Here is a 222,961-nt window from a genome sequence, read left to right as displayed (position 1 = left end):
GAGCCGGTCAGCTCGAGCGACTTGTAAACGTGATTCGACATGTCGTTTGCTCCTTGAATTGGTGCGTCGCAGTTGCTGCGCGTGCAGATAGCCCGCACATGCGCATGTTGACCTCTCGGCCGGCTTGTTGGAAGGGCCGCGGCGATGGTTGTGCACGCCGCGAAACGTAGCGCGCAAGCAGGCACGCTCTTTGCGTAATTACAAGCTCACGGTGTAACGAAGCACCGTTTTGGTGAGGTTTCCGCGGTCTTGCGGATTCCAGGGACGCGAGGAGCGCCCAGCACCTTCCGCCCGCATCTTGCGGGCGCCCTACCCCCTAAACCCCCCGTCCGAAATGCAGCCCCGCAAGGGCTTCGTTTCGGCGTTTGCATTTGTTGTTTCGAATCACCTGATTTCACGAAGGCCCCACCCATGATGAAGAAACTCAACCTCGTGATGGTCGGCAACGGCATGGCCGGCGTGCGCACGCTGGAGGAGCTGTTGAAGCTCGCCCCCGACCTGTACGACATCACCGTCTTCGGTGCCGAGCCGCACCCCAACTACAACCGCATCCTCTTGTCGCCCGTGCTCGCGGGCGAGCAGACCGTCGACGAGATCGTGCTCAACAGCTGGGAGTGGTACGCCGAGAACAAGATCACCCTGCACGCCGGCAAGAAGGTGGTCGAGGTCGACCGCGTCAAGCGCATCGTGCGCGCCGAGGACGGCACCGAAGCGCCCTACGACCGCCTGCTCATGTGCACCGGCTCCAACCCCTTCATGCTGCCCGTGCCCGGCCGCGACTTGAAGGGCGTCATCGCCTACCGCGACATCGCCGACACCGACTACATGATCGAGACCGCCAAGACCCACAAGAGCGCGGTCGTCATCGGCGGCGGCCTGCTCGGGCTGGAGGCGGCCAACGGCCTGATGCTGCGCGGCATGGACGTCACCGTGGTGCACGTCATGCCCTGGCTGATGGAGCGCCAGCTGGACGACGTCGCGGGCAAGCTCTTGCAGAAGTCGCTGGAGGACCGCGGCCTGAAGTTCCTGATCGGCGCCCAGACCCAGGAGCTGGTGGGCGACGCCGAGGACGGCAAGGCCGGCCGGGTCCGGGCCATCCGCTTCAAGGACGGCACCGAAGTGCCCGCCGACCTGGTCGTCATGGCCGTGGGCATCCGCCCCAACACCGAGCTGGCCGAGAAGATGCGCCTGCACTGCCACCGCGGCATCGTGGTCAACGACACGATGCAGACCGTGACCGATGCGCGCATCTACTCGGTCGGTGAATGCGCGGCCCACCGCGGCATCGCCTACGGCCTGGTCGCCCCCCTCTTCGAGCAGGCCAAGGTCGCGGCCAACCACCTGGCGCAGTTCGGCATCGGGCGCTACCTGGGGTCGCTGACCTCCACCAAGCTCAAGGTCACCGGCATCGACCTGTTCTCGGCCGGCGAGTTCATGGGGGGCGAAGGCACCGAGGAGATCGTCATGAGCGACCCCTTCGGCGGGGTCTACAAGAAACTCGTGATCAAGGACGACAAGCTGGTGGGCGCGTGCCTGTACGGCGACACGGTGGACGGCAGCTGGTACTTCAAGCTCCTGCGCGACGGGCGCAGCGTGCACGACATCCGCGACAAGCTGATGTTCGGCGAATCCAACATCGGCGACACCGGCCACGAGGGCCACAGCAAGGCCGCCAGCATGCCCGACGAGGCCGAGGTGTGCGGCTGCAACGGCGTGAGCAAGGGCACCATCTGCAAGGCCATCAAGGACAAGGGCCTGTTCACGCTCGATGAGGTCAAGAAGCACACCAAGGCCAGCGCCAGCTGCGGCTCGTGCACCGGGCTGGTCGAGCAGATCCTGATGTTCACCGCCGGCGGCGACTACTCGGCCACGCCCAAGAAGAAGGCGGTGTGCGGCTGCACCGACGCGAGCCACCAGGACGTGCGCGACGCGATCAAGAAGGAGCACTGGCTCAGCCACGACGCGGTCTACCGCGGCCTGGGCTGGCGCACGCCCAATGGCTGCGCCACCTGCCGCCCGGCCGTCAACTACTACCTGATCAGCACCTGGCCCAAGGAGGCCAGGGACGATCCGCAGAGCCGCTTCATCAACGAGCGCAGCCACGCCAACATCCAGAAGGACGGCACCTACTCGGTCATCCCGCGCATGTGGGGCGGCCACACCACGCCCGACGAGCTGCGGCGCATCGCGGACGCGGCCGACAAGTACCAGATCCCGACCGTCAAGGTCACGGGCGGCCAGCGCATCGACCTGCTGGGGGTGAAGAAGGAGGACCTGGAGGGCGTGTGGAAGGACATCGGCATGCCCTCGGGCTTTGCCTATGCCAAGAGCCTGCGCACGGTGAAGACCTGCGTGGGCAGCGAGTGGTGCCGCTTCGGCACGCAGGATTCCACCCAGATGGGCAAGGACCTGGAGCGCGCGCTCTGGGCGATGTACTCGCCGCACAAGGTCAAGCTGGCGGTCTCCGGCTGCCCGCGCAACTGCGCCGAGGCCGGGATCAAGGACGTGGGGGTGATCGGGGTGGATTCGGGCTGGGAGCTGTATGTGGGGGGCAACGGCGGCATCAAGACCGAGGTGGCGCAGTTCCTGGTGAAGGTGAAGACGGCCGAGGAGGTGATGGAATATTCGGGCGCCTTCCTGCAGCTGTACCGCGAGGAAGGCTGGTACCTGGAGCGCACGGTGCACTACATCGGGCGGGTCGGGCTGGACTATGTGAAGAAGAAGATCCTCGAAGACACGGAAGGCCGCAAGGCGCTGTGGGAGCGGCTGCAGTTCGCACTCGATGGCGAGCCGGATCCGTGGTTCGCGTCGAGCCAGGCGCAGGTGGATGTGCGGCAGTTCACGCCGGTGGCGGTGGTGGATGACAACGCGACCCAGGCGGCCTGAACGGCAAGGAGAAACAACCCATGAGCAACAACAGCAACAACACCACCACCAACAACCCCAACGAATGGCAGGTGATCTGCCGCGTCGAGGACATCCCGGTGCTGGGGGCGCGCCGCGTGGCGCGGCCGGTGGGGGTGGATGTGGCGGTGTTCCGCAATGCCGAGGACCAGGTGTTCGCGCTGCTGGACCGCTGCCCGCACAAGGGCGGGCCCTTGAGCCAGGGCATCGTGTTCGGCACCAGCGTGGCCTGCCCGCTGCACAACTGGGCCATCGGGCTCGATGACGGCTGTGCCAAGTCGCCCGATGAGGGGTGCACGCCCAAGTTTGCGGTGAAGGTGGCCGAAGGCGTGGTGCATCTGGATTCGAAAGAACTCGCGACGCATGCGGTCGATCTGGAGCGCCCCGTTGCAGGCCCCGCGAGCCGCGCCCGCCTGTCCGAAGACACGGCCGCCTGAACAGCCGAGCAACCCATGACCCTCACCTTGACTTCCTCGACCCCTGCGATGCGTGCCGGAGCGGCCGCCAATCGCGCACCCGGCGCGCAGTCCGTGCTGCAGGGCCGCTGCACGCTCGTCGGTGCCGGCCCTGGCGATCCTGAACTGCTCACGCTGAAGGCGCTCAGGGCCATCCAGTCGGCCACCGTGCTGCTCGTCGACGACCTGGTCAGCGACGAGATCGTGGCCATGGCAGCGCCCGGCGCGCGCGTGATCCACGTCGGCAAGCGCGGTGGCTGCAAGAGCACACCGCAGAGCTTCATCGAGCGGCTGATGATCATGGCCGTGCGCGAAGGCGAGCATGTGGTCCGGCTGAAAGGCGGCGACCCCTTCATCTTCGGCCGTGGCGGCGAAGAGGTCGAGCACCTGGCGCAGGCCGGCATCCGTGTGGAAGTGGTGAACGGCATCACCGCTGGCCTGGCCGGCCTGACCTCGCTTGGCGTGCCGCTCACGCACCGTGCGCATGCGCAGGGCGTGGTGTTCATCACCGGCCATGCGAAGCCCGGATCACCGGGGCCCGACTGGCGCACGCTGGCCGCCACGGCCCATTCGGCGCGCCTCACGCTGGTCATCTACATGGGCGTGTCGAGCGCCGGCTCGATCCAGGACGAACTGCTGAGCGGACTGCCGCCAGCGACACCGGTCGTGGTGGTCCAGAACGCCAGCCTGCCGTTGCAACGGCACGCCGTCGGCACGCTGGCGACGCTGCAGCGCACGATTGCCGACAACGGCCTCGGCAGCCCTTCGATCATCGTGGTCGGCGATGTCCTGCAAGGGCTCGCGGCCGCGGCATCCTCCGCGCGGCCCGCGCTGGAGAAGGCCGCCTGAGGCGCAGCCCCCTTCCCTTTTTCGTTCAGCTTCCCATTTTCTTCAATCCCAAAGAAAAACACCATGGCCTACCTGCAGCCTTCCGAATTCGTCACCAAGATGGTGGACGCCGGTGAATCCAAGATCTTCATGTCCACGCGCGACACGCTCATCCGCGCCTTCATGGCGGGCGCGATCCTCGCGCTGGCGGCGGTGTTCGCCGTCACCATCAACGTGCAGACCGGCTACTCGATCATCGGAGCCATCCTGTTCCCGGTCGGCTTCTGCATTCTTTACCTGCTCGGCTTCGACCTCCTGACCGGCGTGTTCGTGCTGACGCCGCTTGCGCTGATCGACAAGCGCCCAGGCGTGACCATCGGCGGCGTGTTGCGCAACTGGGGCCTCGTCTTCGTCGGCAACTTTCTCGGCGCCTTCACCGTGGCCGTGCTGATGGCGATCGTCTTCACCTTCGGCTTCACCAGCCCGCCCGACAAGGTCGGCCAGGTGATCGCCACGATCGGCGAGGCGCGCACGGTGGGCTACTCCGACCACGGCGCCGCGGGCATGCTGACGCTGTTCGTGCGCGGCATGCTGTGCAACTGGATGGTGTCCACCGGCGTGGTGGGTGCGATGATCTCGACCTCGGTGACCGGCAAGGTGCTGGCCATGTGGATGCCGATCATGGTGTTCTTCTTCATGGTGTTCGAGCACTCGGTGGTCAACATGTTCCTGTTCCCGTCGGCACTGCTCATGGGTGGCAATTTTTCGATCATGGACTACATCATCTGGAACGAGATCCCCACCGTGCTGGGCAACCTCATCGGCGGCCTGTCGTTCACCGGCCTGACGCTGTACGCCACGCACGTCCGCACGGCGCCCAAGCGCGTTCCGCGCTGAACCTGCGCGCCATCGCCGCGTGACGATGCGCTCCGGCCTCGCGGTCTCCATCGGCCAGCACTCCGACAAGGGACGCAAGGAGGCCAATCAGGACTTCCATGGCGCCGCCCTGCCGGAGGCGCCGGGCCGCAGCGCGAAGGGCGTGGCTGTTGCGATTGCGGACGGCATCAGCAGCAGCGACGTGAGCCACGTGGCCAGCGAGTCGGCGATCCGCAGCTTCCTGACCGACTACTACTGCACCTCCGACGCATGGAGCGTGAGCCGCTCGGCGCAGCGCGTGCTCACGGCCGCCAACGCCTGGCTGCACGCGCAGACCCAGAACAGCAGCGGCCGCTTCGACAAGGACCGCGGCTACGTCTGCACCTTCAGCGCGCTGGTCATCAAGTCGACCACGGCGCACGTCTTCCATGTGGGCGATACGCGCGTCTACCGCTGGCATGCGGGAGCACTCGAGCAGCTGACCGAAGACCACCGCGTCTCGGTGGCCGGCGGGCACAGCTACCTGAGCCGGGCGCTGGGCGTGGGCCCGCATGTGGAGATCGACTACCAGGCCCTCGCCATCGAGAAAGGCGATGTCTTCCTGCTGACCTCCGACGGCGTCCATGAGCACGTGGATGCGGCCGTCATCAGGAGCGCACTCGATGCCCACGCCGGCGACCTTGACGCCGCGGCAAGAAGCATCGCCGAGGAAGCGTACCGGCGCGGCAGCCCCGACAACCTGACGGTCCAGATCGTGCGCGTCGACGCCCTGCCCGATGGCGAGGTCAGCGAGCTCCAGGCGCAGCGCGCGGCACTGCGCTTGCCGCCAGTGCTCGAAGCGCGCATGCAGTTCGACGGCTACACCATCGTGCGCGACCTGCACCGCAGCAGCCGCAGCCACATCTACCTGGCGGTCGACGACGACACGGGCGAGCGCGTCGTGCTCAAGACGCCGTCCGTCGATCTGCAGAACGACGAGGCCCATCTCGACCGCTTCCTGCTCGAGGAATGGGTGGCGCGGCGCATCGACAGCGCGCACGTTCTCAAGCCGCATGTGCCGCAGCGCAAGCGCGGCTACCTCTACGTGGTCATGGAGTTCGTCGACGGGCAAACGCTGGCGCAATGGATGGTGGACAACCCGCGGCCGAGCCTGGAATCGGTGCGCGGCATCGTGGAGCAGCTGGCCAGGGGGCTGCAGGCCTTCCATCGCATGGAGATGCTGCACCAAGACCTGCGGCCCGAGAACGTCATGATCGACCGCACGGGCACGGTGCGGATCATCGACTTCGGCTCGGCCTGGGTGGCGGGCCTGGGCGACAGCAAGCTGGCCGACGCGGCCCAGGTGCTGGGCACGGTGCAGTACACGGCACCCGAATACTTCGTTGGCGACGGCGGCTCGCCGCAGTCCGACCTGTTCTCGCTGGCCGTGATCGTCTACCAGATGCTGACCGGCCGATTGCCCTACGGCGCGCAGGTGGCGCGCATCCGCACGCGCGCGGACCAGCGCAACCTGCAGTACCGCTCGGCACTCGACGCGCAGCGCGCCATCCCGGCATGGATCGACGAAGTGCTGCGCAAGGCGCTGCATCCCAACCCACTCAAGCGCCATGAAGCGCTGTCGGAATTCGTCGAAGAGCTGCGCCAGCCGCATCCCGATTTCCTGAACCGGCGCACCGCGCCGCTGCTCGACAGGAACCCGGTGGTCTTCTGGAAATGCGCCACCTTGCTGTTGGGCATGGCGGTGGTGGTGCTGCTTGGCGTGATCAGCCTGCGGACTTGAGCCGCAGGGCCGCTCAGCCATGCCCATTGCGTGGCACTCCTCGACCGAGCGAGCGCCGGCCCCTTGTTCAGAGCACGGAACGCCCCAGGAATTCGAAGCGCTGGTGCGGCGCCACGGTTTCGGGCAACACGTACACCACGCCGCGGCGGCTGCCGAGCGCGGGCTGGATGTAGGCGTCGTAGAACGCGGCTGGCACATTGATACAGCCGTACGAAATGCGGTTGTCGGCCACGCTTGGCGAAGCCAGCCGCTGCAGGCGGCGTTCCGACTGGTCGGTGGTGCGCACCCGGTGCATGGAAACGGCCGCGTCATAGTCGATCCACACGATGTCTTCGCCCTTGGTGTTGCGCCCCGGCTCCGTCTTGAAGCGCCCCGCCGGCGTCGTACGCTCGTCAGGCCGAATCCTGGACATTTCCCGCTCGCCGATGCCCGGCACGGAGTCGTCGCCGCGCGCCAGGCCCAGCAGTACGGGCGACGAACCCTGGAGCCGGCCCGCCGCGTCGAAGACGAAGACACGGGCGTTCTTCTTGTCGACCACCGCGAACGGGGCGGCCCGATTGTCCGCCGCGGCCACGATGGCCCGCGCGAGCCAGCGCGGATCTTCCACCGCAGCCGGCGACGGGGTCGAGGCCGACAGCGACAGAAGAGAGAGCGAAACGAACACGGCAAGCGCGCGGCTCGCCGCGCCCGGTGCAGCTGTCAAGGCATGCATGGATTGGCCATGCTGCGTGGGACCAGAACGGAACGCGTTCAGTTGCGGTCGGCGCGCGCCCGCCGCATTGCAGGCGTGTCGCCCGAGGCGGCCATGGAGGTGCCGGCGCTGCTGCCGGTGTCGGTCGAGCCTTGGGCCGTGGGTGCAGAGCTAGCCGGCGCGCTGCCGGTCTGCGGGCTCTGCGGGGTCACGCCCGTGGTGCCCATGGGACCACCGGCCGGATTCTGCTGGCCTGCCGCGGTGGCCGGATTGGGCGGTGCCGTGGTGGGCGGGTTGCCTTGCGCGAAGGCTGCGCCTGCGGCACCCAGGGCCAAGGCGGCAATGAGTCTGGAAGTGCTGTTCATGGTCATGTCTCCTGAAAAAAAGCCGGCTGTCCCCGGCAGATAAGGGCCGTGCCGGACCGGATGCCCGACCTTGGAAAAGCTAGGTTCTTGCCGGCTGCGCCGGGTCGGCTCGCAGCGCGGCACGCTGTAGGAGGGCTACCTCTTGGCGTCTGCGTCGCGGCCCTGCTCCGCCTTGTCCTTGTCTTGCGGCGCCTTGGGCAGCTTGACCTTGGTCACCGTGACGGACACCGGGTCGCTCGCGGGAAAGGATTCCTCGACCCCGCTGTCCAGGGCCTCCTCGCTCGGCGCCTGTTCGGTCGGCTTGGCGGGCTCGACCGGCGGCTTGCCGTGGTTCTTGGAGGTGGGAAAGGGGAAGGCTTTTTCGGAAGAAGTCATCTTGGGCTCCTCAGGCCATCCAAGCGCTCAGGGCTTGGACGGCTCCTGGTTGGTCTTGGGGCGGAGGTCTTCCCGCAGCCCGAAAGCTGCGGAATCGTCGTGGCGCGAGGCCTCCGCGTTCTTGCGCTTGCGCGCCATGCCTTCGGCCGGCGCCGGTGCCGAGTCCGGCTCGCCAGCGGCCGAGGAACTGCTCGCGAACTTTTCGCCCGCGCCGATGTTGTCTACGCCGCCGTCGGTGGTGGGCCGCGATCCGTCGCCTGAACCGAGGCTTCCGGGTGCTCTGGTCATGTCGATCGACTCCTCTCTGTTCGCCTTGGGGCGCCTTGGGAACACAGGTTGGAACGAACCGATTCTGGGAGGTACCTCGGTCGCGCACGTAGGACGAGGCCAGCGTCCCTTAGTCGGAAGCTTCCTCGCCCCGGCGCCGCCGTTACGTTGTTGAATGTTGCCGAAGTGTTTCGTTAGAGGCGCAACACCTTGTCGGCGGCGCTCGAATGGATCAGCATCGAATGCCCCCTATTCACATTTGTATGTGATAAATTCACATAAATAACATTGTGAAACATTGATGGCCAGTTGAATGAAAAAGCACTCGTTCCCGCGCAAACGCAATGGCTTCACATTGATCGAATTGATGATCACGGTGGCGATCATTGCCATCCTGGCGTCCATCGCGTATCCCAGCTACCAGCAATACATCATCCGGTCCAAGCGCTCGGCGGCGCAGGCGCAGATGATGGACATCGCCAACCGCCAGCAGCAGTTCCTGCTGGCCAACCGAAGCTACGCCACCAAGGACGCCCTCACGGCCAGCGGCTACGCGCTGCCCGCGGAGGTTGCGGCCAACTACGGCTACACCATCACGCTGCAGGACCCGACCAGCACACAGGTGCCCAGTTTTCTCCTGACCTTCAGTCCTACGTCCACGGGAAGCCAGAGGGGAGATGGCGACCTCACGCTCGACAACCAGGGCGTCAAGACGCCGGCGGGCAAATGGTGAAGCGCCATTTGCCCGCCGCACCGAACGGCCGCGCGCAGCGCGGTGCCACGCTGCTCGAGGTGCTGGTCACGCTGCTGATCGTCTCGTTCGGGCTTTTCGGGCTCGTGGGGCTGCAGGCGCGGCTCCAGACGTCGGAGATGGAGTCCTACCAGCGCTCGCAGGCGCTGATCCTGCTCAACGACATGGCCAGCCGCATTGCCACCAACCGCCGCGCCGCCGCCAGCTATGTCACGGACTCGCCGCTGGGCGCCGGCGTCACTTGTCCGACTGCCGTCGCCTCGCGCCAGCAGGTGGATGCGAAGGAATGGTGCGACGCCTTGCAGGGCGCGGCCGAGACCTCGGACGACACCAAGCTCGGCGCGATGATCGGCGGCCGCGGCTGCGTGCAGGACCTGGGCAACAACGAATACCTGATCACGGTCGCCTGGCAAGGCCTGGTGCCCATCGCCGCGCCGCCGGCGGGCGTGCCCTGCGGCAAGGACATGTACGACGCGGCCGCCCCGGCCTCGGCCAGCGAACCGGCGCCGGCCTGTTCCAGCGACAGGTGCCGCAGGACCGTGACGACGCTGGTGCGCATCGGGAATCTCTCATGAGCCGGGCCCGCTTCGCGACCGCGCTTCGGCGCCCTGCCCGGCTTGCGCGCGCCTCGCTGCGCCAGCGGGGCCTCACGCTGATCGAGCTGATGGTGTCGATCACCATCATGCTGATCGTCGTGGCCGCGCTGCTTGCGCTGTTCCTCAACGTGAACAACACCCAGCGCGAGATGGTCAGGGTCAACCGCCAGATCGAGAGCGGGCGCCTCAGCGTCTTCGTGCTGGAGAACGAGATCTCGCACGCCGGCTTCTGGGAAAACTACATGCCCGAGTTCGACGACCTCACGGTCAGCGGCGTGCCCCAGAAGGTGCCCACGGGCACGGCGCCCGATCCCTGCCTGGCCTACTCGGCCGCCAACTGGACCGACGACTACAAGCGCAGCCTGCTCGACATGCCCGTGCAGGCCTACGAAGCGGTGCCCGCCAGCTGCACCGACCTGCTGCCGAACCACAAGGCAGGCACCGACGTGCTGGTGGTGCGCCATGCCGAAACCTGCGTGGCGGGCGCGCCGAACTGCGAAGCCGACACGCTGGGCAAGCTCTACTTCCAGTCGTCGTTCTGCGGTACGCAGAAGCCCTCGGAATTCGACCTCAGCACGGCCGACTTCGCCAACATGCTGGCCAAGAACTGCACCGCGCCGGCGCCCAAGCGAAAGTTCATCTCCGACATCTACTACGTGCGCACCTACGCCGAGACCGCCACCGACGGGATTCCGACCCTGGCGCGCTCCCGCTTCGACCTGTCGGCCACCGGCCTCGCGCAGCAGCCACCGGTTCCGCTCATCGAGGGCATCGAAGGCTTCCGCGTCGAACTGGGCCTGGACACGGTGAGCAAGACCGGCGCGCTCGTGAACTACGCCCAGGCCATCAACTGGGCCGACACCGCCAACAGGTCCACGCCCACCAACCGCGGCGACGGCAGCCCGGACGGCAACTTCATCCACTGCAGCACGGCCTCGCCCTGCACTGCCGACCAGCTGATGAACGTGGCGGCGGTCAAGCTCTACGTGGTCGCCCGCAGCATCGAGGTCTCGCCGGGCCACGAGGACACGCGCACCTACAACCTGGGAAGCGGATCGATCGGCCCCTTCAACGACCACTACAAGCGGCATGCGTTCACCACCGCGATCCGCATGACCAACGTGACCGGACGCAGGGAAACGCCGTGAAGCCATTGACAACACACTCCGCCATGAGCAGGCAAGGCGGCGCGGCGCTGATCGTCGGGCTGATCATGCTGCTCCTGATCACGCTGGCCGTGACGGCGGGCTTCACGCTCAGCAACACCAACCTCAAGTCGGTGGGCAACATGCAGAACCGCAACGAGGCCGTGGCCGCGTCGAACCGGGCGATCGAGGAAGTGGCGGCCTCGCTGCTGCTGCCGGGCGTCGATGGTTCGCCTTCGCTGGCGGCGCCTCAGGCCACTGCGAGCCTGGTGGACATCAACAACGACGGCACGAACGACTACACGGTGGACATTGCGGCGCCGACCTGCGTGCGTGCGACCAAGGTTGCCGGCAGCGGCGGTGGTGGCAACGTGGGCCCCGGCGGCATTACAGGAGGCGCGTCCACCAGCGGCTCGGGCCTTGCGACGGTGCCCGACCAATACAACTCGGTCTGGGATATCAGCACCACCGTGACCCACACCGGCAGCGGCACGGTCACCGCGGTGCGCCAGGGCGTGAGAGCGCTCCTGAACAAGACGCAGTTCGATGCGCTGTGCTCCTGACCCCCATCCTGCGAATGATCAAGAAGACGAACGGATCGCAACCATGAAAAACAACTTCTTCCGGTCGCTTTGCGCCGCGGCGATGCTGATGTTCGGCCTGCCTGCCGCGCAGGCGGAAGACATCGATCTTTTCGTCGACTACAACCGGACGACAGCGGCGGCGCCGAACGTGTTGTTCGTGGTGGACAACACGGCCAACTGGACGCCCATGTTCGGGAAGGAGATGGAAGCATTGGCCAAGGCGTTCGAAAGCCTGGATCCGAACGAGTTCAAGGTGGGCATCATGATGTTCACCGAAACAGGGGCGGGCAATTCCGGCGACGACGGCGCCTATCTGCGCGCGGGCGTGCGCACGCTGAATGCAACCAACAAGCTCGCCTACGGTGCGCTCATCCGCAGCCTGGGGGTGAACAGCGACAAGTCGAATGGCGGCAAAGCCGGCAAGATGATGGCAGAAGTCTACCGCTACCTGGCCAGCAAGGAACCCATTGCCGGGAACAAGAAGGCGAAGGCCGACTACAGGGGAAACGTCTCCGGCACTGATGCCTCCAACGCCATCTATGCGCTGGAGGGCAACCCGCTGAGCAGGAAGGACGCCACCACCTACAACGGCCCGGACATCACCAACTGCATTGGTACCTACGTCATCTATATCAGCAACGGAGCCGCGCAGGACAACAATAATGACAGCACGATATCGGCGAATGCCCTGCGCGAAGCAGGGGGCGACACAACCACCATTACGCTGCCGGTGAGCGGCTCGCAGGACAACATGGCCGACGAATGGGCCCTGTTCCTGCGGGCCCGCATGGGCGTGAAGGTCTATACCATCGAAGCCGCCAAGGCAGATGGCGGCCAGGGCCCTGGCTGGACAGCACTGCTCACGAGCATGGCGGTCAAGAGCGACGGTGAGTACTACGACCTCTCCGCCAAGCCCGACCTCGGTGCGGCGCTGAACGATGCGCTCGACAAGATCTTCAGCAAGATCCAGTCGGTGGACAGCGTCTTCTCGTCGGTGAGCCTGCCCCTCAGCGTGAACACACAGGGCACCTACCTGAACCAGGTGTTCGTGGGCATGTTCCGCCCCGACGAAACCGCCTATCCGCGCTGGCATGGCAACCTCAAGCAATACAAGCTCGGGCTGGACAAAAGCAACCAACTGATCCTGCAGGACGCGGCCGATATCAACGCTATCAACAACGAGACCGGCTTCATCGATCCCTGCGCACGGAGTTTCTGGACGCCGGCGCAGATCAATACCTACTGGTCGTTTAAGCCCTCCGGCGACTGCATTCGTACGGACCCGATCACGGGCAAGAAAATCGACCTTACCGTTTCGGACAGTCCCGACGGCAGCGTGGTCGAAAAAGGCGCACAAGCTTATACGCTGCGCCAAATGGCCGTGGCGGCCCGCAACGTCCAGACCTGCGCGCCGGGCACCTGTTCGGTCCTGACGAGCTTTGCCGATGGCAATGGCGACATCACCTCGACGGCCCTGGGCGTAAGCGACACCGACCGAACAAAGCTGATCGATTGGCTGCGGGGCATGGACAACAAGGGTGACGAGCGGAAAGGCACCGATGGAAAACCCTTGACCTCCACCGCCATGCGGGCCTCGGTGCACGGCGACGTGGTGCATTCGCGGCCGGTCGCCATCAACTACGGCACCGACGCAGAGCCGCAGGTGGTGGTGTTCTACGGCGCCAACGATGGCATGTTGCGCGCCGTCAACGGCAACCGGAGCGCGGCAATCGGTTCGGCCCCAGCCGGCAAGGAGCTGTGGTCTTTCGTGCCGCCGGAGTTCTACGGCAGCATCAAGCGGCTGTACGACAACACCACGCGCATCAACTTTCCCGACCTTCCGGTCAGCGCGGACGCCCCCACCCCTGCCCCCAAGCCCTATGGCATGGACGGCGCGATGACCGCCTACCGCCAGGGCGATGTCGCGTGGCTGTATGCGAGCATGCGCCGCGGCGGCCGCCTGATCTACGCCTTCGATGTTTCCAATCCGGCGGCTCCCGTTCTCAAATGGCGCCGCGGCTGCCCCAACCAGGACAACGACACCGATTGCGACACCGGCGCCAACGACATGACCGGCATCGGCCAGACCTGGTCACCCGCAAAGGTGGTCAAGGCCAGCGGCTATGGTGCCGGCAGCACGCCCCTGGTGATGTTCGGTGGCGGGTACGACAAGTGCGAGGATGTCGATACCACGAAGTCGGCTGAGGCCTGCGGCGCGGCCACCAAGGGCAACAAGATTTACGTGCTCGACGCCAGCACGGGCAACGTCCAGAAGACCTTCGACACCGTCCGCGCAGTCAGTGGCGAGGTCACTATCGTGAACGACAGCACGGGCCTGGCCAAGATCGCCTACGCGGCCGACATGGGTGGCAACGTCTACCGCATCAAGATCGGAACTGCAGCGCCCGCCAGCTGGGAGATGACCAAGATCGCCTCGCTCGGCTGCAACGACACCGCGAATGGCTGCACGCCCAATCGCAAGTTCATGTTCGGCCCCGACGTGGTCGAGGACAACGGCATGTACGTGCTGCTGCTGGGTTCGGGCGACCGCGAGAAGCCGCTGCGCTCCTACTCGGCCGCGTTCGGCGTCTCCAACCGCTTCTACATGATGGTGGACAAGCCCAACGACGACAGCTGGCTCGCCGCCGAAGCCGACCAGTGCGATGGCAACAAGCTGCTGTGCCACAACTCCCTGCTGGAAATCACCGGCTCGACACCGCCTCTGGCCTCGGACCTGGCCGCCAAGAAGGGCTGGTATCTCGCGCTTGCCGCTGGCGAGCAGGTGGTGACTTCATCAGTGACGGCCTATGGCACCACCACGTTCAACACCCACATTCCCACCGATCCAGCGGCCCAGCGCCAGTCCTGCCGCTCCGACCTGGGCACGGCCAATGTCTACAACCTGTCGTATCTCGACGCCGCGGCACGGGCCGAGAATGGCATCCGGTATCAGAACGTCGAAGGCGGTGGCCTTGCGCCCTCGCCCACTGTTTTCCGCGCCCCGCTGGACGACGGCACCTTCCGCGACGTGGTGATCGGCGCCAATCCCGATTCGTTCCTGAGCCCGAAGGGAACCGCACCGAAGGCCGCCTTCAAGCAGCCCAAGGGCCGCGTCTACTGGTTCATCCAGAAGTAAAAAAGGAAAAAAGGGATGGCCATGCCCGGCACGCGCGCCCGCGGTTTCACGCTCATCGAGCTGATGGTCACCCTTGTGGTGCTGATCGTGCTGGTGTCGGTGGCCGTTCCCTCCTTCGACTACATACGGCTTTCGACCCGGCTGAATTCCTATGCGACCGATCTCGTCGCCGCCAGCCAGCTCGCGCGCAGCGAGGCCATCAAGCGCAACGCGCCCGTCACGCTGTGCGCCTCGTCCAACGGCACGAGCTGCGCCACCGACGGGCAATGGGAGGCTGGCTGGATCGTCATCAGCAGCGGTGCGACGCCCACGGTGATCCAGAAGCAGCCCGCGGCCGCCAGCGGCTACCGCATCCGCGACAGCGGCGACCTCAGCGCGCTCGCCTTCGAGGGCACCGGCGTCGGCGCCACCGCGGCCAACTTCACGATCTGCCGGGCTACCCCGCTGGGTACCCCGAAGCGGGTGGTCAAGATCAGTGCCACCGGCCGTTCCTCGGTCGCGCGGACCGAAGCAGGTAGCTGCGCCGCATGAATGAGGTCTTTTTTGTGCGATCCTCGGCGACGCGGACAATAGTGCACTGATCGACGGCCCCGGGGCCCTTCAGTCCCGGCCGCCGCACCGCAATCGCATCAGAAGAAACGCCTCATTTCATGGAACACCAGCTCGACTGGGCACTGGCCGCCTGCGCCCGCATCCTGCGGCCGGTGGTCAGGCTCGCCCTGGCGATGGGGGTCAAGCACCCGCACCTGGAAGTCCTGCTGCGCGACCTGCTGCTCGAGGAGGCCAAGCGCTCCTGGCGCCAACAGGGGGTGGCAAAGCCCAATATCAGCCAGCTGTCCGTCACCACCGGGCTCAACCGCAAGGCCGTGACGGCCAAGGTCCGTGACACCGTCGACGCCCTGCCCCACACCGAGATATCGGCCGCGGCCAAGACTTTCACGCTGTGGCTGCAGATGGTGTCGCAGAACCAGTCCTTCCAGCGCTTGCCGATCACCTCCGACGGCGACGATGCGCCCTCCTTCGAAACCGTGGCCAGGCTCGGCAGCCGCGGCAACGTGCACCATCGAACCATCCTCGACGAACTGGTGCGCCTGAACATGGTGGCCGAGCAGGACGGCTATGCCGAGCTCAAGGCCAGCGGCTTCGTGCCGGTGGACGACCTGCAGTCGATGCTGGCATTCCTCGGCGACAACGGCCGCGACCACCTGCTGGCGGCGGTGTCCAACACGCTGGGCGAAGAGCCCCGCATGCTCGAGCGCTCCGTGTATGCGCGCGGCCTTGGCCTGCAGGATTGCGAAAATATCCACCAGATGGTGCGCGACCGCTGGGCGGCCCTGCACCTGGAACTGGCGGGCGAGATGAACCGCGCGGTCGACCAGGCGCCTGACGGCGCCAAGGGGCGCATGCGTGTCGGCATCTACACCTACTATGAAGACGAGGCGGCGCCGGGAGCGCCTCCCGTCCCCGCGCCGCGGGACAAAGGAACACGATGATGAAGAACCACCACTACCGATGGATGCGCGGCATCCTCTTTGCCGGAGCCATGGCCTTGCTGCTCTCGTGCGGGGGTGGCGGCGGTGGCAGTGGTTCGGCAGGCAGCCTGGCCGGCATTGCCGGGAGCGGTGCGACGGACTCTGGAAGCGATGGCCCGGCCGGAGCGGGCACGGGAACCGACGGCACGGGTGGCACGAGCGGTACGGGTACTGCAGGCGGCGGCACCGACGGCACGAGCACTGCCGGCAACGGCAGCGGCGACGGCTCCGGTGTGGGCTCGGGCGGCACCGGCATCGGCTCCGTGGGCGGGCTGGGCAGCATCATCCTGAACGGCGTGCGCTACAACACCGACGCCGCCACCACCAGCCTGGAGGACGCTGCCGAACTGCAGATCGGCATGAGCGTGCGCATTGCCGGCAAGATCGACAGCGAATTCACCGCGGCCACGGCGCAGCAGGTCGAATCGGCTGCCGAGCTGCGCGGAGCCGTTTCGGCTGTCGATATCGGGGCCGGCAGCTTCGCCGTGATGGGCACCACGGTCACCATCGACAACGCCACCGTCTGGAGCGGCGCGAACAGCCTGGCCGAGGTCACGATCGGCAGCGTGGTGCAGGTTTGGGGCCTGCCCTCGGCGCCGGGCACCCTGCGCGCCACGCGCGTCGAACTGAAGCCGGCTTCGGCCGAGCCGCTGGTGACCGGCGTGGTACAGAACCTCGTCCCCGGACAGCAATTCACGCTGGGCCAGCTCACGGTGCGCTACGGCAGCGCCACGTTCTCCGGCGGCATCGACGCCTCCACGCTGGCCGAGGGCGCCATCGTCCGCGTGCGCGGCAGCCTTGAGCCTGCCACGGGCGTCTTCAACGCGACGAAAGTCCAGGGCTGGTATGCGGTGCCCAAGCAGAACGCCGCCGCGGTACAGCTCGCAGGTGTCGTCACCAACTACACCGGGATCGGTGATTTCCAAGTGCTCGGGACAAGAATCGATGCGTCCAAGACCAACTTCCCGAGCGCACTGGTGGATTCGATCGGTCCCGGCGTCAGGGTCGAGGTTGATGGCTTCATGTCCAGCGGTGTACTGATTGCGAAGAAGCTGCGCATCAAAGGCGGACCGGTCGATTTCACTCTCATAGGGCCGATCAGCAGCTACAAGTCGGCCTCCGACTTCAGAGTACAAGGCCGGCCAGTGAACGCCGGTGGTCCCACGACGGTATTTGAGAACGGCACTGTCGTTGACCTCGCTAGCCTAGCCCCCAACCGTCGTGTCTCAGTGGTCGGAGACGCCGTGATCGATGGAGTGCTCATAGCGAAGCGCGTCACCTTCCTGATGCCCTGACCAAGCCGTCCGGCACCGCGCATCCCGGGAACTCGCGCGGATGCCAGGGGTACCAACCTTCCAGGGCCGGCGCAGCTCGCCTGCCCTGGAAGGTATGAAAGAAACGGGAGCACAAAAGCACACGGGCGCGGCCGTTCTTGGCAGGCCGCGCCGCCCGGGCGTTCGTCTTTGCGGTGCTGGCAGGCGCGCTCGCCACCTGCTGGGCCGATCCGGTGCGCCTGCGCCAGGTTTTCGCGGAACAGGTCGACCGCCGGCTCGAATTGCCGCCCGACGAAGCGCAGCGCTATGGCCATCTGGCGCGCGATGAACTCAGGCGAGCGGGCATTGCCGACGAGCCGTCGCAGTACGCGCTGCTGGTGGACCGCAGCGCTTCGGTCCAGGCCATCTTCGTCTTCTGGCTGCCGGCCGGCGCTGCGCCCGTGCTGATCGGTGCGGCGCCGGTATCGACGGGACGCCCCGGCGGATTCGAGTACTTCGAAACGCCGCTCGGCGTGTTCGGCCACTCGGTGGCGAACCACGATTTCCGCGCGGAGGGCTCGCGCAACGAGCTCGGCATTCGGGGCTACGGCGAAAAGGGAATGCGCGTGTTCGACTTCGGATGGCAGCAGGCGCGGCGCCTGTGGGGCCGGGGCGGCACCAGCACGATGCGGCTGCAGATGCACACCACCGATCCCGACCGGCTCGAGCCGCGGCTGGGCAGCGTGCAATCGAAGGGCTGCATCCGCATTCCGGCCAGCCTGAACCGCCTGCTCGACCGCCTGGGCGTGCTGGATGCCGACTACCTCAGGGCCAAGGCCGAGGGCAGCGCGCCGTGGGTGCTTCCACCGGACCAGTCGCCCGTCGAAGGCGCCGGGCGCTATCTCATCGTCGTCGACAGCGGCCGCTCCGAACGGCCCGCCTGGTCGCCGCCGCCGAAGTCCGGCCCGACCGCCCCCGGCGCGAACTCCGCTCCCTAAGCCGCAGGGCCCAGCCCGATCGGCGCAGGCACGATGTTCACGATGCGGGCGAAGAGCGCCTCGTACTCCCGCTCCAGCCGGTAGCCGGTGAGCGGATCGCGGTTGCGGCCGAACGCCTCGTCGAGTTCGCGCCAAGCCTCGGGGATCAGCACCATCTCGGCGAGCGGCAGGATCTCGCGCTCTTCCATCGCAAGGCCGCGAAGTCGGGCGGGGTTCCCTTGCAGCGGTGCTGTTCGAGCAGGATGATGATGGAGCGCAGCATGGCGGCAGGTTCGATCCTTTCGCACGGCGAGGACGCCTTCGCTTGATCCGCATCAAGCCGCGCCTCGCACCGGCCCGGACACTGGCCGCACACCCACCTCAAGCAAAGCGAGGACACCATGTACCAGCGAATTCTTGTTCCTGTCGATGGAAGTTCGACATCCAGCCATGGCCTGGGCGAAGCCATTCGCCTTGCCAAGGTCACCGCAGGGCGGCTGCGCCTGATCCACGTCATCGACGAGCTCTCCTTCGCCCTGGCGATGGACGCCTACTCGGGTCGGACGGGAGACTGGCTCAACGAACTGCGCGCCGGCGCCACCCAACTGCTCGAGGAAGGCAAGGCAAGGGCCGCCGCCGAGGGCGTCGAGGCCGACTCGGTGCTGTGCGACAACTTCAGGGGGACCGTTCCCGACCGGGTCACGGCCGAGGCGGCTTCCTGGCCCGCCGACCTGATCGTGCTGGGAACGCACGGCCGGCGCGGCCTCGGCCGCATGGTGATGGGCAGCAGCGCGGAGCAGATCCTGCGCAGCGCGAGCGTTCCGGTGCTGCTGGTGCGCGCGCCCGAATCGCATGCCAAGGCGGAAGCGGCGCGCTTCACCATGCCGGGCGGCGCGGTGGCAAGCCAGTAGGCTGGTTATCCGTCCAGCGGCACGCCGCCGCCGAAACGGCTGGTCCACTGGTCCAGCAGTTCCTGCTGGACGGCCTTGGCCGACTGCTGCCAGGCGGCCAGCATTCCCCACTGGACCTGCTGCGCCCGCAGCACGCTCGCACCGCAGGCCGCCTGCCAGTCGAGCAGGGAGCGAAAGTAGGCATCGGTCCATGCCGATGCGGGTGTTGCGGGAACGTTGCTGTCCATGCTGTTCTCCTGGGTTGTCCGGAATTGGAATCGTGTGGGGCGGGCCGGGTCAGGCGCCGTGATGCAGCCGCGTCGAGTACATCCTATCGAGCGGGCGCGGTCCGCGCAAAAGCCAGTGCGGGCCGCATGCGACGTGCATGGCACGGGCGTAAAAGATGTGAAAGAACGCGACCCTGCGAGCCCTCGTCCTTCGCGGAAAAAAGACCCGCGGGCAACATCGGAATTGCGGCACGACGGCAAGGTGCGAAGCGTGTGCGCCGATAGTGTTGTCGACGAGGGAGGCATCGTGAATCAGCCGGACAGCGCAGCCAGAAGCCCCCTCTTCCTCGAAAGGTTTGAAATGAACCCCGATATTCAACTCAGGCACGAGGTCTTCGCCCAGCTCAACTGGGACCCGGCGGTGTGCAGCTGCGACGTCGACGTGCGCGTGGCCGACGGCGTGGTCACCTTGCATGGGCAGCTGGCCAGCGAGGACCTGAAGAGCGCTGTCGAACGCGCCGTGCGCCGCGCCGAAGGCGTCACGCTGATCATGAACCGGCTGACCATCGCGGAATGCGCGAGCAATGGCTGAACACGACGACTTCGCGCTGCTGGACGCTTGGTGGCGCGCGGCCAACTACCTGTCCGTGGGCCAGATCTACCTGATGGACAACCCGCTGCTGCGCGAGAAGCTGAGCCTTTCGCATATCAAGCCGCGGCTGCTGGGCCACTGGGGCACGACGCCGGGCCTGAATTTCGTCTATGCGCACATGAACCGCGCCATCGCGGCCCGCGAGCTCGACGCCATCTTCATCGCGGGTCCAGGCCACGGCGGGCCGGGCGTGGTCGCCAACACCTATCTCGAGGGCACCTACAGCGAGGTCTACCCCGCCATCGGCCGCAACGCCGATGGCATGAAGCGGCTCTTCACGCAGTTCTCGTTCCCGGGCGGCATTCCGAGCCACGTGGCACCGGAAACGCCCGGCTCGATCCATGAAGGCGGCGAGCTCGGCTATTCGCTGCTGCACGCCTATGGCGCGGTGTTCGACAACCCCGGCCTGCTCGCCTGCTGCGTGATCGGCGACGGCGAGGCCGAAACCGGCGCGCTCGCGGCGAGCTGGCATTCCAACAAGTTCCTGAACCCCGAAACCGATGGTGCCGTGCTGCCGATCCTGCACCTGAACGGCTACAAGATCGCCGGCCCCACGGTGCTCGCACGCATCCCGGACGAAGAGCTGGCGCAGCTGCTGCGGGGCTATGGGCACGAGCCGTACTTCGTTGCCGGCCACGAGCCCGCGCAGATGCACCAGTTGATGGCGGCCGCGCTCGACAAGGCGCTCGACGGGATCCACGCCATCCAGGCCAGCGCCCGCCAGAACGGGTTCCGCGAGCGGCCGCGCTGGCCGATGATCGTGCTGCGTTCGCCCAAGGGCTGGACCGGCCCGCGGCAGGTGGACGGCGTGCCGGTTGAGGGCACCTTCCGCGCGCACCAGGTGCCGCTCACCGGCTTTTCCGCCAAGCCCGAGCATGTGGGCCTGCTCGAGGACTGGATGCGCAGCTACCGGCCCGAGGAGCTGTTCGACGAAGGCGGCGCGCTGCGCCCCGAGATCGCGGCGCTCGCGCCCAAGGGAACGAGGCGCATGAGCGCCAATCCGCATGCCAACGGCGGCCTGCTGCTCCGCGACCTGGCCATGCCGCCCTTCCGTGAGCACGCGGTGGAAGTTGCGGCGCCCGGCGCGGTGGATGCGGAGGCCACGCGCGTTGCGGGCCGGTTCCTGCGCGACGTGATGCGCCGCAACGACGCGGCGCGCAACTTCCGCGTCATGGGGCCGGACGAAACCGCGTCGAACCGCCTGGATGCCCTGTTCGACGTCACCGCGCGGACTTCCACCGCCGAAATCCTCGCCGGCGACGAACACGTGGCGCCCGACGGCCGCGTGATGGAGGTGCTCAGCGAGCACCTCTGCCAGGGCTGGCTCGAAGGCTACCTGCTCACCGGGCGCCATGGCTTCTTCTCGTGCTACGAGGCCTTCATCCACATCGTCGATTCGATGTTCAACCAGCATGCCAAGTGGCTCAAGGTGGCGCGCGGCATTGGCTGGCGGCGTCCGATCGCCTCGCTCAACTACCTGCTCACCAGCCATGTCTGGCGGCAGGACCACAACGGCTTCAGCCACCAGGACCCGGGCTTTCTCGACCACGTGGTGAACAAGAAGGCCGAGGTGGTGCGCGTGTACCTGCCGCCCGATGCCAACACGCTGCTGTCGGTGGTCGACCATTGCCTGCGCAGCCGCAACTACGTGAACGTGATCGTCGCGGGCAAGCAGCCGGGGCCGCAGTGGCTGGACATCGAATCGGCGGTGCGCCACTGCACCGTGGGCCTGGGCATCTGGACCTGGGCCAGCAACGACGAAAATGCCTCGCCGGACGTGGTGATGGCCTGCGCCGGCGACGTGCCCACGCTCGAGACGCTGGCTGCCGCCGACTTGCTGCGCAGGATGCTGCCGGAGCTGAAAGTGCGCGTGGTGAACGTGGTCGACCTGATGGCGCTGCAGTCGCCCGATGCGCATCCGCATGGGCTGCCGGATGCGGACTTCGACGCCGTCTTCACCACCGACAGGCCCGTGGTCTTTGCATTCCACGGCTATCCCTCGCTGATCCACCGGCTCAGCTACAAGCGGACCAACCACGACAACTTCCATGTGCACGGCTATTGCGAGGAAGGCACCACCACCACGCCATTCGACATGACCGTGCTCAACCGGCTCGACCGCTTCCACCTGGCCGCCGACGCCATTGCGCGCGTGGAGCGCTTTCGCAACAGCGCGGGCCATGTGCAGCAGCATCTGCGCGACAAGCTGCTGGAGCACCGCGCCTACGTCACCGTGCACGGCAAGGACATGCCGGAGATCGAGGACTGGCGCTGGGCGGGCTGACCTTTCAGGCGGCCTGCATCGACCCCGCATCGAGCGCGTCGTTCTCGGCTTCGCTGAGCCAGCGGCGCTTGTCGCGCAGCGGCGGCGCGCCGAACATGCGGCTGTACTCGCGCGCGAACTGCGACGGGCTCTCGTAGCCCACGCTGTGCGCCGCGCTCGACACGTCCGCGCCGGCCATCAGCATCTGGCGGCGCGCCTCCTGCAGGCGCAGCTGCTTCTGGTACTGCAGCGGGCTCATGGCCGTCACGGCCTTGAAGTGATGGTGGAACGACGACACGCTCATGTGCACCGCGCGCGCCATGTCCTCGATCCGCAGCGATTGCGAATAGTTGATGCGCAGCGCGCTGATGGCCTTGGCGATGCGCTGGGTGTGGCTGTCCTGCAGCGCGATCTGCCGCAGCCGCGCGCCCTCCCCGTTCACCAGCAGGCGGTACATGATCTCGCGCTTGATGAGCGGCGCCATGATCGGCACGTCCTCGGGCGACTCGACCAGCCGCAGCAGCCGCAGCACCGGCTCCAGCACCGGCATGCCGATGCGGTTGACGTACATGCCGCGCGAGGCGGGCGCATTGGCCTTCGCGGGCAGCTTCTCATCGCCGATGAGCTTGCCGATCTCGTCGATGGCCAGCTCCAGCCGCAGGCCCAGGTAGGGCTCGTTGTCGCTCGTCAGGCGCACCTGGCCGCACACCGGCAGGTCGACAGAGGTCACCAGGTAGTGCATGGGGTCGTACACATAGATGTCGTCGCCCACGATGATCCGCTTGGAGCCCTGCGCGATCAGCCCGAGCGCCGGCGTCGCGAAGGCATGCTTGGGGCCGTCGGGCTTGCTGATGCAGTGGACCTGCAGGCCGTCGACCGGCGTTTCCACGGTGCCGTCCTGGCCGCGCGTAATGCGGTTGATCAGCGCCACCAGCTCCTTCCTGGCTTCGTCGAGTTCGGGCTCCAGCGGCATCGGCTGGGCAATGGCGGCAGCGATTTGAAGTGTTGGGTCGGGCATGTTCGGGGCCTTGTCACGGGTGGGGGCCGCAGAGGCGGCCGGCGTGGAGGATCGGGTGGTTCAAAGCTTAGCGCCGCGCCAACGAATCCGCACGGCCCGTGCAGGAGGTCTGGAGAAATAGGCAAGGACTTTGCAGGAACGCACTCGCCATGCCCGGCGCCGCGGCCAGATACTTTTATGGACGGCGGGGCCTTCCGGCCCTCTTCCCCTCTTCCCGCGCCACCCACCCAGGACATCTCTCATGCAATACCGCAAATTCGGCCGCACCGGCCTGTTCGTTTCCGAGCTCTGCCTCGGCACCATGACCTTCGGCGGTGCCAGCGGCATCTGGGGCCAGATCGGCAACCTCCAGCAGTCCGAGGCGGAAGGCCTGGTGGGCCGCGCGCTCGACGCCGGCATCAACTTCATCGACACCGCCGACGTGTATTCCGAAGGGTTGTCGGAAACCATCACGGGCCAGGCGCTGAAGAACCTCAAGGTGCCGCGCGAGAACGTGGTGGTCGCCACCAAGGTGTTCGGCGAGACCGGCAAGACCGCCAATGCAGCCGGCGCCTCGCGCTACCACATCATGGACGGCGTGAAGGCGAGCCTCAAGCGCCTGCAGCTGGACCACATCGACCTCTACCAGATCCACGGCTTCGACCCGGTCACACCCATCGAGGAAACCGTGCGCGCGCTGGACAACCTGGTGCAGCAGGGCCACGTGCGCTACGTGGGCGTTTCCAACTGGGCGGCCTGGCAGATCATGAAGGCGCTGGGCATCGCCGAGCGCCAGGGCCTCGCGCGCTTCGAATCACTGCAGGCCTACTACACCATCGCGGGCCGCGACCTGGAGCGCGAACTGGCGCCGATGCTGCAGAGCGAAAAGCTCGGCCTGATGGTCTGGAGCCCGCTGGCGGGCGGCCTCCTGAGCGGCAAGTACGGCCGTGGGACGGAAGCCGAAAAGGGCAGCCGCCGCACGAGTTTCGACTTTCCGCCTGTGAACGTCGAGCGCGCCTACGACTGCATCGACGTGATGCGCGAGCTGGCAGAAGCGCGCAAGGTGTCGGTGGCGCAGATCGCGCTTGCGTGGCTGCTGCACCAGCCGGTGGTGACCAGCGTGATCGTCGGCGCAAAGCGCGTCGCGCAACTCGACGACAACATTGCCGCCACCGCGATCCGGCTCTCCGCCGATGAGCTGGCCGCGCTCGGCAAGGTGAGCGCCCTGCCCTCCGAGTACCCGGGCTGGATGCTGGAGCGCCAGGGCGGCGCGCGGGCGAAGCGGTTGGCTGAATCAGGCGAGCGAGGCTGAGCAGCTTAACTCGGCCGGCGCCGCCGACCGGTGCACCGCGTAGGCCGCGGTGGCGCGCAATGCGCGCAGGTCGAGGTGCCGCGCGGCGCTGGCCGCCGAGGGTTCGGCCAGGTGCGGCACCACGCCGAGCAGGGGCGCGCCGAGCCGGCCGCGCAGCGTCTGGAGATTGGCCTCGGGTGCCAGCATCTCCGGCTCGACGACGCTCGCGATCCACCCCGCCAGCATGAGCCCGCGCGCGCGGATCGCTTCCGCCGTGAGCAGCGCGTGGTTCAGGCAGCCCAGGCGCAGCCCGACCACCAGGATCACCGGCAGTCCCAGCGCCACGGCCAGGTCGGCGCTGTCGAGGTCGTCGCCGAATGGCACGCAGAACCCGCCCACGCCTTCGACGACCACCGCGTCGGCGCACTGCGACAACGCCGCGAAAGCCGACAGCAACGGCGGCAGCGCGATGCGCACACCCTCTTCCCTAGCCGCCAGGTGCGGCGACATCGGCGCGCGCAGCAGGTACGGGCAGCGCAGGGCCAGCGGCGCATCGACATTGCCAGCCGCGCGCAGCTGCTCGACGTCACCGTTGCGCCAGGCGCCATCGACAAGTTCCAGCCCCGCGGCCACCGGCTTCATGCCGACCGCACGCAAGCCCGAGGCGGCCAGCAGGCTCAGCATCGCACTGCTGGCCAGCGTCTTGCCGACGCCCGTGTCGGTGCCCGTGACGAACCAGCGGCGGTGTGTCATTGGTGCATGCGGCACGGCGCTCATGCCGCCTTCTTCCACGGCTGCGCCAGTGCTTCACCCAAGGCATCGAGCAGCCGCGCCACGTCGTCCTCCGAGTGGCTGGCCGACAGCGTGATCCGCAGCCGCGCGGTGCCGGCGGGCACGGTCGGCGGGCGGATCGCGCCGACGCGCAAACCGCGGGCATCGAGCCGCGCCATCGTCTGCATCGCGCGTGCGTTGTCGCCGACGATCAGCGGCTGGATGGCGGTGGGCGAATCCGGCAGCCAGGCGCTGCCATCCGGCGGCAGGATCGCCTCGAGGCCGCGGCGCAGCTGGGCGATGCGCGCCTTCAGCCAGGCGCGGCGCATGTGGCCTTCCTCGCCTTCGATCAGCGTGAGGCTGGCCAGCAGCGCGTGCGCGATGGCCGGCGGCGCGGCGGTCGTGAAGATGTACGGCCGCGCCCGCTGCACGAGGTAGTCGATGACGGTGCGGTGCGCCGCCACGAATGCGCCCGACACTCCCGCCGCCTTGCCGAGCGTGCCGATGAGCACCAGCCGCTCCGAACGCAGTCCCATGGCCTGCAGCACGCCCCGGCCCGTGGCGCCCAGCACGCCGAAGCCGTGCGCGTCGTCCAGCACCAGCCAGGCGTCGTGGCGCTCGGCCAGCGCGAGCAGTTCGGCCACGGGAGCGATGTTGCCGTCCATGCTGAAGACCGCATCGCTCACGATCAGCTTGACCGGCGCATCGCAGGCGCCGAGCTGCGCATCGAGCGCGGCCACGTCGCAGTGCGGGTAGCGTTCGACCCGCGCCTTGGCCAGCCGGGCCCCGTCGATCAGCGAGGCATGGTTGAGCGACTCCGAAAAGATCACCGCCTCCGCGCCGCCGAGTGCCGACAGCACTGCGAGGTTGGCCATGTAGCCGGTGCAGAAAAAGAGGCTCTGCGCCTCCGGGATGAACGGCGCCATCCAGCCGGCCAGCCGTTCCTCGAGTTCGGCATGCGCGCGCGAGTGGCCGAGGATCAGGTGCGACCCACCGCTGCCCGTGCCGTAGCGCGCCGCGCCTTCGGCCAGTGCGGCGGCCAGTGCCGGATGCGCGGCAAGGCCGAGGTAGTCGTTGCTGCTGAAGCCGAGCATGGTGCGCTGAGCGCTCGCGCCGGCCAGCGTCAGCGATTGCTCGGGTGCGCAGGCGGTTTCGGCGATCTGCCGGCGGCGCCGCAGCGACTGCGCGTCGAGCGCGGCGATCTCGTCCTGCAGGCGTTCAAGCAAGCGCGGCATCGCGGCCTCCTTCATCTGCGTGGCCGGGAACGGCCACCGCTTCCAATGTGGCCAGGGTGCCGTCGACCAGCCGGTCGATGTCGTCGTCGCCGATCGCATAGGGCGGCATGAGGTAGACGGTCGCGCCGATCGGGCGCATCAGCAGTCCGTTTGCCCGCGCGGCAAGGTGAAAGCGCTCCGCGAACCGCGCGCCGGGCTCGCGCACGTCGAAGGCCGTGATCATTCCGCGCTGGCGCAGGTGATCGACGGGCATGCCGCGCAGCCCTTCGCGCAAGCGGCCGATCAACCGTTCGGCGCGGGCGCGGTTGCGGCGCAGCGCGTCCTCGCGCTCGAACAGGTCGAGCGTTGCCAGCGCCGCGCGGCAGGCCAGCGCGTTTCCGGTATAGGAATGGGAGTGCAGGAAGCTGCGCGCCACGTCGTCGTCGACGAAGCCCTGGTAGATCGCATCGCGCGTCATCACCAGCGCCAGCGGCAGGTAGCCGCCGCTGATGCCTTTGGAAAGGCAGAGGAAATCGGGCCAGATGCCGGCCTGCTCGCACGCGAAGAAGCTGCCGGTGCGCCCGCAGCCCACGGCAATCTCGTCGGCGATGAGGTGCACGCCGTAGCGGTCGCACAGTGCGCGCACGAGGCGCAGGTATTCGGGGTCGTGCATGGCCATGCCGGTGGCGCATTGCACCAGCGGCTCGACGATCACCGCGGCAATCGATGCATGCCGTTCGGCCAGCAGCGCTTCGAGTCCGGCTGCGGCGCGCCGCGCCACGGCGGCGGCGTCCTCGCCCGGCCCTGCGGCCCGGGCGTCGGGCGATGCCACGAGGTGCGCGTTCGCGAGCAGCGGCGCATAGGCGTCGCGGAACACCGGCACGTCGGTCACATGCAGCGCACCCAGCGTTTCGCCGTGGTAGCCCTGCCGCAGCGCGACAAAGTTCTGCTTGCCGGCACGGCCCGCATTGCGCCACGCATGAAAGCTCATCTTCAACGCAATCTCCACGGCCGAGGCGCCGTCCGAGGCATAGAAGCAATGGCCCAGCGCATGGCCGGTCAACGCGGCGAGCCGCTCGGCCAGTTCGACGGCCGGCGCGTGCGTGCAGCCCGCGAGCATCACGTGCGAGAGCATGTCGAGCTGGTCCTTGAGCGCGGCGTTGATGGCCGGGTGCGCATGGCCGAAGAGGTTGACCCACCACGAACTCGTCGCGTCGAGGTAGCGGCGTCCGTCGTGGTCGAACAGCCAGACGCCCTCGCCCCGCGCGATCGGCAGCGGCGGCACCGCTTCGAGCCGGATGCTCTGCGTGCACGGATGCCAGACGTGGCGCCGGCTGCGCTGCTGCCAGCCGGCGTTTTTCGATGCCGCGGGCATCGAGGAAGAAGCAATCGTTGGCGGCATCCGCGCATTCCTTTGGGGCAAGGCGCGGGATCGTATCGGCGCCGACAAGTCGCGGCAAACTGCCGTTGCAGGCATCGGAATCCCCGTACTTGAACGACGTTCGCCGGGGTAGAACGTGCGTTCGGATCAACCGCGCGCAACTGGACGATATCGTGTGCCGACGTGGTCCGCGAGGCGGATGCAAGTTGTCTTGGAGGCGATAAAGATTGCTGCCGAATATCGGGTTCTTACCCCGAACCAGGCAGGGATTCTCCTGATCGGACAGCCTGATGGCGGATATCGACTATCGGCAAATTCCACGTTCCACCTCCCGCACGCATGAGGCTTGGACGACGCCCGCGGTGGGCCAATTCCCACACCGGCGGGCATGCAGCGCGCGGACAAATAAAAGTCCATCCATTCCTCATTCATTCGAAGGAGCAGCCCATGTCCAAGACGAACCCCAACACGCCCGACGAGCGTGGTTCGTTGCCTCCCCAGCACAACAAGGCCGGCCACCAGAGCCCGACGCCACGCAACGAGCCGCGCCGCACCGTCGAGAGCCGCCACGATCGCGAAGGCCACGTAGGCGGCAGCAACCAGAGCCAATCCCGCCGCGGCGCCAGCGGTTCCACGCATTGATGCCGGCCGCCTGAGCGCCACCGGCCCGCCCGAGTCGGCAACATGTCCCATCGCAACGAGGCCACGGCCGCGCTGAAGGCGCTCAGCGTGGCGACCGACGCTTGCCGCGAATGTCCGCTGGGAGCGCATGCCACCCAGTCGGTGTTCGGCGAAGGCCCGGTCGGCGCGGCGCTGATGGTGGTGGGCGAGCAGCCCGGCGACAAGGAAGACCTGGTCGGCCGTCCCTTCGTGGGCCCGGCCGGCAAGCTGTTCGACCGCGCGGTGGCCGAGCTCGGCTGGTCGCGCGAGAAGCTCTACGTAACCAATGCGGTGAAGCATTTCAAGTACGAGCTGCGCGGCAAGCGCCGCATGCACAAGACCCCGGGCCAGCGCGAGGCAGAGGCCTGCCACCACTGGCTCGAAAGCGAGATGGAACTCGTGCAACCGCGCGCCTATATCGCGCTCGGCGGCACGGCCGCGCGCTCACTGCTCGGCCGCCCGGTCGCGGTGATGAAGGAACGCGGCCAGTGGGCCGAGGATGCCGCAACAGGCCGCCGCGTGCTGGTCACGCTGCACCCTTCCGCCCTGCTGCGCGGCGATCCGCTGCAGCGCGAAGCGGCGTGGGAAGCATGGCTCAAGGACCTGTCGATGGCTTCGGAGCTGATGAAGAAAGCCGGGGCCGGGCGCCCGGCCGACAAACAGCCTGCCGCGAAAAAGCCCGCGGCAAGGCCCGCCGCAAGTCATGCGCGGCGCCGCGTGCGCATGGTGATGGAATAGCGCAACGCCTCGGTCGGCGCAATGCTGTGCTGCCAGGCCCAGCGCGCTTCGCCGCGCAGCATGTAGATGGAGCGCGGCTCGATCAGCAACTGCAGGCTCGCAGGTGCGCTGGCGCTGGCCGGTGGATAGGGACGCAGCTGCATCACCGCGTCGCCCTGCAGCGAAACGCCCACGATGTCCTCGAAGTCCGGCACGTCGCGGTGCCAGCCGAGCGGCGTGCCGGGCCGGTATTCGGAGATCAGCACATGGGTGAAATCCTTGGGCGCCATGCCCATCCATGCGGCCACCCGCGCGCGCAGCGGGTGAAGCGCGGGCGGCATGGCAGCGCCGGGACGCAGCCGGTGCATGTCGAAGTCGTAGCTACCGCCAAAGCTGATGCCGCGGCGGCGCGCGGTGTATTCCTTGTAGCGCATCTCGCGCAGCTCGAAGCCCTGCACGAGGCGCAGCAGCTCGGCTTCCTCGGCACGCGTGAGGAATTCGCGCTCGTAGCGCAGGCCTTCGATGGCGGCCGCGGGCGCCTCGCCGAACAGGTCGGGCTCGTCAGCGAACTGAATGTGCCTGGCTGAGCGCATCGATGCTTTCTCCTTCGCTCGCGTGCACCGGCCCGCCCAGTCGCAGCTCCCACCAGGGCGGCAGCAACTGCCGGATCTCGGCGCGCGCAAAACGGTCGTCCAGCAGGTGCAGCACGCCGCTGTCCTGCTCGGTGCGGATGACGCGGCCGGCGGCCTGGACCACCTTTTGCAGGCCGGGATAGAGGTAGGTGTATTCGTAGCCCTTGCCGAAACGCGCCTGCATGCGCTCGCGCGTGATCTCGTTGAGCGCGTTGTGCTGCGGCAGGCCCAGGCTCGCCACGAAGGCGCCGATCAGCCGGCTGCCGGGCAGGTCGATGCCTTCGCCGAACGCACCGCCGAGCACGGCAAAGCCGATGCCCTGGCCGCCCTCCTCGAAGCGCGCGAGAAAGCCGTGGCGATCGGCCTCGGCCATGCCGCGCGTCTGGGCCCACACGGGCACGCCGGGGTGCCTGGCCAGGAAGGCCGCGCAGGCCTTTTCGAGGTAGTCGAAGCTGCTGAAGAACGCGAGGTAGTTGCCCGGCATGCGCTCGAACTGGTCGCCGATGATCCCGGCCACGCGAGCGAGCGAGCCCGCGCGGTCGCGAAAGCGGGTCGACACGTTCATCGCCACCTCCACGCGCAGCTGCTGACTGCGGAATGGCGAGGCCACGTCGAGCAGCATCGTTTCCGGCGGCAGCCCCAGCGCGTCGCGGTAGAACTCGAAGGGCGACAAGGTGCCGGAAAAACAGGTGACCGATATGGCGTCTGCGAAGCGCGGCTCGAGGAACGGCGCCGGCACCAGGTTGCGGATTGCGAGGCTGCGCTGCTGCTGGTCGTGCGCGGGGCCCAATGTGCGCTCGAAGATCGAATGGTCGTCGAAAGCCTCGGCCAGCCGGGCGAACTGCAGCGCATCGAAGAAGAAGCGCTGCAGCGGCCCTTGCGCCGCGTCGGGCGTGGCCGCGAAGTATTCGCCCATGGCCGTATTGGCGGCCTGCAGCGTGCGCGCGAAGCGCTCGGGAATCTCGTCGGCGGTGTCGTAGGGTTCGATCTGCGCCTGCTGCACCGTGTCCCATTCGCGGTACAGCCGGCCCAGCGCGCCGCGCACCGAGGCGGGCGCCACGCGGTGGGCCTCTTCCAGCGCGAGGCCATCGAGCCGCGCCGTGTACATGCCGCGCGCGCGCTCCAGCAGGTTGTGCGCCTCGTCGACCAGCACCGCCGCGCGCCATTCGGCGTCCTTCATGGTGGCGTAGAGAAAGGCGCTGCCGTCGAAGTAGTAGTTGTAGTCGCCCACGATCACATCGCACCAGTGCGCCATTTCCTGCGCGAGGAAATAGGGGCACACGGTGTGCGCCAGCGCAATTCTCCGCAGCGCCTGCCGGTCGAGCCTGGCGGCCTGCGCGGCCTCCTCGCGCGCGGCGGGCAGGCGGTCGTAGAAGCCCTTGGCGAGCGGGCAGGCATCGCCGTTGCAGGCCCGGTCGGGGTATTCGCAGACTTTTTCGCGCGCGGTGAGTTCGAGCACCCGCACCTGCGCGCAATCCTTGCCCAGCACGCCGAAGGCGTCGAGCGCCACGGCGCGGCCCGAGGTCTTGGCGGTGAGAAAGAAGATCTTGTCGATCTTGCGTGCGGCCCGCGCCTTCAGCAGCGGGAAGATGGTGGCCAGTGTCTTGCCGATGCCGGTGGGCGCCTGCGCCATCAAGCAGCGCGCGTTCACGGCGGCGCGGTAGACGGCCTCGGCCAAATCGCGCTGGCCGGGCCGGAACGAGCCATGCGGAAATTCAAGCCGGCCGAGCGCATGGCCCAGCGCCGCATGGTGCGCAGCCTCGCTCTGCGCCCAGGTGCTGTAGCGTTCGCACAGAAGCTCGAAGTGCGCCTGCAGCGCGGCCCGCGCGTGCTGCTCTTCCAGCACGGTTTCCTCGCCAGTGCCGAGATCCAGGTACACCAGGGCCACGGTGATCTGTTCGTAGCCGTGCATCTCGCAGAGCATCCAGCCGTAGCAACGGGCCTGCGCCCAGTGCAGCGCGCGGTGGTTGCCGCGGATGGCATCGAAGTCGCCGCGGAAGGTCTTGATCTCTTCGACACGGGGTTCGCGCGGGTCGTGCCCGTCGGCACGACCGCGCACCTGGAGCGCGCCGCAGCGGGAGACCAGCGGCACCTCGCTTTCATAGCCGTCGCCGCGCCGGCCCTGCACCAGCGCATGGCCGGCCATGCCTTCGAGCGCACTGGGTGCGGGCACGAAGCGCAGGTCGAGGTCGCCGGCCTTGGCACCGAAGGCGCACAGGGCCTTCACGGAGACGGTGCGAGCATCGGGCGCCTCTTCTGGCGGCTGGATGGAAAGATCCGTGGTCACGGCTTATGCTGTATAAAACAACAGTATAGCGACCGCGCCGCTGCAAAACGGTATCGGGGCCTTCTCCGACACCCAGCACTCCAGAATTCGGCAAAACTTCAAAAGTTTTGCTTACAAATCCTGTCCGAATGAAAACGCCGACCGCGATCGACCCCGACGACTTCGACCGCCTGCTGAGCCGCAACCTCAAGTGGCCGCTGCTTGGCGGCCTCGTCGGCGCCCTGGTGTTCGTCAGCCTGATCGTGTTCCTGCTGATCACCATCGGCCGGGTCGAGCACACCGACCGCGTGACGCGCAGTGCCAGCGACCTGCAGCGCCGCAGCATCGACATGGAAACGGGCCTGCGCGGTTTCCTGATCACCGGCGAGGAAAGCTTTCTCGAGCCCTACCAGAGCGCGCTGCCGAAGATCAGGAGCGACACCGCCGCGCTGCGCGAAATGGTGCTGGACAACCGTCAGCAGGCGGAGCGGGTCGAGCGCATCGCGACGCTCCAGGATGCCTGGAACGGATTCGCGCAGGAGCTGATCGCCCTGCGCCGCGCCGGCGGCAACTACCAGCAGGCGGTGCGGCAAGTCCGGGGCAACCAGCTGCGCGACGACATGCGCGCCGAGTTCGCGGCCTTCATGGACACCGAGGAGGGCCTGCGGTACCAGCGCAACGAAGAGGTCAACCGCACGGCCTGGCTGGTGGTGGCCGTGTTCCTGCTGTTCACCCTGGTGTTCACCGGCATGGTGGCCTACTTCGGCCGCCGGCAGCTCGTGCGGCTTTCGAACAGCTACGACGCGGTGCTGCGGGACCAGGCCGCGCACGCCGAGCGGCTGGCGCAGCAGGCCTGGCTGCGCAGCGCGCAGACCGAGCTGGTGGGCGAACTGGTGGGCGAACTGAATGCCAACGACCTGGGACGCAAGGTCCTGGCCTTCTTCTCGCGCTACCTGGGCAGCGCGGTCGGTGCGCTGTACGTGCGCGAGCGGCAAGGCACGCTGCGCCGCGCCGCGAGCTACGGCTTCTCGATGGAGGCCGAAGCCTCGCCGCAGGTGTTCTCGCCGACCCAGAGCCTGGTCGGCCAGGCGGCGGCTGAACGGCGCCGCATGCTGGTCGAGCCGATCCAGGCCGACTACCTGAAGGTCAATTCGGGCCTCGGCGAGATGGCGCCCGCGGCCGTGCTGCTGGTGCCCGTGTCGAGCGACGGCATGGTGAACGGCGTGGTCGAGCTCGGCCTGCCGGGCGTGCCCGATACGCGGACCAACGAACTGCTCGATCTGGTGGCCGAGGACATCGGCGACTCCCTCGCGGCGGCGCGCTACCGCGAGCAGTTGCAGGACGCATTGGCCGAAACGCAGCAGCTGAACGAGGAACTGCAGGTGCAGCAGGAAGAGCTGCGCACCGCCAATGAAGAGCTCGAGGAGCAGTCGCGTGCGCTGCGGGCTTCGCAGGCCATGCTGGAGAACCAGCAGGCCGAGCTGGAGCAGACCAACAGCCAGCTCTCCGAGCGCACCGAGGCGCTCGACCAGCGCAACGCGGCCCTGCGCCGCGTGCAGCGCGACCTGGAAGACCGCGCCGACGAACTGCAGCGCGCCAGCCGCTACAAGTCCGAGTTCCTGGCCAACATGTCGCACGAGCTGCGCACGCCGCTCAACAGCGCGCTGATCCTGGCCAAGCTGCTCGCCGACAACCCGCAGGGCAACCTGAGCCCGGAGCAGGTGAAGTTTGCTGAATCGATCTACGCGTCGGGCAACGACCTGCTGGTGCTGATCAACGACATCCTCGACATCTCCAAGGTCGAGGCGGGCAAGCTCGAAGTGGTGATCGAGGAGGTGGCGCCGGGCAAGCTCGCGCAGAGCCTGGAGAGCACCTTCGGGCCGCTGGCCGCCGAGAAGCAGCTGGCCTTCCGCCTGGAGATGCAGCCCGGCACGCCCGCCACGCTGGCCACCGACCGTCACCGCGTCGAGCAGATCCTGAAGAACCTGCTCTCCAATGCGATCAAGTTCACCAACAGCGGCGAGGTGGCACTCATCGTGTCGGCGGCTGCGAACGGCGGCGCGGTCTTCGCAGTGAGCGATTCGGGTATCGGCATTGCGCCCGAGCAGCAGGAGCTGATCTTCGAAGCCTTCCAGCAAGCCGACGGCACCACCAGCCGACGCTACGGCGGCACCGGCCTGGGACTTTCGATCTCGCGCGACCTCACGCGCCTGCTGGGCGGCACGCTCACGCTGCAAAGCCAGCCCGGACAGGGCAGCACCTTCACGCTGCAGCTGCCGGCCGCGGCGCCACAGGCCCCGCAACAAGCAGCTCGGCCCCCGGCTGCGGCGCCCGCCAGGTCCGCAGCGGCGCGCACGCCATTCCCTGCCGCGCACCCCACGCCCGCGGCACCTTCGCCGCCCGTTGCCGTGCCGCCGCCCTCCTTTGCCGACGACCGAACGCTGCCGCCCGACCAGGTGCGCCAGGTGCTCGTGATCGAGGACGAGCCGCAGTTCGCGCACATCCTCTACGACCTGGCGCACGAGCTCGGCTACCGCTGCCTGGTCGCCCATGGCGCGGCCGACGGATTCGAACTGGCGCACCAGTTCCTGCCCGATGCCATCCTGCTCGACATGCGCCTTCCGGACAGCACCGGGCTCGGCCTGCTGCAGCGCCTGAAGGATTCGCCGCAGACGCGCCACATCCCGATCCACGTGGTCTCGGCCGCCGACGACGCGCAGGCCGCCGCCCTGCACATGGGCGCCATCGGCTATGCGCAGAAGCCGGCCACGCGCGCCGAGCTGATGCAGGTGTTCGCCCGTCTCGAGGAAAAGCTCACGCAGAAGGTAAAGGCCGTGCTGCTGGTCGAGGACGATGCGCTGCAGCGCGAAAGCGTGATCCGGCTGATCGGCGACGAGGACATCGAGATCGCCGCCGTGGGCTCCGGCGAAGAGGCGCTCGAACTGCTGCGCAGGCGCGTCTTCGACTGCATGATCACCGACCTGCACCTGCCCGACATGCAGGGCAGCGAGCTGCTCAAGCGCATGGCGTCGGAAGAAATCGTCTCGTTCCCGCCGGTGATCGTCTACACCGGGCGCAACCTCACGCGCGGCGAGGAAGCCGAGCTGCAGCGCTATTCGCGCTCCATCATCATCAAGGGCGCACGCTCGCCGGAACGCCTGCTGGACGAGGTCACGCTGTTCCTGCACAAGGTCGAGGCCGAGCTGTCCAGCGAGCGCCAGGGCATGCTGAAGGCGGCGCGCGGGCGCGACCGCATCTTCGAGGGCCGCACCGTCCTTTTGGTGGACGACGACGTGCGCAACCTCTTCGCGCTCACGAGCGCGCTTGAGCAGCGCGGCGCTGCGGTCGAGATCGGCCGCAACGGCCGCGAGGCGCTCCAGAAGCTCGATCAGGCGCGCGAGATCGACCTGGTGCTGATGGATGTGATGATGCCGGAAATGGACGGACTGGAGGCCACGCGCCGGCTGCGCGCGGACCCGCGCTTCGAGAAGCTGCCCGTGATCGCCATCACCGCCAAGGCCATGAAGGACGACCGCGAGCAGTGCCTGGCCGCGGGCGCCAGCGACTACCTGGCCAAGCCTGTGGATTTGGAGCGCCTGTTCTCGCTTCTGCGCGTGTGGATGCCCAAAATGGAGCGGCTGTGAACCCAAATGCCGCATCGCTGCCCTTGCCATCCGCGTTGAGTAACACGGAGATCGAGCTGCGGCTGTTGATGGAAGCCATCTACCTGCGCTACAGCTACGACTTCCGCAACTACACCGTGGCTTCGCAGAAGCGCCGCGTGCTGCACGCGCTGGCACAGCTCGGGCTGCCGAGCATCTCGGCATTGCAGGAGAAGGTGCTGCGCGATCCGCTGCTGTTCGGCCGGCTGCTCGAATACCTGACGATCCCCGTGAGCGAGATGTTCCGCGACCCGGCCTACTTCCTGGCGCTGCGCCGGCACGTGGTGCCGATCCTGCACACCTATGCGTCCCTGAAGGTGTGGGTGGCGGGCTGCAGCACCGGCGAGGAGGTCTTTTCGCTGGCCATCCTGCTGCGCGAGGAAGGCCTGCTCTCCCGCACGCAGATCTATGCCACCGACATCAACCCCGCCTCGCTCGAAAAGGCGCGCCAGGGCATCTTTCCGATCGAATCGATCCGCGGCTACACGGCCAACTACCAGCGCGCCGGCGGGCGCAGCTCCTTCTCGGACTACTACACCGCGGCCTACGACGCCGCGCGCTTCGACCCGGCGCTGTGCGCCGACGTCATCTTTGCCGACCACAGCCTGGCCACCGACAGCGTCTTTGCCGAGACGCAACTCGTCTCGTGCCGCAACGTGCTCATCTATTTCAACCGCGAGCTGCAGGACCGCGCGCTCGGCCTGTTCCACGAATCGCTCTGCCACCGCGGCTTCCTGGGCCTGGGCGCGAAGGAGAGCATCGACTTCTCGAGCTACGCCGAGCGCTTCGACGCCCATTCGCAGCCAGAGCGCATCTACCGCAAGGCCACATGAAGCCGAATGCTCTCCACTCCCCGGGCAGGCGCATCGAAGCCGTGGTGGTCGGCGCGTCCGCGGGCGGCATCGAGGCGCTGCTGGCACTCCTGCACGGCATTCCGCCGCAGTGGCGGCTTCCGGTGGTGGTCGTCCTGCACCTGCCCGAAGGGCACCAGAGCCACCTGGCCGATATCTTTGCCGAGCGGCTGCACATGCCGGTGCACGAGGCCGCCGACAAGATGCCGGTCGAGCCCGGCAGCCTGTATTTCGCGCCGCCCGGCTATCACCTGTCGATCGAGCGCGATCGATGCTTTTCGCTCAGCTGCGAGCCGCCCGTGCACTTTTCGCGGCCGTCGATCGACGTGCTGATGGCTTCGGCCGCCGATGCCTACGGCCCCGCGCTCGCCGGGTTCCTGCTCACGGGCGCGAACGAAGACGGCGCCGAAGGCCTCTTGCGCATTCACATGGACGGCGGCATCACCGCCGTCCAGGACCCGGAGGAAGCCCAGATTCCCACCATGCCCCGGGCAGCCATTGCCCGCCATTCCCCCGATCACGTGCTTGCCCTGCGCGAGCTTCGCACTTTGCTGCTGCAACTGGAGTCCGCCCATGCCCATTGACGTCGAAAGCAAGCTGCTGATCGTCGATGACCTGCCCGAGAACCTTCTTGCGCTCGAAGCCCTGATCCGGGGGGCGGGGCGCGCGGTGTACCGCGCCTCCTCGGCCGAGGAGGCGCTCGCGATGCTGCTGGACCACGAGTTCGCGCTGGCCATCCTCGACGTGCAGATGCCCGGCATGAACGGCTTCGAACTGGCCGAGCTGATGCGCGGCACGGAGCGCACGCGGCACATCCCGATCATCTTCGTGACGGCGGCCGGCCGCGATTCGAACTACGCCTTCCAGGGCTACGAAAGCGGCGCGGTCGACTTCCTGTACAAGCCGCTCGATCCGCATGCCGTCACGAGCAAGGTCAACGTGTTCGTCGACCTGTACCGCCACCGCAAGGCGCTGCGGCACGAAATGAATGCGCTCGCGGTGGCCAACCAGAAGCAGGAAGAACTGGTCCAGCAGCTGCGCCACACGCAGCACGAACTCGAACGCGCGGTGCGCATGCGCGACGACTTCATGTCGATGGTCTCGCACGAGCTGCGCACGCCGCTCAACACCCTGTACCTCGAAACGCAACTGCGCCAGGTCCAGGTGTCCAGGGGCAAGCTGGAGTCCTTTGCCGCGGATCGCCTGCCCGCCATGATCGAGCGCGACCAGCGGCAGATCCGCAACATGGTGCGGCTGATCGACGACATGCTCGACGTCACGCGCATGCGAAGGGACGCGCTGTCGATCCAGCCCAAGCCGGTCGACCTGGCCGCGCTCGCGCGGGCCGTGGTGGAAGGCCTGAAGCAGCAAGCCGAGGCCGCGGGCTCTGTCATTGCATTGGAAGCGCCGGCCGAGCTGCGCGGCGTGTGGGACGAGTTCCGCATCGAGCAGGTGCTGACCAACCTGCTGACCAATGCGCTGCGCTACGGCGGCGGCAAGCCCGTGGAGATGATGCTGTACGAGCGGGACGGCACCGCGCACATCACCGTGCGCGACCAGGGCATCGGCATTGCGCCCGAAGACCAGGAGCGCATCTTCGAGCAGTTCGAACGCACCGACAGCAGCCGCAAGCACGCGCCCGGGCTGGGCCTCGGGCTCTACATCACGCGCAAGATCGTGGGCCTGCACGGCGGGCGCATCGAGGTGGAGAGCCGATCCGGCGAAGGCTCGCTGTTCCATGTCGAACTGCCGCTGCAGGCCGCCACCACGACTGCGGCGCAAGTGCGGGCGTAGGCGCCCTCCTACTGCACGGGAGGCGATTGGCCGGGATACTGCGTGGATGAATGTGCTGATCGTCGATGACAACGAAGCCGCGGCAGACCTGCTGCAGGAACTGCTGACGCTGCAGGACCATACCGCCCGCTGCACCTACACGGCGCAACAGGCCATGGATGCGGCGGCCGAGGAGCGCTTCGATGCGGCGCTCATCGACCTCACGCTGCCCGACTTTCCCGGCACCGAGGTGGCACGGCGGCTGCGTTCGGCTGCGGCGGACCGCGGCCCTCGGCTGCTCGTTGCCATTTCGGGTTTTTCGCAGGAAGAGGCGGCCGGCGCCGCAACCCTGTTCGACCACCACCTGCAAAAGCCCATCGACATGGGCGAACTCTCCGCTATCCTGTCCGCGCCGCGCTGAGCGCGGCACTTGGCCGTTCAGTCCCGGTCTTCGTATTCCCGGTCGTTGTCCCACTCGTCGCCGTTCGGCGGGCGATACGGGTAGCCCGGCCCGTAGTAGATCCGTCCGGGCTGCGGCGCATAGACGGGCGCCGGCCGGTAGTACACGGGCGGCGGCGGACGGTAGTAGACCGGCGGGGCCGGCGCATAGTAGATCGGCGCCGGATAGTAGGCGGGCGGCGGCGCGTAGTACGGCGCCGGATAGCCACCCGCGCCGATCTGCACCGACCAGCTTCCGCGCGCGCTGGCCGCGCCCGCGGCGAGCAGCGCACTGGCCGCAATTGCGCCAAGGGCCACCCATTTGAAGACAGAAGAACGCTTGTTTTTGACTTTCACTGCAGCTCCCTTGAGAAGGTGCTGACGGCCAGCACCCATGGTGGTTGCAACGCCCGAGGCTCCCTGCGAGTGCACCTGCCGCCTCGCCGGATCGTTGCCAAACGTCACTGCGCGGCCCATGCCGCTCAGCTCGTGATCTCGCGGCGCGAAAGCTGCACTTCGGCGCCGGCGGTATTGAACGCAATCGTCGGTGCGGTGAAATCGCTCAGCGGCGCGCCCAGGCCGATCTCGCCGCGTCCGTGCAGCACGCATTCCTCGCGCCTGAGCGCCACTTCCTGGCTCGGCCCGCCGTTGCCGTGAAACCGGACCCAGGTGCCGTAGGTGCTCAGGTCGGTCAGCACGCAACTGCCATGCCGCAGTTCGATGCGCGCATGCAGCCTGGAGACGCGCGGATCGTTGACCACGAACTGCGCGTCACTCACGCGCCCGAGGTGGATCGGCAGTTCTTCGGTGCGGAAGGTGGACCGCACATCGAGCCACGCCAGTTCGATCTGCCCCAGCGAAGAATCGGGCAGCCGCAGCGGCGTCAGCGCGGCCGGCAGCGTGAGGAACGAGGTCATTTCCTCCTGCCAGTCGATGCGGTGGACCGCCGACATCTCGCTGCGCCCGCGAATGGTGATGAGCCCCAGGTCGCGATGCCGCACAGCCGTCTCGCCCAGCTGCGCAATGGCCGCATCGGTGGCCCAGATCTGCCCCGGTCCCGCCAGGTCGCTCAGCCGCGACGCCAGGTTGACGGCATCGCCGAAGCAGTCGCCCTCGACCTCGACCACCTCGCCGCTTGCAACGCCGATCTGCAGCGCCATACGCAGCGGCACGGGCCAGGTCATGAGACGCTTCTGGTGATAGCGCTGCAGCTCGATCACTGCCTGCATGGCGGTGGCCGCGTTCGAAAAAATGGCGAACACGCCATCGCCGAGCGACTTCACGACCCTGCCGCCGTGTGCCTGGCAGACGCTGCCGATCCATTGGGTCAGCCGCGTCACCGTGTCGGTGGCGCGCGCATTTCCCATGGCTTCGAAAACCCTGGAGCTTCCGGTCAGGTCTGCGAATACGACTGTGGAATTGACGTCCATGCTGTGACAGCGGCCTACCTATATTACTTTTGTACTCAAATCCCTATGCCAGCTTTAAGTGCAACGTAAAGTGTGTTGTTTACAAACAAGAAACAGTGTTTCAGAACTTGTGAATCGGGCGTCCGAGGCTTAAGGTAGCGACCGTCCTGGCTCCCGGCAATACGCCTTTAGTCCACATGCTGCTTCTTCGTCGTTTTTTCCGCCTCCTCGGAATTCCCGGTATCGGGTCTCCCCGGGTGGGAGAGAACCAGCTGGGACGCATACGGGCCGCCATGCTGTCGGTGCTGCAGGCGCACGGCGGGCACTCGGTCCAGCGCGTGGCGCAGCGTGTGCGCTTTGCGTCCGACGTGGAAGCGCTCTGGTACCTGCGGCAGGACGTGATGGTTGCACTGAGCGCCATCGACGGCGAAGCCGCTGCCCGCCGCCAGATGAAAACCATCAACAGCATGTTCAAGGGCGGACTGCCCGGCTCGATGGGCCCGCGCGCCCATCAGCGCTTCACCCACTGAAGGATACCGCGGCGCTTCGCGTTCAATGCGCATGGTCATGGTCATGGTCATGGTCATGGTCATGGTCATGGTCGTGGCCGTGGTCGCCATGCCGGTGGCCCCACACCATGAAGACGTCGCGCCCCTCGGCCGCCAGCTCGACCTTCGCGCCCACGGGCAGCAGCACCTTGGTCGGCACGTGCCCGAAAGGCAGACCCGTGAGCACAGGCACCTTGAGCGTGGCGCGCAGCCGATCGACCACCGCATCGAACCCGAAGCCGCGGTCGTAGCCCGGCACCTTGCGCATGCCCGTGAACTGGCCGAAGACGATGGCGCGCTGCCTGGCCAGCACGCCGGCCATGCGCAGTTGGTCGAGCATGCGTTCGATGCGGTAGGGATGCTCGTTGGTGTCCTCGATGAAGAGCACGCCCTTCTCCACTGCGGGGAAATAGGGTGTTCCGAGCAGGCTCGCGAGCACGCACAGGTTGCCGCCCCACAGGGTGGCGTCGTGCACGGGCTTCACCTTGAGGCCCGCGTCGCGCACCGGCATGCGCCAGCCGGTGCCTTCACCCTGCCCGCTCACCAGGTCGTCGAAGCAGGCTTCCATGATGTCGTCCGCGCCGCCTTCGGCACCGAAGTCTTCGCCGACTGCGGGGCCGGCCCAGGTCACGGCGCCGGTCTTGGCAAGCAGTGCGCACTGCAACGCGGTGAAGTCGCTGAGGCCGACGAATTCGGTGCCGCGCCCGATGGCCTTGGCCACGGCCTTGTACGGAATGGCCTCGAGGATGCGCGTGAGTCCGTAGCCGCCGCGTGCGATCAGCGCAATGTCGGCGCCGCTCGCGGCAGCGCGGCTGATGGCAGCGAGGCGCGTGGCGTCGTCGCCCGCAAAGCGCTGGTGCACGGCCAGCGCGGCCTCGTCGATTTCGACCTCGTAGCCCAGCGCCTTGAGTCTTGCCACGCCACGCCGGAAGGCGGCCTTGTCGCGAATCGCGCTGGAGGGGGAATAGATGTAGATGTGTTTGCTCACGGCGTCGAGTATCCCATTGCGTTGCGCACCTCCTGGGCGAGCAGCGCTGCCTGCTGCGCGCTCGGGCCGGACGACGACGCCATGGGGCCGAGCGCGCGCAGCGCGGCCTGGTAGCCGCGGTCGGGGAACGGCGCGCGCCATGCACCGCCCACCGGCTCGCCGCCTTCGGGCGCGAGCAGCACGGCTGCAAACAGGCTGCCCTTTTCGGCATGCAGCCGCGTGGCCAGGCCGGTAGCCGCGGCGCTGTGGACCAGCACCATCGGCGGCGGCTGCAGGCGGTCGAGCCATTCGTTCAGGACCTGGCAGTGCCATTCGATGCGGTGCGTCGCTTCGCGCTTGGGCTTGTCGCTCTTGCCGAAGCCGATCAGGTCGGGCACCAGCGTGCGCAGCCCGGGCGCACCGACGAGGTGGCGAAAGAAGTAGCCCCATTCGCCCGGACCATGAAGGCAAAGGCAAGCCGCGGCGGAGCCATCCCGCGGCCCCTCGTCGAGGTAGTGCATGCGCCAGCCTTGCAGGCTGGGCAGGTCATGGATGTAGCGCGGCTCGAAGGCGTAGCCGGCGAGCGCATCGAAGCGCTCGGGCGGCGTGCGCAGCGCATCGTCGCGCAGGGGCTGGGCCTGCTCGCGCGCCGCATCGCGGCGCTGCTGGAAGAAGCCTTGCAGCAGCGCGCTGCACTCCGCGGCCAGCACGCCGCCCTGCACCTGCGTGCGGTGGTTGAGCCGGGGTTCGGCAAAGAGGTCGAGCACCGAGCCGGCCGCGCCGGTCTTGGGATCGGCCGCACCGAACACCACGCGCGCGAGCCGCGCATGCAGCATGGCGCCCGCGCACATCGCGCAGGGCTCGAGCGTGACGAACAGCTCGCAGCCGTCGAGCCGGTAGTTGCCGAGCGCGGCGGCGCCGGCGCGCAGTGCGTTGATCTCGGCGTGGGCGCTCGGGTCGTGCTGTGCGACCGGCGTGTTGCGCCCGGTGGCAACGAGCTGCCCGTTCCTGACCAGCACCGCGCCGACCGGCACCTCGCCCGCCTCGGCCGCCAGGCGCGCCTCGGCCAGCGCGAGCGCCATCCAGTGCGCATCGTCCGTGGGCTTGGAAGCGGGCTCAGTTGTCATCCGGCATCTTGCGCGCCTGCGCCGCGGCGTCGAGCGCTTCCTTGACCTGCTTTTGCACCTGCTGGACCTGCGTATGGGGATCGGCGGGCGCCTCGCCGGCCGCGGACGGCAGCGCAGGGGCAGCCACGCTCGCCATCTGCTTCTTCGCCACCACCCCGGCGATCACGAGCGCCAGCAGCAGGCCGACCAGTCCGAACATGCGCATCTCAGCTTCCCTCCGCCACCGGCGCTTCGGCCGTCATGCCGAGGCGCTCCATCCACACGGCCAGCGCCTTCTCGTCGGGCGTGCCGGCGCTGTAGACGGCATGCATGGCGGCGTGCGATTCGCGCCGGTGCTGGTTCAGCTTGACCTTGCATTGCAGCGCGCTCACGCGCAGCTCGAACCCGACGATGCCGGCCAGCATCTTGAGCTGGAACTCCTCGCCCAGGTCGCGCCATTGCTGTGCGTAGCCAGGCTCGTGCTCGCCGATGAGCTTCTTGAGCAGCGCGTCCTTGGCCGCGGGCTCCTCGATCAGCCGGGCCTGGACGGTGCAGTGCACCACCAGGTAGTTCCAGGTCGGCACGCGCGCGAGGTCCGGATAGACCGAGGGCGACAGGTAGGCATGCGGACCGAGAAAGGTGGCTACCGCCTGCGGCCGCGCCTGCAGGTAGCGCCAGTGCGGATTGGGCTTGGCGCAGTGGCCCAGCAGCACCAGCTGGCCGCCGTCCTGCTGCTCGGCCACCAGCGGCAGGTGGGAGACGTAGGGCAGGCCCTCGTCGTCGTTCGAGATCAGGCTGGCGAAGGGATGTGCACGCATCAGCTCCAGCGCGATGGCCGGGTCCTTGGCATTGAATTGCGGCGGCATGTACATGGGGCAATTTCCTCGTGGTGAGGCTCCGATTGTCCCCGAGCCGCCTTGACCTATCTTGCGCGCGGCGCTTCCAGCAGCTTCACCATGGCCGTGTAGCCGCGGGCCCGGGCCAGCTGCAGCGGCGTGTTGCCCTGCCGGTCGGCCAGCGCAAGGTTGGCGCCGGCATCGATCAACGCGGCCAGCGTGCGCTGGTGGCGCGGGCCGCCGTCGCCGAGCACGATCGATTCGGTCACCGCCGTCCAGTGCAGGTTGTTGACGTGATCGAGCGGTGCGCCGGCCGCGATCAGCTGCCGCACCACTTCGTCATGGCCCAGGTGCGCGGCGGCAATGAGCGCAGTGCCGTCGTAGCGGCTGGTCACCTGTCCGGCCTTCGCACCGAGCGACAGCAGCAGCGCGAGCGTCGCGGCATCGTCGGCCACCGAGGCGATGGTGACGGCGTCGTAGCGGTCGTCGTCGAGCAGGTCGAGGTTTGCGCCGGCCTTGGCAAGCAGCTTCACGGCCTCGCGCTGCCGTGCATGGGTGGCAACGTGCAAGGGCGTGCGGCCCCGCGCATCGCGTGCATCCAGATTGGCGCCGGAAGCGGCCAGGCTCTTGAGCTTCGGCAAGTCGCCGTGCCAGGCCGCCCGGTGCAGCCCTTCATAGGCCAGCAGCTCGGCGGCCTGCGGCGGCACCTGGGCCGACACACCGGCCGATGCGCCCAGCCCGAGCGCGACCGCCAGCAGCCCGGAGCAGATGCCGTGCTTCATCATCAGCCCAACTGGCCCTTGACCTTCTCGATGGCGGCGTTGGCGCACTGGTCGTCCAGGTGGCCGCCCGGCGCACCGCCGACGCCCACGGCGCCGATCACTTCGTTGCCCGACTTCACCGGCACGCCGCCGCCCAGCAGCAGGAAGCCCGGCAGGTACACCAGGTTGGCGGCGCCGGGGTTCTTCTGCGCGCCTTCCATCATGGCTTGCGTCGCGCCCTTGGCCGATGCCGAGGTCCATGCCTTGCGCTCGCTCGATGCCAGCGTGTGCGGGCCGGCGTTGTCGGCACGCTGCACGGCACGCACGGTGCCGGCGCGGTCGACCACGGTGGCGGCCACGTTGTAGCCGTTGGCGGCGCAGGCGGCCACGGCTTCGGCCGCGATCTGGTTGGCCAGCGCGAGCGAAATGTTCTTCTCGGTACGCACCGCGGGTGCAGGCGCCTGGGCCTGGACGGCCGATGCGGCAAGCAGGATGGCGAGAGCGCCGAAACGAAGGTTGGAACGCATTTTTGATTTCTCCAGTGGATGCGGGGTGACGGCGCCGGCTGTTTGCCGGCGGCTGCGCCACTGTAGAAAACACCGTCCGCCGAGGCCATTCGTACGGCTACGCCCGGGCTCCGTAGTTCTACGGAGCGCCACGGAGCGCGCCTTTCAGTCTTGCCCGGCCACCAGCACCGCGTAGCGCCGGATCAGCTGCGCGAGCGAATCGCAGTCGAGCTTCGCGAACAGGTTGGCGCGGTGCGTCTCGACCGTGCGCGGCGACAGCGCGAGCACGCGTGCGATCTCCTTGTTGGTCAGGCCCTGCACGATGAAGGCAAGCACTTCGCGCTCGCGCTCCGACAGCTGTGCCACGCGCTCGCGCGCCGCGCTGTCGGCCTGCGAGCGTTCGCGCGAGCGCACATGCTGGCGCACCGCCTGCTGCAGGGCTTCGAGCAGTTGCTCGTCGTCCACCGGTTTCTCCAGGAACTCGGCCGCGCCGGCCTTGAAGGCGCGGCGACACATCTCGACCGTGCCGTGGCCCGTGAGCATGATCACCGGCTGGTCGACGCCCTGCGCCATGAGCCGGTCGAGCACCGTGAGGCCGCTGATGCCGGGCATGCGCACGTCGAGCACGATGGCGCCGACGCTCGCGCGGTCGAAGCCATCGATGAAGGCCTGCGGGTCGGCCCAGCCCTGCACCCGCAGGCCGACCGTGCCGATCAAGAGCGACAGGCTGTCGCGCACCGCCTGGTCGTCGTCGATGAGATGGATCAGCGGCGATTGCGGCTGATGGGTGGCCAAGGTGCTGTTCATGCCATGCGCTCCGTGGAGGCGGCCACCAGCGGCAGCAGCAGCGTGAAGCGTGCGCCGCGCGGCGCCGCATTGGCCGCGGACAGGCTGCCGCCCATGCCGCTCGCCAGTGTTTCGCTGAGGCTCAGGCCAAGGCCCAGTCCGCCTTCGCGCGTGCTGAAGAAAGGCTCGAAGAGGCGCGGCATGGCTTCGGGCGCGATGCCGCGTCCGTTGTCGGTCACAGTCAGCACACCCTCCTGCCCATTGCGCCCTACCGAAACAGAAAGGCGGCGCTCGGACGCGGGCACCAGGTCGAGCGCCTGCAATGCGTTCATCAGCAGGTTGTGCACGATCTGCTCGAGCGCCACCGCTTCGGCCTGCACGCGCACCGGCGCCTGCGCGGTGGCGTCGAACTGCGCCGCAACGCCGCGCTGCGCGAACTCGGGCGCCAGCAGGTGCATGGCGCTGCGCACCACCTCCTGCAACACCAGCGGCTTCACGTTGCCGCCGGCTTCGGGGCGTTCGATCACGCGGCGCAGCCGGCCGACCACGCCGGCCGCGCGGCGCGCCTGCTCCACGGCCTGGCTCATTGCATTGCGCGCCGTGGCCAGGTCGGGCGGATCGTCGTCGAGCAGCCGGCGCGCGGCCTGGGTATTGGCCAGCACGGCCGTGAGCGGCTGGTTCAGTTCGTGCGCCAGCCCCGCCGAGAGCTCGCCCAGGGCATTGAGACGCGCCACCTGGCCAAGGCGCAGCAGCTCTTCGGCCCGGCGGCGCGCGATGCGCTGGCGCTGCGCGGCCCACAGGCCGGCCAGCAGCAGCGCCGTCGCCGCGGCCCAGCCGGCGATGCCGCGCCATGGCAGCTCGGCCCAGCCCACACGACGTTCGGCCACGAGGTCGAAAGGCTGGCTCGGCGAGGCCAGGGGCTTGGTGAGGCCGAAGCGCCAGCCACTCGCATCCGCTTCCGCCCGCCCCGGTTGCACGACGAACTGCTGCCCGCCGCGTTGCAAGCTCACGCGCACCGGGCTCTGCTTCGGGTCCATCGGCCAGTCGCGCCACGGCACCGTGCCGGCCAGATCGATTTCGAGGGCGTAGCTGATCGGCGTCGCGCCCATCACGAGCTGGTAGCGGCCCTGCGCGAGGTCCAGTCCCGCCAGTTCGGCGCGGCGCTCGCTGCGCGAACGCGCTTCCGCGGCGGCCAGTGTGCCGGCCTGCTTCTCGTCGGGCCAGGCCTGGTCGCGTTCGCGCCGCTGCACGCGCAGGATCGACGGATAGACCGATGGCAGGCGCTGCTCCGGGCGGTCGGCGCCGTCGCCGGGTTCGAGCAGCGCGAGCGTGGCCAGCACCGCGTCGTATTGCACCACCTGCTGGCTCATGAGCCGGTGCGCGATGCGCGCGTCGGTCTCGAAATCCTGCTGCAGCTGCGCGAGCTCGGCGCGCGCGAGCCACACCGCGCCCACGGCCGTGAGGACCAGCCATGCCAGCCACCAGCCACCCTGCGTGCGCAACCACTGTTTCATGGCGCGGATTGTGCCCGGCGCCGCGAGGCCACCCGATGTTGGCCGAGAATGCGGCCCCAACATGGCTGATGAAGTGCAGGACTCCCTTTTTCCCGATCTTCCGCGTCCGACCGAGGCGCCCTCCACTGTGCCGCCGGAGGCCGAGGCCGATCCGCCCGCGAAGAAGAAGAAGCCGCGCGGCGCCATCGTGGCACCGGCACCCGCCGACCCGGCACTGGTCGAGCTGGCCGCGGCGCTCCCGGCCGGCCTGCGGCTCGGCACCTCTTCTTGGAGCTATCCCGGCTGGGCCAACCTCGTCTGGGATGGCGAATACGCCGAAACGGTGCTGTCGAAGAGCGGACTGTCTGCCCTCGCCCGCCATCCGCTTTTCCGCACGGTGAGCCTGGACCGCAACTTCTACCGCGCGCTCACGGCCAGCCAGTACGCGCGCTACGCGGCCATGGTGCCCGACGACTTCCGCTTCGTGGTGAAGGCGCCGAGCCTCGTGACCGATGCCACCGTGCGCGACGAAAGCGGCCGCGGCACGCAGGTCAACCCGGTGTTCCTGAACAGCGAGATCGCGATCCAGGAATTCGTGCAGCCGGCGCTCGAAGGGTTGGGCCACCGCATCGGCGCGCTGGTGTTCCAGCTGAGCCCGATTCCTGCGCAGCTGCTGGCCGACCAGCCCGCGCTGCTCGCACGCATCGGCGAAATGCTCGAGGCACTGCCAGGCCTGAAGCCGACGGCGCCGGATGCCGTGATTGCAGTCGAAGTGCGCGACCCGCAACTGCTTTGCCCCGCCTTCGCCGCCATGCTGCGCAGCGTGGGCGCCACCTTCTGCATGGGCCTGCACGCCAAGATGCCGCCGATCGAGGACCAGCTGCCGATGCTGCGCGCACTCTGGCCCGGGCCGCTGGTGTGCCGCTGGAACCTGCACCGCCGCCACGGCCGCTTCGGCTATGAAGATGCGGAAAAGCTCTACGGCCCGTTCGACCGGATCGTCGATCCCGACCCCGAGACGCGCGAGGCGCTGGCCCGCGTGATCGCGGGCACCACCGGCGCGGGCCAGCTGGCCTACGTCACGGTGAGCAACAATGCCGAAGGCTGCGCGCCGCTGACGATCGCCTCGCTTGCGCAGGACATCACCGGCCTGCCGAAGCGCTAGCTGCTTCGGCCTGCACTCTCCTTGGCCGCCACCGTCATCTCCAGCTCGACGCTCGCGTTCTTCGGCAGCGCATAGACGCCAACGGCGGTGCGCACATGCACGCCGGCATCGCCGAACACGCGGTGCAGCAGCTCGGAGGCCGCATCGGCCACTTCGCTTTGCTGTGTGAAATCGGCCGTGCACTGCACGAAGACGCCAACGCGCAGCACCTTCTCGATGCCGTCGAGCGAGCCGAGCTCGCGGCGCAGCAGCGCCAGGCAGCGCAAGGCGCAGATCTGCGCGGCCTCGCGGGCCTTGCCGAGCGGCACCTGGTCGCCCACGCGGCCGGTGACGACCACCGTGGTGCCCACGCGCGGCACCTGGCCGCTGGTGTAGAGCGTGCGGCCGTCGCGCACGACGGGGATGTAGTTGCCGCCGGCAACGAGCTCGCCCTCGAAGCTGTGGCCCAGCTCGGCGGCGATCCGGTCGGCAATCTGGTCTCGGGTCTGCGACGTCATTCTTGGCTTCCGTTCAGCGAAGCCTCATTGTCGCCATCCGATCGTCGAAGAACAGATACAAATCACACAGGCGCGATGCACAACAGACGATGCGTCACGCCTCAGGCCGCCCGGCCCGAAGGCCACCGCCCCAGCACCTCGTGAATGCCCTCGCCGACGTGGCTTTCGATCAGCGAGAACGAGTCGGCCATCCACCGGACCGGCTCGACCAAATGTGGCTCGATCTTGCGCGGCGTGTAGGCCAGCGTCATGTGGGGCGTGAAGCCGCGCTCGGGTTTGAAGCCCGCATCCGCCAGCGCCTCGCCAAGGCGCTGCCTGAATGCCGCAAGCGCCGAGGTGCCGCCGCCGCACAGCACAAAGGCCTTGCTCTGCTCGAAGCGCATGGCCTCGTCGAACACCACCTCGAACGACGGCGGCGCCACGGCGGCAGCCGCCTCCAGGGCCGCTTGCACCTTTTCGCGTGGCACCGCCGGAAAGTGTCCGAGGTGATGCAGCGTGACATGCAGGCGATGCGCCTCGGTCAGCTTACCCTTGAGCGCGTGCCGGCCCTTGAGACGCGCCGCCAGCACGGCAATCGACGCGGCATCTTCGGGCCGCGGAAAGATCGCGAAGAACAGCGAGCGCGGCAGGCGCTCCTTGGGTGGTGCGGTGCGGCGCGCCCGGCGCAGTGGCGGCGGCGCGGGATCGATGCCTGGGAGTAGCAGCTGTTCGGGCATGGGAGATTTCGGATTCACCGGTGCATTCAAACACGGCCGAAGACCGTTGACCCGCGCGCGGAACTCGGCGCATGCTGCACGGCTCTGACCTGCCATGAACGCCCTGCCAGCACCCGGCCTTCCCCGGCGCACCGTCGCCGCAGCGCTCGTTGCCATGCCCTCACTCTGGCTGGGTGTCCGCGCCCAGCCGGCGGCCAGCCGGCTCGCAACGCCCTCGCAGACCGAAGGGCCCTTTTATCCCGTCCGCCTGCCGCAGGATTCCGATGGCGATCTGCTGCGCAATGGCACTCTGGACTACCGCGGCGGCCAACCGGCCTGGGTCGAGGGGACGGTGACCGATCTCGACGGCAAGCCGCTGCGCGGTGCGCAGGTCGAGATCTGGCAATGCGATCAGAACGGCCACTACCACCACCCCGGCGACGGCGACCGCGCCGACGCCGCCTTCCAGGGCTTCGGCCGCGTCTCGGTGCGCGAGGACGGCAGCTACCGCTTCCGCACCATCCGCCCGGTGCCCTACAGCGGCCGCACGCCGCACATCCACGTCAAGGTGAAGCTCGGCACGCGCGAGCTGCTAACGACGCAGCTCTATGTGGCCGGCGACCCAGGCAACGCGCGCGACTACCTCTGGCGCAATCTTCCGCAGGCCGCGAGGGAGGCCGTCACAGTGCCTTTCGAGCGCGGGCCGGATGGGCTGCAGGCGCGCTTTCCGATTGCGGTTGCGGCCTGAAGGCGCCCGCCGCTGATGCCCGCCTTCGCCGCGAGGGAACCAGGGCACGCCAGGCGATCACGCAAGACGTGACGCACAGCCCGATTCCCAGCAGCGAGAAGCCCAGGACCAGCGCATGCCGCAGCCACGGGCGCGCGAGAAGCGGCGCGAAGTCCAGGCTGTGCAGGCCATGGTAGAGAACGCGCTGCCATCGGCCCGACGCGTCGCTGCGCAGCAGAATGCGTGCCGACGCAGGATCCGCGAAGGCGGCCACGCCATCGGTCCAGTCGGCGCGCCACACGGGCAGCGGACGGGTATGGCGGGTGTTCGGGTCCGCAGCCTCGCGTGCGTAGTACAGATCGTCGTAGGAATCGATGCGGCGCACCGCGGGAGCGCCGGCCTCCGGACGCAGCGCGGCCAGCAAGGCTTGGACGGTGGCCGCAGGCAGCGCGGCAATGGCCTGCCCCGGATCGCGCGTCTCGGCACGCACCAGCAATTGGCCTTCGGCGGATTGCAAGCGATACCACGGCTGCCCCGCAACCTGCAGCAGCTCCAGTTCACGCGCCGCAAGGCCCTGCCGGTTGGCCTGCCTCAGCGCCTCGGCCGGATCGAGCCGCGCCTCGGCCGGTGCACCGGCCCAGCGCACGCGCTCGTCCGCCGTGGCCCCGCGCGCGGAAAACACGCCGAACGGGTTCATCGACAACAGGCCCGAACAGATCCATGTGAGCGTGAAAATGCCTGCCGCCAGCCCGGCGATGTGATGCCAGCGCAGCCAGAACTTGCGATAGGGAATCCAGCGCGAACGGTTCAGGAAAAGCTGCCAGGTGCCCAGCAGCACGCCGCTCAGCGCCAGCAGCGTCGCCGGAAGGGAAAGCCACACGACGACGTGGTGCCAGGCGGCAGGGAACCGCCGCAGCACGGTTGGATAGATCCAGTGCGGCACGGCACCCAGCCAGTTCCAGAAGCGCTCGGCACGGCGCGTGTCGCGCACGACCTCCGCGGCATCCGGCGAAACATAGAGCTCGAGCCCGTCCTCGCCAGCCAATGCGACCTTCACCAGCGGCCGATAGGGATCGAGACCCTGCGGCACGGTCCATTGGTCGCGCTCCAGGCGCTCGGCGTGCTGCGCGCGGCGCCCGCTGAAGGCCTCGGCCACCGCGGCCGCCTGCGTGTTGGCGAGCGGCAGGCGCAAGGCACCGCTGCGCGCGTCGAGCGTTCGCCAATGGGGTGCGGCAGCGCCCTGCCGTTCATGCGCCAGCAGCCGCCAGACCGGATCCGCACCCGCCATGCCCAGGCGCGCCTCGCTGAAGCGAAGTCCGGCGCGCCGAGCCGCTTCCTCGGCGGTCAGGCAGCACCCCGGCGGCAATTGGAGCAGCGGCAAGGCCTGCAGGCGTTCGACGGGCGTGAGGCTCGGAAACGGCACAAAGTACAGAACAACGCCGCTCGCAAACCACATGAGGAAGAACAGCGCAAGCACGACGCCCAGCCACTTGTGCAGAAAGACGAGCGCCCGCTTCATGACGCAATTGCCGGCCGCACGGCATCAATCACTCAGAAGCGCGCACGCGCCGTCAGCTGCACCGTGCGCGGCGCTCCCAGCAGCCAGCGCACGTTGCCAGTGCCCGAAACCGCGTAGTCGCGGTGCGCCAGGTTCTTGACGGCCAGGCTGAAGTCCAGGCTGCGCGAGTACTCGTAGACCAGCGACGCATCGAACACGGTGTAGGCCGGCAGGCGCGCCGTGTTGGCCGCATTGGACTGCCGCGTGCCAACGTAGCGCGCACCGATGCCCAGCTGCCACTGCGGCTGGAAGCGATAGGCCGTCCACAGGTTGGCCGCGCGTTCGGGCACGCCGATCGGGATGTTGCCCGCGCGGGAGACAGCGCGCCCGGCAACCACTTCGTTGAAGTCGTCGTAGCGCGCACGCAGCAATGCCGCATTGGCGTCGATCGTCCAGCCGGGCAGCGGCTCGGCCGCCAGGGCCAGCTCGATGCCGGTCGACGATTGGCGACCGACCTGTTGGGTGACCTTGGGATCATTGGCATCGCGGGACAGCAGGTTGCGCTTTTCGATGCGGTAGAGGGCCAGCGTCCATTCGCCCTTGATCGCCGGCAGGCTGCCCTTGGCGCCCACTTCGAGCTGCCGGCCCTTGGTCAGGTCGAAGGCATTGCCACCGTTCGGAAGCGAAAGCGCGCCGCTCAATGGGTCGGTTCCCGTTCCGTATTGGCCATAGAAGGAAACCGTATCGCTGGGAGCCCACACCGCACCGATGCGGCCCGTGACCGGGCTGTATGTCTTCGACAGACGGGTGCCCGTGCGCAGATCGCTGTTGTCGAGGCTCATGCGATCGCTGCGCAGGCCGGCCACGAGCTTCCATCCCGGAGCGAGTTCCAGCGCGTCCTCCGCGAAAAGCGCAGTCGTCTCCAGGGTCGAGCGGCGTCCCGGCAGCGTTGGCACCGGACTGATGAAATGGCCCGGCGCAAAGAAGAACGGGTCGACCGAGCTCGCGCCGCCGTACGGCGAATTGTTGGTGTGCAGCAGGGTCGTGCGATACCAGTCCAGGCCGGCGACGAAGCGGTTCTTCAGGCCGCCGAGCTGCCCGTCGAAGGTGGCATCGAACCGGTTGCCCGTCTGCTCCTGGTCATGCAGGATCTCGATGTAGTCGCCGCGGCCGACCCGCGTGCCGGCCTTGTTGAAGGCGTAGGCCTCCGCGTTGCGCCAATGGCGCGCGGACGCCAGGTGGTAGAGCTCGTTGCGCAGCTGGATGCCGTTGCCGAGCTGGTATTCGGCCTTGGCGCGCCACATGTGGTCGTCGTACTTCACGACCGAATCGCCCACGTTGAAATTGGTGCGCCGCAGCCGGCTGTCGAGCACGCCATCGAGAAGCGGCGTGCCGAAGTAGCGGGCATCGTCATTGCGCCCGCCATCGAACGACAACGTGAACTTGAGCGCGCTGCTCGGGCGCGCCGCAAGGGCGAGTGCGTAGTTCTGCCGATTGTAGTTCTCGAGGCGGCGAAATCCATCGCTCGTGCCCGCGTCGACGTAGACGGAATAGGCCAAGGTGTCATTGATCGGCCCGCGCAGGCCGATGCCGCCTTGCCGGGTTCCGAAGGAGCCCAGGCTGAAGAAGGCTTCGCGCTCGGTGCGGTCGAACCGGGGCTGTTTGGTGATGTAGTTGACGGCCGCGCCGATGGCGCCGTCGCCAAAGAGCACCGAGGCCGGCCCCCGGAGCACCTCGACCGACTCGAAGGGCCAGGTGGAGAACGGATAGGTCACGGTGCCGGACGCAACCACCAGCCGGGTGCCATCGACCAGTTGGGCCACGGAGTTGTGCCCGGCAAAGCCCCGCGCCACCAGGCTGGTGCCGCCGTTGCCGGGCGCGGGCGCTTCGGTAACGCCGGGGAAACGAACGGCGACATCCTGCGCACGCGCCAGGTTGCGTTCGGCGATGTCGGTGCTGCCCAGGCTGCTGACACTGGCCGGCGTCTCGCGCGGCGCAAGGCCGAGGCGCGAACCGGTCGCGCTCGGGAGGTCGAGGCCCAGGCTGCTGCCGGGAGCGGTTTCGCCGGCCGAGACCTCGACCGCCGGCAAGGCAGCCTGGGCGCGCGATACGGCCGGGTGCATCGCCAGGCCGGCGATGCATGCCATGGCGCGCATCGCCCTGTGGCGGCGGATCGATGGGCATGGCTTCATGCTGCTGCGGCCAGGCATTGTTCGAGTCCCTGCACCAGCACATCCCTGGGCAGCTGCTTGCCGATGAAGACGATGCGGCTGTGGCGCGGCTCGCCTTCTTTCCAGCTGGGGCCGGCCTCGGTGCCCATCAGCATGTGGACGCCTTGCAGCACCACGCGGGTGTCCAGCCCGACCACTGCGATCACGCCCTTGTAGCGCATCAGGTGGGTGCCGTAGATCCGCAGGATGGCGCCGAAAAAGTCTTCCAGCCGCGCCGCATCGAAAGGCCGTTCGGCGCGAAAGACAAAGCTGGAGACATCGTCGTCGTGTTCGTGATCGACATCGGTCAGGAAGTCGGGCTCGATCTCGAGGATCGCGTTCAGGTTGAACCCGCGGATGTCGAGCAGCTGGTCGATCGGAGCCTGGCCGAAATGCGCCGCGGTGATCGGTGCACGCGCATTCATGCGCAGCAGGCGCTGCTCGAGCGCCCTCACCTCTTCGACCGACACCAGATCGGTCTTGGACAACAGGATGCGGTCCGCGAAGCCCACCTGCTCCTGGGCTTCATGGTGCTCGTCGAGCTGCGCCATCGCGTGCTTGGCGTCGACCAGCGTGACGATCGCATCGAGCAGGTAGGTCTGGCTGATCTCTTCATCGACGAAGAAGGTCTGTGCCACGGGCGCCGGGTCGGCCAGCCCGGTGGTCTCGATGATCACGCGGTCGAAGCTCGCACTGCCATTCTTGCGGCGCGCCGCCAGCTCGCCGAGGATGCGCACCAGATCGCCGCGCACGGTGCAGCAGATGCAGCCGTTGTTCATCTCGATGATCTGCTCGCCCTCTTCCTGCACCAGCAGTTCGTTGTCGATGCCGGCTTCGCCGAACTCGTTTTCAATCACTGCAATCTTGTGGCCGTGCTGCTCCTTCAGGATGCGGTTCAGCAGCGTGGTCTTGCCGCTGCCGAGGAAGCCGGTGAGGATGGTGACGGGAATAAGGCTCATGGACGACTCCGAGTAAAGATTGATCTGGTACTCGGCAAGCTCAGCGTTTCGCCGAGAGAGCCGAGGCAATGGTTGTGGCGTTGTGCGCGAACAGCTTCAGGTAGGTGTCTGCCTCGGTTCCGGGCGCCGACAGCGCATCGGAATAAAGCCGGCCGCCGACGATGACCCCGCCTTCGCGCGCAATGCGCTGGACCAGCCGCGGGTCGGAAATGTTCTCGACGAACACCGCGCGCACGTCCTCGCGCCGGATCTGGTCGATCAGGCGCGCAACCGAGGCGGCAGAAGGCTCGCTGTCGGTGTTCATGCCCTGCGGCGCAAGAAACTCGATGCCGTAGGCGGCGCCGAAATAGCCGAACGCATCGTGCGAGCTGATCACGCGGCGATGCTGGCGCGGCACCGCATCGAAACGCGCGCGAACCTCGCGGTCGAGCGCCTGGAGCCGCTCGATGTAGCTCGCGCAGCGTTGGCCGATCTCGGCCGCGAATGCCGGCCGTGCCCGCGCCATGGCATCGCGCAGGTTCGCCGCATAGCGCTGGGCGTTCGCAAGGTCTTGCCATGCATGCGGATCGGATTCGCGGCCCATGCGGCGCACCGGCACGCCCTCGCTGGCCACGACGACGGGACCGCGATAGCCGGATGAACGCACAAGCCGGTCCATCCAGCCTTCGAACGCCAGGCCGTTGACGACGACCAGTTCGGCATTGGCAAGGCGCCGCGCATCGGCCGGGCTCGGCTGGAAGACGTGCGCGTCGGAGTCCGGACCGACCAGGGCCGCGACTTCGACCGCGCTGCCGCCGATCTTGCGCGCCATGTCGGCAAGGATCGAGAAGCTCGCGACGACGCGCAGCGGCCGCGGCGCGGTGGATTGGGCAAGCGCCGGCAGCGGCAGCGCGATGAGCGACGCGGTGAAGAAGCGGCGGCGCGCGGGGTTCGCTGGGAGGTTCATGTCAGGCATTTCGATGAGAGCGTGAGCGCAGCAGCCGGGCAAGCAGTCCGCCGTTCGAACCGAAAACCAGCGACAGCAGGTAGGCCGCGCCCGCCACCAGCACGATCGCGGGCCCCGAGGGCCACTGCGCATGGAAGGACAGCAGCAGCCCGGCAAAGCCCGAGAGCAGCGCGATGCCGGCCGCAACCAGCGCAAGGCTCCAGACTTCGGCGGCCCAGAAGCGCGCGGCGGTGGCCGGCAGCATCATCAAGCCGACCGCCATCAGCGTGCCCAGCGCCTGGAAGCCCGCCACCAGGTTGGCAACCGTAAGAACCAGAAAGACGCCGTGCACCAGCGAGCCGGGGCCACCCACGTTGCGCAGGAAACCCGGATCGAGACATTCCACGAGCAGCGGCCGGTAGATCACCGCCAGCACGACTAGGGTCAGGCTCGCGACGCCGGCCATCAGCAGCAGCGCCGCATCGTCCACCGCAAGGATGGTGCCGAAAAGCATGTGCATCAGGTCGACGCTGCTGCCGTGGGTCGACACCAGCAGCACGCCCAGCGCGAGCGCGATCAGGTAGAAGGCCGCAAAGCTCGCGTCCTCGCGCTGCGACGTGACGCGCGTGACAAAACCCGCCGCCAGCGCTACGGCGAGCGCCGCGAGGAATCCGCCCGCGCTCATTGCGGCCAGCGAGAAGCCGGCAAACAGAAAGCCGAGCGCCGCGCCCGGCAGCAGCGCGTGCCCCATGGCGTCGCCCATCAGGCTCATGCGCCGCAATACCAGCAAGGTGCCGATCGGCGCGCTGCCCAGGCCGAGCGCCAGCGTGGCCACCAGCGCACGGCGCATGAAGCCGTATTCCACGAAGGGCTGGACCAGCAAGGCACCGGCGTTCACGACACAACCTCCGCGCTATGCGCTGCGGTATTCGCCTTGGGAGCGGCCCGGCGGCTCATGCCGCCTCCCTGCACACGGGCGCATCCTCGTCCCACGCCTCGGCCATCTGGCGCGCGCGGAACAGGTTCTCGGCATGCAGCACTTCGGCCGTCGGCCCCCAGGCCACACAGCGCCGCGCCATGAGCAGGGTGCAATCGAAATGCAGGCGGACCTGCTCGAGGTCATGCAGCACGGCAATCACGGTGCGTGCCTCCGCATGCCAGCGCGCGACCACGCCCAGCAGGTCGGCGGTGGTGCGCGCGTCGATTGCGTTGAACGGCTCGTCCAGCAGGATCACCGGTGCGTCCTGCAGCAGCACGCGCGCAAAGAGCACGCGCTGGAACTGCCCCGCCGACAGCTCGGCGATGCCGCGGCGCTGGAAGCCGCCAAGGCCGACGGCCTCCAGCGCGGCTCCCACGGCATCGCGCTGCCGCGCGGCGATGCCCTTGAAGCTGCCGAGCCGCCCCCAATGCCCGAGCGCCACCAGGTCGAACACCCGGATCGGAAAGCTCCGATCGATCTCGGCCTGCTGCGGCAGCCACGCGATGCGGTCGCGCGAGGCGCCGTCGAAGGAGACCCCGCCCTCGGCTGGCCGGATGCGTCCCATGATCGCGGCAAGCAGGCTGGTCTTGCCCGCACCGTTCGGCCCGACGATGGCGGTGAGCGAGCCCGGCGCAAACTCTCCCGACAGGTGATGCACGGCCGGGTGGCTGCGATAGGCCACCGTGAGGTTGTTCAACCGGATGGCGGGAGGAGACATCGGCGCCCCGCTCATTTCAGCGCCCAGCCTGCAGCCAGCCACAGTGCCGCGGCCAGCATCAGCGCGCCCGCCACGCGCACCCATGCGCTGGCCATCAGCAGGCTCGGCGGGCTTTCCGGCCAGGCATTGGGCGCAGCTTCAGTTTGGCGGGTCGGGTGTTCCATACCTTGACTATATTGCAATTGCGAATGCATTCGCAATAACAACAAGAACCCTTGCGCCACAGGATTGCCATATATATGATTAGCCACCATACAATATGGTGGCTATGAAAAATCTCGAACAGAAATACCTGGCCCTTCTGGGCGAAGCCGAGCGGCGCCAGATCCCCGACCTGGACAACATCCGGCTTTGCTTCCAGGTGCTGTCGCTCGCCTCGTCCATCGACCGCGACTGCGCCGCGCTGCTGGCGCCGTTCGGTCTGTCCGAAGGCCGCTTCGTGCTGTTGTTCGTGCTCGACGCGGCCGATGACGGCCTGGCCCCGAATGCGCTTGCCGAGCAGGCTGGCGTGACGCGCGCCACCGTCACCGGCCTGCTCGATGGACTGGAACGCGAATCGTTGATCGAGCGGCATGCCGATGCCAACGATCGGCGCTCCTTGAACATTCGACTGACGCGCAAGGGCAAGCAGATGGCCCGGAAGGCGTTCGATCAACACGGCCGCTGGATTGCCAGCCTGTTCCTCCATCTGTCCGTACAGGAGCGAAAGACGCTCGCCGGCCTGCTGCAAAAGGTGGCGGCAGGCCGGTCATGACCAGCGGCACCGCGCATCACAACCTCAAGCAAAGGAGCTTCCATGTCCCACTACCTCGTTGAACTCTATTCCCCCAAACCCCGCTGGCTCGCATTGCCGGCGGTGCAGCGCAGCCAGTTCCTGGACGGAATCAAGGCAGGCATGGGCGGCCTGAGCGAGCTTGGCGTCGAAATCCTGATGCTGGGCCAGACCGAATCGGGCGTCGACCAGGCCAGCAGCCATCGCTTCCTCGGCATCTGGCGCTTTCCTGATGCCAAGGCCCGCGATGCCTTGTTGGCAGGCATCAAGGCATCGGGTTGGTACGACCATTTCGAGCACGTGAATGCGGCCGGTGCCGGGGGTGACTTTTCAAGCCATCTGGCCGAACTGGCGAATGCTTGAAGGCTGATTGCAAAGTCGAGAGAAAGTCACCATGCTCACCCCCCGGCAGTTGCGCTATTTCGTGGAGATCGTCGACGCCGGAAGCTTCAGCTTGGCGGCCGAGCGCTTGTTCATCGCCCAATCGGCCCTGAGCCGGCAGGTGCGCGAGATGGAACGGGAACTTCAGGCAACCCTGCTGGAGCGCGACACGCGCCACCTGGAGATGACGGCGGCAGGCCGGTCGCTGTACGCCGATGCGCGCCGCATCCTGGCTGCGCTGGAGGACGCGGCGGCCCGCGCGAGCCACGCTCAGCGCGGCACCGAAGGCACGCTGCAACTGTTGCATTCGAGTTCCGTTCCCTTGAACGCCCCCATCCTTGCGCTGGTGCGGCAGCATTCGGAACAACATCCCGGTGTGTCGATCGAGGTCTCGCAGGCTGCCTCGGAACACCAGGCGCTGGACATCCACGAGGGCCGCGCCGACGTGGGACTTGCGCGCGCCCCCATCCTGCGGCGCTTTGGCGACGTGCACTACGTGCCTCTGTACGAGGAGCCGCTGGTGGCCGCGGTGCCCACCGGCCACGCGCTGGCTGCCCGAGCCAGCGTGCCCCTGGCCGCACTTCGCCATGAGCGCTTCGTTGCCATGCCGCACCTCGAGCGCGGTGGCCTGAGCCACCGGGTGGCCGAGTTGTGCCGGGTGCAGGGCTTCCAACCTCTGCCTGCCTCGGTGCGCTCGCGCAAGTGGGCGCAACTCGCGCTGGTGCAGGGTGGCTTCGGGATCGCGGTCGTGCCCGAATCCATGGCGCGGCTGGCGCCGGAAGGCGTATGTCTTCTGCCGCTCGAAGGCGGCGATTGCACGACCGGCGTGCTGGCGTTATGGCGGCGCGACGCACCGGCGCTGGTGCAGCGCTTCGCCGATGCACTGCAGGCATCACTGGGCACCAAGGCCGGCGGATCCAGCTGATTTCGAGATAAGCGCACGCCGCATTCTCTATTGGCCGTTTCGGGCGCGGGTCGATAGATTGGCCGGGCCGATCAACTCTTCCCGATGCCCCGTGGATGCCCTCGTTGCTTTCGTTCATGCCAGCCTGCCGCTGCCCCCGCTTCAGCTTTTGGTCGTGTGTCTTGGCGTAGCCATCGCCTATGTGATCTTCGGCCTCGCGGGCTTCGGCACCGCGCTGGTGGCCGGTCCTGTGCTGGCGCACTTCGTCCCGGTGGCCACCATCGTGCCGCTGCTGGCACTGCTGGATTTCGCGGCAGCGGGCGTCAACGTGGCACGCGACGGCAAGTCGGCCGACACGGCGGAATTGCGGCGCATCGTGCCGGCGATGGCACTGGGCAGCCTGTGCGGCGCCGCCATCCTTCTGCTGGGCCGGGCAGAGACCTTGCTGTTGGCGCTGGGCGTCTTCGCCGTGGGCTACGCCTTGTATTCGCTCAGCGGCTTCAAATCGGGCGCAAAGTTCACATCGCGCGCAGCGCTGCCATTCGGATTGGTGGGCGGCGTTTTCTCCGCGCTGTTCGGCAGCGGCGGCTTCATCTACGCCATCTATCTGGCCGGACGTCTCGAGGCCAATGAACGCATCCGGGTGACGCAATCCACATTGATCGGCCTTTCCACGCTGACGCGCGCGGTGCTCTTCCTGCTTGCAGGCGTCTACGCCAACCGGGAAATATTCGTGCTGGTCGTGGCGCTGGCGCCCGCGATGCTTGTCGGCACGGCCCTTGGGCGGCGCATCACGCTGGCACTGTCGCGTGGGCAATTCCTGCGCATCGTCAGTGTGATCGTGCTGTGTTCGGGGATGGCTCTGATCTGGCGGTACCTGACGGACTGAGGCTCAAACTGTGGCGGGCGCACCTCGGGTCAGCCCGATCGGCCAGTTTTTGCCCACATTTCCAACCGATCCAGCACCAAGACCAGCGACCGCCCGCGCGCCGACAGCGTATAGAGAACCCCGCGGGGAAAACTCGCCAGGAGCTCCCGCGAAACCAGGCCTCGTTGCTCCAGGCCATCCAGGCGTTCGGTCAACACCTTGGGCGTGATTCCGGCCAGGCACTCGACCAGTTCGCCATGACGCTTGGGACCGGTTTGCAGATGCCAAAGAATCAGCGCGTTCCAGCGGTGCCCCAGGAAGGCCAGCCATTCTTCGACGGGGCACTCGCTGGCATGCTTGGGCATCGGCGTGTCGATGCCGGCCGGAGCTGCCGGATTCTCTGCAGTCCTATCCATTTGGTGAGTGCCGGATCCGCATGTTGTGATGAGCTCCATCGTATTTCAGAGAGAGTTCATCCGTCATGTTCAAGGTCACGACCCCCGCCGCAATGAACGAAGCTTTTGCCCAGGCATTCAACAGCCGCAGCATCGACAACCTGCTGTCTCTGTACGAACCGGATGCAGCCTTGCGCACCGATCCCTCGACTCGGACCTGCAGGGGAAAGCCCGCCATCGCCGCCGAGCTCGGCAAGCTGCTGGAGATTTCGGGCGTCATGGTGTCCCGCAACAACTTCTGCGTGGAAGTGGACGGCCTTGCGCTACTGCGGGCCGACTACAGCCTGGCCTCGCCGACGGGAAAGACAATCCTCGCCGGAAGTTCGGCCGAGGTCGTGCGCCGACAGGCGGATGGCTCGTGGCTCTACGTCATCGACCATGCGGCAGGCGCGAGTCTGCCGTGTGTTGAAGACTGAGTCGGTCTGGCGCCTGCCCTACCGGCGGCAGGAGGCCGCGAAGAAGTCGAGGATCTGCTCGCCCAGCAGTTGCTCCCCGCTGTTGAAGTGCGCCATGACGGAAACGTGGTTGTGGTCCGCGACCGTCATGTGGCGCGGCGCGATACGACGCGCCTCCGCCACGCGATAGGCGAATTCGGTCGCATAGACGTCGAGCAGCGGGTTCTCGTATTGCGCATTGACGACGAACACGGGCATTGCGAGGTGCGCCGCATGCGCGATAGGCGCCAGGGCCGGATAGAGGCTTGCGTCGTCGCCGAAATACGCCCGCACGCCGGCCGCGTTGGGGTTTTCCGGCAAGGTGTCGGCGCGTAGCCGCGCGGACACCAGCACCAGGCAGCACACGTCGCGCCGCAGGTGGGCGAGCACCGGATCGCAGGCAAAGGTCGCCGCGTGGGTGCCTCCGGCGGAATGGCCGATCAGGCAGATGCCGCGCGGATCGCCCCCAAAGCCGTGGATGTGCCCGGACACCCAGGCGCAGGCCGCGGCGACGTCCAGGGCACCTTGCGGATGCGGCGCCTCCGGTGCCAGCCTGTACTCGACATTGACGCCCACGCAACCCTGGCGGGCGAACCAGGTCAGCACGTTGGCGTACATGGCCTCGTTGATGTCCTTGGCACCACGCACGAAAGCGCCGCCGTGCACGAAGACCACCACAGGCGCGTCACGCGCAACTGCCGGACGATAGACGTCCAGCAGCTGGCGCGGATGAGATCCGTAGGAAAGTTCACGCGTGACGGCGACGCCGTCGCACGGTGCCGCCATCAGCACAGGCAGGTAGGCGGCCTTGACCCGGTCGCCCGCGCTGCGGATGTCCTGCTGCCACACCGGGCCGACCTCGCGCAGCAGCTCGTCCATTGCGCCGGGCCGAGGGATCGCGCGCATGGCCGGTCAGTCCTGCCGGAAGGCTGTGGCCTCGACCTCGAAACACCAGTCCGGGTGCGCCAGCGCCGCGACCACCACCAGGGTCGAGGCCGGCCGCGCCGATCCAAGGTACACGCTGCGGATCGCATTGAGCCGGGGCAGGTCCGCGGCACGGGTGAGGTAGGTCGTCACCTTGACCAGGTGCGATGCGTCCATGCCGGCCGCCTGCAGCACCGCCACCAGATTCTTCCAGGCCTGGTCGGCCTGGGCCTCGAAGCCTTCCAGCAGACGGCCTTCCGGAGTCACGCCGATCTGGCCCGCCACGTGCAGGCAGATACCCGGGCCTTGGGTGGTGATGCCGTGGCTGTAGGCACCCGCAGGCGCTGCGACGGTGTCGGGAACGATGCGTTGATGCATGGCGGTCTCAGTGCACGGCGCTGTCGATTTCCGGGATGGCCGGGATCTCGACGCCGTACACGCCGATGTCCTCGCGAATCTTGTTCACGCCCATGCGGATGATGCCGATCTCTTCATCGGGATGCGTCGCGCCAAGGCCGTGGTCGGCCGCCAGCGCCCGGTTGCGGCCGGAGCGCGCTCGCTCGGCGTCCGGCAGGTTGACGACAGCATAGACGCCGTTGAGCAGGCTGCCGCGCAGCTTCTTCGCGACCTTCAGGCCGATGAGGCGTTTTTCGTCGGAGGGCAACTCGCTGAAGAAGCGCCGCATGATGATGCGGCCGAACTGTATGTGGCGGGCCTCGTCGCGCAGGATCAGCCGGCAGACCTCGCGGATCGAGTCGAACCGGGCGTTCTCGTAGCGCGCCTGCAGCAGGTCGCCGGACAGCTGCTCGAACAGCGTGTTGACCGAGAGGCCGGCGAAGAAGCTCATGGCCTTCTCGTCCGACTCGTCGTGGAAGCGCGGGATGATGTCCTTGAAGTAGTCCGATCGCGGCATGGGCTCGTATTCGGCAAGGGCGTCGGCGATGCGGAAGCTGGCCTCGTGATGGCGGAACTCCTCGGCGATGAAGTTGGTGATGTGCTGCTTCACCTCGAACGGCTGGTGTTGAAAGATCGCGTCGCGCAGGCGCTCTGCGCCATAGGGGGTGGCGCCGTGCTCCATCCAGGCACGCAGGCTCCACCATTCGGCGCCGGCCTTGCGCACTTCCGGCGGCAGATCGGCCTGCTGGAGGTCCGAATAGTCGATGTCTGCAATCGGGTTCCAGGCCAGGTCGCGTGCCTGGGTGCAGAGGCGCCAGACCTCCGGGTACTCGATCTTCGACACGACCGGATAGGGGTTGGGAACGGCGGGAATTTCTTCGAGCAGGGACGGCTGCATGGGCGTGGTTCCTTCATTCGGCGATGGGGGGATGCCGTTCATGCTAGGCGCGTGCTCTTGATACATCCAATACTGTTTAAATGGAGTCGTGATCCGAACTGTGTATATCCAGTCAACTTTCACAAGGCTGTCCAGATGATCGAGTTCAGGCAATTGCGTCAGTTCGTGGTGGTGGCGGAGGAGCTCAACTTCGGCCGTGCGGCGGAGAAGCTGCACATGTCTCAGCCGCCACTGAGCGTGGCCATACGCAACCTGGAGCTGCAGGTGGGCACGCTGCTGATAGACCGCAGCCGGCACCATGTGCGCCTTACGCCGGCAGGCAAGGTGTTCCTGAGGGATGCGCACCGCCTGCTGACACAGGCCCATGCGGCCACGGAGCGCGCCCGGCGTGCCGCCCAGGGCGCCGAAGGCTCGCTCAGCCTGTCCTTCGTGCCAAGCGCCGCGCTCGACCTTCTTCCGGACATCTTCAAGCGGTTTCAACGCGACTACCCGACGGTCCACCTGCAGGTGACCGCGGATACGACCACCCGGCAGGTGGAGGCCCTGCGGCGCGCCGAGGTCGACCTGGCCCTGGTGGTCGGCCCGCTGCAGGACGTGCCGGACCTTGCCTTTGTCGATCTTCAGGCGCAGGGTTTCGTGATTGCCGTGCCTCGCAGCCATGCCCTGGCAAAACAGCGCTCCGTGAAGATCAAGGCCCTGGCGGCAGAGCCCTTCATAGCCTTTCCAGCGGCCGAGGGCGCGGGTTTCGTGGCGGCGCTTCTCAGTGCCTGCAAGGCCGCGGGCTTCTCGCCAAGGGTCGTCCAGGAAGCCTCCCAGATGCAGGCCGTGCTGACACTGGTCGCCGGCGGCCTGGGCATCGCCCTGGTGCCGGCCTCCATGCGCATGCTGGCCATGAAAGACGTGACCTTTCTCGACGTGGCCGAAACGCGCGCGCCGCCGACCTACCAATTGGCGTTCGCCTACAGCCGCACCAACGACAACCCTGTGATCCATTCTTTCCTGTCGGTGGCGAGCAAGGTCGTCTCGCACGCGCGCAGCGCCTGAATCCCGGCGTTCCGGCCGGACCATGGTGATTCGATTCATGTATGGATTCGGTACGCAGTCCGTATTGGACGTTATGACGGGCCGTTCGCATCATGTCGGCAAAGGCGCCGGGAGCGCCGCCGGCGTCGCCCGCATCTGCCAACTGGAGCCCACGATGAAATTCATGAAGCTGTTCGCCACCCCGGTGCTGCTGGCCGCAGTCATCTTCGCTGTGCCGTCATTCGCACAGACCTACCCTGCCCGCGCGATCACGCTCGTCGTTCCCTATCCGCCGGGGGGTTCGGCCGACATCCTGGCGCGCACCGTCGGCGAACAGCTGGCAACACGCCTTGGGCAGCCTGTGATCGTGGAGAACAAGGCCGGTGCCGGCACCGCCATCGGCGCACGTTTCGTCGCAGATGCCAAGCCCGACGGCTACACCCTGCTCATGGGCACCGTCAGTTCCCAGGCGATCAATCCGGCCATGAGCAAGGTGGGCTACGACCCGATCAAGGGCTTTGCGGTCGTCAGCGCGCTGGCATCGATCCCCTTCGTGCTGGTGGCCCATCCCGCCGCGCCCTACAGCAATGTGCCGGAGCTGATCGCCGCTGGCAGGAGCAGCCCCGGCAAGATCGGCTTTGCCTCGGCCGGGCCGGGAACCTCCAACCACCTGGCGGGCGAGATGCTCGCGAACGCCGCGCAGATCCAGCTGCTGCACGTGCCGTATCGCGGCAGTGCGCCTGCGCTTGCGGACGTGCTGGCCGGGCATGTGCCCGTGATGTTCGACCTTCAGACCACAGCCCTTCCCAACCTCAAGGCGCAGAAGGTCAAGGCGCTGGCCGTGACAAGTCTGCGTCGCAGTCCGTTGCTTCCCGACGTGCCCACGATGGCGGAGAGTGGCTTGCCGGACTTCGAAGTCAGCGCCTGGTTCGGCCTGTTTGCACCCGCCAAGGTCCCGCAGCCTGTACTCAGGCAGCTGTCCGAGGCAATGGCCGATGTCCTCCAGGCTCCCGCCATGGTGCAGCGCTTGAGGGAAATCGGCACAGAGCCGGATACCCGCAACGCCGCGCAGTTCGCCAGCTACACGGCAGCGGAAGTCAGCAAATATGCGCTCATCGTGAAATCGGCGGGCCTCGCACCCTGAGCGTTGGAGCCGCCGATGCTGCGCCCATGAGGACTGCCGGACCGGTGTGCGACAGCAAGACGGCCAGAGCCGCCATCTCGCGCCTCAATCAATCTTGATTCCCGCCGCCTTCACTACATCCGCGTACTTCTTCAAATCCGCCTGAATCTGTTGCCCGAACTCAGCCGACGTATTGCCCACCGACGTGATGCCGAGCTTGGCCAGGCGCTCCTTGACCGCAGGCTCGTTCACCACGGCATGCAACTCGCGCTGAATGCGGTCGATGATGGGCGTGGGTGTCTTGGCGGGCGCGAGGATGCCGATCCACGAACTCGCTTCGAAGCCCGACACGGTTTCGCCGACGGTGGGCACGTTGGGAAGCGATGGCAATCGTTGCCCGCTCGAAATCGCGATGGCGCGCACCTGCCCTCTCTCGATGAAGGGCAGCGCGCCGGCCACGGCGGTGTAGAGCATCGGCAGCTGGCCGCCGACCACGTCGGTCATGGCCTGGCCGCCGCCCTTGTAGGGCACGTGGACGAAGTTGGCGCCGGTCTTCACCTTGAGCATTTCAGCGGCGACGTGGGGCGTGCCACCCGTGCCAGAGCTGCCGTAAGACAGGCCGCCCGGGTTGCTCTTGGAATACGCGATCAGCTCGGGCAAGGTCTTCGCGGGCACGGAGGGGTGCGTGACGATGACGAGGACCGCGTCGCCGATCTTGCTGACGGGCACGAAGTCTTTCACTGTGTCGAACGGGACTTTCGCGAACACGTGCGGGTTGATGACCAGCGTGCCGTCGAAGCCCAACACCAGCGTGTAGCCGTCGGGCGGCGCGGCCGCGACCAGCTGTGTGCCGATGTTGCCGGAGGCGCCGGGCCGGTTGTCGACCACCACCTGCTGGCCCAGCCGGGCGCCAAGGCGCTCGGCCACGACGCGCGCGCCGGTGTCCGTCACGCCGCCGGGTGTGAAAGGCACGATGAGGCGAATCGGTTTGTTCGGGTAGTCCTGTTGCGCGTGCGCCGGCGTTGCTGCGATGGCAAGCGCACTGGCGGCGACCATTGCCATCGTCAGCAAGCGGCGCCGGCAGCGGCGCGGGAGGTTGTGGGTGTTCGTCATGGGGTCTTGTCTCCGTTCTTTTGTTGATTGAATCTTCAGCGTGCCCAGCGCTTGTCGAAATCCCACACTTCCTGAAAGCCGATGAGGCCGCAGAACTCGTTGAAGTCGAACAGCGGCACCTCGGGCGTCTGGCTGACGCCGCTGTCCTTGAGGTTGCTCAACGCGCGCTCCATCGCGGCAGCGGCCGACAGGCTGGTGAGCGAGGGGTAGATGGCCAGCGCAAAGCCGATCTCCTCCAACACCTTCGCAGGCAGGATCGGCGACGTGCCGCCATCGGCCATGTTGGCCAGCATCGGCTTGTCGAATGCGGCGCAGGCCTTGCGCATCTCTTCTTCGGACTGCGGCGCCTCGAAGAACAGGATGTCGGCACCGGCCCCGGCATACGCCTCCAGGCGGCGCATCGCCTCGTCGACACCGAGCGATGCACGCGCATCGGTGCGGGCGATGATGAGGAAGTTGTCCTTGTCCTCGCGCGCCTCGGCAGCCACCTTGATCTTCTCGACCATGTCCTGCATGGGCACGCAGCGCTTGTTGGGCGTGTGGCCGCACTTCTTCGGAAACTCCTGATCTTCGAGCTGGATGGCCGTGACACCGGCCGCCTCGTAGCCGCGCACCGTGTGGTGCACGTTCAGCAGCCCGCCGTAGCCGGTGTCGGCATCGGCGATGACGGCACCCTTGCTCGTGCGCACCAGCGTCGCCATGCGGTCGAGCATCTGCGTGTAAGTGGCGATGCCCGCGTCGGGCAGGCCCAGGCTGGAGGCCGTGAGCCAGTAGCCCGTACCGTAGACGATGTCGAAGCCGACCTTGTTCGCCACCGTGGCGGCGATCATGTCGTGCAGGCCGGGTGCGACGATGAATTCGCCGCGGTCGAGCTTCTGCCGGAGGATGGGGTTCGCCATACCCGCTTACTCCGCCGTGATGCCGCCGCGCTGCGCGACGAGCGACCACTTCTTCGTCTCGCTCGCCAGGAAAGTGCGGAACTCGGCTGGTGGCGTGAGCGTGATGTCGGCGCCCTGGTCATGCATCTGCTTTTGCACGGCGGGGTCGGCCGTGACCTTCTTCAGGTCCTGGTTGATCTGCGCCACGATCGGCGCCGGCAGGCCGGCCGGGCCGAACAGGCCATACCAGCTCAGCGACTCGACACCGTTCAAGCCCGCCTCCGTGAAGGTCATCGCATCGGGGAACAGCGGCATGCGGCGATCGGCCGCGACACCCACCACGCGCAGCGCGCCCGAGCGCACGTGCGGCAGCGCAGTCAGCACGCTGGTCACGCCCATCGGCAGGTGCCCGCCGATGATGTCGACCATGATCGGCGCGCCGCCCTTGTAGGGCACGCCGGTCAGCTTGAGGTTGCCGACCTGGCGGATCAGTTCGCTGGTCAGGCGCGTCTGCCCTTCCGAGTAGCCGCAGCCCAGTTCGTCCTTGCGTGCCGCGGCCAGCAGGTCGGCCAGCGTCTTGTAGGGGCCGTTGGCCTGCACCACCAGCACCGACGGCGAGTTCGCGATGTTGGTGATGGGCGTGAAGGCCTTGTCGGTGTCGTAAGGCAGCGATTTCATCAGCACCGGGTTGACCGCGTGCGAGCCCACCACCAGCAGCAGCGTGTGGCCATCGGGCGCCGCGCGCGCCACGGTGCTCGAGCCGATCACGCCGTTGGCGCCGGTGCGGTTGTCCACCACCACCGACTGGCCCCACAGCTCCGACAGGCGCTGCGCCATCAAGCGGCCCACGATGTCGGTGCCGCCACCGGCGGAATACGGCACCACGAGCGTGACGGCCCTGCTCGGGTACTTGGCGCCTTGCGCGAAGGCGCTGCCGGCCGTGCCGGCGGCCGCGAGCGAGGCGAGGCCGGCGAGCATCTGGCGGCGGTTGGGATGAAGGTGGAAGGTCGGGTTCATGCAAGTCTCCTGGTGTTGTCTTGTGTGTCCTTGTCACGCTGGCGGCGCAGCCAGGTGATGGCGCGGCCGCCGAGCGGCCTGCGCAGTGCGTCCTGCGCGAAGTCGACCGCCGCCAGCAGGCCGGCGAGCGAGATGCCGGTGGCGAAGCCGCTGCGCTCGGCCATGAGCACGAGGTCTTCCGTCGCGACGTTGCCGGCGGCGCCGGGCGCAAACGGGCAGCCGCCGATGCCGCCGACGCTCGCATCGAAGCGGCGCACGCCAGCTTCGAGCGCCGCCCATGCATTGGCTACGCCCATGCCGCGCGTGTCGTGCAGGTGCACCGCAAGGCGCTCGATCGGCACCACGCCGCGCAGCGCCGCAAAGCGCTCCTTCACCTGACCCGGCGAGGCCGCGCCGATGGTGTCGGCGATGACGATCTCGTCGGCCGCGGCTGCGTGCATGCGGGCCGACAGGCGCAGCACCTCTTCGAGCGGCGTCTCGCCCTCGAAGGGGCAGTCGAAGGCCACGGCCACGTAGGCGCGCGTGCGCAGGCCCAGCGCGCGCGCGGCGGCCAGGGTCTGCTCGCTCACCTCGGTCGCCTGGTCCAGGCCCATGTTGATGTTCTTGCGGTTCATGGTCTCGGTGGCCGAGAGCACGACTGCGATCTCCTTCGCGCCGGCTGCGTGCGCACGCTCCAGCCCCTTGAGGTTGGGCACCAGCACCGAGGTGCGCAGCGCCGCGAAGCGCGCCTGCACCTGCGGCAGCAGTTCACCTGCGTCGGCCATCTGCGGCACGGCCTTCGGCGAGACAAAACTGGTCGCCTCGATGCTGCGCAGGCCGGCCTCGACCAGCAGTTCGACCAGCCGCAGCTTGCCCGCGGTGCCGACGTGGACCGCCTGGTTCTGCAAGCCGTCGCGCGGTGCGACGTCGGTGATGTGAATCGCTTCCTTCGCGCTCATGCAATCGCCCCTTCGGCGCGCAGTGCTTCGAGCTTGTCGGGTGCGTAGCCGACGAGGTCGCCGAGCACCTTGCGCGTGTCTTCGCCGAGCGCCGGCGGGCAGGTGAACCCCCGGCCCTTGTCGGCTGCCGACAGCTTGATCGGGTTGCCCGGCATGCGCACGCGTTCGCCGGTCTTCAGCGGCACCTCGACCACCATGTCGCGCGCCAGCACCTGTGCATCGTTGAGTGCCTGCTCGAAGTTGTTGACCGGGCCGCACGGAATGCGCGCCTCGCGCAGGCGCTCGAGCCAATAGGCAGTCGGTTGCTTGCGCATCGCTTCGCCGACCACCGCGTCGATTTCGGCCTTGGCCGCGAAGCGCACCGGCTGCTGGCGGTACTCGGGCTTGCGCAGCGTCGGCAGGTCGATGAACTCGACGAAGCGCTCGAAGAACGGGTCGCCGATGCACGCGATGATCACGTGGCCGTCGGCTGTGGGGTAGCTGTTGTACGGCACATGCACGAAGTGCCCGTTGCCGATGCCTTCGGGCACGTGGCCCGACAGCAGATGCATCGTCGCCATGTAGTTGAGCAGCGAGATCTGCGCGTCGAGCATCGAAATGTCGACATGCTGACCCACGCCGGTCCGGTCGCGCTCCACCAATGCAGCCAGCACGCCCATTGCGCCGAACATGCCACCGCCGAGGTCACCGATCGGGATGCCGCTGCGCGTCGGACCCGTCTCTGGCGTGCCGGTGATCGACATGCCGCCCCCCATCGCCTGCACCACCTGGTCGAAGGCCGGGCGCTGTGTCTGCGGGCCGGTCTGGCCGAAGCCGGTAACCGAGCAGGTGACGATGCGCCGGTTCACCTTGGCAAGCGAGGCGTAGTCGATGCCCAGCCGCCCGGTCACGCCGACGCTGAAGTTGTCGAACACCACGTCAGCCTTGCGCACGAGGTCGAGAAACACCGCCTTGCCGGCCGGCGTCTTGAGGTCGACGCACACGCTCTCCTTGTTGCGGTTGAGCGTGAGGTAGTACGCCCCCATGCCGTCGCGCGAGTAGTGCGGGTCGTTCTCCAGCAGGCGGCGCGTGCCTTCGCCGCTGCCGGGCGGCTCGACCTTGATGGTGCGCGCACCGAGGTCGGCCAGCAGCATGGTCCCGTAGGGGCCGGACAGCATGTGCGTCAGGTCCAGCACGGTGATGTGTTCGAGTGCCACGTTCAATGTCTCCGAAAGGTTGGCGAATGCCCAGCTATCGCAGGGGCCGTGCCAACTCGAAGGACGCGCTCAAGTGCTTGATTTACAAGGGATTGATGCTCTTCCAATCGACCCGTTGCGTTGCACTGAGACATGAATGAAACATCTTTATGTTTCAATGCGACATGCTCAACGACCGCCCCTCGCCTGCCCTGTTCCCGGCTCCCGTGCGCAGCGGCGAGCTGCCGCGCCTGTGTTTCATGAGCTACCGGCAGATCCGCGAATTCGCGATGCCAGTGGTGGCGGAATACACCGGCCGCGCCGAGATCGAGGTGGTCGACGGCACCTTCGGCGACGCGCTCGCCATCGCGCGCGACCGGCTGGAGCGCGGCCTGGTCGATGCCTTTGTGAGCGCTGGGTCGAACGCGAGCATCCTGCGCGCCGGCCTGCAGGCGCCGGTCGCCACCATCCAGCTGAGCGGCTTCGACCTGCTGCAGGCGCTCATCAAGGCGCGGCGCATGTCCAGCCGCGTCGGCGTGGTCATGTACGGCCAGACCATCCCCGAACTCGACGAGGTGAAGGACCTGCTCAACATCGAGGTGGTGCAGCACGCCTACCAGACGCCCGACGACGCACGCCAGCGCTTCGAGCGGCTGCGGCGCGAGGGCTTCGAGGTGATCGTCGGCTCCAGCCTGGTCGTCGAGCTCGCTGAGCAGGCTGGCCTGCACGGGCTGCTCGCCTACTCGCTGGGCAGCTTGCGCAAGGGCTTCGAAGACGCACTCGAACTCGCACGCGTCGCGCGGCTCGAAGCCGGCCGCTACGAGCAGCTCAACGGCGTGCTGCACAACTTGCAGGAGGCCGTGCTGGCGGTGAACCGCGACAACCGCGTGATCGCGGTCAACCCACCGATGCAGCAGCTGCTCGGCCCGCCGCACGCGCGGCTCATCGGCCAGTCGCTGGAGATGATCGAACCCGAGTTGTCGCTGCAGCCCACGCTCGACAGCGGCCAGGTCGAGCGCGCCGTGGTGCAGCGCTTCGCGCAGCGCGACTGGGTGGTCAACCGCACGCCTATTCGCGAGCACGGCGAGATCGTCGGCGCTGCCCTCACGCTCTACGACGCTCGCGCCATCCAGGAAGCCGACACCAGCCTGCGCATCCAGCAGGGCCGGCGCCAGAGCGCGGCGCGCCACCGCTTCGCCAACCTCATCGGCCAGAGCCCGGCCTTCATGCGTGCCGTGCAGACCGCCCGGCGCTTTGCGCGCACCGACCTCACGGTGCTGATCGCCGGCGAGAGCGGTGTCGGCAAGGAGCTGTTCGCGCAGTCCATCCACAACGAGAGCGTGCGCGCGGGGCGCCCCTTCGTCGCCGTCAACTGCGCCGCTTTTCCGGAAGCGCTGCTGGAAAGCGAGCTGTTCGGCTACGAGGAAGGCGCCTTTACCGGCTCACGCCGCGGCGGCAAACGCGGCCTCTTCGAGGCGGCGCACACGGGCACCCTCTTCCTCGACGAGATCGGCGACATGCCGCTGCAACTGCAAACGCGCCTGCTGCGCGTGCTGCAGGAGCGCGAGATCACGCGGCTCGGCGCGACGGCCGCCATCCCGGTCGATGTGCGCGTGATCGCCGCCACGCACCAGCCGCTGAACGACATGATTGCCGAACGCCGCTTCCGGCAAGACCTGTTCTACCGCCTCAACACGCTGCGCCTGCCGCTGCCGCCCTTGCGCGAGCGGCGCGAAGACATCGCACCGCTGGCCGAAGCACAGGTCGGCCGCTGCCTGCAGCGCCTGGGCACGCGCCTGGACCCAGCGCGCGCGCTGGCCCCACTGCTGCCGCGTCTGCGCGCTTACGACTGGCCCGGCAACATCCGCGAGCTGGAAAACCTCGGCGAGCGCATCGCGGTGTTCCTCATGCAGTTCGACCGCATCGAAGACGTCCGCTACGACGAACTGCGGCACGATCTGCCGGAGCTTTTCGCCGATGCCACCGCAAGCGAGGTAGCCGACCACACTGGGCTGAGCGCTGCACGCGTGGCCGCGGCGCTGCAGGCGCAGGGCGGCAACCGCCAGGCCGCGGCCCGGCAACTCGGCGTGAGCCGCTCGACGCTTTGGCGCTGGATGCGCGAACGCGGCGCCGGTGCACCGGACACCTGACGCCGCATTCGCCCCAGCCAGCGTCAGTTCATCTTTCCCCAGTGGTTCAGTCGATAGGGTCCACTCCACAACGCGGCACCGCTGCCTGCGGCCGGTCGTGGACTGGCCCTGCGTACCTGATCTATCCTGCCCCAGTTCCGCCGATTCAAGATGACTTCGCCCTTTCCCATCAGTTCGACCCTTCAAACCGCGATCGACGAGATCGTCGACGCCGCCGCAAAGGCCGATCGCCTCGATCGCGTCGCCGCGGTGCTGCGCGACATCACCGCCCGCTTCCACGCGCTCGGTGAGCTGATCCACGAGGCAAGCGACGATGAAGTCCTGCTGTGCGCGAACGACACGCTGACGATCTATCACATCACCCTCACACCGGGTCTGCAGTACCCGCCTCACAACCATCTGATGGACGCCCTCATCGGCATCTATCGGGGCAAAGAGACGAACTTCATCTACCCGCTGTCCGACGGCCGGCTGCAGGTTCCGGAACGGCGCGAAGCCATCGCACCCGAGGTGGTTCACCTGCCTCCCGATACCGTGCACGCGGTCGCGAATCCGGGCACGGCGCGCTCGGGCGCATTGCATGTGTACCTCGGCAATCTGCTGCACACCAAGAGGCAGATGTGGCGCTTCGCGGAAGATCGGCCCGACATGTTCGACAACGACCGGTATCTGGCCGAGGCGCGCGCCATCGAGTCTTGACGTGCCGGGATTCGAGCGGATGCCGCTCGGTCAGCAGTCCCCAACGCCCACATGGTCAAGGCTTGGTCGTGATCGACGGGAGGCGGAACATGAGCCCCATGTCTTCGCCAAGTGACACCGATGCATCTCATGAACTACGAAGCCATCGATGAAAGAACCCGCGATATCTGGAGCACCTGATGCCGACCCGACCCTATGCCATTCTTGAAGCGCCCTCCACGCTCGGCCTGTCGACCGACGGCGTGGAGCGCCTGCCCGACCGCTTGCTGGAGCTGGGCCTCGCAGACCGCATCCATGCGCGCCGTGCCGGGCGACTGGCCGTTCCGCCGAAAGACCCGAAGCCCGATCCAGCCACCCTGGTGCTGAACGCCGGCGCGATCGCGTCGTGGTCGCCCATGCTCGCCGATGCCGTGGAGCAGGTGCTGGACGCGGGCGAATTCCCGATCGTGCTGGGCGGCGACTGCACGATCGTGCTGGGCTCGATGCTCGCGCTGCGCCGGCGCGGCCGCTATGGCCTGTTCTTCATCGACGGCAACGCCGATTTCTTCCAGCCCGAAGCCGAGCCCAACGGCGAAGGCGCGTCCATGGACCTGGCCCTCGTCACCGGCCACGGGCCGGCGCTGCTGACCGATCTGGAGGGCCGCCGTCCGCTGGTGCGGCCCGAGGACACCGTCGCCTTCGCATTCCGCGACCACGAAGACCAGGTCCAATTCGGCAGCCAGCCTTTGCCGGCGGGGCTCATGGCCTGCGATCTCCCCACCATCCGGCGCCTGGGTGTCGAAGCCGCAACTCGTGCGGCCATCGACCACCTGGCGCGGGCCGAGCTCGACGGCTTCTTCATCCATCTGGACGCCGATTGCCTCGACGATGCCGTCATGCCGGCGGTCGATTTCCGCGTACCAGGCGGGCTGTCATGGGACGAACTGTCGACGACGCTCCGGCTCATCCTCGCGAGCGGAAAGGCGATCGGCATGGAGGTCACCATCTACAACCCGCGCCTCGACGAGGATGGCAGCGCCGGCAGCGGCCTTGCTGCGGTGCTGGCCGGGGCGCTGGAGACGGCCGCGCCTGCTTGAGGGGGCGGGACTACCGCTGCCCAGCAGTACTCCCTATCACTCCCACTCAATCGTCGCCGGCGGCTTGCTCGACACGTCGTAAGTCACGCGATTGATCCCGCGCACTTCATTGATGATGCGCCCCGACACCTTCTTGAGCAGCGCGTACGGCAGTTCGGCCCAGTCGGCGGTCATGAAGTCGCTGGTCTGCACGGCGCGCAGCGCGACCACGTAATCGTAGGTGCGGCCGTCGCCCATCACGCCCACGCTCTTCACGGGCAGGAACACGGTGAAAGCCTGGCTGGTGAGGTCGTACCAGCTCTTGCCGGTGGCGTCGTCCTTGAAGTTGCGCAGCTCCTCGATGAAGATCGCATCGGCGCGGCGCAGCAGGTCGGCGTATTCCTTCTTCACTTCGCCGAGGATGCGCACGCCCAGGCCCGGGCCGGGGAACGGATGGCGGTACACCATCTCGGGCGGCAGGCCGAGCGCCACGCCGAGCTCGCGCACTTCGTCCTTGAACAGGTCGCGCAGCGGCTCGAGCAGCTTGAGGCCCAGCTGTTCGGGCAGGCCGCCCACGTTGTGGTGGCTCTTGATGGTGACGGCCTTCTTGCTCTTGGCGCCGCCCGATTCGATGACGTCGGGGTAGATGGTGCCCTGCGCCAAAAAGGTCGCACCCTTATGGCCGCCATCGCCCGCCTTGAGCTTGGCGGCCTCCTGCTTGAACACCGTGACGAATTCGCCGCCGATGATCTTGCGCTTGGCTTCGGGGTCGCTCACGCCGGCGAGCTTGCCGAGGAACAGGTCGCTCGCATCGACACGGATCACCTTCGCGTGCAGCTTGCCCTCGAACATCTCCATGACCATGTCGCCTTCGTTCAGGCGCAAGAGGCCGTGGTCGACGAACACGCAGGTCAGCTGGTCGCCGATGGCGCGGTGGATGAGCGCGGCCGCCACGCTCGAATCGACGCCGCCCGAGAGGCCGAGGATGACCTCCTCATCGCCCACCTGCTCGCGGATCTTCTCGACGGCTTCGGCGATGTGGTCGCGCATGACCCAGTCGGGCTTCGCCTCGCAGATGCCGAGCACGAAGCGCTCGAGGATTGCCTTGCCCTGCACCGTGTGCGTCACTTCGGGGTGGAACTGCAGCGCGTAGTAGCGGCGCGCCTCGTCGGCCATGCCGGCGATCGGGCAGCTCTCGGTGCTGGCCATGAGCTTGAAGCCGGGCGGCAGCTCGGTGACCTTGTCGCCATGGCTCATCCACACGTTGAGCATGCCGTGGCCTTCGGGCGTGGTGAAGTCGGCGATGTCCTTCAAGAGGGCAGTGTGGCCATGCGCGCGCACGGACGCAAAGCCGAACTCGCGCTTGTGGCCGCCCTCGACCTTGCCGCCGAGCTGATGCGCCATGGTCTGCATGCCGTAGCAGATGCCGAGCACCGGCACGCCCAGATCGAACACGGCCTGCGGGGCCTTGTCGGTGGTCTCTTCGTACACGCTCGCGTGGCTGCCCGAAAGGATCACGCCCTTCAGGTGCCCGTCGGCCGCGTATTCGCGCACCCATTCGTCGCTGACGTCGCAGGGGTGCACTTCGCTGAGCACATGCGCCTCGCGCACGCGGCGCGCGATGAGCTGCGTGACTTGCGAGCCGAAATCGAGGATGAGGATCTTGTCGTGTTGCATGGAGAAGACGGTCAGAGCGTTGAAATGTCGAACAGCTTGACGCCCGCCTTGGGCGCCGCCTGGATGAGTTGCTCGTCGAAGGTGGCGAGCGGAAGATTGAGCGACTTTGCGAGCCAGAGGTAGCCCGCGTCGTAGAGAGATACCCCGGCATCGATGGCCACGGCCAGCACCGCCTTGTGCTGCGCGGGTGCGAGTTCGTGCAGCTCGACGCGGTGGCGGATGGCGTCGAGCACGCTCCACAGCCCTTCGACCGCGGACGTCGGAATGCGGCCGCTGCGCACGCCATTGGCAAGGATGTTGGCGCACTCCCACTGCCAGGCGTTGGGCGCCTGCGGCTCCACCTCGTCGCGGCGGATGGCGGCGTAAAGCTTGCGGGTGTGTTCGCTGGCCTGGTCGGGCAAGAGCCAGGCGGCGGTGACGGAGGCGTCCATGACGAAGGCTGTCACGATTGGCGCCCTTCGTCGAGCAGTGCCCGCACCGAGTGGCCGGGCTGGATGGTGGCGTGCAGCGCGGCGATCTGGCCGAGTTCGCGCTCGATCTGCTCGTCGGTGATGACCGGCTTGCGCCGCACCGGCAGCATGCGCACCACTTCCTTGCCGTGGCGGGTGATGCGAACCTCCTCGCCCTTTTCGACCAGGTCGATCAGGGCAGAGAAGTTGTTCTTGGCTTCGGCGATGCCGATGGATTGCATTTAGGCCAGAAAAATTGAATCTGGCCTGAATTCTAATGCCAATCTAGCCTGATCTTCAAGGTCTGGCCAGATTGGGCCTGCTCATCGCTTATTCGGCGCGGTAGTTCGGCGCTTCCTTGGTGATCTGCACGTCGTGCACGTGGCTCTCGCGGATGCCAGCCGTGGTGATCTCGACGAACTCGGCCTTGTTCTTCATGTCTTCGATGGTGGCGCAACCGCAGTAGCCCATGCTCGCGCGCAAGCCGCCCGACATCTGGTAGACGATCGACACCATCGAGCCCTTGTACGGCACACGGCCCTCGATGCCTTCGGGCACCAGCTTGTCGGCGTTGGGGTTGCCGGTGGTCGATTCCTGGAAGTAGCGGTCGGCGCTGCCCTGCTGCATCGCGCCGATGGAGCCCATGCCGCGGTAGCTCTTGTAGCTGCGGCCCTGGAACAGCACGATCTCGCCGGGCGCCTCTTCGGTGCCCGCGAACATGCCGCCCATCATCACGGTGCTGGCGCCCGCGGCAATGGCCTTGGCGATGTCGCCCGAATAGCGGATGCCGCCATCGGCGATCAGCGGAATGCCGGTGCCCTGCAGCGCGGTGGCGACGTTGTCGACCGCCATGATCTGCGGCACGCCGACGCCGGCCACGATGCGCGTGGTGCAGATCGACCCGGGGCCGATACCGACCTTGACCGCGTCGGCACCCACGTCGGCCAGTGCACGCGCCGCATCGCCGGTCGCGATGTTGCCGCCGACCACGTCGACCTGCGGATAGTTTCTTTTGACCCAGCGCACGCGCTCGATCACGCCGGCGCTGTGGCCGTGCGCGGTGTCGACCACGATGGCGTCGACGCCGGCCTTCACCAGCGCCTCGACACGCTCCTCGGTGCCCTCGCCCACGCCGACCGCTGCACCCACGCGCAGGCGGCCCGAGGGGTCGCGCGCCGCGTTGGGAAAGCTGGTCTGCTTGGTGATGTCCTTGACGGTGATCAGTCCCTTGAGCTCCCACGCGCTGTTGATGACCAGCAGGCGTTCGAGCTTGTGCTTGTTGAGCAGCGCCTTGGCCTCGGCCAGCGTGGTGCCGTCGGGCACGGTGATGAGCTTGTCGCGCGGCGTCATGATCTCGCTCACCGGCACGTCGTAGCGGTTCTCGAAGCGCAGGTCGCGCCCCGTGACGATGCCCACCACCTTGCCGCCGTCGAGCACCGGGAAGCCCGAGATGCCGAGTTCGTCGGACAGCTGCATGACCTGCAGCACGGTGTGCGTGGGCGTGATCACCACGGGATCGCGCAGCACGCCCGATTCGTAGCGCTTCACCTTGGCCACCTGCGCGGCCTGCTCGGCGGCGGTGAAGTTCTTGTGCACGATGCCGATGCCGCCTTCCTGCGCGATCGCGATCGCGAGGCGTGCTTCGGTCACCGTATCCATCGCGGCGGAGACCAGCGGCAGATTCAGCGTGATGTTGCGGGAGAAACGGGTGGCGAGGGAGGTGTCCTTGGGCAGGACCTGGGAGAACGCTGGCACCAACAACACGTCGTCGAAGGTGAGCGCTTTGCCGAGAAGGCGCATGGGTGAAGCTCCAAAAGACGGATTGTAGCGACCGTCGGTACTTACCCGCCCTGCCGGGGGCTTCAGCCGGCATTGGCCGGGCCGGCGAGGCGGCGAAAACGTAGCCAAATCCCAACTCGCCGGCAACGAAAACCGGCCCGTTCATGTTGCAAAACGTAAGGGCCGCTAAACTCCCCGCATGAAATTCGCGCATTGGCTCGTACTGGGATGTGTTTGCCTGCTGCCGCTCTCGGCCAGCGCGCAATGGCAATGGATCGACAAGAGCGGCAAGAAGGTCTTCAGCGACCAGCCGCCGCCGACAGACGTGCCGGAAAAGAACATCCTGCGCCGCGCGGGCTCTCCGCCGCCCCGAAGCGGTTCGGCGCCCGCCGAAGCCGATGCGCCCGACGCCGCGGCACCCAAGGCCGCGGCTGCGCCCAAGCCGGCGGGCGTCGACAAGGAGCTCGAGGAAAAGACGAAGAAGGCGCAGGCCGAGGAAAAGGCCAAGCAGGCCGCCGAGGCAGAGAAGAACGCCAAGGCCAAGGCCGACAACTGCGACCGCGCGCGCCAGGGCAAGGCCACGTTCGACAGCGGCATCCGCGTGGCCAAGATCAACGCGAAGGGCGAGCGCGAAATCATGGACGACGCAGCCCGGGCCGCCGAGCAGAAGCGCCTTCAGTCGATCATCGAAAGCGACTGCAAATAAGCAGAGCCCGCGCCGGTCAGTAGCCGGCCTTGCCGCCCTTGCGGCGGTTCGCGAAAAGACCGGTGCCGCGCGCGCCTTGGCGCTGGAAGCGCTCGCGGCGCGCCACCTTCGGATCGACCGCCAAGGGCCGGCACAGTTCGACGCGGTCGCCGTCCTCGAGCGGCTGGTCCCAGCCGACTTCCCTGCCCCAGATTCCGGGCGTCATGGCCTCGCGCCAATCGAGCTGCGGAAAGCGCCGCGAAAGATCGCTGGCCTTCACGGCATCGTCCACTGTGGCTTGAGGCGCGAGCCGCAGCACCTGCTCGAACACCTCGCGCGGTGCGGGCGAGCAGCAGAGCGTGACTTCGATCATCAGGAAGTGCCGTAGACCTGCTCGGCGCGCTTGACGAAGGCTTCGACCAGGCTGGAGGCCACGGTGTCGAACACCGGCCCCACCAGCGCCTGCAGCGCGAAGTTGCTGAAGCCGTAGCTCATGTGCAGCTCGACGCGGCAGGCGCGTTCGCCGGGTTCGCCCACGGGTGCGAACTTCCAGAGGCCGTCGAGATTGGAGAACGGCCCGTCGACCAGCTTGAGGTGCACTTCGCGCCCCGGCACATGGGTGTTGCGGGTGGTGAAACTCTGGTGAAGGCCGGCAAAGGCCAGGCCCACTTCGGCGGTCATGCCGGCCTCGTCTTCCTCGATGACCCTGGACTTGTCGCACCAGGGCAGGAACTGCGGATATTTCTCCACGTCGGTGACGAGCGCGTACATCTCTTCGGCGCTGTACCAGATGAGGACGGACTTGTTGACGGTTTTCATAGAATCGGGACAGCGTGCGCGACGGATTGTATTGAAGCCATGCGCCCCCACCTTCCCGAGCCATGGCCACCAAGAAACAAGATACCTCCTCCCGCATTGCCGACAACAAGAAGGCCGCGTACAACTATTTCTTCGAAGAACGCTTCGAGGCCGGTATCGTGCTCGAAGGCTGGGAGGTCAAGTCCCTGCGCGAAGGCAAGGTCCAGCTGACCGACGGCTACGTGGTGATCCGCGACGGCGAGCTCTTTGTCGTCGGCCTGCAGATCAACCCGCTCAAGAGCGCTTCGACCCACGTCAACCCTGACTCCATCCGCACCAAGAAGTTGCTGCTGCACAAGGAAGAGATCCGCCGCCTGGTCGGCAAGGTCGAGCAAAAGGGCTACACGCTGGTGCCGCTCAACCTGCACTGGAAGGCCGGCAAGGTCAAATGCGAAATTGCGCTGGCCAAGGGCAAGGCCGAGCACGACAAGCGCGACACCATCAAGGATCGCGAAGGAAAGCGCGAGGTCGAGCGCGCGATGAAGAGTCGCAGCCGCTAGTTCTTTTTATTTTGCGCGGCATGGAATAAAACGCCGGTTGCAGGCGTTTGTGCGGTGTCATCGGATCGTCGATGCCACCAACTTCCAGGAGTCTTCCATGTCGCCTTTTCGCCCTTCTTCCGCCGGCCTTGCCGCCGCGCTGCTCGCCGGACTGCTCGCGCTTCCCTCGTTCGCCCAGCCCAAGGCCGCCGACGGTGCGCTGGTCGGCCCGAACGGCATGACGCTCTACACCTTCGACAAGGACACGGCCGGCAGCGGCAAGTCGGCCTGCAACGGCGGCTGCGCGGCCAACTGGCCCCCCTTCATGGCCACCGACAGCGACAAGCCGTCCGGCGACTTCACCATCGTCACGCGCGACGACGGCAAGAAGCAATGGGCCGCCAAAGGCTGGCCGCTCTACTACTGGGCCAAGGACACCAAGCCGGGCGACAAGACCGGCGACGGCGTCGGCGGTGCCTGGAAAATCGCCAAGCCCTGATCCGCGCGCGCTCCCGCTCCCCATGGACGCCCGCCTGCTGGCCGACCAGATCCCGGGCCTGCGCCGCTATGCGCGCGCGCTCACGGGCAATGCCTGGGCGGCCGACGACCTGGTGCAGGACACGCTCGAGCGGGCCTGCAGCAAGTGGCGGCTCTGGGTGGCGGGCAGCGACCTGCGCGCCTGGCTGTTCACGGTCATGCACAACATCTTCGCGAGCCAGCTGCGGCGCACGCCGCCGCACAGCGTGGTGCCGCTGGAGGACGCGGCGCAGGAACTGCACGGCGCCGCCGATCCGGGCCGCGACCCCGGCATGGGCCTGGACCTGCAGCGCTGCCTGATGCAGCTGCCCGCAGAGCAGCGCGCCGTGCTGCTGCTCGTGACGCTCGAAGACCTTTCCTATGCCGAGGTGGCCAAGGTGCTCGGCATCCCGCCCGGCACCGTGATGTCGCGCCTGTCGCGCGCCCGCGTCCGGCTGCACGAGCTGATGGACGGTGCCTCGGCGCCGCATCGCCCTGGCCTGCGCCGCCTCAAGTGAAACCCGCCGCTCCATCATGAATCGCTCTGCTCCGCCCCCTAGCGACGACGAGTTGCATGCCTTCGTCGACGCCCAGTTGGCACCGGAACGCCGCGCCGAGGTCGAGGACGCCGTGGCGCGCGATCCGGCCCTTGCGGCGCGGGTGGCGGCCTGGCGCACTCAGCGCGACGCACTGCGCCGGCTGCATGGCGAACTGCTGAACGAGCCCGTGCCTGCGCCCCTGATGAGCGCGCTCGATCGCAGCCAGCCTCGCCAGGCCCGGCAAGGCCATTGGATGCGATGGGGCTGCATGGCGGCCGGCGTGCTGATCGCCTTTGGCGCCGGCTGGCTCGGCAATGCCCAATGGTCGATGCACCGCGCCGTTGCGCCCCAACTGGCCAGGGCGCCTGCGATGCGCGAATTCGCGCACGACGCGTCCATTGCGCACGCCGTCTACGCGCCCGAGAAAAGGCACCCGGTCGAAGTCGCCGCCAGCGAGCAGCAGCACCTCGTGCAATGGCTGTCCAAGCGCCTCGACAGGCCGCTCAAGGTGCCCGACCTGACTGCCATGGGCTACACGCTCGTCGGCGGCCGCCTCTTGCCCGGGGAAAGCGGCGCGCGCGCCCAGTTCATGTTCGAGGACAGCGCCGGCGAGCGCATCACGCTCTACATCGGCACCCTCGACAGCCAGGCCGCCGCCGGCACCGCCGCATCGCGCGAAACAGCCTTCCGTTTCGCGTCCGAAGGACCGGTGCCCAGCTTCTATTGGATCGACCAGGGCTTCGGCTATGCCGTTGCCGGCAAGCTACCGCGTGAAGTTTTGCTGAAACTCGCGACGCTCGCCTACCGCGATTTGTCGTGAGGCCGGCATAAACTGCCGTGTCGCGCAACCACTGCCTTGTTTTCGCGATTTTTCAACTGAAGGAGAAACTGCATGAAATTGCTCAGCGCCTCGATCCTCGCGGCGGCATTGCTCGCCGGCTGCGGCGGCATGTCCAACAAGACCGCCAGCGCCCCCGACACCCCCACCCGTACCGCCGATGGCGTGCTGGTCGGCCCGAATGGCATGACGCTGTACACCTTCGCCCGCGACACGGCCGGTGCTGGCACCTCCGCCTGCAATGCCCAGTGCGCTGCCAACTGGCCGCCGCTGCCGGTGGCCGAAACGGCCAAGCCGATGGGCGGCTACACGATCATCGTGCGCGAAGACGGCAAGAGGCAGTGGGCCTACAAAGGCTGGCCGCTCTACTACTGGACCAAGGACAGCAAGCCGGGTGACAAGACCGGCGACGGCGTCCTGAACGGCGCCTGGAAGGTGGCCCGCCCCTGATTCCGTGATCTCCTGATCGCGCTTCAACTCGAAGGCCCCGGCAGATGTCGGGGCCTTTTCCTTTCCGCCTGCCGGCGCGGCTCAGTGGGCGCTGGGAAGCGCGTCGTCGGCCACGGTGGCGCGGCGCCCGCGCAGCGCCAGCAGTTCGTTGAACACCAGTGCACCAATGACCAGCGCGCCGCCGGTCAGCACGCTCGCAGCCGGCTCCTCGCCCGCGCCGATCCAGGCCAGTGCAATGCCGAAGATCACTTCGAGCAGCGCGAGCAGCGCCACCTCGGGCGCCTTGAGCACCTGTGCGCACAGCACCGCCAGCACGCAGGGAATGGCCAGCTGGAAAACGCCCAGGAACGCGAGCAGCCCGAGGTCGTGCGCATTGGCCTGGAACGGCAAGGCAAAGGGCAGCGTGAGCAGCGCGCTGAGCGCCGCGCCAACCAGCACCGCGGGAACCAGGTCGATGTCATGCCCCTTGGCACGCGCATGCTGAACCACCGTCCAGTTGGTGGCACCCGCGAGCGGCACGCACAGCGCCACCAGTGTTCCGAGCAGCGATCCGCCCGCTGCCCCGCCCTGCATCAGTTGCGTACCGTACATCCACGCAATGCCGAGGCCGGCCACCACGATGGCCACCCAGGTCCGCGCGGGCAGGCGGTGGCCGATGAACAGGCGCGCGGCCAGCGCGGTGAGCAATGGGCCCAGGGACATCGTGACCAGCACGCTGGCCGTCGAAGCCAGCGTGAGCGCCACCATGAAGGCCGTGAACATCACGGTCCAGCAGACGCCCGAGATCCAGAGCTCGCGCCCACCCGAGCGGATCTGCGAAAACACCGCCCGGCTCCGCCAAAGCGGCAAGATCACCAGCAGCGCAAGCATCGTGAAGAAGCTGCGCCAGAAGGTGATCTCGAAACTGTGCGCCTGCGCCAAATGCCGCGTGACGACGCCCGCCGTGGCCCACATCAGGGTCACGGCAACCATCAGCCACACGGCCCCGCCGTGGGTCAGGCGCAGCAGCATGGCCGGATGGCGATCAGCTCGCCATTTCGCGGCTGGCCCGCTTGCGCTCGTTTTCCTTGAGGAAACGCTTGCGCAGGCGCACGCTCTTGGGCGTGATTTCGACCAGCTCGTCGTCTTCGATGAATTCCACGCCGTATTCCAGCGTGAGTTCGATCGGCGGCGTGACCTTGATCGCGTCTTCCTTGCCCGAGACGCGGAAGTTGGTCAGCTGCTTGGTGCGCGTGGCGTTCACCACCAGGTCGTTGTCGCGGCTGTGGATACCGACGATCATGCCTTCGTACACCGGGTCGTTCGCCTTGACGAACATGCGGCCGCGGTCGTCCAGCTTGCCAAGGGCGTAGGTGAAGATCTCACCGTCGTCCATGGAAATCAGCACGCCGTTCTTGCGGCTGCCGATCTCGCCCTTGTGCGGCTCGTAGCTGTCGAAGATGTTGCTGATGAGGCCCGAGCCGCGCGTCAGGTTCAGGAATTCGTTGGTGAAGCCGATCAGGCCGCGCGCCGGAATGCGGTACTCGAGGCGCACGCGGCCGCGGCCGTCCGGTTCCATGTTGACCAGCTCGCCCTTGCGCTCGCCCAGTGCCTGCATCACGCCGCCCTGGTGCTGCTCTTCGATGTCGGCCGTCACCAGTTCGATCGGCTCGTGCTTCTCGCCGTTGACCGTGCGGAACACCACGCGCGGCTTCGACACGGCCATTTCATAGCCTTCGCGGCGCATGTTTTCCAAGAGGATGGTCAGGTGCAATTCGCCCCGGCCCATCACCTCGAAGATGCCTTCTTCGTCGGTTTCGTTCACGCGCAGCGCCACGTTGTGCTGCAGTTCCTTCTGCAGGCGGTCCCAGATCTGGCGGCTGGTGACGAACTTGCCTTCACGGCCGGCCAGCGGACTGGTGTTGACGCAGAAGTTCATGGTCAGGGTCGGTTCGTCGACCTTGAGCATGGGCAGCGGCGCCGGGTTGGCCGGGTCGGTCACGGTCACGCCGATGCCGATGTCGGCAATGCCGTTGATCAGCACGATCTCGCCCGGGCCGGCTTCGGTGGCCTGCACGCGGTCCAGGCCCTGGAAGGTCAGCACCTGGTTGACGCGGCCCTTGATCGACTTGCCGTCCGGTCCTTCCATCACCAGCACGTCGGTCATGGGCTTGAGCGTGCCCTGGCTGATGCGGCCGACGCCGATGCGGCCGACGAAGGTCGAGAAATCGAGCGCCGAGATCTGCAGCTGCAGCGGCGCGTCCGGATCGCCCTTCTGCGCCGGCACGTGCTTCAGGATGGTGTTGAACAGCGCCGACATGTCGGGGCCCCACTGCTCGCCGGGCGCACCCTCTTCGAGTGAAGACCAGCCGTTGATGCCCGAGGCGTACACCACGGGGAAGTCGAGCTGCTCATCGGTGGCACCGAGCTTGTCGAACAGGTCGAAGGCGGCGTTCACCACCTTGTCGGGGTTGGCGCCCGGCTTGTCGACCTTGTTCACGACCAGGATCGGCTTCAGGCCGAGGGCCAGCGCCTTCTTGGTCACGAAGCGCGTCTGCGGCATCGGGCCTTCCTGGGCGTCGATCAGCAGCACCACGCCGTCGACCATCGACAGCGCGCGTTCCACTTCGCCGCCGAAGTCCGCGTGGCCGGGGGTGTCGACGATGTTGATGTGCGTGCCTTCCCAGGTCACGGCGCAGTTCTTGGCCAGGATCGTGATGCCACGTTCCTTTTCGATGGCGTTGTTGTCCATCACCGTGTCGACCACTTTCTCGTGCTCGGCAAAGGTGCCCGACTGCCGCAGCAGCTGGTCGACCATCGTGGTCTTGCCATGGTCGACGTGGGCAATGATGGCGATATTGCGGATTTGCTTGGTACTCATGGTGTCGCTTCGGTCTGTTGTGCGTTCAAAAGAATTTGCTGGATTTCGATGGGGTTCAGCAAGCGCCCCGGGATCAATTCGTTGGCGGCAATGTGCGCCGTGCCCAGAAAGGCGGGAGGCGCTTCGCCGAACACCGCCACATGGTCGGCATCGGGCCAGGTGCCGCGCCGGCGCAGGCCGGACAGGAAGCGCCCTGCATCTTCGCTGCCGAGCGTGACGACCGTATGGCCCTCGACCAGGGATTCGGCAGGCAACAATTGCGCCAGCCGCTCTTCCTCGCCCATGGCTTCGAGCGCCTCGAGCGTGATGCACTGCGCCACGCCGAAACCGCCGGTGGCCGTGCGGCGCAGAGACGTGAGGTGAGCGCCACAGCCCAGCGCCTCGCCGATGTCTTCACCCAGCGTCCGGATGTAGGTGCCCTTGCTCACGGAAGCCGCGATCCTGATCGCGTTGCCTGCCGATTCGGCGGCAGCCTGCGTGATCTTCAAGGCATGGATGACCACGTCGCGCGGCGCCCGCTCGATCTCGATGCCTTCGCGTGCGTACTCGTACAGCGCCTTGCCGTCCTTCTTGAGCGCGCTGTGCATCGGCGGAACCTGGCGGATCGGGCCGGTGAACTGTGCCTGGACGCGGGCCAGGTCTTCAGCGGTGACATGCACCGGGCGCTCGACAATCACCTCGCCCTCGGCGTCGCCGGTGGAGGTCTTGATGCCAAGGCGTGCCGTGGCCTCGTAGGTCTTGTCGGCATCGAGGTGCAGCTGGCTGAACTTGGTGGCCGCGCCAAAGCACAGCGGCAGCACGCCGGTGGCCAGCGGATCGAGCGTGCCGGTGTGGCCCGCTTTTTCGGCGCGCAGCAACCACTTGGCCTTCTGCAAGGCCTGGTTGCTGGAGAGTCCCAGCGGCTTGTCGAGCAACAACACCCCATGCACAGGGCGCCGCTGCACCCTTGTGCGTGGCGCAGGAATGTTGCCCCCACGGTCTTTCACTGCGTGTAAATCCCCGCCCCCCAAGGGGGCCTTCGCACCTTGGGGCGGCCCGGCGATGCTCACGCTAGTCGTCTTTCGAACGCGAAGCGACGGCCTGCGCAATGAGCGCATTCATGTCGGCCGCACGCTCGGTGGTGCGGTCGAACAGGAAGTGCAGCGTCGGCACGGTGTGGATGTGAAGGCGCTTGAACAAGCCGTTGCGGAGGAACCCCGCGGCCTGGTTGAGCGCTTCGGTGGTCTCGGCCACGTCCCCCGTGAGCATGCTGAAGTAGATCTTCGCGTGCGCATAGTCGGGCGTGACCTCGACTGCCTGGATCGTGACCATGCCCACGCGCGGGTCCTTCAACTCGCGCGCGATCAGCTCCGTCAGATCCCGCTGGATCTGGTCGGCAACCTTGAACGCGCGGTTGGGGGCGGCGGCTTTTCTTTTCGGCATGGATACGGTCGCATCGAACGCTTGTTACAGCGTACGGGCGATCTCCTTGATCTCGAAGAATTCCAACTGATCACCTTCTTTGATGTCGTTGTAATTCTTGAGCTTGATACCGCACTCGAAGCCTTCGCGCACTTCGCGGACGTCGTCCTTCATGCGCTTGATCGAGTCGACTTCGCCGGTGTAGATCACCACGTTGTCGCGCAGCAGGCGGAAATGCGCACTGCGGTTGACCGAGCCCGAGGTGATGTACGAACCTGCGACCGTACCGATCTTCGAAGCGACGAACACCGTGCGGATCTCGGCCGAGCCGATGATTTCCTCGCGGCGCTCCGGTGCCAGCATGCCCGACATCGCGACCTTGATCTCGTCCACGGCGTCGTAAATGATGCTGTAGTAGTTCAGCTGCACGCCATTGCCTTCGGCCAGCTTGCGCGCACCAGCATCGGCACGCACGTTGAAGCCGATCACGATGGCCTTGGAGGCAATCGCAAGGTTGATGTCGCTTTCGCTGATGCCGCCCACGCCGGCGTACACGATCTGCACCTTGACCTCTTCGGTCGCCAGCTTGAGCAGCGACTGGGCCAGCGCTTCCTGCGAGCCCTGTACGTCGGCCTTGATGATGATGCGCAGCGTCTGCACTTCGCCGGCCGAGAGGTCGGTGAACATGTTCTGCAGGTTCGCGGCCTGGGCCTTCGCCAGCTTGGTGTTGCGGAACTTGCCGGCACGGTAAGTCGCGATTTCGCGCGCACGGCGCTCGTCGCTCATCACCATGAACTCGTCGCCCGCCTGCGGCACTTCGGTCAGGCCCTGGATCTCGACCGGAATCGAGGGACCCGCGGCCTTGATGGCCTTGCCGTCTTCGTCGAGCATGGCGCGCACGCGGCCATAGGTCGAACCTGCCAGCACCACGTCGCCGGTCTTGAGCGTGCCGGACTGAACCAGCACGGTCGCGACCGGGCCGCGGCCCTTGTCGAGCTGCGCTTCGATGACCAGGCCCTTGGCGGCGGCATCCACCGGCGCCTTGAGTTCCAGCACTTCGGCCTGCAGCAGCACCTGCTCGAGCAGTTCGTCGATGCCCTGGCCCGTCTTGGCGGACACCGGCACGAACGGCACGTCGCCGCCGTACTCTTCGGGCACGACTTCCTCGGTCACCAGCTCCTGCTTCACGCGGTCCGGGCTGGCATCGGGCTTGTCGATCTTGTTGATGGCAACCACGATCGGCACACCCGCAGCCTTCGCGTGCTTGATGGCTTCCTTGGTCTGCGGCATGACGCCGTCGTCGGCCGCCACCACGAGGATGACGATGTCGGTGGCCTGCGCACCGCGGGCACGCATGGCCGTGAAGGCCTCGTGGCCCGGGGTGTCGAGGAAGGACACCATGCCGCGTTCGGTCTGCACATGGTAGGCACCGATGTGCTGCGTGATGCCGCCGGCTTCGCCCGCTGCGACCTTGGCGCGGCGGATGTAGTCGAGCAGCGAGGTCTTGCCGTGGTCGACGTGGCCCATGACGGTCACGACCGGTGCGCGCGGCAGGGCTTCGGCGGTTTGCGCCGACACGTCCTCGTCGGTGAAGGCTTCAGGGTCGTCCAGCGCGGCAACGACCGCGTTGTGGCCCATTTCCTCCACCAGGATCATGGCCGTGTCCTGGTCCAGCGACTGGTTGATGGTCGCCATCTGGCCCAGTTTCATCAGTTGCTTGATGACTTCCTGCGCCTTGACGGCCATCTTGTGCGCGAGCTCGGCCACCGTGATGGTTTCGGGCACGTGCACTTCGAGAATGCGGGCCTCCACCGGTGCGGCCTGCACATGCTCTTCGTGGCCTCCACGGTCATTGCTGCCACGGCGGCCGCGCGGGCCTCCGCGCCAGTTGCCGCGGCCGACACCGCCGCTGGCATCGCCGCGGGTCTTGATTTCCTTCTTCTTGGCAGGATCGCCCGCCCAGCTCGACGAGAGCTTGGCCGACTTGACTTCCTTGCCGGCACCAGCGGCGCCAGGGGCTGCGGCAGCACCCGGTGCGGCCGGCGCGCCGGGACGCGCTGCGGGCGCGGCCGGCTTGTGCAGCGTGCCCTTGACCGCGGCCTTTTCGGGCTGCGGCTTCTCGGGCGCCTTGTGCGGCACCAGCACGCGGGCCGGTGCGTTCATCATGGCGCGAATGGCTTCGGCTTCGGCCAGGGCCTTGCGTCGGCGCTCGTCCAGGTCCTTGGCGCGGGCGGCTTCCTCGTCGGCACGGGCCTTCGATTCGGCAGCGGCCTTGGCCTTGGCGTCTTCCTTGGCTTGCGTGGCGGCTGTCTGGGCAGCCAGCTTGGTGTCGGCGGCCTGTTGTTCGGCGGCGGCTGCAGCGGCTGCAACAGGCGCAGTGACCGGCTTGGCCGCTTCCTTGGCGGGCGCGGCGGCGGCTGCGTCAGCAGCCTTCTTCTCGGCGGCGGCGCGTGCGGCTTCCTGCTCGGCCTGCTCTGCGCGCTCGGCCTTTTCGGCCTGCTCGCGTTCGCGGGCTTCGGCTTCTTCGCGCAGGCGGCGCTTCTCGGCCAGTTCTTCTTCCTGGCGGCGGATCAGCTCGGCCTGGCGGCGCGCCTCTTCCTCACGGCGGGCCAGTTCGGCTTCGTCGATGCGGGGCGCGGCGGGTGCCGCGGCGGGCGCTTCGGCCACCGGTTGCGCTTCGGGCGTGGCCGGATGGCCATCTTCGCGCTGGATGAAGGTGCGCTTCTTGCGCACCTCGACCTGGATGGTGCGGGCGCGGCCGGTGGCGTCGGCCTGCTTGATCTCGCTGGTCGACTTCTTGGTCAGCGTGATTTTCTTGCGCTCGGGCTCGGCGGTGCCATGGCTGGCTTTGAGAAAGCCGAGCAGGCGCTGCTTGTCAGCCTCGGTGAGTGCGTCGGTGGGTGCCGCCTTGGGCACGCCTGCGCTCTTGAGCTGGTCAAGCAAGGTTTCGGGAGTCTTCTTGAGCTCGTTCGCGAACTCGGCGACAGTGGTACTGGACATATTGGTTTCGTGCCTCCATGACCGTCACTCTTGGCCGGCGAACCAATGTTCGCGGGCTTTCAAGATGAGGGCTTTGGCGTCATCGGCGCTGTGGCCGGTGATCTCGGTGAGTTCATCGACCGCGAGGTCGGCGAGGTCGTCGCGGGTGTGCACACCCGCCTCGGCCAGCTTGGGAATCAGCTCGGGGTCGAGGCCTTCGAGGTCGCGCAGATTCTGCGAGACGGTCTCGACGCCCTCTTCCTTGGCGATTTCCATGGTCAGCAGCGCATCCTTGGCGCGCGTGCGCAGCTCATTGATGGTGTCTTCATCAAAAGCTTCGATCTCCAGCATTTCGGAGATCGGCACATAGGCCACTTCCTCGAGGCTGTTGAAGCCCTCGGAGATCAGGATATCGGCGATTTCCTCGTCGACGTCGAGCTTTTCCATGAACAGCTTGCGGCTGGCGTCGGTTTCGCTCGCCTGCTTCTGGGCCGATTCATTGGCGTCCATGATATTGATCTTCCAGCCGGTCAGATCGGAGGCGAGCCTCACGTTCTGGCCGCCGCGGCCGATGGCGATCGCGAGGTTTTCCTCGTCGACCACCACGTCCATGGCGTGCTTTTCCTCGTCGACCACGATCGACGAGACGTTGGCCGGCGCCAGGGCGCCGATCACGAACTGGGCCGGGTCTTCGCTCCACAGCACGATGTCCACGCGCTCGCCGGCGAGCTCGTTGGTCACGGCGTTGACGCGGGTGCCGCGCACGCCGACGCAGGTGCCGATCGGGTCGACACGCTTGTCGTGCGAGAGCACGGCGATCTTGGCGCGCGAACCGGGGTCGCGGGCGCAGCTCTTGATTTCGAGCAGGCCCTGTTCGATCTCGGGCACTTCCTGACGGAACAGCTCGATCATGAACTCGGGGGCCGAGCGCGACAGGATGATCGGCGCGCCGCGCAGCGTCAGGTCGACCTCCATGATCATGGCCCGCACGCGGTCGCCGTTGCGCAGGTTTTCCTTGGCGATCATCTCGCTGCGGCGCAGGCGCCCTTCGACGCGGCCGGCCTCCACGATGATGTCGCCCTTGTCCAGGCGCTTGACGGTGCCCACGAAGATCTTGTCGCCGCGCGACATGAAGTCGTTGAGCAGCATCTCGCGCTCGGCGTCGCGGATCTTCTGCAGGATGACCTGCTTGGCCGCCATGGCACCGATGCGGCCGATCGGCACCGAGTCCACCGCTTCCTCGATGTACTCGCCGACCTCGATGTCGGGCATTTCTTCCTTGGCTTCGAACAGGAGGATTTCCTGGTCGGGCAGCTGCAGGCCGGCTTCGTCGGGAACGACGTGCCAGCGGCGGAAGGTTTCGTAGTCGCCGCTGTCGCGGTCGACCGAGACGCGGATGTCCACGTCGCCCTGATGGAGCTTCTTGGTGGCTTGCGCCAGCGCGGACTCGACCGCGCCGAAAACCACGTCGCGCTCGACGTTCTTCTCGCGCGAGATCGCATCCACCAACATCAACATTTCGCGATTCATGCCACCCACTCCTCTAGTCAGTCCGGAACGTTCGTTCCGTCGTCAATATCCGAAAAACCCGGTTGGGTTTTGGCCCTGCGGCCCTTGAAATCCACAATTGGCGCGAGCCGCGCATCGCGCAGCTCATCCAGCACGAAACCCAGCGCCTGCAACTTTGCAGGCGCGCGCTTCTTGCTGACTTTTTGACCCGGTTTGGGCTCCGGCGCGTCGCTCCAGACGATTTGCCAGCCCAGGGCTCCGTCGGCCCCTTCCGCCTTTTCAGCACGCTCCAGCGTGCCGCGAAATTTCTTGCGGGTGGCAGACACCTGCCCCGCCGCCGCGGCACCCATGGGCGCCTTGAGCGTGATGTCGATCACCTCGCCCACGAAACGCTCGAAATCCTGCTCATTGCGAAGCGGACGGTCAATACCCGGCGAGGAAACCTCGAGCCGCTTGTAATCGACACCGTCGACCTCGAGCGCAAACTGCAACTGGCGCGTGACCTTCTCGCAATCCTCGACCGTCACGAAGGGTTCGGGAATGCCTGCAGCCACAGCTTCCGAAGTGGGGGCAGTCCAGGGCAAATCAATTGTCACGCGCAGCAATCCACCGGCCGAGCGTTCGATCTCGACCAGGTCGTAGCCGAGACCGGCAACGGTTTGTTCCACTGTCTGCTGCAATGCCACGTGTTTGAATTTGCCTTGTAAAAATGCTTATGCGTGCCACCCGCCCGCCACGGGTGTCACGCATCGAAATTGCATAGACCAAAAAAAACGGGCGGTTGGTACCCGCCCGTTTGGTCGTGAGCCTCGAATTATATGCTATTCCCGTGATAAATGAAGTGGCTTGGCCTGCTCAAAGCGCCACTTTGCGCCGGGATTTTGACCAGACCACGGCAAACAGCACCGAACCAAGCGCCAATGCGGCGGCCGCCACCAGCAGCGGAAGCTCGAAAGACCCGGTCCGCTGGGCCAGCGGCGCCGCAAACAGCGGGCCGATGATCTGCCCGACACCATAGGAAGCGGTCGCATAGCCGATCAGCCCGGCCGCGGCATTGCCGCGCAGCCGGCGCGCATCCCGCATCGCAAAAAGCGTGATGGCCGTGAAAGGCATGCCGAGCAGCAGGCTGCCGAGCGCAAAGCCGGTGATGGTGGGCCAGGCCACCGATAGCACCACGCCCAGCGCCTGCAGCGCATACGCCGCGGCCAGCAGCAGCCGGTTGTCCCAGTGGATGGGGGCGCGGGCGCCGATCAGCGCGCCCGGGATGATCGCCAGCCCGAACAGCGGCCAGAAGAAGTCAGGCCACGGCGAGCCCGGCAGCGCCTGGCGTGCGATCACCGGCAGGAAGGTGGCGGTGATGATGTAGCCGAAGCCGGCCAGCCCATAGAGCGCGACCAGCCAGACGGCGTCGCTGCGCGCGGAAGGCGACGCGGCCGCACCGGCCTGGGCGGACGGCGCGCCCGCGGAGCCTTGCGCCGAGGGCGATTCGCCATCGTCGAACACGCGCCAGATCGACGCCACCAGCACCACCGCCAGCAGGCCCAGGCCGATCCATCCCGCCTCCGATCCCCAGCGCCCCAAGGCGCCGCCGAGCAGGCCGGTCATCGCGATGCCGATGCCGGGGCCGGTGTAGATCACGCCGGCCAGTGCCGGGGAATTCGTCTCGGCCAGCCGCCGCAGCCCCCAGCCAGACGCGAAGACGAAGACCCAGGCGCTCATCACGCCGGCCGCCGTGCGCAGGATGCCCCAGCTCGTGAAGCTGTGGAGCACGCCCATGCCCACCAGCAGCGCCGCCGTGGCCACCAGGCCGCCGCGCACCATGGTCTTGGCCTGGATACCGATGGCCGCGCAACTGACCGCGCCAAGAAAGTAACCGAGGTAATTGAGCGATGCCAGCACGCCGCCCGCCTCGAGCTGGAGCTTTCCCTCGTGCAGCATGATCGGCAGCATGGGCGTGAAGGCAAAGCGCCCCAGGCCCATGGCAACGGCCAAGGTCACCATGCAGGCCAGTGCCGCGCGCCAGGCACCGCGCCTGTCCTGTCCGATATCCGACATTTCCTTCGATTCCGTTGTTCTATTCCAGCAGCGCTGCGGCCACCAGTTTCTTGGTGTAGGGGTGCTCGGGCGCATCGAGCACCCGCTCGACCGCACCGGCTTCGAGGATGGCGCCGTCCTTCATCACGATGACCTGGTGCGCCATGGCGCGGATCACTTCCACGTCGTGCGTGATCAGCAGGTAGCTCAGGCCGCGCTCGCGCTGCAGGCGCTGCAGCAGGCCCAGCACCTGCTTCTGGATCGTCACGTCGAGCGCGCTGGTGGGCTCGTCGAGCACCAGCAGCTGCGGATCGACGATGAGCGCGCGCGCAATCGCGAGCCGCTGGCGCTGCCCGCCCGAGAACTCGTGCGGATAGCGGTCGAGCAGCGAGGGAAACTGCGCCTCGCCCAGGCCCACGTCGGCCAGCGCCGCCAGCGCCCGCGCGCGGCGCTGCGCCGTGTCGAGCTCGGGCGCGTGCACGCGCAGTCCCTCGCCCACGATCTGCTCGACCGTCATGCGCGGCGAGAGCGAGGAGAACGGGTCCTGGAAAACCACCTGCATGACGCGGCGCAAGGCCAGCTCGGAACTCCGGTCCACCGCCCAGCCCTTGCCATCCACCTTGAGTGCGCCCTGGTGCTTCAGCAGCCCGAGCGCGGCCAGCGCCAGCGTAGACTTGCCCGATCCGGACTCGCCCACCACGCCCAGCGTTTCGCCCGGCGCGATGCGGAAGTCCGCGTTCTGCACAGCGATGAATTCGCCCTTGCGGAACCAGCCGGAAAAACCGGGCCGCGGCACCGGGTAGCTCACGCGCAGGCCGGCGGCCTCGAGCACCGGCCGCGCGCCGGCACCTGCGGGCGCGGCGGTGACATCGCGCTCGGGGTGGCTGTCGATCAGCTTGCGGGTGTAGGCGTGCTGCGGCGCCTCGAACACGGTCGCGACTGCGCCCTGCTCCACCACGTGGCCGCCTTCCATCACGGCGATCCGGTCGGCGAAGCGGCGCACCAGGTTGAGGTCGTGCGTGATGAGCAGAACGGCCATGCCATGCTTGCGCTGCAGATCGGCGAGCAGCTCGAGGATTTGCGCGCGCACGGTAACGTCGAGCGCGGTGGTCGGCTCGTCGGCCAACAGGAGGCGCGGCTTGCAGGCCAGCGCCATGGCGATCATCGCGCGCTGGCGCTGGCCGCCCGAAAGCTGGTGCGGAAACGCCCTCGCCCGCCGCGCCGGCTCCGGAATGCCGGTGTCGGCCAGCAGCTGCACGGCGGCCGCCTGGGCCGCGCGCGCCGACAGGCCCTCGTGCAGTTCGAGCACCTCGGCGATCTGGTCGCCCACGGTGTAGAGCGCGTTGAGGGCGGTCATCGGCTCCTGGAAGATCATCGCGATCTCTTTGCCGCGGACGCCGCGCAGCTCCCGTTCCGGGATCGAGAGCAGGTCGCGCCCGCTCGACGCATCTGCAGCACCGAACAAGGTCGCGGTGCCCGTCACGTCAGCGTTCTGCGCCAGCCGCAGCAGCGACAGCGCCGTCACGGTCTTGCCCGAACCCGATTCGCCGACCAGCGCGAGCTTCTCGCCCGCGGCAACGCGGAAGTCGATGCCGTGCACCACCTCCTTGCCGCCGAAGGCCACGCGCAACTCTTTCACGTCCAGCAGCGGCTGATGGTGCTTCATTTCGCTCACTTGTCGGCCTTCCGCGGATCGAGGGCATCGCGCAGCGCGTCGCCCATGAAGGTGAGCAGCATCAGCGTCACGACCAGCACGCCGAAGGTCGACAGCGAGATCCACCAGGCATCGATGTTGGCCTTGCCCTGGCTCAGCAGTTCGCCCAGCGACGGCGTGCCCGGCGGCACGCCCAGGCCCAGGAAATCGAGCGAGGTCAGCGCCAGGATGGCCGCGCTCATGCGAAACGGCAGGAAGGTGACGACCGGCACCATGCTGTTGGGCAGGATGTGGCGCCACATGATCTGCAGGTTGCCCACGCCCAGCGCACGCGCGGCGCGCACGTAGTCCATCTGGCGGTTGCGCAGGAACTCGGCGCGCACGTAGTCGGCCAGGCCCATCCAGCCGAACAGGCTCAGCAGGATCAGCAGCAGCGCCACGCTGGGCGCGAAGATCGCGCTGAAGATGATCAGCAGGTAGAGCTCGGGCATCGACGCCCAGATTTCGATGAAGCGCTGGAACGCGAGGTCGATCTTGCCCGCGAAATAGCCCTGCACCGCCCCCGCCGCCACGCCCAGCACGGTGCCGATGACGGTCAGCGCCAGGCCGAACAGCACGCTCACGCGAAAGCCGTAGATCAGCTGTGCCAGCAGGTCGCGGCCGCGGTCGTCGGTGCCGAAGAAGTTCTCGCGCGAGGGCGCCGCGGGATTGGGCTGGGAGGCAAAGTAGTTCAGCGTGCGCGGGCCGTAGCGGTTGGGTGCATAGAGCGCCCAGTTGGCGCCCTCGGTGATGCGCTTCTGGATGAACGGGTCGAGATAGTCGGCGGGCGTCTCGAAGTCGCCACCGAAGGTTTTCTCGGAGTAGTCGCGCAGCACGGGGAAGTAGGTCTGACCGGCGTAGCGCACGACCAGCGGCTTCTCGGTGGACAGCAGCTCGGCGAACAGGCTCAGCACCACCAGGATCGAGAAGACGACCAGGCTCCAGAACCCCAGCGGATTGCGGCGGAAGCGGCGCCAGGCGCGGCGGCCCGGGCTCGCGGAAACAATGGCGGCGCTAGTCAAACTTGACCCTCGGATCGACCCAGACATAGCAGAGATCGGAAATCAGCTTGGTGACCAGGCCGATCAGCGTGAACAGGTAGAGCGTGCCCAGCACCACGGGATAGTCGCGGCGGATCACGCTCTCGTAGCTCAAGAGGCCCAGGCCGTCGAGCGTGAACAGCGTCTCGATCAGCAGCGAGCCGGTGAAGAACGCGCCGATGAAGGCCGACGGAAAGCCGGTGATGATCGGAATCAGCGCGTTGCGGAACACATGCTTCCAGAGCACCTGCCGCTGCGACAGCCCCTTGGCGCGCGCGGTCAGCACGTACTGCTTGCGGATTTCCTCGAGGAAGGAGTTCTTGGTGAGCATGGCGGTGACGGCAAAGCTGCCGAGCACCATCGACGTCACCGGCAGCGCGATGTGCCACAGGTAGTCGACGATGCGCGCGCCCCAGTTCATGCTCTCCCAGTTGGGCGACGTGAGGCCGCGCAGCGGAAACCACTGCAGTTGCCCGCCGAAGATCACGAGCAGCGCCACCCCCAGCACGAAGCCCGGGATGGCATAGCCGATCAGCACGATCAGCGTGGTGATGAAGTCGAAGCGCGTGCCGGCCCTCACCGCCTTGGCCACGCCGAGCGGCACCGCGATCAGGTAGCTGATGAAGAAGGTCCAGAGGCCGAGGCTGATCGACACCGGCATCTTCTCCTTGATGAGCTGCCAGACGTCCTTGCGCTGGTAGAAGCTGGTGCCGAGGTCGAAGCGCGCGAACGACTTCAGCATGGTCCACAGGCGCTCGTGGGCAGGCTTGTCGAAGCCGTAGAGCTTGCGGATCTCCTCGACGCGCTGCGGGTCGAGGCCCTGGCGGCCGCGGTAGCCGGCGCCGCTGGCCGCGGCCCGCTCGCCGCCCGAGTCGCGCCCCTGCAGCTGCGCCACCATCTGCTCGACCGGGCCGCCCGGCACGAACTGGATCACGCCGAAGGTGATGACGAGCACGCCCAACAGCGTGGGAATCATCAGCAGCAGGCGCTTGAGGATGTAGCTGGTCATTCGGTGTTCATGTCCGGTGCGGCCGTGTCATTTGTTGATGGGCGAAGCCCACCAGGTGGTGAGCGCCCAGTCGCCGGCATCGTAGTACGGCGGAATGGTCGGCGGCAGCACGAACGGCGCCGGACGGTAGCCGACCAGGAACGCGTTGCCGTAGTACTGCGGAATCGAGTAGTAGCCATTGGAGAGCACCCGGTCGAGCACACGCATGGCCGTGGCCAGCTCGGGCCGCGTGGTGGCCGCCAGCACCTTGCCGACCACCGCGTCGACCGCCGGATCGGCAATGCCCCAGATATTGGACGAGCCCGTCGTGTCGGCCGCCTTCGAGCCGAACAACTCGAGCAGTTCGCCGCCCGGAGCGCTGTTGCCGGGCAGGCGCAGCGAGGTCATCTCGAAGTCGAAGTTCTGCATGCGCTGCTGCGAGAGCGAGAAATCGACCGTGCGGAACGTCATCTCGATGCCGAGCTTGCGCAGCGCCGTCTGCAGCGGCGTCACGACGCGGATCAGCCCGGGCTGATCGTTGAGGAACTCGATCGTGAAGGCCTCGTTCTTCGCGTTGCGCAGCGCGCCGTCGCGATAGGTCCAGCCGGCCTCTTGCAGCAGCGCCCTCGCCTTGCGCAGGTTCTCGCGCAGGCTGTTGGGTGGCGCCGTGCTCGGCGGCTGCGGGGCCGGGCCGAACACCTCGGGCTTGAGCTTGCCGCGCAGCGGCTCCATCAGCGCCAGTTCGTCGGGCTTGGGCAGGCCCTCGGCGTGGAACTCGCTGTTGGGAAAGTAGCCCTGCACCCGCGTGTAGATGCCATAGAACAGCTGGCGGTTGAGCCACTCGAAGTCCATCGCCAGGCCAATGGCCTGCCGCACGCGCGCATCCTTGAACTTGTCCTTGCGGATGTTGAACACGTAGCCCTGGAAGTCGCCCGGGTTGTGGTTCTCGAAGGCGCGCTTGACGATCTCGCCGCTGTCGAACTGCTTGCCCTTGTACTGGCGCGCCCAGTTGCGCGAGGTGAATTCGCGCATGAAGTCGAACTCGCCGGCCTTCAGGCCCTCGAAGCGCGCGGTTTCGTCCAGGTAGACCCGGAAAGTGATGCGATCGAAGTTGTAGAGCCCCTTGCGCACCGGCAAGTCGGCGCCCCAGTAGTCTGCGCGGCGCACGTAGGTGATGTCGCGGCCCAGGCGGTCGCTGGCCGGCTTGTAGGGGCCGGAGCCGATCGGCATGTCGGTGACGATCTGGTCGAAGGGCTTGCCCCCGCCCCATTGGCGGCTGAAGACCGCCATGCCGCCGATCACCAGCGGCAGTTCGCGGTTCGGGCTCGCGAAGTCGAAGCGCACGACGCGCTCGCTGGTGGCCGTGGCCTTCTTCACTTCGGCGTAGATGGTGCGGTACTGCGGCGCGGCCAGCGGACCGGTCAGGGTGTTGAACGAATGCACCACGTCGGCCGCCAGCACCGGCGAGCCGTCGTTGAAGCGCGCCTTGGGGTTCAGGCGAAAGGTGGCCGAGAGGCGGTCGGGTGCCACCTCGACGTCTTCGGCGAGCAGGCCATAGCCCGTGGTCGGCTCTTCGGAATTGCCCGTCATCAGGCTCTCGAACATCAGCGGGCCGATGCCCGAGGGCGCCGTGCCCTTGAGCGTGAACGGGTTGAGCTTGTCGAAGTTGGTGGGCCGCGTGGGCGGCACCATCCGTATCTCGCCGCCCTTGGGCGCGTTCGGATTGACGTAGCTGAAGTGGGTGAAGCCCGGCGAGTACTTGATATCGCCGAACTGCGCGTAGGCATGGGCGGCCCATGAAGGAGCCGCCGAGAGCGCCAGAAAAAGAAGCAGCCAAACCCGCATGCGAGAATTCTGCCCAAGATTTTCACGAGGCAACTTCATGGGCTTTCTTTCCGGCAAAAAACTGTTGATCACCGGCGTGTTGAGCAATCGCTCCATTGCCTACGGCATAGCCAAGGCCTGTCACGAACAAGGCGCCGAGCTTGCTTTCAGCTACGTCGGCGAGCGATTCAAGGACCGTATCACCGAATTCGCCGCAGACTTCGGCTCCAAGCTTATTTTTGACTGCGACGTGGGCGACGACGCGCAGATCGACAAGCTCTTTGCCGACCTGGCCCAGGCATGGCCCAGGTTCGACGGATTCGTGCACAGCATCGGCTTTGCGCCGCGCGAGGCCATCGCGGGCGACTTCCTCGAAGGGCTGTCGCGCGAGGGCTTCAAGATTGCGCACGACATCAGTGCCTACAGCTTCCCGGCCATGGCCAAGGCGGCCCTGCCCTACCTCAACGACAAGTCGGCGCTCCTCACGCTGACCTACCTCGGCGCCGAGCGCGCGCTGCCCAACTACAACACCATGGGCCTGGCCAAGGCCTCGCTCGAGGCCTCGGTGCGCTACACCGCAGCTTCGCTCGGCCCCAAGGGCATGCGGGTCAACGGCATCAGCGCCGGGCCGATCAAGACGCTGGCGGCCAGCGGCATCAAGGGCTTCGGCAAGATGCTGTCCGCCGTGGCCGATGCCTCGCCGATCCGGCGCAACGTGACCATCGAGGAAGTCGGCAACGTGGCTGCCTTCCTGCTGAGCGACCTGGCCAGCGGCGTCACCGCCGAGATCACCTATGTGGACGGCGGCTTCAGCAACGTCGTGGCGGGCATGGCCGAGTAATCGATCGGCAGCGGCCTCGTGCTGAACAGACGTTCCCTCCTGCTCGCCGGCCTCGGCGCGCTGGCGGCCCGCGTGGCCGCCGCGCGCGAGGCCGCGCCGGCATTGATGCTGGCCGAGGTCTATCGCCCCGGCATGTCGCTGGACGACTACTGGGTCAGCGAAAAATTCGACGGCGTGCGCGGCTACTGGGACGGCAAGCAGCTGTGGACGCGCGGCGGCGAACCGGTGGTGGCGCCCACCTGGTTCATTGCGCCGCTGCCCAAGCAGCCGCTCGACGGCGAGCTCTGGGCAGGCAGGGGCCAGTTCGCGCATGCGGTTTCCACCGTGCGCAGCCAGACGCCCAACGATGCCGCCTGGCACGGCATGCGCTTCATGGTGTTCGACCTCCCGGCCCAGGGCGGTGATTTCACGGCGCGGCTGGCCGTCCTGCGCAAACTGCTGCCGATCACCGATGCGCCGTGGGTGATGCCCGTGCCGCAGGAGCGCGCAACCACCCATGCGGAGCTGCAGGCCCTGCTCGCCAAGACGGTGAAGATGGGCGGCGAAGGCCTGATGCTGCACCGGGGCGGATCGCTCTACCGCGCCGAACGCAACAACGACCTGCTCAAGGTCAAGACCCACGACGACGCCGAGGCCCGGGTGGTCGGGCACATGCCCGGCAAGGGCCGGCACAGCGGCCGGTTGGGCGCGCTGCTGGTCGAAACTCCCGAGGGCAAGCGCTTCAAGCTCGGCAGCGGCCTGACCGACGCTGAGCGCGAGAACCCGCCCGCCATCGGAAGCTGGGTGACCTACCGCTACAACGGCACCAACCCGGGCGGCTTGCCCAGGTTCGCGCGCTTCATGCGGGTGCACAGCGACCGGCCCGCGTGAAGCGCAGCGCGCCCGCTGCGCGCGCCCCCTCCCCGCTTCCTTGCCGCTTGCCTACTTCTTCGACGCGGCCACGCAGTCCGCGTAGTAGCGCTTCTTGCCGGTTTCGTCGACGCGCGCCACCAGGCCGTGGATGTCGGTCTCGAAGCCAGGGCACTGCGAGTTGAACTCGCGCGAGAACCGCAGGTAGTCGACGATCTTCTTGTTGAACACCTCGCCCGGAATCAGGAGCGGAATGCCCGGCGGATACGGCGTGATCAGGCTCGTGGTGATGCGGCCTTCGAGCTCGTCGATCTCCACGCGTTCGGTCTTGCGGTGCGCAATGTGGGCGAAGGCGTCGCTCGGCTTCATGGCCGGCGTGAGATCGCTCAGGTACATCTCGGTCGTCAGGCGCGCCACGTCGTAGCGTGCGTAGAGCTGGTGGATGTGCTGGCACAGGTCGCGCAAGCCCAGGCGTTCGTAGCCGGGGTGCTGCTGGCAGAACTCCGGCAGGATGCGCCACATCGGCTGGTTGCGCGCGTAGTCGTCCTTGAACTGCTGCAGTGCCGTGAGCAGCGTGTTCCAGCGGCCCTTGGTGATGCCGATGGTGAACATGATGAAGAAGCTGTAGAGCCCGGTCTTCTCCACGATCACGCCGTGCTCGGCCAGGAACTTGGTCACCACGCTCGCGGGGATGCCGGTCTCGGCAAAGTTGCCTTCCAGGTCGAGGCCCGGCGTCACGATGGTCGACTTGATCGGGTCGAGCATGTTGAAGCCGTCGGCCAGCTCGCCGAAGCCGTGCCAATTGCGCGGCGACTTCTTGTTCTTGCTTTGCTTGCCGTTCTTCTCGCCCGTCATGATCCAGTCTTCGGCGCGGCCGATGCCTTCGTCGACGAGCTTCTCGGGGCCCCAGACCTTGAACCACCACTCGTCCTTGCCGAATTCGTCTTCCACCTTGCGCATGGCGCGGCGGAAGTCGAGCGCCTCCAGGATGCTTTCTTCCACCAGCGCCGTGCCGCCGGGCGGCTCCATCATGGCCGCGGCCACGTCGCAGCTCGCGATGATCGCGTACTGCGGGCTGGTCGACGAGTGCATCAGGTAGGCCTCGTTGAACAGGTCGCGGTCGAGCGCACGGTTCTGCGAGTCCTGCACCAGCACGTGGCTGGCCTGGCTGATGCCCGCCAGCAGCTTGTGGGTCGACTGCGTGGCAAACACCAGCGACTCCTTCGGCCGCACGCGGCGCTTGCCCATCGCGTGGTAGGCACCGTAGAACGGGTGGAAGGCCGCATGCGGCAGCCAGGCCTCGTCGAAGTGCAGCGTGTCGACGTAGCCGTCGAGCATGTTCTTGATGGTCTCGGTGTTGTAGATCACGCCGTCGTAGGTCGACTGCGTGAGCGTCATCACGCGCGGCTTGACCTTGTTGGGGTCCACGTCGGCCAGCAGCGGATTGGCCTTGATCTTGGCCTTGATGGCGCTCTGTTCGAACTCGCTCTTCGGAATCGGGCCGATGATGCCGAAGTGGTTGCGCGTGGGCTTCATGAACACCGGAATCGCGCCGGTCATGATGATCGCGTGCAGGATCGACTTGTGGCAGTTGCGGTCGACCACCACCACGTCGTCGGGCGCCACCGTGTGGTGCCAGACCATCTTGTTGCTGGTGCTGGTGCCGTTGGTCACGAAGAAGCAATGGTCGGCGTTGAAGATGCGCGCCGCATTGCGCTCGCTGGCCGCCACCGGACCGGTATGGTCGAGCAGCTGGCCGAGTTCTTCCACCGCGTTGCAGACGTCGGCGCGCAGCATGTTCTCGCCGAAGAACTGGTGGAACATCTGGCCCACCGGGCTCTTCAGGAATGCCACGCCGCCCGAATGGCCCGGGCAGTGCCACGAGTACGAGCCGTCTTCGGCGTAGTCGATCAGCGCCTTGAAGAACGGCGGCTGCACGCCCTCGAGATAGCTCTTGGCCTCGCGGATGATGTGGCGCGCCACGAACTCCGGCGTGTCCTCGAACATGTGGATGAAGCCGTGCAGCTCGCGCAGGATGTCGTTCGGGATGTGGCGCGAGGTCTTGGTCTCGCCGTAGATGTAGATCGGCACGTCGGCGTTCTTGCGGCGCACCTCGCCGATGAAGCTGCGCAGGCTCAGCACGGCGGGATCGAGGTCGGGGCCGACCGTGAATTCCTCGTCGTCGATCGACAGGATGAAGGCGCTGGCGCGGCTTTGCTGTTGCGCGAACTGGCTCAGGTCCCCGTAGCTCGTGACGCCCAGCACCTCGAAGCCCTCGCTTTCGAAGGCCTGCGCGAGCGCGCGAATGCCGAGGCCCGAGGTATTTTCGGAGCGGAAGTCCTCGTCGATGATGACGATGGGGAAGCGAAATTTCATGAGCAGGGCTCCGGACAGGCAATGAGGCGCGAAGTGTACGGAATTCGGATGAAGGATTGAGTCAGGTTTTGACACAGAATGTCGTGCATTCACCAAAGAGGAGAAGTCATGGCGAATTCCACCATCTGGTGGCTGATAGCGGGGGCCGCCGTCGTGCTGGAGTTGCTTTCCGGCACGGTCTACCTGTTGCTGCTGGCGACCGGTTTCGCGGCGGCTGCCGTTGCGGCGCACCTGGGCGCCGGCACCGTCGCGCAACTGGTCGTGGCGGCGGTCGTCGGCGTAGGGGCCGTCCTGGTCTGGTATGCCATCCAGCGCCGGCGCCCGGCCGCTGCGCCCACGGCATCGAACCGCGATGTCAACCTGGACATCGGCGAGATCATCCACGTCGAGGCATGGAACCCCGACGGCACCGCCACCGTTCGCTATCGCGGCGCCCAGTGGACCGTGGTCCCGCGCTCGGGCCAGGCCCCCACCACCGGCGAACACCGCGTGGTCGAGGTGGTGGGCAGCCGCCTCGTGGTCGACAAGACCTGATCAGAACAGAACCCTAGAGGAGAAAACCATGGAATTTTCGGTACCCATCATCATCCTGGTCATTGCGATCATCTTCATCAGCCAGTCGGTCAAGTTCGTGCCGCAGCAGAACGCCTGGGTGCGCGAGCGCCTGGGCAAGTACCACGGCACCATGACGCCCGGGCCCAACTTCCTGATCCCGTTCATCGACCGGGTCGCCTATAAGCACAGCCTGAAGGAAATCCCGCTCGACGTGCCGAGCCAGATCTGCATCACGCGCGACAACACCCAGCTGCAGGTCGACGGCATCCTGTACTTCCAGGTGACCGACCCGATGCGGGCGAGCTACGGCTCGTCGAACTACATCGTGGCCGTGACGCAACTGGCGCAGACCTCGCTGCGCAGCGTGATCGGCAAGCTCGAACTCGACAAGACCTTCGAGGAGCGCGACGTCATCAATGCGCAGGTGGTCGCGGCCATCGACGAGGCGGCGCTCAACTGGGGCGTGAAGGTGCTGCGCTACGAGATCAAGGACCTGACGCCGCCCAAGGAAATCCTGCTGGCCATGCAGGCGCAGATCACCGCCGAGCGCGGCAAGCGCGCCCTCATCGCCGCCTCCGAAGGCCGCCGCCAGGAGCAGATCAACATCGCCACCGGCGAGCGCGAGGCCTTCATCGCCCGCTCCGAAGGCGAGAAGCAGGCCCAGATCAACAATGCCCAGGGCGAGGCCGCCGCCATCACCGCAGTGGCCACCGCTACGGCCGACGCCATCGAACGCGTGGCAGCCGCCATCCGCCAGCCCGGCGGCGAGCAGGCCGTGCAGCTCAAGGTGGCCGAGCGCGCGGTCGACGCCTACGGCAAGGTCGCGGCCGATTCCAAGACCACGCTGATCGTGCCGAGCAACATGAGCGAAACCGCCGCCCTCATCGCTTCCGCGATGCGCATGGTCCAGGCCGGCAAGCCGCAAAATCCGGCCTGAGCGACTGCTACAATCGAAGGCTCAGGAGCGGTGGATGAGCGGTTTAAGTCGCACGCCTGGAAAGCGTGTGAGGGTTAATAGCCCTCCGCGGGTTCGAATCCCGCCTGCTCCGCCAGAGAAGTCATAGGTTTCATGCGGGTTTCCAACCCGTCAGCATGTTTACCCACATCAAACCCATCAATGCAGAAACGCTTTGATGGGTTTTTTGTTGGGAAAGTGCGTTGCCTTGAAGCAACTGGGAGATTGGCCCGGCCCGCTTCGTCTGGCGGTACCATCCAAAGGTTTTACTTTCAAGCCTGCAAAAGGAGGAGCCTCGATGGCTGGACAGTCCCCCACCGTGCCGCGTGGCAAGACGTCGCTCGACAAGACGCTCAAGAAGAGCGAGGAAGTGGCCGCCGATGTGCAGCGGGCCTCGGACAATCTCGCGGTCGTGAACACGGTGCTCGAACAGGAGCTTCCGGACGAAGTGCAGGTTGGCGAAGTGGCGCAGGCCATCGAGCAGACGGGCCAGCTCGAGCAGAAGCTCGCCAAATCGGCCGAGAAGCTGGCCGAGGTCAACGCGGCGCTGAGCGAGGAAATCGAGAAGCGCCGCGAAGTGACGGCCGAGCGCGATGAAAGCCAGGCACTGGCCGAAGAGCTCAAGGCAAGGATCCGCTCCGACAACAAGCACTGAGCGCAGCGCCGCGCCAGAACGCGCTGTCCGTATCCCTTCTCCTACGCTGCGGCCGCCTCCGGCACGCTACGCTATTGGTTCTCAGAACGAAACCACGGCATGGCCCTCATCACGTTCCTCGTCGAGGACAACAAGACCATCAGGGACAATCTGGTCCCGGCCCTCGAAGATCTGGTCAATGGCCAGGTCGTCGGCTTTGCCGAAACCGAAACGGATGCCCTCGCCTGGCTCGCCCTTCATCCCCATGACTGGCAGCTGCTCATCGTCGACCTGTTCCTGAAGGAAGGCTCCGGCCTGGGCGTGCTCTCGGGCTGCAAGGCACGTGGTCCGGGCCAGCGCGTCGTGGTGTTGAGCAACTACGTCACCGCCGACATCCGCGCACGCTGCGAAGCGCTGGGCGCCGATGCGGTATTCGACAAGTCGCGCGATCTCGACGCCTTCATCGAATACTGCAACACCGACCGGCCCTCGGGGTTTGCAACCCTGGCCTGAGAAGAGCGGCCGGCACGCGCAAAAAAAAGGGCCCGAAGGCCCTTTTCTCTTTTACGCGCCTGGATCAGCGAACCACGGCGATCTGCGTACGCACGCCACCCTTGTAGGTGAAGAGCGTCAGCGCGCCGTTCTTGATGTCGCCCTTTTCGTCGAAGGCGATCGGGCCGGTCACGCCCTTGTATTGCACCTTGCCGACTTCGGGCAGGTACTTTTCAGGATCGGAAGAACCGGCCTTGACCATGGCTTCGGCCAGCACGTTGACCGCGTCGTAGACGTACGGTGCGTAGATCTGCACTTCCACGCCGTTCTTGGCCTTGAACTTGGCCTTGAAGTCTTCCAGCGGCTGCTTGAAGTCGCCGTCCACACCGCCGGCTTCGGCGCAAACCACCATCTCTTCGCCGATGGCATCGCCAGCCAGCTTCGGCAGTTCGCCGGTGCACAGGCCGTCGCCACCCATGAACTTGACGTTCAGGCCGAGCTGCTTGACCTGCTTGAGCATCGGGCCGCCAACGGCGTCCATGCCGCCGAAGAACAGCACGTCAGGCTTGGCAGCCTTGAGCTTGGTCAGGATGGCGTTGAAGTCGGTCGACTTGTCGGTGGTGAACTCGTGGCCGACGATGGTCGCGCCGGCGGCCTTGGCTGCCTTCTCGAACTCTTCGGCAACGCCTTGGCCGTAGGCCGTGCGGTCGTCGATCACGGCAATGTTCTTGCCCTTGAGCGTTTCGACGGCGTACTTGCCCAGCGTGCCGCCGAGCTGCGTGTCGTCGGCCACCACGCGGAACGTGGTCTTGAAGCCTTGGCGCGTGTACTTGGGATTGGTGGCCGATGGCGAGACCTGCGGAATGCCAGCGTCGCTGTAGAGCTTGGAAGCGGGAATGGTCGTGCCCGAATTCAGGTGGCCGACGATGCCGTTGACCTTGCTGTCGACCAGCTTCTGGGCCACTGCGGTGCCTTGCTTCGGATCGCCGGCGTCGTCTTCTGCCAGCAGTTCGAACTTGGCAACCTTGTCGCCGATCTTGAGGCCCTTGGCATTGAGGTCTTCGATGGCCATCTTGGCGCCGAACTCGTTGTCCTTGCCCAGGTGGGCAATGGCGCCGCTGGTGGGGCCGACGTGGCCGATCTTGACGATCAATGCGTCTGCCGGAGGCGCTGCAGGTGCGGGAGCCGCTGCCGTGGGCGCCGGAGCGGCGGGCGCAGCAGCTTCTTCTTTCTTGCCGCAAGCCACAAGCGTGAGAGCAGCCAGTGCGACCGCAGTCCATTTCAATTGCATGAGAACCTCCAGAACATTGATGAATAAACTAAAAACCGGTCGTGTGATCCGGGCGCGAAGACCTCGCAAGTTTCGCGCCGCAGTCCAGCGGCACCCTCCCGCCCCATCGACCTGGCGCGCAGTTTAGCTGAAGCTTTATGCGCCGGAAGCTGGCGTAGACCCTGTGTTTTCAGAGAGCTCGGCGGCCATGGCCTCGATCACCAAAGCACGCAGCACGGCCTCGATTTCCTCGCGCAACCGAGGCACCATCGCATCGAGTTGCTGCTGCACGGCGGCAGAGACCGTGTCGCTCAGGCGCTCTTCCAGGGACAGGTCGACGCGCTGCAGGACGCGGTGCAGAAGCTGCTCTTCGAGGCGGACGATTTCGGCCTCGGAGCGCTGCTCGGCCGGCGGCAATGCCACCGCTTCGGCGGGGTCGATCGCCGGTGGTGGCGGCGCGCTGGCGGGCGTTGCCGCCTCGGGGGCGCCCAGCGGCTCGGCCGGCAGGTCGAGCACCGTGGTCAGCGTGGGAACGAACCGGGGCGGCGTACGCAGCGTGCTGGCCATCAGGAAGCGCTCCTCGCAAAGTCGTGCGGCTGGATCGAATAGCCCCGGTCGGCATAGTGGCGCCAGCGCGAGCGGCCGATCTGCCGGTCGTCGGCCTCGTTGCTCACGATGTCGACCAGACGCTCGAAGCGCTCGAAGCCGACGGGCACTGTGGGCCCGAGATTGACCAGCATCTCGCGGTGCGCGAGCCCCGCGGCGTCCGTGCCCTCGGTACAAAGAATGACCGGCGAGCGCGCCACCAGGTGGGGCTGCGCATCGCCGCGGCAATGCGCGATGAAGTCGCAGGGCGAGAGCTGCCAGAGCGCCGCATCGACCGCCTCCAGCATCTGCGGCTCGCCCACCACGACCACCCGCAAGCCGCGCGCGCTCACGGCCTTGCGGACCAGCCGGCAGGCATAGTTCGCCTTGTCCGGCAGATTGAAGTGAAAGCCGATTTCCGTCACTGCGCGGACCGGGCCTTGCGCGCGGCCGCGCCGGGCTCCTTGCGCGCCGCCTTCCTGGGCGATGCCGCCTGGGCCGCGCCGCTGCGCGCGCGTTCCATCAGATAGGAGACCAGCAGGCCCACCGGCCGGCCGGTCGAGCCCTTGGCCGCCCCGCTCTTCCAGGCCGTGCCCGCGATGTCCAGGTGGGCCCAGGCGAAATCGCCGGCAAAGCGCTGCAGGAACTTGGCCGCGGTGATGGCGCCGCCGGCACGGCCGGCCACGTTGGCGACATCGGCAAAGTTGCTCTTCAGGCCTTCGGCATATTCGTCGTCCAGCGGCAGCCGCCAGCAGCGGTCCTGCGACTGCTCGCCGGCCGCATGGAGCGCGTCGGCCAGCGAATCGTCGCTGGTGAACAGGCCGCTGCGCACGCCGCCCAGCGCCACCACGCAGGCGCCGGTGAGCGTGGCGATGTCGATCACGGCCGCGGGCTCGAAACGCTTGGCATAGGTGAGTGCATCGCACAGGATGAGGCGGCCTTCGGCATCCGTGTTGAGCACTTCGATGGTCTGGCCGCTCATGCTGGTCACCACGTCGCCGGGCTTGATCGCGCGGCCGTCGTTCATGTTCTCGCACGAGGGCACGAGGCCCACCACGTTGATGGCGGGCTGGATTTCGCCGAGCGTGCGGAAGGTGCCCAGCACGCTGGCCGCGCCGCACATGTCGAACTTCATTTCGTCCATTTCGGCCGCCGGCTTCAGCGAGACGCCGCCGGTGTCGAAGGTGATGCCCTTGCCGACCAGCACCACGGGCGCCTGGTCCTTGGGCCCGCCCTGATAGCGCAGCACGATGAAGCGCAGCGGCTCGGCCGAGCCTTGCGCCACGGCCGCAAAAGAGCCCATGCCGAGTTTTTGCACTTCCTTGGGCCCCAGCACCTCGCATTTGATGCGGGGCAGCTTGCCGAGCTCCTTGGCCGCCTCGGCCAGCAGCGTGGGCGTGCAGTAGTTGCCGGGGCGGTTGCCCCACTCTTTTGCGAGTTCGATGCCGGAGACGGTGGCACGGGCTTCGTCGAAGGCCTTGCCCACTGCTGCGGCATCGGCCACGCCGAGCGTCAGGTGGCGGATGGTGCGCCCGTTCTCGCCGTTCGAGGCCTTGGCCTTGGTGGTGGTGTAGACGTAGCTGGCGTCGGCGGCGGCGGCCACGGCGCAGGCCACGGCGGCGCCATCGGCCTCTTGCGCGAAGGCCATGACCACGCGCTTGGGCCCGTAGGCCTTGGCCGCATTGACCGCCGCAATGACGCCGCTGCGCACCGAGGCGGGCTTTGCGTCGCCGATGGCGGCCAGCACCACGCGCGAGGCCACCACCTCGTCGGGGTGGTAGAGCGCGAGCAGCTTGCCGGCCTTGTCGGGCAGGTCGCCGGCCTTGCGGGCGCTGGCAATCAGCGCGGACAGCGGGTCCTTGGCGGTGAGGGGGGCGCTGCCGACGAGCACGATCAGCACGTCGGATTTTTCGGCCGCGGCGCGGGCGACGGTGAGGGTCTTGAGCTGAAAGTCCATAATCCTTTTTTTCCTCGAACGATGTTATTCCATTCTTCCCTACGCAAGGAGCTGTCGCGCAGCTTCGGAGCGACCCTCGTGGTCCTGGTCACCATCGTGATGACCATGATGCTCATCCGCACGCTCGGGCTCGCCTCCAAGGGCAGCGTGAACCCGTCCGAAGTGTTTCTCGTGATGGCGTACACGGTGCTCGGCTACATGCCGACCATCCTGAGCCTGAGCCTGTTCATCGCCATTGTCGGCACCTTGTCGCGCATGTACCGCGACAGCGAGATGGTGATCTGGTTTTCCAGCGGACGGGGCCTGGCCGATTTCGTCGAGCCGCTGTTCCGCTTTGCCTGGCCGGTGCTGGTGCTGATCGCCGTCATGGCGCTGCTGGGCTGGCCCTGGGCCAACTCGCAGACCATCGGCATGCGGGCGCAATATGAAGGGCGCAGCGACATCGAGCGCGTCACGCCGGGCGAATTCCGCGAATCGTCCGGGCGCATGCGGGTCTTCTTCATCGACAAGGACACGCCGGACGGCGCCACGGCCACCAATGTGTTCATCTGGGCGATCGAGCGGGGGCTGCAGATCACGACGTCGGCGCGCAGCGGACGCATCGAGAACGTCGGCAACAACCGCTTCCTGATGCTGAGCAACGGGCAGCGGCTCGAGCGGCCACTGCTGCCCACCGAGGGGCTCAAGATCAGCGAATTCGAGACCTATGGCACCCGGGCCGGCGGCACCTCCGACTTCTCCGCGGACAACACGCCCGCGCGCGCCAAGCCCACGCTCCAGCTGCTGCGCGAGCCCGGCGACGCCAGCCGCGGCGAACTGGCCTGGCGCATCGGCATGCTGCTGGCGGCCATCAATTTCGTGCTGCTGGCGCTCACGGTGTCGAGCGTCAACCCGCGCGTGGGGCGAAGCGGCAACCTGCTGTTCGCGCTGTTCGCCTTCGTCGTCTACTACAACATGCTCAACCTGGGCCAGAGCTGGATCAGTTCCGGGCGCTTCGGCATGGGCTCGTTCATGCTGCTGCTGCACGGCGGTGTCCTGCTGATCGGCGTCGCCTGGCTGCTCCTGCGCAACAACAACTGGGGCCGCAGGCGCAGGACCGAGCACGTCATGGCCGGTGGCCTGCCGCCTTCGCCGCCCTCGAAAATCGACCCGACCTCGTGAAAACAATCCGACGCCTGATCTATGTCGAGGCACTGAAGGCCGTGGCTTTCGTGACCCTCGGCTTCCTGAGCCTGTTCTTCTTCTTCGACTTCGTCGACGAGCTGCAGTCGATCGGCAGGCCTGAAAGCCTTGCCTACGGCCCCGCGCAGGCACTGATCTACGTGACCCTGCTGATTCCGAGCCACCTCTACGAACTGCTCCCGATCACGGTGCTGATCGGCTGCATCTTCGTGATGGCGCGCCTTGCGCAAAGCTCCGAATACACCATCCTTCGCACCAGCGGCCTGGGGCCGTGGCGCGCCCTGCGCACCCTGCTGCTGCTGGGCGTGGGCTTCGTCTTTCTGACCTTTGCCATCGGCGACTACATCGCACCGGCTTCCGAGCGCACCGGCCAGCTGCTCAAGTCCCGCTACCAGGGCTCCTATTCGCTCGTCGGCAACACGGGTGCATGGCTCAAGGAAAAGCGCGAGAACGTGTCCTATGCCGTCAACGTGCTGTCCATCGCGCGCGACGGTTCGCTCAAGAATGCGCGCATCTTCGAGTTCGATGCCAACGGCTATGTGCGCAAGCAGCTCGTCGCGTCATCGGCCCGCATCTTCGACGACCACTGGCAGCTGTCGGACGTCGAGCTGCAGGACTACGAGACGCGCACCTCCGCGGAAAAGGCCCGCATCGTGACCACCAAGGTGCCGCAGCTCGACTGGCCGACCACGCTGACCAGCGAAATGGTGTCGGTGGCGCTGCTGCGGCCCGACCGCATGGGCACCATCGACCTGTTCGACTACATCCAGCACCTGGAGGCCAACGGCCAGACCGCGCAGCGCTACGAGATCCAGTTCTGGCGCAAGGTCTTCTACCCGCTTTCATGCCTGGTGATGGTGGTGCTCGCCCTGCCCTTCGCCTATCTGCACTTCCGCCAGGCCGGCATCACCACCTATGTGTTCGGCGGCGTGATGATCGGCATCAGCTTCTTCCTGCTGAACAACGTGTTCGGCTATCTCGGCAACCTGAGCAACTGGTCGCCATGGCTGACGGCGGCGGCGCCCGGGCTCATCTATTCAGTGATGTCGCTTGCCGCCTTCAGCTGGCTGGTGCTTCGAAGGTAGCGCAGATGGCAACGGGGAATGCGAGGGGCATCGTGCTGCTGGCCCACGGTTCGCGCGACGAGCGCTGGCGCGAGCCCATCGAGGCGGTGGCCGCACGCGTCACGGCGCTCGACCCGCAGGCCCGCGTGGTCTGTGCCTACATGGAGCTTGCGGCGCCCGACCTGCGCACCGCCGCCGCAGCCCTGGTCGCCAGCGGCGCCAAGGTGGTCCGGGTGGTTCCGCTCTTCCTCGGCATGGGCAAGCACGCGCGCGAAGACTTGCCACTGCAGGTGGAGGCGCTGCGCCAGGCCTGGGCGCAAGTCGACTTCCAGCTGGCCGGTATCGTTGGCGAAGAGCCCGAACTGGTCGATCTGCTGGCCAGAATTGCAAGCAAATCTTGAAGTTCCGGCAATTTCCATAGACTCCGAAGGCATAATGAATTCCGTAATAAGACGGAATTTGATATGAATCTGCACCAGTTCAAGTTTGTTCAGGAAGCCGTGCGGCGCAACCTGAACCTGACGGAGGCGGCGAAGGCGCTGCACACCTCGCAGCCGGGCGTGTCCAAGGCCATCATCGAACTCGAGGAAGAGCTCGGCGTCGAGATCTTCGCGCGCCATGGCAAGCGCCTGAAGCGGGTCACCGAGCCGGGCCAGCACGTCATCGCGAGCATCGAATTGATCATGCGCGAAGTCGGCAACCTCAAGCGCATCGGCGAGCAGTTCAGCGCGCAGGACAGCGGCACGCTCTCGATCGCCACCACCCACACCCAGGCGCGCTACGTGCTGCCGGTGCCGGTGGCCAAGCTGCGCGAGGCCTACCCCAAGGTCAACGTGAGCCTGCACCAGGGCTCGCCCGACCAGGTCGCGCGCATGGTGATCGACGAGATCGCCGAAGTGGGCATTGCCACCGAATCGCTCTCGGACTACACCGAGCTCGTGACCCTGCCCTGCTACGAATGGCAGCACGTGCTGGTGCTGCCCAAGGACCATCCGCTGGCGGCCAAGGAGCGCATCTCGCTCGAAGACCTGGCGCACGAACCCATCATCACCTACCACCCGTCGTTCACCGGCCGCACACGCATCGACCATGCCTTTGCGCAGAAGAAGCTCACGCCGCGCATTGCGCTCGAAGCCATCGACTCCGATGTGATCAAGACCTACGTGCGCCTGGGCCTCGGCGTGGGCATCGTGGCCGAGATGGCGGTCCGCGACGAATCGAACGCCGATCTCGTGGTGCGTCCCATGGGCCACGTCTTCGGCCAGAACATCGCGCGCGTGGCGTTCAAGCGCAGCGCCTACCTGCGCAACTTCGTCTTCAAGTTTGCCGAGCTGCTGTCCGACCGGCTCGACCGCAACCTGATCGCCAAGGCCCTGAGCGGCCACCAGCAAGACTACGAACTTTGATCCAGACCCCGATTCCGAATCCGATTCCGAGCACCACCATGAGCGCCCTTCCTTCCTCCCCCCGCACCCCGGAGATCGCCACCAAGCTGCCCGCCGTAGGCACCACCATCTTCACCGTGATGTCCGCGCTCGCGGCAGAAAAGAATGCGGTGAACCTCGGCCAGGGCTTCCCCGACTTCAACTGCGACCCGAAGCTGCTCGAAGACGTCACGGCCGCCATGGCCGCGGGCCACAACCAGTACCCGCCGATGCCCGGCATCCCGGCATTGCGCGAAGCCATTGCAGGCAAGATCTCGGCGCTCTACGGCCACGACTACAGCGCCGCCGACGAGATCACCGTCACCGCCGGCGCGACGCAGGCCATCATCACCGCCATCCTTGCCGTGGTACGCGCGGGCGACGAGGTGATCGTTCTGGAGCCCTGCTACGACAGCTATGTGCCCAACATCGAGCTGGCCGGCGGCCGCGTGGTGCGCGTGCCGCTCGTGCCCGGCACCTTCCGCCCCGACTTCGACAAGATCGCCGCGGCGCTCACGCCGCGCACACGGGCGATCATCGTCAACACGCCGCACAACCCGAGCGCCACGGTCTGGACCGCCGCCGAGATGCGCAAGCTCGAGGAGCTGCTGGCCCCGACCGACGTCCTCGTGATTGCCGACGAGGTCTACGAGCACATGGTCTACGACGGTGCGCAGCATGAGAGCGTGGCGCGCTTCCCGGACCTCGCGGCGCGCAGCTTCATCGTGAGCAGCTTCGGCAAGACCTACCACGTCACCGGCTGGAAGGTCGGCTTCGTGGCCGCGCCCGCGCCCCTGATGGCCGAGTTCCGCAAGGTGCACCAGTTCAACGTGTTCACCGTCAACACGCCGATGCAGCATGCGCTCGCGCAGTACATGGCCGAGCCAAAGCCGTACCTCGAGCTGCCCGCCTTCTACCAGCGCAAGCGCGACCTGTTCGCCGCCGGCCTGGCCCAGAAGACCCGCTTCAGGCTGCTGCGCAGCGAGGGCAGCTATTTCCAGTGCGTCGACATCTCGGCGGTGAGCGATCTGTCCGAAGCCGAGTTCTGCCTGTGGCTCACGCGCGAGATCGGCGTGGCGGCGATTCCGCTGTCGGCGTTCTACGGCAATGGCTTCGACCAGCGCGTGGTCCGCTTCTGCTTTGCCAAGAAGGACGAGACGCTGATTGCGGCGCTGGATCGGCTCGCACGGCTTTGAACGGGCTCGCACGGCTTGAATGCCGACGACGCCGGTAGGAAAGCCCTGACCACCGAAGAAGCGGCTATCCGGCGTGCCGCGGGTCTCCTGAGATCGAGCATGAATCTCGTAACAACAAGGCCCAGGAGAAACGCATGTCCCTCTCGTTCATTCTGCTGATCGTTCTGATACTGCTTCTGATCGGTGCGCTGCCGAGCTGGGGTTACAGCCGGAGCTGGGGCTACTGGCCCAGCGGCGGGCTGGGCCTGGTCCTGCTGATCATCATCATCCTGGTGCTGATGGGCCGCATATGACGCTGCCCGGGAGTTCCGGCACCTGAAGGAAGCCCGCGAGAAGCGGGCTTTTTTTTGTCGCCCGCCGATCCCGCTCAGGCCTGCAGCTGGGCCCAGGCCTTGTCCAGCCGCTTGATGCTGACCGGCTGCGGCGTGCGCAGCTCCTGCGCGAAGAAGCTCACGCGAAGCTCCTCGAGCAGCCAGCGGAATTCAAGCATGCGTTCGTCCACCACGCCCTTGCGCTCGGCCACCAGCCGCCAGTAGCGCTGCTCCTGCGGCCGCAGCTCGGCCAGCTTGGCGGCATCGCGCGCGGGGTCGCCGCGCAGCTTGTCGAGCCGTAGCACGATGGCCTTGAGATAGCGCGCGAAATGCTGCAGCTGCGTCCACGGCGCGTCGGCAATGAAACGCTTGCCGACCAGGCGCTGCAGCTGCTGCGCGGCGTCCTGCACGGCCTCGGGCTGGATCTTCGTGTCCTTGATCTTGCGCGCGGCGGCCGCGTACTCGGCCAGGATGGCCGAGGCCAGGCGCGCCACCTCGTTGGCGATCAGCGTGAGCCGGCCGCGGCCTTCTTCGAGGCGGCGCTTGAACGCGAACTCGTCGGTGGGCAGCGGCTCCTGCAGGAAGGCCCGGTCGATCGCCACGTCGATGATCTGCGTGCGCAGCTCCTCGGAGGTACCCAGCGGCATGTAGGCCACGGCCATCTTCTGCAGGTCGGGGATGTTCTTCTCGAGGTACTTGAGTGCGTCCTTCAGCTGCAGCGCGAACAGGCGGCGCAGCCCGGCGCGATGCTTCGCGGCCGCCACGGCGGGCTCGTCGAACACCTCGATGGTGACGGCATCGCCTTCGTCGCGTAGCGCCGGAAATCCGATCAGTGACTGCGATCCGCGCCGAACTTCCATCAGCTCGGGCAGTTCGCCGAAGCTCCAGTTCGTGTAGCGCTGGCCCGCGGGCAGGCTGGGCGCGGCGGGGGCCGGCGCGGCGGCATTGCCCTTTGCCTGCCCGCGTCCCTCGGTGGCATCTACCGGCTTGCGGTCCGCCGAAGCCTTGACGTTGAGGCCGGCGAGGGCCTGGAAAGCGCCCCGCGCCTGCGCGCCCAGCTCGGCCTTGAGGGCGCCCAGGTTGCGTCCCATGCCAAGCTGGCGCCCGTGCTCGTCCACGATGCGCAGGTTCATGAACAGGTGCGGCGGCAGCATGTCGAGCTTGAAGTCGGCGCGCTTGACGTCGATGCTCGTGGCGTCGCGCACGCGCTTGAGCAGCACGTCGGTCAGCGAGCCATGGCCGAACACCTCGGGCGCCGAAAGCTCTTCCGCCAGCCTGGCCGCCGACTCGGGCAGCGGCACCAGCCGCGAGCGCGGGCGCTGCGGCAGGCTCTTGAGCAGCGCCTGGATCTTGTCCTTGAGCATGCCCGTCACCAGCCATTCGCAGCGCTCTTCGCTCACCTGGTTGAGCACGAAGAGCGGCACGCTGGCCGTGAGGCCGTCCTTCGCATCGCCCGGCTCGTGCAGGTAGCTGGCCGCGCAGTCGACGCCGCCCAGCCGCAGCGTGGGCGGAAAGGACTGCGTGGTGATGCCCGCCGCCTGGTGGCGCATCAGTTCCTCGCGCGTCAGGAAAAGCAGGCGCGGCTGCTCCCTCGAGGCATGGCGGTACCAGTTCTCGAAGCTGATGCCGCTTGCCACGTCGGCGGGCAGCTGCGCGTCGTAGAAGGCGAAGATCAGTTCGTCGTCGACCAGCACGTCCTGCCGGCGTGCCTTGTGCTCCAGCCCCTCGACCTCGCGCACCAGCTTGCGGTTGGCCGCGAGGAACGGGAACTTGCTTTCCCATTGCCCGCCGACCAGCGCTTCGCGGATGAAGATCTCGCGCGCCGCGACCGGATCGACCTTGGTGAAATCGACCCGACGCCCGCTGTACACCACGAGGCCGTAGAGCGTCGCGCGCTCCAATGCCGAAACCTGTGCGCCCTTCTTCTCCCAGTGCGGGTCGAGCAGCTGCTTCTTCAGCAGATGGCCGGCCACTTGCTCGAGCCACTGCGGTTCGATGTTGGCGATGCCGCGGCCGAAGAGGCGCGTGGTCTCGACCAGTTCGGCCGCGACGATCCAGCGGCCGGGCTTCTTCTTCAGGTGCGCGCCCGGATGCTTGTAGAACTTGATGCCGCGCGCCCCCAGATACGCCTCGTCGTCTTCCAGCTTCCAGCCTACGTTGCCGAGCAGGCCCGCGAGCATCGACAGGTGCAATGGCTCGTAGCCAGCCGGCTCGGCGTTGATGCGCCACTTGTGCTCGGTCACGACCGTGAGCAGCTGGGAATGGATGTCGCGCCATTCGCGTACGCGGCGGATGTTGATGAAGTTCTGGCGCAGCAGCTGCTCGTACTGGCGGTTGCTGAGCTTGTGAGTGTCTCCATGGCCGCCGCGTGCATCGGCGATCCATTTCCACAGCCGCAGGTAGCCGCTGAATTCGCTCTTCTCGTCGTCGAACTTGGAATGCGCCTGGTCGGCCTGCTGCTGCGCGTCCATTGGCCGGTCACGCACGTCCTGCACGCTGAGCGCCGACGCAATGATCAGCACCTCTTCGAGCGCGCCGCGCGTGCGGGCTTCAAGAATCATCCGGCCCACGCGCGGATCGAGTGGCAGCTTGGCGAGTTCGGCGCCCGTGGCCGTGAGTTCGTTGGCGTCGTCGACCGCGCCCAGCTCGTTGAGCAGCTGGTAGCCGTCGGCAATCGCGCGCGGCGACGGCGCCTCGAGAAATGGAAAGCGCGCCACGTCGCCCAGGCGCAGCGACTTCATGCGCAGGATCACGCCGGCGAGCGACGAGCGCAGGATCTCGGGATCGGTGAAGCGCGGCCGGCCTTCGAAATCCTTCTCGTCGTAGAGCCGGATGCAGATGCCGTTCGCCACGCGGCCGCAACGGCCGGCGCGCTGGTTGGCCGCGGCCTGGCTGATCGGCTCGACCAGCAGCTGCTCGACCTTGCTGCGGAAGCTGTAGCGCTTCACGCGCGCGGTGCCGGTGTCGATCACGTAGCGGATGCCCGGCACCGTGAGCGAGGTTTCCGCCACATTGGTGGCCAGCACGATGCGCCGGCCCGAATGGCTGTCGAAGATGCGGTCCTGCTCGGGGCCCGACAGCCGGGCGAACAGCGGCAGCACCTCGGCATTGCGAAACAGCGGCTGGTGGCTCAGATGGCGGCGCAGGTGGTCGGCGGCCTCGCGGATCTCGCGCTCGCCGGGCAAGAAGACCAGGATGTCGCCGGCGTTGTGCGGATCGCGCCAGAGCTCGTCGACGCCATCGGCAATGGCGTCGTTCAAATCGTGCTCGCGCGATTCCTCGAAGGGCCGGTAGCGCTGCTCGACCGGGAAGGTGCGGCCCGACACCATGATGGTGGGCGCGGGAATCATTGGCCCCCACGCTCCGCGCTGCGCGTCGTCGCTGCCCCCCGAGGGGGCGTCGCCCGCCTTGGGGCGGCCCGGCGGCGGGGCGGCCGAGGCAAAGTGCTGCGCGAAGCGTTCGGCGTCGATGGTGGCCGAGGTCACGATCACCTTCAGGTCGGGCCGGCGCGGGAGGATTTCGCGCAGGTAGCCGAGCAGGAAGTCGATGTTGAGCGAGCGCTCGTGCGCCTCGTCGATGATCAGCGTGTCGTAGGCCTTGAGCAGCGGATCGGTCTGCGTCTCGGCCAGCAGGATGCCGTCGGTCATGAGCTTGACCGACGCATCGCGGCTCAGCCGGTCCTGGAAGCGCACCTTGAAGCCGACCACGTCGCCCAGCGGCGTCTTCAGCTCTTCGGCGATGCGCTTGGCGACCGAGCTGGCGGCAATGCGCCGCGGCTGCGTGTGGCCGATGAGCCGGCCCTGGCCCGGCGGTGCATTGAGCTTGCCGCGGCCGAGCGCCAGCGCGATCTTCGGCAGCTGGGTGGTCTTGCCCGAGCCCGTTTCGCCGCAGACGATCACCACCTGGTGCGCCGCGATGGCGGCCATGATTTCATCGCGCCGGCCGGAGACCGGAAGCGATTCGGGAAAGTCGATGCGCAAGGGGGCGGAAGGTGTCGTGGTCGTCAAGGGGAAAGCTGTTCGGGAAGGCGCGGCAGGCAAACCGCACATTATCGGCGCGCGCCGCCGCTGTTGCACGCCTCCCACAATGCGCGGCCATTGCGCCACACGTGGCGTAAATAGTCTTTACTTCAAAGAATCCCGCCGCTAGGATTGCGGCCATGACCTCCTTCCTCGTACCCCCCACTTTGCGCAGCCGCCGCGCAAGCCATGCCTCGGTGCATGGCCGGGTCGAGCTGCCGCGTCCGGCCTGAAGAAGAAGCCCGCGCGTCCGTTGCACCGGACGCCTGCTCGCTTCCGGGGCCGAAGCGCAGCAACCGGCCTCCCGCAGCGTCTGCACTTGCCGCCTCCTCGTCGCGAGGGAGCGGCGGCTTCTTCATTTCCGTTTTTATTTTTTAAGAATTCCATGTCCAACGACATTCATTCAGGCCTGCATGCAGCGCTGTCCGAGCGGACGCGCCATCTGCAGGCGGTGGCCCAGGCGCTCAAGACCGAGCTCTTCGGCATCGACGACATCATCGATCGCGTGATCGATTCGCTGCGCGCCTGGTACGTGCTGCCGCAACTCATCAGCCGCCCAGTCATCGTGTGCCTCTGGGGCCTCACGGGCACCGGCAAGACGCAGCTGGTGCGCAGGCTCGCGCAGCACCTGGGTTTCTACGACCGCTTCATCGAGGTACAGATGGACGGCTTCAGCCATGGCTCGGGCTACGGCAGCCGGGGTTCGATCTCGGCCATGCTGGCCGAATCGGGCATCGACGAAGGCACGCCGGGCATCCTGGTGCTCGACGAATTCCAGCGCTTCCGCACGCTCGACGGCAACGGCCACGACGCCAAGGTCGAGCGCTACCAGGACGTATGGGCGCTGCTGTCCGACGGCCGGCTGCCGCCGGCGCTGTCGATGCTCGGCGAGATCGAGTCCTCGCTTGCCCAGGCCGAATATGAACAGGACCGCGACGGCCCCGCCGACAAGAAGAAGGCGAAGAAGCGAAAGCTGCACCTCGCGCCCTGGGAGGCGCAGGAGGTCAAGCGCTGCCTCAAGCTGCCCGACACGCTGCTGCAGATCATGGCCTGGAAGCCGGCCGAGGTGCATGCGCGGCTGCGCGCCTTCCGCGACTCGCAGCAGGCCTGGGAAACTGACTACAGCAAGCTGCTGGTGTTCGTCTCGGGCAACCTCGACGAGATGTACGCAGAGACCGCGCGCCGCGTGGAAGACTGCGACACCGATGCCGACATCTTCCATGCACTGACGAAGAAGCTCTCGCTGATCGACGTCAAGAAGGCGCTGGCCGAGCGCTTCAAGCCCGAGCAGATTGCGCGGCTGGGCAACAACCACGTCATCTATCCCTCGTTCAGCCGGGCCACCTATGTGCAGCTGATCCTGTCGATCTGCGACCGCTACGTGGAAGACATCCGCCAGAGCTCGGGCGTGCGCTTCATGCTCGAGTCGAGCGTGTACGAGCAGATCTATGCCAACGCCGTCTTTCCTGCGCAGGGCACGCGCCCGCTGTTCTCGTCGATCCATGCGATCCTGAGCGCGACGCTGGTCAACGCCGCGCTCTGGGCGCTGGAGCAAGGTGCGGGCGGCGGCGAGCCGGTGTGGCTGTCGCTGGAAACGGCGGCGGACAAGTCCTGCATCGTGGCGCGGTATCGCAAGGGCAAGGCGCAGCGCCGCTTCCCGGTCACGCTCGAGCTCAACCAGCTCAAGAAGCGCTCGAGCGAGGACTTCCGCGCCCTGCTCGCCGTGCACGAGGCGGGCCATGGCGTGGCCTACGGCCTGCTCTTCGGCCGCGCGCCGCAGGAGATCAAGATCAACGTCGCGTCCTTCGAAGGCGGCTACAACAGCTACGAGCAGCGCAAGGCCTGGTCCCGGCAGAACCTGCGCGACCGCATCTGCGTGAGCCTGGCGGGCCGCGCGGCCGAGCAGATGGTGTTCGGCGCGCAGGCCTGCACCTCGGGCGCCTCGCAGGATTTCCGCCAGGCCACCGCCTACGCCGCGCAATACGTGCGCCATTTCGCCTTCGGCGCGCGGCTGAGCCGCACCGACGTGGCCAACGACGCCGAGGACAACCTCAACACCGACCTGGAAGCCACCAACCCTGAAATCGAGGCGCTGCTGGCGCAGGAGCATGCGCGTGCGCTGGCACTGCTCGAGGCGCACGCGCCGGCCTTCATGGCGGTGGTGGACGCCCTGGTGCGCGAAGGCTCGGTGGCGCCGGCGCAACTGGCCGGCATGCTCGATCTGCCCGCCGAGGCAGGCGATTCGACCGATGCCTATGCCGCCCTGCTGGCCACTTTCAAGGCCCGCAGGGTGGACGGCCCGGTACCGCCCGAGTCCGACGGGGGCCCTGGCGCGGCCACCCGCGCCGCCCTGCTGCTGCGCGCGATGGCCTGAGCTGCACCAAGCGCCCTCCAAGAATGCACAATCACGCTCCATGTCCACCGTTTTCAACTTCACCTTCGTGCCCTGGTTCCGCTCGGTCGCGCCCTACATCCACACGCACCGCGGCAAGACCTTCGTGGTCGCACTGGCAGGCGAGGCGATCGCGGCGGGCAAGCTGCAGAACATTGCGCAGGACCTGGCGCTGATCCAGAGCATGGGCGTCAAGATCGTGCTGGTGCACGGCTTCCGCCCCCAGGTCAACGAGCAGCTCGCGGCCAAGGGGCACGAGGCGCGCTATTCGCACGGCATCCGCATCACCGACGAGGTGGCGCTCGACTCGGCCCAGGAAGCCGCCGGCCAACTGCGCTACGAGATCGAGGCGGCCTTCAGCCAGGGCCTGCCGAACACGCCGATGGCCGGGTCGACGGTGCGCGTGATCTCGGGCAACTTCATCACCGCGCGCCCCGTGGGCGTGGTCGATGGCGTGGACTTCAAGCATTCGGGCCTGGTGCGCAAGGTCGATGCCGTGGGCATCCGCCGCACGCTCGACTTCGGCGCCATGGTGCTGATGTCGCCCTTCGGCTTCTCGCCCACGGGCGAGGCCTTCAACCTGACGATGGAAGAAGTCGCCACCAGCGTGGCCATCTCCATCCAGGCCGACAAGCTGATCTTCCTGACCGAAATCCCGGGCATCCGCATCGACAGCGAATTGCCGGAGAGCGAAGACAACCCCATCGACACCGAGCTGCCGCTCGCCGCGGCCGAGAAGCTGCTGGCCTCGCTGCCGCCGCCGCAAAAGCCCACCGACACCGCCTTCTACCTGCAGCACTGCGTGAAGGCCTGCAAAGGCGGCGTGGAGCGCAACCACATCCTGCCGTTCGCGCTGGACGGCGCGCTGCTGCTCGAGGTGTATGTGCACGACGGCGTCGGCACCATGGTGATCGACGAGAAGCTCGAGAGCCTGCGCGAAGCCACGGTCGACGACATCGGCGGCATCCTGCAGCTGATCGAGCCCTTCGAGCGCGACGGCACGCTGGTCAAGCGTGACCGCACCGAGATCGAGCGCGACGTGGGCCACTACACGGTCATCGAGCACGACGGCGTGATCTTCGGCTGCGCGGCACTCTACCCCTACCCCGAGGCAAAGACCGCCGAGATGGCCGCGCTGACCGTCTCGCCCCAGTCGCAATCGCAGGGCGACGGCGAGCGCATCCTCAAGCGCATCGAGCACCGCGCCAAGGCCATGGGCCTGGAGAGCATCTTCGTGCTCACCACGCGCACCATGCACTGGTTCCTCAAGCGCGGCTTCCAGCAGGTCAACCCCGACTGGCTGCCCGAAGCCCGCAAGCGCAAGTACAACTGGGACCGCAAGAGCCAGGTGCTCGTCAAGAAAATCTGAACCTGGAAGAAGAAGGACACCCGCCGCCATGACGCTCGCCACCGCCCTGCTGTTCGCCCTCGTCGCCTTCACGGCCATCGCTACGCCCGGCCCTACGGTGCTGCTGGCGCTGAGCAACGGCTCCCGCCACGGCGTGCGCCGGGCGCTGCCGGGCATGCTCGGCGCGGTGCTGTCCGACTTCGTGCTGGTCGGCGCCGTGGCGCTCGGGCTCGGTGCACTGCTCGCGGCGTCGGAGTTCTGGTTCTCGATGCTCAAGTGGGTGGGCGCCGTCTACCTGGCCTGGCTCGGGCTGCGCATGCTGCGCTCCAAGGGCGGCTTCAAGCTGCCGGATGCGGACTCTGCCGCCTCGGTCACGGCGGGCGAAAGCCGGCGCATCTTCTTCAAGTCCTTCCTGGTGGCGGTGACCAACCCCAAGGGCTACATCTTCTGCTCGGCGCTCCTGCCGCAGTTCATCGATCCGGCGGCTGCGCAGGCGCCGCAGTACCTGATCATTGCCTTGATCTTCGCGGGCCTCGACACGCTGGTGATGCTGGGCTATGCCTTCCTCGGCGCCCGCGCGATCCGGGTGCTCACGGTATCGGCCACGCGCTGGGTCGATCGCGCCTGCGGCGGCATGCTGCTGGCGCTGGCGGGCTCGCTCGCGTTCTACCGGCGCAGCGCGGCCTGACGCCTGCCAGCCGTCATGGCTGTCAGTAGCCGCCTCGGCAGGAGCGGTAACACCTGTCACCGATAATCCCGGGCATGAATCCCCTGCTTTCCCGGTTGCAACCCTATCCCTTCGAGCGGCTGAAGCAACTGTTCGCGGGCATCACGCCCAACCCCGAGTTCCCGGCCATCAGCCTGGGCATCGGCGAACCCAAGCACGCCACGCCAGGCTTCATCAAGGACGCCCTGAGTGCCAGCCTCGGCGCGCTGGCCGCCTACCCCGCGACCGCGGGCGATTTGGCTCTGCGCACCGCCTTCACCGATTGGCTGAAAACCCGCTACAGCCTCGCCCTCGACCCGGCCACGCAGGTGCTGCCTGTCAACGGTTCGCGGGAAGCCCTGTTCTCGCTGGCGCAGACCGTGGTCGACCCCACCGCCTCGCCGCAGCCGGTGGTGATGTCGCCCAATCCGTTCTATCAGATTTACGAGGGCGCGGCCCTGCTTTCGGGCGCCGAGCCGTACTACGTGGCCAGCGTGCCCGCGCGTAATTTCGCAGTAGCCTGGGACAGCGTGCCCGAGGCCGTCTGGGCCCGCACACAGTTGGTGTTTGTCTGCTCGCCAGGCAACCCGACGGGCGCGGTGATGTCGCTGGACGAATGGAAAAGGCTCTTCGATCTGTCGGACCGCCACGGTTTCGTGATTGCCGCCGACGAGTGCTACAGCGAAATCTATTTCCGCGACGAGCCCCCGCTCAGCGGCCTCGAAGCCTCGGTGAAGCTCGGGCGGCCCGACTTCCGGAACCTGATTGCGCTGACCTCGCTGTCCAAGCGCAGCAATGTGCCCGGCCTGCGCAGCGGCTTCGTGGCGGGTGACGCGGCCATCATCAAGAAGTTCCTGCTCTATCGCACCTACCACGGCAGCGCCATGAGCGGTGCCGTGGCCGCGGCCAGCATCGCGGCCTGGGGCGACGAGTCCCATGTGGTGGACAACCGCGCTCAGTACCGCGCCAAGTTCGCGGCCGTGACGCCGCTGCTCGAACCGGTGCTCGACGTGCGCCTGCCCGATGCCAGCTTCTACCTCTGGGCCGGCATTCCCGAAGTGTGGGCTGGCGACGACGAAGCCTTCGCCCGCGCGCTCTACGCTCAATACAATGTGACGGTTCTGCCGGGGAGCTATCTGGCGCGAGAGACCGCCCACGGCGCCAACCCTGGCCGCGGCCGCATCCGCATGGCACTGGTCGCCGAAACAGCCGAATGCGTGGAGGCCGCCCAGCGCATCGTCCGCTTCTGCAAGGACGCCCGCCGCTGATCCGCTTTTCCGCCCGCACCCATTTTTCACACGAGACTTTCTCCATGACCCAGCAACTGCAACAAATCATCGACGCCGCGTGGGAAGACCGCGCCAACATCTCGTCCAGCGCCGCCACTGCCGAAGTGCGCGATGCCGTCGAGCACGTGATTTCCGAACTCAACAACGGCAAGCTGCGCGTTGCCACCCGCGAAAGCGTGGGCCAGTGGACCGTGCACCAGTGGATCAAGAAGGCCGTGCTGCTGTCGTTCCGCCTGAAGGACAACGAGCAGATGCAGGCCGGCTCGCTGGGCTTCTACGACAAGGTGCCCACCAAGTTCTCGCACCTGTCGGCCAACGAGCTGAAGGAATCGGGCGTTCGCATCGTGCCGCCGGCCGTGGCCCGCCGCGGCAGCTACATCGCCAAGGGCGCGATCCTCATGCCTTCCTACGTGAACATCGGCGCCTACGTGGGCGAAGGCACCATGGTCGACACCTGGGCCACGGTAGGTTCTTGCGCACAGATCGGCGCCAACGTGCACCTGTCGGGCGGCGTCGGCATCGGCGGCGTGCTCGAGCCGCTGCAGGCCGGCCCCACCATCATCGAGGACAACTGCTTCATCGGCGCGCGCTCCGAAGTGGTCGAGGGCGTGGTGATCGAGGAAAACTCGGTGCTCGGCATGGGTGTGTACATCGGCCAGAGCACCCCGATCTTCAACCGCGACACCGGAGAGACTTCCTTCGGCCGCGTGCCGTCCGGCAGCGTCGTCATCAGCGGCAACCTGCCCAAGAAGACCAAGTCGGGCCAGGAATACAGCACCTACGCGGCGATCATCGTCAAGACGGTCGATGCGCAAACGCGTTCCAAGACCAGCCTGAACGACCTGCTGCGCGACTGATCGACAGGCTCCTGCCTTTGTCCCGTTAGAAAACAACAGCACCCGAGGAGAGAGACCGATGAACATGATGGAGCGGATTCTTCGTTTGATGGCCGAGCGCAAGGCCTCCGACATCTACCTCTCGGCGCACTCCCCGGTGCTGATCCGCCTCAACGGCACCTGCGTGCCGATCAACGCCCAGGTGCTGCCGGCGACCGCGCCGCTCGCGCTGCTGGCCGAGGTGGTGCCCGAAGCCCGCATCCAGGAGCTGGAGCGAACCGGCGAACTCAACATGGCCGTGATGCTCGAGGGCGCCGGCAACTACCGCATCAGCGCCATGCGCCAGCGCGGCAGCTATGCGGTGGTGGTGCGGCACATCGCCTCGACCATTCCGAGCTTCTCGGACCTGAACCTGCCCGACATCCTCAAGACGCTCATCATGGAGAAGCGCGGGCTGATCCTGATGGTGGGCGCGACCGGCGCTGGCAAGACCACCACGCTGGCCTCGATGCTCGACTACCGCAACGAGCACGCCACGGGCCACATCCTCACGGTGGAAGAGCCCATCGAGTTCACCTACACCAACAAGAAGTCGCTGGTGAACCAGCGCGACGTGGGCAGCGACACCGAGTCGTTGCAGGTCGCGCTCAAGAATGCGCTGCGCCAGGCGCCCGACGTGATCCAGATCGGCGAGATCCGCGACCGCGAAACCATGACGGCCGCCATTGCCTATGCGCAGTCGGGCCACCTGTGCGTGGCCACGCTGCATGCCAACAACAGCTACCGCGCGCTCAACCGCATCCTGAGTTTCTTCCCGGTCGAGGTGCGCCCCACGCTGCTGGGCGACCTGGGCTCGGCGCTGCGCGCCATCGTGTCGCAGCGGTTGCTGCGCACGCCCACCGGCGGCCGCGTGCCCGCGCTCGAGGTCATGCTCAACACGGCCCTGGTGGCCGAGCTGATCGAAAAGGGCGACTTCTCCGCCGTCAAGGAAGCCATGGAGCAATCGATGGCCGAAGGTTCGCAGACTTTCGAAGAAGACATTGCCCGTCTCGTCACCGAAGAGCGCGTGACGCGCGAGGAAGGCCTGGCCCAGGCCGACTCGCCCACCAACCTGATGTGGCGGCTGCAGAACCGCGCCGCGCCCAAGCAGAAGACCGAAGACCGCAGCCTGACGGATCAGGTCGACGAACCCACCTTTACCAACATCACGCTCGACGTGAAGTTCTGAACACAGCCTTCCGCCGATGTCCCGTACCCTCCAGCTCGCCGAGCAACTCATCTCGCGCTCCTCGGTCACCCCCGACGATGCGGGTTGCCAACAGATCCTCGGCGAACGGCTGGCACGGTTGGGTTTCACGCTCGAGACCATCGAAAGCGGCCCGGCCGATTTCCGCGTGACCAACCTGTGGGCGGTGCGCCGCCCGGCCGGCAGCGCGCCGACGAAGACGCTGGTGTTCGCGGGCCACACCGACGTGGTGCCCACGGGGCCGGTCGAGCAGTGGACCAGCCATCCTTTCACGCCCACCCACCGCGGCGGCAAGCTCTATGGCCGCGGCGCGTGCGACATGAAGACCTCGATCGCGGCCTTCGTTGTCTCCATCGAGGAATTCCTTGCAGCCACGCCCGATCCCGGGCTCACGCTCGCGCTGCTGCTCACCAGCGACGAGGAAGGACCGGGCGTCGACGGCACCGTCATCGTCTGCAACGCGCTGGCCGCGCGCGGCGAAACCATCGACTACTGCATCGTCGGCGAGCCCACGGCCGTCGAGCGCTGCGGCGACATGATCAAGAACGGCCGCCGCGGCACCATGAGCGGCAAGCTCACGGTCCACGGCGTGCAGGGCCACATCGCCTACCCGCACCTCGCGAAGAACCCGGTGCATGCCGTGGCGCCTGCGCTGGCGGAGCTGGTGGCCATCAACGCCGCGGGCGGCTGGGATGCGGGCAACGCCTACTTCCAGCCCACCAGTTGGCAGATCAGCAACTTTCATGCAGGCACCGGCGCAAGCAACGTGATTCCGGGCAGCGCGGTCATCGACTTCAACTTCCGCTTCTCGACCGAATCAACGCCCGAGTCCTTGCAGCGGCGCGTGCATGCCGTGCTCGATGCGCACGGCGTGGACTACGCGCTGGCCTGGACCATCGGCGGCCTGCCCTTTCTCACGACGCCCGGCGAACTCGTCACCGCCGTGCAGGCGGCCATTGCCGACGAAACCGGCATTGCCACCGAGCTCTCGACCAGCGGCGGCACCAGCGATGCGCGCTTCATCGCCAAGATCTGCAAGCAGGTGGTCGAGCTCGGCCCGGTCAACGCCAGCATCCACAAGATCGACGAGCACATCGACGTGGCCGAGATCGAGACGCTGAAGAACATCTACAAGCGCACGCTGGAGCGCCTCGAAGCGTCGCTCATCCAATGAGCACTGTCATCGAGCTGATCGAGGCCGGCGCCAAGCGGCTGGAAGAAGCCGGGGTCGCCTTCGGCCACGGCACGGCCAACGCCTTCGACGAAGCCGCATGGCTGGTGCTGTGGCGCCTGAAGCTGCCGCTGGACGACATCGACGCGGTGGCCGACAAGGCCGTCTCGCCGGCCGATGCCGGCAAGGTCGCGGCGCTGCTCGACGAACGCATTGCCACGCGCAAGCCTGCTGCCTATCTCACCAAGGAGGCGTGGCTGCAGGGCGTGCCCTTCTACGTGGACGAGCGCGCCATCGTGCCGCGCAGCTTCATCGCGGAGCTGATCGCCGACGGCAGCATCGACTACTGGCTCGGCGAGCACACGCAGCGCGTGCTCGACCTGTGCACGGGCAACGGCAGCCTCGCCATCCTCGCGGCCATGACCTATCCGGACATCAGGGTCGATGCCGCCGACCTGTCGGTCGAGGCGCTCGAGGTGGCGGCCATCAACGTCACGCGGCACCAGCTCGATGCGCGCATCAGGCTGGTCGAGTCCGACGGCCTCGCCAGCCTGCCTGGTCCCTACGACCTGGTGCTGTGCAACCCGCCCTACGTGAACAGCGCAAGCATGGCCGCCCTGCCCGCCGAATACCGCGCCGAACCCGAACTGGCGCTGGCCGGCGGCACCGACGGCATGGACTTCGTTCGCCAGCTGTTCGCCGACGCGCCTTCCCGCATGAGCGAAGAGGCCGTGCTGGTGCTGGAAATCGGCAACGAGCGCGAATACTTCGAGGCCGCTTTCCCGCAGCTCGAAGTCGTGTGGCTGGAAACCTCCGCGGGCGAGGACCAAGTCCTGCTCGTGACCCGAACCGCGCTGCTGGCCGGTGCCGGCGCGCGTTAGCTGCGCCCGCCCACGCCCCTTTCCGCCCTTCCCGCCGCTTTCCCGCAGCACGGCTGCGGCCCTTCTTCTCCGGGTGGTGCCCTCCCCATTTGCCCCTTCGCGCCAGGCCGCCACGGGCCGGGCGGGATAATCGCCCCTACGGTTCCTATTTCATGATTACTCTCAAAAACGTCATTCTTCGCCGCAGCGCCAAGGTTCTGCTCGACGGCGCCACCGTCACCATCAATCCCGGTGAGAAGGTTGGCCTGGTCGGGCGCAATGGCGCCGGCAAGTCGACCCTGTTCGCGCTCTTCAACGGCTCGCTGCACGAGGACGGCGGCGACTTCTACGTGCCCAAGCAATGGCGCATGGCGCAGGTGGCGCAGGACATGCCCGAAACCGAGGAGTCGGCGACCGACTTCGTGGTGGGCGGCGACACCCGGCTGACCGAGCTGCGCGCCACGCTGGCAGCCATCGAGGCTGCCTACGAAGCCAACCCCGACGACGCCGACATCGGCATGGAGCTGGCCCACGCCTACACGGATCTCGCCGACGCCGGCGAGCACGACGCCGTGCCGCGCGCGCAGGCGCTGGTGCTCGGGCTGGGCTTCAAGTCGCACGAGCTCGACGAGCCCGTCAACAGCTTCTCGGGCGGCTGGCGCATGCGCCTGCAGCTGGCCCGCGCGCTGATGTGCCCGAGCGACCTGCTGCTGCTCGACGAACCCACCAACCACCTGGACCTGGACGCGCTCGTCTGGCTCGAAGCCTGGCTGCAGAAGTACGCCGGCACCATGATCGTCATCAGCCACGACCGCGAGTTCCTCGATGCCGTGACCGACGTCACGCTGCACATCGCCAACGCCCAGCTCACGCGCTACGGCGGCAACTACAGCAAGTTCGAGGACATGCGCGCGCTGCAGATGGAGCAGCAGCAGGTGGCCTTCTCCAAGCAGCAGGACAAGATCGCCCACCTGCAGAAGTTCATCGACCGCTTCAAGGCCAAGGCCAGCAAAGCCAAGCAGGCGCAAAGCCGCGTCAAGGCGCTGGAGCGCATGGAAAAGGTCGCGCCGCTGCTGGCCGAGGCCGACTTCACCTTCGAATTCAAGGAGCCGGGCAACATCCCGAATCCGATGCTCTCGATCAGCAATGCGAGCTTCGGCTACAAGGCCCCGGAAGATGGCGAAGGCGAAGAGCCCAAGACCATCCTGCGCGGCGTCAGCCGCTCGGTGCTCGCGGGCCAGCGCATCGGCATTCTGGGCGCCAATGGCCAGGGCAAGTCGACGCTGGTGAAGACCATTGCGCGCGAAATGGGCGCGCTGGCCGGCCAGGTCACCGAGGGCAAGGGCCTCAACATCGGCTACTTCGCACAGCAGGAACTCGACGTGCTGCGCCCGCAGGACAACCCGCTCGAACACATGGTGCGCATGGCACGCGAACTGGGCAGCGCCGTCAAGGAAAGCACCGGCGAGCAGGCCTTGCGCGGCTTCCTCGGCAGCTTCAACTTCAGCGGCGACATGGTGAAGCAGCCCGTCGGCACCATGAGCGGCGGCGAGAAGGCGCGCCTGGTGCTCGCGATGATGGTCTGGCAGCGCCCCAACCTGCTGCTGCTGGACGAGCCCACCAACCACCTGGACCTGGCCACCCGCGAGGCCCTGGCCGTGGCCCTCAACGAATTCGAGGGTACGCTGATGCTCGTGAGCCACGACCGTGCGCTGCTGCGCTCGGTGTGCGACGAGTTCTGGCTCGTGGGCCGCGGCGTGGTCGCCGATTTCGACGGCGACCTCGACGACTACCAGCGCTACCTGCTCGACGAAGCCAAGCGGCTGCGCGAAGAGGCCAAGGTGGCCGTGCGCGAAGCCGCCAACACGGCCGCCCCGGCGCCCAAGCAGGACGTCCAGGACCGCCAGCAGCGCAGCGACCAGGCCAAGCCGATCAAGCGCGAGATCGCGCAGATCGACGAACGGCTGGTTGCGGCCGGCGCCGAACGCACCGCGCTCGAGGCGCGCCTGGCGCAGCCTTTGCCGCCAGCCGAGATTGCCGAGGCGGGCAAGCGGCTGAAAGCCCTCAACGACGAAATCGGCCGCCTCGAAGAGCGCTGGCTGGCCCTGTCGGACCAGCTCGAGGCGCTTGCGGCCTGAACCTCCGAAGGAGACTTCCTGCATGCCGTCCGCCATCGAACTGGCCCGGGGTGACGAAAAGCTGATTGCGGCCATCCACCGCAGCCGCCGCCTGATCGGCCGCAAGGCGCTGATGGCCGCGGCCGCCAGCGCCGTGCCCCTGCCCGGCATCGACTGGGCCGCCGATGCGGCCCTGCTCTCGCGCCTGGTGCCGCAGATCAGCGCCGAGTTCGGCCTGTCGGTCACCCAGGTCGAAAAGCTCGCGCCGCACCAGCGCGAGCGCATCCAGAACGCCGCCACGACCGTTGGCGCGCTGCTGGTCGGCAGGCTCGTCACGCGCGACCTGCTGATCAAGCTCGCGCGGCATGCCGGCGTGAAGCTCACGGCCAAGCAGGCTGCCAAATACGTGCCGATTGCCGGGCAGATCGTTTCCGCTGCGCTCGGCTACGCAGCCTTGCGCGCTCTGGGCGAGCAGCACATCAAGGATTGCGTGCGCGTGAGCGCGACGCTCTCTCTACCGCCTCCCGGACCGCACGCGCCCGCCTGAAGGCGCTGTCGTCGAACAGCGCGGTCCCGATCCAGGACGCGGCAACAAGGCCTGCACCCCCCAAGCCCGCCAGGCCCTCATCCCGCGAGCAAAGGCCATGGAAAAGCGCCGCGACCGACAGCAGCGCCAGCAGCGCGCACAGCGCGCGGTCGAGCCACAAGCCCCGTGGCAACGGGCTTCGCACGATTCAGCTCGGCAGGTGAATTCGGTCCTGGCGCGGCATCACGCTGCGCGCGCATGCGGACCCGATCCTGCGGATTCGAGGCGGTGCCGGATGACGGCTTCGCCCTTTGATTTGCTTGTGCGTCAGCCTCACGGCTTTCGGCGCCAGCACCAACTTGCGTGGTTTCATGGCAAATACTCCCTTTCAACTATTCTAGGAGTCCAAAGTGAATATTCGCCTGCGCTTAAATCGGCGCCCATGGAGACTATTGCAGCGCGCGCATTGGCAGCGCGCAAATACGCCAGGATGACTCAGAAGCAAGCCGAAGCGGCTTCAGGCGTCAAGCAATCCAACATCTCGAAGATAGAACGCGGCGACACCGGCCGCTCGATGGCCCTGCTCGCGCTGGCACGCGCCTACCGTGTCGATCCCAACTGGCTCGACACCGGCGACGGCCCCGCGCCGTGGGACGTCCCCCAGCCCCATGCGGCGCGCGACAACGCCAGCGAACCTCCAGGCGCCTACCGGGTCACGCGCACGCCGCCGTCGGGCCCCTCCTTCAATCCCGGCACGCCCGGCACCGTTCCCCTCATCGCGTGGACGCAAGTCGCCTCATGGAAGGGCGCCGCGCAAGGAGCGATCCAGGCCGAGCGCTGGCTTCCCTGCGTTGCGCATCACAGCCCCGGCAACACGTATGCACTGCGCGTGCGGGGCGACAGCATGACCGCGCCGAGCGGCCACCTGAAGAGCTATCCCGCGGAGTCGATCATCTTCGTCGACGCGCAGCGAACGACCCCCGAAGACGGCGAGCGCATCATTGCCAGGCTCGATGCAAGCAACGAAGTCACCTTCAAGGTCTTCAAGCAGGAAGACGGCCGCCGCTGGCTGCTGCCGCTGAATCCGAAGCACGAGCCGATCCGCGCCGCGTTCACGGTGCTCGGCACCGTCGTGGGGAAGTGGGAAGACGAGGACTGACGCCGATCTTCTGCGGGCAATAAAAAAGCCGCTCGATGGAGCGGCTTTTTGTATGGGTCTGGTAGGACGTACTGGATTCGAACCAGTGACCAACGGATTAAAAGTCCGCTGCTCTACCAACTGAGCTAACGTCCCGGAACCATTTTTTCTTTTTCGTTTTCTCTCTACCGGCGTTGAATCCGGCAAAGCCAAAGATTATAGCGTGGCGTTGCTCGCAATCTTGTCGAGCACCCAACCTGCTGCGCATTGGCCGAAAGTCGCGGTCACGCTCACCACCGAACCATAGCCATGGCAGTTGAGCGAACCGTCGCCTTCTTCGATGGCGCAGGAGGCATCGGGCGGTGCGACGCTCTCGCGGCTGAAGACACAGGCGACGCCGATCTTGCGGCCCTCGCGTGGAGCGCCATGCTCCTTGCGAAGGCGCTGGCGAAGCTGGGCCAGCAGCGGGTCGTGCGTGACGAGCGCGAGATCGTCGATGTCGACCTTGTGCGCCTGCCGCTTGCCACCGGCCGCGCCCACGGTGATGAAGGCGGTGCGCGATGCACGCGCCCATGCGGCCATCGCGAGCTTGGCCTTGACCTGGTCGCAGGCATCGATGACAGCCGTCGCGGGCCCGTTGGCAGCCTGCGCCGCGTCGAGCAACGCTGTCCAGTTGCCCGGCTCGACGAATTCATCGAGCGCGAGCACCTTGCAGTCGGGGTTGATCTGCGCGATGCGGTCGCGCATGGCCTCGACCTTGGCCTGTCCCACGGTCGCATCGAGCGCGTGGATCTGCCGGTTGATGTTCGACTCCGAGACGTGATCGAGATCGATCAGCGTGAGTCGCCCCACGCCGCTGCGCGCCAGCGCCTCGACCGCCCACGATCCCACGCCGCCGATGCCGGCGACGAGCAGGTGGGCGTTGCGGATGCGCGCGGCACCGGCCACGCCGTATAGGCGTTCGAGGCCGCCGAAGCGGCGCGCGAAGTCGGGCGCCGCGGTGTCGGTGACGACATTCGCGGCGGCGGTCGACGCATCAGGAAGGATGGCTGCGTTCAAGCGGAGGGCTCCGCCGTCGCTAGCGCAGGCGCGAGAGACGCTCGCGGCCCGCCTGGGCGGCTTCGGATTGCGGATAGGCCTTGGTCAGGTCTTCCAGCGTGCGGCGCGCGGCGCGCGTGTCCTTCAGCTCGATCTGGCAGTTGGCGATCGACAGCACGGCCTCGGGAGCCTTGGCGTGGTCGGGCGCAAGCGACAGCATGGAGCGGAAGTTCGCGATGGCCTCGTTGTAGTTGCGCGTGGCGTACTGCGCATTGCCGAGCCAGAACAACGCCGAGGCGTTGTAGCCGCTTTGCGGGTAGCGCTTGACGAACTCGGCGAACGCGGTCTGCGCCTGCGCGAACTGGCCGGCGCGGAAGATGCCGAGGGCGGCATCGAAGTCGGCCTTTTCCTTGGGGTCGGCGGTGAACTCGCGGCCATCCACGGACACCTTCGTCGGCTCATTCTGCTTGAGCCGGTCGTCGATGGTGGTCTGGCGCGACTGCATCTCGGCCACGGTGCGCTGCAGCTGCTCGTTCTGGCCGGTCATGCGCGCAAGATCGCCCCGCATCTGCTCGATCTGGTTTTGCAGGTCGAGCAGGCTGCGGCGCAGCTGGCCGTTTTCGTCGGCAAGGCGCTGGTCGGTCTGCTGGCGCATGGCCTCCACGCGCTGGCGCAGGTCGAGGATGGCGCGCCGCGCCTCGTCATCCTCGAACAACGCAGCTTGCGAGCCGACCGAAACGCAAAGCAAGGCAGCAGCCAGTGCCGCGCCTCGCAACAGGGTGTGTTGCATCACCGGGTGTAGCGGATTTCAGCGCGGCGGTTCTGTGCCCAGGCTTCTTCGCCCGAGCCCTGGACCGCCGGCTTTTCCTTGCCGAAGCTCACGGCTTCGATCTGGGCGTCGTTCACGCCCAAAAGCGTCAACGCGCGGCGGACGGCTTCGGAGCGCTTCTGGCCCAGTGCAAGGTTGTACTCGCGGCCGCCACGGTCGTCGGTGTGGCCTTCGATGGAAACGCGGCGCTGCGGGTTGGCCTTGAGGAAACGGGCGTGGCCGTCGATCAGGGACTGGAACTCGGGCTTGACCGTGTAGCTGTCGTAGTCGAAAAAGACGATCCGTTCGATACCGACCGGACCTTGCGCGGTACCGGCATTGGGATCGATGGTGACGGGCGCCACGGCGCTCGCGCTGCCCTGCTGGCCGCCGGCGGTGCCGGAGCGGTCGGTCACCGGGGTGTCGGTGAGCTTGGTGCCCGACGAGCAACCGGCAATCAGAGCCACGATGGCCAGCGAATAAATCGTACGTTTCAACATTGGGTACTCCTCAAATAAACCTTGGTCATTGCTTTTGAAACGGACCCCAGTCCGGTTCTCTTATGTCTCCGCCCTGTCCCGCCAGCCGTGCCTTTATTTTTCCATCCAGCGTGGTCGTCATGAGCGCTTCGCGGCCTTGCAGGTGCGTTGCGTAGACGATCAGCTTGCTGTTGGGGGCAAAACTCGGGCTCTCGTCTGCCGAGGTGTCGGTGATGGCCGAGACATTGCCGGTGGCCAACTCCATCACATGGAGTTTGAAGGCACCGCCAACGCGAGAGATGTAGGCCAACCACCGGCCATCGCCGCTGACAGAAGGAGAAATGTTGTAGGTGCCGCTGAAGGTGACACGCGTCGGCGCACCGCCGCTTGCGCCCATCTTGTAGATCTGCGGGGCACCGCCGCGATCGCTCACGAAGTAGATCGTGCTGCCGTCGGCCGAGTAGACGGGCTCGGTGTCGATGCTGGCGCTCTGGGTCAGCCGGCGCGGCTCGCCGCCGCCCGCCGGGATCGTGTAGAGCTGCGAGCCGCCGTCGCGGCTGAGCGTGACGGCCAGCGAGCCGCCATCGGGCGCCCACGCCGGCGCGCTGTTGGAGCCGCGGAAATTGGCCAGCAGGCGGCGCTGCCCGCTCGCCACGTTGTGCACGTACACCACGGGCTTGCGCGACTCGAAGGACACATAGGCCAGCTGCTGCCCGTTGGACGACCAGACCGGCGAGATGATGGGTTCCGGGCTTGCGAGCGCGGCCTGCGCGTTCTCGCCGTCGGCATCCGCCACCCACAGCGAATAGCGGCTGCCGCCCTTGGTCACGTAGGCAATGCGGGTCGAGAAGATGCCCTTGTCGCCGGTCAGTTTTTCATAGACGTAGTCGGCAATGCGGTGCGACGCGAGCCGCAGGTCGCCTTGCGGAACGGTGTAGCTCTGGCCGCCGAGGTCTTGTCCGCGCACCACGTCCCAGAGGCGAAAGCGCACGTCGAAGCGGCCGTCGCCCAGGCGCGTGACGCTGCCCACCACGAGCGAATCCGCCGTGCGCTGGCGCCACAGCGCGAGATCCGGTCGCGAGGCTTCGTCCAGCGCTTGGCCCGAAGCATCGACGCCGCGGAACTGGCCGCTGCGCTCCAGGTCGGCCTGCACGATCTCGGAGATCTTCTGCGGCGAGGCGTCCTGCCCCTTGAACGGAACCAGCGCAATGGGCAGCTGCGTCAGCCCGACGCCCGAAACCTCGACCCGGAACTGGGCGAGCGCGGGCAGCATGGGAGTTGCAGCAAGAGCCGCAATCAAGGCGCGGCGTGCAAAAAGCGATGAAGAAGGAGTTGGAATGGAAACTGGCAACGGCTTGTTCATGCGGTTCGGAGATGTTTCGGGGCAAAAAGTTCTACCCGGTGCGACGGGCCACATGTTACACACTGGTTCGATCGTGCCGTCACAAAACGTGTATTGGGCGATGCGGTCCTACATGGCAGCCCTCCAAGAGCCCTTCGGTGGGCCCCGTAGAATCCGCCGCCATGCAAGCATCCCCCGGCAGTGAGACCGCACGTCCTCCCCTGACCCGCCGGCTGGCGCGACTCATGACCTGGTTCGGCGGCTCGCGCCACTGGTGGGCCGTCGGGCTCATCGGCGCCCTGCTGGCGGCCATTACAGAGCCCTTGATGGCGGCCCTGCTGAAGCCGCTGCTCGACCGCGGCTTCAACCGCGGCCAGCTGGCGCTGTGGATCGTGCCGGCAGCCGTGCTGCTGCTGTTCGCGGTGCGCGGCATCGCGCAGTTCATTTCCCAGTATGCGCTCTCGCGCATCGCCAACGAAGGCATGCAGCGGCTGCGCCGCGTGCTGTTCCAGCGCCTGCTGGCGGCCGAGCTGGCCCTGTTCTCGCGGCAGTCGGCGAGCGCGCTTTCCAACACCGTGGTGTACGAGGTGCAGACCGGCTCCATGCTGCTGGTGCAGGCGCTGCTCGGGCTTTCGCGCGACGGCTTCACGCTGATTGCGCTGCTCGCCTACCTGGTCTATTTGAACTGGAAGCTCACGCTCATCGTCGCCTTCCTGGTGCCGAGCATCTCGTGGATCATGAAGGTGTTTTCCAAGCGCCTCTACCGCCTGACGCAGCAGGGCCAGCAGGCCACCGACGAACTGGCCTACGTGGTGGAAGAGAACGTGCTGGCACACCGCATGGTGCGGCTGCACGGGGCCGAGGCTGCGCAAGGCGAGCGCTTCGAACAGCTGAGTCAGCGTCTGAACCGGCTGGCCGTGAAATCGACCATTGCGCAGGCCGCCACCACGCCGCTCACGCAGATGATGGCCGCGCTCGCGTTGTCGGTGGTGGTGATGATCGCGCTCTGGCAGAGCGGCGAACAGGGCTTGACCGTGGGCGGGTTCGTCGCCTACATCACAGCCATGCTGATGCTGATCGCGCCGATCCGCCGGCTGGCCGACATGGCCGCGCCCATCACGCGCGGCCTCGCGGCGCTCGAACGCGGCCTGGTGCTGATCGACGACGTGGCGCCGGAGCCGCAGGGCAGTTTCACCATCGAACATGCGCAAGGCCGCATCGAGCTGCGCGGCGTCGAGGTCAGCTACCGCGGCGATGACGAAGCCCGCGCCCTCGACGGCGTAAACCTGATGATCGAGCCGGGCCAGGTGGTGGCTTTCGTCGGCCCTTCGGGCTCGGGCAAGACCACGCTGGTCAATTTGCTGCCGCGCTTCGTGCTGCCGAGCGGTGGCCAGGTGCTGCTCGACGGGCACGACACCAGCGAATGGGAGCTCAAGAGCCTGCGCGCGCAGTTCGCGATGGTGAGCCAGGACGTGGTGATGCTCAACGACACGCTGGCCGCCAACGTGGCGCTGGGCGCGGCGGTCGATCGCGAGCGCGTGCAGCAGTGCATAGAAGCCGCCAACCTGGCCGCCCATGTCGAAAGCCTGCCGCAGGGCATCGACACCGTGCTCGGCCACAACGCCACGCAGCTTTCCGGCGGCCAGCGCCAGCGCCTGGCCATCGCGCGCGCGCTCTACAAGAACGCGCCCATCCTGCTGCTCGACGAGGCCACCTCGGCGCTCGACACCGAATCGGAGCGGCTGGTGCAGGACGCCCTGCAGCGCCTGATGCAGAACCGCACCACGCTGATCGTCGCGCACCGGCTGTCGACCATCCAGCATGCCGACCGCATCATCGTGATGGAGCAAGGCCGCATTGCCGAACAAGGCAGCCACGAGCAGCTGATGGCGCTGGACGGGCTCTATGCCCGGTTGCAGACGCTGGCGATGCGCAGCGCGACGCCGGGGCAGGACCCGACGCTCTGACAAGCCTTCAGAGCAGCACGATGTCGTACTGGCCCTGCCCGATGGCGGGCTCGGACTGCAGCGAAATCGGCTTGCCGATGAAGTCGCTGAGCCCTGCAAGATGCTGGCTTTCCTCGTCAAGGAACAGCTCGATCACTTGCGGCGACGACACGATGCGGAACTCGCGCGGCGTGAACTGCCGCGCTTCGCGCAAGATCTCGCGCATGGCGTCGTAGGCCACGCTGCGCGCCGTCTTCACGATGCCCTGCCCGCCGCAGGCCGCGCAGGGCTCGCACAGCATGTGGGCCAGCGATTCGCGCGTGCGCTTGCGCGTCATCTCGACCAGACCGAGCTGCGAAAAGCCGCCCGCCGTGGTCTTGACGCGGTCGCGCGCGAGCTGCTTGCGGAACTCTGCCAGCACCTGCTCGCGATGGTCGTCGCGCCCCATGTCGATGAAGTCGACGATGATGATGCCGCCCAGGTTGCGCAGCCGCAGCTGGCGCGCAATGGCCTGCGCGGCCTCCAGGTTGGTCTTGAAGATGGTGTCGTCGAAATTGCGCGCGCCCACGAAGCCGCCGGTGTTCACGTCCACCGTGGTGAGCGCCTCGGTCTGGTCGACCACGAGGTAGCCGCCCGACTTGAGTTCGACGCGCCGGCCCAGCGCCTTGGCGATTTCCTCGTCGACCGAATACAGGTCGAAGATCGGCCGCTCGCCCTTGTAGTGCTGCAGCTTGCCGGCTGCCTGCGGCATGTATTCGAGCCCGAACTTGAGCAGCACCTCGAACTGCTCGCGCGAATCGATGCGGATGGTCTGCGTGTCTTCGCTGGTCATGTCGCGCAGCACGCGCTGCAGCAGGCTCAGGTCCTGGTGCAGCAGCGACATCGGCGGCATCCTGCTCGATGCCTCGCGGATGCGCGACCAGGTCTTGCGCAGATAGGCGATATCCTCGGCCAGTTCGGCATCGGACGAATCTTCGCCGTTGGTGCGCAGGATGAAGCCGCCCGTGTTGGCAGGCACCACGCCGCCGCTGTCGGCCGCCGCGGCGGCCTCGATCAGCGCAAGCATGCGCGTGCGCAATGATTCGCGCTGGTCCGAAGGGATCTTCTGCGAAACGCCGATGTGGTTGTCCTGCGGCAGGAACACCAGCAGCCGGCCGGCAATGCTGATCTGCGTGGAGAGCCGGGCGCCCTTGGTGCCGATCGGGTCCTTGATCACCTGCACCAGCAGCGACTGGCCTTCGAATACCTGCTTCTCGATGGGCACCATCGGCCCGCCGTTGCGGTGGTCGCGCTCGGGGGCCGGCGCACTCGGCCGCGAGCCCGGTGTGAACGGCGCCACGATGTCGGCCACGTGCAGGAAGGCCGTGCGCTCGAGGCCGACGTCGATGAAGGCCGACTGCATGCCCGGCAGCACGCGCGACACCTTGCCGAGATAGATGTTGCCGACCAGCCCGCGCTCCAGCGTGCGTTCGACGTGCAGCTCTTGCACCGCGCCGTGCTCGACCAGCGCCACACGGGTCTCCTGCGGGGACCAGTTGATCAGGATGTCTTGCATGAGGTCTTAAATAATGAAACCGGCGCGGCGAAGAAGCTGCGCGGTCTCGAACATCGGGAGTCCCATGATGCCCGAATAGGACCCGCTGATGTGCTCGATGTACGCAGCCGCCGCGCCCTGGATCGCATAGGCGCCGGCCTTGCCGAGCGGCTCGCCGCTGGCGGCATAACGCGCGATCTGCTTTCGGGTCATGGGGGCGAAGCGCACGCGCGACACGCTGAGCGCCGCATGGCGCCGGCGGCCATGCTGCAGCGCCACGGCCGTCAGCACGCGATGCGTGGCGCCCGACAGCAGCGCGAGCATGCGCTCGGCATCGCGCGCGTCCTCGGGCTTGCCGAGGATGGTGCGGCCGAGGGCAACCGTGGTGTCGGCGCAGAGCACCGGCGCATCGGCGAGTCCGAGGCGCTGGCGCCGCGCGACCGCCGCATCGAGCTTCAGGCCCGTCACACGCTGCACGTAGGCGGTCGGCGATTCGTTGGGTAGCACCGCTTCGAGCGATTCGGCGTCCTCGTCGGCACCGGCCAGCAGCAGTTCGTGGCGGACGCCGAATTGGCCGAGCAGCTGGGCGCGGCGCGGGCTCTGGGATGCAAGGTAGATGAAGCCGGCGGTCATTCCCGGTGGTACGGATGGCCCGCGTTGACCGACCAGGCACGGTACAGCTGCTCCACGAGCAGCACGCGCGCCATCGCATGCGGCAGGGTCAGGTCGGACAGGCGGATGCGTTCGTGGGCCGCGGCCTTGAAGGCCGGGTCGAGGCCATCGGGGCCGCCGATCACGAGGGCCACGTCATCACCCTCGCCTTGCCAGGCCTGCAGGCGCGCGGCCAGGGCCTTGGTGGTGAGCGCGGTGCCGCGCTCGTCGAGCACGACGATGCGCATGCCCTTGGCGATGGCGCCCTCGATGCGTTCGCGTTCGGCCGCGTAGAGCGTCTCGAGCGACTTGGAGCCACGGGGTTCGGTCTTGACGGCGCGCAATTCGAGCTTGAGCTCGGGTGGAAAGCGCTTGGCGTAGTCGTCCCAGGCAGTCTGCGCCCAGTCGGGCATGCGCTGCCCGACGGCGACCACCAGCAGCTTCATGCGCGGCGGGCAGGCGCCTTCTTGGCAGGCGCCTTCTTTGCCGCAGGCTTCTTGGCGGCGGGCTTGCCGACCACCTTGACCGGCACGCGCGCGGTCGTGGTCTTCCGGGCCGGCGCCTTCTTGGCGGCGGTCTTCTTTGCCGGGCTCCGGCTCGCCTTCTCGGCCTTGGCTTCCTGCTCGGCCGCGCGGATGGCGGTCTTGGCCGCGCTTGCACGGCGCAGGTTGGGCATCTTGGCCGCCACCGGCTTCTTCTCTTCGATCACCTTGGCGGCGGTTGCAAGGGCCGGCTTGGTGCCGCCGAGCTTGGCGCGCACCGGCTTGTCGCCCCAGATCTCCTCGAGGTGATAGTACTGGCGGATGGCGGGCTGCATGATGTGCGCGACGGCCGCACCGCAGTCCACGATGATCCACTCGCCGTTGTCCTCGCCCTCGATGCGCGGCTTGCCGAAGCCGGCTTCGCGCACGGCATCGCGCACGCTGGCGGCCAGCGCCTTGGTCTGCCGGTTGGAGGTGCCCGAGGCCACGATCACGCGCTCGAACAGCGGTGAAAGATGCTCGGTGTCGAAAACCTGGATGTCCTGCGCCTTGACGTCTTCGAGACCATCGATGATGGCTCGCTGGAGTTTCTGGGTGTCTTTCTTGGCGGCGGCTTCAGTGGTCATCAGGCAGGGCGGTAAAGGTGGTGTTGGTCAATATAGCGTGCAACGGCGGACGGAACCAGCGAGGAAATGTCCTCGCCAAGCGCCGCACGCCGCCGGATGTCGGTGGCGCTGGTGTCCATGGCCGGCAATTCGAGCGCCTCGAAACGCGCGCCAGCCGGCAGGCCGGGCAGCATCTTCGGATCAAAACGAGCAGTGTCGCCCGTCGATAATGCGCGATACGCTACAGAAACAATAGCAATGCCGAGTATAGCCTGCCAGCCGTGCCATGTCGGCAATGCGCCGGCCTGGTCGGCGCCCATGATCAGAACCAGCTGGGCTCCGGGCTGTTCCCGCTGCAATTCATGCAGGGTGTCCAGCGTGTAGGTGGGGCCGTCGCGCAACACTTCGCGGCTGTCGATGACGACTGTGCCCTTCAATCCGCCGAAAGCCAGGCGGGTCATTGCCAGGCGATCTTCCTTTGGCGTCAGCGCGCGGCTCTTGTGCCAGGCCTGGCCCGTCGGAATGACGTGCAGTTCGGCGAGGTCGAGCTGCGAAAGCGCGGCCTCGGCCAGCGCCACATGGGCGTTGTGCGGCGGATCGAAGGCGCCGCCGAAGACGCCGATGCGCGGGGCCGTGCCGGAAGGATTCACAACCAGTCGCGCCGCACGATGAAGTCGCTGTACAGCGCGGCTTCGGGGCTGCCTGGCTCCGGCTGCTGCCGGTAGGCCCAGCTGGCCAGCGGCGGCATCGACAGCAAAATCGATTCGGTGCGCCCGCCCGACTGCAGCCCGAAGTGCGTGCCGCGGTCCCACACGAGGTTGAACTCCACGTAGCGCCCGCGCCGGTAGAGCTGGAACGCCCGCTCGCGCTCGCCCCAGGGCATGGCGCGGCGGCGCTCGATGATGGGAAGGTAGGCCGGCAGGAAGGCGTTGCCCACCGAGCGAAGCATGGCAAAGCCGTTCTCGAATCCGCCCTCGGCGAAGTCGTCGAAGAAGATGCCGCCGATGCCGCGCTGCTCGTTGCGGTGCTTGAGGAAGAAATACTCGTCGCACCAGGTCTTGAAGCGCGGGTACTTGTCGTCGCCGAAAGCGGCGAGCGCGTCGCGGCACACGGTGTGGAAGTGAATGGCGTCTTCTTCGAAGCCGTAGCAGGGCGTGAGGTCCATGCCGCCGCCGAACCAGCACACCGGGTCCTTGCCCTCGGGCAGCGCAGCCAGCATGCGCACGTTCATGTGGACGATGGGCACGTAGGGATTGCGCGGGTGGAACACCAGCGAAACGCCCATGGCCTCGAAGGGCGCGCCCGCGAGTTCGGGCCGGTTCTGCGTGGCCGAAGGCGGCAGCCTGGGCCCGCGCACCTGCGAGAACCCGCAGCCCGCGCGCTCGAACAGCGCGCCGCCTTCCAGGATGCAGGTGAGTCCGCTGCCCTGCAGCGCCTCGCCGGGCTCCTTTTGCCAGGCGTCGCGCACGCAGGCACCGCCATCGGCCGCCTCGACGGCCGCGACGATCTCCTGCTGCAGCTTGCGCAGGTAGTCGCCGACCGCTGCCGGGTTGGTCTGTTGCATCAGGCGTGCGGGGTGTTGCGCGCGTGGACCGCGCGGTGTCCGATGTCCTTGCGGTATTGCGCGCCGTCGAAGCCGATGCGCGCGGCAACCTCGTAGGCCCGCTGCTGCGCGAGCTTCACGCTGTCGGCCAGCACGGTCACGCACAGCACGCGGCCGCCGCTGGTCTTGAGCTCGCCGTCCTGCTGGGTGGTGCCGGCGTGGAACACCACGGCATCGGGCGCCTCGGGCGGAATGCCGGTAATGCGGTCGCCCTTGCGCGGCGAGAGCGGATAGCCATGCGCCGCCATCACCACCCCCAGCGCCACGCGCCGGTCCCACTGCAGCTCGACCTGGTCGAGCGTGCCGTCGGTGGCATGCCAGAACACTTCGAACAGGTCGGACTTGAGCCGCATCATGATCGGCTGCGTCTCGGGGTCGCCCATGCGGCAGTTGAACTCGAGCGTCTTGGGATGGCCGGTGGCGTCGATCATGAGGCCGGCGTAGAGGAAGCCGGTGTACGGGATGCCGTCCTTTTCCATGCCACGGATGGTCGGCAGGATGATTTCGCGCATTGCGCGCGCATGCACCTCGGCCGTGACCACCGGTGCGGGCGAGTAGGCGCCCATGCCGCCGGTATTGGGGCCTTCGTCGTTGTCGAGCAGGCGCTTGTGGTCCTGGCTGGTGGCCAGAGCGGTCACGTTCTTGCCGTCGCACAGCACGATGAAGCTGGCTTCCTCGCCCTGCAGGAATTCCTCGATGACGACGCGCGCGCCGCCGTCGTTGTGCGAGACGCCGAACTTGTTGTCGACCAGCATGAAGTCGACGGCCTCGTGCGCCTCCTGCGCGGTCATGGCCACCACCACGCCTTTGCCGGCGGCCAGGCCATCGGCCTTGACGACGATCGGTGCGCCCTTGGCGTCGATGTAGGCGTGTGCTGCCGCGGCATCGGTGAAGGCCTCGTACTCGGCCGTGGGAATCTTGTGGCGCTTCATGAAGGCCTTGGAGAAGGCCTTGGAGCTCTCGAGCTGCGCAGCGGCCTGCGTGGGGCCGAAGATGCGCAGGCCGTGCGCGCGGAATTCGTCGACCACGCCCGCGGCCAGCGGCGCCTCGGGCCCGACGACGGTGAGCGCGATCTTTTCCTTGGCCGCCCACTCGCGCAGCGCGGCGGGCTCGGTGATGTCGATGCAGTCGTAGCGCTCGTCGCTCACGGTGCCGCCGTTGCCCGGCGCCACGTACACGCGGCTGACCCGGCTGGCCTGCGCCAGCCGCCACGCCAGTGCGTGTTCCCGGCCCCCTCCTCCAATTACCAGTACCTTCATTCGCGGGCCTTCTTCATTCGCTGTGGATCAATGTTCATTCATTCGGAAAGCGCGGCGTTGTGATAGACCTCCTGGACGTCGTCCAGGTCTTCAAGCACATCGAGCAGCTTCTGCATCCTGGCCGCGTCTTCGCCGGTCAGTTCGATCGTGTTTTCGGCCCGCATGGTGACCTCGCCCACCTCGGGCTTGAGGCCGGCGGCTTCGAGCGCATTCTTGACGGCTTCGAAATCGGCGACGGCGGTGATCACCTCGATGGCGCCGTCGTCGTCGGTGACCACGTCTTCGGCGCCGGCTTCGAGCGCGGCTTCCATTACCTTGTCTTCATTGGTGCCGGGCGCGAAGATGATCTGGCCGCAGTGCTTGAACTGGAAGGCCACCGAGCCTTCGGTGCCCATGTTGCCGCCATGCTTGGAGAAGGCGTGGCGCACTTCGGCCACGGTGCGCACGCGGTTGTCGGTCATGGTGTCGACGATGATCGCCGCGCCGCCGATGCCGTACCCTTCGTAACGAATTTCTTCGTAATTGACGCCTTCGAGGTTGCCGGTGGCCTTGTCGATGTTGCGCTTGACGGTGTCGATCGGCAGGTTGACTGCCTTGGCCTTCTCGACCGCCAGCCGCAGCCGGGGGTTGGCGCTGAGGTCGCCCCCGCCGGCGCGGGCTGCCACGGTGATTTCACGGATGGCGCGGGTCCAGAGCTTGCCGCGCTTTTCGTCCTGGCGGCCCTTCCGGTGCTGAATGTTTGCCCATTTGCTGTGTCCGGCCATGGCTTTCTATCTCGCTGTCTTGTGTTTTCAAAGCAAGCTCCGAGTTTACTGTCCGGCGCGCACAACGGCCGGCGCGGCAGCGCCGAAGCGGCAGGTCTTTTGGTGATAATCCTTCGATGACGCCATCGCCTTCCGTCGGGCCCGGGAATCCGACCATCCTGCCGCCGCACACCCCATTGCCGCTGTACTACAAGAACGAGGCGGAGCACCAGGCATTCCTGCGGCGCATCTTCGACAGCACCGCCGCCGACTACGACCGCATCGAAAGCGTGCTGGCCTTCGGCACCGGCCCGTCGTACCGACGCGCCGCCCTGTCGCAGGCCGGGCTTGCGCCGGGCGCGCAGGTGCTCGACGTCGGCATCGGCACCGGGCTGGTCGCCCGCGAGGCGCTCAGGATCATCGGCCCGACGGGCCGGCTCGTGGGCGTCGATCCCAGCGCGGGCATGATGGAACAGGTCGACCTGCCTGGCGTCGAGCTGGTCCAGGGCGTGGCGGAAGCGCTGCCCCGGCCGGATGCCAGCTGCGATTTCGTGAGCATGGGATACGCCATGCGCCACATCAGCGACGTGGCGGCCGCGTTCGGCGAGTTCCACCGCGTGCTGCGCCCCGGCGGCCGCCTGGTGGTGCTCGAAATCACCAAACCGAACGGCCGCATCGCCACGGCCCTGCTCAAGGCCTACATGCGCGCCGTGGTGCCGCTGATCGCGCGCGTGGTCGGCCGCCGCAGCAACACCTCGGAACTGTGGCGCTATTACTGGGACACCATCGAGGCCTGCATTCCGCCCGAGCGCGTGCTCGAAGCATTGCGCGCCGCGGGCTTCACCGACGTGCGCCGCCACGCGAGCCTTGGCGTGTTCTCCGAATACATGGCGCGCAAGCCAGAAAACACCGTCGAGGCCGGCTGACCGTGCGAGTCCAAGGCGAAAACTCCTCCTCTTTGCGCGTCGAGCGCCTTTCGCTGCCCGCCAGCCTTGCGCTGGCCGCCGACGGGCGTGTGCCTTTCGCGGCGCTCGGCTATGGCACGCCGCATGAACTGGCATGGATGCCGACCGTCAATGCACGCGTTCTTTCCGAACAAGGCGCCATGGCGGACGTGTGGCACGTGAGCGGTGGGCGGGTTGCATCGAGCACCACCGGCATCGCCCGCTGGCGCAGCGACGGCCAGTGGCTGCTCGGCGCCATCGATCTCGACGAGTCGGTCGAGAAACAGGACCTTGCCGAGCTTGCGCACCGCGCCTACCGCGACCTGTTCAAGACCCTCGACCAAGCCGGCACGCCCCACCTGCTGCGCATCTGGAACTACCTGCCGCAGATCAATGCCGACGGCGGCGGGCTGGAACGCTATCGCCAGTTCAACCTCGGGCGCCAGGAAGCCTTCTTCGAGGCCGGCCGAGCCGCCTTCGAGGGCGCGCCCGCAGCGTGTGCCCTGGGCATCCACCAGGGCGCGCTGTCGATCCGCTTCCTGGCCGGCCAGACCGCGCCCCTGCCGGTCGAAAACCCGCGCCAGGTGTCGGCATACCGCTACCCCGAAACCTACGGCCCGCGCTCGCCCACCTTCTCGCGCGCCGCGCTGGCCGACATCGGCAATGGCGATGTGGCGCTTTTCATATCGGGCACCGCGAGCATCGTGGGCCATGAAACCGTGCACCATGGCGACGTGCTGGAGCAGACGCGCGAAACGCTGCGCAACCTCGAAGCGGTGATCGCGGCCGCCAACGGCCAGGCCACGGCCAGCTTCGCGCTCGCCATGCTCGACTGCGTGGTCTATGTGCGGCATCCGGACGATACCGACAAGGTGCGCGGCGTGCTCGAAAGCGCGCTCGGCGCCGACGCGCCGATGATCCGCCACGCGGTCTACCTGGAAGCGGACATCTGCCGCAGCGACCTGCTGGTCGAGATCGAAGCCCACGCCGTCGCCCCGGGTCGCCTGCGGGCCTGACCCGGCGCGATCGATCGGACCGGCGACCCCATGTCGATGACCCGCGTGCTGCGCATTCTCACGGCCATTCCGCTTGCGTTGATGCTCTACGCGCTGCTGCTGTTCCTGGGGCTGATTTCGCTGGCCTGGAATCTGGTCGCGATGCTGCTCTACCCGGTGATGCCCGAGGCGCCCGCGCGCACCCTGGGCCGCCTGACCATCGCCTTCGCCTACCGCATGTTCTGGGGCCTGGCCTCGGTGACCGGAATGATGCGCATCGACGCCAGCTGCCTCGACCCGATGCGCAACGAGCCGGGCGTGATCTTCGTGGCCAACCACCCGACCATGCTCGACGCCCTGCTGCTGGTGGCGCGGCTGCCGCGCAGTGCCTGCATCATGAAGGCCGACCTGCTGCGCAACATCTTCCTGGGCGCGGGGGCGCGGCTGGCGCGCTACATCAGCAACGAATCGGCCCGCACCATGGTGCGCCTGGCCGTGGCCGACCTGCGCAACGGCGGCCAGCTGGTGATCTTTCCGGAAGGCACGCGCACCGTGACGCCGCCGCTCAACCCCTTCGGCCCCGGCGTAACGCTGATCGCCAAGCTCGCGCAGGCCCCGATCCAGACCGTGTTCATCGAGACCGACTCGCCCTACCTCAGCAAGGGCTGGCCGCTGTGGCGCGTGCCGCCGCTGCCCATCGTCTTCAGGCTCCGGCTGGGCCAGCGCTTCGCGCCCATGCAGGACAGCCACGTGCTGCAATCGGAGCTGGAACAATACTTTCGCCAAAACATGGAACAGCGCGCAACCGACGCGTCCCCCGCATGCCAGACGCCTCGCGCACGCACCTTGTCCTGATCCCCAGCTACAACACGGGCGAACGCCTGTTCTCCACGGTCGAAGCGGCGCGCGCGCAGTGGAACCCGGTCTGGGTGGTGGTGGACGGCAGCACCGACGGCACCGGCGAGCGCCTGCAGCAGATGGCGGCCAGCGACCCGGGCCTGCGGGTCTGGCTGCTGCCGCAGAACCAGGGCAAGGGCGCGGCCGTGCTGCACGGCCTGCGCGCGGCGCGCGAAGCCGGCTTCACGCACGCGCTGACCATGGATTCGGATGGCCAGCACCCGGCCGACCTGATTCCCGCCTTCATGAAAGCATCGCAGGCGCGGCCCGAGACCATGGTGCTGGGCCGTCCGGTGTTCGACGCCTCCGCCCCGCTGCTGCGCGTGCGCGGACGGCGCGTGTCCAATGGCTGGACCCAGCTCGAGACCCTGTTTGCCGGCGTGGGCGATTCGCTCTACGGATTCCGCGTGTACCCGGTGGCCGACCTGATCGCCGTGATGGCACGGCAGCCATGGATGCGGCGCTTCGACTTCGACACCGAGGCCGCCGTGCGGCTCGCCTGGCGCGGCGTCAAGCCCGTGAACATCGACGCGCCGGTGAAGTACCTGAGCGCCGAGGAAGGTGGGGTTTCGCACTTTCGCTATGGGCGCGACAACGTGCTACTGACGTGGATGCACGCGCGGTTGATGGTCGAGTTCGTGGTGCGGCTGCCGGGGTTGGTTTTTCGCAAGCTGCGCGGGATCCCGCCGTTTCAGAAATAGCGCTTCTTCGTTGGGGGCGCGTCCGGCAGTAAAAACTCAGATCATCCCGCCGTTGATCGAAATCACCTGCCCCGTGATATAGGCCGCCTCGTCGCTGGCCAGGAATGACGCCAGCGCCGCCACTTCCTGCGGCGTTCCGGCGCGCTTCATCGGCACCATCTGGTTGACCATGGCGGGGTCGAAGGCGGCATCGGCCATGGGCGAGGCGATGATGCCGGGCGCAATGGCGTTGACCGTCACGCCGCGCGAGGCCACTTCGAGCGACAGCGCCTTGGTCGCGCTGTTGAGCGCGCCCTTGGCGGCGGCGTAGTTGACCTGCCCGCGGTTGCCGGTCAGCGCCGAAACCGACGAGATATTGAGCACACGCCCCCAGCGCGTGCGCATCATCGGCAGCAGCAAGGGCTGCGTCACGCGGAAGAATCCGTTGAGCGAGACGTCGATGACCTTGTGCCACTGGTCGGCGCGCATGCCGGGCAGCACGGCGTCGTCGTGCACGCCCGCGTTGTTGACGACGATCTGGACCGGCCCGCCTTCGAGCATGCGCTCGCAGGCCGCGCGGCAGGCCTCGTCGCTGCGCAGGTCGAACACATGGCACTCGGCCTTGCCGCCCGCGGCCGCGATGGTGGCCGCCAGCTGCTCGACCGCTTCGGGGCGCGAGTTGGCGTGCAGCAGCACCGTGGCGCCGTCGCGCGCCAGGCGCTCGGCCATGGCGGCGCCCAAGGCACCGCTTGCGCCGGTGATGAGTGCGCGTTTTCCTTCGAGGTTCATGGCGTTGTGGCTCCGGTTGCGAGCGGCGTGTTCAGCACGACCACCGCGCGGCCCTCGGCCAGCACATGGCCGCCGCTGTCGCTCACCGCGAATTCGTAGAGGATCTGGTTCGTGTCGCCCGACAGGCGCCGCGCCTTCACCTGCAGCGCGCCGTCGATGTCGTCGAGCCGCGCCACCGACAGGCGCACGTTGCGCGCACTCGCGAGGAATCCGGCCGACGGCGTGCTCCCTGCGGCAGCCAGCAGACCGCCGTGCAGCGCCATGGCCTGCGCCGCATATTCGATGGCGTTGGGCGCGAGCAGGCCGCCCGCCGTTCGCAGCGGGTTGTCCGGCTGCGCATGTGTGCGAGTGCTGCAATCGATGGACTCGGCATCCCAGCGCTCGAGCCGGTCGAGCACGCACATGCTGCCGCTGTGCGGAATGCGCTCGGCAATACCGGCGCGGTCGAGCGTCTGCGCAGTTGTCGTCACGCCGGGGGCTCCAGGTCGGCCACCAGCAGCACGTTGGCAAAGGGCGTGCCTTCGCTCATCGGGATGCTCTGCACGCGAAATCCCAGCCACTGCAGCACCGCCACCCATTCGGACAACGGACGGCCCCAGGTCGGCGACACCTTGTGGCCGCGGATGCGCGTCACGGTGCGGTCGACCCACTGGCTGATGGCGAAGCCGCGCTTGCTCGATGCATCGCCCACGCGCAGCAGCAGCCGGGCGTTTGCATTGCCGCCGCGCCGGAGCGCGTCGTGCACGCGCCGCAGCACACCGTCCTGTGCTTCGATGTCCACGTAGTGCAGCACATCGAGAATCACGACCAGGTCGCACGGCGGCAGCGGTGCCGAGCACATGTCGGCGCAGACCAGCCGCGGCGCCGGCTGCAGATGCCCGATGGAAGCCTCGGCGCGAGCCACGTCCTTGGGCATCAGTTCGATGCCCGTGTAGTCGGCGGCTGGCGGCGTGGGCTTCCAGGATGCGGGCCAGCGGCCCTGGGCCTGCATACGGCTCATCGACGCGAGCAGGCTCGCGAAGAGCCCCTGCCCGCAGCCGATGTCGACCACGCGGCGGTGCGCCGCATCGATCAGCCCGCGTTCGAGCAACCCGCGAAACACCGGATCGCGCCCCAGCTTGCCGCGCGCGAAATGCCAGGCGAAGCTGCCGCCCTTCTTGTAGGGAGCGGTGGCAGCCTCGTGAAGCTCGCGCCACGCGGCATCGGTGGATGAAGACGAAGAAGAAGGCAGCACCGCGCTCATGATTCGAGGCCTTCCGGCAAGGTGACGGCGTGCAGGCGTTCGGCGCGCAGGCGTTCGAAAAGCAAGGGCAGTACCTCCAGCAATACAGGGTTTCCCAAAGGGGTGCGCGCGGCGTTGCCGTCGTGCAGAAGCAGGATGTCACGCGCCTGCAGCTTGCGGTCCAGGCGCGCCATGACCTTGGCAGGGTCGCCTTCGCGCGTGTCGAAGCCGCGGCGCGTCCAGCTCACGAGCGACAGGCCGAGCCGGTGCAGCACCGGCTCGAGGAACGGGTTGCGCAGGCCCGCCGGCGCGCGGAAGCAGGTTGGGCGCTGGCCGGTGGCGTCGGCCAGGATGTCCTGTGCCTGCGCGATCTCGCTCGCAAAGCCGCTGGGGCCGAGAAACGAAAAATTGTGCCGGTGCCGCGCGGTGTGGTTCTGGACGCTGTGGCCCCGCGCCACGATCTCGCGCGTCAGCGCCGGGTGGGCCAGCACGCGCTCGGCAATGCAGAAGAAGGTGCCGCGCTGGCCGTGCGCATCGAGCAGGTCGAGCACGCGGGGCGTGACCTCGGGGTCGGGCCCGTCGTCGATGGTGATGGCCACCTGGCGCCGGGCAGCGGCCGCCTCGGGCAGGCGCGTGACGTTGGGGCCCAGCAGGCTGCTGCGCGGCGTGAGCCCCGCACCGGTGATCAACGCGTGGTTCAGCGCAATGGCGCCGATGGCCCAGGGCATGGCACCCGGCACCAGGGCGCCGGCGCCGATGGCCGCCACGTGCCAGGCCGCGCTGGCACGGATGACGAGCGGCCAGGGCCAGGATTCGGACGGGGCAGCGGAGGCGGACGGCATGGCGCGGGATTTTCCCATCAGCCGCGCACGGGCGGCGTTGGCGCCACGCGGCGCGCGAACGCGGCCGACAGCAGCAGCGCCAGCAGGGCGCCCGGCGCCACCACGCGGCCGATCGACGACAGCGCCGGAATGTCCGAGATCGCGATCAGCCCGAAGGACACCACCGTGGTCAGGTTGGCCAGCATCAGCGACGCCAGCGTGTCCTCGTCGGCCCGCCCGGCCACGCGCAGCTGGTCGAAGAACAGTGCATAGTTGGAGCCCACCGCCACGATCAGCAGCAGCCCCACCAGGTGCAGGATGCCCAGCGGCACCTGGAGCACGGCCATGCCGCCCAGCGTGAGCACCACTGCGAAGACCAGCGGCTGGCACACCGCAAGCAGACGACGGCCCGAGCGCAGGTAGATGCCCAGCAGCAGCACCACGGCCAGCGCGCCGAGCAGCACCTGCACGAAGGCCTCGTGCAGGTAGCGCTGATAGAGCCCCGCGAGTTCGCGGCCCACGTCGACCACCTGCACCTCGGGCACGCCCGCCAGCGCCGCTTCGAGCCGGCGCGCATCGAACTTTGCGCCGGGGTGCAGCACCACCAGCGTCGACCAGCCGCCGCCCGGGCGCTGGTACATGAGCGTGTTGACCACCGAACCGAGCGGCCCGCCGGCCAGGTCGGCGCGCCGCACGGGCGCGAGCTTGCGCGCGGCTTCGACGTCGGCCAGGAACGGTCCGAGGCGCGCGGCCGGCAGCGGCGAGCCTTGGGTGGCCTCGGCCAGCCGGGTGCGCAGCGTTTCGCCGTCGGGCAGGCTGGCGAGCCGGGCCGCCTGGGTCGCGGTGCTCGGCAGCACGCGCGTCACGGCCTCAAAGCCGCCGAGCTCGCCCTTGTCGACCAGCGCCTCGAGCCGCGCGGTGGCGGCCTCGGTATTGCGCAGTGCGGTTTCTTCATCGGCACCGTAGACCACCACCAGCGTGCTGCCGTCGCCGGTGCCGATGTCGGCGCGCAGCATCTCGTCGAGCTGCTGGGCCGACTTGGGCACCGGGCTCATGGCGCCGAGGTCGGCACGCCACAGGTGCCCGCCCTGCCAGATGACCAGTACCAGCGCAGCCGCGCCGAGCCCGGCCAGCACCCAGCGCAGCCGCGGCAGGCCGCGCACCAGCACGCCGGCCGCGTGCGCCATGTACCGGCGCATGCCCATGCCGGTGGCGCCATCGGGCGCGAGCATCGGCAATGCGTAGCGCGTGGCCAGCGCCGCGGCCACGAGTCCTGCAATGGAGAACACCCCCAGCTGCGCCAGGCCCGGAAAGCCCGAGAACACCAGCGCCGCGAAGCCGCACACCGAGGTCAGCAGCCCGAGCCGCACGGTGGGCCAGTGCACATCGCGCCAGCGCGCCCAGCCGGTGCCGGCCACGGCCGCGCCCCGGGCCTGGATCAGGTAGTAGATGGCGTAGTCGACAGTCTCGCCGATCAGCGTGCTGCCGAAGCCCAGCGTCATGCCGTGCACCGAGCCGAACACCACGCTGACGGCCGCGGTCCCCACCACCACGCCGGTGGCCACGGGCAGGAACGCGATGACCAGCGCGCGCGGCGACGCAAAGGCCAGCAGCAGCAGGCCGCCCATCACGATGCCTCCCACGATGGCGAGGTGGATCGCTTCGGTCTTGATCTTGTCGCGGCTCAGCACCGAGAACACGGGCGGGCCGCTCAGCAGCAGCTTCGGCCGGGTGGCCTCGGCCATGCCGCGCGTTGCGGCGTCGAAGGCCGCATGCACGCTTGCGATGGCCTTCGCCTGGGCGTCGAGATCGCTGCCCGCTGCGCGCGTGGTGGCGATCATGAGTGCGCGCGGCGCGGTGCGCGACATCCAGACGCCGCCCTCGCTGCGCGGCGCGCTGGCCGGCGTCAGCTCTACGGCAATGCGCTGGGTTTCGCCGGTGGGATCGCGGTCGAGCAATGGCTTGATCACGTTGCCGGCCGGCGTGCCCAGCATCGACAGCGTTTCGTAGATCGCGTCGCGCAGGCCGTCGGCGGTGAACTGCTCGGGCCTCACGCCCGGCGAAAGCTGGTAGCGGTGCTCGAAGACCCAGGTGCCGGCTTCGCTCCAGTCGCCGGTGTCGCCGTTCTGGATCAGGTCGAACAGCCGACTCTCGCGCATGGACTTGGCCACCGCGCGGGACACCGCCGCGCGCTGCTCAGCACTCGCTCCGCCCTCGATGCCGAGCATCAGCGTGCGCGACGCCACGCCGCTTTGCAGCTGCTCGATGAGCACCTGCTGGCGCACATCGGGGCTCTTGGGCAGGAAGGCGGAAAGGTCGGCGCTGAACTGCGTGCGCGCGATCTGCAGCGCGCCGCCGAGCAGGACCAGCGCCCAGACCAGCAGCACCAGCGTCCGGCGCTGCCAGCCCGGCGGCCCTCCCCCGGTCTCGCGCGCCCTCACGGCGTGGTGCGCCCGGCAGCGCCCGAAGGCGCGGTGGGTGCGGCGCCAGGGCGCTCGGGCGTGATGTTCATCACCGAGCGGTCGCCGCCGACAAATTCCATTTCGAGACCCAGCACCTCGCCGGCGCGGCCGCTGATGCGGATGCTGCGCACCTGCGCCGCAAGCCGGCTGTCGGCCGGCACAAGGTCGAGCGTCCAGTTGGCGGCCGAGCCGCTCACCGTGCTGCGGAAATAGCGCTGCAGCGTGGCGCCATCGCCGGTCAGCGTGCCGCGCATGGCCTCGACCAGGCCGAGCAGCTCGGGCATGCTGTCGAGCGTCAGGGTGCGGTTGCGGCCGCCGCGCGAAAGCGTCAGCGTGTTGCCTTCGACCGCCATGGTCTCGACGCGCGGCGACAGCGTGCGCCGCACCAGCTTGTCGGGCGCGTCGAAGCTCAGCGTGCCGCGGGCATCGAGCGGGCCTTCCAGGCCATGCACGAAGCGCTGTTCGGTGAAGCGGGCCTCGCCGCTCTTCTGCTTCGAAAGCAGCCCCATCAGCTCGGGCAGGTCGAAGGCCCAGGCCGGCGCGGCGCAGCAGGCCAGTGTCAGCAGCAGGCTCCTGCAAAGCCAGTCAAACCGAATCTTCGAGCCAGAAATCATGAAAATTGAACCAGTTGTAGGGATAGGCGCGGCACAGTGCATCCAGGCGCGCCACGTAGGCTTCGACCGCCGCGCGGATGCGGCGTTCCCGCTCGGCGGGGTCGGACGCCCGCTCGCTGAAGTCGGCCAGCAGGTCGAACCGGACATCGTAGCGCGCGCCGCCGCCATAGAGGCCGGCCATGAAGAACACCTTGCGCCGCAACAGCGCCGCCAGGCGGAACGGGCCGTCGTTGAAGCTTGCCGGATGGCCGAGGAACGGCAGCACGATGTTGTTGCCGCGCTGCTGCGCGGGCTGGTCCTCGCTGCCCGGCAGGGTGCGGTCGACCAGCATGCCGCCAAGGCCGCCGCCATCGAGCCAGTCGCGCAGCGCGAGCATCGAATGCGGGCGGCCCAGCGCGATCACGTGGGGCCGCAGCTCGGGCAGGCTGATGGCGTTGAGGATGGCCGTGATGCGCTGCGCGTTGTCGGGGTACATCAGCATCGCCAGCCGCAGGTCATGCTTGTGCCGGCTGTTGTGCTTGCAGGCGCCCATCGCCTCGAAGCTGCCGACGTGCGCGCCGAGCAGGAAGGCACCGCGCCCTTTCAATGCCTCGGCTTCCAGCGCCTGGTTGCCCTCGACCCTGACGTCGAACAGGTCCATGCGGCCGCGCAGGAAGTACACGCGGTCGAGCACCGTCGAGGCAAAGGCATGCAGCAGGCGGTAGCCGTCGATCCAGCCGGCATGCGGACCGATGGCCCTGAACAGGTAGCGCTTGATGTGGCGCCGCGGCGCGGGTGCAAACAAGAGGAAGTACAGGCTGATCGGCGGCAGCAGCAGGCGCGTGACATGGCGCCCGCACACCAGCGCCATCAGGCAGATGAAACGCAGCGCCAGCATGTTGCTGCGCTCGGGGGCGCGCGCCCAGTCGCCGCGCTGGCCTGCCTGCGCCGCGTCTTTCACGGCGCGCGTCTCGGCGTCGGTGTGATCCATCACGCAGACTCTTGCACGGCGGCCCAGCGGCCGGTGACAGCCAGCACGCCGTCGCAGCGCACGTCGAAGCGCACGCCGCGCGCGGCGCCGGACTCGGGCTGCAGCTCGATGGAGAGCATGCTGCCGGGCCGCACAGGCGCCAGGAACTTGGCGGCCGCAAGCGTGGGATGGGTGCCCAGCCGGGCGGCCAGCGCCGGCACGCGCTGCACGGCCTCCATGACCTCGGCCAGCACCAGGGCACCGGGCAGCAGCGGCAGGCCCGGGAAGTGGCCCGCGAACACTGGATGATCAACGGGCACCGCATGGGCCAGCTGCACCGGCGTGTCGTCTTCCGCCAGCTGCGCGAGCGCGAATTCGCGCAGCGCGCGCGCCGTGAGCTTGCCGGTGCCTTCGCGCGGAAAGGCCTCCACCTGTACCACGCGACGCGGCACGAACACCGACTCCAGCCGCTGGCGCAGCGCGGCGATGATCTGGCCCGCCGAGAGCGTGGGCGCGACCACGAAGGCCACGGGGCGCACCACGCCGTCGGCCACTTCGTCGGGCAGCCAGAACGCGCCGTCCTCGACGCCCGCGATGCTGTTGAGGTGGTAGTTCAGGTGCGCGAGCGAGCTGCGCCGGCCCGCGACGTGGATCAGGTCGTTGGCGCGGCCCAGCAGCCGAAAGCGGCGCGCGTCGAGCAGCTCGAGCACGTCGGCCATGGGCGTGGGCTCGGGCAGGAAATCGCCGCTGAAGATGAAGCGCTCGGAACCGTCGCCCTCCCCCGGCTCGGCGTGCACGCGGATCTCGCCGAAGTTCTCCCAGACCTCGCTGTGCGTGGTGCGGCGGGTGGCGACCTGGCCGGACTCGGTGCTGCCGTAGATCTCGATCAGCACGCCGCCGAGCGCCTGCTCGGCCTGGGCTGCGAGCTGCGGTGACAGTGGCGCAGTGGCGGAAAGAACCAGGTCGACCGGCGGCAGCTCGATGCCCGAGAGCAGCAGCGTCTTCAGGTGGAAAGGCGTGGTGACCAGCGCGCGGGGGCGCGGCACCGAGGCCAGCGTCCTGGCCACGTCGGCCGGAAAGAACGGCCGCCCGCTGTCGAATGCGGCACCGCCGAGCATGGCCAGCAGCGCCGACGATTCCAGCCCGTAGCTGTGTTGCACCGGCACGGTGGCAACCAGCGTCAGGCCGGCGAGCGATGGCAGCCCGAGCAGGCTGGAAAGCCGCTCGACCGCCACTGCGACGTCGCCGACCAGCGTGTCCCAGCGCTTGGCATGCGGCTGCGGCGCGCCGGTGGAACCGGAGGTCAGCAGGCTCACGGCATGCATGGCGCCGTCGACGGCCGGAACCTCGACGCCAGCCTCTTCGGGGCCGCCGCGGCATTCGACCAGCACGCGTGGCATGCCGGGCGTGGCGAGTGCGGCGTCATCGGTCAACGCGAACAGATTCGAGCCCCCGGATTCGAGCAGGCGCGCGAGCGTGTCAGGCCGCGCATCGGGCGGCAGCAGGCTTGCGTGGCCGCGCAGCAGCGCGGCCGCCAGGCCGACCGCAAACGCATAGCGGTCGACGCAAAGATTGACCGCCTTGCCTTCGGCCGGCAGCAGCGGCGCGAAGCGGGCCACGTCGGCCAGGAACTGGCGCGCGCTCACCGGCACGCCGGCACGCCAGGCCAGCGGTGCATCGAGGTCCCGGTTCGCGATCAGCGGCAGCAGGCGGGTATCGGCGCTCACGCGGGTGCCCCTTGCTTCAACGGCTGCCGCTGCCGTGGTCGACGGGCGATGCGCCCTGGAAGGCGCGCACCGCATCGATGAGCCGCGTGCGCTCGAACTCGGGGTGCAGCCGGTAGCGCAACAGGTGCTCGCCCACGAAAAGAAGCGTGACCGACAGCGGCGTCAGCACGTTCGCGAGCAATGACCAGGCCGAAAAAGGCAGCGTCAGGTACACCACGATCGACGACACCACCACCAGGGCGAAGTACACGGTCCAGATGCGCGTGAGCGTTGTCGTGTAGGCCAGCATGTGTCCCTTGAGCGGATGCACGCGCTGCGCGAACTGGGTGATCAGCGGCAGGCCGGGCCCGCGCAGCGAGGCACCGAACCAGCCGCACAAGAGGCCGTTGATGGCGACGTGCTGAAACACGTAGAGCCGGTTGGTGTCGCCCGCCTCACCCAGGAACACGAGCGCAAAGCCCCCGATGCCCAGCAGCAGGGCCGCAGCGAAACCCCAGCGGCCGAACTTGCTCGCGGCAAAACCCATGGCGGCCAGCCAGAGCGGACCGAGCAGCACCACCACGGCCCACGGCTCGGTGGGGTGGAACAGCATCATCCAGTGAGAGAGGCCGGCATAGGCCACCCCCACCAGCAGCAGGAGCGCCAGTCGCCATCGAGACATGGATCAGGAAGCGCTGCGATGCTGGGCGACGTGGGTCGCGAGCGTGCGCAGCGACTGGAAGATCTGCTGGTTGCGTTCGTCGTCCGAGCGCAGCTGGAAGCCGTAGCGCCGGGACACCTCGAGCGCGACTTCGAGGATGTCGATGGAATCGAGGCCCAGGCCTTCGCCGTACAGCGGATCGGTGGGCACGATGTCCTCGGGCGCGACTTCGAGATTGAGCGCGTTCACCAGCAGGACGGCCAACTCTTTTTCAATCGGCGACTGTTCAGATGAATCGCCGGCGGCGGGAATGGGGGGCTGAGCAGTCGATGACAAAAAAACCTCCTGAAACTTTTTCCGTAACTACCTCGGGGGCCGTGGATTATAGGAGGGCAGCTATAGGGCCTGTTGACACTGTGCAAGGGGATCGCGTTGCTTCGCCAAGGGAAGCTCGCCACCCCCTTGCACAGTGCCAACAGGCCCTAAACTGCCCGCTTCGATACGACCCGGAGCCCTTCATGGCCGACCCCCTTCTGATCGCGCGCCACGACACCATCGAGTGCGCCCTGCTGCCCAGCCTGGCCAATCGCCACGGCCTGATCACCGGTGCCACCGGCACCGGCAAGACGGTCACGCTGCAGACCATTGCCGAAAAGCTCTCGGGCATCGGCGTTCCCGTGTTCATGGCCGACGTCAAGGGCGACCTGACCGGCATGAGCCAGAAAGGCAGCATCGGCGAAAAAATGGCGGCCACGCTCAAGGAACGCGGCATCGAGCTGCCCGAACCGGCCGCCTGCCCCGTCACCCTGTGGGACGTGTTCGGCGAACAGGGCCATCCGGTGCGCGCCACCGTCTCCGACATGGGCCCCCTGCTGCTGGGCCGCATGCTCGACGTGAACGAAACGCAAGCCGGCGTGCTGAACCTGGTGTTCAAGATCGCCGACGACAACGGCCTGTTGCTGCTCGACCTGAAGGACCTGCGCGCCATGCTGCAGTACGTGGGCGAGAACGGGAGCCAGTTCACCACCGAGTACGGCAACATCAGCGCCGCCAGCGTGGGTGCCATCCAGCGCGGCCTGCTGCAGATCGAGACCCAGGGCGGCGACAAGTTCTTCGGCGAGCCGATGCTCAACATCGCCGACTTCATGCAGACGGTGGGCGGCAAGGGCGTAGTCAACATCCTGGCGGCCGACAAGCTCATGAACTCGCCGCGGCTCTACGCCACCTTCCTGCTCTGGATGCTGTCCGAACTGTTCGAACAGCTGCCCGAGATCGGCGACCCCGAGCAGCCCAAGCTCGCCTTCTTCTTCGACGAGGCCCACCTGCTCTTCAATGAGGCGCCCAAGGCGCTGGTGGAGCGCATCGAACTCGTGGTGCGGCTGGTGCGCTCCAAGGGCGTGGGTGTGTATTTCGTGACGCAGAACCCGCTGGACATTCCGGATTCGGTGCTCGCCCAGCTGGGCAACCGCGTCCAGCATGCTCTGCGCGCCTTCACCCCGCGCGACCAGAAGGCCGTCAAGGCCACGGCCACCACCATGCGCCAGAAGCCGGGCCTGGACATCGAAACCGCCATCACCGAGCTTGCGGTGGGCGAGGCGCTGGTGAGTTTTCTCGACGCCAAGGGACGCCCGAGCGTGACCGAGCGCGTGTTCGTGGTGCCGCCCGGCAGCCAGATCGGCCCCGTCACGGCCGCGCAGCGCCAGGCGGTCATTGCCAATTCGCTCGTTGCCGGCGTGTACGAGAAGACCGTGGACCGCGAATCGGCCTACGAAAAACTCAAGGGCCGGGCCGAAACCGCACCCGATGCGCCGCCAGCCAGAACGGCGGGCGGCGGCAAGGGCGCGGCCGAAGCGTCCGAAGGCAGCGGCATGCTGAACGACCTGCTCTTCGGCAGCACCGGCCCGCGCGGCGGCAAGCGCGACGGGCTGGTGCAAACCATGGCCAAGTCGGCGGTGCGGACCATGGGCACCTCGGTCGGCAAGGAAATCCTGCGCGGCGTGCTGGGCGGCATCTTCGGCGCCAAGAAGCGCTGAACCAGCCGTGGGTGGCGCCCGCTGGCTACCAGCGCAGCAGGCGCGGCCCGAGCACGGCGCCCACCAGCACCGGGAGCGCGATGCCGCTCACGTACCAGACCGCGAGGAAAGGTGCCGTCAATTCCATGCAGTGCAGCGCGTAGACCGCCGCACCCACCCCCCCGGCCAGCGCGCCGGCAGCCGCACCGGCCAGCACCGGCCGCGTGGGCGCCAGCCCCTTTAGCGCGAACAGCGCCGCCGCGAAGACCGGCAGCGCCATGAGCCCGATGCTCAGGGCGCAAACACGCCACGACTCGCCCATGAGCAATGGCATGCGCTCTTCGGCCGGCGCGTTGAACCAGGCCAGCGCCGCCATCACCCACACGGCAAGCACCGGCACCGCAATACCGATCCAGGCACGCCGCACCGGCACGCCCGGCCGTGCGAGGCGCTGCACCGCCACGAAGGCGGCCGCCGCAATACACAGCGGAAACAGCACCTTGACCCAGAACATCGGCCAGAACATGGCCTGCACCAGGTCGCGGCGCAATCCGTATTCAGTGAACAGGATCGCGAACGACAGCGGCAGACCGGCGATCAGCGCCAGCGCCAGGCGGCGCCCTGAGGCGCGGCGTGGCGCGGCCGTGGCGCCGGTCGCCAGCATGGCCACGAGATCGTCGGTTTTCATGGCGCCTTGCTCCTGAGCCTGGCGGCGAGCGCCTTGAGTCCGCGGTGGATGCCCACCTTCACGGCCGATTCGGACATGCCGGTCAGGCTTGCCGTCTCCGCCACCGAGAGGCCTTCGAGCTTCACATGCACGATCGGCAGGCGCTGGCGGTCCGGCAGGGTCTGCAGCAGGCCGCCCAGGTCGCGCCGGGCATCGCTGGCGTCGATGGCCGATTCGGCGAACACCGCCAGATCATCGTCCAGCGGGTCATGCAGCGCCTCGCGCGCGGACTTGGCGCGCAGCAGGTCGATCATCTTGTAACGCGCAATCGCATGCACCCAGGCCGTCAGCGGCTGGTCGCTCTGGTAGGTGTGGCGCTGGTTGTGCATGGCGAGCAGGCATTCCTGGACAAGGTCTTCCACTTCATCGGGCCAGCCGAACAGGCGCTTGCCCAGAAAGGCGCGCAGATGCGCGCTGAGTTTTTGCAGAAATTCGCGATAGGCGGCTGCGTCGCCGTCGAGGCCGCGCAGGAACAGGCTGCGCAGCGCGGCTTCGGCGTCGCTCGTTCGCGAACTGCTGTCCATTGTGTTTCGTGCCATCGGACCGGCTGGTTACAGCCCTTTCGGAAAAAAGATCCCGCCGGATTGTGCCGTGCCCGGCGCAGACGCCGGATGCGTCCTCGGCTAAGCTCGCCCGAACCCATGGAAGGAGCGCCCCATGCAACCTGCCAGCCCCTGCCTTCGTGCCCCTGAACAGTCCGCCGCCCGGAGCTGACGCCGATGCTGGCCGGGCTGGTTTCGCACCCCTGGGCCTATCCGGCGCTGGAGACGGTGCACATCGTCGGCATCGCGCTGCTGTTCGGCGGGCTGCTGGTGTTCGAACTGCGCGTGCTCGGCCTTGGCCGGGAACTGCCGCAAAGGCAATTGGCGCACCTGACGCTGCTGCCGGCGCTTGTCGGCTTCGGGCTGTGCGCCGCCACCGGACTCACGATGTTTTCGACGCAGCCCGGCGAACTGCTGGCCAATTCCGCCTTTCGCATCAAGCTGTTCCTGATCGGCCTGGCGGGCGCCAATGCCATCTGGTTCCATCTTCGAGGCGGCTTGGCCGCCACAGGCGCGATGTCCAGGGTGCAATGCCTGCTGTCGCTGGGGTTTTGGCTCGCTGTCATCATCTGCGGGCGTTGGATTGCCTACGTCTGAGCAAGGAGACCGAGATGATTGAGAGACGCTTGTTCGTTGCCGGCTCGCTGGGCCTGGCCCTGCCCTCCTGGGCGCACCATGGATGGAGCAGCTTCGACCAGGACCGCCCGCTCTACCTGGAGGGGCGCGCGACCAAGGTCATGTGGCGCAATCCGCATGGCGAGGTGGAACTCGAGCTGCCCGAGAACCCCACCCTGCCGGCCGACCTGAAGCAGCGCCCGCTGCCCAGGCAAAGCGCGAACGTCGACGGCCCCGCGCTGCTGGCCAAGGCGCAGCTGCCGACGCGGCGCGACCGCAAGTGGCTCATCGAGCTGGCGCCGCTCACGCGGCTGCAGGCCTGGGGGGTCGAGGAGATCAAGCCCGGCACCCCGGTGGCCGCGCTGGGCTTCACCTTCACCGGCGAAAAAGGCGATCCGGTGCTGCGCGCCGAATACCTGTTCGTCGGCGGCAAGGCCTACGGACTGCGCTCCTCGCCGGCCTGAGCGGCGCACCGGCCGCGGAACCATGGCCGTGGCCCTCAGAGGCATTGACGACCTTCGCGCCCTGCTTGCCAGCCGCGCGAGTGATCGGTACATTGCATTTTTTGAGGGCCTCCAATGTCCGCAGATAGCACCGCGACCCCTTCTGAAATTCCCGAGATTTCCGCGATCCCCGCCGTCCCTGCGACTTCAGCGATCCCCGTCTCACCCCTTCCCCCGCTCCACCCTTCCTCGTCGACCGGCCACATCCGGCTGACCTCCCATGCCGGCGGCTTCGGCGCGCTGCCCATCCGCTGGGGCGCGGCCACCGCCACCGAACGCGGACCCGTGGTCGGCACCACCACGAAGCGGGCGCATCGCAACGTCATCGGCACGCACAGCGGCTCGTACAGCGTCTATCGCGCGCTGGCCGTGGCGGCCGGCGCCCTCAAGCGCGAGCACAAGGCCGACCTGACCAACACCGCGCCCACCGACGTGATCGGCCCGTACCCGCAGTGGAGCGAGCCCGGGCGCATCGTCTCGCTCGACCCCTGGGGCGCGCTGGTGGCCGATGTGTTCTCCACCGAACTGGCGGCGGGCTACGACATCCGCCCGACCATCGCGATCACCAAGGCCCACGTGATCCTGCCCGAGGTGATCGAGGCGCTGCAGAGCGGCCGCCTCAAGGCCGACGGCCACTTCCTCACCCCCGGTGGCGCAGCCATGGTGACCAAGGCCGCCATCGAGCCCGTGTGGTACCTGCCCGAAGTGGCGCGGCGCTTCGGCTGCTCAGAGACCGACCTGCGCCGCACGCTGTTCGAAGAGACCGGCGGCATGTATCCTGAACTCGTCACGCGCTCCGACCTCGAGGTGTTCCTGCCGCCCATCGGCGGGCAGACGCTCTACATCTTCGGCAACCCGCGCGACCTGGCCAACCCCGCCGTCGAACTCACCGCGCGCATCCACGACGAGTGCAACGGCTCCGACGTGTTCGGCTCCGACATCTGCACCTGCCGCCCCTACCTCACGCACGCCATCGAGGAATGCATCCAGGGCGCGCAGCGCGGCGGCGTGGGCCTCATCGCTTACTCGCGCAAGGAGGGCCGCGCGCTCGGCGAGGTGACCAAGTTCCTGGTCTACAACGCGCGCAAGCGCCAGGTCGGCGGCGACACGGCCGACCAGTATTTCGCACGCACCGAATGCGTGGCCGGCGTGCAGGACATGCGCTTCCAGGAACTGATGCCCGACGTCTTCCACTGGCTCGGCATCAGGAAGATCCATCGGCTCGTGTCGATGAGCAACATGAAGTTCGACGCCATCACCGGTTCGGGCATCGAGATCGGCGAGCGCGTGAACATTCCCGACGAACTGATTCCGGCCGATGCCCGCGTCGAAATGGACGCCAAGATGGCCGCCGGCTATTTCACGCCCGGCCCGGTGCCGGACGCCGAGGAACTCAAGAAGGCCAAGGGCCGGGGATTGAGCGAATGAGCGACAACAAGGCAAACAGCAGCAGCGACTACCTGCCCGCCGACGGCTCGGGCAGCCTGCCGCCGGGCAGCGCGGGCGACATCGATCCGGTGATCGAGTTCGCTCCCGACACCAGCCACCCCGCAGGCGCCGCCACGGTGCTGCGCACTACCGCCGCCATCCGCGAGCGCGCGGCCGCGCTGCTGGCGCGCGCGCGCCGGGGCGAGTCGCAGTGGTTCCGCATCGCCGGCAGCGACGTGCTCGAAGACGCGGCGCGCACCGTGGCCGAAGTCACGCGCGAGCGCTATCCCTGGGACACCATCCCCTATCACAGCCGCTGGCGCCACTTCGAGGCCGGCGGCGTCGACCGGCTGAAGCAGCTCGACGAACTGCTCGGCAAGGGCGTCGATGCCCGGCAGCGCGCCAGCGCGCACATCGACCTTGTGCTCGTAAGCGTGCTGCTCGATGCCGGTGCGGGCCCCAACTGGCACTACACCGAGCCCGCCACCGGCGAGCGCTACACGCGCTCCGAGGGCCTGGCCATCGCGAGCTTCCATGCCTTCACGAGCGGGCTGTTCTCGTCCAAGCCCGACCATCCGCTGCAAGCCGATGCCGCCGGCCTGCGCGGCCTGGTGACCGACCGGCTCGGCGATGCCTTCCAGGTCAGCGACGTCAATCCGTTGGTGGGCCTGGCCGGCCGCGCGGTGCTGCTGCGCCGGCTCGGCGAGGCGATGAGCGAGCAGCCCGAGACCTTCGGTGACGAGGGCCGGCCCGCCGGCATGTTCGATGCGCTGGTCGCTCCGTTCGGCGCGGCCGCGCCGCCCACGGCCGAGATCACCGCACACCAGATCCTCTCGCTGCTGCTCGAAACGCTCTCGGGCATCTGGCCCTCCGCCAACACCATCGACAGCATCGCGCTCGGCGGCAGCGACGCCACGGGCGGCATCGGCTCGAGCGACCCGGCGCTCGCGCTCGGCGATTGCTGGCGGCACAGCGCGGTGCGCGGCCCCGGCCTCACCAACGGCTGGATGCCGTTCCACAAGCTGTCGCAATGGCTGACCTATTCGCTGCTCGAACCCTTCGAGCGGGCCGGCGTGAAGGTGCGCCATCTCGATGCGCTCACCGCGCTGCCCGAATACCGCAACGGCGGCCTGCTGATCGACAGCGGCGTGATCGTGCCGAAAGACCCGGCCTTTCTTTCGCGCACCTGGAAAGCCGGCGACGAGTTCATCGTCGAGTGGCGCGCCCTCACCGTGGCACTGCTCGACGAACTGGCGCCGCGCGTGCGCAAGATCCTCGACCGCACCGAGGAAGAACTGCCCCTGGCCTGCGTGCTCGAGGGCGGCACCTGGGCCGCGGGCCGCGTGCTGGCACAGCGCTTGCGAGACGGATCGCCACCGCTGCTGATCGAAAGCGACGGCACCGTCTTTTAGACTCGCGGGTCCATTCAGCAACGGCAGAAAAACCAAATGAGCAACGTCCACCTCGTCGACCACCCCCTCGTCCAGCACAAGCTCACGCTGATGCGCCGCAAAGACGCCTCCACCAACAGCTTCCGCCGGCTCCTGAACGAAATCAGCATGCTCATGGCCTACGAGGTCACGCGCGACATGCCGATGCAGGACATCGAGGTCGAGACCCCGCTCGAAACCATGCAAGCCAAGGTCATCGACGGCAAGAAGCTGGTGCTGGTGTCGATCCTGCGCGCGGGCACCGGCATCCTGGACGGCATGCTCACGGTGGTGCCGGGCGCTCGCGTCGGCCACATCGGCCTGTACCGCGACCCCAAGACGCTCACGGCCGTCGAGTACTACTTCAAGATGCCCGGCGAAATGGAGAACCGCGACGTGATCGTGGTCGACCCGATGCTGGCCACCGGCAACTCGGCGGTGGCCGCGGTCGAGCGGCTCAAGGAACTCAACCCCAAGTCGATTAAGTTCGTCTGCCTGCTCACCTGCCCCGAAGGCCTGGCGACCATGCAGAAGGCCCACCCCGACGTGCCGGTCTATACCGCTGCGATCGACCGGGAGCTGAACAGCCATGGGTACATCCTGCCGGGCCTCGGCGACGCCGGGGACAGGATTTTCGGCACGAAATGAACCCACCCCCGTCCCTCGCTCACTTCGTGTAGCTCGACTCCCCCCTCGAGGGGGCAACACCAGCGGCCCGGCAAAGCCGGTTCCGCGGTGTTTCTGGAAGAGGCCCGGGAAGCGCGATCAAGAATTTTCATACCTCGAGGAGAAGCACCGTGACAGCACGCCGTCAGTTGATCATTCGTTCCGCCGCCATTGCCGCAGCAGCGCTTGCGGCCGGCGCGCCGGGCCTTGCGCTCGCGCAGGCCAAGCTCAAGGTGGCGGCGGTGTACACCGTGCCCTTCGAACAGCAATGGGTCGGCCGCATCCACAAGGCGCTCAAGGCGGCCGAAGCGCGCGGCGAGATCGAATACAAGGCCACCGAGAACGTCAGCAACGCCGACTACGAGCGCGTGATGCGCGAGTACGCCACCGGCGGCAACCAGCTGATCCTCGGCGAGGTGTTCGGCGTGGAAGCGGCGGCGCGCAAGGTCGCGAAGGACTTTCCCAAGGTCGCCTTCCTCATGGGCTCTTCGCTCAAGCCGCAGGCGCCCAACTTCAGCGTGTTCGACAACTACATCCAGGAGCCGGCCTACCTGAGCGGCATGGTGGCCGGCGGCATGACCAAGACCAACCGCATCGGCATGGTCGGTGGGTTTCCGATTCCGGAAGTGAACCGGCTCATGAATGCGTTCATGGCAGGTGCGAAGGAAACCAATCCCAAGGTCGAATTCAGCGTGAGCTTCATCAACAGCTGGTTCGATCCGCCGAAGGCCAAGGAAGCGGCCTTCGCGATGATCGACAAGGGCGCCGACGTGATGTACGCCGAGCGCTTCGGCGTCTCGGACGCGGCCAAGGAAAAGGGCAAGCTCGCCATCGGCAACGTGATCGACACGCAGGCGCAGTATCCCGACACCGTGGTGGCATCCGCGCTGTGGAACTTCGAGCCCTCGGCCGACCGCGCGATCAAGCTCGTGAAGGAAGGCAAGTTCACCGCCGAGGACTACGGCCCCTACTCGATGATGAAGCACAAGGGCTCCGAACTCGCGCCGCTGGGCACCTTCGAGAAGAAGGTGCCGGCGGACATCGTCGCCAAGGTCAAGGCCAAGCAGGCCGACATCCTCGCGGGCAAGGTCACCATCAAGGTCGACGACTCGCAACCCAAGTCGACCGCGAAGTGAAGGGGCCGATGACGATGCGCTGGCGTTCTCTTCTCGCGGCCGGCGTGCTGGCCTTCGGCTTGGCCGGCTGCGCCGGTGTCTACAAGAGCCCCGCCGCCGACGGCAGCGTGCGGCTGGACGACACGCCGCGCATCGCGGTGATCTCGGCCTTCCAGCCCGAGCTCACGCTGCTGCTGAACCGGCTCCAGCGGCCGGCGAAGCACAGCGTCAACGGCGTCGAGTTCACCACCGGCACGCTCGAAGGCAAGCCGGTGGTGCTGTTCCTCTCCGGCATCAGCATGACCAACGCGACGATGAACACGCAGCTGGTGCTCGACCGCTTCCGCGTCACCCATATCGTGTTCAGCGGCATCGCGGGCGGCGTGAATCCGCAGCTGCACGTGGGCGACGTCACGGTGCCCGCGCAATGGGGCCAGTACCTCGAGGTGCTGATGGCGCGCGAAGCCGCGCCCGGCAAGTTCACCGCGCCGCCCTTCATCACCGACGCTACGCTGCCCAACTTCGGGATGATGCATCCGCGCCCGGTGGAAGTGCGCTCCGCGGCGCATCCGCAGATCGTGCGCAAGTTCTGGTTCGAGGCGGACCCGAAGATGCTCGAGGTGGCGCGCAGCATCCGCAATGTCGACCTCGCGAACTGCAGCGCCGGCAAGTGCCTGGCGCGCAAGCCCCAGCTCGTCATCGGCGGCAACGGCGTCTCGGGCCAGGCCTTCATGGACAACAAGGCGTACCGCGAATACACCTACAAGACCTTCCAGGCCAACGTGCTCGACATGGAAACAGCGGCCGTGGGCATGGTGGCCTACAGCAACGGCGTGCCCTACATCGCCTTCCGCTCCCTCAGCGACCTGGCGGGCGGCGGCGAAGGCGAGAACGAGATGGGCACCTTCATGGGCATCGCGGCCGACAACTCGGCCAAGGTGATGCTGGCGTTCCTGGCTGCGTGGAAGTGATCCTGCCTTTTCCCCCTCCCCTTCCGGGGGAGGGTTGGGATGGGGGTACGCGGCCTTCGATCGATCACCATGGCGTTGCGGGCGCTGCCCGCCCCCATCCCGGCCTTCCCCCGGAAGGGGAAGGAGCAAGACCTTCATGAACAGCACAACCGTCCTGCGCCTGCGGGGCATCACCAAGCGCTTCGGCACCCTCGTCGCCAACGACGCCATCTCCCTCGACCTGCATGCGGGCGAAGTGCTCGCGCTGCTGGGCGAGAACGGCGCTGGCAAGTCGACGCTCATGTCCATCCTGTTCGGCCACTACGTCGCGGACGAAGGCAGCATCGAAGCCTTCGGCGCGCCGCTGCCGCCGGGCAATCCCAAGGCGGCGCTGGCCGCGGGCGTGGGCATGGTGCACCAGCACTTCACGCTGGCCGACAACCTCAGCGTGCTCGACAACGTGGTGATGGGCACGGAGCCGTTCTGGCGCCCGGTCTCGCGCCGGGCGGCCGCACGCGCAAAGCTGATCGAGGTGGCACGGCGCTTCGGCCTGCCGGTGCAGCCCGACGCGAAGATCGGCAGCCTCTCGGTCGGCGAGCGGCAGCGCGTCGAGATCCTGAAGGCGCTGTACCGCGGCGCGCGCATCCTGATCCTCGACGAGCCGACCGCCGTGCTCACGCCGCAGGAAAGCGAAGCCCTGTTCGCCACGCTCGCGCAGATGGTCGCGCAGGGCCTGTCGGTGATCTTCATCAGCCACAAGCTGGGCGAGGTGCTGCGCGTGTCGCAGCGCATCGCGGTGCTGCGCGGCGGCAAGCTGGCGGCCGAGGCGCGCACCGCCGAGACCACGCAGGCGCAGCTCGCGCTGTGGATGGTCGGGCATGCGGTGGAGGCGCCGCAGCGCCGGCCCGCCAGGTCGGTGGGCGACGCGGTCTGCGTGCTGGACCACGTGAGCACTGCGTCGGACAAGGACCGGGGGCAGGACCGGCTTCACGAGGTGTCGCTCACGCTGCGCGCCGGCGAGATCACCGCCATCGCGGGCGTCTCGGGCAACGGCCAGGCGGCGCTGGCCGAGCTGCTGTGCGGCACGCGACGCGCCGCCTCGGGCACGGCCCTGCTGATGGGCCGCGCGCTGCCGCCCTCGCCCGCCCGGCTGGTGCAGCGCGGGGTCGCGCGCATCCCCGAAGACCGGCACACGGTTGGCGTGGTCGGCGACCTGCCGGTGTGGGAGAACGCGGTGTCTGAGCGGCTGCGCAGCCCCGTCTTCTCGCGCTGGTCGTGGTTCGTGCGGCGTGCGGCCGCGCGGCTGCATGCACGGCGCATCGAAAAGGCGTTCGACGTGCGCGGCGCGGGCCTGATGGCGCCGGCCCGTTCGCTTTCGGGCGGCAACATGCAGAAGCTGATCCTCGGACGCGCACTGCTCGCGCCCGCGCAGGAGGAAGAAGACGCGGACAACAGGAAATACCCGACGCGTGCGCCGCGCTTGATCGTCGCGCACCAGCCGACCTGGGGCCTGGACATCGGCGCCGTCGCCTACGTGCAGCAGCAGCTCATTGCCGCGCGCGATGCCGGTGCGGCGGTGCTGGTGATTTCCGACGACCTCGACGAGGTGCTCGCGCTCGGCGACCGCGTGGCCGTGATGCACGGCGGCCACCTCGGCGAAGCGCGCCCGGCCGCGGCATGGACGCGCGAGGCCATCGGGCTGGCGATGGCCGGCGCGGCGGTGCCGCAGCAGCAACGCGCAGGGGCCACGCCATGATGCGGCTCGAACGGCGCCACGAAAGCTCGCGCGCCGCGCTGGTGCTGGCACCCATCGGCGCGGTGGCCTTCACCATGGCGGTGAGCGCGCTGCTCGTGCTCTGGGCCGGCGCGCCGGTCGGCCGCACCTATGCATTGCTGCTGCAGGGCGGCTTCGGCTCGGTGTTCGCATGGAGCGAGACGCTGACGCGCGCGATTCCGCTGATCCTCACCGGGCTGGCCGCGACCGTCGCCTTCAAGGCGCGGCTCTTCAACATCGGCGCCGAGGGGCAGCTGTTCGCGGGCGCCCTTGCCGCCGTGGCCGTGGGCGGCATGCATGGCGGCACCGGCGTCGAGCTGCCGCCCTGGCTGCTGTTCCCGCTGATGATGCTGGCCGCCGCCGCGGCGGGCGCCCTGCTGCTGCTCGGCCCGGCGCTCATGAAGGACAAGCTCGGCGTCGACGAGGTGGTGACCACGCTGCTGATCAACTTCATCGTGCTGCTCGGCGTGTCGGCGCTGCTCGACGGGCCGATGAAAGACCCGGCCGCCATGGGCTGGCCGCAGAGCGTGTCGCTGCAGGCCGAACTCGAACTCGGCAAGCTCGTCGCCCAGACGCGCGTGCACACCGGGCTCGTCTGGGCCGTGTCGCTGGCGGTGATGGTGTGGGCGATCTTCAAGTACACGGTGCTGGGCTTCGACATCCGCGCGGTGGGCGCCAATGCGCGCGCTGCCGCCTTTGCCGGCGTGCCGGTGACGCGCACCGTGGTGATGGTGGCGCTGCTCTCGGGTGCGCTGGCGGGCCTTGCGGGTGCCATTGAGGTGGCCGGGCGCACCAGCTACGTCACGCTCGACATGTCGCCGGGCTACGGCTACACGGGCATCGTGATCGCGATGCTTGCGGGCCTGCATCCGCTGGGCGTGATTGCCGCGGGCATATTCGTGGCAGGTGTGCTGGTCGGCGCCGACACCATGAGCCGCGCCGTGGGCGTGCCGACCTACATCGCCGACGTGATCGTCGCGGCCTCGCTGGTCGCGGTACTGGTGGCGACGCTGCTCACGCAATACCGGGTGAGACTCAAATGACGCCACCGCCCTCTTCTGTCTTGCTCCTTCCCCTCCCGGGGGAAGGCCGGGACGGGGGCAACGGCTTCCACGCCGAGCGCCGCTCGCCCCCACCCCGGCCCTCCCCCGGGAGGGGAGGGAGAAATACCTCATGACCGACCTGCTCGACATCCTCGCCAATCCGGCGTTCTGGGTCGCGGTGCTGCGCATCGCCACGCCGCTGATCCTCGGCACGCTGGGCGTGCTGCTGTGCGAGCGCGCGGGCGTGCTCAACCTCGGCATCGAGGGAATCATGGTCGCGGGCGCCTTCACCGGCTGGCTCGCGGTGTATGCCGGCGCGCCGCTCTGGGCCGGTGTCGGCGTGGCCGCGCTCACCGGCATGGCGTTCGGACTGCTGCATGCCTTTCTCACCGTGGGCCTGGCGCTGTCGCAGCATGTCTCGGGGCTGGGCATCACGCTGCTGGCGACCGCGCTCAGCTACTTCGGCTACCGCGTGAGCTTTCCGAAGGTGAACACGCCGCCAACCGTCACGCCCTTCGCGCCGATGGAGTGGCTGCCGGTGCCCATCCTGAATGCGCAGACCGCGCTCACCCTTTTCGCTCTGCTGCTGGTGCCGGCGATTGCCTGGGTTTTGTACCGCACGCCGCTCGGGCTCGCGGTGCGCATGGTGGGCGAGAATCCGCAGGCGGCCGAGAGTCAGGGCGTGTCGGTCGCGGCCACGCGCACCGGCGCCATCGTGGCGGGCTCGGCGCTGATGGGCGTGGCCGGCTCCTTCCTCACGCTCTCGGCCTTCAATGCCTTCTTCTTCAACATGGTGAACGGCCGCGGCTGGATCTGCGTGGCGCTGGTGGTGTTTGCCTCATGGCGGCCCGGCAAGGCCCTGCTCGGCGCGCTGCTGTTCGCATTCTTCGATGCGCTGCAGCTGCGGCTGCAACAATCGGGCAATGCGGTGCTGCCCTACCAGATCTACCTGATGCTGCCGTACCTGCTGTCGATCCTGGCGCTGGTGCTGGTAGCGCGCAAGGCCAGCTATCCGCAGGCGCTGATGAAGCCCTATCGCAAGGGGGAGCGTTGAACCGAAAATCCCCTGCATCCGCACCTCGGAGCCCTTCACGATGCTCGACCTCCTGATCACCAACGCCACCCTTCCCGACGGCCGCTCGGACATGTCGGTCGCCGTGCAGGGCGGTCGCATCGCCGAAGTCACAGCCGGGCTCGACGCACCGGCACTCGACAAGCTCGATGCCCAAGGCCTGCTGCTCGCGCCGCATTTCGTCGATCCGCATTTCCACATGGATGCCACGCTGAGCTACGGCCTGCCGCGCATCAACCAGAGCGGCACCTTGCTCGAAGGCATTGCGCTGTGGGGCGAACTCAAGCCGCTGCTCACGGCCGAAGCACTCATCGAGCGTGCGCTGGCGTATTGCGACTGGGCGGTGGCCAAGGGCCTGCTGGCCGTGCGCTCGCATGTGGACACGAGCGACCCGAGCCTGCTCGCGGTCGATGCGCTGCTCGAGGTCAAGCGCAAGGTCGCCCCCTATCTTCACCTGCAGCTCGTGGCCTTTCCGCAGGATGGCGTGCTGCGCTCGGCAGGCGGGGTCGACAACCTGAAGCGCGCGCTCGACAAGGGCGTGGACGTGGTCGGCGGCATTCCGCATTTCGAGCGCACCATGGCAGATGGCGCCGCCAGCGTGAAGCTGCTGATGGAACTGGCGGCCGAGCGCGGCAAGCTGGTCGACATGCACTGCGACGAGTCGGACGACCCGCTCTCGCGCCACATCGAAACCCTGTCGGCCGAGACCTGGCGCCTCGGCATGCAGGGCCGCGTGACGGGCTCGCATTGCACCTCGATGCATTCGATGGACAACTACTACGCGAGCAAGCTGCTGCCGCTGATCGCGCAGAGCGGCGTCAGCGTGGTTTCCAACCCGCTCATCAACATCACGCTGCAGGGCCGCCACGACAGCTATCCCAAGCGCCGCGGCATGACGCGCGTGCCCGAGCTGATGGCCGCCGGCGTGAACGTCGCCTTCGGCCACGACTGCGTGATGGACCCGTGGTACGGCATGGGCTCGGGCGACATGCTCGAAGTGGCACACATGGGCCTGCATGTGGCGCAGATGACCAGCCAGGCCGGCATCCGCCAGTGCTTCGACGCGGTCACCAAGAATGCCGCGCGCGTGATGCACCTCGAGGGCTACGGTCTCGAAGCGGGCTGCGACGCGAGCTTCGTGCTGCTGCAGGCGCGCGATCCGGTCGAGGCGATCCGGCTGCGCGCGACGCGGCTCAAGGTGTTCCGCAAGGGGCGCCTGCTGGCGGAAACGCCGGCCGCGACGGCCACGCTGCATCTGCCGGGGCGCGCGCAGTCCACCAGCTGGATGAGCCGTAAATCCTAGCGTCTCAGGCTTCGGGCGCGATGGCCTCGGCGTACTCGTAGAGCGCGCCCAGGATTTCTTCGCCCCGCTCGTCCGCGGTTTCGGACAGCGCATCGACTTCGCTGAACAGCATCTCGATGGTGCGCGCGCCGCCCTCGCCCTTGAAGAGCCGCGCGGCGCGCAGTGCCTCCCAGCGTTCGGCTTCCTCGGCGCTGAGCATCTCGGGCCAGTTGCGCGCGCGGTAGCGAAAGAGGATTTCCTCGAGCCGCCCATCGTCGAACCCGGTGCGGTCCTTGGCGAGTTCCTCGGGCGACAGCGCGCGCAGCTGGTTCAGGCGGCGCCGGTCGGCGTTGCCGACGAAGCCGCCGTAGAGGTCTTCGTCGACATCGGGCACTGCCTCCTTGGGCCGCGCATACACCTGCGACCAGATGGCGCTCATGTCGGGCAGGTCGCGTGCAATGGCTGCGTGGCGCAGCGCCGCATCGAGGTCGACGTTCCAGCGCTCGGCCATCGCGGGCGCCAGCGTGCGCAGGTTGCCGACCACCATCGGCGACTTGTTGAGGTGGATGCCCTTGACCGGCAGGCGAACCACGCCTTCGGGCAGGTCGGCGGTGCGCGTGAAAAGGCGCAGGCGCAAGGTCTCGACGTCGAGGTCGCGCAACTCGCTCGGGTCGTGGGCCAGGTCCCAGGCGATCAGTTCGTTCTTGTTGGTCGGATGGCTCGCGAGCGGCCACATCACGCCGAGGCAGCCGCGCTCGACCGGGAACATGCCCGATACGTGCAGGAAGGGCCGCGCCGTCTCGCGCATGGCCGGCAGGCCGAGTTCGGTGGCGACACGGTCCTTCTTGTGCAGGCCGAAGGCGAATTCGAACAGCTTGGGCTGGCGCTCGCGAATGAGCCGCGCCAGCGCGATGGTGGCGCGCACGTCGGACAGCGCATCGTGCGCCGACTCGTGCAGCAGGCCGTTGGCGCGCGCCAGGTCCTCGAGCTTGAAGCTGGGCTTGCCGTCTTCCTTCTTTGGCCACTCGATGCCCTCGGGCCGCAGCGCGTAGGTCAGGCGCACCACGTCCAGCAGGTCCCAGCGTCCGCAGTCGTTCTGCCATTCGCGGGCGTACGGGTCGATGAGGTTGCGCCAGAACAGGAAGCGTGTGACCTCGTCGTCGAAGCGGATGGTGTTGTAGCCCACGCCGATGGTGCCGGGCTGCGAGAAGGCCTTCTCGATCTGCGCGGCAAAGGCGTGCTCGGGGATGCCGCGCTCCAGGCAGAGCTGGGGCGTGATGCCGGTGATCAGGCAGGCCTCGGGGCTGGGCAGGTAGTCGGGCGCCGGCTTGCAATAGATCATCAGCGGCTCGCCGATCTCGTTGAGCTCGGCGTCGGTGCGGATGGCGGCGAACTGCGAAGGCCGGTCGCGGCGCGGCACGGCGCCGAAGGTTTCGTAGTCGTGCCAGAGAAAGGTGTGGTTCATTCAGAGCAAGGGAGAGAACAATCGTGCAATCGCGTCGCCGAGGCGGCGCCAGAAACTCTGCGGCCGATGGGCGCGCACCGCGCCGGAACTGTGCAGGTCGGTCTCGAACTGCGCGGCCAGGGGGCGTGCCAGCTCGGGGCCGTAGACCACCGCGCTCACTTCGAAATTGAGCCTGAAGCTGCGGTTGTCGAAATTCGCGGTACCGATCATCGCGCAATGGTCGTCGACCACCAAGGTCTTGGAATGCAGCATGCGCGCCTTGTACTCCCAGACCTTGACGCCGGACGCAATCAGCTCGTCGAAGTAGGAGCGCGCGGCCGCGCTCACAATGGCCGAATCGCTGCGCCGCGGCACCAGGAGGCGCACGTCCACGCCGCGCAGCGCCGCGCTGGTGAGTGCCATCATGGCGGGCTCGCCGGGCACGAAGTACGGCGTGGTGAGCCAGGCGCGCTCGCTCGCCGAATGAATCGCCTCCACGTGCATGCGGTGGATGGGTTCCAGCATGTTGTCGGGACCACTGGTCACGATCTGCACGGGAATGTCGCCGGCCTCGACCTGCGGCAGCATGGCGCCCATCAGGTGGTCGATGTCACGGAGATCTTCGCCGGTGGCATAAGTCCAGTCCTCCAGGAAGGTGGTCTGGAGCCAGCGCACCGCGCTGCCCTCGATGCGCAGGTGGACGTCGTGGTAGGCGTCGGGCCGGGTGCGCTTGTCTTCCTCGTCGGTGATGTTGACGCCGCCGGTAAAACCCACGCGGCCGTCGCACACCACGATCTTGCGGTGGGTGCGGTAGTTGGTCACCGGGCGCAGACGGCGGCCGATGCGCGTGTCGTGGAAGAGCGCAACCTGCACGCCCGCGGCATGCAGCGGCGCCATGAATTTGCGGTCGATGCGCTTGGAACCCAGTGCGTCGAGCAGCAGGCGCACGGACACGCCCTCCCGTGCCCGCTCCACCAGCAGGTCGCGCAGCGCGGTGCCGATCTTGTCGGGCTCGAAGATGTAGTACTCGAGGTGGATGTGGTCGCGCGCCGCGCGCACCGCGTCGAAGATGGCGTCGAAGGTGCGCGCGCCGCCCGAGAGCAACGCTACATCCGTCGCGCTGGAAACCGGCAGTCCGCAGGCCGCGGTGCCCAGCCGCGCCATCTGCTGCAGCGCCGGCGGCGCGTTCTGCGCCGCATCGCGCACGCGCGCCAGGTCGGCTTGCGTGTGCGCGCTGGCGCGGCTGCGCAAGCGCTTGACGCGCTGCTTGCGCAGGCGCTGCGGCCCGAGGAAGTAATAGATGACGAAGCCTGCGAACGGCAGCAGCGCGAGCGACAGGATCCAGCTCATCGTGGACACCGGCGCGCGCTTCTGCATCACGATCCAGACCGACAGCACGGCGATATAGCCGCTCCAGGCCAGTGAGAGGCCGGTTTTCCATTCCTGACTGAGCTCGGGGAGGATCAAAGTAAAACTGCGTACGGATAGATTCCGGCCAAAAAAAAGCCGGCAGCGAATGCTACCGGCCTTTTGGGTACTGCCAGGAACAGCGCGGAACCGGCCTTGCCGGTCCGCCTTATCCAGCAGCAGCTTCTTCGGCTTCGGGCTTGGACTTGCCTTCCTTCTTCGGCAGCGGCTGGATGTCCAGCTGCACTTCGCCCTTGTCGTCGATGTCGACCGACAGGCGGCCGCCATCGATCAGGCGTCCGAACAGCAGCTCGTCGGCCAGTGCACGGCGGATCGTGTCCTGGATCAGGCGCTGCATCGGGCGGGCGCCCATCAGCGGATCGAAGCCCTTCTTCGCCAGGTGCTTGCGCAGCCCGTCGCTGAACGTGACGTCGACCTTCTTCTCGGCCAGCTGCGTTTCCAGCTGCAGCAGGAACTTGTCGACCACGCGCAGGATGATCTGCTCGTCGAGCGCCTTGAAGCTCACGGTGGCATCCAGGCGGTTGCGGAACTCCGGCGTGAACAGGCGCTTGATGTCGGCCATCTCGTCGCCCGCCTGGCGCGGGTTGGTGAAGCCGATGGTCGCCTTGTTCATGGTCTCGGCGCCCGCGTTGGTGGTCATCACGATGATCACGTTGCGGAAGTCGGCCTTGCGTCCGTTGTTGTCCGTCAGGGTGCCGTGGTCCATGACCTGCAGCAGCACGTTGAAGATGTCCGGATGTGCCTTCTCGATTTCGTCGAGCAGCAGCACCGCGTGCGGCTTCTTCGTGATGGCTTCGGTCAAGAGGCCGCCCTGGTCGAACCCGACGTAGCCCGGAGGTGCGCCGATCAGCCGGCTCACCGCATGGCGCTCCATGTATTCGGACATGTCGAAGCGGATCAGCTCGATGCCCATGATGTAGGCCAGCTGCTTGGCCGCTTCGGTCTTGCCGACGCCGGTGGGGCCGCTGAACAGGAACGAGCCGATCGGCTTGTCCTCGCGGCCGAGGCCCGAGCGCGCCATCTTGACGGCCGAAGCCAGCACCTCGAGCGCCTTGTCCTGGCCGAACACCACGCTCTTGAGGTCGCGCTCGATCGTTTGCAGCTTGCCGCGGTCGTCGTTGCTGACGTTGGCCGGGGGAATGCGCGCGATCTTCGCGACGATGTCCTCGACCTCGGTCTTGCTGATGGTCTTCTTGCGCTTGCTCGCCGGCAGGATGCGCTGGGCAGCGCCGGCCTCGTCGATCACGTCGATGGCCTTGTCGGGCAGGTGGCGGTCGTTGATGTACTTGGCGCTCAGTTCGGCCGCAGCCTGCAGGGCCGCCACCGCGTACTTGACGCCATGGTGCTCTTCGAAGCGCGACTTCAGGCCCTTCAGGATGTCGACGGTTTCCTGCACCGTCGGCTCGACCACATCGACCTTCTGGAAACGGCGCGACAGGGCCGCGTCCTTCTCGAAGATGCCGCGGTATTCGCTGAAGGTGGTGGCGCCGATGCACTTGAGCTGGCCGCTCGAGAGCGCCGGCTTCAGCAGGTTCGACGCGTCGAGCGTGCCGCCCGAGGCCGCGCCCGCACCAATCAGGGTGTGGATCTCGTCGATGAACAGGATCGCGTTCGGCTTGTCCTTGAGCGACTTGAGCACGCCCTTCAGGCGCTGCTCGAAATCGCCGCGGTACTTGGTGCCGGCCAGCAGTGCGCCCATGTCGAGCGAGTAGACCTGCGCCTCGGCGAGGATCTCAGGCACGTCGGATTGCGTGATGCGCCAGGCCAGGCCCTCGGCGATGGCGGTCTTGCCCACGCCAGCCTCACCCACCAGCAGCGGGTTGTTCTTGCGCCGGCGGCACAGGATCTGGATCACGCGCTCGACCTCGTATTCGCGGCCGATCAGCGGATCGATCTTGCCGTCCTTGGCAAGCTGGTTGAGGTTCTGCGTGAACTGCTCGAGCGGCGAGGCCTTCTCGTTCTTTTCGGCGCCACCCTCTTCGCCCTCGCCCGAAGGCGATTCGCTGCTGCCCTTGACAGCCTCGGGCGGATCGCTCTTCTTGATGCCGTGGGCAATGAAGTTCACCACGTCCAGGCGGGTCACGCCCTGCTGGTGGAGGTAGTACACCGCGTGCGAGTCCTTCTCGCCGAAGATCGCGACCAGCACATTGGCGCCGGTGACTTCCTTCTTGCCGTTGCCGGTGGACTGCACATGCATGATGGCGCGCTGGATCACGCGCTGGAAACCCAGCGTCGGCTGGGTGTCTACATCGTCGGTACCCGCCACCTGGGGCGTGTTGTCCTTGATGAAGTTGGTGAGCGACGCCCGCAGGTCGTCGACGTTGGCCGAGCAGGCACGCAGGACCTCTGCGGCGCTCGGGTTGTCCAGCAAAGCGAGCAACAGATGCTCCACGGTGATGAACTCGTGGCGCTGCTGCCTGGCCTCGACGAAGGCCATGTGCAAGCTGACTTCCAGTTCCTGGGCAATCATGTGATTTCCTTTTGCCTTGCTGTAAATAAATTCTCAGATGGGTTTGAGCGCGCGCAATTCAACTGGTTCACGCAATGGGCTCGCTGACGCACTGCAGCGGATGCCCGGCCTGGTGCGCGGCCTCCATCACCTGATTGACCTTGGTGGCCGCCAGATCGCGGGAATAGACCCCACAAACGCCACGGCCATCGAGGTGGATCTTGAGCATGATCTGGGTCGCGGTTTCGCGATCCTTGTTGAAATATTCCTGCAGCACGACGATCACGAACTCCATGGGCGTGTAGTCGTCGTTCAGCATGACGACCTGGTACATCTGGGGCGGCGCGGTTTTTTGCGGCCGCCGCTCCAGAACGACCGAATCTCCGTCGTCCCCGGCCGGTTTCTGGGCCGGCGGAGTGCTGGGAGTCTTGGGAATTCTCGTTGCCATAAAAAAGATTCTATAGAGCGTGCAAGCACCGTGCCGGCGCAAGAAGACTTGGTGGCGCGTATTCGACAAATCAAGGGGCTTGCGTCGTGCACGACACCACAGGTGACGCAAAAAAATCTGCGTTTCGCCTGCGCCGCAGCGTAAATATTACGCGGCACCCGCCCGGAAAAAAATGGGTATTTGGAGCAAGGTGTTCCATTTCTCAACCTGGCCCGCCTTGCCGTGCCGGATGAAGAAAAGCCCTCGAAACCGGGTGATCTCGAGGGCCTTGGCTGCGCGGCGCCGGAGCGCCGCTGCTCGCGCAATTACATGTGGTCGATCATGACCTGGCCGAAGCCCGAGCAACTCACTTGCGTGGCGCCGTCCATCAGGCGGGCGAAGTCATAGGTGACCTTCTTGCTGGCAATCGACTTTTCCATCGAGCTGATGATCAGGTCGGCCGCCTCGGTCCAGCCCATGTGGCGCAGCATCATTTCGGCCGAGAGGATTTCGGAACCGGGGTTCACGTAGTCCTTGCCGGCGTACTTGGGAGCCGTGCCGTGGGTCGCTTCGAACATGGCGACGGTGTCGCTCAGGTTCGCGCCCGGGGCAATGCCGATGCCGCCGACTTGCGCGGCCAGCGCGTCCGACACGTAGTCGCCGTTGAGGTTCAGCGTGGCAATCACGCTGTACTCGGCGGGGCGCAGGAGAATCTGCTGCAGGAATGCATCGGCAATGCTGTCCTTGACGGTGATTTCCTTGCCCGTCCTGGGGTTCTTGAACTTCATCCACGGGCCGCCGTCGATCAGCTCGGCGCCGAACTCCTTGGCAGCCAGGGCGTAGGCCCAGTCACGGAAGCCACCTTCGGTGAACTTCATGATGTTGCCCTTGTGCACGATGGTGACGCTGGGCTTGTCGTTGTCCACCGCGTACTGCAGTGCCTTGCGCACGAGGCGCTCGGTGCCTTCCTTGGACACGGGCTTCACGCCGATGCCGGAGGTGTTGGGGAAGCGGATCTTCTTGACGCCCAGTTCGTCCTGCAGGAACTTGATGAGCTTCTTGGCCTTGTCGCTCTCGGCTTCGAACTCGATGCCGGCGTAGATGTCTTCCGAGTTCTCGCGGAAGATGACCATGTTGGTCTTGTGCGGCTCGCGCACCGGGCTGGGCACGCCCTCGAAGTACTGGATGGGGCGCAGGCACACGTACAGGTCGAGTTCCTGGCGCAGCGCCACGTTCAGCGAGCGGATGCCGCCGCCGACGGGCGTGGTGAGCGGGCCCTTGATGGACACCACGTAGTCGCGCACGGCGTGCAGCGTTTCCTCGGGCAGCCAGACGTCGGGGCCGTAGACCTTGGTCGACTTTTCGCCGGCATAGACTTCCATCCAGTGGATCTTCTTCTTGCCGCCGTAGGCCTTGGCCACTGCAGCATCCACCACCTTGAGCATCACCGGGGTGATGTCCAGACCCGTGCCGTCGCCTTCGATGAAGGGAATGATCGGCTGATCAGGCACATTGAGCGAGTTGTCGGCGTTGACCGTGATCTTCTGGCCTTCGGCCGGGACTTTGATGTGCTGGTAGCTGGACATGAGGGGGAATGACTCCGGGAGTGACGTAATTCGGACGACTGTCTGCGAATTCAGACAGCGATGGGGAATCGCTGTACAGCCCGCGAACAAATCGCTGTACATTTTAGACGCAACCCATCAGCTGGCGTTTGTCAACCTAAGAGACAATGGTCTCGTTAGTGGCTGACCTTCTGCTCGCCGGGAGGCGTTTCCAACCAATTCTCGATAGAGGAATCATCAATGAGCAAAATTCTCGCAGTCATGATCGCTGGCCTGTTCGCCGCTGGCGCCTACGCCCAGAACCCGACCGGCACCACGCCCGAGCAAGGGAACGCCACCAACAGCAAGCCGCAAGCCCGCGCCGAAGCCAAGAAGGAAGCCAAGCCCGCAGGCCAAGTGGCCGCTCCCGCTGGCGACATCGCCAAGACGCCCGAAGGCGGCACGTTCGGCGCCGACAAGGCTGGCGTTGCCGGCGAAAAGCGTGCCCAGACCCGCGACGATCGTCGTCGCAACAAGGACGGCAGCGTGAAGCGCAAGGCCACCCAAGGCGGCACGCCCGACATGCCGGGCGCCAAGTAAGCCGGCCCTGGTTTAAAAAAACGCTCTTCGGAGCGTTTTTTTTCGTCCGCAGGGGGCGAGACGGCTGTCAACCGGGGGTCTCAGGCTCCGTTGAAGATTGGCCTTCTTCAGGGAAGGTGGTCCATATCAACAATCTCAAAGGATGTCTCATGAACAAGCTGCTCGCAGCCCTCGTCGCCGGTCTTTTCGCAGCCGGCGCATTTGCGCAAACCCCACCCGCACCAGCGCCGGCCGCACCTGCCGCCGTTCACAAGGCGAAGCAACCGGCGAAGCACGCCGTCAAGAAGCACAAGGCTCGCCATCACGTGGCCAAGGCGCACACGGCTGCAGCCAAGAAGGTGTAAGCTTCCAGGCTCACCGGCAATGCCCGCATCAGCGGGCATTTTTATTGGCCCGGCGTCCTCGAATCCTTGGGCCCCGTCCTGAAAGAAGCCCCGATGTTCCAGCGTTTTGCCGCCCTGCTCCTGCTCGCCGCCGCCCTGATGGGCTCCGCGCAGGCACAGGAGCAACCCCAGACCGACCTGCAACGCACCAAGCTGTCCGTAGGCCTGTACACGATCGATGCGCAAGTCGCGCAGACGCCCCGCCAGCGGGAGATCGGCCTGATGTTTCGCAAGGAGATGCCGCAGGCCGAAGGCATGATCTTCGTTTTCGACCAGCCGGCCACCCAGTGCTTCTGGATGCGCAACACGCTGCTGCCGCTGACCGCCGCCTTCGTGGCGGATGACGGCCGCATCGTCAACTTGGTCGACATGCAGCCAATGACCGAGAACTCCCACTGCTCCGAGGAGCCCGTACGCTTCGTGCTCGAGATGAACCAGGGCTGGTTCGCCAAGAAGAACATCAAGAAGGGCGCCAAGCTCGGCGGCGAGCTGTTCGCTGCTTCGAAGCGCTGAGCGCCTGCTTTTCACCAGCCCACGAAAAAGCCGACCCTCGGGTCGGCTTTTTCATTGGGAGAACCCGGCTCAGCCGAAGTTCTTGGCCGCGAAGTCCCAGTTCACCAGCTTGGCCAGGAAGGTCTCGACGAACTTCGGGCGCAGGTTGCGGTAGTCGATGTAGTAGGCGTGCTCCCACACGTCCACCGTCAGCACCGGGGTGTCGCCGGTGGTCAGCGGCGTGCCTGCGGCGCCCATGTTCACGATGTCCAGCGAACCGTCGGCCTTCTTCACCAGCCAGGTCCAGCCCGAACCGAAGTTGCCCACGGCCGACTTCACGAACGCTTCCTTGAAGGCGTCGTAGCTGCCCCACTTGGCATCGATGGCCTTGGCCAGCGCGCCGCTCGGAGCGCCGCCACCCTGGGGCTTCATGCAGCTCCAGAAGAAGGTGTGGTTCCAGATCTGGGCGGCGTTGTTGTAGATGCCGCCGCTGGACTTCTTGACGATCTCCTCGAGCGTCATCGACTCGAACTCGGTGCCCTTTTGCAGGTTGTTGAGGTTCACCACGTAGGCGTTGTGGTGCTTGCCGTAGTGGTACTCGAGGGTTTCCTTCGAGTACTCGGGTGCCAGCGCGTCGAGGGCGTATGGCAGGGGTGGGAGCACATGTTCCATGGTTTTTTCTCGTGGGTTGGTTGTGGGGAATAAAGGATTCTAGAAAGGAATTACGCACCCGGCGTCGGACGCGTTCCCGTTTTGCCGGGCGCCACGGTCAGGTCGACTGAACCATCGGCGAGCCGCGCGACCACGGCGTCGCCCGCACTCAGCTGCTTCGCGCTGACGATCGCGCGGCCGCCGGGATCGGTGAGCCAGGCATAGCCGCGCTGGAGCACCAGCGCAGGATCGAGCAGCCGCAGGCGCAGAGCGACGCGTTCCAGCCGCTCGCGCCGCTGCACCAGCGCGCGCTCGAGCTTGAGCGGGAAATCGGCGCCAATCGCGCGCGGCACCTGGGCAAGGCGCTCGGCCCTGGACAAGAGCGCATAGCGCAGCCGCTGCGAATCGTGCGCGAGCCGCAGTTGCTGGCGCGCCACCAATCCTGAGGGCCGGCCCAGGCGCGCTGCGGCCTGGTCGAGGCGCTGCCCCAGTACGTCGAGGCGCGCACCCAGCGCACTGTCGAGCCGTTCATTCAGCAGATCGATCGCACCGAGCCACATTGCCTGGGGCGCGCTGACGAGTTCCGCCGCGGCCGTGGGCGTGGGCGCGCGCAGGTCGGCGCAGAAGTCGGCGATGGTGAAGTCGGTTTCGTGGCCGACGCCGCAGATCAGCGGAACCGGGCTTTGGACGATGGTGCGCGCCAGGGTTTCATCATTGAACGCCCAGAGATCCTCGATGGAGCCGCCCCCGCGCACCAGCAGGATCACGTCGACGGCCGGCTCCAGCGCGTACAGCGATTGCAGCGCGCGCACGAGTTCCGCCGGCGCATTGGCGCCCTGCACCGCCGCCGGCGCCAGGACCACGGGAATGTGCGGCACCCGGCGCCGCAGCGCCGTGACCACGTCGTGCAGCGCCGCGGCGCCGAGCGAAGTGACGAGGCCCACCGCGCGCGGCATGACCGGCAGCGCGCGCTTGCGTTCCGCATCGAAGAGCCCTTCGGCTTCGAGCCGTGCCTTGCGTTGCAGGAATTGCTCGAATAGCGCGCCCTGGCCGGCGCGCTGCAGGCTTTCGACCACCAGCTGCAGGTCGCCGCGCGGTTCGTACACCGCCAGCCGCCCGCGCACCTCGACCTGGTCGCCGTCACGCGGGGAAAAGTCGAGCAGGCCCGCCGCGCGCCGGAACATCGCGCAGCGCAGTTGGCCCGACGTGTCCTTGAGCGCAAAGTAACAATGTCCACTCGAAGCACGCGAGAAGCCGGAAATCTCGCCGCGCACCGCGACGGGATTGAAGCGCGCATCGAGCGCATCGGCCACCGCCCGGCACAGCGCGCCGACAGCCCAGATCCGCGGGCCCGGCGTTGGATTCGCGTCACGCAGGTTCACAGGACGCCCGCGCGGCCGGCGGCCACTCTTCCACAATGGGTTGCCCGGCCTCGATGCCGCGGCCTCGATACGGAACAGGTGCACGGTTTGTCGTGCAAGCTGTTGATTTCATTGGAAAAAGAGCTGCTCAAAATTCAATCGATCTAGCGGGAGGCCCGTCCCATGCGGGTCCAGACAAGTTGCGCAGCGGGTTAATCACAAAGTTATCCACAGAATCTGTGCGTCTTCGCTGACATGCAAACAAGCCGCGTGGCGATGGTGGCCTCGGTGGATAATCGCCGCGCATTTGCAGTCTACGGGGCCGGAGGATTCCTTGTTTTCCATCATAGTTGCCGCGGGCTGGCCAATCTGGCCATTGCTCGCCTGTTCGATCATCGCGCTCGCCTTGGTTATCGAACGTTTCACAAGCCTCAAGACCGTGAGGGTCCTGCCGCCCAAGCTGCTCGACGAAGCCATTACCGTGTCGCACGGCGCCGTACCGGGGCCCGACGTGGTGACCAAGCTCGAGCGCAACTCGATGCTCGGACAGGTGCTGGCCGCCGGCCTGCGGGCGCTCAATGCCAATCCGCGCTGTACCGAGGAAGACCTGCGCGCCGCCATGGAGGCCTCGGGCCGCACCGTGGCGCACAAGCTGGAGCGCTACCTGCCGGCGCTGGCCACCATTGCATCGGCGGCGCCGCTGCTCGGCCTGCTGGGCACGGTCATCGGCATGATCGAGATCTTCGGGTCGCAGTCGCCCGGCAGCGGCGCGGTGGGCTCCGGGAACCCCGCGCAGCTGGCGCACGGCATTTCGATCGCGCTCTACAACACGGCTTTCGGCCTGATCGTGGCGATTCCGACCCTGATCTTCTGGCGCTATTTCCGCAGCCGGGTCGACGAATACCTGCTCAACCTCGAACTGTCGGGCGAGCGCTTCGCCCGCCACCTGAACGCGTTGCGCAAATGATGGGCTTCGCGTCGCTCGCCACTGCGTGTGCTGCGCTGCCCGGCGGAGGCTTGCCATGAGCCGCGGCCGCATGCAGTTTCGCCATGGCGCGCGCGATGAGCCGGAGATCAACCTGATCCCGTTCATCGACGTGCTGCTGGTCATCCTGATCTTCCTGATGCTGTCGACCACCTATAGCAAGTTCACCGAGATGCAGCTTCGGCTGCCGACGGCGGACGTCGATTCGCAACGCGACTATCCCAAGGAAGTGATCGTGGCGGTCTCCGCCGACGGCCGCTACTCGATCAACAAGAAACCCGTGGCCGACCGCAACGTGGACACCGTGGCCGCTGCACTGGGTGCGGCCGCAATCGGCGGCAAGGACAGCGTGGTCATCATCAGCGCCGACGCCAGCAGCCCGCACCAGGCCGTGATCACGGTGATGGAAGCCGCGCGCCGCGTGGGCTTGGTGCAGATCACTTTCGCAGCCCAGTCGACGGCGCAAGCAGGGCACTGAGTGCCGTCGCAGGGCCGAAGCACCACCGGCACCACCGGCCCGATCGCTGTGCCGGCCTCACGACTGCAGCGCGCCTGGCTGCATCGCGGCGCGCTGGCCTGCCTGCTGTGGCCTCTGTCGCTGGTCTACGCGGCGCTTTTCGGGCTGCGATGCTGGCTCTACCGGATGGGATGGCGCACGACCGAACGCGTCCAGGTGCCGGTGATCGTGGTCGGCAACGTGATTGCCGGCGGCGCGGGCAAGACCCCGGTCGTGATGGCAGTCGTGCGGCACCTGCAGGCCCGCGGGCTGCAGGTTGGCGTGGTGTCGCGCGGCCATGGCCGCCGCACCGGCGACTGCCGCGAAGTACTCGCCGAGAGCAACGCCTCCGACGTCGGCGATGAACCGCTGCTGACTCGCCGCACCACCGGCGCGCCGGTGTTCGTGGCGCGGCGCCGCATCGAGGCCGCGCGTGCCCTGCTCACCCGGCATCCGGCCACGCAGGTCATCGTGAGCGACGACGGGCTGCAGCACCTTGCGCTGGCGCGCGACATCGAGATCTGCGTGTTCGACGACCGCGGCGTGGGCAACGGCTGGCGGCTGCCCGCGGGCCCGCTGCGCGAGCGCTGGCCGCGCCCGTGCGACCTGGTGCTCCACAGCGGAGCGCTCCCCGCCTTCGAGGGGGGCTACACCGCCACCCGTGCGCTCGCGCATGACGCCGTGGCGAGCGACGGAAAACGCATGCCGCTCGATGCGCTTGCCCGCGAACCGGTGATCGCGCTGGCGGCCATTGCGCGGCCCGAAGCGTTCTTCGGCATGCTGCGGGCGCGCGGGCTGACGCTTGCCGAGACGATCGCGCTGCCGGACCACTACGATTTCGAAGGCTGGCAGCGCCCTGCCGGCACCGGGCAACGCCTCGTCTGCACCGAAAAGGACGCCGTCAAGCTGTGGCCCAAGGCCCCCGACGCGCTTGCGGTGCCGCTGGACTTCGCACCCTCGCCTGAATTCTTCGCGGCGCTCGACGCAAAGCTATCATCGCTCGATGGATACCAAGCTGCTTGAACTGCTCGTCTGCCCCGTCACCAAGGGCCCGCTGACCTGGAACCCCGAGAAGCAGGAGCTCTGCTCGCGCAGCGCACGCCTGGCCTATCCGGTGCGAGACGGCATTCCCGTTCTGCTCGAGAACGAAGCCCGCACGCTGTCCGACGAAGAGCTCGGGCTGTGAGCTTCACTGTCCTGGTGCCGGCCCGACTGGCTTCGACACGGCTGCCCAACAAGCCGCTGGCCGACATCACCGGCCTGCCCATGGTGGTGCGCGTGGCCCGGCGTGCCAGCCAATCCGCCGCCGCGCGCGTGGTGGTGGCTGGCGACGACGCGGCCATCGTCGCGGCATGCAGAACACATGGTGTGGAAGCCATCCTGACCCGCCAGGACCACCCGAGCGGCTCCGACCGCCTGGCCGAAGCCTGCGAGCAACTGGGGCTGGACGGCAACGACATCGTCGTCAACGTCCAGGGCGACGAGCCGCTGATCGATCCCGCGCTCATCGACGCGGTGGCATCCGCGCTGGCCACGCATCCGGAAGCTGCCATGAGCACGGCAGCCCACGAGATCGACTCGCTCGACGACTTCCTGAATCCGAACGTGGTGAAGGTGGTGCTCGATGCACAGGGCAACGCGTTGTACTTCAGCCGCGCGCCCATTCCGTGGTGGCGCGACGGTTCCGCCAACGGTGCACCGCCTTCCGTGCTGCCCGCACCGGCACCGCTGCGGCACATCGGCATCTACGGCTACCGCGCCGGCTTCGTGCGTAGCTTTCCTTCGCTGGCACCTGCGCCCGTCGAGGCCACCGAAGCGCTCGAACAGCTGCGCGCGCTGTGGCACGGGCATCGCATCGCGGTGCACGTCAGCCATGTCGCGCCCGGGCCCGGCGTCGATACCCCCGCGGACCTCGAGCGCGTGCGCGCGGTCTTCGCCGCCGATCCGGCGCGCTGAAAAAGTGCGCTGCTGCGAGGGCGGCAGCGGAAATTCTTCACGCGCTCGCATGCTATCCTCGACGCAATTCCGCCTTGCCCCGCTCCCGGGCTGACGCTTGGCGCGACACAAGATCCAAGAACCCTCCGAGGACACCATGAGACTAATTTTGCTGGGCGCGCCCGGGGCGGGCAAAGGCACGCAAGCAGCCTTCATCTGCCAGAAATACGGCATTCCTCAAATTTCGACCGGCGACATGCTGCGCGCTGCCGTCAAGGCCGGCACCCCGCTCGGACAGCAGGCCAAGGCCGTCATGGAGTCCGGTGGCCTCGTGAGCGACGACCTGATCATCAACCTCGTGAAGGAACGCATCGCGCAACCCGATTGCGCCGGCGGTTTCCTGTTCGACGGCTTCCCGCGCACCATTCCCCAGGCCGACGCCATGAAGGCGGCCGGCGTCAAGCTCGACTACGTGCTCGAAATCGACGTGCCGTTCAGCGACATCATCGAACGCATGAGCGGCCGCCGCTCGCACCCCGCGTCGGGCCGCACCTACCACGTCAAGTTCAATCCGCCCAAGGTCGAGGGCAAGGACGACGTCACGGGTGAAGACCTGATCCAGCGCAAGGACGACGAGGAAGAAACCGTGCGCAAGCGGCTCGAGGTCTACAGCCAGCAGACGCGCCCGCTGGTCGACTACTACTCGGCCTGGGCCAAGGCCGATCCGGCCTCGGCGCCGAAGTACCGCGCCATCAAGGGCGTGGGCAGCGTCGACGAGATCACGCAACGCGCGCTCGCGGCCCTCAGCAGCTGAATTTCATCCGCTGCCCGCGGCCACCGCTCAGGCGGGCGCCGTTCCCATCAGTTCCAGCATCAGCGCGATGCGCGCCTTGACAGGCGTCAGCGCACCGGCGTCCCGCAGCAGATCGCCGGGCTTCGGCAGGATGCGTCCGTTCGCGCAACGGGTGGCACGCAGCACCGCCACGCCCGTGTCCTGGGCCCGCAGGGCCGCCGCCTCGAGCGCCTGGTGCACCGTGCCATTGCCGGTCGCGGCCACGACCAGCCCGCGGATCGGTTCGGCGCCCCCCGACGCCCGCTCCTGCAGCAGCAGGTCGACGAGGGCGCCGCTTGTGCCCGCATGGCTGGTGACGATCTCCACGCGCGGCCAGCGCACCGCCGCCCCCGCCTTCGCTTCAGGGATCTTCGAGGCCCCGCCCACCGCCTGCGGCCAGTCGCGAAGGCGCCGCACCGCGCCCTCTTCCACGTAGCCGACCGGCCCGGCATCGCCCGATGAAAACGCGTCCGGGCGATAGGTGTGCACCTTCTGCACATCCAGCGCGCCGTGGATGGCGCCCGCGCAGACCACCGTCACGCCGTGCGCCGCCGGCGTGGCCGCGACAGCGATGGCATCGCGCAGGTTCTGCGGACCGTCGGGCGAGAGCGAGCTGGCCGGGCGCATGGCGCAGGTCAACACCACGGGCTTGCCGGGCGCAAGCACCGCCTGGAGGAAGAACGCCGTTTCCTCGATGGTGTCGGTGCCGTGCGTGATCACCACGCCCGCCACGTCGGCCTCGGCCAGCCAGAAGGCGCAGCGCTCGGCGAGCTGCAGCCAGATGTCGAAAGCCATGTCCTTGCTGTCGAGCTGCGCCACCTGCTCCGCCACGAGCGCCAGGCCCGCTGGCGCATCGATGCCACCGAGCAGGTCCGCCACCCCCACCTCTCCAGCGGTGTAGCCGATGTTGTCGGTGCCGCTCGCGGCCCGGCCTGCGATGGTGCCGCCGGTGCCCAGGACCACGACGCGCCGCAGGCTGGGCGAAAGGGAATTAACCATGGGTTGCCAACTTTTAAAAACTGGTTAAAAATACAGGTACTGGATATTCAGCCAGTGCCGCAAGGAACCACATATGCAGTTCGCCGTTAAGCTTACCGCCCGCCAGCAGCAGATCCTGGACTTGATCCAGAGCGCCATCGCCCGTACCGGCGCGCCGCCCACGCGGGCCGAAATCGCCAATGAGCTGGGTTTCAAGTCGGCCAATGCCGCCGAGGAGCACCTGCAGGCGCTGGCCCGCAAGGGCGTGATCGAACTTGTCAGCGGCACTTCGCGCGGCATCCGGCTCAAGGGCGACGCGCTGCGTTCGCTCAACGAGACGCGCCACCGTGAAGGCGGCCAGTTCTCCCTCTCGCTGCCCGGCATGTCGCAGCTCGCGCTACCTCTCATAGGCCGCGTGGCGGCGGGCTCGCCCATCCTCGCGCAGGAACACGTCGACCAGACCTACTACGTCGAGAACACGCTGTTCCAGCGCCAGCCTGATTACCTGCTCAAGGTGCGCGGCATGTCCATGCGCGACGCCGGCATCATGGACGGCGACCTGCTCGCGGTCCAGGCCACCAAGGAGGCGCGCAACGGCCAGATCGTGGTGGCACGCCTGGGCGACGAAGTCACGGTAAAGCGCCTCAAGCGCAACAAGCTGGTCATCGAGCTGCATGCCGAAAACCCCGACTACCCGACCATCGTGGTCCAGCCCGGCGAGCCCTTCGAGATCGAAGGCCTGGCGGTGGGCCTCATCCGCAACACCATGCTGATGTAGGCCGCGCGGCCTGCACCCCATTCGGCCGCAACAGGTGGCGGGCGTATGGCGCTTTGTCGCCATCACCCTGTTGCGTCCATTCAAAGAAATCCTGCCTGTGTTCAACCTCAGACTTTTTTGGAGTTCACATGGGAATCGCCCTCCTCGCCATTGCTGATTTGTGGATGCCGCTGCAATCGCTTGCAAGCCGGTTGCTGCCGGCACGCCGCCCGGCTCGCCGCGAGACCGGCAGCACCTCTGCCGGGTTGCGCTACATCGCGGTCCGGCCGGCCTGTACGGCCCGCGCCCACGCGGCAGCTCCCAGCGCGGCGCCGGCGCCCGTGCGGCCGCTGCGCGTCATTCGCGTGGTCGACGGCCACCAAGGCGACAAACGCAGCACCAACCGCATGGTAATTTCCGGCCGCATGGCCGATGTCTGCGCCGAGCTCGACCGCCTGGCGGCACTCGAGGCGATGGAAGCCATCAGCGCCGCGCCCCGCTCCACCCAGTTGCACTGAACCCGTGCAACCCCCGGTGACCGTTACCCGGGGTGGGTATCCAAACGTTCACACGCGCGTCATGCCAATGCTGCGAGGCACAATGGCACGCCATGAACATTGTGATCCTCGACGATTACCAGGACGCCGTGCGCAAGCTGCGCTGCGCCGCCAAGCTGGACGCGTATGCAGCCAAGGTCTACACCAACACGGTCAAGGGCATCGGGCAGCTCTCGGTTCGGCTGAAGGATGCCGACGTGATCGTGCTGATCCGCGAACGCACCCACATCTCTCGCCAGCTGATCGAAAAGCTTCCCAAGCTCAAGCTCATTTCGCAGACGGGACGCGTGGGCGGCCATATCGACGTCACGGCCTGCACGGAGCGCGGCGTGGCGGTGGCCGAGGGCACCGGCTCGCCCCAGGCGCCTGCCGAGCTGACCTGGGCGCTGATCATGGCGGCCATGCGCCGCCTGCCGCAGTACATCAGCAACCTCAAGCATGGGGCCTGGCAGCAGTCGGGGCTCAAGTCGGCCTCCATGCCGCCCAATTTCGGGCTGGGCTCGGTGCTCAAGGGCAAGACGCTCTGCATCTGGGGCTACGGCCGCATCGGCCAGTTGGTGGCGCGCTACGGGCAGGCCTTCGGCATGCAGGTGGTGATCTGGGGGCGCGAGGCAAGCTGCGCCAAGGCCCGCTCCGACGGCTTCCAGGTGGCGCAGAACCGCCACGAATTCTTCGCTGCGGCCGACGTGCTGTCGGTGCATCTGCGGCTCAACGAGGAAACCAACGGCCTGGTCAAGCTCGAGGATCTTTCGCGCATGAAGCCGACCGCGCTCTTCGTCAACACCTCCCGCGCCGAACTGGTCGAGGCCGATGCGCTGCTCGCTGCGCTCAACCGCGGCCGGCCTGGGCTGGCGGCGGTCGACGTGTTCGAGAGCGAGCCGCCGCTGCAGGGCCATGCGCTGCTGCGGCTGGAGAACTGCATCTGCACGCCGCACATCGGCTACGTCGAGCAGGACAGCTACGAAAGCTACTTCGGCCAGGCTTTCGACAATGTCGTGAGCTTCATCAAGGGCAACCCCACCAACATCGTGAACCCTGGCGCGCTGCAGGTTCGCCGGTGATTGCATGAGCCGCCGGCCCGCGCCCCGCGGCGCACTGTGGGCCTTGCTGGCCGGCAATTTCGTGATCGGAACGGGCGTGATGGTGGTGCCGGGCACGCTCAATGAAATCAGCACGTCGCTTTCTGTCTCCGTCGCGACAGCGGGCCAGCTGATCACGGTCGCCGCGGTCGTGATGTGCCTGGGCGCGCCGCTGCTGGCGGCAGCGGTCGCAGGCTGGGACCGTCGCCAGCTGCTCGCCCTCACCCTCCTCTGGTACGCGGCCGGGCACGCCATTGCGGCGCTGATGCCGAGCTTCGGCGCCCTGCTGCCGGTGCGCATGCTCACGGTGGTGGCGCCTGCGATCTTCACGCCCCAGGCCGCGGCCTGCGCCGGCATGCTGGTGCTGCCGGAGCATCGCGGCCGCGCCGTGACCTTCGTCTTTCTGGGCTGGTCGCTGGCCTCGGTGCTCGGGCTACCCATCGGTGCGCTGGTGGGCGGCCATCTCGGCTGGCGCATGGCTTTCGGGGCAATTGCGCTGCTGAGCATCGCCAGCGCGGCATCGATCTGGCTGACGCTGCCGAAGGGAATTCGCCCCGCAGCGCTGACGGCAGCTGCCTGGTCGCGCGTGCTGCGCAGCCCGGTGCTGATGGGCATCGTCTCGGTCACGGCGCTGCAGGGGGCCGGACAGTTCGTGCTGTTCAGCTATTTCGGGCCGATCCTGAAGCGGGACTTCGGCGCGGATCCCACCACGCTGAGCCTGATGTGGGCCTTGTTCGGAATCTTCGGTCTCGCAGGCAACATGCTCGTGAGCCGGTTCATCGACCGCGTGGGCGCGGGCCGCATGGTGCTCGTGACGAGTTCGCTGATCGCGCTGAGCCTGTTCCTCTGGCCATGGGCCGGCACGCTGCCGTGGCTGGCGGCAGTGCTCGTGCCCTGGGGCCTGGGCTGCTTCGCGACCAATTCGGCGCAGCAGGCGCGGCTGGTCGGCCTGGCCCCCGCGCTCGCGCCGGGCTCGGTGGCGCTGAACAGTTCCGGCATCTATGTCGGTCAGGCGGTGGGTGCCGGGCTGGGTGGATGGCTGCTTGCCAACGACGCGGTGGCGTGGATGAACTGGGCCGGTTTTGCCCTGCTGCTCGCGGCCATCGGCCTGAGCGTGGCCATCGATCGCAGCCGCCGGCCGGCCTGACCGCGCGGCGGCCCCGCGTAAAACCCGGCATGGCCCTGCGGCCGATGGCTGCAAAATCGAAGGCTGCGCAAACTCCGGGCCCGGTGCCTGCAAGCGGGTCCGGACACCCACCAACCAGCGAAGATTTTTTTCAATGACAGTCAACTACACCCGGATCGGCGTCGTCGGCGCCGGCGCCATGGGCCGAGGCATCGCACAGATCGCAGCCCAGGCGGGCAGCGAAGTGCTGCTGCTCGACAGTTTTGCAGGTGCCGCCGAACGCGGACGCGAAGCCCTCGCGGCCCAATGGAACAAGCTGCACGAGAAGGGCAAGATCGACGCCGCGGCGCGCGATGCGCAGATCGCCCGCGTGAAGGCGGTCGACTCGGTCGGGGCGCTGGCGCAGTGCGACCTGGTGGTCGAAGCGGTGGTCGAAGATCTCGAAGTCAAGCGCAAGCTGTTCCGCGAACTCGAAACGGTCGTCGCGCCCACGGCCACGCTGGCCACCAACACCTCGTCGCTGTCGGTCACGGCCATTGCGGCCGGACTCGCGCATCCGGAGCGCGTGGCGGGCTTTCACTTCTTCAACCCGGTGCCGCTGATGAAGGTGGTCGAGGTGGTGGCCGGCTTCAAGACTTCGGCCGAGGTCTGCAAGCAGCTCGCAGGCTATGCGGTGCAGATGGGTCACAGCGCCGTGCAGGCGCAGGACACGCCGGGCTTCATCGTCAACCACGCGGGCCGCGGCTATGGCACGGAAGCCCTGCGCATCGTCGGCGAAGGCGTGGCCGATTTCGCGACCATCGACCGCATCCTGAAGGAGCAGGCCGGTTTTCGCCTGGGCCCTTTCGAGCTGATGGACCTGACCGCGCTCGACGTGTCGCATCCGGTGATGGAATCGATCTACCACCAGTACTACGAGGAGCCGCGCTTCCGGCCCAGCGTGATCACTGCCCAGAGGCTTGCGGCCGGCGTGCTGGGCCGCAAGACCAATGAAGGCTTCTACCGCTACAACGACGGCGTGATGCAGCAGCCCGCCGAGCCGGCACTGCCGGTGGTGGCGGCAATGCCCTCGGTCTGGGTTTCGCCCCGCGCCGCGCGCCGGGCCGAATTGCTGCGGCTGGTGAACGCGCTGGGCGCGCAGATCGACAGCGGTGCCACGGCGGCGCCCACGTCGCTGATCCTGGTGGCCCCGCTGGGCTTCGACGTGACCACGGTGGCCGCGGTCGAGCGGCTGGACGCCACGCGCACGATGGGCATCGACATGCTGATCGACGATGCCGCCACCAAGCGCCGCGTGCTCGCCACCAACCCCGCCACGCGGCGCGACATCCGCGATGCGGCGCACGCGCTCTTCGCGCGCGATGGAAAGGCAGTGAGCGTGATCCGCGACAGCGGCGGCTTCGTGACGCAGCGCGTGATCGGCACCATCGTGAACATTGCAGCCGACATGTGCCAGCAGCGCGTCTGCTCGCCGGCCGACCTCGAAACCGCGGTGCAGCTGGGCCTGGGCTATCCGCGCGGCCCGCTCGCCATGGGCAACCTGTACGGGCCGACCAACATGCTCGAAGTGCTGTTCAACCTGCAGACCGTCTACGGCGATCCGCGCTACCGCCCGAGCCCGTGGCTGCGCCGCCGCGGTGCGATCGGCCTGAGCCTGCTGCACGAAGAAGAATAAGCAGACCAACACCAACGAAAGCATCACAGCGATGACCGCCGAACTGAAGAGCACCAGCGAGGGACGCACCATGGTGCTGACGATCGCCAACCCGACCCAGCGCAATGCACTGGGCCCCGAGATCTACGCCGCCGGCATCGAGGCACTCAACGGCGCCGAGAGCAGCGAGGAGATCCGCAGCGTCGTCATCGTGGGCGAAGGTGCATGGTTCTGCGCCGGCGGCTCGCTGCAGCGGCTGTCCGACAACCGGCAGCGCGACCCTTCGGTGCAGGCCGAAAGCATCGAGGGCCTGCACAACTGGATCGACTCGATCCGCGCCTTTCCCAAGCCCATCATCGCTGCGGTCGAAGGCGCAGCCGCAGGTGCCGGCTTCTCGCTGGCACTGGCCTGCGATTTCGTGGTGGCCGCGCGCGACGCGGTCTTTGCGGCGTCGTACAGCAACGTGGCGCTCTCGCCCGATGGCGGCCTGAGCTGGCAGCTGGGGCGTGCATTGCCGCGCCAGCTGGCCAGCGAGTGGCTGATGTGCGGCGAGCGCATCGGCGCGCCGCGGCTGCATGCGCTCGGCCTGGTCAATGAACTGAGCGAGCACGGCCAGGCGCTTGCAAGCGCCCTGGCGCTGGCGGCCCGGCTCAACGAGCGCGCACCCAATTCGCTGGCCAGCATCAAGGAACTGCTCAGCGAAGCGCCCGGCGCCACGTTTGCGTCGCAGCTCTCGCAGGAGCGCGACCACTTCGTACGCAACCTGCACCACCCGAATGCGGGCATCGGCATTGCCGCGTTCATCGAGAAGAAATCACCGCACTACGAGTAGCGGCACGCCGTCGCTCCTGCGACACCCCTCAGTTTTTCAGTCGCCGACAGGACAGACCAATGGACGACCCCATTCTTACCATCGAAGAACGTGAAGCGATCAACAGTGGTCGCTGGTTTTCTTCTCTTTCTCCATCGCTACGGCACGACATTCTCCGATGCGCCTTTGTCAAACGCTTCAAGGACGGCGACCTGATCGCTGCCCGCGGCGATCCTCCCGACCACTGGATCGCCTGCGCCAAGGGCGCGGTGCGCGTCAGCTCGACGGCCGTCTCGGGCAAGCAGGTGACGCTGACCTACGTGGAGCCGGGCATCTGGTTCGGCGACGTGGCGATGTTCGACGGGGACCGGCGCACGCACGATGCCTATGCGCATGGAGACACCACCATCCTGTGCGTGGCGCGGGCCGACTTCCAGAAGATCCTGGCTGCGCACGTGGAGCTGTACGAAGCGCTGATGCGGCTGCAGGCGCGCCGCATCCGCACGCTGTTCGGGCTGGTGGAAGACCTCAACACCCTGCCCCTGCGCGCACGCCTGGCCAAGCAGCTCATCCACCTGGTGCGCAGCTACGGCGTGCCCAACCTGGAAGATGGCAGCCAGATGCGCATCGGCCTGCAGCTGGCGCAGGAAGAACTTGCCCAGCTGCTCGGCGCGTCGCGCCAGCGCGTCAACCAGGAACTCAAGACCATGGAACGCGAGGGCACCATCCGCATCGAGCCGGGCGGCCTGGTCGTATTGGACCGCGCAGCGTTGATGCGCGTCTCGGAAGCAGATCATTGACATGAGCCAGGACTTCTCCAACTTCATCGGTACCCGTGCGGTCTCGCAGCAGCATGCCTTCGACGTCGAAGCGCTTGCCGCGTGGCTGGCGAAGAACCTCGACGACTTCAAGGGCCCGCTGACGGTCGAGATGTTCAAGGGCGGGCAATCGAACCCGACCTACAAGCTCGTCACGCCCACGCAGAGCTACGTGATGCGCGCCAAGCCCGGCCCCGTCGCCAAGCTGCTGCCCTCGGCCCATGCGGTGGAACGCGAATTCAAGGTCATGAGCGGCTTGGCCGGCACCGACGTGCCCGTGCCGCGCATGCACTGCCTGTGCGAGGACGAAGCCGTGATCGGCCGCGCCTTCTACGTGATGGAGTTCATGCAGGGCCGCGTGCTCTGGGACCAGGCCCTGCCCGGCATGGACAACGCCGAGCGCACGGCCATCTACGACGAGATGAACCGCGTCATCGCCGCGCTGCACACCGTGAAGTTTGCCGAGCGCGGCCTTGCGGACTACGGCAAGCCCGGCAACTACTTCGAGCGCCAGATCGGCCGCTGGAGCAAGCAATACGTGGCGTCCATCACGCAGCCCATTCCCGAGATGGACAAGCTCATGGAATGGCTGCCGGCCCACATGCCGCAAAGCGCGCGCGACGAGAAGATGGTGTCCATCGTGCATGGCGACTTCCGGCTCGACAACCTGATGTTCCACGCCACCGAGCCGCGCGCGATTGCCGTGCTCGACTGGGAGCTCTCGACGCTCGGCCATCCGCTGGCCGACTTCAGCTACCACTGCATGTCGTGGCACATCTCGGGCGCATCGTTCCGCGGCATCGGCGGGCTGGATCACAGGAGCCTGGGCATTCCGACCGAAAGCGAATACATCCACAAGTACTGCGAACGCACCGGGCTCACCACGCCCGAGGCACTGGCGCCCGACTGGAACTTCTACCAGGCCTACAACCTGTTTCGCATGGCCGCGATCCTGCAAGGCATTGCCAAGCGGGTCGAGGCAGGCACCGCATCGAGCGAACAAGCCGTGGCCTCGGGCCGCGGCGCGCGCCCCATGGCCGAAATGGCCTGGCAGTTTGCCCAAAAGGCATAACCGTCCCTACACCCCACCAGGAGACAGACGATGGACTTCGAATACTCGGCAAAAACCAAGGAGCTCCAGAAGCGCGTGAGCGCATTCATGGACGCGCACATCTATCCGGCCGAAGCCGAGTATTCCGCCGAGCTGGCCGCCAACACGGCCGCGGGCAAGCGCTGGACCGCGCTCAAGACCGTCGAGAAGCTCAAGGAAAAGGCCAAGGCCCAGGGCCTGTGGAACCTGTTCCTGCCGGTCGACAGCGCGGCCGCCTCGGGCTACGAAGGCGCGGGCCTCACCAACCAGGAATACGCGCCGCTGGCCGAGATCATGGGCCGCGTGCCATGGGCCTCGGAAGCCTTCAACTGCTCGGCGCCGGACACCGGCAACATGGAGACCATTGCCCGCTACGGTTCCGAAGCCATCAAGGCGCGCTGGCTCAAGCCGCTGCTCGAAGGCCAGATCCGCTCGGCCTTTGCCATGACCGAACCCGACGTTGCCTCCAGCGACGCGACCAACATCTCGACCCGCATCGAGCGCCAGGGCGACGAGTACGTGATCAACGGCCGCAAGTGGTGGATCTCGGGCGCGGCCGATCCGCGCTGCGCCGTCTTCATCACCATGGGCAAGAGCGACCCCGACGCGCCGCGCCATTCGCAGCAGAGCATGATCATCGTGCCGGCCGACGCCAAGGGCATCCGCATCGTGCGCCCGCTCAACGTGATGGGCTACGACGATGCGCCGCACGGCCACGTCGAGATGTACTTCGAGAACGTGCGCGTGCCGGCCGACAACATGCTGCTCGGCGAAGGCCGCGGCTTCGAGATCGCCCAGGGCCGCCTCGGCCCCGGACGCATCCACCACTGCATGCGCCTGATCGGCCTGGCCGAGCGCGCCCTCGAGCTGATGTGCAAGCGCGCCTCCTCGCGCGTGGCCTTCGGCAAGACCGTCGCCTCTCAGACCGTCACGCAGGAACGCATCGCCGAGGCGCGCTGCAAGATCGACATGGCGCGCCTGCTCACGCTCAAGGCCGCATGGCTGATGGACGTGGCCGGCAACAAGGTCGCCAAGAACGAGATCGCGATGATCAAGGTGGTGGCGCCGAGCATGGCCTGCCAGGTGATCGACTGGGCCATGCAGGCACATGGAGGCGGCGGCATGTGCGACGACTTCCCGCTGGCCTATGCCTATGCCGGCGCCCGCACGCTGCGCTTTGCGGACGGCCCGGACGAGGTGCACCGCAATGCGATCGCCAAGTGGGAACTCGGCAAGTACGCGCCGAACAAGGGCGATGCCGACATGCCCGTCACGCGCTTCTGATCTGTCTTCCTCCCTCTCCCCGCGGGGAGAGGGTTGGGGCGAGGGCCGACGGCGAGAGATTTCGCCCCGGCCCTTTTCTCTTTCAGAGCTTCTTCTGCAAAAAGACCGCGTGCCCGAACGCCGGATCGAGCTGATAGCCGGCGAACCCCTCGCGCTCGTAGCTGCGCAGCGCCGGCGCATTGCCCGACAGCACCTCGAGCGTGAGCTTGCAGGCACCGCGCGCGCGGGCCTCCTGCTCCACCCGCGCAAGCATGCGCTGCGCGATGCGCTGGCCGCGATGGCTGGGCAGCACGACCACGTCGTGCACATTGACCAGCGGCTTGCAGGCGAAGGTCGAGAACCCTTCGATGCAGTTGACCAGGCCCACAGGCGTTTGCCCGTCGTACGCGAGCACGCTGAAGGCTTGCGGCCGCGCGGCCAGCGCCGCAGGCAGCCCGGCCAGCACGCCCGCTTCGAGCGGCGTGCCGCCGCCCGCGGGATCGCGTGCATAGGCGTCGAGCAGGTCGACCAGCGCGGCTGCGTGCGCGGCGTTGCGGTAGTCCGCCAGGACGACCTCGACCGTCGTCACCGCGCGGGTTCCAGGGTTGCGGCAAGCCGCTGCGCGCAAGACTGCGCCTGCTTCGCATCGCGCGCCTCGACCATCACGCGCACCAGCGGTTCGGTGCCGCTCGCGCGGATCAGCACGCGGCCGCTGTCGCCGAGCTCGGCTTCGATGCGCTGCGTCTCGCCGGCGAGCGCATCGTTGTTCTTCCAGTCCTGTCCCGGTGTCAGGCGGACATTGATCAGCACCTGTGGAAACAGCGTGATCTCCGCGAGCAGCTGCGCCACCGTCTTGCCGCTGCGCACGCAGGCCTGCAGCACCTGCAGCGCGCTCACGATGCCGTCCCCGGTGGTGTGGCGGTCGAGCGCCAGCAGGTGGCCCGAGCCCTCGCCACCCAGGAGCCAGCCGCGCTTTTCGAGCTCCTCGAGCACATAGCGGTCGCCCACCTTGGCGCGCACGAGTTCGATACCCTGCCCGCGCAGCGCCACCTCGATCGCCTTGTTGGTCATGAGCGTGCCGACCACGCCCGCGGGCTTGTCGCCGCGCGCCATGCGTTCGGCCACCATGAGGTAGAGCAGCTCGTCGCCATTGAACAGGCGCCCGCTGGCATCGATGAGTTGCAGGCGGTCGGCGTCGCCGTCGAGCGCAATGCCGTAGTCGGCCCTCTGCGCCGTCACGGCCGCCACCAGCGCGGCGGGATGCGTGGCGCCAAAGCCCTTGTTGATGTTGAGACCGTCGGGTGCGCAGCCGATGCTGCTGACCTCGGCGCCCAATTCGTGGAACACGTTGGGCGCCACCTGGTAGGCCGCGCCGTGGGCCGCATCGACCACGAGCTTCACGCCGCGCAGCGTCAGGTCGTTGGCGAATGTGCTCTTGCAGAACTCGATGTAGCGGCCCGGCGCATCGTTGAGGCGGCGGGCCTTGCCGAGGTTCGCGGAGTCGACCCACACCGGGGCCTCCTCGAGCGCAGCTTCCACCGCAAGCTCCCAGTCATCGTCGAGCTTGGTTCCCTGTGCGCTGAAAAACTTGATGCCGTTGTCCGGGTAGGCGTTGTGGCTGGCGCTGATCACCACGCCCAGGCTCGCGCGCTGGGCGCGCGTGAGGTACGCCACGCCGGGCGTCGGCAGCGGGCCCAGCAGCACCACGTCGACCCCGGCGGAGTTGAAACCCGACTCCAGCGCGGACTCGAGCATGTAGCCCGAGATGCGGGTGTCCTTGCCGATCAGCACGGTGGGGCGCGCCTCGCTCTTCTTGAGCACACGGCCCACGGCATGCGCGAGGCGCAGCACGAAATCTGGTGTGATGGGCGACTGGCCGACGGTGCCGCGGATGCCGTCAGTGCCAAAGTATTTGCGGGTCATGGATTCGTTCTTGTTGTCGGGTTTTGTTGTGGATGTGTCTCTTCAGCCTTCATGGCGCGCCACACGGCGATCGCCGCCACGGTGTCGCGCACATCGTGCACCCGTACGATGGTCGCGCCGCGGTCCACGGCCAGCACCGCCGCCGTCACGCTGGGCACCAGGCGCTCGGCGGCCGCCGGAATGCCGCTGACCGTGCCGATCGACGACTTGCGGGACCACCCCAGCAGCAGCGGATAGCCGGCTTCGAGCAGCTCGCGCTGGCGTGCCAGCAGCGCAAAATTCTGCGCCACGGTCTTGCCGAAGCCGATACCCGGGTCCAGCGTGATCCGCGACGGATCGACCTTCAGTGCCTGCAACCAGGCCACCTGCTCGGCCCAGAACGACAGCACCTGGGCCACCACGTCTCCCTGCATGGGCGACGCCTGCATGGTTTGCGGATCCCGATGCATGTGCATCAGGCAGACGCCGCACGAAGGATGCGCCGCCACCGCCTCGCGCGCGCCAGGCCGGCGCAGCGCCCAGACGTCGTTGACGATGTCGGCGCCCAGTTCGAGCACCGCGCCCATGACTTCCGGCTTGTAGGTGTCGATGGACAGCGGCACATCGAGCTTGACCGCTTCCCGGACCACCGGCAGCACGCGCGCGAGTTCGGCATCGAGCGGCACGGCCGGGCTGCCGGGGCGGGTCGACTCGCCGCCGATGTCGAGGATGTCGGCGCCCTCCTTCAGCAGCTGCTCGCAATGCCGCAGCGCGGCCTCGGTGGAGGCATGCGCCCCGCCGTCGGAGAAGGAATCGGGCGTGACGTTGACGATGCCCATCACGCGCGGCTGCGCGAGATCGATTGCAAAACGGCCGGCCTGCCAGACCGCCGCGGGGGCCATCGTCATGCGGCACCTTCATCATCGAAAACGGGGCCCATGGCCCCGTTGGTGTTGAACACCGGATTCACTTCAGGCAACTGTGGGTGCCGGATCCGGATTGACTGCCGGCGTGCCGCCGCTGCCGCCACTGCCCGACGGCGGAATGCGCGGCGTCCAGTCCTTGGGCGGGCGCGGTGCGCGGCCGGCCATGATGTCGTCGAGCTGTTCCGTGTCGATGGTTTCCCACTCGAGCAGGGCCTTGGCCATGACGTGCATCTTGTCGCTGTTTTCCTCGATCAGGCGGCGCGCCAGGGCGTACTGCTCGTCGATGATGCGGCGCACTTCGGCGTCGACCTTTTCCATGGTCTGCTCGCTCATGTTGGTGGTCTTGGTGACCGAGCGGCCGAGGAACACTTCGCCTTCGTTCTCGGCGTAGACCATCGGGCCCAGCGCGTCGGTCATGCCGTAACGCGTGACCATGTCGCGGGCGATGGAGGTCGCGCGCTCGAAGTCGTTGCTGGCGCCGGTGGTCATCTGGTGCATGAACACTTCTTCGGCAATGCGGCCGCCGAACAGCATGCTGATCTGGTTCAGCATGTATTCGCGGTCATAGCTGTAGCGGTCCTGCGCCGGCAGGCTCATGGTCACGCCCAGGGCACGGCCGCGCGGGATGATGGTGACCTTGTGGACCGGGTCGCACTTGGGCAGCAGCTTGCCGATGAGCGCGTGGCCGGACTCGTGGTAGGCCGTGTTGCGGCGCTCTTCCTCGGGCATGACCATGCTCTTGCGCTCGGGGCCCATGAAGATCTTGTCCTTGGCCTTCTCGAAGTCCTGCATCTCGACCACGCGCGCATTGCGGCGTGCGGCCATCAGGGCGGCTTCGTTGCAGAGGTTGGCCAGGTCGGCGCCGGACATGCCGGGCGTGCCGCGTGCGATGACGCTCGGGTTCACGTCCTGGCCGAGCGGCACCTTGCGCATGTGAACGCCCAGGATCTGCTCGCGGCCGCGGATGTCGGGCAGCGTCACGTACACCTGGCGGTCGAAGCGGCCCGGGCGCAGCAGCGCGGCGTCCAGGATGTCCGGGCGGTTGGTGGCAGCCACCACGATCACGCCCAGGTTGGTTTCGAAGCCGTCCATCTCGACCAGCATCTGGTTCAGGGTTTGCTCGCGCTCGTCGTTGCCGCCACCCAGGCCGGCACCGCGCTGGCGGCCCACCGCATCGATTTCGTCGATGAAGATGATGCAGGGCGCGTTCTTCTTGGCGTTCTCGAACATGTCGCGCACGCGGGCCGCGCCCACGCCGACGAACATTTCGACGAAGTCGGAACCCGAGATCGAGAAGAACGGCACCTTGGCTTCGCCGGCAATCGACTTGGCCAGCAAGGTCTTGCCGGTACCCGGAGGGCCGACCAGCAGCAGGCCGCGCGGAATGCGGCCGCCGAGCTTCTGGAAGCGCTGCGGGTCCTTCAGGAAGTCGACCACCTCGCGGACTTCTTCCTTGGCCTCGTCGCAGCCCGCGACGTCGGCGAAAGTGACCGTGTTGTTGTTCTCGTCCATCATGCGGGCCTTGCTCTTGCCGAAGCTGAACGCCCCGCCTTTGCCGCCGCCCTGCATCTGCCGCATGAAGTAGATCCAGACCCCGATCAGGAGCAGCATCGGCCCCCAGCTCACCAAGAGCGTCATGAGGAGCGAGCCCTCTTCGCGCGGCTTGACGTCGAACTTGACGTTGTGGTCGATCAGGTCGCCCACCAGGCCGCGGTCGAGCACGGTGGCGGTCGTGCGGATCTTGCGATCCTCGTTGGTGACGGCCACGATTTCTCCGCCGCCGGCACCTTCAGGAATGACGGCGCTCTTGATCTGGTTGTTTCGGACCTGATCCAGGAACTCCGAATAGCTCACCGTCCCTGAGCCGACACCGCCGCGGGTGTCGAACTGCTTGAACACAGTGAACAACACCATGGCAATGACGAGCCATACGGCAACTTTGGAAAACCACTGATTGTTCAAACGAAGCTCCAGTCGAAAGCGCGTGACAAGATTGTGAAAAGAACGCGCTATGGATACGCAATTGCGCCCCATTTTAGGCTTTTCAAGCTGCGAAAAGCGGGCATTTCCCTAAAGCAGCCATAGCCGGACCAGGGTTTGCGCCACATGGGCGCGCTTTCAGGGCCTTGGCGTCAAGGTATCAAAGCGTTTCCTGAGCCTTCAGACCCATGCCGACAAGAAAGGTTTCGGACGATTTGTCGCGCGAGGCCTTGGGTTTGAAGGGTTTCACGGTGCGGAAGTTCGCCTTGAACAGCTTCACCAGCTCGTCATAGCCGCTGCCATGGAAGAGCTTGGCCACCAGCGCCCCCTCGGGCTTCAGGTGGTGCTGGGCGAAGTCGATTGCAAGCTCGATCAGGTGCGCCACGCGGGCCGCATCGGCCGAATGGATGCCTGACAGGTTGGGCGCCATGTCGGAAACCACCAGGTCGGCCTTCCGGCCGGCCAGCACGCCCAGCACCTGTTCCAGCAGCTCCGCCTCGCGGAAATCGCCCTGCAGGAAGGTCACGCCCTCGATCGGCTCCATCGGCAGGATGTCCAGCGCGATGATGGTGCCGTTCAGCTCGCCGGCCGCCGCGCCTTCGGGCGACATGCGCCGGCGCAGGTACTGGCTCCAGGCTCCGGGCGTGGAACCCAGGTCGACCACCAGCTGGCCCGGCCTGACCAGGCCGAGCGATTCGTCGATTTCCTTGAGCTTGTAGGCGGCGCGTGCGCGGTATCCCTCGCGCGTGGCCAGTTTCACGTACGGGTCGTTGATGTGGTCGTGCAGCCACGCCTTGTTGACTTTTTTGCTTTTTGCCTTGGTGCTCATGGGTGGCCTCCCGTGCTTCGCGCTGCGGTATTCGCCTTGGAAGCGGCCCGGCCTTCGAGAGGTTGCTTTCTACCCTCGATAATACGGGGATGCCCGCCATTCAACTTACCCCTGCCGAGCGCAAGGTGCACCGCGCCGAAGCTCACCACCTGGATCCGATCGTCATGGTCGGTGGAGACGGGCTCACCCCTGCCGTGAAGAAAGAGGCCGACGCGGCGCTCAAGGCCCACGGCCTGATCAAGATCCGTGTCTTCTCCGACGACCGTCTGGCCCGCGATGCCATGCTGCAAGAACTCGCCGACGAGCTCGGCGCCGCCCCCATCCAGCACATCGGCAAGCTGCTGGTGCTGTGGCGCCCCAAGCCCGAGAAGGAGCGCGTGGTCGATGAAGACCGCATGCCCGGCCCGCGCGACATCAAGGTGCTGAAGTACAGCAAGCGCGGCGGCCAGCGGCCCGAAATCAAGACCCTGCGCGTGCTCGGCAACCAGCGGCTCACGCCCGGCGGCACCATCAAGCGCGCCAAGGCCAAGCGGCCGCTCTCGGCCAAGAAACGCAACCAGGCAGACTGAACTTGGCGCCAGCGCAAGGCGCGCAGCGCCACATTCTCTGCATGAAGTGGGGCACGAAATACGGCCCCGATTACGTCAACCGCCTCTTCGCGATGGTGCGCCGCAATCTCAGCGGCGACTTCAAGTTCGTGTGCCTGACGGACGACGGCACCGGCATCCGCCCCGAGGTGACCTGCCTGCCGATCCCGCCGCTCAACCTGCAGCTGGCGCCCGGCCAGCGCGACGGCGCGTGGAAGAAGCTCACCACCTTCGAAAAGGACCTGCACGGCCTGCGCGGCACCGCGCTGTTCCTGGATGTGGACGTGGTCGTCGTCGGCAGCCTCGACGCCTTCTTCGAGCAGCCCGGCGAATTCCTGATCATTCACGACTACGCGCGCCCCTGGCGGCGCGAGCGGATCACCGGAAATTCATCGGTCTACCGCTTCGAGCTCGGTGCCCATGCCGATGTGCTGGCGTATTTCCGCGCCAACATGGACAAGGTCCAGGCCGAGTACCGCAACGAGCAGGCCTATCTGTCCGACGTGCTGCACAAGCAGGGCAAGCTCTCCTACTGGCCCGCGGCCTGGTGCCCGAGCTTCAAGTACCACGGCATTCCGATGTGGCCGACCAACTACTGGGAAGAGCCCTTCGTGCCAGAGGGCGCGCGCATCATGGTGTTCCATGGCGAATGCAACCCGCCCGACGCGCTGGCGGGCCGGCGCAACCGGGCTTTCCGCTACATCCGGCCGGCGAACTGGATCGGCAGATTCTGGAAGGAATGAACGGGAAGGCGGCAGGGACGGTGCAAGTCGTCCTGCTGCCGTCGGCGTTCAGGCCGCAGCGGGCGCCCGGCCGCCCATGCGCCACAGCAGCGCGCCGGCACAGAGCCACTGAACCACGTACATGCCGCTTCCCACGGCGTGCCACAGCTTGAGGTTGTCGCGCGCAAGAATGCGCGGCGCCACGGCATATTGCTGCAGTAGCGCCAGCAGCAGCGCACCCAGGATCAGGAAGATGGCGCCCATCGAGGCGTTGTCGATGCGCTGGTCCATCTTCGTGCGGAAGTGAACCAGCAGGAGCAGGCCGCAGGCAATGGCAATCCAGCTCTGCGCCTCGAACAGCTGGCCCGCGAAATTGCCGGCCACCGCGGGATTGCCGAGCCTCGCGAAAAGCATCGGCACGACCAGGAAACCGATCGTCGTGAGGCTGCCCCACCAGAAGGCGGCCAGCAGCAGCGCGAGGCGGTCTTTCATCCTGCCGGTCAGATGTAGCGCACGGCCACGATCTCGTAGCGCTTGAGGCCGCCGGGCGCCTGCACCTCGGCGGTGTCGCCCTCTTCCTTGCCGATGAGCGCGCGCGCGATCGGGCTGGAGATGTTGATCAGGCCCAGCTTCAAGTCGGCCTCGTCCTCGCCGACGATCTGGTATTTGACGGCCTCGCCCGATTCTTCTTCCTCGAGTTCCACCGTGGAGCCGAACACCACCTTGCCGCCGGCGTCGAGCTCGGCCGGGTCGATGATCTGCGCGGCCGAAAGCTTGCCCTCGACTTCCTGGATGCGGCCCTCGATGAAGCCCTGGCGGTCCTTGGCGACTTCATATTCGGCGTTCTCGCTCAGATCGCCCTGCGCGCGGGCTTCGGAGATCGCATTGATGACCCAGGGGCGGTCCACGGTCTTGAGCTGATGCAGCTCGGCGCGCAGCTTCTCGGCACCGCGCTTGGTAATTGGAATGGTGGCCATGTTTGGTTCTCCATAAAGCGAAACCGCCGAACGCTGCCGTTCGGCGGTCGATTGGGGGACAGGATCAGACGAGTGTGCGTCCGGTCAGCCGGCTCAGGATGGCGAGCGGGCTCGAATACGGATTGTATTGCTTCGACGCGGGCAGATGAAGGGTCTGCTCGAGCATGTACTGGCCCGCCATGACGGCGTGCGAGGTCTGGTCGGAAAAGCACACCCACACCGAACCCGGCGGGAACTCGGCCTTCTCCTGCGGTGAGTTTTCCTGGTAGGCCATGTCCGACTTCATGCCATCGTGCAGCTGAAGCATCAGGTGGTCGTACTCGCTGCGAAACGACTTGGTCACGTGCAGCGCCTGCAGCAGCTTGGCCTGCCAGCGCACATAGGGCTTGGCACGCGGCAGGAAGCGCCTGGCGATGTCCTCGAAAGGCTCGCCCACGCGCCACACGCGCGGTGCGCCCTCGGGATTGACGTTGGTGAACACGCGCAGGATGCGCTCGCCATAGTTGGGCCGCGACGGGAAGGCGTCGACATGCAGTCGCCGGTCGTCGGCACGCCACGACTGCACGCGCGTCTCGACCTTTGCCGGCCGGTAGCTGGTCGGTGCCAGGCGCAGGGCCGGCGTGTAGTGCGGCAGCAGGCCGTGGATCAGCTGCTGCGCCTGCGCGCGAAAGCGCCCCACCATCGCGGCGGCAGCACGCTGCACCGCCTCGTCGCCGGCCACGCCCTTGAGCTTGCCGTTGGCATCGAGGCTGATGTTGCGCACGTCGGGCGACAGCAGGCTGGGCGTCAGCAGGCTGCGCTCTTCGGGCAGCAGCTCGAAACCCAGGCGCGGAAAGTACAGCACCTTGCCCGCTTCCAGCTGCGCGATCCACTCCTCGTTGGGCGTGGCCGCGCTCCAGTCCGCAAGGCCCAGTTCGACGAGCTGCGTTTCCATGGCAACGCTCAGGCGGCTGCCAGCTGCGCGTGCATCTCCTGCACCGAGATCACGCCGAGCTCGTCCATGAAGCCCATGCCCTCGACCGCGGCTTCTGCGCCGAAGATCGTGGTGAAGGTGGTCACGCGCGCCAGCAATGCCGACGTACGGATCTGGCGCGAGTCGTTGATCGCATTGCGGCGCTCTTCCACCGTGTTGATGACCAGTGCGATCTCGTTGTTCTTGATCATGTCCACGATGTGCGGGCGGCCCTCGGTCACCTTGTTCACCGTCGCACATTCGATGCCCGCGGCGCCGATGGCGGCGGCCGTGCCCTTGGTGGCGATGATCTCGAAGCCCAGCTTGACCAGGCCGCGCGCCACTTCCACGGCACGCGCCTTGTCGTTGTTCTTCACCGAGATGAAGACCTTGCCCGACTTCGGCAGGTGCGTGCCGGCGCCCAGCTGCGACTTCACGAAGGCCTCGCCGAAGGTCTTGCCCACGCCCATGACTTCGCCGGTCGACTTCATCTCGGGGCCGAGGATGGTGTCCACGCCCGGGAACTTGACGAACGGGAACACTGCTTCCTTCACGCTGAAGTACGGCGGCGTGACTTCCTTGGTCACGCCCTGCGACTTGAGCGACTGGCCGGCCATGCAGCGTGCCGCCACCTTGGCGAGCTGAATGCCGGTGGCTTTGCTCACGTAGGGCACGGTGCGGGAAGCCCGCGGGTTCACTTCGAGCACGTAGATGACGTCCTTGCCGTCCTTCTGCTGGATGGCGAACTGCACGTTCATCAGGCCGACCACGTTGAGCGCGGCGGCCATGGCAGCGCTCTGGCGCTTCAGCTCGGCAATGGTCTCGGTGCTCAGGCTGTAGGGCGGCAGCGAGCAGGCGGAGTCGCCCGAGTGCACGCCGGCCTGCTCGATGTGCTCCATCACGCCGCCGATCAGGGTCTGGCCCTCGGCGTCGCGCAGGCAGTCGACGTCGCATTCGACGGCGTCGTTCAGGAAGCGGTCGAGCAGCACCGGAGAGTCGTTGCTGACCTTCACGGCCTCGCGCATGTAGCGCTCGAGGTCGCGCTGCTCGTGCACGATTTCCATCGCGCGGCCGCCGAGCACGTAGCTCGGGCGCACCACCAGCGGATAGCCCAGCGCCGCGGCCTTTTCGAGCGCCTCGGGTTCGGTGCGCGCGGTGGCATTCGGCGGCTGCAGCAGCTTGAGCTCGTGCAGCAGCTTCTGGAAGCGCTCGCGGTCTTCGGCCGCGTCGATCATGTCGGGCGAGGTGCCGATGATCGGCACGCCGTTGGCTTCGAGGTCGAGCGCGAGCTTGAGCGGCGTCTGGCCGCCGTACTGCACGATCACGCCGAGCGGCTTTTCCTTGTCGACGATCTCCAGCACGTCCTCGAGCGTGAGCGGCTCGAAGTACAGGCGGTCCGAGGTGTCGTAGTCGGTCGACACGGTCTCGGGGTTGCAGTTGACCATGATGGTCTCGTAGCCGTCCTCGCGCATCGCGAGCGCGGCATGCACGCAGCAGTAGTCGAACTCGATGCCCTGGCCGATACGGTTGGGGCCGCCGCCGAGCACCATGATTTTCTTCTTGTCGGTCGGATCGGCCTCGCACTCGTCCTCGTAGGTCGAGTACATGTAGGCCGTGTTGGTCGCGAACTCGGCCGCGCAGGTGTCCACGCGCTTGTAGACCGGGCGCACGCCCAGCGCGCGGCGCTTTTCACGCACCGCCGTATCGGTGGTCTTGAGCTGCTTGGCGAGGCGGCGGTCGGAGAAGCCCTTTTTCTTGAGCGCGAGCAGCGTGTCCTTGTCGATGTCGGCCAGCGACTTGGTTTCCAGTTCGAGCTCGATCTTCACGATCTCCTCGATCTGCACCAGGAACCACTGGTCGATCTTGGTCAGCGCGAACACTTCATCGACGCTCAGGCCCATGGCGAAGGCATCGCCCACGTACCAGATGCGCTCGGGGCCGGGCTCGCCCAGTTCCTTCTCGAGCACTTCGCGGTCCTGCGTCTTCTCGTTGAGGCCGTCCACGCCCACTTCGAGGCCGCGCAGCGCCTTCTGGAACGACTCCTGGAAGGTGCGGCCCATGGCCATCACCTCGCCCACCGACTTCATCTGCGTGGTCAGGCGCGAATCGGCCTGCGGGAATTTCTCGAACGCGAAACGCGGGATCTTGGTGACCACGTAGTCGATCGACGGCTCGAACGACGCGGGCGTGGCGCCGCCGGTGATCTCGTTGCGCAGCTCGTCGAGCGTGTAGCCCACGGCCAGCTTGGCCGCGACCTTGGCGATCGGGAAGCCGGTGGCCTTGGAGGCCAGCGCCGACGAACGCGAGACGCGCGGGTTCATCTCGATGACGACCATGCGGCCGTCCTTCGGGTTGATCGAGAACTGCACGTTCGAGCCGCCGGTATCGACGCCGATCTCGCGCAGCACGGCCAGCGAGGCGTTGCGCAGGATCTGGTATTCCTTGTCGGAGAGCGTCTGCGCCGGTGCCACGGTGATCGAGTCGCCAGTGTGCACGCCCATCGGGTCGAGGTTTTCGATCGAGCAGACGATGATGCAGTTGTCGGCCTTGTCGCGCACGACTTCCATCTCGTACTCCTTCCAGCCGAGCAGCGACTCTTCAATCAGCAGCTCGTTGGTCGGCGAGGCTTCGATGCCGCGCTTGCAGATGGTCTCGAACTCTTCCGGGTTGTAGGCGATGCCGCCGCCGGTGCCGCCGAGCGTGAAGCTGGGGCGGATCACGGTCGGGAAGCCGACCGACTTCTGCACGGCCCAGGCTTCGTCCATCGAATGGGCGATGCCGGAGCGGGCCGAGCCCAGACCGATCTTGGTCATCGCGTCCTTGAACTTCAGGCGGTCCTCGGCCTTGTCGATGGCTTCGGGCGTGGCGCCGATCAGTTCGACCGGTTTGTTGGTGGCCGCGCCGGTGTACTTGTCGAGCACGCCGTTGCGCCAGAGGTCGAGCGCACAGTTGAGTGCGGTCTGGCCGCCCATGGTCGGCAGGATCGCATCGGGGCGCTCCTTGGCAATGATCTTCTCGACCGTCTGCCAGGTGATGGGCTCGATGTAGGTGACGTCGGCGGTGGCCGGGTCGGTCATGATCGTCGCGGGGTTGCTGTTGATCAGGATGACCTTGTAGCCCTCCTCGCGCAGTGCCTTGCAGGCCTGCACGCCGGAGTAGTCGAACTCGCAGGCCTGGCCGATGATGATCGGGCCGGCGCCGATGATGAGAATGGATTGGAGGTCTGAGCGCTTGGGCATCTTATTTGTCCTTGGTGAAACCGATGCCGCGGCCGCTGTAAGCGCCCGGCTTCGGCTCATCCATCAATTGATGGATCGCGTTGAATACATCGCGAAAGTTCTGGTCGTATCGCTGTTCCAGCGCATTCAGCTTGCGCTTGAGATCGGCGTGCTCCGACAGCATGCTGCGCAGCTTGACGAAGGTACGCATGATCTCGATGTTGACGGCCACGGCGCGTTCGCTGCGCAGCACGCTCGACAACATGGCCACGCCCTGTTCGGTGAAGGCCACGCTGCGGTAGCGCGCGCCGCCGGAGCCAGGCTTCTCGGGCTTTGAGATCACAAGCTGTGATCTCAAAGCCTCGAGGTCGTGGTTCTCGAGGGTGAAGGCGAAATCCGCCGGAAAACGATCGAGGTTGCGGCGCATGGCCTGCAACAGCACCCGGGTCTCGACGCCATAGAGCGCGGCAAGGTCCTGCGCCAGCATGACTTTCAGGCCGCGCAGCACATAGATCTTGCCCTCGGCATCGCGCAATGCGGCGAGCACCGAGACGTCGAGCACCGCGGGTGCATCAGCCACGTGCCTGCTCCATGAGCGCGGTGAAGCGGTCGAACAGGTAGCCGATGTCGTGCGGGCCGGGCGAGGCTTCCGGGTGGCCCTGGAAGCAGAACGCCGGCTTGTCGGTGCGCGCAAGGCCCTGCAGCGTGTTGTCGAACAGGCTGATGTGGGTGGGGCGCAGGTTGGCCGGCAGCGACTTTTCATCGACCGCGAAGCCATGGTTCTGGCTGGTGATGCTCACGCGGCCGTTGTCCAGGTCCTTCACCGGATGGTTCGCGCCGTGGTGGCCGAACTTCATCTTGAAGGTCTTGGCGCCCGAGGCCAGCGCCATGATCTGGTGGCCCAGGCAGATGCCGAAGGTGGGAATGCCGGTCTCGATCAGTTCCTTGACCGCGCTGATGGCGTAGTCGCAGGGCTCCGGGTCCCCCGGGCCGTTGGCCAGGAAGATGCCGTCAGGCTTGAGCTTGAGCACGTCGGCCGCGGGCGTTTGCGCCGGCACCACGGTGATGCGGGCACCGCGCTGAGCGATCATGCGCAGGATGTTCTTCTTGACCCCGTAGTCGAAGGCCACGACGTGGAACTTCGGCGTGATCTGCACGCCGTAGCCCGCGCCCAGCTTCCATTCGGTCTCGGTCCATTCGTAGGTCTGCGTGACCGACACCACCTTGGCCAGGTCGAGCCCGGCCATGCTCGGTGCGGCCTTGGCGGCGGCGATGGCCTTGTCGACCAGCGCCTGGGTCACGGCCTCGCCCGCGGCCAGGCCCAGGATGCAGCCGTTCTGCGCGCCATGGGTGCGCAGGTGGCGCGTGAGCTTGCGGGTGTCGATGTTCGCGATGGCCACCGTCTTGCCGGCCACGAGGTATTCGCTCAGGGTGGCGGTCTTGCGGAAGTTGGAGGCAACGAGGGGCAGGTCCTTGATGATCAGGCCCGCGGCATGGATCTTGTCGGCTTCGATGTCTTCCCCGTTGACGCCGTAGTTGCCGATGTGCGGATACGTGAGCGTCACGATCTGCTGGCAGTAACTCGGGTCGGTGAGGATTTCCTGGTAACCGGTCATGGCGGTGTTGAACACCACCTCGCCGGTCGTGGAGCCGGCGGCTCCGATCGAATTGCCTTGAAAGACCGTGCCGTCTGCGAGCGCCAGGATGGCGGGCGGGAAACTTCCCTTGAGAGACAAAAGCACTGGGTTCTCCGGATGGTTACGGTCGCCCGGAGCCCCAGGCGCGTTGCCTGCGGACTGCTGCTTAAGGGGATTTTGGCGTTAAAGGCGGCCGGGCGACGCTATTGCGAGTAAGCCCCCGATTGTAGCCCGGCGGCATCGCCCTCTCGCCTTGCAGGGCCGGAAAACATTCGCGCCCCATGCCTATAAGATCAGCGAGCCGCCTGGGCAAGCGCCGCCGCACCGCTCGCATGCAGGCAGATCGCCGCCGCGGCCGCCACGTTCAGCGACTCCTCCCCGCCAGGCTGCGCGATCCGGATGTGAAGGCCGGCGCGGGCTTCCAGCGCCGGCGAAACGCCCTGCCCTTCATGCCCCAGCAGCCATGCGCAAGGATGCGGCAGCCTCGCCTGGTGCAGCCAGTCGCCCCGGTGGGAACTGGTGGCCACCAGCGGCACCTTCAGTTCGTCGAGCGCATCGGCTTCCACACCTTCGATCAGCCGCAGCCCGAAATGCGCGCCCATGCCGGCACGCAGCACCTTCGGCGCCCACAAGGCCGCCGTGCCCTTGAGCGCGATCACCTGCTTGAACCCGAAAGCCGCCGCGCTGCGCAGGATGGACCCGGCGTTGCCGGCGTCCTGCAGGCGGTCGAGCACCACGCTGGGTGCATCGGGAAGCAAAGCCGGCCGCTCCGGCAGATCCAGCACAAAGCCCATCGGCGCAGGCGACTCCAGGCCGCTGACGGCCCGCAGCAGATCGTCGTCGATCACTACCGTTTTGATAGCAGAGCTCACCCATTCGGCGGGCGCCGATGGCCAAAAGGACTCCGAAAAGACGGCGACCGCAGGCCGGATGCCGCGCGCAAGCGCCGCCCGGCAGAGATGGTCGCCTTCGAGCCAGACGCGGCCCAGCTTGCGGTAGGCACCCGGGTCCTGGGCCAGCTTGCGCAGGTCCTTGAGCAGCGAGTTGTCGCGCGAACTGATGTGGTTCGCGCCGGTGGGGCTGGTCATGCTTCGACTCAGGACGCGGTGCGCAGGTCGAGGTGCACTGTCTCGACCGCTGGCATTTCGATCGGAGCCGGCATCGTGGCATCGAGCACAAGCGGCGCCGCACCGTCCGCGGTGCGTGCCAGCGCCGCGGCCACTGGGCTGAACGACCTGCGGTGATGAATGCACGCGCCATGGCGCTGCAGCGCCTCCAGGTGCTCCGGCGTGCCGTAGCCCTTGTGGCCGGCAAAGCCATAGTGCGGGAACTCGACATGCAATTGCTCGCACAGCCGGTCGCGGTGGACCTTGGCCAGGATCGAAGCGGCGGATATCGCCTTGACCCGCGCATCGCCCTTGACGATGGCCTCGGCCAGCACGTCCAGCGTGGGCAGGCGGTTGCCGTCGACCAGCACCTTGGCGGGCTTCAGGCGCAGCCCTTCGACCGCGCGGCGCATGGCGAGCATGGTGGCCTGCAGGATGTTGTGGGTGTCGATTTCCTCGACCGTGGCCTGCGCCACCGAGCAGCACAGCGCCTTGGCAAGAATCTGGTCGTGCAGGCGTTCACGCTGCAGGGCCGTGAGCGTCTTGGAATCGGCCAGGCCGCGGATCGGCCGCTGGTCGTCCAGGATGACAGCCGCTGCCACGACCGGGCCGGCCAGCGGCCCGCGGCCCGCCTCGTCAACGCCCGCAACGAGGCCTGGCGCGTCCCACACGAGGGCCGCCTGCTCAGCCTTCAAGAACTTTCTGGATCGCATCGGCGCAAAGTGTGGGCGTATCGCGCTGCAGTTGCACGTGCAGCTCTGAAAATTTTTGTTGCAGCGTCCGCGTTTTTTCGGGCGCATCGAGCCAGGCCAGCGTGGCGTCGGCCAGCGCCTGCGGCGTGGCGGCCTCCTGCAGCAGCTCGGGCACCACGAATTCGCGCGACAGGATGTTGGGCAGGCCGACCCAGGGCTGGAGCTGCTTGCGCTGCATCAGGCGCCATGACAGTGCATTCATGTTGTACGCGATGACCATCGGCCGCTTGAACAGCGCCGCCTCGAGCGTGGCGGTGCCGCTGGCGATCAGGGTGGCGTCGCAGGCGGCCAGCGCGGCATGCGACTGGCCGTCGAGCAGTTGTACCCGGCCCGCCGCGCCGCTGGCCTGCAGCAGCGCCTCGACCTCGACGCGCAGCCCCGGCAGGATCGGCGCGACGAACTGGAGTGCCGGCCGTGTCTTGAGCATCTGCGCCGCGGCGGCAAAAAAACGGGCGGCAAGGTAGCGCACTTCCGAACGGCGGCTGCCTGGCAGCAAGGCCACGACCTGCGCATCCGGCGCGAGGCCGAGGGCCGCGCGGGCCCCGGCGCGGTCGGGCGCCATCGGAATCACATTGGCCAGCGGATGGCCGACGTAGCTGCCCTGCACGCCATGCTCGGCCAGCAGCGCCGGCTCGAATGGAAAGATGCACAGCACGTGGTCCGCCGCGGCCCGGATCTTTTCGATGCGATCGGCACGCCAGGCCCAGATCGACGGGCAGACGAAGTGCACGGTCTTCATGCCGCGGCTGCGAAGTCCGGCTTCGAGATCGAGATTGAAATCGGGGGCGTCGACGCCAATGAAGAGTTCGGGCCATTCGCGCAGCAGCCGCGCCTTGAGCTGGCGCCGAATGCCGGCGATCTCGGCATAGTGACGCAGCACTTCGATGTAGCCGCGCACCGCGAGCTTTTCCTGCGGCCACCAGCTCTGCAGTCCGTGCGCGAGCATGCGGGGCCCGCCGATGCCCATGGTCTGGAGCGAGGGCCAACGCGCCTGCAGGCCGTCGAGCAGAAGGCCGGCCAGCAGGTCGCCGGAAGCTTCTCCCGCGACCAGCGCGAAGCGTCGCTGTTCGTCCTTGCCCATGGCGCTGCCTGTCTTACTTCAACGCGCGATGCCGCGTGTCGATTGGGCCAGGAACTGCTCCATCAGCGCCACGTCTGCAGCTGCCTCCGGCGTTTCGGCAGCCAGTGCGGCGATGCCGGCGCGCGCGTCTTCGAGCGTCTTGCCCTGTCGGTACAGCAGGCGGTGCATCTGCTTGACCGCGGCCAGGCGCGGCGCCGAAAAATCGCGGCGGCGCAGGCCCACCACGTTGAAGCCGCGCACCGCCAGCGGATTGCCGTCGACCAGCATGAAGGGAGGCACGTCCTGCGACACGGCGCTGGCAAAGCCGACCATGGCATGGGCACCGACCGAGACGAACTGGTGGATGCCGGTCAGACCGCCGATCGTGACCCAGTCGGCCAGGTGTACGTGGCCGGCCAGCGTGGTGTTGTTGGCCAGCGTGGTGTGGTCATCGACACGGCAGTCGTGCGCGATGTGCGTGTACGCCATGATCCAGTTGTCGTTCCCCACCCGCGTGACGCCGCCCGCGCCCGGCACGCCGAGGTTGAAGGTGCAGAACTCGCGGATGACGTTGCGGTCGCCGATGACGAGCTCTGTAGGCTCGCCGGCGTATTTCTTGTCCTGCGGAATAGCGCCGAGCGAGGAAAACTGAAAGATCCGGTTGTCGCGGCCGATGGTGGTGCGCCCTTCGATCACGCAATGCGCACCGATGGTCGTGCCGGCGCCGACCCGCACGTACGGGCCGATCACGGTGTAGGGCCCGACCGAAACGGAGGCGTCCAGCTGTGCCTTCGAGTCGACGAGCGCTGTGGGATGAACCTGCGTCATGCCTTGTCGTAACCGCCCAGGATCAGTTGATCTGGCGCATCGCGCACATCAGCGTGGCCTCGCAGGCCAGTTCGCTGCCCACCAGCGCGCGGCCCTTGAACTTGGAGATGCCGGCCTTCATGCGCTCGATCTCGACTTCGAGCGTGAGCTGGTCGCCGGGCTCCACAGGGCGCTTGAAGCGCGCGCCGTCGATGGCCGCGAAGTAGTAGACGGTGTTGTCATCGGGCACGATGTCGAGCGAATGAAATGACAGCAGTGCGGCCGCCTGCGCCATGGCTTCGAGCATGAGCACGCCCGGCATCACCGGACGGTGCGGAAAGTGGCCGTTGAAGAACGGCTCGTTCATCGTCACGTTCTTGAGCGCCGTGATGCGCTTGCCCTTTTCCATGTCCAGCACGCGATCCACCAGCAGGAACGGGTAGCGGTGGGGCAGCAGCTTGAGGATTTGATGGATATCGAGCGTCGTCGTCATGATTTTCTGTTCCTGCATCGTCTTCACTTTTTCTGAGGGGCCTTTTCGAGCGCCTTGAGTCGTTCGCGCAGGCTGTGCAACTGCTTGAGCGTTGCCGCGTTCTTTTCCCAGTTCGCATTGTCGTCGATGGGGAACATGCCGGTGTATTGGCCGGCCTTGCGGATCGAGCGGGTCACCACGGTTGCCGCGGACACATGAACTCCGTCGGCCACCGTCAGATGGCCGAGCACGATCGCACCGCCGCCAAAGGTGCAGTGCGCACCAATGGTGGCGCTGCCCGCCACGCCGACGCAGCCGGCCATGGCGGTGTGCTTGCCGACATGCACGTTGTGGCCGATCTGGATCAGGTTGTCGAGCTTGACGCCGTCCTCGATCACGGTGTCGTCGAGCGCGCCGCGGTCGATGCAGGTATTGGCGCCGATCTCGACGTCGTTGCCGATGCGCACCGCGCCCAGTTGCTCGATCTTGACCCAGGCGCCCTCGTGCGGCGCCAGTCCGAAGCCGTCGGCGCCGATCACCACACCCGGATGCAGCAGGCAGCGCTCGCCGACCACGCAGTCTTCGCTGATCGTCACGCGCGACTTGAGGACCGTGCCGGCGCCGATGCGCGCGCCCCGCTCCACCACGCACAAGGCACCGATGCGCGCCGTGGTGTCCACCAGGGCCTCGGGATGGATCACTGCGGAGGGATGGATGCGGTCGGCCTCGGGCCGCGCGTGATGCGCCTTCCACAGCTGCGTGAGGCGCGCGAAATAAAGGTAGGGATCGGCCGCGAGAATGAACGCCCCGCGCGCGGCCGCGGCCTCGCGCATGGCCGGTGCGACGATCACGCAGGCGGCCTTGGACGCCGCCAGTTCCTGCTGGTATTTGGGATGGCTCAGGAAGCTGAGCGCATCGGGCTGTGCGTTCTGCAGCGGCGCAAGCCGTTCGATGGACAGTGCCGGGTCCCCGTGAAGCTCGCCCCCAAGGGCGCTGACAATGGCTCCGAGCTGCAGTCCCACGCCGATTCGCGGCGTTACTTGCCGGCCGAAGGAGCAGCGGTCGAGGCGTTCAGGGCCTTGATCACCTTGTCGGTGATGTCGTGCTTGGGATTGATGTAGATCGCTTCCTGCAGGATGGCGTCGTACTTTTCAGCCTCGGCCACCTGCTTCACGACGCGGTTGGCGCGTTCGTAGACCTGCTGGAGTTCTTCGTTCTTGCGCGCGTTCAGATCTTCCTGGAACTCGCGGCGGCGGCGCTGGAAATCGCGGTCCTGGTCGACCAGCGCGCGCTGGCGTGCGGTGCGCTGGCTTTCGGACAAGGTGGGAGCTTCGCGTTCGAACCGTTCGGAGGCCGTCTTCAGTGCTTCGCCCTGAGCCGTGAGATCCTTTTCGCGCTTGAGGAATTCAGCCTCGAGCTTGGCTTGCGCCGCCTTGGCCGGCTGCGCCTCGCGCAGCACACGATCCGGATTCACGAAGCCGATGCGAAAGGTTTCCTGCGCCTGGGCCGCAGGCGCAGCAGCCAGCGCGAAAACGGGGACCAACAACGCGCCAACGGCGGCGCGAATCAAATGCTTCATTTAGAAAGACGTTCCGATCTGGAATTGCAAGCGCTGGATTCTATCCTTCGGGATCACGACGAAGCCGGTGGCCGGATCCAGCACTTCCTTCTGGGACTTGACAGGGAAGGCGTAGGCCAGGCGCAGCGGACCGAGCGGCGAGATCCAGCTGATGCCGAGACCCACCGAGGCGCGCAGCTTCTTCTGGGCATCGTACTGCGCGTCCGTGATGCCGGGGGCGCGCGAGCCGAACACGTTGCCGACATCGAAGAAGCCATAGAGGCGCAGCGTGCGGTCGTTGCCGGCGCCCGGGAACGGAGTACTGAGTTCGGCATTGAACACGGCCTTCTTGGTGCCGCCGAGCGCGGCGCCTTCCGTCTGCCAGGGCAGCGGCACGTCGCGCGGGCCGAGCGAATTCTGCTCGAAGCCGCGGATGGAACCCAGGCCGCCGGCATAGAAGTTCTTGAAGATCGGGTAGTCCTTGCCGCCGAGGGGCTTGGCATAGCCGATGTCTGCGTTGATCGCAAACGTGTATTGCTTGTTGATTGCGAAGAACTGCTGGAACTGGTAGTTCGTCTTGATGTACTTCATGTCGCCGCCGACGCCCAGTTCGACGTTGGCACGCTGCAGGCGCCCGGTGGTCGGGATCAGCGCGCTGTCGCGGCTGTCGCGGCCCCAGCCGATGGTCAGCGGAACACCCCACACGCTATCCCGGTTGCACTCGGTCACGAACAAGCCGCTCGCATCCCTCGAGCATTGGAAATAGCGCAGGTAGGACGCCGGCGTGAAGAGTCCCGAGAACGAGGTCGACGAGTTCGGCTCGAACGCATAGCGCTCGAGCCCGACACCGAAGAAGACCGTGTCGACTTCGCTGAACGGCACGCCGAAGCGGATCGACGCGCCCTGGTTGACCAGCTTGTAGTCGCCATCGCGGGTGGTCGAATACGGGCGCGTGGTGGTGTGGTAGACGCTGATCGTGCGCGAGATGCCGTCGTTGGTGAAGTACGGATCGGTGGTGGTCAGCGACAGCGTGCGGTTGTACTTGCTGGTGTTGACCTGCACGCCCAGGAAGTTGCCCGAGCCGAAGACGTTCTCTTGCGAGATGCCGAAGGTCAAAGCCACCTTTTCCGCGCTCGAGTAGCCGGCGCCCAGCTGCAGGCTGCCGGTGGGCTTCTCGGCCACGTTGACGACCAGGTCGACCTGGTCGGGCGAGCCCGGGATTTCCTGGGTTTCGACGTTCACTTCGGTGAAGAAGCCCAGGCGGTCCACGCGGTCGCGCGAGAGCTTGATCTTGTCGCCGTCGTACCACGAGGCCTCGAACTGGCGGAACTCGCGCCGGATCACTTCGTCGCGCGTCTTGGCGTTGCCGCCCACCGCCACGCGGCGCACGTAGACGCGGCGCGAGGGTTCGGCTTGCAGGGTCAGCGTCACGCGGTTGTTGACGCGGTCGATTTCCGGGCGCGCCTGCACGCGCGCGAACGCGTAGCCGAAGGTGCCGAAATAGTCGGTGAAGGCCTTGGTGGTTTCGGTGACCTGCTCGCCGTTGTAGGGCTCGCCGGGCTTGATGGTCACGAGGGACTTGAACTCCTCGTCGCGGCCGAGATAGTTGCCGTCGAGCTTGACGCCGGCCACCACGAACTTCTCGCCTTCGGTGATGTTGACGGTCACCGACAGGTCCTGCCGGTCCGGCGAGATGGCGACCTGGGTGGAATCGATGCGGAACTCGAGGTAGCCGCGCGTGATGTAGTACGAGCGCAGCGTTTCCAGGTCGGCGTTGAGCTTGGAGCGCGAGTACTGGTTGGACTTGGTGTACCAGCTCATGAAGCCGCCGCTGTCCTGGTCGAACAGGCTCAAGAGCGTCGATTCGCTGAAGGCCTTGTTGCCGACCACGCGCACTTCGCGAATGCGTGCGGAATCGCCTTCAGTGACGGTGAACGTGAGATTGACGCGGTTGCGCTCGATCGGCGTGACCGTGGTCACGACCTGCGCGTTGTAGAGGCTGCGGCTCACGTACTGGCGCTTGAGCTCCTGCTCGGCACGGTCGGCCAGCGCCTTGTCGTACGGGCGGCCATCGGCCAGGCCCACTTCGCGCAGCGCCTTCTGGAGTGCGGCCTTGTCGAATTCCTTGGTGCCGACGAAATCGACGTCGGCAATGGTGGGACGCTCCTCGACGATCACCACCAGCACATTGCCGTTGACATCGATGCGCACGTCCTTGAACAAACCCAGGTCGAACAGCGCACGGATGGCGGCGGATCCGCGCTCGTCGCTGTAGGTATCGCCTACACGCAGCGGCAGCGATGCGAAGATCGTGCCGGGCTCGACGCGCTGCAAGCCCTCGACGCGAATGTCACGCACCGTGAAGGGCTCGACGGCCCAGGCTGCCGTGGCCGCCAACGCGCTGGCCACCACCGCGGCAACGCTACGCAGGCGAAAGCGACTGAAGTTTGTGTTCATCTGTGAATTGGGCCGGCGCGGAAAGGGCCGGCAGAAAGTTAACCAAAGAGCCGCGTGACGTCGTTGAAGAGTGCAACCGACATCATGACCAGCAGCAAGGCGACACCGCCGCGCTGAAGCCGTTCCATCCAGGCGTCAGAGACGCTCTTGCCGGTCAGGCCCTCCCAAAGATAATACATCAGGTGTCCTCCATCGAGGACCGGCAGCGGCATGAGATTGAGCACGCCAAGGCTCACGCTGATCAATGCAAGGAATACCAGGTACTGGGTCAGCCCGAGGCTCGCGGACTTGCCCGCGTAGTCGGCGATCGTGAGCGGCCCGCTCAGATTCTTGAGCGAGGCTTCGCCGATCACCATCTTGCCCATCATGCGAACGGTCAGCGCCGACACCTCCCAGGTACGCACGATGCCGCGCCAGACGCCGTCGACAGGACCTTGGCGCACCGTCACCATTTCAGGCGGCGCACCGACATAGGCGCCGATGCGGCCGACCTTCGCGGCGCCCTCCTCGCGCAGTTCAGGCCTGACCTCGAGTTCGATCGACTGGCTGCCGCGCTGCACCTGCCAGGTCTGCGAGCGCGGCTGGTCGCCGTCGACCGAGGTCCGGATCAGCTCGCGCAGCTGCTGCCCGTCGACAATGGGCACATTGCCGACGCTGCGGACCAGGTCGCCGCTGCGAAGGCCCGCGCGCTCTGCCGCGCTACCGGCCATCACCTGGCCGATCTCGGGCCGCGTCAGCGGTGCGAGCACGCCGATCTTGCGGAACATCTGCGGGTCGGCGTCCTTGGCCTCCATGAGACTCAGCGGCAGCACGACCTGCCGACCGGGCCGGCCACCCTCGCCCGCCACTTCGAGCGTCAGGTCCCGGCCGTCGAGCGCGCCGCGCGTCATGCGCCAGCGAAGGTCCTCGAACGACTGCACGGGCTCCAGGTCGCCCTCGAAGCCGGCGCGCGTGATGTGCTCGCCGCCGCGCAGGCCCGCCGCTTCCGCCAGCGATGCCGCCACCGGACGCGCCAGCTTGGCAACTGGCTCCTCGACCCCGATCCAGTTGACGGCCGTGTAGAGCACCACGGCGAGCAGCAGATTGGCAATGGGCCCGGCAGCGACGATGGCCGCGCGGGAACGCAGCGGCTGCGTGTTGAAGGCGCGGTGCCGGTCTTCCGGCGCCACCGGCCCTTCGCGCTCGTCGAGCATCTTGACGTAGCCGCCGAAGGGAAACGCGCCGATGACGAACTCGGTTTCCTGCCCCGGATGCTGCCGCTTGGGCTGCCAGCGGAAGAGCGTCTTGCCGAAGCCCACGGAAAACCGCAGCACCTTGACGCCGCAGGCGACGGCAACGCGGTAGTGGCCGTATTCATGCACGGCGATCAGGAGGCCGAGTGCAACCACGAAAGCGATAACGGTGAGCATCCGGATCCTCTGTTGGCGGGAGTGTCAGGCCGCGAAGCGCAGCGCCGCGGCATTGGCCGCCGCCCGGGCGCTGGCGTCGAGCGCCAGCAGGTCGGCCAGCGATGCGGGCTTGGAGGGGCTGACGGCTTCCAAAGTTTCCATGTTGACCGCATGAATGCGATCGAAGCGCAGGCGCCGATCAAGAAAGGCCTCGACCGCGACTTCGTTGGCCGCGTTGAGCACCGCCGTGGTCCCCGGCGCCGCGCGCAGCGCATGCCAGGCGAGGCCCAGCCCGGGAAACAGCGCCGCGTCGGGGGCGTCGAAGCTCAGCGAGGCCATCTGGCGGAAATCGAGGCGCGCCGCGCCGCTCTCGATGCGCTCGGGCCAGGCCAGGCCGACAGCGATGGGCACCCGCATGTCGGGCGTTCCCAGCTGGGCAATGACCGATGCATCGGTGAACTGGACCATCGAATGCACCACGCTCTGCGGATGGATGACCACCTCGATCTGCTCGGGCAGCACGCCGAACAGATGGCGCGCCTCGATCACCTCGAGCGCCTTGTTCATCATGGTGGCGGAGTCGACCGATATCTTGCGGCCCATGACCCAGTTCGGGTGCGCGCAGGCCTGCTCGGGCGTGACCGTGCCCAGCGTGTCGGGCGCGCGCGTGCGGAACGGGCCGCCCGAGGCCGTGAGAATGATCTTGTCGATACGCCGCGGCCAAGTCGACGGATCTTCGGGCAGCGACTGGAAGATGGCCGAGTGTTCGCTGTCGATCGGCAGCAGCGTGGCCCCGCCCTCGCGCACGGTGCGCATGAAGAGCTCGCCGCCAACCACCAACGCCTCCTTGTTGGCCAGCAGGAGTCGCTTGCCGGCGCGCGCGGCGGCCAGGCAGGGCGCCAGGCCCGCAGCCCCCACGATGGCCGCCATGACGGCGTCGACCTCTTCGTGGGACGC

222 protein-coding genes and 2 tRNA genes (2 of these 224 cut by a window edge) are annotated in these 222,961 nt (G+C 67.2%); 105 read left to right on the top strand and 119 right to left on the bottom strand.

Translation table 11 applies throughout. The features are described 5' to 3' along the window. Positions 1 to 41, bottom strand: partial view of a dodecin gene (locus L1081_RS07700; RefSeq protein WP_489415897.1) — the start only. It extends 166 nt beyond the left edge of the window; the window shows 41 of its 207 coding nt (coding positions 1-41); it begins with the start codon at positions 39 to 41; its stop codon lies beyond the left edge, outside the window. A gap of 373 nt (positions 42 to 414) precedes the next feature. Here L1081_RS07700 and nirB point away from each other — a divergent pair, with 373 nt between their 5' ends. From nirB to L1081_RS07675, 5 genes are all read left to right on the top strand, one after another. After that, the gene (gene nirB / locus L1081_RS07695) at positions 415 to 2,886 is read left to right on the top strand and encodes a nitrite reductase large subunit NirB (RefSeq protein WP_489416750.1); all 2,472 of its coding nucleotides are present in this window, start codon (positions 415 to 417) and stop codon (positions 2,884 to 2,886) included. Positions 2,887 to 2,906: 20 nt separating this feature from the next. Continuing rightward, positions 2,907 to 3,341 (top strand): nitrite reductase small subunit NirD, encoded by a 435-nt coding sequence (gene nirD / locus L1081_RS07690; protein WP_489415896.1) that lies wholly within the window; start codon positions 2,907 to 2,909, stop codon positions 3,339 to 3,341. Between the two features lie 15 nt (positions 3,342 to 3,356). After that, positions 3,357 to 4,208, top strand: coding sequence for a uroporphyrinogen-III C-methyltransferase (gene cobA, locus L1081_RS07685; RefSeq protein ID WP_489415895.1), 852 nt, complete (start codon positions 3,357 to 3,359; stop codon positions 4,206 to 4,208). Positions 4,209 to 4,271: 63 nt separating this feature from the next. Further along, positions 4,272 to 5,084, top strand: coding sequence for a formate/nitrite transporter family protein (locus tag L1081_RS07680; protein ID WP_319432662.1), 813 nt, complete (start codon positions 4,272 to 4,274; stop codon positions 5,082 to 5,084). A gap of 25 nt (positions 5,085 to 5,109) precedes the next feature. Next, positions 5,110 to 6,843, top strand: coding sequence for a protein kinase domain-containing protein (locus L1081_RS07675; RefSeq protein WP_489416749.1), 1,734 nt, complete (start codon positions 5,110 to 5,112; stop codon positions 6,841 to 6,843). 67 nt (positions 6,844 to 6,910) lie between these two features. Here the strand turns inward: L1081_RS07675 and L1081_RS07670 are convergent, their stop codons facing one another. The 4 genes from L1081_RS07670 to L1081_RS07655 all read right to left on the bottom strand — a co-directional run bounded on the left by L1081_RS07670 (position 6,911) and on the right by L1081_RS07655 (position 8,562). Continuing rightward, positions 6,911 to 7,555, bottom strand: coding sequence for a L,D-transpeptidase (locus L1081_RS07670; RefSeq protein WP_489415894.1), 645 nt, complete (start codon positions 7,553 to 7,555; stop codon positions 6,911 to 6,913). 38 nt (positions 7,556 to 7,593) lie between these two features. Beyond that, entirely contained in the window at positions 7,594 to 7,899 is a 306-nt protein-coding gene (locus tag L1081_RS07665) for a proteophosphoglycan ppg4 (protein WP_489415893.1), read from the bottom strand. Between the two features lie 135 nt (positions 7,900 to 8,034). Further along, positions 8,035 to 8,274, bottom strand: a complete 240-nt coding sequence (locus L1081_RS07660) for a hypothetical protein (RefSeq protein WP_489415892.1) — start codon at positions 8,272 to 8,274, stop codon at positions 8,035 to 8,037. 27 nt (positions 8,275 to 8,301) lie between these two features. Next, positions 8,302 to 8,562 carry a hypothetical protein gene (locus L1081_RS07655; RefSeq protein ID WP_319432671.1) on the bottom strand — a complete coding sequence of 87 codons (261 nt, stop codon included), beginning with the start codon at positions 8,560 to 8,562 and terminating at the stop codon, positions 8,302 to 8,304. Positions 8,563 to 8,854: 292 nt separating this feature from the next. On the opposite strand from L1081_RS07655, the gene L1081_RS07650 reads away from it, so the two are divergent. From L1081_RS07650 to L1081_RS07610, 9 genes are all read left to right on the top strand, one after another. Then, positions 8,855 to 9,274: a type IV pilin protein gene (locus tag L1081_RS07650; protein ID WP_489415891.1), complete on the top strand. Its 420-nt coding sequence runs from the start codon at positions 8,855 to 8,857 to the stop codon at positions 9,272 to 9,274. After that, on the top strand, positions 9,268 to 9,867 hold the full coding sequence (locus L1081_RS07645) for a prepilin-type N-terminal cleavage/methylation domain-containing protein (protein ID WP_489415890.1): 600 nt from the start codon (positions 9,268 to 9,270) through the stop codon (positions 9,865 to 9,867). Before L1081_RS07650 ends, L1081_RS07645 begins: the two co-directional genes overlap by 7 nt. Continuing rightward, positions 9,864 to 11,036 (top strand): PilW family protein, encoded by a 1,173-nt coding sequence (locus L1081_RS07640; protein ID WP_489415889.1) that lies wholly within the window; start codon positions 9,864 to 9,866, stop codon positions 11,034 to 11,036. Before L1081_RS07645 ends, L1081_RS07640 begins: the two co-directional genes overlap by 4 nt. A gap of 23 nt (positions 11,037 to 11,059) precedes the next feature. Then, positions 11,060 to 11,596 carry a pilus assembly PilX family protein gene (locus tag L1081_RS07635; protein WP_489415888.1) on the top strand — a complete coding sequence of 179 codons (537 nt, stop codon included), beginning with the start codon at positions 11,060 to 11,062 and terminating at the stop codon, positions 11,594 to 11,596. A 43-nt stretch (positions 11,597 to 11,639) separates the two neighbouring features. After that, a complete protein-coding gene (locus tag L1081_RS07630; RefSeq protein WP_489415887.1) occupies positions 11,640 to 14,753 on the top strand; it encodes a PilC/PilY family type IV pilus protein in 3,114 nt (1,037 codons plus the stop codon). A gap of 15 nt (positions 14,754 to 14,768) precedes the next feature. Beyond that, positions 14,769 to 15,284 (top strand): GspH/FimT family pseudopilin, encoded by a 516-nt coding sequence (locus L1081_RS07625; RefSeq protein WP_489415886.1) that lies wholly within the window; start codon positions 14,769 to 14,771, stop codon positions 15,282 to 15,284. A gap of 119 nt (positions 15,285 to 15,403) precedes the next feature. After that, complete coding sequence (locus L1081_RS07620; protein WP_489415885.1) at positions 15,404 to 16,246, top strand: DUF6502 family protein; 843 nt, start codon at positions 15,404 to 15,406, stop codon at positions 16,244 to 16,246. Further along, positions 16,243 to 17,580, top strand: a complete 1,338-nt coding sequence (locus L1081_RS07615; RefSeq protein ID WP_489415884.1) for a DUF5666 domain-containing protein — start codon at positions 16,243 to 16,245, stop codon at positions 17,578 to 17,580. The genes L1081_RS07620 and L1081_RS07615 overlap by 4 nt, the downstream gene beginning before the upstream one ends. A 137-nt stretch (positions 17,581 to 17,717) precedes the next feature. After that, a complete protein-coding gene (locus tag L1081_RS07610; protein ID WP_489415883.1) occupies positions 17,718 to 18,536 on the top strand; it encodes a L,D-transpeptidase family protein in 819 nt (272 codons plus the stop codon). Here L1081_RS07610 and L1081_RS07605 read toward each other — a convergent pair. After that, complete coding sequence (locus L1081_RS07605; RefSeq protein ID WP_489415882.1) at positions 18,533 to 18,724, bottom strand: hypothetical protein; 192 nt, start codon at positions 18,722 to 18,724, stop codon at positions 18,533 to 18,535. The genes L1081_RS07610 and L1081_RS07605 overlap by 4 nt on opposite strands. A gap of 192 nt (positions 18,725 to 18,916) precedes the next feature. Between L1081_RS07605 and L1081_RS07600 the strand changes: the two genes are divergently transcribed. Continuing rightward, on the top strand, positions 18,917 to 19,426 hold the full coding sequence (locus L1081_RS07600; RefSeq protein ID WP_489415881.1) for a universal stress protein: 510 nt from the start codon (positions 18,917 to 18,919) through the stop codon (positions 19,424 to 19,426). Between the two features lie 5 nt (positions 19,427 to 19,431). On the opposite strand, the gene L1081_RS07595 is transcribed toward L1081_RS07600, so the two are convergent. Continuing rightward, positions 19,432 to 19,653: a hypothetical protein gene (locus L1081_RS07595; protein ID WP_062366875.1), complete on the bottom strand. Its 222-nt coding sequence runs from the start codon at positions 19,651 to 19,653 to the stop codon at positions 19,432 to 19,434. A gap of 340 nt (positions 19,654 to 19,993) precedes the next feature. Here L1081_RS07595 and L1081_RS07590 point away from each other — a divergent pair, with 340 nt between their 5' ends. Continuing rightward, positions 19,994 to 20,224, top strand: coding sequence for a BON domain-containing protein (locus L1081_RS07590; RefSeq protein WP_489415880.1), 231 nt, complete (start codon positions 19,994 to 19,996; stop codon positions 20,222 to 20,224). Further along, on the top strand, positions 20,217 to 22,568 hold the full coding sequence (locus L1081_RS07585) for a phosphoketolase (RefSeq protein WP_489415879.1): 2,352 nt from the start codon (positions 20,217 to 20,219) through the stop codon (positions 22,566 to 22,568). Before L1081_RS07590 ends, L1081_RS07585 begins: the two co-directional genes overlap by 8 nt. Before the next feature lie 4 nt (positions 22,569 to 22,572). Here L1081_RS07585 and L1081_RS07580 read toward each other — a convergent pair whose 3' ends face one another. After that, entirely contained in the window at positions 22,573 to 23,565 is a 993-nt protein-coding gene (locus L1081_RS07580; protein WP_489415878.1) for an AraC family transcriptional regulator N-terminal domain-containing protein, read from the bottom strand. A gap of 241 nt (positions 23,566 to 23,806) precedes the next feature. Here L1081_RS07580 and L1081_RS07575 point away from each other — a divergent pair, with 241 nt between their 5' ends. Beyond that, positions 23,807 to 24,856, top strand: a complete 1,050-nt coding sequence (locus L1081_RS07575) for an aldo/keto reductase (RefSeq protein ID WP_489415877.1) — start codon at positions 23,807 to 23,809, stop codon at positions 24,854 to 24,856. Here the strand turns inward: L1081_RS07575 and bioD are convergent. The 3 genes from bioD to bioA are packed head-to-tail and all read right to left on the bottom strand — an operon-like array spanning position 24,839 to position 28,222. Continuing rightward, entirely contained in the window at positions 24,839 to 25,612 is a 774-nt protein-coding gene (bioD, locus tag L1081_RS07570; protein WP_489415876.1) for a dethiobiotin synthase, read from the bottom strand. The two genes, L1081_RS07575 and bioD, sit on opposite strands and share 18 nt — an antisense overlap. Then, complete coding sequence (gene bioF, locus L1081_RS07565) at positions 25,609 to 26,841, bottom strand: 8-amino-7-oxononanoate synthase (RefSeq protein ID WP_489415875.1); 1,233 nt, start codon at positions 26,839 to 26,841, stop codon at positions 25,609 to 25,611. Before bioF ends, bioD begins: the two co-directional genes overlap by 4 nt. Beyond that, complete coding sequence (bioA, locus tag L1081_RS07560) at positions 26,825 to 28,222, bottom strand: adenosylmethionine--8-amino-7-oxononanoate transaminase (RefSeq protein WP_489415874.1); 1,398 nt, start codon at positions 28,220 to 28,222, stop codon at positions 26,825 to 26,827. Before bioA ends, bioF begins: the two co-directional genes overlap by 17 nt. 426 nt (positions 28,223 to 28,648) lie before the next feature. On the opposite strand from bioA, the gene L1081_RS07555 reads away from it, so the two are divergent. Further along, the gene (locus L1081_RS07555; protein ID WP_489415873.1) at positions 28,649 to 28,843 is read left to right on the top strand and encodes a hypothetical protein; all 195 of its coding nucleotides are present in this window, start codon (positions 28,649 to 28,651) and stop codon (positions 28,841 to 28,843) included. 42 nt (positions 28,844 to 28,885) lie between these two features. Beyond that, positions 28,886 to 29,599 (top strand): UdgX family uracil-DNA binding protein, encoded by a 714-nt coding sequence (locus tag L1081_RS07550; protein ID WP_489415872.1) that lies wholly within the window; start codon positions 28,886 to 28,888, stop codon positions 29,597 to 29,599. On the opposite strand, the gene L1081_RS07545 is transcribed toward L1081_RS07550, so the two are convergent. Both L1081_RS07545 and L1081_RS07540 read right to left on the bottom strand, forming a co-directional pair. Next, positions 29,563 to 30,171, bottom strand: coding sequence for an alpha-ketoglutarate-dependent dioxygenase AlkB (locus L1081_RS07545; RefSeq protein WP_489415871.1), 609 nt, complete (start codon positions 30,169 to 30,171; stop codon positions 29,563 to 29,565). The two genes, L1081_RS07550 and L1081_RS07545, sit on opposite strands and share 37 nt — an antisense overlap. Further along, a complete protein-coding gene (locus L1081_RS07540) occupies positions 30,140 to 32,497 on the bottom strand; it encodes a helicase C-terminal domain-containing protein (protein WP_489415870.1) in 2,358 nt (785 codons plus the stop codon). Before L1081_RS07540 ends, L1081_RS07545 begins: the two co-directional genes overlap by 32 nt. A gap of 128 nt (positions 32,498 to 32,625) precedes the next feature. On the opposite strand from L1081_RS07540, the gene L1081_RS07535 reads away from it, so the two are divergent. The 5 genes from L1081_RS07535 to L1081_RS07515 are packed head-to-tail and all read left to right on the top strand — an operon-like array spanning position 32,626 to position 39,183. Then, positions 32,626 to 36,120, top strand: a complete 3,495-nt coding sequence (locus tag L1081_RS07535; RefSeq protein WP_489415869.1) for a response regulator — start codon at positions 32,626 to 32,628, stop codon at positions 36,118 to 36,120. Beyond that, positions 36,117 to 36,971, top strand: coding sequence for a CheR family methyltransferase (locus L1081_RS07530; RefSeq protein ID WP_489415868.1), 855 nt, complete (start codon positions 36,117 to 36,119; stop codon positions 36,969 to 36,971). Before L1081_RS07535 ends, L1081_RS07530 begins: the two co-directional genes overlap by 4 nt. Next, positions 36,968 to 37,573, top strand: a complete 606-nt coding sequence (locus tag L1081_RS07525; RefSeq protein WP_489415867.1) for a chemotaxis protein CheB — start codon at positions 36,968 to 36,970, stop codon at positions 37,571 to 37,573. Before L1081_RS07530 ends, L1081_RS07525 begins: the two co-directional genes overlap by 4 nt. Continuing rightward, positions 37,563 to 38,783: an ATP-binding protein gene (locus tag L1081_RS07520; RefSeq protein WP_489415866.1), complete on the top strand. Its 1,221-nt coding sequence runs from the start codon at positions 37,563 to 37,565 to the stop codon at positions 38,781 to 38,783. Before L1081_RS07525 ends, L1081_RS07520 begins: the two co-directional genes overlap by 11 nt. 46 nt (positions 38,784 to 38,829) lie before the next feature. Beyond that, positions 38,830 to 39,183 carry a response regulator gene (locus tag L1081_RS07515; protein ID WP_489415865.1) on the top strand — a complete coding sequence of 118 codons (354 nt, stop codon included), beginning with the start codon at positions 38,830 to 38,832 and terminating at the stop codon, positions 39,181 to 39,183. Positions 39,184 to 39,200: 17 nt separating this feature from the next. On the opposite strand, the gene L1081_RS07510 is transcribed toward L1081_RS07515, so the two are convergent. Further along, positions 39,201 to 39,557 (bottom strand): hypothetical protein, encoded by a 357-nt coding sequence (locus L1081_RS07510; protein ID WP_489415864.1) that lies wholly within the window; start codon positions 39,555 to 39,557, stop codon positions 39,201 to 39,203. A 125-nt stretch (positions 39,558 to 39,682) separates the two neighbouring features. After that, on the bottom strand, positions 39,683 to 40,630 hold the full coding sequence (locus L1081_RS07505; RefSeq protein WP_489415863.1) for an adenylate/guanylate cyclase domain-containing protein: 948 nt from the start codon (positions 40,628 to 40,630) through the stop codon (positions 39,683 to 39,685). A 272-nt stretch (positions 40,631 to 40,902) separates the two neighbouring features. On the opposite strand from L1081_RS07505, the gene L1081_RS07500 reads away from it, so the two are divergent. Next, positions 40,903 to 41,139, top strand: a complete 237-nt coding sequence (locus tag L1081_RS07500; RefSeq protein WP_489415862.1) for a hypothetical protein — start codon at positions 40,903 to 40,905, stop codon at positions 41,137 to 41,139. A 22-nt stretch (positions 41,140 to 41,161) separates the two neighbouring features. Here the strand turns inward: L1081_RS07500 and L1081_RS07495 are convergent, their stop codons facing one another. The 8 genes from L1081_RS07495 to L1081_RS07460 all read right to left on the bottom strand — a co-directional run bounded on the left by L1081_RS07495 (position 41,162) and on the right by L1081_RS07460 (position 47,633). Further along, positions 41,162 to 42,145 carry an LD-carboxypeptidase gene (locus L1081_RS07495; protein WP_489415861.1) on the bottom strand — a complete coding sequence of 328 codons (984 nt, stop codon included), beginning with the start codon at positions 42,143 to 42,145 and terminating at the stop codon, positions 41,162 to 41,164. Then, positions 42,142 to 43,251, bottom strand: coding sequence for a tRNA adenosine(34) deaminase TadA (tadA, locus tag L1081_RS07490; protein WP_489415860.1), 1,110 nt, complete (start codon positions 43,249 to 43,251; stop codon positions 42,142 to 42,144). The genes L1081_RS07495 and tadA overlap by 4 nt, the downstream gene beginning before the upstream one ends. After that, positions 43,241 to 43,456 (bottom strand): hypothetical protein, encoded by a 216-nt coding sequence (locus L1081_RS07485; protein ID WP_489415859.1) that lies wholly within the window; start codon positions 43,454 to 43,456, stop codon positions 43,241 to 43,243. Before L1081_RS07485 ends, tadA begins: the two co-directional genes overlap by 11 nt. Position 43,457: 1 nt before the next feature. Next, entirely contained in the window at positions 43,458 to 44,102 is a 645-nt protein-coding gene (locus L1081_RS07480; RefSeq protein WP_489415858.1) for an FMN-binding negative transcriptional regulator, read from the bottom strand. A gap of 50 nt (positions 44,103 to 44,152) precedes the next feature. After that, positions 44,153 to 44,851, bottom strand: coding sequence for an ankyrin repeat domain-containing protein (locus tag L1081_RS07475; RefSeq protein ID WP_489415857.1), 699 nt, complete (start codon positions 44,849 to 44,851; stop codon positions 44,153 to 44,155). Further along, positions 44,851 to 45,354 carry a heme-binding protein gene (locus tag L1081_RS07470; RefSeq protein ID WP_489415856.1) on the bottom strand — a complete coding sequence of 168 codons (504 nt, stop codon included), beginning with the start codon at positions 45,352 to 45,354 and terminating at the stop codon, positions 44,851 to 44,853. Before L1081_RS07470 ends, L1081_RS07475 begins: the two co-directional genes overlap by 1 nt. Before the next feature lie 144 nt (positions 45,355 to 45,498). Further along, positions 45,499 to 46,140: a response regulator gene (locus L1081_RS07465; RefSeq protein ID WP_489415855.1), complete on the bottom strand. Its 642-nt coding sequence runs from the start codon at positions 46,138 to 46,140 to the stop codon at positions 45,499 to 45,501. Further along, complete coding sequence (locus L1081_RS07460) at positions 46,137 to 47,633, bottom strand: ATP-binding protein (protein WP_489415854.1); 1,497 nt, start codon at positions 47,631 to 47,633, stop codon at positions 46,137 to 46,139. Before L1081_RS07460 ends, L1081_RS07465 begins: the two co-directional genes overlap by 4 nt. A 61-nt stretch (positions 47,634 to 47,694) precedes the next feature. Here L1081_RS07460 and L1081_RS07455 point away from each other — a divergent pair, with 61 nt between their 5' ends. Then, on the top strand, positions 47,695 to 48,777 hold the full coding sequence (locus tag L1081_RS07455; RefSeq protein ID WP_489415853.1) for a DUF72 domain-containing protein: 1,083 nt from the start codon (positions 47,695 to 47,697) through the stop codon (positions 48,775 to 48,777). On the opposite strand, the gene L1081_RS07450 is transcribed toward L1081_RS07455, so the two are convergent. Both L1081_RS07450 and thpR read right to left on the bottom strand, forming a co-directional pair. Continuing rightward, positions 48,774 to 49,274, bottom strand: a complete 501-nt coding sequence (locus L1081_RS07450) for an Atu1372/SO_1960 family protein (protein ID WP_489415852.1) — start codon at positions 49,272 to 49,274, stop codon at positions 48,774 to 48,776. The two genes, L1081_RS07455 and L1081_RS07450, sit on opposite strands and share 4 nt — an antisense overlap. A 101-nt stretch (positions 49,275 to 49,375) precedes the next feature. Next, positions 49,376 to 49,990: an RNA 2',3'-cyclic phosphodiesterase gene (thpR, locus tag L1081_RS07445; RefSeq protein WP_489415851.1), complete on the bottom strand. Its 615-nt coding sequence runs from the start codon at positions 49,988 to 49,990 to the stop codon at positions 49,376 to 49,378. Positions 49,991 to 50,084: 94 nt separating this feature from the next. On the opposite strand from thpR, the gene L1081_RS07440 reads away from it, so the two are divergent. After that, on the top strand, positions 50,085 to 50,717 hold the full coding sequence (locus L1081_RS07440; RefSeq protein WP_489415850.1) for a dioxygenase family protein: 633 nt from the start codon (positions 50,085 to 50,087) through the stop codon (positions 50,715 to 50,717). Here the strand turns inward: L1081_RS07440 and L1081_RS07435 are convergent. Genes L1081_RS07435 through L1081_RS07405 form a run of 7 tightly spaced genes read right to left on the bottom strand, consistent with a single transcriptional unit; the run spans position 50,650 to position 58,149 of the window. Continuing rightward, positions 50,650 to 52,215: a PepSY domain-containing protein gene (locus L1081_RS07435; RefSeq protein ID WP_489415849.1), complete on the bottom strand. Its 1,566-nt coding sequence runs from the start codon at positions 52,213 to 52,215 to the stop codon at positions 50,650 to 50,652. The genes L1081_RS07440 and L1081_RS07435 overlap by 68 nt on opposite strands. Before the next feature lie 32 nt (positions 52,216 to 52,247). Continuing rightward, positions 52,248 to 54,341, bottom strand: coding sequence for a TonB-dependent siderophore receptor (locus L1081_RS07430; RefSeq protein WP_489415848.1), 2,094 nt, complete (start codon positions 54,339 to 54,341; stop codon positions 52,248 to 52,250). Positions 54,342 to 54,382: 41 nt separating this feature from the next. After that, positions 54,383 to 55,363 (bottom strand): GTP-binding protein, encoded by a 981-nt coding sequence (locus L1081_RS07425; RefSeq protein ID WP_489415847.1) that lies wholly within the window; start codon positions 55,361 to 55,363, stop codon positions 54,383 to 54,385. A gap of 40 nt (positions 55,364 to 55,403) precedes the next feature. Continuing rightward, positions 55,404 to 56,309 (bottom strand): metal ABC transporter solute-binding protein, Zn/Mn family, encoded by a 906-nt coding sequence (locus tag L1081_RS07420; RefSeq protein WP_489415846.1) that lies wholly within the window; start codon positions 56,307 to 56,309, stop codon positions 55,404 to 55,406. A gap of 1 nt (position 56,310) precedes the next feature. Next, positions 56,311 to 57,186 carry a metal ABC transporter permease gene (locus L1081_RS07415; RefSeq protein ID WP_489415845.1) on the bottom strand — a complete coding sequence of 292 codons (876 nt, stop codon included), beginning with the start codon at positions 57,184 to 57,186 and terminating at the stop codon, positions 56,311 to 56,313. Positions 57,187 to 57,241: 55 nt separating this feature from the next. After that, complete coding sequence (locus tag L1081_RS07410) at positions 57,242 to 57,985, bottom strand: ATP-binding cassette domain-containing protein (RefSeq protein WP_489415844.1); 744 nt, start codon at positions 57,983 to 57,985, stop codon at positions 57,242 to 57,244. A gap of 11 nt (positions 57,986 to 57,996) precedes the next feature. Continuing rightward, a complete protein-coding gene (locus L1081_RS07405) occupies positions 57,997 to 58,149 on the bottom strand; it encodes a hypothetical protein (RefSeq protein ID WP_489415843.1) in 153 nt (50 codons plus the stop codon). Positions 58,150 to 58,253: 104 nt separating this feature from the next. Here L1081_RS07405 and L1081_RS07400 point away from each other — a divergent pair, with 104 nt between their 5' ends. From L1081_RS07400 to L1081_RS07385, 4 genes are all read left to right on the top strand, one after another. After that, entirely contained in the window at positions 58,254 to 58,739 is a 486-nt protein-coding gene (locus L1081_RS07400) for a MarR family transcriptional regulator (RefSeq protein WP_489415842.1), read from the top strand. Positions 58,740 to 58,781: 42 nt separating this feature from the next. Next, positions 58,782 to 59,120, top strand: coding sequence for a DUF6616 family protein (locus tag L1081_RS07395; protein ID WP_489415841.1), 339 nt, complete (start codon positions 58,782 to 58,784; stop codon positions 59,118 to 59,120). Positions 59,121 to 59,151: 31 nt separating this feature from the next. Beyond that, positions 59,152 to 60,063 carry a LysR substrate-binding domain-containing protein gene (locus L1081_RS07390; protein ID WP_489415840.1) on the top strand — a complete coding sequence of 304 codons (912 nt, stop codon included), beginning with the start codon at positions 59,152 to 59,154 and terminating at the stop codon, positions 60,061 to 60,063. A gap of 91 nt (positions 60,064 to 60,154) precedes the next feature. Then, positions 60,155 to 60,931 carry a TSUP family transporter gene (locus L1081_RS07385; protein ID WP_489415839.1) on the top strand — a complete coding sequence of 259 codons (777 nt, stop codon included), beginning with the start codon at positions 60,155 to 60,157 and terminating at the stop codon, positions 60,929 to 60,931. Between the two features lie 29 nt (positions 60,932 to 60,960). Here L1081_RS07385 and L1081_RS07380 read toward each other — a convergent pair whose 3' ends face one another. Next, the gene (locus L1081_RS07380) at positions 60,961 to 61,365 is read right to left on the bottom strand and encodes an HxlR-like winged helix-turn-helix transcriptional regulator (protein WP_489415838.1); all 405 of its coding nucleotides are present in this window, start codon (positions 61,363 to 61,365) and stop codon (positions 60,961 to 60,963) included. 26 nt (positions 61,366 to 61,391) lie between these two features. On the opposite strand from L1081_RS07380, the gene L1081_RS07375 reads away from it, so the two are divergent. Continuing rightward, positions 61,392 to 61,781: a nuclear transport factor 2 family protein gene (locus L1081_RS07375; RefSeq protein ID WP_489415837.1), complete on the top strand. Its 390-nt coding sequence runs from the start codon at positions 61,392 to 61,394 to the stop codon at positions 61,779 to 61,781. A gap of 18 nt (positions 61,782 to 61,799) precedes the next feature. Here the strand turns inward: L1081_RS07375 and L1081_RS07370 are convergent, their stop codons facing one another. From L1081_RS07370 to L1081_RS07360, 3 genes are read right to left on the bottom strand one after another with little or no spacing between them, the layout of a single operon-like run. After that, entirely contained in the window at positions 61,800 to 62,705 is a 906-nt protein-coding gene (locus L1081_RS07370) for an alpha/beta fold hydrolase (protein WP_489415836.1), read from the bottom strand. Positions 62,706 to 62,711: 6 nt separating this feature from the next. Beyond that, positions 62,712 to 63,101 carry a Rid family hydrolase gene (locus L1081_RS07365; protein WP_489415835.1) on the bottom strand — a complete coding sequence of 130 codons (390 nt, stop codon included), beginning with the start codon at positions 63,099 to 63,101 and terminating at the stop codon, positions 62,712 to 62,714. Between the two features lie 7 nt (positions 63,102 to 63,108). Then, on the bottom strand, positions 63,109 to 64,017 hold the full coding sequence (locus L1081_RS07360) for a ferritin family protein (protein ID WP_489415834.1): 909 nt from the start codon (positions 64,015 to 64,017) through the stop codon (positions 63,109 to 63,111). Between the two features lie 135 nt (positions 64,018 to 64,152). Here L1081_RS07360 and L1081_RS07355 point away from each other — a divergent pair, with 135 nt between their 5' ends. Both L1081_RS07355 and L1081_RS07350 read left to right on the top strand, forming a co-directional pair. Then, complete coding sequence (locus L1081_RS07355; RefSeq protein ID WP_489415833.1) at positions 64,153 to 65,061, top strand: LysR substrate-binding domain-containing protein; 909 nt, start codon at positions 64,153 to 64,155, stop codon at positions 65,059 to 65,061. Between the two features lie 22 nt (positions 65,062 to 65,083). Next, complete coding sequence (locus L1081_RS07350; protein ID WP_489415832.1) at positions 65,084 to 66,184, top strand: tripartite tricarboxylate transporter substrate-binding protein; 1,101 nt, start codon at positions 65,084 to 65,086, stop codon at positions 66,182 to 66,184. A gap of 84 nt (positions 66,185 to 66,268) precedes the next feature. Here the strand turns inward: L1081_RS07350 and L1081_RS07345 are convergent, their stop codons facing one another. Genes L1081_RS07345 through L1081_RS07325 form a run of 5 tightly spaced genes read right to left on the bottom strand, consistent with a single transcriptional unit; the run spans position 66,269 to position 71,305 of the window. Continuing rightward, on the bottom strand, positions 66,269 to 67,276 hold the full coding sequence (locus tag L1081_RS07345; protein ID WP_489415831.1) for a tripartite tricarboxylate transporter substrate-binding protein: 1,008 nt from the start codon (positions 67,274 to 67,276) through the stop codon (positions 66,269 to 66,271). Positions 67,277 to 67,311: 35 nt separating this feature from the next. Beyond that, positions 67,312 to 68,175 carry an isocitrate lyase/phosphoenolpyruvate mutase family protein gene (locus tag L1081_RS07340; protein WP_489415830.1) on the bottom strand — a complete coding sequence of 288 codons (864 nt, stop codon included), beginning with the start codon at positions 68,173 to 68,175 and terminating at the stop codon, positions 67,312 to 67,314. A gap of 6 nt (positions 68,176 to 68,181) precedes the next feature. Continuing rightward, the gene (locus L1081_RS07335) at positions 68,182 to 69,171 is read right to left on the bottom strand and encodes a tripartite tricarboxylate transporter substrate-binding protein (RefSeq protein ID WP_489415829.1); all 990 of its coding nucleotides are present in this window, start codon (positions 69,169 to 69,171) and stop codon (positions 68,182 to 68,184) included. Further along, complete coding sequence (locus tag L1081_RS07330; RefSeq protein WP_489415828.1) at positions 69,168 to 70,109, bottom strand: hydroxymethylglutaryl-CoA lyase; 942 nt, start codon at positions 70,107 to 70,109, stop codon at positions 69,168 to 69,170. Before L1081_RS07330 ends, L1081_RS07335 begins: the two co-directional genes overlap by 4 nt. Beyond that, positions 70,106 to 71,305, bottom strand: a complete 1,200-nt coding sequence (locus tag L1081_RS07325; RefSeq protein WP_489415827.1) for a CoA transferase — start codon at positions 71,303 to 71,305, stop codon at positions 70,106 to 70,108. Before L1081_RS07325 ends, L1081_RS07330 begins: the two co-directional genes overlap by 4 nt. A gap of 164 nt (positions 71,306 to 71,469) precedes the next feature. Here L1081_RS07325 and prpR point away from each other — a divergent pair, with 164 nt between their 5' ends. The 3 genes from prpR (at position 71,470) to L1081_RS07310 (ending at position 75,209) form a co-directional block, all read left to right on the top strand. After that, the gene (prpR, locus tag L1081_RS07320) at positions 71,470 to 73,434 is read left to right on the top strand and encodes a propionate catabolism operon regulatory protein PrpR (protein ID WP_489415826.1); all 1,965 of its coding nucleotides are present in this window, start codon (positions 71,470 to 71,472) and stop codon (positions 73,432 to 73,434) included. Positions 73,435 to 73,584: 150 nt separating this feature from the next. Continuing rightward, positions 73,585 to 74,133 (top strand): autotransporter, encoded by a 549-nt coding sequence (locus tag L1081_RS07315; RefSeq protein WP_489415825.1) that lies wholly within the window; start codon positions 73,585 to 73,587, stop codon positions 74,131 to 74,133. A 179-nt stretch (positions 74,134 to 74,312) separates the two neighbouring features. Then, positions 74,313 to 75,209 carry an arginase family protein gene (locus tag L1081_RS07310; RefSeq protein ID WP_489415824.1) on the top strand — a complete coding sequence of 299 codons (897 nt, stop codon included), beginning with the start codon at positions 74,313 to 74,315 and terminating at the stop codon, positions 75,207 to 75,209. A 36-nt stretch (positions 75,210 to 75,245) separates the two neighbouring features. Here L1081_RS07310 and guaA read toward each other — a convergent pair whose 3' ends face one another. The 4 genes from guaA to guaB form a co-directional block, all read right to left on the bottom strand. After that, positions 75,246 to 76,865: a glutamine-hydrolyzing GMP synthase gene (guaA, locus tag L1081_RS07305; RefSeq protein ID WP_489415823.1), complete on the bottom strand. Its 1,620-nt coding sequence runs from the start codon at positions 76,863 to 76,865 to the stop codon at positions 75,246 to 75,248. A gap of 11 nt (positions 76,866 to 76,876) precedes the next feature. Continuing rightward, positions 76,877 to 77,296, bottom strand: coding sequence for a type II toxin-antitoxin system VapC family toxin (locus L1081_RS07300; protein WP_489416748.1), 420 nt, complete (start codon positions 77,294 to 77,296; stop codon positions 76,877 to 76,879). A gap of 11 nt (positions 77,297 to 77,307) precedes the next feature. Beyond that, positions 77,308 to 77,556 (bottom strand): type II toxin-antitoxin system prevent-host-death family antitoxin, encoded by a 249-nt coding sequence (locus L1081_RS07295; RefSeq protein ID WP_489415822.1) that lies wholly within the window; start codon positions 77,554 to 77,556, stop codon positions 77,308 to 77,310. Between the two features lie 88 nt (positions 77,557 to 77,644). Further along, entirely contained in the window at positions 77,645 to 79,114 is a 1,470-nt protein-coding gene (guaB, locus tag L1081_RS07290; protein WP_021007387.1) for an IMP dehydrogenase, read from the bottom strand. 178 nt (positions 79,115 to 79,292) lie between these two features. Here guaB and L1081_RS07285 point away from each other — a divergent pair, with 178 nt between their 5' ends. Continuing rightward, on the top strand, positions 79,293 to 79,799 hold the full coding sequence (locus L1081_RS07285) for a DUF4124 domain-containing protein (RefSeq protein ID WP_489415821.1): 507 nt from the start codon (positions 79,293 to 79,295) through the stop codon (positions 79,797 to 79,799). 16 nt (positions 79,800 to 79,815) lie between these two features. Here the strand turns inward: L1081_RS07285 and L1081_RS07280 are convergent, their stop codons facing one another. Both L1081_RS07280 and L1081_RS07275 read right to left on the bottom strand, forming a co-directional pair. Continuing rightward, positions 79,816 to 80,151, bottom strand: a complete 336-nt coding sequence (locus L1081_RS07280; RefSeq protein ID WP_489415820.1) for an RnfH family protein — start codon at positions 80,149 to 80,151, stop codon at positions 79,816 to 79,818. Next, entirely contained in the window at positions 80,151 to 80,597 is a 447-nt protein-coding gene (locus tag L1081_RS07275; protein WP_062366972.1) for a type II toxin-antitoxin system RatA family toxin, read from the bottom strand. Before L1081_RS07275 ends, L1081_RS07280 begins: the two co-directional genes overlap by 1 nt. A 62-nt stretch (positions 80,598 to 80,659) precedes the next feature. Between L1081_RS07275 and smpB the strand changes: the two genes are divergently transcribed. The 5 genes from smpB (at position 80,660) to L1081_RS07250 (ending at position 83,458) form a co-directional block, all read left to right on the top strand. Further along, positions 80,660 to 81,136, top strand: coding sequence for an SsrA-binding protein SmpB (gene smpB, locus L1081_RS07270; RefSeq protein WP_012747861.1), 477 nt, complete (start codon positions 80,660 to 80,662; stop codon positions 81,134 to 81,136). Positions 81,137 to 81,233: 97 nt separating this feature from the next. Next, positions 81,234 to 81,614 (top strand): COG4315 family predicted lipoprotein, encoded by a 381-nt coding sequence (locus L1081_RS07265; protein WP_489415819.1) that lies wholly within the window; start codon positions 81,234 to 81,236, stop codon positions 81,612 to 81,614. A gap of 22 nt (positions 81,615 to 81,636) precedes the next feature. Then, on the top strand, positions 81,637 to 82,149 hold the full coding sequence (locus tag L1081_RS07260) for a sigma-70 family RNA polymerase sigma factor (RefSeq protein ID WP_489415818.1): 513 nt from the start codon (positions 81,637 to 81,639) through the stop codon (positions 82,147 to 82,149). 16 nt (positions 82,150 to 82,165) lie between these two features. Continuing rightward, the gene (locus L1081_RS07255) at positions 82,166 to 82,990 is read left to right on the top strand and encodes an anti-sigma factor family protein (protein ID WP_489415817.1); all 825 of its coding nucleotides are present in this window, start codon (positions 82,166 to 82,168) and stop codon (positions 82,988 to 82,990) included. A gap of 72 nt (positions 82,991 to 83,062) precedes the next feature. Next, entirely contained in the window at positions 83,063 to 83,458 is a 396-nt protein-coding gene (locus tag L1081_RS07250) for a COG4315 family predicted lipoprotein (RefSeq protein WP_012747857.1), read from the top strand. Between the two features lie 81 nt (positions 83,459 to 83,539). On the opposite strand, the gene L1081_RS07245 is transcribed toward L1081_RS07250, so the two are convergent. The 12 genes from L1081_RS07245 to L1081_RS07190 all read right to left on the bottom strand — a co-directional run bounded on the left by L1081_RS07245 (position 83,540) and on the right by L1081_RS07190 (position 99,807). Then, on the bottom strand, positions 83,540 to 84,469 hold the full coding sequence (locus L1081_RS07245) for an EamA family transporter (RefSeq protein WP_489415816.1): 930 nt from the start codon (positions 84,467 to 84,469) through the stop codon (positions 83,540 to 83,542). Positions 84,470 to 84,482: 13 nt separating this feature from the next. Next, positions 84,483 to 86,318, bottom strand: a complete 1,836-nt coding sequence (typA, locus tag L1081_RS07240) for a translational GTPase TypA (RefSeq protein ID WP_489415815.1) — start codon at positions 86,316 to 86,318, stop codon at positions 84,483 to 84,485. After that, on the bottom strand, positions 86,315 to 87,283 hold the full coding sequence (truB, locus tag L1081_RS07235; RefSeq protein ID WP_489416747.1) for a tRNA pseudouridine(55) synthase TruB: 969 nt from the start codon (positions 87,281 to 87,283) through the stop codon (positions 86,315 to 86,317). Before truB ends, typA begins: the two co-directional genes overlap by 4 nt. A gap of 85 nt (positions 87,284 to 87,368) precedes the next feature. Continuing rightward, positions 87,369 to 87,740, bottom strand: coding sequence for a 30S ribosome-binding factor RbfA (gene rbfA, locus L1081_RS07230; RefSeq protein WP_021007399.1), 372 nt, complete (start codon positions 87,738 to 87,740; stop codon positions 87,369 to 87,371). A gap of 24 nt (positions 87,741 to 87,764) precedes the next feature. Next, the gene (infB, locus tag L1081_RS07225; protein WP_489415814.1) at positions 87,765 to 90,719 is read right to left on the bottom strand and encodes a translation initiation factor IF-2; all 2,955 of its coding nucleotides are present in this window, start codon (positions 90,717 to 90,719) and stop codon (positions 87,765 to 87,767) included. A gap of 24 nt (positions 90,720 to 90,743) precedes the next feature. Next, positions 90,744 to 92,228, bottom strand: a complete 1,485-nt coding sequence (gene nusA, locus L1081_RS07220) for a transcription termination factor NusA (protein ID WP_124959591.1) — start codon at positions 92,226 to 92,228, stop codon at positions 90,744 to 90,746. Positions 92,229 to 92,245: 17 nt separating this feature from the next. Further along, on the bottom strand, positions 92,246 to 92,893 hold the full coding sequence (gene rimP, locus L1081_RS07215; RefSeq protein ID WP_489415813.1) for a ribosome maturation factor RimP: 648 nt from the start codon (positions 92,891 to 92,893) through the stop codon (positions 92,246 to 92,248). Positions 92,894 to 93,062: 169 nt separating this feature from the next. Beyond that, positions 93,063 to 94,262, bottom strand: a complete 1,200-nt coding sequence (locus L1081_RS07210; protein WP_489415812.1) for a YbfB/YjiJ family MFS transporter — start codon at positions 94,260 to 94,262, stop codon at positions 93,063 to 93,065. 19 nt (positions 94,263 to 94,281) lie between these two features. Then, positions 94,282 to 95,907 carry a dipeptide ABC transporter ATP-binding protein gene (locus tag L1081_RS07205; RefSeq protein ID WP_489415811.1) on the bottom strand — a complete coding sequence of 542 codons (1,626 nt, stop codon included), beginning with the start codon at positions 95,905 to 95,907 and terminating at the stop codon, positions 94,282 to 94,284. A 5-nt stretch (positions 95,908 to 95,912) separates the two neighbouring features. Beyond that, positions 95,913 to 96,983 carry an ABC transporter permease subunit gene (locus L1081_RS07200; protein ID WP_489415810.1) on the bottom strand — a complete coding sequence of 357 codons (1,071 nt, stop codon included), beginning with the start codon at positions 96,981 to 96,983 and terminating at the stop codon, positions 95,913 to 95,915. After that, the gene (locus L1081_RS07195) at positions 96,949 to 97,983 is read right to left on the bottom strand and encodes a microcin C ABC transporter permease YejB (protein ID WP_319438100.1); all 1,035 of its coding nucleotides are present in this window, start codon (positions 97,981 to 97,983) and stop codon (positions 96,949 to 96,951) included. Before L1081_RS07195 ends, L1081_RS07200 begins: the two co-directional genes overlap by 35 nt. A gap of 27 nt (positions 97,984 to 98,010) precedes the next feature. Next, positions 98,011 to 99,807: an ABC transporter substrate-binding protein gene (locus tag L1081_RS07190; protein WP_489415809.1), complete on the bottom strand. Its 1,797-nt coding sequence runs from the start codon at positions 99,805 to 99,807 to the stop codon at positions 98,011 to 98,013. Positions 99,808 to 99,844: 37 nt separating this feature from the next. Between L1081_RS07190 and fabI the strand changes: the two genes are divergently transcribed. Both fabI and L1081_RS07180 read left to right on the top strand, forming a co-directional pair. After that, a complete protein-coding gene (gene fabI / locus L1081_RS07185; RefSeq protein ID WP_012747844.1) occupies positions 99,845 to 100,627 on the top strand; it encodes an enoyl-ACP reductase FabI in 783 nt (260 codons plus the stop codon). Between the two features lie 18 nt (positions 100,628 to 100,645). Then, positions 100,646 to 101,497, top strand: coding sequence for a DNA ligase (locus tag L1081_RS07180; RefSeq protein WP_489415808.1), 852 nt, complete (start codon positions 100,646 to 100,648; stop codon positions 101,495 to 101,497). 51 nt (positions 101,498 to 101,548) lie between these two features. On the opposite strand, the gene L1081_RS07175 is transcribed toward L1081_RS07180, so the two are convergent. Beyond that, positions 101,549 to 103,852 carry an Orn/Lys/Arg family decarboxylase gene (locus tag L1081_RS07175; protein WP_489415807.1) on the bottom strand — a complete coding sequence of 768 codons (2,304 nt, stop codon included), beginning with the start codon at positions 103,850 to 103,852 and terminating at the stop codon, positions 101,549 to 101,551. A gap of 108 nt (positions 103,853 to 103,960) precedes the next feature. On the opposite strand from L1081_RS07175, the gene L1081_RS07170 reads away from it, so the two are divergent. The 5 genes from L1081_RS07170 (at position 103,961) to L1081_RS07150 (ending at position 106,509) form a co-directional block, all read left to right on the top strand. Continuing rightward, positions 103,961 to 104,386 (top strand): NfeD family protein, encoded by a 426-nt coding sequence (locus L1081_RS07170; protein ID WP_489415806.1) that lies wholly within the window; start codon positions 103,961 to 103,963, stop codon positions 104,384 to 104,386. A 28-nt stretch (positions 104,387 to 104,414) separates the two neighbouring features. After that, the gene (locus L1081_RS07165; RefSeq protein WP_126745910.1) at positions 104,415 to 105,344 is read left to right on the top strand and encodes an SPFH domain-containing protein; all 930 of its coding nucleotides are present in this window, start codon (positions 104,415 to 104,417) and stop codon (positions 105,342 to 105,344) included. 24 nt (positions 105,345 to 105,368) lie between these two features. Continuing rightward, a tRNA-Ser gene (locus L1081_RS07160) sits at positions 105,369 to 105,459 on the top strand. A 201-nt stretch (positions 105,460 to 105,660) separates the two neighbouring features. Next, positions 105,661 to 106,017, top strand: coding sequence for a hypothetical protein (locus L1081_RS07155; protein WP_489415805.1), 357 nt, complete (start codon positions 105,661 to 105,663; stop codon positions 106,015 to 106,017). A gap of 99 nt (positions 106,018 to 106,116) precedes the next feature. After that, positions 106,117 to 106,509 carry a response regulator gene (locus L1081_RS07150; RefSeq protein ID WP_319426083.1) on the top strand — a complete coding sequence of 131 codons (393 nt, stop codon included), beginning with the start codon at positions 106,117 to 106,119 and terminating at the stop codon, positions 106,507 to 106,509. 64 nt (positions 106,510 to 106,573) lie between these two features. Here L1081_RS07150 and L1081_RS07145 read toward each other — a convergent pair whose 3' ends face one another. The 4 genes from L1081_RS07145 to L1081_RS07130 all read right to left on the bottom strand — a co-directional run bounded on the left by L1081_RS07145 (position 106,574) and on the right by L1081_RS07130 (position 110,300). Then, a complete protein-coding gene (locus tag L1081_RS07145) occupies positions 106,574 to 107,779 on the bottom strand; it encodes a branched-chain amino acid ABC transporter substrate-binding protein (RefSeq protein WP_319426085.1) in 1,206 nt (401 codons plus the stop codon). Between the two features lie 135 nt (positions 107,780 to 107,914). Further along, the gene (locus L1081_RS07140; RefSeq protein WP_489415804.1) at positions 107,915 to 108,325 is read right to left on the bottom strand and encodes a hypothetical protein; all 411 of its coding nucleotides are present in this window, start codon (positions 108,323 to 108,325) and stop codon (positions 107,915 to 107,917) included. Continuing rightward, positions 108,325 to 108,768 carry a DNA polymerase III subunit chi gene (locus L1081_RS07135; protein WP_489415803.1) on the bottom strand — a complete coding sequence of 148 codons (444 nt, stop codon included), beginning with the start codon at positions 108,766 to 108,768 and terminating at the stop codon, positions 108,325 to 108,327. Before L1081_RS07135 ends, L1081_RS07140 begins: the two co-directional genes overlap by 1 nt. Continuing rightward, on the bottom strand, positions 108,765 to 110,300 hold the full coding sequence (locus tag L1081_RS07130; RefSeq protein ID WP_489415802.1) for a leucyl aminopeptidase: 1,536 nt from the start codon (positions 110,298 to 110,300) through the stop codon (positions 108,765 to 108,767). Before L1081_RS07130 ends, L1081_RS07135 begins: the two co-directional genes overlap by 4 nt. 21 nt (positions 110,301 to 110,321) lie before the next feature. Between L1081_RS07130 and lptF the strand changes: the two genes are divergently transcribed. The 6 genes from lptF to L1081_RS07100 all read left to right on the top strand — a co-directional run bounded on the left by lptF (position 110,322) and on the right by L1081_RS07100 (position 115,459). Then, the gene (lptF, locus tag L1081_RS07125; protein ID WP_489415801.1) at positions 110,322 to 111,461 is read left to right on the top strand and encodes an LPS export ABC transporter permease LptF; all 1,140 of its coding nucleotides are present in this window, start codon (positions 110,322 to 110,324) and stop codon (positions 111,459 to 111,461) included. After that, positions 111,458 to 112,567 (top strand): LPS export ABC transporter permease LptG, encoded by a 1,110-nt coding sequence (gene lptG / locus L1081_RS07120; protein ID WP_124959574.1) that lies wholly within the window; start codon positions 111,458 to 111,460, stop codon positions 112,565 to 112,567. The genes lptF and lptG overlap by 4 nt, the downstream gene beginning before the upstream one ends. Before the next feature lie 5 nt (positions 112,568 to 112,572). After that, positions 112,573 to 112,947, top strand: a complete 375-nt coding sequence (locus L1081_RS07115) for a CbiX/SirB N-terminal domain-containing protein (protein WP_489415800.1) — start codon at positions 112,573 to 112,575, stop codon at positions 112,945 to 112,947. A 63-nt stretch (positions 112,948 to 113,010) separates the two neighbouring features. Next, positions 113,011 to 113,952, top strand: coding sequence for a CysB family HTH-type transcriptional regulator (locus L1081_RS07110; RefSeq protein WP_012747830.1), 942 nt, complete (start codon positions 113,011 to 113,013; stop codon positions 113,950 to 113,952). Positions 113,953 to 113,990: 38 nt separating this feature from the next. Beyond that, the gene (locus tag L1081_RS07105; RefSeq protein ID WP_489415799.1) at positions 113,991 to 115,166 is read left to right on the top strand and encodes a methionine aminotransferase; all 1,176 of its coding nucleotides are present in this window, start codon (positions 113,991 to 113,993) and stop codon (positions 115,164 to 115,166) included. A 134-nt stretch (positions 115,167 to 115,300) separates the two neighbouring features. Next, the gene (locus L1081_RS07100; protein ID WP_124959571.1) at positions 115,301 to 115,459 is read left to right on the top strand and encodes a DUF3309 family protein; all 159 of its coding nucleotides are present in this window, start codon (positions 115,301 to 115,303) and stop codon (positions 115,457 to 115,459) included. Between the two features lie 74 nt (positions 115,460 to 115,533). Here the strand turns inward: L1081_RS07100 and hrpA are convergent, their stop codons facing one another. Further along, positions 115,534 to 119,526 carry an ATP-dependent RNA helicase HrpA gene (gene hrpA, locus L1081_RS07095; RefSeq protein ID WP_489415798.1) on the bottom strand — a complete coding sequence of 1,331 codons (3,993 nt, stop codon included), beginning with the start codon at positions 119,524 to 119,526 and terminating at the stop codon, positions 115,534 to 115,536. Between the two features lie 355 nt (positions 119,527 to 119,881). On the opposite strand from hrpA, the gene L1081_RS07090 reads away from it, so the two are divergent. The 11 genes from L1081_RS07090 to L1081_RS07040 all read left to right on the top strand — a co-directional run bounded on the left by L1081_RS07090 (position 119,882) and on the right by L1081_RS07040 (position 133,146). Next, entirely contained in the window at positions 119,882 to 121,870 is a 1,989-nt protein-coding gene (locus L1081_RS07090) for an AAA family ATPase (protein WP_489415797.1), read from the top strand. Between the two features lie 40 nt (positions 121,871 to 121,910). Beyond that, positions 121,911 to 123,257, top strand: a complete 1,347-nt coding sequence (gene argA, locus L1081_RS07085; protein ID WP_012747826.1) for an amino-acid N-acetyltransferase — start codon at positions 121,911 to 121,913, stop codon at positions 123,255 to 123,257. 28 nt (positions 123,258 to 123,285) lie between these two features. After that, positions 123,286 to 123,924 (top strand): LysE family translocator, encoded by a 639-nt coding sequence (locus L1081_RS07080; RefSeq protein WP_489415796.1) that lies wholly within the window; start codon positions 123,286 to 123,288, stop codon positions 123,922 to 123,924. Positions 123,925 to 123,998: 74 nt separating this feature from the next. Then, the gene (gene dapC, locus L1081_RS07075; RefSeq protein WP_489415795.1) at positions 123,999 to 125,210 is read left to right on the top strand and encodes a succinyldiaminopimelate transaminase; all 1,212 of its coding nucleotides are present in this window, start codon (positions 123,999 to 124,001) and stop codon (positions 125,208 to 125,210) included. 44 nt (positions 125,211 to 125,254) lie between these two features. Next, complete coding sequence (gene dapD / locus L1081_RS07070; RefSeq protein ID WP_319426098.1) at positions 125,255 to 126,088, top strand: 2,3,4,5-tetrahydropyridine-2,6-dicarboxylate N-succinyltransferase; 834 nt, start codon at positions 125,255 to 125,257, stop codon at positions 126,086 to 126,088. A gap of 58 nt (positions 126,089 to 126,146) precedes the next feature. Beyond that, on the top strand, positions 126,147 to 127,295 hold the full coding sequence (locus tag L1081_RS07065; RefSeq protein ID WP_489415794.1) for a PilT/PilU family type 4a pilus ATPase: 1,149 nt from the start codon (positions 126,147 to 126,149) through the stop codon (positions 127,293 to 127,295). Positions 127,296 to 127,311: 16 nt separating this feature from the next. Then, positions 127,312 to 128,487 (top strand): succinyl-diaminopimelate desuccinylase, encoded by a 1,176-nt coding sequence (dapE, locus tag L1081_RS07060; RefSeq protein WP_489415793.1) that lies wholly within the window; start codon positions 127,312 to 127,314, stop codon positions 128,485 to 128,487. Continuing rightward, positions 128,484 to 129,365, top strand: coding sequence for a 50S ribosomal protein L3 N(5)-glutamine methyltransferase (gene prmB / locus L1081_RS07055; RefSeq protein WP_489415792.1), 882 nt, complete (start codon positions 128,484 to 128,486; stop codon positions 129,363 to 129,365). Before dapE ends, prmB begins: the two co-directional genes overlap by 4 nt. A gap of 152 nt (positions 129,366 to 129,517) precedes the next feature. Further along, complete coding sequence (locus L1081_RS07050) at positions 129,518 to 131,482, top strand: ATP-binding cassette domain-containing protein (RefSeq protein ID WP_489415791.1); 1,965 nt, start codon at positions 129,518 to 129,520, stop codon at positions 131,480 to 131,482. A gap of 22 nt (positions 131,483 to 131,504) precedes the next feature. Continuing rightward, on the top strand, positions 131,505 to 132,008 hold the full coding sequence (locus L1081_RS07045) for a hypothetical protein (RefSeq protein ID WP_489415790.1): 504 nt from the start codon (positions 131,505 to 131,507) through the stop codon (positions 132,006 to 132,008). Between the two features lie 469 nt (positions 132,009 to 132,477). Continuing rightward, positions 132,478 to 133,146, top strand: coding sequence for a S24 family peptidase (locus L1081_RS07040; RefSeq protein ID WP_489415789.1), 669 nt, complete (start codon positions 132,478 to 132,480; stop codon positions 133,144 to 133,146). A 59-nt stretch (positions 133,147 to 133,205) separates the two neighbouring features. On the opposite strand, the gene L1081_RS07035 is transcribed toward L1081_RS07040, so the two are convergent. The 5 genes from L1081_RS07035 to tolB form a co-directional block, all read right to left on the bottom strand. After that, positions 133,206 to 133,281 (bottom strand) — tRNA-Lys (locus L1081_RS07035). A 60-nt stretch (positions 133,282 to 133,341) separates the two neighbouring features. Continuing rightward, positions 133,342 to 134,172 (bottom strand): ThiF family adenylyltransferase, encoded by an 831-nt coding sequence (locus L1081_RS07030; protein WP_489416746.1) that lies wholly within the window; start codon positions 134,170 to 134,172, stop codon positions 133,342 to 133,344. A gap of 31 nt (positions 134,173 to 134,203) precedes the next feature. Next, entirely contained in the window at positions 134,204 to 134,953 is a 750-nt protein-coding gene (ybgF, locus tag L1081_RS07025; protein ID WP_489415788.1) for a tol-pal system protein YbgF, read from the bottom strand. Continuing rightward, complete coding sequence (gene pal / locus L1081_RS07020; protein WP_489415787.1) at positions 134,953 to 135,471, bottom strand: peptidoglycan-associated lipoprotein Pal; 519 nt, start codon at positions 135,469 to 135,471, stop codon at positions 134,953 to 134,955. Before pal ends, ybgF begins: the two co-directional genes overlap by 1 nt. A 25-nt stretch (positions 135,472 to 135,496) precedes the next feature. Further along, on the bottom strand, positions 135,497 to 136,723 hold the full coding sequence (tolB, locus tag L1081_RS07015) for a Tol-Pal system beta propeller repeat protein TolB (RefSeq protein ID WP_489415786.1): 1,227 nt from the start codon (positions 136,721 to 136,723) through the stop codon (positions 135,497 to 135,499). Between the two features lie 251 nt (positions 136,724 to 136,974). On the opposite strand from tolB, the gene msbA reads away from it, so the two are divergent. After that, positions 136,975 to 138,759 (top strand): lipid A export permease/ATP-binding protein MsbA, encoded by a 1,785-nt coding sequence (gene msbA, locus L1081_RS07010; protein WP_489415785.1) that lies wholly within the window; start codon positions 136,975 to 136,977, stop codon positions 138,757 to 138,759. 7 nt (positions 138,760 to 138,766) lie between these two features. On the opposite strand, the gene rng is transcribed toward msbA, so the two are convergent. The 8 genes from rng to L1081_RS06970 are packed head-to-tail and all read right to left on the bottom strand — an operon-like array spanning position 138,767 to position 145,636. Next, complete coding sequence (gene rng / locus L1081_RS07005; RefSeq protein ID WP_319426165.1) at positions 138,767 to 140,293, bottom strand: ribonuclease G; 1,527 nt, start codon at positions 140,291 to 140,293, stop codon at positions 138,767 to 138,769. A gap of 6 nt (positions 140,294 to 140,299) precedes the next feature. Beyond that, on the bottom strand, positions 140,300 to 140,905 hold the full coding sequence (locus L1081_RS07000) for a Maf family nucleotide pyrophosphatase (RefSeq protein ID WP_489415784.1): 606 nt from the start codon (positions 140,903 to 140,905) through the stop codon (positions 140,300 to 140,302). After that, positions 140,902 to 141,369, bottom strand: coding sequence for a 23S rRNA (pseudouridine(1915)-N(3))-methyltransferase RlmH (gene rlmH / locus L1081_RS06995; RefSeq protein WP_012747795.1), 468 nt, complete (start codon positions 141,367 to 141,369; stop codon positions 140,902 to 140,904). The genes L1081_RS07000 and rlmH overlap by 4 nt, the downstream gene beginning before the upstream one ends. Further along, positions 141,366 to 142,031: a ribosome silencing factor gene (gene rsfS / locus L1081_RS06990; protein ID WP_021007445.1), complete on the bottom strand. Its 666-nt coding sequence runs from the start codon at positions 142,029 to 142,031 to the stop codon at positions 141,366 to 141,368. The genes rlmH and rsfS overlap by 4 nt, the downstream gene beginning before the upstream one ends. Then, positions 142,031 to 142,660, bottom strand: coding sequence for a nicotinate (nicotinamide) nucleotide adenylyltransferase (gene nadD, locus L1081_RS06985; protein ID WP_489415783.1), 630 nt, complete (start codon positions 142,658 to 142,660; stop codon positions 142,031 to 142,033). The genes rsfS and nadD overlap by 1 nt, the downstream gene beginning before the upstream one ends. Next, positions 142,657 to 143,574: an oxygen-dependent coproporphyrinogen oxidase gene (gene hemF / locus L1081_RS06980; protein ID WP_489415782.1), complete on the bottom strand. Its 918-nt coding sequence runs from the start codon at positions 143,572 to 143,574 to the stop codon at positions 142,657 to 142,659. Before hemF ends, nadD begins: the two co-directional genes overlap by 4 nt. Then, positions 143,574 to 144,872, bottom strand: a complete 1,299-nt coding sequence (gene purD, locus L1081_RS06975; protein ID WP_012747791.1) for a phosphoribosylamine--glycine ligase — start codon at positions 144,870 to 144,872, stop codon at positions 143,574 to 143,576. Before purD ends, hemF begins: the two co-directional genes overlap by 1 nt. 38 nt (positions 144,873 to 144,910) lie before the next feature. Beyond that, on the bottom strand, positions 144,911 to 145,636 hold the full coding sequence (locus L1081_RS06970) for a YebC/PmpR family DNA-binding transcriptional regulator (protein ID WP_489415781.1): 726 nt from the start codon (positions 145,634 to 145,636) through the stop codon (positions 144,911 to 144,913). A 116-nt stretch (positions 145,637 to 145,752) separates the two neighbouring features. On the opposite strand from L1081_RS06970, the gene L1081_RS06965 reads away from it, so the two are divergent. The 4 genes from L1081_RS06965 to L1081_RS06950 are packed head-to-tail and all read left to right on the top strand — an operon-like array spanning position 145,753 to position 149,152. Further along, positions 145,753 to 146,541: a class I SAM-dependent methyltransferase gene (locus tag L1081_RS06965; protein WP_489415780.1), complete on the top strand. Its 789-nt coding sequence runs from the start codon at positions 145,753 to 145,755 to the stop codon at positions 146,539 to 146,541. Between the two features lie 2 nt (positions 146,542 to 146,543). Next, the gene (locus L1081_RS06960) at positions 146,544 to 147,575 is read left to right on the top strand and encodes a chorismate transformation FkbO/Hyg5 family protein (RefSeq protein ID WP_489415779.1); all 1,032 of its coding nucleotides are present in this window, start codon (positions 146,544 to 146,546) and stop codon (positions 147,573 to 147,575) included. A gap of 30 nt (positions 147,576 to 147,605) precedes the next feature. Beyond that, entirely contained in the window at positions 147,606 to 148,409 is an 804-nt protein-coding gene (locus L1081_RS06955; RefSeq protein ID WP_489415778.1) for a 1-acyl-sn-glycerol-3-phosphate acyltransferase, read from the top strand. Continuing rightward, positions 148,376 to 149,152, top strand: coding sequence for a glycosyltransferase (locus L1081_RS06950; RefSeq protein WP_489415777.1), 777 nt, complete (start codon positions 148,376 to 148,378; stop codon positions 149,150 to 149,152). The genes L1081_RS06955 and L1081_RS06950 overlap by 34 nt, the downstream gene beginning before the upstream one ends. Positions 149,153 to 149,188: 36 nt before the next feature. Here L1081_RS06950 and fabG read toward each other — a convergent pair whose 3' ends face one another. From fabG to apeE, 10 genes are read right to left on the bottom strand one after another with little or no spacing between them, the layout of a single operon-like run. Then, positions 149,189 to 149,920: a 3-oxoacyl-ACP reductase FabG gene (gene fabG, locus L1081_RS06945; protein WP_021007454.1), complete on the bottom strand. Its 732-nt coding sequence runs from the start codon at positions 149,918 to 149,920 to the stop codon at positions 149,189 to 149,191. Beyond that, positions 149,917 to 150,390 (bottom strand): ApeP family dehydratase, encoded by a 474-nt coding sequence (locus tag L1081_RS06940; protein WP_489415776.1) that lies wholly within the window; start codon positions 150,388 to 150,390, stop codon positions 149,917 to 149,919. The genes fabG and L1081_RS06940 overlap by 4 nt, the downstream gene beginning before the upstream one ends. Continuing rightward, on the bottom strand, positions 150,387 to 151,163 hold the full coding sequence (locus tag L1081_RS06935) for a methyltransferase domain-containing protein (protein ID WP_489415775.1): 777 nt from the start codon (positions 151,161 to 151,163) through the stop codon (positions 150,387 to 150,389). The genes L1081_RS06940 and L1081_RS06935 overlap by 4 nt, the downstream gene beginning before the upstream one ends. Then, positions 151,160 to 152,002 (bottom strand): polysaccharide deacetylase family protein, encoded by an 843-nt coding sequence (locus L1081_RS06930; protein ID WP_489415774.1) that lies wholly within the window; start codon positions 152,000 to 152,002, stop codon positions 151,160 to 151,162. Before L1081_RS06930 ends, L1081_RS06935 begins: the two co-directional genes overlap by 4 nt. Next, a complete protein-coding gene (locus tag L1081_RS06925; RefSeq protein ID WP_489415773.1) occupies positions 152,002 to 154,404 on the bottom strand; it encodes an MMPL family transporter in 2,403 nt (800 codons plus the stop codon). Before L1081_RS06925 ends, L1081_RS06930 begins: the two co-directional genes overlap by 1 nt. Then, the gene (locus L1081_RS06920; protein ID WP_489415772.1) at positions 154,401 to 155,039 is read right to left on the bottom strand and encodes a LolA-related protein; all 639 of its coding nucleotides are present in this window, start codon (positions 155,037 to 155,039) and stop codon (positions 154,401 to 154,403) included. The genes L1081_RS06925 and L1081_RS06920 overlap by 4 nt, the downstream gene beginning before the upstream one ends. Further along, a complete protein-coding gene (locus L1081_RS06915) occupies positions 155,011 to 156,009 on the bottom strand; it encodes a lysophospholipid acyltransferase family protein (protein ID WP_489415771.1) in 999 nt (332 codons plus the stop codon). Before L1081_RS06915 ends, L1081_RS06920 begins: the two co-directional genes overlap by 29 nt. Beyond that, positions 156,009 to 157,715: an ApeI family dehydratase gene (locus tag L1081_RS06910; protein ID WP_489415770.1), complete on the bottom strand. Its 1,707-nt coding sequence runs from the start codon at positions 157,713 to 157,715 to the stop codon at positions 156,009 to 156,011. Before L1081_RS06910 ends, L1081_RS06915 begins: the two co-directional genes overlap by 1 nt. 16 nt (positions 157,716 to 157,731) lie before the next feature. Continuing rightward, positions 157,732 to 158,376 (bottom strand): COG4648 family protein, encoded by a 645-nt coding sequence (locus L1081_RS06905; RefSeq protein ID WP_489415769.1) that lies wholly within the window; start codon positions 158,374 to 158,376, stop codon positions 157,732 to 157,734. A gap of 3 nt (positions 158,377 to 158,379) precedes the next feature. After that, a complete protein-coding gene (apeE, locus tag L1081_RS06900) occupies positions 158,380 to 158,691 on the bottom strand; it encodes an ApeE family acyl carrier protein (protein ID WP_124959537.1) in 312 nt (103 codons plus the stop codon). Between the two features lie 182 nt (positions 158,692 to 158,873). On the opposite strand from apeE, the gene L1081_RS06895 reads away from it, so the two are divergent. Beyond that, on the top strand, positions 158,874 to 160,388 hold the full coding sequence (locus L1081_RS06895; protein WP_489415768.1) for a helicase HerA-like domain-containing protein: 1,515 nt from the start codon (positions 158,874 to 158,876) through the stop codon (positions 160,386 to 160,388). Positions 160,389 to 160,413: 25 nt separating this feature from the next. Here the strand turns inward: L1081_RS06895 and L1081_RS06890 are convergent, their stop codons facing one another. Then, positions 160,414 to 161,055, bottom strand: a complete 642-nt coding sequence (locus L1081_RS06890; protein WP_489415767.1) for an NrsF family protein — start codon at positions 161,053 to 161,055, stop codon at positions 160,414 to 160,416. Then, a complete protein-coding gene (locus L1081_RS06885) occupies positions 161,052 to 161,633 on the bottom strand; it encodes a sigma-70 family RNA polymerase sigma factor (protein WP_489415766.1) in 582 nt (193 codons plus the stop codon). The genes L1081_RS06890 and L1081_RS06885 overlap by 4 nt, the downstream gene beginning before the upstream one ends. A gap of 180 nt (positions 161,634 to 161,813) precedes the next feature. Here L1081_RS06885 and L1081_RS06880 point away from each other — a divergent pair, with 180 nt between their 5' ends. From L1081_RS06880 to L1081_RS06830, 11 genes are all read left to right on the top strand, one after another. Next, a complete protein-coding gene (locus tag L1081_RS06880) occupies positions 161,814 to 162,233 on the top strand; it encodes a hypothetical protein (protein WP_489415765.1) in 420 nt (139 codons plus the stop codon). Between the two features lie 14 nt (positions 162,234 to 162,247). Further along, complete coding sequence (locus L1081_RS06875; RefSeq protein WP_489415764.1) at positions 162,248 to 162,715, top strand: DUF6152 family protein; 468 nt, start codon at positions 162,248 to 162,250, stop codon at positions 162,713 to 162,715. A 114-nt stretch (positions 162,716 to 162,829) separates the two neighbouring features. After that, on the top strand, positions 162,830 to 164,182 hold the full coding sequence (locus L1081_RS06870; protein ID WP_489415763.1) for a GTP cyclohydrolase II: 1,353 nt from the start codon (positions 162,830 to 162,832) through the stop codon (positions 164,180 to 164,182). Continuing rightward, positions 164,179 to 165,594, top strand: a complete 1,416-nt coding sequence (locus L1081_RS06865; RefSeq protein WP_489415762.1) for a DUF1688 family protein — start codon at positions 164,179 to 164,181, stop codon at positions 165,592 to 165,594. Before L1081_RS06870 ends, L1081_RS06865 begins: the two co-directional genes overlap by 4 nt. Positions 165,595 to 165,630: 36 nt before the next feature. Further along, positions 165,631 to 166,260, top strand: a complete 630-nt coding sequence (gene upp, locus L1081_RS06860; protein WP_012747768.1) for a uracil phosphoribosyltransferase — start codon at positions 165,631 to 165,633, stop codon at positions 166,258 to 166,260. A gap of 149 nt (positions 166,261 to 166,409) precedes the next feature. Further along, a complete protein-coding gene (locus L1081_RS06855) occupies positions 166,410 to 167,414 on the top strand; it encodes a BMP family protein (protein WP_192323748.1) in 1,005 nt (334 codons plus the stop codon). 8 nt (positions 167,415 to 167,422) lie between these two features. Next, complete coding sequence (locus tag L1081_RS06850) at positions 167,423 to 168,364, top strand: phosphorylase family protein (RefSeq protein ID WP_489415761.1); 942 nt, start codon at positions 167,423 to 167,425, stop codon at positions 168,362 to 168,364. 136 nt (positions 168,365 to 168,500) lie between these two features. Further along, complete coding sequence (locus L1081_RS06845) at positions 168,501 to 170,099, top strand: ATP-binding cassette domain-containing protein (RefSeq protein ID WP_489415760.1); 1,599 nt, start codon at positions 168,501 to 168,503, stop codon at positions 170,097 to 170,099. Then, entirely contained in the window at positions 170,099 to 171,160 is a 1,062-nt protein-coding gene (locus tag L1081_RS06840; RefSeq protein WP_489416745.1) for an ABC transporter permease subunit, read from the top strand. The genes L1081_RS06845 and L1081_RS06840 overlap by 1 nt, the downstream gene beginning before the upstream one ends. Positions 171,161 to 171,290: 130 nt before the next feature. Beyond that, a complete protein-coding gene (locus tag L1081_RS06835) occupies positions 171,291 to 172,214 on the top strand; it encodes an ABC transporter permease subunit (RefSeq protein WP_489415759.1) in 924 nt (307 codons plus the stop codon). A gap of 40 nt (positions 172,215 to 172,254) precedes the next feature. Further along, entirely contained in the window at positions 172,255 to 173,535 is a 1,281-nt protein-coding gene (locus L1081_RS06830) for a cytosine deaminase (RefSeq protein ID WP_489415758.1), read from the top strand. A gap of 4 nt (positions 173,536 to 173,539) precedes the next feature. On the opposite strand, the gene sbcB is transcribed toward L1081_RS06830, so the two are convergent. The 5 genes from sbcB to icd form a co-directional block, all read right to left on the bottom strand. Continuing rightward, positions 173,540 to 174,979, bottom strand: coding sequence for an exodeoxyribonuclease I (sbcB, locus tag L1081_RS06825; RefSeq protein ID WP_489415757.1), 1,440 nt, complete (start codon positions 174,977 to 174,979; stop codon positions 173,540 to 173,542). Beyond that, positions 174,980 to 176,425, bottom strand: coding sequence for a cardiolipin synthase (gene cls / locus L1081_RS06820; RefSeq protein WP_489415756.1), 1,446 nt, complete (start codon positions 176,423 to 176,425; stop codon positions 174,980 to 174,982). A gap of 109 nt (positions 176,426 to 176,534) precedes the next feature. Next, on the bottom strand, positions 176,535 to 178,856 hold the full coding sequence (clpA, locus tag L1081_RS06815; RefSeq protein WP_124959522.1) for an ATP-dependent Clp protease ATP-binding subunit ClpA: 2,322 nt from the start codon (positions 178,854 to 178,856) through the stop codon (positions 176,535 to 176,537). A 67-nt stretch (positions 178,857 to 178,923) separates the two neighbouring features. Beyond that, entirely contained in the window at positions 178,924 to 179,283 is a 360-nt protein-coding gene (gene clpS / locus L1081_RS06810) for an ATP-dependent Clp protease adapter ClpS (RefSeq protein WP_012747757.1), read from the bottom strand. 305 nt (positions 179,284 to 179,588) lie between these two features. After that, positions 179,589 to 180,848 carry an NADP-dependent isocitrate dehydrogenase gene (gene icd / locus L1081_RS06805; protein WP_018904993.1) on the bottom strand — a complete coding sequence of 420 codons (1,260 nt, stop codon included), beginning with the start codon at positions 180,846 to 180,848 and terminating at the stop codon, positions 179,589 to 179,591. A gap of 219 nt (positions 180,849 to 181,067) precedes the next feature. Here icd and L1081_RS06800 point away from each other — a divergent pair, with 219 nt between their 5' ends. The 3 genes from L1081_RS06800 (at position 181,068) to L1081_RS06790 (ending at position 182,302) form a co-directional block, all read left to right on the top strand. Then, a complete protein-coding gene (locus tag L1081_RS06800) occupies positions 181,068 to 181,406 on the top strand; it encodes a cell envelope biogenesis protein TolA (RefSeq protein ID WP_489415755.1) in 339 nt (112 codons plus the stop codon). A 149-nt stretch (positions 181,407 to 181,555) separates the two neighbouring features. Further along, entirely contained in the window at positions 181,556 to 181,750 is a 195-nt protein-coding gene (locus L1081_RS06795) for a hypothetical protein (protein ID WP_489415754.1), read from the top strand. Between the two features lie 93 nt (positions 181,751 to 181,843). Next, positions 181,844 to 182,302 carry a DUF192 domain-containing protein gene (locus L1081_RS06790; protein ID WP_489415753.1) on the top strand — a complete coding sequence of 153 codons (459 nt, stop codon included), beginning with the start codon at positions 181,844 to 181,846 and terminating at the stop codon, positions 182,300 to 182,302. 69 nt (positions 182,303 to 182,371) lie between these two features. On the opposite strand, the gene L1081_RS06785 is transcribed toward L1081_RS06790, so the two are convergent. Both L1081_RS06785 and xseA read right to left on the bottom strand, forming a co-directional pair. Next, the gene (locus tag L1081_RS06785; protein WP_489415752.1) at positions 182,372 to 182,953 is read right to left on the bottom strand and encodes a Fe-Mn family superoxide dismutase; all 582 of its coding nucleotides are present in this window, start codon (positions 182,951 to 182,953) and stop codon (positions 182,372 to 182,374) included. A 50-nt stretch (positions 182,954 to 183,003) separates the two neighbouring features. Next, positions 183,004 to 184,314 carry an exodeoxyribonuclease VII large subunit gene (xseA, locus tag L1081_RS06780; protein WP_489415751.1) on the bottom strand — a complete coding sequence of 437 codons (1,311 nt, stop codon included), beginning with the start codon at positions 184,312 to 184,314 and terminating at the stop codon, positions 183,004 to 183,006. 313 nt (positions 184,315 to 184,627) lie between these two features. Between xseA and L1081_RS06775 the strand changes: the two genes are divergently transcribed. The 6 genes from L1081_RS06775 to adk all read left to right on the top strand — a co-directional run bounded on the left by L1081_RS06775 (position 184,628) and on the right by adk (position 188,523). Beyond that, on the top strand, positions 184,628 to 185,260 hold the full coding sequence (locus tag L1081_RS06775) for a MotA/TolQ/ExbB proton channel family protein (RefSeq protein ID WP_124960573.1): 633 nt from the start codon (positions 184,628 to 184,630) through the stop codon (positions 185,258 to 185,260). Between the two features lie 70 nt (positions 185,261 to 185,330). Continuing rightward, positions 185,331 to 185,756: an ExbD/TolR family protein gene (locus L1081_RS06770; protein WP_405547614.1), complete on the top strand. Its 426-nt coding sequence runs from the start codon at positions 185,331 to 185,333 to the stop codon at positions 185,754 to 185,756. Continuing rightward, the gene (lpxK, locus tag L1081_RS06765; RefSeq protein ID WP_489415750.1) at positions 185,757 to 186,797 is read left to right on the top strand and encodes a tetraacyldisaccharide 4'-kinase; all 1,041 of its coding nucleotides are present in this window, start codon (positions 185,757 to 185,759) and stop codon (positions 186,795 to 186,797) included. Beyond that, complete coding sequence (locus L1081_RS06760; protein WP_007836935.1) at positions 186,778 to 186,960, top strand: Trm112 family protein; 183 nt, start codon at positions 186,778 to 186,780, stop codon at positions 186,958 to 186,960. Before lpxK ends, L1081_RS06760 begins: the two co-directional genes overlap by 20 nt. Next, on the top strand, positions 186,957 to 187,730 hold the full coding sequence (kdsB, locus tag L1081_RS06755) for a 3-deoxy-manno-octulosonate cytidylyltransferase (protein WP_489415749.1): 774 nt from the start codon (positions 186,957 to 186,959) through the stop codon (positions 187,728 to 187,730). The genes L1081_RS06760 and kdsB overlap by 4 nt, the downstream gene beginning before the upstream one ends. 136 nt (positions 187,731 to 187,866) lie before the next feature. After that, positions 187,867 to 188,523 (top strand): adenylate kinase, encoded by a 657-nt coding sequence (gene adk / locus L1081_RS06750; protein ID WP_438999220.1) that lies wholly within the window; start codon positions 187,867 to 187,869, stop codon positions 188,521 to 188,523. A 27-nt stretch (positions 188,524 to 188,550) separates the two neighbouring features. Here adk and L1081_RS06745 read toward each other — a convergent pair whose 3' ends face one another. After that, positions 188,551 to 189,540 carry an asparaginase domain-containing protein gene (locus L1081_RS06745; RefSeq protein WP_489415748.1) on the bottom strand — a complete coding sequence of 330 codons (990 nt, stop codon included), beginning with the start codon at positions 189,538 to 189,540 and terminating at the stop codon, positions 188,551 to 188,553. 73 nt (positions 189,541 to 189,613) lie between these two features. On the opposite strand from L1081_RS06745, the gene lexA reads away from it, so the two are divergent. The 9 genes from lexA to L1081_RS06700 all read left to right on the top strand — a co-directional run bounded on the left by lexA (position 189,614) and on the right by L1081_RS06700 (position 198,695). Next, complete coding sequence (gene lexA / locus L1081_RS06740) at positions 189,614 to 190,297, top strand: transcriptional repressor LexA (RefSeq protein WP_489415747.1); 684 nt, start codon at positions 189,614 to 189,616, stop codon at positions 190,295 to 190,297. Positions 190,298 to 190,425: 128 nt separating this feature from the next. Then, entirely contained in the window at positions 190,426 to 190,794 is a 369-nt protein-coding gene (locus L1081_RS06735; protein WP_489415746.1) for a hypothetical protein, read from the top strand. A 92-nt stretch (positions 190,795 to 190,886) separates the two neighbouring features. Next, complete coding sequence (locus tag L1081_RS06730; RefSeq protein ID WP_489415745.1) at positions 190,887 to 191,894, top strand: D-2-hydroxyacid dehydrogenase family protein; 1,008 nt, start codon at positions 190,887 to 190,889, stop codon at positions 191,892 to 191,894. Between the two features lie 4 nt (positions 191,895 to 191,898). After that, positions 191,899 to 193,059, top strand: coding sequence for an MFS transporter (locus L1081_RS06725; RefSeq protein ID WP_489415744.1), 1,161 nt, complete (start codon positions 191,899 to 191,901; stop codon positions 193,057 to 193,059). A gap of 133 nt (positions 193,060 to 193,192) precedes the next feature. After that, entirely contained in the window at positions 193,193 to 194,713 is a 1,521-nt protein-coding gene (locus tag L1081_RS06720) for a 3-hydroxyacyl-CoA dehydrogenase (protein WP_489415743.1), read from the top strand. Between the two features lie 31 nt (positions 194,714 to 194,744). After that, positions 194,745 to 195,524 (top strand): oxepin-CoA hydrolase, alternative type, encoded by a 780-nt coding sequence (locus L1081_RS06715; protein ID WP_489415742.1) that lies wholly within the window; start codon positions 194,745 to 194,747, stop codon positions 195,522 to 195,524. 59 nt (positions 195,525 to 195,583) lie between these two features. After that, a complete protein-coding gene (locus L1081_RS06710; protein ID WP_012747738.1) occupies positions 195,584 to 196,303 on the top strand; it encodes a Crp/Fnr family transcriptional regulator in 720 nt (239 codons plus the stop codon). A 1-nt stretch (position 196,304) separates the two neighbouring features. Further along, on the top strand, positions 196,305 to 197,393 hold the full coding sequence (locus L1081_RS06705) for a phosphotransferase (RefSeq protein ID WP_489415741.1): 1,089 nt from the start codon (positions 196,305 to 196,307) through the stop codon (positions 197,391 to 197,393). Between the two features lie 30 nt (positions 197,394 to 197,423). Then, on the top strand, positions 197,424 to 198,695 hold the full coding sequence (locus tag L1081_RS06700; RefSeq protein WP_145746600.1) for an acyl-CoA dehydrogenase family protein: 1,272 nt from the start codon (positions 197,424 to 197,426) through the stop codon (positions 198,693 to 198,695). Positions 198,696 to 198,777: 82 nt separating this feature from the next. Here L1081_RS06700 and L1081_RS06695 read toward each other — a convergent pair whose 3' ends face one another. The 5 genes from L1081_RS06695 to L1081_RS06675 all read right to left on the bottom strand — a co-directional run bounded on the left by L1081_RS06695 (position 198,778) and on the right by L1081_RS06675 (position 204,311). After that, positions 198,778 to 199,263 carry a GNAT family N-acetyltransferase gene (locus L1081_RS06695; RefSeq protein ID WP_489415740.1) on the bottom strand — a complete coding sequence of 162 codons (486 nt, stop codon included), beginning with the start codon at positions 199,261 to 199,263 and terminating at the stop codon, positions 198,778 to 198,780. Further along, a complete protein-coding gene (glmM, locus tag L1081_RS06690) occupies positions 199,260 to 200,597 on the bottom strand; it encodes a phosphoglucosamine mutase (RefSeq protein WP_489415739.1) in 1,338 nt (445 codons plus the stop codon). Before glmM ends, L1081_RS06695 begins: the two co-directional genes overlap by 4 nt. Continuing rightward, positions 200,594 to 201,484, bottom strand: coding sequence for a dihydropteroate synthase (gene folP / locus L1081_RS06685; RefSeq protein WP_489415738.1), 891 nt, complete (start codon positions 201,482 to 201,484; stop codon positions 200,594 to 200,596). Before folP ends, glmM begins: the two co-directional genes overlap by 4 nt. 63 nt (positions 201,485 to 201,547) lie before the next feature. Continuing rightward, a complete protein-coding gene (ftsH, locus tag L1081_RS06680) occupies positions 201,548 to 203,464 on the bottom strand; it encodes an ATP-dependent zinc metalloprotease FtsH (protein WP_012747732.1) in 1,917 nt (638 codons plus the stop codon). A gap of 178 nt (positions 203,465 to 203,642) precedes the next feature. Then, positions 203,643 to 204,311 carry an SAM-dependent methyltransferase gene (locus L1081_RS06675; RefSeq protein ID WP_489415737.1) on the bottom strand — a complete coding sequence of 223 codons (669 nt, stop codon included), beginning with the start codon at positions 204,309 to 204,311 and terminating at the stop codon, positions 203,643 to 203,645. An 89-nt stretch (positions 204,312 to 204,400) separates the two neighbouring features. Between L1081_RS06675 and L1081_RS06670 the strand changes: the two genes are divergently transcribed. Both L1081_RS06670 and L1081_RS06665 read left to right on the top strand, forming a co-directional pair. Then, positions 204,401 to 204,880, top strand: coding sequence for a YhbY family RNA-binding protein (locus L1081_RS06670; RefSeq protein ID WP_012747730.1), 480 nt, complete (start codon positions 204,401 to 204,403; stop codon positions 204,878 to 204,880). 2 nt (positions 204,881 to 204,882) lie between these two features. Continuing rightward, complete coding sequence (locus tag L1081_RS06665; protein WP_489415736.1) at positions 204,883 to 205,641, top strand: glycosyltransferase; 759 nt, start codon at positions 204,883 to 204,885, stop codon at positions 205,639 to 205,641. Positions 205,642 to 205,689: 48 nt separating this feature from the next. On the opposite strand, the gene L1081_RS06660 is transcribed toward L1081_RS06665, so the two are convergent. The 16 genes from L1081_RS06660 to ispC all read right to left on the bottom strand — a co-directional run. Then, the gene (locus tag L1081_RS06660; protein ID WP_489415735.1) at positions 205,690 to 206,112 is read right to left on the bottom strand and encodes a DUF4149 domain-containing protein; all 423 of its coding nucleotides are present in this window, start codon (positions 206,110 to 206,112) and stop codon (positions 205,690 to 205,692) included. Positions 206,113 to 206,120: 8 nt separating this feature from the next. Continuing rightward, positions 206,121 to 206,597: a transcription elongation factor GreA gene (gene greA / locus L1081_RS06655; RefSeq protein ID WP_012747727.1), complete on the bottom strand. Its 477-nt coding sequence runs from the start codon at positions 206,595 to 206,597 to the stop codon at positions 206,121 to 206,123. A gap of 64 nt (positions 206,598 to 206,661) precedes the next feature. Continuing rightward, positions 206,662 to 207,531 (bottom strand): Kdo hydroxylase KdoO, encoded by an 870-nt coding sequence (gene kdoO, locus L1081_RS06650; protein WP_489415734.1) that lies wholly within the window; start codon positions 207,529 to 207,531, stop codon positions 206,662 to 206,664. 8 nt (positions 207,532 to 207,539) lie between these two features. After that, positions 207,540 to 210,788, bottom strand: coding sequence for a carbamoyl-phosphate synthase large subunit (gene carB, locus L1081_RS06645; protein ID WP_489415733.1), 3,249 nt, complete (start codon positions 210,786 to 210,788; stop codon positions 207,540 to 207,542). Position 210,789: 1 nt separating this feature from the next. Next, positions 210,790 to 211,329, bottom strand: coding sequence for an ORF6N domain-containing protein (locus tag L1081_RS06640; RefSeq protein ID WP_489415732.1), 540 nt, complete (start codon positions 211,327 to 211,329; stop codon positions 210,790 to 210,792). 10 nt (positions 211,330 to 211,339) lie between these two features. After that, the gene (gene carA, locus L1081_RS06635) at positions 211,340 to 212,509 is read right to left on the bottom strand and encodes a glutamine-hydrolyzing carbamoyl-phosphate synthase small subunit (RefSeq protein WP_489415731.1); all 1,170 of its coding nucleotides are present in this window, start codon (positions 212,507 to 212,509) and stop codon (positions 211,340 to 211,342) included. A 188-nt stretch (positions 212,510 to 212,697) separates the two neighbouring features. Continuing rightward, positions 212,698 to 213,492 (bottom strand): TrmH family RNA methyltransferase, encoded by a 795-nt coding sequence (locus L1081_RS06630; protein WP_489415730.1) that lies wholly within the window; start codon positions 213,490 to 213,492, stop codon positions 212,698 to 212,700. An 8-nt stretch (positions 213,493 to 213,500) separates the two neighbouring features. Then, positions 213,501 to 214,223: a ribonuclease HII gene (gene rnhB / locus L1081_RS06625; RefSeq protein ID WP_489415729.1), complete on the bottom strand. Its 723-nt coding sequence runs from the start codon at positions 214,221 to 214,223 to the stop codon at positions 213,501 to 213,503. Next, entirely contained in the window at positions 214,195 to 215,343 is a 1,149-nt protein-coding gene (gene lpxB, locus L1081_RS06620) for a lipid-A-disaccharide synthase (RefSeq protein WP_489415728.1), read from the bottom strand. Before lpxB ends, rnhB begins: the two co-directional genes overlap by 29 nt. Positions 215,344 to 215,361: 18 nt before the next feature. Continuing rightward, on the bottom strand, positions 215,362 to 216,150 hold the full coding sequence (gene lpxA, locus L1081_RS06615) for an acyl-ACP--UDP-N-acetylglucosamine O-acyltransferase (protein ID WP_489415727.1): 789 nt from the start codon (positions 216,148 to 216,150) through the stop codon (positions 215,362 to 215,364). 22 nt (positions 216,151 to 216,172) lie between these two features. Beyond that, positions 216,173 to 216,640, bottom strand: a complete 468-nt coding sequence (gene fabZ, locus L1081_RS06610; RefSeq protein WP_307701376.1) for a 3-hydroxyacyl-ACP dehydratase FabZ — start codon at positions 216,638 to 216,640, stop codon at positions 216,173 to 216,175. A 5-nt stretch (positions 216,641 to 216,645) separates the two neighbouring features. Then, positions 216,646 to 217,623, bottom strand: coding sequence for a UDP-3-O-(3-hydroxymyristoyl)glucosamine N-acyltransferase (gene lpxD / locus L1081_RS06605; RefSeq protein ID WP_489415726.1), 978 nt, complete (start codon positions 217,621 to 217,623; stop codon positions 216,646 to 216,648). Positions 217,624 to 217,637: 14 nt separating this feature from the next. After that, complete coding sequence (locus L1081_RS06600; protein WP_489415725.1) at positions 217,638 to 218,180, bottom strand: OmpH family outer membrane protein; 543 nt, start codon at positions 218,178 to 218,180, stop codon at positions 217,638 to 217,640. Continuing rightward, complete coding sequence (gene bamA, locus L1081_RS06595; protein ID WP_489415724.1) at positions 218,181 to 220,616, bottom strand: outer membrane protein assembly factor BamA; 2,436 nt, start codon at positions 220,614 to 220,616, stop codon at positions 218,181 to 218,183. Positions 220,617 to 220,654: 38 nt separating this feature from the next. Then, complete coding sequence (gene rseP / locus L1081_RS06590) at positions 220,655 to 222,025, bottom strand: RIP metalloprotease RseP (RefSeq protein ID WP_489415723.1); 1,371 nt, start codon at positions 222,023 to 222,025, stop codon at positions 220,655 to 220,657. Positions 222,026 to 222,049: 24 nt separating this feature from the next. Next, a protein-coding gene (gene ispC / locus L1081_RS06585; RefSeq protein WP_489415722.1) for a 1-deoxy-D-xylulose-5-phosphate reductoisomerase crosses the window boundary here: on the bottom strand, positions 222,050 to 222,961 show its 3' portion. It continues 276 nt past the right edge of the window; only the last 912 of its 1,188 coding nucleotides appear in the window; its start codon lies beyond the right edge, outside the window; the stop codon is at positions 222,050 to 222,052.

This window comes from Variovorax sp. MSC1_012 (assembly GCF_023667525.1).
In the GTDB taxonomy this organism is placed as follows: Bacteria; Pseudomonadota; Gammaproteobacteria; order Burkholderiales; family Burkholderiaceae_C; genus Variovorax; species Variovorax beijingensis_B.
The sequence above is the reverse complement of the archived record's forward strand: the minus strand, read 5'-3'. Positions and strand labels throughout refer to the sequence as shown.

Bases quoted from the DNA above. Each gene is read 5' to 3' on its own strand.
- nirB (WP_489416750.1), top strand. From the start codon at position 415: ATGAAGAAACTCAACCTCGTGATGGTCGGCAACGGCATGGCCGGCGTG.
- nirD (WP_489415896.1), top strand. From the start codon at position 2,907: ATGAGCAACAACAGCAACAACACCACCACCAACAACCCCAACGAATGG.
- cobA (WP_489415895.1), top strand. From the start codon at position 3,357: ATGACCCTCACCTTGACTTCCTCGACCCCTGCGATGCGTGCCGGAGCG.
- L1081_RS07680 (WP_319432662.1), top strand. From the start codon at position 4,272: ATGGCCTACCTGCAGCCTTCCGAATTCGTCACCAAGATGGTGGACGCC.
- L1081_RS07675 (WP_489416749.1), top strand. From the start codon at position 5,110: ATGCGCTCCGGCCTCGCGGTCTCCATCGGCCAGCACTCCGACAAGGGA.
- L1081_RS07670 (WP_489415894.1), bottom strand. From the start codon at position 7,555: ATGCATGCCTTGACAGCTGCACCGGGCGCGGCGAGCCGCGCGCTTGCC.
- L1081_RS07665 (WP_489415893.1), bottom strand. From the start codon at position 7,899: ATGAACAGCACTTCCAGACTCATTGCCGCCTTGGCCCTGGGTGCCGCA.
- L1081_RS07660 (WP_489415892.1), bottom strand. From the start codon at position 8,274: ATGACTTCTTCCGAAAAAGCCTTCCCCTTTCCCACCTCCAAGAACCAC.
- L1081_RS07655 (WP_319432671.1), bottom strand. From the start codon at position 8,562: ATGACCAGAGCACCCGGAAGCCTCGGTTCAGGCGACGGATCGCGGCCC.
- L1081_RS07650 (WP_489415891.1), top strand. From the start codon at position 8,855: ATGAAAAAGCACTCGTTCCCGCGCAAACGCAATGGCTTCACATTGATC.
- L1081_RS07645 (WP_489415890.1), top strand. From the start codon at position 9,268: ATGGTGAAGCGCCATTTGCCCGCCGCACCGAACGGCCGCGCGCAGCGC.
- L1081_RS07640 (WP_489415889.1), top strand. From the start codon at position 9,864: ATGAGCCGGGCCCGCTTCGCGACCGCGCTTCGGCGCCCTGCCCGGCTT.
- L1081_RS07635 (WP_489415888.1), top strand. From the start codon at position 11,060: ATGAGCAGGCAAGGCGGCGCGGCGCTGATCGTCGGGCTGATCATGCTG.
- L1081_RS07630 (WP_489415887.1), top strand. From the start codon at position 11,640: ATGAAAAACAACTTCTTCCGGTCGCTTTGCGCCGCGGCGATGCTGATG.
- L1081_RS07625 (WP_489415886.1), top strand. From the start codon at position 14,769: ATGGCCATGCCCGGCACGCGCGCCCGCGGTTTCACGCTCATCGAGCTG.
- L1081_RS07620 (WP_489415885.1), top strand. From the start codon at position 15,404: ATGGAACACCAGCTCGACTGGGCACTGGCCGCCTGCGCCCGCATCCTG.
- L1081_RS07615 (WP_489415884.1), top strand. From the start codon at position 16,243: ATGATGAAGAACCACCACTACCGATGGATGCGCGGCATCCTCTTTGCC.
- L1081_RS07605 (WP_489415882.1), bottom strand. From the start codon at position 18,724: ATGGAAGAGCGCGAGATCCTGCCGCTCGCCGAGATGGTGCTGATCCCC.
- L1081_RS07600 (WP_489415881.1), top strand. From the start codon at position 18,917: ATGTACCAGCGAATTCTTGTTCCTGTCGATGGAAGTTCGACATCCAGC.
- L1081_RS07595 (WP_062366875.1), bottom strand. From the start codon at position 19,653: ATGGACAGCAACGTTCCCGCAACACCCGCATCGGCATGGACCGATGCC.
- L1081_RS07590 (WP_489415880.1), top strand. From the start codon at position 19,994: ATGAACCCCGATATTCAACTCAGGCACGAGGTCTTCGCCCAGCTCAAC.
- L1081_RS07585 (WP_489415879.1), top strand. From the start codon at position 20,217: ATGGCTGAACACGACGACTTCGCGCTGCTGGACGCTTGGTGGCGCGCG.
- L1081_RS07580 (WP_489415878.1), bottom strand. From the start codon at position 23,565: ATGCCCGACCCAACACTTCAAATCGCTGCCGCCATTGCCCAGCCGATG.
- L1081_RS07575 (WP_489415877.1), top strand. From the start codon at position 23,807: ATGCAATACCGCAAATTCGGCCGCACCGGCCTGTTCGTTTCCGAGCTC.
- bioD (WP_489415876.1), bottom strand. From the start codon at position 25,612: ATGAGCGCCGTGCCGCATGCACCAATGACACACCGCCGCTGGTTCGTC.
- bioF (WP_489415875.1), bottom strand. From the start codon at position 26,841: ATGCCGCGCTTGCTTGAACGCCTGCAGGACGAGATCGCCGCGCTCGAC.
- bioA (WP_489415874.1), bottom strand. From the start codon at position 28,222: ATGCCGCCAACGATTGCTTCTTCCTCGATGCCCGCGGCATCGAAAAAC.
- L1081_RS07555 (WP_489415873.1), top strand. From the start codon at position 28,649: ATGTCCAAGACGAACCCCAACACGCCCGACGAGCGTGGTTCGTTGCCT.
- L1081_RS07550 (WP_489415872.1), top strand. From the start codon at position 28,886: ATGTCCCATCGCAACGAGGCCACGGCCGCGCTGAAGGCGCTCAGCGTG.
- L1081_RS07545 (WP_489415871.1), bottom strand. From the start codon at position 30,171: ATGCGCTCAGCCAGGCACATTCAGTTCGCTGACGAGCCCGACCTGTTC.
- L1081_RS07535 (WP_489415869.1), top strand. From the start codon at position 32,626: ATGAAAACGCCGACCGCGATCGACCCCGACGACTTCGACCGCCTGCTG.
- L1081_RS07525 (WP_489415867.1), top strand. From the start codon at position 36,968: ATGAAGCCGAATGCTCTCCACTCCCCGGGCAGGCGCATCGAAGCCGTG.
- L1081_RS07520 (WP_489415866.1), top strand. From the start codon at position 37,563: ATGCCCATTGACGTCGAAAGCAAGCTGCTGATCGTCGATGACCTGCCC.
- L1081_RS07515 (WP_489415865.1), top strand. From the start codon at position 38,830: ATGAATGTGCTGATCGTCGATGACAACGAAGCCGCGGCAGACCTGCTG.
- L1081_RS07505 (WP_489415863.1), bottom strand. From the start codon at position 40,630: ATGGACGTCAATTCCACAGTCGTATTCGCAGACCTGACCGGAAGCTCC.
- L1081_RS07500 (WP_489415862.1), top strand. From the start codon at position 40,903: ATGCTGTCGGTGCTGCAGGCGCACGGCGGGCACTCGGTCCAGCGCGTG.
- tadA (WP_489415860.1), bottom strand. From the start codon at position 43,251: ATGACAACTGAGCCCGCTTCCAAGCCCACGGACGATGCGCACTGGATG.
- L1081_RS07485 (WP_489415859.1), bottom strand. From the start codon at position 43,456: ATGCGCATGTTCGGACTGGTCGGCCTGCTGCTGGCGCTCGTGATCGCC.
- L1081_RS07480 (WP_489415858.1), bottom strand. From the start codon at position 44,102: ATGTACATGCCGCCGCAATTCAATGCCAAGGACCCGGCCATCGCGCTG.
- L1081_RS07475 (WP_489415857.1), bottom strand. From the start codon at position 44,851: ATGATGAAGCACGGCATCTGCTCCGGGCTGCTGGCGGTCGCGCTCGGG.
- L1081_RS07470 (WP_489415856.1), bottom strand. From the start codon at position 45,354: ATGCGTTCCAACCTTCGTTTCGGCGCTCTCGCCATCCTGCTTGCCGCA.
- L1081_RS07465 (WP_489415855.1), bottom strand. From the start codon at position 46,140: ATGAACAGCACCTTGGCCACCCATCAGCCGCAATCGCCGCTGATCCAT.
- L1081_RS07460 (WP_489415854.1), bottom strand. From the start codon at position 47,633: ATGAAACAGTGGTTGCGCACGCAGGGTGGCTGGTGGCTGGCATGGCTG.
- L1081_RS07455 (WP_489415853.1), top strand. From the start codon at position 47,695: ATGGCTGATGAAGTGCAGGACTCCCTTTTTCCCGATCTTCCGCGTCCG.
- L1081_RS07450 (WP_489415852.1), bottom strand. From the start codon at position 49,274: ATGACGTCGCAGACCCGAGACCAGATTGCCGACCGGATCGCCGCCGAG.
- thpR (WP_489415851.1), bottom strand. From the start codon at position 49,990: ATGCCCGAACAGCTGCTACTCCCAGGCATCGATCCCGCGCCGCCGCCA.
- L1081_RS07440 (WP_489415850.1), top strand. From the start codon at position 50,085: ATGAACGCCCTGCCAGCACCCGGCCTTCCCCGGCGCACCGTCGCCGCA.
- L1081_RS07435 (WP_489415849.1), bottom strand. From the start codon at position 52,215: ATGAAGCGGGCGCTCGTCTTTCTGCACAAGTGGCTGGGCGTCGTGCTT.
- L1081_RS07430 (WP_489415848.1), bottom strand. From the start codon at position 54,341: ATGGCATGCATCGCCGGCCTGGCGATGCACCCGGCCGTATCGCGCGCC.
- L1081_RS07425 (WP_489415847.1), bottom strand. From the start codon at position 55,363: ATGAGCCTTATTCCCGTCACCATCCTCACCGGCTTCCTCGGCAGCGGC.
- L1081_RS07420 (WP_489415846.1), bottom strand. From the start codon at position 56,309: ATGAACCTCCCAGCGAACCCCGCGCGCCGCCGCTTCTTCACCGCGTCG.
- L1081_RS07410 (WP_489415844.1), bottom strand. From the start codon at position 57,985: ATGTCTCCTCCCGCCATCCGGTTGAACAACCTCACGGTGGCCTATCGC.
- L1081_RS07405 (WP_489415843.1), bottom strand. From the start codon at position 58,149: ATGGAACACCCGACCCGCCAAACTGAAGCTGCGCCCAATGCCTGGCCG.
- L1081_RS07400 (WP_489415842.1), top strand. From the start codon at position 58,254: ATGAAAAATCTCGAACAGAAATACCTGGCCCTTCTGGGCGAAGCCGAG.
- L1081_RS07395 (WP_489415841.1), top strand. From the start codon at position 58,782: ATGTCCCACTACCTCGTTGAACTCTATTCCCCCAAACCCCGCTGGCTC.
- L1081_RS07390 (WP_489415840.1), top strand. From the start codon at position 59,152: ATGCTCACCCCCCGGCAGTTGCGCTATTTCGTGGAGATCGTCGACGCC.
- L1081_RS07380 (WP_489415838.1), bottom strand. From the start codon at position 61,365: ATGGAGCTCATCACAACATGCGGATCCGGCACTCACCAAATGGATAGG.
- L1081_RS07375 (WP_489415837.1), top strand. From the start codon at position 61,392: ATGTTCAAGGTCACGACCCCCGCCGCAATGAACGAAGCTTTTGCCCAG.
- L1081_RS07370 (WP_489415836.1), bottom strand. From the start codon at position 62,705: ATGCGCGCGATCCCTCGGCCCGGCGCAATGGACGAGCTGCTGCGCGAG.
- L1081_RS07365 (WP_489415835.1), bottom strand. From the start codon at position 63,101: ATGCATCAACGCATCGTTCCCGACACCGTCGCAGCGCCTGCGGGTGCC.
- L1081_RS07360 (WP_489415834.1), bottom strand. From the start codon at position 64,017: ATGCAGCCGTCCCTGCTCGAAGAAATTCCCGCCGTTCCCAACCCCTAT.
- L1081_RS07355 (WP_489415833.1), top strand. From the start codon at position 64,153: ATGATCGAGTTCAGGCAATTGCGTCAGTTCGTGGTGGTGGCGGAGGAG.
- L1081_RS07350 (WP_489415832.1), top strand. From the start codon at position 65,084: ATGGTGATTCGATTCATGTATGGATTCGGTACGCAGTCCGTATTGGAC.
- L1081_RS07345 (WP_489415831.1), bottom strand. From the start codon at position 67,276: ATGACGAACACCCACAACCTCCCGCGCCGCTGCCGGCGCCGCTTGCTG.
- L1081_RS07340 (WP_489415830.1), bottom strand. From the start codon at position 68,175: ATGGCGAACCCCATCCTCCGGCAGAAGCTCGACCGCGGCGAATTCATC.
- L1081_RS07335 (WP_489415829.1), bottom strand. From the start codon at position 69,171: ATGAACCCGACCTTCCACCTTCATCCCAACCGCCGCCAGATGCTCGCC.
- L1081_RS07330 (WP_489415828.1), bottom strand. From the start codon at position 70,109: ATGAGCGCGAAGGAAGCGATTCACATCACCGACGTCGCACCGCGCGAC.
- prpR (WP_489415826.1), top strand. From the start codon at position 71,470: ATGCTCAACGACCGCCCCTCGCCTGCCCTGTTCCCGGCTCCCGTGCGC.
- L1081_RS07315 (WP_489415825.1), top strand. From the start codon at position 73,585: ATGACTTCGCCCTTTCCCATCAGTTCGACCCTTCAAACCGCGATCGAC.
- L1081_RS07310 (WP_489415824.1), top strand. From the start codon at position 74,313: ATGCCGACCCGACCCTATGCCATTCTTGAAGCGCCCTCCACGCTCGGC.
- guaA (WP_489415823.1), bottom strand. From the start codon at position 76,865: ATGCAACACGACAAGATCCTCATCCTCGATTTCGGCTCGCAAGTCACG.
- L1081_RS07300 (WP_489416748.1), bottom strand. From the start codon at position 77,296: ATGGACGCCTCCGTCACCGCCGCCTGGCTCTTGCCCGACCAGGCCAGC.
- L1081_RS07295 (WP_489415822.1), bottom strand. From the start codon at position 77,556: ATGCAATCCATCGGCATCGCCGAAGCCAAGAACAACTTCTCTGCCCTG.
- guaB (WP_021007387.1), bottom strand. From the start codon at position 79,114: ATGCGCCTTCTCGGCAAAGCGCTCACCTTCGACGACGTGTTGTTGGTG.
- L1081_RS07285 (WP_489415821.1), top strand. From the start codon at position 79,293: ATGAAATTCGCGCATTGGCTCGTACTGGGATGTGTTTGCCTGCTGCCG.
- L1081_RS07280 (WP_489415820.1), bottom strand. From the start codon at position 80,151: ATGATCGAAGTCACGCTCTGCTGCTCGCCCGCACCGCGCGAGGTGTTC.
- L1081_RS07275 (WP_062366972.1), bottom strand. From the start codon at position 80,597: ATGAAAACCGTCAACAAGTCCGTCCTCATCTGGTACAGCGCCGAAGAG.
- smpB (WP_012747861.1), top strand. From the start codon at position 80,660: ATGGCCACCAAGAAACAAGATACCTCCTCCCGCATTGCCGACAACAAG.
- L1081_RS07265 (WP_489415819.1), top strand. From the start codon at position 81,234: ATGTCGCCTTTTCGCCCTTCTTCCGCCGGCCTTGCCGCCGCGCTGCTC.
- L1081_RS07260 (WP_489415818.1), top strand. From the start codon at position 81,637: ATGGACGCCCGCCTGCTGGCCGACCAGATCCCGGGCCTGCGCCGCTAT.
- L1081_RS07255 (WP_489415817.1), top strand. From the start codon at position 82,166: ATGAATCGCTCTGCTCCGCCCCCTAGCGACGACGAGTTGCATGCCTTC.
- L1081_RS07250 (WP_012747857.1), top strand. From the start codon at position 83,063: ATGAAATTGCTCAGCGCCTCGATCCTCGCGGCGGCATTGCTCGCCGGC.
- L1081_RS07245 (WP_489415816.1), bottom strand. From the start codon at position 84,469: ATGCTGCTGCGCCTGACCCACGGCGGGGCCGTGTGGCTGATGGTTGCC.
- typA (WP_489415815.1), bottom strand. From the start codon at position 86,318: ATGAGTACCAAGCAAATCCGCAATATCGCCATCATTGCCCACGTCGAC.
- rbfA (WP_021007399.1), bottom strand. From the start codon at position 87,740: ATGCCGAAAAGAAAAGCCGCCGCCCCCAACCGCGCGTTCAAGGTTGCC.
- infB (WP_489415814.1), bottom strand. From the start codon at position 90,719: ATGTCCAGTACCACTGTCGCCGAGTTCGCGAACGAGCTCAAGAAGACT.
- nusA (WP_124959591.1), bottom strand. From the start codon at position 92,228: ATGAATCGCGAAATGTTGATGTTGGTGGATGCGATCTCGCGCGAGAAG.
- L1081_RS07210 (WP_489415812.1), bottom strand. From the start codon at position 94,262: ATGTCGGATATCGGACAGGACAGGCGCGGTGCCTGGCGCGCGGCACTG.
- L1081_RS07205 (WP_489415811.1), bottom strand. From the start codon at position 95,907: ATGAAGCACCATCAGCCGCTGCTGGACGTGAAAGAGTTGCGCGTGGCC.
- L1081_RS07200 (WP_489415810.1), bottom strand. From the start codon at position 96,983: ATGTCTGGGTCGATCCGAGGGTCAAGTTTGACTAGCGCCGCCATTGTT.
- L1081_RS07195 (WP_319438100.1), bottom strand. From the start codon at position 97,983: ATGACCAGCTACATCCTCAAGCGCCTGCTGCTGATGATTCCCACGCTG.
- L1081_RS07190 (WP_489415809.1), bottom strand. From the start codon at position 99,807: ATGCGGGTTTGGCTGCTTCTTTTTCTGGCGCTCTCGGCGGCTCCTTCA.
- fabI (WP_012747844.1), top strand. From the start codon at position 99,845: ATGGGCTTTCTTTCCGGCAAAAAACTGTTGATCACCGGCGTGTTGAGC.
- L1081_RS07175 (WP_489415807.1), bottom strand. From the start codon at position 103,852: ATGAAATTTCGCTTCCCCATCGTCATCATCGACGAGGACTTCCGCTCC.
- L1081_RS07170 (WP_489415806.1), top strand. From the start codon at position 103,961: ATGGCGAATTCCACCATCTGGTGGCTGATAGCGGGGGCCGCCGTCGTG.
- L1081_RS07165 (WP_126745910.1), top strand. From the start codon at position 104,415: ATGGAATTTTCGGTACCCATCATCATCCTGGTCATTGCGATCATCTTC.
- L1081_RS07155 (WP_489415805.1), top strand. From the start codon at position 105,661: ATGGCTGGACAGTCCCCCACCGTGCCGCGTGGCAAGACGTCGCTCGAC.
- L1081_RS07150 (WP_319426083.1), top strand. From the start codon at position 106,117: ATGGCCCTCATCACGTTCCTCGTCGAGGACAACAAGACCATCAGGGAC.
- L1081_RS07145 (WP_319426085.1), bottom strand. From the start codon at position 107,779: ATGCAATTGAAATGGACTGCGGTCGCACTGGCTGCTCTCACGCTTGTG.
- L1081_RS07140 (WP_489415804.1), bottom strand. From the start codon at position 108,325: ATGGCCAGCACGCTGCGTACGCCGCCCCGGTTCGTTCCCACGCTGACC.
- L1081_RS07130 (WP_489415802.1), bottom strand. From the start codon at position 110,300: ATGGACTTTCAGCTCAAGACCCTCACCGTCGCCCGCGCCGCGGCCGAA.
- lptF (WP_489415801.1), top strand. From the start codon at position 110,322: ATGTTATTCCATTCTTCCCTACGCAAGGAGCTGTCGCGCAGCTTCGGA.
- L1081_RS07115 (WP_489415800.1), top strand. From the start codon at position 112,573: ATGGCAACGGGGAATGCGAGGGGCATCGTGCTGCTGGCCCACGGTTCG.
- L1081_RS07110 (WP_012747830.1), top strand. From the start codon at position 113,011: ATGAATCTGCACCAGTTCAAGTTTGTTCAGGAAGCCGTGCGGCGCAAC.
- L1081_RS07105 (WP_489415799.1), top strand. From the start codon at position 113,991: ATGAGCGCCCTTCCTTCCTCCCCCCGCACCCCGGAGATCGCCACCAAG.
- L1081_RS07100 (WP_124959571.1), top strand. From the start codon at position 115,301: ATGTCCCTCTCGTTCATTCTGCTGATCGTTCTGATACTGCTTCTGATC.
- hrpA (WP_489415798.1), bottom strand. From the start codon at position 119,526: ATGTGCGGTTTGCCTGCCGCGCCTTCCCGAACAGCTTTCCCCTTGACG.
- L1081_RS07090 (WP_489415797.1), top strand. From the start codon at position 119,882: ATGTCCAACGACATTCATTCAGGCCTGCATGCAGCGCTGTCCGAGCGG.
- argA (WP_012747826.1), top strand. From the start codon at position 121,911: ATGTCCACCGTTTTCAACTTCACCTTCGTGCCCTGGTTCCGCTCGGTC.
- L1081_RS07080 (WP_489415796.1), top strand. From the start codon at position 123,286: ATGACGCTCGCCACCGCCCTGCTGTTCGCCCTCGTCGCCTTCACGGCC.
- dapC (WP_489415795.1), top strand. From the start codon at position 123,999: ATGAATCCCCTGCTTTCCCGGTTGCAACCCTATCCCTTCGAGCGGCTG.
- dapD (WP_319426098.1), top strand. From the start codon at position 125,255: ATGACCCAGCAACTGCAACAAATCATCGACGCCGCGTGGGAAGACCGC.
- L1081_RS07065 (WP_489415794.1), top strand. From the start codon at position 126,147: ATGAACATGATGGAGCGGATTCTTCGTTTGATGGCCGAGCGCAAGGCC.
- dapE (WP_489415793.1), top strand. From the start codon at position 127,312: ATGTCCCGTACCCTCCAGCTCGCCGAGCAACTCATCTCGCGCTCCTCG.
- prmB (WP_489415792.1), top strand. From the start codon at position 128,484: ATGAGCACTGTCATCGAGCTGATCGAGGCCGGCGCCAAGCGGCTGGAA.
- L1081_RS07050 (WP_489415791.1), top strand. From the start codon at position 129,518: ATGATTACTCTCAAAAACGTCATTCTTCGCCGCAGCGCCAAGGTTCTG.
- L1081_RS07045 (WP_489415790.1), top strand. From the start codon at position 131,505: ATGCCGTCCGCCATCGAACTGGCCCGGGGTGACGAAAAGCTGATTGCG.
- L1081_RS07040 (WP_489415789.1), top strand. From the start codon at position 132,478: ATGACTCAGAAGCAAGCCGAAGCGGCTTCAGGCGTCAAGCAATCCAAC.
- ybgF (WP_489415788.1), bottom strand. From the start codon at position 134,953: ATGCAACACACCCTGTTGCGAGGCGCGGCACTGGCTGCTGCCTTGCTT.
- pal (WP_489415787.1), bottom strand. From the start codon at position 135,471: ATGTTGAAACGTACGATTTATTCGCTGGCCATCGTGGCTCTGATTGCC.
- tolB (WP_489415786.1), bottom strand. From the start codon at position 136,723: ATGCTGCCCGCGCTCGCCCAGTTCCGGGTCGAGGTTTCGGGCGTCGGG.
- msbA (WP_489415785.1), top strand. From the start codon at position 136,975: ATGCAAGCATCCCCCGGCAGTGAGACCGCACGTCCTCCCCTGACCCGC.
- rng (WP_319426165.1), bottom strand. From the start codon at position 140,293: ATGCAAGACATCCTGATCAACTGGTCCCCGCAGGAGACCCGTGTGGCG.
- L1081_RS07000 (WP_489415784.1), bottom strand. From the start codon at position 140,905: ATGACCGCCGGCTTCATCTACCTTGCATCCCAGAGCCCGCGCCGCGCC.
- rlmH (WP_012747795.1), bottom strand. From the start codon at position 141,369: ATGAAGCTGCTGGTGGTCGCCGTCGGGCAGCGCATGCCCGACTGGGCG.
- rsfS (WP_021007445.1), bottom strand. From the start codon at position 142,031: ATGACCACTGAAGCCGCCGCCAAGAAAGACACCCAGAAACTCCAGCGA.
- hemF (WP_489415782.1), bottom strand. From the start codon at position 143,574: ATGCAACAGACCAACCCGGCAGCGGTCGGCGACTACCTGCGCAAGCTG.
- purD (WP_012747791.1), bottom strand. From the start codon at position 144,872: ATGAAGGTACTGGTAATTGGAGGAGGGGGCCGGGAACACGCACTGGCG.
- L1081_RS06970 (WP_489415781.1), bottom strand. From the start codon at position 145,636: ATGGCCGGACACAGCAAATGGGCAAACATTCAGCACCGGAAGGGCCGC.
- L1081_RS06965 (WP_489415780.1), top strand. From the start codon at position 145,753: ATGACGCCATCGCCTTCCGTCGGGCCCGGGAATCCGACCATCCTGCCG.
- L1081_RS06955 (WP_489415778.1), top strand. From the start codon at position 147,606: ATGTCGATGACCCGCGTGCTGCGCATTCTCACGGCCATTCCGCTTGCG.
- L1081_RS06950 (WP_489415777.1), top strand. From the start codon at position 148,376: ATGCCAGACGCCTCGCGCACGCACCTTGTCCTGATCCCCAGCTACAAC.
- fabG (WP_021007454.1), bottom strand. From the start codon at position 149,920: ATGAACCTCGAAGGAAAACGCGCACTCATCACCGGCGCAAGCGGTGCC.
- L1081_RS06935 (WP_489415775.1), bottom strand. From the start codon at position 151,163: ATGAGCGCGGTGCTGCCTTCTTCTTCGTCTTCATCCACCGATGCCGCG.
- L1081_RS06930 (WP_489415774.1), bottom strand. From the start codon at position 152,002: ATGGGAAAATCCCGCGCCATGCCGTCCGCCTCCGCTGCCCCGTCCGAA.
- L1081_RS06920 (WP_489415772.1), bottom strand. From the start codon at position 155,039: ATGATTTCTGGCTCGAAGATTCGGTTTGACTGGCTTTGCAGGAGCCTG.
- L1081_RS06915 (WP_489415771.1), bottom strand. From the start codon at position 156,009: ATGGATCACACCGACGCCGAGACGCGCGCCGTGAAAGACGCGGCGCAG.
- L1081_RS06905 (WP_489415769.1), bottom strand. From the start codon at position 158,376: ATGTCTCGATGGCGACTGGCGCTCCTGCTGCTGGTGGGGGTGGCCTAT.
- L1081_RS06895 (WP_489415768.1), top strand. From the start codon at position 158,874: ATGGCCGACCCCCTTCTGATCGCGCGCCACGACACCATCGAGTGCGCC.
- L1081_RS06890 (WP_489415767.1), bottom strand. From the start codon at position 161,055: ATGAAAACCGACGATCTCGTGGCCATGCTGGCGACCGGCGCCACGGCC.
- L1081_RS06885 (WP_489415766.1), bottom strand. From the start codon at position 161,633: ATGGCACGAAACACAATGGACAGCAGTTCGCGAACGAGCGACGCCGAA.
- L1081_RS06880 (WP_489415765.1), top strand. From the start codon at position 161,814: ATGCTGGCCGGGCTGGTTTCGCACCCCTGGGCCTATCCGGCGCTGGAG.
- L1081_RS06875 (WP_489415764.1), top strand. From the start codon at position 162,248: ATGATTGAGAGACGCTTGTTCGTTGCCGGCTCGCTGGGCCTGGCCCTG.
- L1081_RS06870 (WP_489415763.1), top strand. From the start codon at position 162,830: ATGTCCGCAGATAGCACCGCGACCCCTTCTGAAATTCCCGAGATTTCC.
- L1081_RS06865 (WP_489415762.1), top strand. From the start codon at position 164,179: ATGAGCGACAACAAGGCAAACAGCAGCAGCGACTACCTGCCCGCCGAC.
- upp (WP_012747768.1), top strand. From the start codon at position 165,631: ATGAGCAACGTCCACCTCGTCGACCACCCCCTCGTCCAGCACAAGCTC.
- L1081_RS06850 (WP_489415761.1), top strand. From the start codon at position 167,423: ATGACGATGCGCTGGCGTTCTCTTCTCGCGGCCGGCGTGCTGGCCTTC.
- L1081_RS06845 (WP_489415760.1), top strand. From the start codon at position 168,501: ATGAACAGCACAACCGTCCTGCGCCTGCGGGGCATCACCAAGCGCTTC.
- L1081_RS06840 (WP_489416745.1), top strand. From the start codon at position 170,099: ATGCGGCTCGAACGGCGCCACGAAAGCTCGCGCGCCGCGCTGGTGCTG.
- L1081_RS06835 (WP_489415759.1), top strand. From the start codon at position 171,291: ATGACCGACCTGCTCGACATCCTCGCCAATCCGGCGTTCTGGGTCGCG.
- L1081_RS06830 (WP_489415758.1), top strand. From the start codon at position 172,255: ATGCTCGACCTCCTGATCACCAACGCCACCCTTCCCGACGGCCGCTCG.
- sbcB (WP_489415757.1), bottom strand. From the start codon at position 174,979: ATGAACCACACCTTTCTCTGGCACGACTACGAAACCTTCGGCGCCGTG.
- clpA (WP_124959522.1), bottom strand. From the start codon at position 178,856: ATGATTGCCCAGGAACTGGAAGTCAGCTTGCACATGGCCTTCGTCGAG.
- clpS (WP_012747757.1), bottom strand. From the start codon at position 179,283: ATGGCAACGAGAATTCCCAAGACTCCCAGCACTCCGCCGGCCCAGAAA.
- icd (WP_018904993.1), bottom strand. From the start codon at position 180,848: ATGTCCAGCTACCAGCACATCAAAGTCCCGGCCGAAGGCCAGAAGATC.
- L1081_RS06800 (WP_489415755.1), top strand. From the start codon at position 181,068: ATGAGCAAAATTCTCGCAGTCATGATCGCTGGCCTGTTCGCCGCTGGC.
- L1081_RS06795 (WP_489415754.1), top strand. From the start codon at position 181,556: ATGAACAAGCTGCTCGCAGCCCTCGTCGCCGGTCTTTTCGCAGCCGGC.
- L1081_RS06790 (WP_489415753.1), top strand. From the start codon at position 181,844: ATGTTCCAGCGTTTTGCCGCCCTGCTCCTGCTCGCCGCCGCCCTGATG.
- L1081_RS06785 (WP_489415752.1), bottom strand. From the start codon at position 182,953: ATGGAACATGTGCTCCCACCCCTGCCATACGCCCTCGACGCGCTGGCA.
- L1081_RS06770 (WP_405547614.1), top strand. From the start codon at position 185,331: ATGCAGTTTCGCCATGGCGCGCGCGATGAGCCGGAGATCAACCTGATC.
- L1081_RS06760 (WP_007836935.1), top strand. From the start codon at position 186,778: ATGGATACCAAGCTGCTTGAACTGCTCGTCTGCCCCGTCACCAAGGGC.
- adk (WP_438999220.1), top strand. From the start codon at position 187,867: ATGAGACTAATTTTGCTGGGCGCGCCCGGGGCGGGCAAAGGCACGCAA.
- L1081_RS06745 (WP_489415748.1), bottom strand. From the start codon at position 189,540: ATGGTTAATTCCCTTTCGCCCAGCCTGCGGCGCGTCGTGGTCCTGGGC.
- lexA (WP_489415747.1), top strand. From the start codon at position 189,614: ATGCAGTTCGCCGTTAAGCTTACCGCCCGCCAGCAGCAGATCCTGGAC.
- L1081_RS06735 (WP_489415746.1), top strand. From the start codon at position 190,426: ATGGGAATCGCCCTCCTCGCCATTGCTGATTTGTGGATGCCGCTGCAA.
- L1081_RS06730 (WP_489415745.1), top strand. From the start codon at position 190,887: ATGAACATTGTGATCCTCGACGATTACCAGGACGCCGTGCGCAAGCTG.
- L1081_RS06725 (WP_489415744.1), top strand. From the start codon at position 191,899: ATGAGCCGCCGGCCCGCGCCCCGCGGCGCACTGTGGGCCTTGCTGGCC.
- L1081_RS06720 (WP_489415743.1), top strand. From the start codon at position 193,193: ATGACAGTCAACTACACCCGGATCGGCGTCGTCGGCGCCGGCGCCATG.
- L1081_RS06715 (WP_489415742.1), top strand. From the start codon at position 194,745: ATGACCGCCGAACTGAAGAGCACCAGCGAGGGACGCACCATGGTGCTG.
- L1081_RS06710 (WP_012747738.1), top strand. From the start codon at position 195,584: ATGGACGACCCCATTCTTACCATCGAAGAACGTGAAGCGATCAACAGT.
- L1081_RS06705 (WP_489415741.1), top strand. From the start codon at position 196,305: ATGAGCCAGGACTTCTCCAACTTCATCGGTACCCGTGCGGTCTCGCAG.
- L1081_RS06700 (WP_145746600.1), top strand. From the start codon at position 197,424: ATGGACTTCGAATACTCGGCAAAAACCAAGGAGCTCCAGAAGCGCGTG.
- glmM (WP_489415739.1), bottom strand. From the start codon at position 200,597: ATGACCCGCAAATACTTTGGCACTGACGGCATCCGCGGCACCGTCGGC.
- folP (WP_489415738.1), bottom strand. From the start codon at position 201,484: ATGACGATGGCCCCCGCGGCGGTCTGGCAGGCCGGCCGTTTTGCAATC.
- L1081_RS06675 (WP_489415737.1), bottom strand. From the start codon at position 204,311: ATGAGCACCAAGGCAAAAAGCAAAAAAGTCAACAAGGCGTGGCTGCAC.
- L1081_RS06670 (WP_012747730.1), top strand. From the start codon at position 204,401: ATGCCCGCCATTCAACTTACCCCTGCCGAGCGCAAGGTGCACCGCGCC.
- L1081_RS06660 (WP_489415735.1), bottom strand. From the start codon at position 206,112: ATGAAAGACCGCCTCGCGCTGCTGCTGGCCGCCTTCTGGTGGGGCAGC.
- greA (WP_012747727.1), bottom strand. From the start codon at position 206,597: ATGGCCACCATTCCAATTACCAAGCGCGGTGCCGAGAAGCTGCGCGCC.
- kdoO (WP_489415734.1), bottom strand. From the start codon at position 207,531: ATGGAAACGCAGCTCGTCGAACTGGGCCTTGCGGACTGGAGCGCGGCC.
- carB (WP_489415733.1), bottom strand. From the start codon at position 210,788: ATGCCCAAGCGCTCAGACCTCCAATCCATTCTCATCATCGGCGCCGGC.
- L1081_RS06630 (WP_489415730.1), bottom strand. From the start codon at position 213,492: ATGACCAGCCCCACCGGCGCGAACCACATCAGTTCGCGCGACAACTCG.
- rnhB (WP_489415729.1), bottom strand. From the start codon at position 214,223: ATGCGATCCAGAAAGTTCTTGAAGGCTGAGCAGGCGGCCCTCGTGTGG.
- lpxB (WP_489415728.1), bottom strand. From the start codon at position 215,343: ATGGGCAAGGACGAACAGCGACGCTTCGCGCTGGTCGCGGGAGAAGCT.
- lpxA (WP_489415727.1), bottom strand. From the start codon at position 216,150: ATGACGCAGGTTCATCCCACAGCGCTCGTCGACTCGAAGGCACAGCTG.
- fabZ (WP_307701376.1), bottom strand. From the start codon at position 216,640: ATGCAGGAACAGAAAATCATGACGACGACGCTCGATATCCATCAAATC.
- L1081_RS06600 (WP_489415725.1), bottom strand. From the start codon at position 218,180: ATGAAGCATTTGATTCGCGCCGCCGTTGGCGCGTTGTTGGTCCCCGTT.
- bamA (WP_489415724.1), bottom strand. From the start codon at position 220,616: ATGAACACAAACTTCAGTCGCTTTCGCCTGCGTAGCGTTGCCGCGGTG.
- rseP (WP_489415723.1), bottom strand. From the start codon at position 222,025: ATGCTCACCGTTATCGCTTTCGTGGTTGCACTCGGCCTCCTGATCGCC.